Here is a 228000-nt window from a genome sequence, read left to right as displayed (position 1 = left end):
GTGAGCCGCTTCTTGAACATGGCCTTGAAGGTCACGCCGAAGCCGGCGGCCGGGCCGAGGATCGACGGCCGGTCGGCCCGCTCGGGCCGGTCCGTACGGTCCCTGTTCTCCGTACGGACGGGCCGGTCGGACTGATCAGACTGGTCAGACTGGTCAGACGACATCTCGGTTCAGCTCCCTTCGGAATGGTCGGCCCCGTTGAGGGCGTCCTGGAGTTGCTTCGGGGCGCGGCTGCGCCTGCGGGGCACCGGCGGAAGCTCCTGGCCGGGCAGCGGCGGGACGGGGTAGCCGCCCGCCATCGGATCGAACTCCCGCCCGGGCGGGGCCTCCTCGGCCTCGGGCTGCTTCCTCAGGAAGTCCCACACCAGCGCCAGCAGCAGCACCGCCCCGACCGGGGCGCCCACGTACAGGACCACCTCGCCGAAGCCGTAGCCCTCGTTGCGCAGCGCCCGCACGCTCGCGATCAGCACCAGCCACACCAGCGAGACCGGGATCAGCACCTTCCAGCCCAGCTTCATGAACTGGTCGTAGCGGAACCGGGGCAGCGTGCCGCGCAGCCAGATGAAGAGGAACAGCAGCAGCTGGATCTTCAACGTGATCCACAGCATCGGCCACCAGCCGTGGTTGGCGCCCTCCCAGAAGGTCGACACCGGCCACGGGGCCCGCCAGCCGCCCAGGAAGAGGGTCGAGGCCACCGCCGAGACCGTCACCATGTTCACGTACTCGGCCAGCATGAACATCGCGAACTTCAGCGAGGAGTACTCGGTGTTGAAGCCGCCGACCAGCTCGCCCTCGGCCTCCGGCAGGTCGAACGGCGCCCGGTTGGTCTCCCCCACCATCGAGATGACGTAGACGATGAAGGACACCGGCAGCAGCGCCGCGAACCAGGTCGGCTGCTGGTGCGCCACGATCTCCGAAGTCGACATCGAGCCCGAGTAGATGAACACCGCCGCGAACGACAGGCCCATCGCGATCTCGTAGCTGATCATCTGCGCGGAGGAGCGCAGCCCGCCCAGCAGCGGGTAGGTCGACCCGGATGACCACCCGGCCAGCACGATGCCGTAGATGCCCACCGAGGCCGTCGCCAGGACGTACAGCAGCGCCACCGGGAAGTCGGTCAGCTGCAGCGGCGTCCGGGTGCCGAAGACCGACACCTCGTTGCCCGCCGGACCGAACGGGATCACCGCGAAGGCCATGAACGCCGGGATGGCGCAGACGATCGGGGCCAGGATGTAGACGGCCTTGTCCGAACCCTTGACCACCAGGTCTTCCTTCAGCGCCAGCTTCACGCCGTCGGCCAGCGACTGCAGCAGGCCCCACGGCCCGTGCCGGTTCGGCCCGATGCGCAACTGCATCCAGGCCACCACCTTGCGCTCCCAGACGATCGCGATCAGCACCGTCAGGAGCAGGAAGGCGAAGCAGAACACCGCCTTCAGCAGGACCAGCCACCACGGGTCCTGGCCGAAGAAGTGGAGCGTCTCGTACGGCTGCGGAGTCATCATCGGTCCTCCCCTTCGCCCGCGGCCGCCCCGGCCGGGGCCTGCGCCGCCGGCTCGGCCTCGGCAGCGGCGATCGTGACCAGGTGGCCGACGGTGGTGCCGAGCGCGCGGTGGGCGCCGCCGGGCGTGGAGTTGAGCGGGATCCAGACCGTACGGTCCGGGATCGAGTCGGTGACCTCCAGCGGCAGGGTCAGCGAACCGGCCGGGCCGGTCAGCCGCAGCGCGGCCGCCGCCTCGGCGCCGATCTCCTTCGCCGTCTCGGCGGAGATCCGGGCCACCGCCTCGTGCCGGGTGCCCGCCAGGTGCGGATCGCCCTGCTGCAGCACCCCGTTGTCCAGCAGCTGGCGCCAACCCGCCAGCACCGCCTGGCCGGTGGCCGGCCGGGGCAGCACGCCGGCGTGCGCCGCCGGGGCGGCCGGCCGGTCGCCCTCCCACGGGGCGAAGGCGTCCAGCTCCAGCCGCGCCGCCCGGACGTCCGGCAGGCCCAGCCGGTGGCCCAGCGCGTCCGCCAGCATGGTCAGCACCCGCGAGTCCGACTGCAGGTGCCGGCCCATCTGCTGGTCCGGCTTGAGCGCCGCCTCGAACATCCGCACCCGGCCCTCCCAGTCCAGGAAGGTGCCGGCCTTCTCCGCCACCGCCGCCACCGGCAGCACCACGTCCGCGCGCGCCGTCACCGCGGAGGGCCGTAGCTCCAACGACACCACGAACGGCACCGCCGCCAGCGCCTCGTCGGCCAGCGCCGGATCCGGCAGGTCGTCCGGGTCCACGCCGCCGACCAGCAGAGCGTCCAACTCGCCCTGCGCGGCCGCGACCAGGATCCCGTCGGTGTCCCGCCCCGGCCGGGACGGCAGCTCCGCCACGCCCCACGCCTCGGCCGCCTCCGCCCGCGCCGCCGCGGCGGCCACCGGACGGCCACCCGGCAGCAGGCCCGGCAGCGCGCCCGCCTCGACCGCCCCGCGCTCACCCGCCCGGCGCGGCACCCACGCCAGCCGGGCACCGGTCGCGTGCGCCAGCCGCAGCACCGCCGTCAGCGCGCCCGGCACGGCGGCCAGCCGCTCGCCCGCCAGGATCACCGATCCCGGCGCGCGCAGCAGTTCCGCCGCCCGGCCCGCCTCGTCGTTCAGCGGCTCGTCCGCCGCGAGCGCCGCGAACCACTCCGGCTCGGTGCCCGCCGCGGCCGGCAGCAGCGACCCACGCAGCTTGGCCAGGCCCCGGGAGCCGAACGCGGCCACCGAGAACACCTTCTGGCCGCGGCCGCGGACCGCCTTGCGCAACCGCAGGAAGACGATCGGCGACTCCTCCTCCGGCTCCAGGCCCGCCAGCAGCACCGCCGGCGCCTGCTCCAGCCGCTCGTACGTCACGCCCGAGCCGTCCACGTCCACCCCGCGCCCGGCGACCGCCGCGGCCAGGAAGTCCGCCTCCTCGCCGCTGTGCGGGCGGGCCCGGAAATCCACGTCGTTGGTGCCCAGCACCACCCGGGCGAACTTCCCGTACGCGTACGCGTCCTCGACCGTCACCCGGCCGCCGGCCAGCACGCCCGTCCGCGCCCCGCGCAGCCCGTCGGCGGCCCGGGCCAGCGCCTCCGGCCAGGAGGCCGGCACCAGCTCGCCGTCCACCCGCACCAGCGGGGTGGTCAGCCGGTCCCGCTGCTGGGCGTAGCGGAAGGCGAAGCGGCCCTTGTCGCAGTTCCACTCCTCGTTCACCGCCGGGTCCTCGCCGGCCAGCCGGCGCAGCACCTTGCCGCGCCGGTGGTCGGTGCGCTGCGCGCAGCCCGCCGAGCAGTGCTCGCACACGCTCGGCGAGGAGACCAGGTCGAAGGGGCGCGAGCGGAACCGGTAGGCCGCCGAGGTCAGCGCGCCCACCGGGCAGATCTGGATGGTGTTCCCGGAGAAGTACGACGCGAAGTCGTCGCCCTCGCCGATGCCGACCTGCTGCAGCGCCCCTCGCTCCACCAGATCGATGAACGGATCCCCGGCGATCTGCTGCGAGAAGCGGGTGCAGCGGGCGCACAGCACGCAGCGCTCCCGGTCCAGCAGCACCTGGCTGCTGATCGGCACCGGCTTCTCGTAAGTGCGCTTCATGCCCTCGAAGCGGGAGTCGGCGGCGCCGTTGGACATCGCCTGGTTCTGTAGCGGGCACTCACCGCCCTTGTCGCAGACCGGGCAGTCCAGCGGGTGGTTGATCAGCAGCAGCTCCATCACGCCGCGCTGCGCCTTCTCCGCCACCGGCGAGCTGAGCTGGGTGCGCACCACCATGCCCTCGACCACCGGGATGGTGCAGGAGGCGACCGGCTTGCGCTGGCCCTCGACCTCGACGATGCACTGCCGGCAGGCGCCGGCCGGGTCGAGCAGCGGGTGGTCGCAGAAGCGCGGGATCTGGGTGCCGATGGTCTCGGCCGCCCGGATCACCAACGTCCCCTTGGGGACCTGCACTTCGACGCCGTCGATGGTGAGCGTGACCAGTTCGACCGCGGGCTTGTCGCCCGTGTCGCCGGTGGAGGTGGATGGCTCTGTGATCGTCACGCGTGCACCTCCCTTTCGGTGGCGGACTGGTGGCCGGGGCGGGGGCCGTCGGCCCAGACGGTGGAGGCGGCCGGGTCGAACGGGCAGCGGCGCTCGGCCAGGTGCTGCTCGTACTCGGCACGGAAGTGCTGGAGGGAGGAGACGATCGGGCTCGCCGCACCGTCGCCCAGCGCGCAGAAGGACTTGCCGTTGATGTTGTCGGCGATGTCGAGGAGCTTCTCCAGGTCCCCCTCGACGCCCTCGCCGGCCTCGATCCGCCGGAGCAGCTGGACCAGCCAGTAGGTGCCCTCGCGGCACGGGGTGCACTTGCCGCAGGACTCGTGGGCGTAGAACTCCGTCCACCGGGTGACGGCCCGCACCACGCAGGTGGTCTCGTCGAAGACCTGCAGCGCCTTGGTGCCCAGCATCGAACCGGCCGCGCCGACGCCCTCGTAGTCCAGCGGGACGTCGAGGTGCTCGTCGGTGAACATCGGGGTGGAGGAGCCGCCCGGCGTCCAGAACTTCAGCCGGTGCCCGGCGCGGACACCGCCGCTGAGGTCGAGCAGCTGGCGCAGCGTCACGCCCAGCGGGGCCTCGTACTGCCCCGGGTTGGTGACGTGGCCGGAGAGCGAGTAGAGCGTGAAACCGGGCGACTTCTCGGTGCCCAGGCCCTTGAACCACTCCTTGCCGCGGGCCAGGATCGGCGGCACCGAGGCGATCGACTCGACGTTGTTGACCACCGTCGGGCAGGCGTACAGGCCGGCGATCGCCGGGAACGGGGGCCGCAGCCGGGGCTGGCCGCGGCGGCCCTCCAGCGAGTCCAGCAGCGCCGTCTCCTCACCGCAGATGTACGCGCCGGCGCCGGCGTGCACGGTGATGTCGAGGTCGACGCCGGAGCCGAGGATGTTCCGGCCGAGCAGGCCCGCCCGGTACGCCTCGGCGACGGCCGCGTGCAGCCGGCGCAGCACCGGGACGACCTCGCCGCGCAGGTAGATGAACGCGTGGTCGCAGCGGATCGCGTAGGAGGCGATCACCATGCCCTCGATCAGCGAGTGCGGGTTGGCGAACAGCAGCGGGATGTCCTTGCAGGTGCCCGGCTCGGACTCGTCCGCGTTGACCACCAGGTAGTGCGGCTTGCCGTCGTTCTGCGGGATGAACTGCCACTTCATGCCGGTGGGGAAGCCGGCACCGCCGCGGCCGCGCAGGCCGGCGTCCTTGACCAGCGCGATCACGTCGTCCGGGGGCATGGCGAGGGCCGCCTTCAGGCCCTCGTAGCCGTGGTGGCGGCGGTAGGTGTCCAGCGTCCAGGGGCGGCTGTCGTCCCAGGAGTCGGACAGGACGGGGGTGAGCAGCTTCTCGGCCGGCTCGGCGGAGGTCATCACGCCTCGCTCCCTTCCGGGCCGTCGCCCTCGTGGCGCGGCGGTTCGTGGCGGGGCGCGACCACCCTGGTGCCGGCGGTGCCGGGCAGGGCCTCGCCGCGGGCCAGGCGCAGGCCGGCCAGGGAGGGCGCGCCACCGGCGCCGGACTCGTCGTTGGCGCCCGGGCGCTCGTCCGGGAAGCCGGCCAGGATCCGGGCGGTCTCCTTGAAGCCGCACAGCCGGGCGCCCCGGGTGGGCCGGACCTCGCGGCCCGCGCGCAGGTCGTCGACCAGCTGCCGGGCGCTCTCCGGGGTCTGGTTGTCGAAGAACTCCCAGTTGACCATCACCACGGGCGCGTAGTCGCAGGCCGCGTTGCACTCGATGTGCTCGATCGAGATCCCACCGTCCTCGGTGGTCTCGTTGTTGCCGAGCTCCAGGTGCTCCTGGAGCTCCGCGAAGATCTGGTCGCCGCCGAGCACCGCGCACAGGGTGTTGGTGCAGACCCCGACGTGGTACTTCCCGGCCGGTCGGCGCCGGTACATGGTGTAGAAGGTGGCGACGGCGGTGACCTCGGCGGTGGTCAGCTCCAACTGCTCCGCGCAGAAGCGGATCCCGGTCGGGCTGACGAAGCCCTCCTCGGCCTGCACCAGGTGCAGCAGCGGCAGCAGCGCCGAACGGGGCTGCGGGTAGCGGGCGATCAGCTCGGCGGCGTCGGCGGCCAGCCGGGCGTGCACCTCCTCGGGGTAGGGTGCGGCCGGCAGTGCCGGCAGTCCGAGTTCGACGTTGGTCACCGGTCCACGCCTCCCATCACCGGGTCGATCCCGGCCACCGCGACGATCACGTCGGCCACCTGGCCGCCCTCGCACATCGCTGCCATCGTCTGCAGATTGGTGAACGACGGATCCCGGAAGTGGACCCGGTACGGGCGCGTCCCGCCGTCGCTGACCACGTGCACGCCCAGCTCGCCCTTCGGCGACTCGACCGCCGTGTACACCTGGCCGACCGGGACGCGGAAGCCCTCGGTGACCAGCTTGAAGTGGTGGATCAGGGCCTCCATCGAGGTGCCCATGATCTTGCGGATGTGGTCGAGCGAGTTGCCCATCCCGTCCGGGCCGACGGACAGTTGGGCGGGCCAGGCGATCTTCTTGTCGGCCACCATGACCGGGCCCGGACGCAGCCGGTCCAGGCACTGCTCGACGATCCGCAGCGACTGCTTCATCTCCTCCAGGCGGATCAGGAAACGGCCGTAGGAGTCGGCGCTGTCGGCGATCGCGACCTCGAAGTCGTAGTCCTCGTAGCCGCAGTACGGATCGGTCTTGCGCAGGTCGTGCGGCAGGCCGGTGGCGCGCAGGATCGGGCCGGTGGCGCCGAGGGCCAGGCAGCCGGGCAGGTCCAGGAAGCCGACGTCGACCAGGCGGGCCTTGAACACCGGGTTCCCGGTGGCGAGTTTGTCGTACTCGTGCATCCGGGAGCGGAAGACCTTGATCGCCTCGCGGATCTGGTCGACGGCACCGGGCGGCAGGTCCTGGGCGAGGCCGCCCGGGCGCACGTACGCGTGGTTCATGCGCAGGCCGGTGACCAGCTCGAAGACGTCCAGGATCAGCTCGCGGTCCCGGAAGCCGTAGATCATCAGGGTGGTGGAGCCGATCTCCATGCCGCCGGTGGCCAGGCAGACCAGGTGCGAGGCGATCCGGTTGAGCTCCATCATCATCACCCGGATGACGCTGGCCCGGTCCGGGATGTCGTCGGTGATGCCGAGCAGCTTCTCGACCGCCAGGCAGTAGGCGGCCTCGTTGAACAGCGGCGTCAGGTAGTCCATGCGGGTCACGAAGGTGGTGCCCTGGACCCAGTTGCGGAACTCCATGTTCTTCTCGATGCCGGTGTGGAGGTAGCCGATGCCGCAGCGGGCCTCCTTCACCGTCTCGCCGTCGATCTCCAGGATCAGCCGCAGCACACCGTGGGTGGACGGGTGCTGGGGGCCCATGTTGACGATGATGCGCTCGTCGTCGGCCCGGCCGACCGCCTCGACCACCTCGCCCCAGTCGCCGCCGGTGACGGTGAAGACCCGGCCCTCGGTGGTGTCGCGGGCCTCCGCCTCCGAGGCTGGTCCGCCGGTGCTTGCGTAGTGCTGAGTGTCCATCAGCTGTACGACCTCCGCTGGTCGGGAGCCGGGATCTGGGCGCCCTTGTACTCGACGGGGATGCCGCCGAGCGGGTAGTCCTTGCGCTGCGGGTGGCCCAGCCAGTCGTCCGGCATCATGATCCGGGTGAGCGCCGGATGGCCCTCGAAGACCAGGCCGAAGAAGTCGTAGGCCTCGCGCTCGTGCCAGTCGTTGGTCGGGTAGACGCTCACCACCGAGGGGACGCGCGGGTCGGCGTCCGGCGCGGTGACCTCCAGCCGGATCAGCCGGCCGTGGGTGATCGAGCGCAGGTGGTAGACCGCGTGCAACTCGCGGCCCTTGTCGCCGGGGTAGTGCACGCCGCTCACGCCCAGGCACAGCTCGAAGCGCAGCGCCGGGTCGTCCCGCAGGATGCGGACGGTCTGCAGCAGGTGCCCGCGGTCGACCTGGAAGGTCAGCTCGTCGCGGTCGACCACCGTCTTCTCGATCACCTCGGCCGGCTCCAGGCCCTGCTCCTCCAGGGCACCCTCCAGCTCGTCGGCGACCTCGTCGAACCAGCCGCCGTACGGGCGTTCGCTCGGACCGGGCAGCACCACCGGGGCGGCCAGGCCGCCGAAGCCGGAGGTGTCACCGCTGCCCTTGGCACCGAACATGCCCTGGCGGCGGTCGACCACCTCGACCGGGATCTCGCGGACCGGCCGCTCGCGGCGGGTCTCGGGGACCTGCTCGTTCATCGCAGCTGCCCCCGCATCTCGCTGATCGGGGTGGCCTGGAGGGCGAGCGCCTCGCCGAGCTCCTCGGCCCGGCGCCGGTTCACGCCCAGCGGCTCGTGCTGGATCTTGTCGTGCAGCTTCAGGATGGCGTCCATCAGCATCTCCGGGCGGGGCGGGCAGCCGGGCAGGTAGATGTCCACCGGGACGATGTGGTCGACGCCCTGCACGATCGCGTAGTTGTTGAACATCCCGCCGGAGGAGGCGCAGACACCCATCGAGATGACCCACTTGGGGTTGGCCATCTGGTCGTACACCTGGCGCAGCACCGGGGCCATCTTCTGGCTCACCCGGCCCGCCACGATCATGAGGTCGGCCTGCCGGGGGGAGCCCCGGAAGACCTCCATGCCGAACCGGGCCAGGTCGTAACGCCCGGCGCCGGTGGTCATCATCTCGATCGCGCAGCAGGCCAGACCGAAAGTGGCCGGGAAGAGTGACGCCTTGCGCACCCAGCCGGCGGCCGTCTCCACGGTCGTGAGCAGAAAGCCGCTCGGCAGCTTCTCCTCGATTCCCATCAGATCCCTCTCAATGCCCTCAAGTCCTCTGGTACGTCCTGCCCGTCGGGGCTTGTCCGCCGGTTCACAAGGTCGGCGTCCACCCCTCGTCCGGGCTCAGGCCCTACCCCGGGTTCAGTCCCACTCCAAGCCGCCGCGACGCCACACGTAGGCGTAGGCGACGAAGACGGTGGCGATGAAGAGCAGCATCTCGACCAGCCCGAAGATCCCTAGGGCGTCGAAGGTCACCGCCCAGGGGTAGAGGAAGACGATCTCGATGTCGAAGACGATGAAGAGCATCGCCGTCAGGTAGTACTTGATCGGGAACCGACCGCCGCCCACGGGCTGCGGGGTCGGCTCGATGCCGCACTCGTACGCCTCCAACTTGGCCCGGTTGTAGCGCTTGGGGCCGGTGAGTGAGGCCATCACGACGGAGCCGACCGCGAACGCCGCCGCGATGGCACCGAGTACGAGGATCGGCGCGTAGGCATTCATAGCCCCCGCTCCCTCCGTCCAGTCGTCCTTGACTGCAGATCGGAACCGACGGGTCACACTGCGGTGAACCCGCGTTCCAGTTCCCGAGATCCACCTCATGTGAGGCAGTTCACAAAGCCTGGAACGAGCGCATCCTATGCCCGTCGGCTTGTGATCTGCGACACGCAGTTCACGGCCACCTTTGTGATCTACGACACCATGTGAATGGTGACGAATGTGAACATGCCCAGATGCGCCAACGCAAAGAAGTCAAATGGTCACAAGCAGTCGCATTTACTTCTGAAGCAGCTGGTCAGGGGCGTGTTCCTATATCAACTATGCGTCGGCCGAAGCAAATTTCGAGGCGCCAGGTTGACGTGTTATAGCGACTCACTCGCAGGAGTGGCACGGCCCGAACGCTCGCTTGACCTTTCGTTCACAAGCGCGCGAGCTCGGGGTCGGGCGGGGTTCCCGTCGCTGTCGTTGTCGCTGTCGTTGTCGCTGTCGCCCGGGCCCGCGGGGCTGCCCCTCGTCTCGCGCTGCGAGCGCCGGGGTCCGGCTACCGGCCTCCGCCGGCCGCCTGCTCCCACACCCAGGCCGCGATGCCCACCCGGTTACGGGCACCGAGCTTTCGTTGGATGCTGGCGAGGTGGTTCTTCACCGTTCCCGGTGAGATGAACAGCCCGGCGCCGATCTCTGCGTTGGTCGCGCCGTTCGCCACCCGCTCGGCAATCTCCCTTTCCCTCCCGGTCAGTTCCTCCACCGGGCCGGTTGTCAGCGGCCCCGGCGCCCCCGCCCCGGAGCCCGGCCCCGGCTTCGACGTCGAATTCGGCGTCGACCTCGGCCCCGACCTCGGCCCCGCTCCGGGAATCGCCATGTGCCGCAGGAGCCGTACGGTGACCTGCGGACTGATCAACGCGTCCCCGGCCATCGCCGCCCGGACCGCCTCGATCAGCAGCGCCGGCCCCGAGCGCTTCAGCAGGAACCCCGCCGCACCGTGCCGCAGCGCCGTGTGTACGTACTCGTCCAGATCGAAGGTGGTCACCACGATCACCTTGTGCTGACCGGCCAGTTGCCGGGTGACCTCCAGACCGTCGAGCTTCGGCATCCGGATGTCCGCGAGCACCACGTCCGGCCGCAGCCTCCTGGCCTCCTCCACCGCCGCGGCGCCGTCCGCCGTCTCCGCGACCACCGTCATGTCCGGCTGGGCGTCCAGGATCATCCGGAACGCGCTGCGGACGTCCGCCTGGTCGTCCGCGATCAGGATCCGGACCGGCCCCGAACCACTGCTCATCCCCGCACCTCCCCCGTGCCGACCCGTGTCGGCCCTTGCGATCGTTCCAGCCCTTGCGCTCGTCCCGGCGCTTGCGCTCGTTCCAGCCCCTCGGCGGCTGCGTCCAACGGCAGCATGGCCGTCACCCGCCAGGCCTCCCGCTGGTACGGGCCGGCTTCCAACGAGCCGCCGAGCGCCTCCGCCCGGGCCGCCAGCCCCGGGAGCCCGCTTCCGCCGCCCGTGCGAGGACGCCCTCCCGGAGCCGGCGCCCCACCGTCGTTGGTCACGCTCAACTCCAGCCACCCGCCGCTGCGGCGTGCCCGGATCTCCACCCTCCGCGCAGTCGGAGCGTGCCGCCGGACGTTGGTCAGGGACTCCACCACGATCCGGTGGACGGTGCCCTCCACCTCGCGCGGCACCGGCCCTTCCGGTAGCTCCAGCCGGACTTCGGTGCCGCCCGCGGCGGTGAACTGCTCGGCGACTTGAGCGAGTTCTGCGAGACCGGGCTGCGGGCTGCGACCGCCGCCCTCCTCGCTGCGCAGCAGCTGCACCGTGCGGTCCAGCGAGGCCAGCGCCCGCTGCCCGGCTTGCTCTATCCGCTCGAACATCTCGGCCGCCCGCGCCGGGTCGATCCCGGCCAGGTACGCCCCCGCCTGGGCCTGGGCGACCATGCCGCTGACGTCGTGCGCCACGAAGTCGTGCAGGTCGTGGGCCAGTTCGAGCCGCTGAGCCCGCTTGGCCTCGGCCACCGCGCGGGCCCGGCCGTCGTCCAGGCCCCGCAGGTAGAGCCCGATCAGCACCGCCGGCAGGGACAGCATCGATCCGAAGCCGAAGAGCGTGAGCGAGTCCGCCGGTCCTTCGATGACCAGGAAGCGGGACGGCCAGAGCGCGACCGCCCCGCACGCCGTCCACGCCGCCGCCGCGCACCGCGGGCCGTCCTCGGCTCGCAGGCTCAGGACCACCGCCAGCAGCAGCGCGGCCACCTCGACGAGCCCGACCGCCCCGGGCAAGCGATCCTGCTCCGCCCAGCGGCCGGTGCACCAGACGGCGACCGAGACCACCACCGACGCCGCGCCGAGCGCGGTCGTCACGGCCGCCGACCCGTGCCGCCCGCGGACCGCCCAGGCCGGCAGCAGCAGGACCAGGACAACCAGGGACAGGAGCTGATTCATCGTCACCGCCTCTCTTCGACTGCCGTCACATTACGACGCGGTCCGGACGGTGCGCTTGTGCCGATCGGCATATTTCAAAGGCCGGTTGAACAGGTGGAACAGCCCGATCGGCAGCTGCCGCGAACCCTCGGTGGGCGTCCAGTCTTGAGTCATCGCACCGGCCGAGGAGGCCGGACCGAAGGGAGAGCACCACCATGTCGAAGCTCATGCTCAACACTCGCGGCAGCGCCCACCGGGCCTCCGCAGCCACCCCGTCCACCCCCGTCGTCCCGGCCGTGCCGCCCGCCCGCCGCTGGGCCGAGATCGCCGCCAAGGCCGCCGTCCTCACCACTGTGCCCTCGGGGTTGTGGCGGATCGTCTTCGGCTTCGGTGTCCCGGTCGGCTTCACCGGCGCGACGGCCGCGGCGTACGACGCGCACCAGCCGGGTTGGGGCACCGTCTACTGCGTGGTGCTGAGCGCCCTGGCCGAGGCGCTGGCCTTCCTGACCCTCGGCCTGGTCCGGCCCTGGGGCGAGGTGGCACCGCGCTGGATCCCGCTGATCGGCGGCCGACGGGTCCGCCCCCTCGCCGCGATCGTCCCGGCCGCACTGGGCTCGCTGATCATCACCACTCTCGGCATGTTCGGGCTCTTCGGCGGCTGGGCGCGGAACATGGCAGAGCCGGATTCCCCGCACGGCGTCGCCATGCTGGTGATGACCCTCGCCTACCTGCCCCTGGTGGTCTGGGGCCCGCTGCTCGGCGCGGTCACCGTCGACTACGCCCGTCGCACCCTGGGGCGCCGGTGAGCACCGCGGCGGCTCACGTCGTCGCCGGCTCCGGCCTCGGCCCCCGGTCCCCGGCATCCGTCCCGGCGGTCGCTTCGGCGCCCGGCTCAGCGACCGGCTCGGCGACCGCCGCGGCCTCGGCGGGGCGCGGCGCGGGGGCAGTACGACGACCCCACTCGGTCGCGACCAGCACCAGGGCTCCGCCGAGCAGGGCGAGCGGACCCATCCGGTTCCCGGCCAGGGTGATGCCGAAGACGGCGGCCCACAGCGGTTCGGTGCCGAGCAGCAGGCTCACCCGGGAGGGTGAAGTGGCCCGGACGGCCCACATCTGGACGAAGAAGGCGAACAGCGTGCAGAACAGGGACAGATGCAGCAGCCAGGCCCACTGGCCGAGACCGTACGAGCGGGCGACCGTCCACGGTGCCGGCCCGACGGACAGTGCGACGACGGAGAAGACCACGGTTGCGGTGGCGAGTTGGACCCAGGTCACGGCGAGCATGTCGGTGTCGCGCACGGCCCGGGTCCGGGCCATCGCGAGGACGTACCCGGAACGGACCAGGGCGGCTCCCAGCACCAGCAGGTCGCCGAGGGTGGGAGGCCGCAGCCCGCCGTCGCCGGTGAGCAGGGCGACACCGAGGACGGCCAGCCCGGCAGCCGCCAGGAAGGCCCGCGGCGGCGCGGTCCGGCCGAGAGCGCTCTCGCCGAGCGGGGTGAGCACCATCGCGAGACTGATGATCAGCCCGGCATTGGTCGCGGAGGTGTGCACGGCGCCGTAGGTCTCCAGCAGGAAGATCCCGCTGAGCACCAGCCCGAGGGCGGCGCCGCCGAGCCATTCGGCGCGGCTCAACCTTCGCAGGGCCCGCCAGGCGACCACGCCGAGCAGCGGCAGCACCAGCCCGAACCGCAGCACGAGCATCGGCACGACCGTCCCGGGCTCGGCCACCCGCTGGACGGCAAGAAAGCTCGACCCCCACACCACCGCCACGAGCAGCACCGGAAGATCGCGAAGGGCCGAGGAGGACGGGCCCTTGGACAGGGAGGCAGGCATGAGGAGGATCCCTCCGAGCGAACGGAACCGGCGGGCGCGAGTCCCGTACGGCGTCGGACGGACCCAGCGGCCGGGCGCAAGGCCCAGCGGTGGACGGTGCGGAGCAGAGCGTGGGGCAGGGTGTGGATGGCGGAGCGAGGAGGCGCCATCTTCGCGCACCGGAGCGCCGGCGATCAATGCCCGTCCGGACACCGGATGGTCAGGAGGCGAGCAGGCCGTTCGCCTCCGCGATCGCCTCGATGTCGGCCGGGGTGCCGGACATGACGGCGCGGATGTGCTCGGTGACGAGCTCGACCGGCCAGTCCCACCAGGCCGCGCGGAGCAGCCGCTCGATGTCGGCGTCGCCGAAGCGGCGGCGGATCGGGCGGGCGGGGTTGCCGCCGACGATGGTGTAGGGCTCGACGTCGGTGGTGACCATCGCTCCGGCCGCGATGATCGCGCCGTCGCCGATCCGGACGCCGGGAAGGACGGTGGCCCCGAAGCCGAACCAGACGTCGTTGCCGATCACGGTGTCACCCCGGCTGGGAAGGCCCGTGACGATGTCGAGGGTCCGCTCGGTCCAGCTGCCGCCGAACATCGTGAACGGGAAGGTGGAGACGCCGATGGCCGGGTGGGCGGCTCCGGCCATCAGGAAGCGGGTTCCGGTGGCGATCGCGCAGTACCTCCCGATCACCAGCCGCTCGGGGCCGTACGCGTAGAGGACGTTGCGCTCCTCGAAGCGGGTGGCACCGTCGGGGTCGTCGAAGTAGGTGTACTCGCCGACCTCGATCCGCGGGTCGGTGACGAGCGGGCGCAGCAGGACGACCCGGTCGTGGCCGGCGAGCGGGTGGAGCACGGTGGGGTCGGGGATGGCGGTGGGGGTCATGCACGCTCCTCTCGTAATGCGATTTGAGTCGCATTATGATGAGCATGGCACGACCCCCACCCCACAGCAAGCCTTAATGCGACTGGAGTCGACTTTGACCGGAGCCATTCACCCCCCGCAGTCATCCCCCGCCCCCACCCCCCGCCCGGGCGGCCGCAGCGCCCGGGTCCGGGCGGACGTGGTCGCCGCCACGCTGGCCGAGGTCACCGAAAAGGGGTACGACGGCCTCACCGTCGAGGCGGTCGCCGGCCGCTCCGGCGTCCACAAGGCGACCCTCTACCGGCGGTGGGGCGGCGTGGACGGCCTGGTTGCGGACGCCCTGACCGCCTCCGCCGACCAGCCCTGGCCCCTACCCGACACCGGGGACCTCCAGCAGGACCTCCGCCTGATCGCCCGGGAGGTGTTCACCGTCTTCACCGACCCGGAACTGGGCCCCACACCCACCGCGCTGATCTCCGCCGCCCAGCGCTCCGACACCGGCGCGGCCGCCCTGCGCACCTTCTTCGCGGCTCGCCACCGACAGGCCGCCGAGGTGGCCGAACGAGCCGTCATCCGCGGCGAGCTGCCCACCGGAACGGACGGCGCCGAGGTGGTCCGGTCCGCCACGGCCCCGCTCTACTACCGCCTGTTCGTCTCCGGCGAGCCGCTGGACGCCCGCACCGCCGAGCGGGCCGCCGACGCCGCCGCCCTGGCCGCCCGCGCCGGACTCTTCACCTCCACCCCAGAAGCCCCTCCCACCCTCGCCATCCCGCCCGCCCCCGCCGCACCGACAACACCCGCACCGACAACACCCGTACCGCCAGACTCCCAACCCCAGGAGAGCACCTGACCGACCATCACCCGCTCACGCCCCGGAGCACCACAGCCGTCCCGACCCCTACCGCATCCCCACCCGGCCGTGGATGATGCCTCCATGACAATCCAGCCGTCCATCACCCCCCGGAAGGCCCGTCACGTGAAGCGCACCCAGTGGGCGCTGGTCGCCGCCGCCACCGCCATCCCGCTCGTGGCGAGCACCGGCACCGCCGTCGCGGACACCTCCGCCCGCGCGGCGGCCGCCCCCGCCGCCGGCTGCGCCTACACACCGGCCGTACCGGCGGACAACTTCAAGGGCATTCCGGTCTTCAACGCCAAGAAGGCGGCCCAGCCCTACCGCGCGACGCTGCGGACCAGCCAGGGCCCGATCACCTTCGAGGCGCTGACCGACAAGGCGCCCTGCACCACCTTCTCGTTCCGCTTCCTCGCCGAGCACGACTACTTCGACCGCAGCCACTGCCACCGCCTCACCACCCAGCGGATCTACGTCCTGCAGTGCGGCGACCCGACCGGGACGGGCAGCGGCGGCCCCGGCTACTCCTTCCCGGACGAGAACCTGACCGGCGCCACCTACCCGGCCGGCACCGTGGCCATGGCCAACGCCGGTCCGAACACCAACGGCAGCCAGTTCTTCTTCGTCTGGAAGGACACCAAGCTCTCCCCCGCCTACACGCCGTTCGGCCGGATCACGGCCGGTCTGGATGTCCTGCAGAAGATCGCCGCCGGCGGCGAGGACGACCAGAACAACCCCGGCGACGGCTTCCCCCACCTCCCCGTGAACATCCGCCAGGTGAAGATCAGCACCCGCTGACCGAGCCCAGCCCGACCGCCTGCCCCGACCACGTGCCCCGACCACCCGCCCCGGGCCGCCCGCTCCGGCCCGCCGACCGCCCGTCACGCCGCTCCCGTACGGTGGCAGCACCAACCACACCGCATGGGAGCAGCGCCGCGCATGGACCGCCACATCTGGGAGAGCGTCGACCAGCTGGTCGCCTGGCTGGACGAGCAGGGCACGCAGTCGCCCCAGGAGGAGCGTCTGCTGCGGATCCTCAAGCTCTCCGAGGAGGTGGGCGAGGTCGGCGCGGCCGTGATCGGCGCCACCGGCCAGAACCCGCGCAAGGGGGTCACGCACACCTGGGAGGACGTCCAGCACGAGCTGTGCGACGTCGTCTTCTCCGCCCTCGTCGCCCTGCGGACGCTCACCCCCGACGCGGCCCGGGTCTTCGCCGACCGCCTGGCCTACGTCGAACAGCGCTCCGCCGCCTCCCGCAACGGCCACGAGGACCGTCAGCAGGAAGCGGCGGAAAAGGAATCAGCGAAGGGCTCGGAAGCGGCCCCGAACTAGGAGCTGCCGCGATCACCCCCGCCCCCCGCCCCGCCCTCAGGACAGTGACCGAGCGCAAGGCAGTCACAACACCGGGCAGTCACACGTGGCAGTCACACGGGGCAGTCACCTGACCGGCCGGACAGCGCCTAGGAGTTCGGCGCGACCCTGGCGAGCCCGTTGATGACGCGGTCCATCGCGTCGCCGCCCTGCGGGTCGGTCAGGTTGGCGAGCATCTTGAGGGTGAAGCGCATCAGCATCGGGTGTGTGAGGCCGCGCTGGGCGGCGATCTGCATGACCTTCGGGTTGCCGATGAGCTTCACGAAGGCGCGGCCCAGCGTGTAGTAACCGCCGTACACGTCCTTGAGGGTGCGCGGGTAGGCCTGGAGAGCGCGCTCCCGGCCGCCGTCGGTGACCCGGGCGAGGGCCTGCACGATGACGCCCGCGGCGATCTGGCCGGATTCCATCGCGTAGGCGATGCCCTCGCCGTTGAACGGGTTGACCATGCCGCCCGCGTCGCCGACGAGCAGCAGGCCGCGGGTGTAGTGCGGCTGCCGGTTGAAGGCCATCGGCAGTGCGGCGCCGCGGATGGGCTCGGTCATGTTGTCGGGCGTGTAGCCCCACTCCTCGGGCATGCCGGCGCACCAGGCCTTGAGCACCTCGCGCCAGTCCAGCTCGCCGAAGGCCGGCGAGGAGTTGAGGATGCCGAGGCCGACGTTGGAGGTTCCGTCGCCCATGCCGAAGACCCACCCGTAGCCGGGCAGCAGCTTGCGCTGGCCGTCGCGGGTGTCCCACAGCTCCAGCCAGGACTCCAGGTAGTCGTCGTCGTGGCGCGGCGAGGTGAAGTAGGTGCGGTAGGCGACGCCCATCGGACGGTCCTCGCGCCGGTGCAGGCCCATGGCGAGCGAGAGCCGGGTCGAGTTGCCGTCGGCGGCGACCACGAGCGGGGCCCGGAAGGTGACCGGCCGCTTCTCGTCGCCCAGCTTGGCGGTGACGCCGACGATCCGGCCGGTGCGGTCGTCCAGGACCGGCCCGCTGACGTTGCAGCGCTCGTAGAGCCGCGCGCCGGCCTTCTCGGCCTGACGGGCCAGCAGCTCGTCGAAGTCGGCGCGCTTGCGGACCAGGCCGTAGTCAGGGAAGGAGGACAGCTCCGGCCAGTCGAGCTCCAGCCGGACGCCGCCGCCGATGATGCGCAGGCCCTTGTTGTGCAGCCAGCCGTTGTCGGTGGAGACGTCGATGCCCATGTCCACCAGCTGCTTGGTGGCACGCGGGGTGAGGCCGTCGCCGCAGACCTTCTCCCGGGGGAAGGCGGTCTTCTCCAGCAGCAGCACGTCCAGCCCGGCCTGCGCCAGGTAGTACGCGGTGGTGGAACCGGCCGGGCCCGCGCCGACCACGATGACGTCGGCCGTGCTCTCCACCGGGCTGTCCGGCTTCGTCAGATCGGCTGCGGTCTCGGACACGTGGACACACTCCTGGAGCTGCGGCGGGGGACGGCGGCTTTTGTCTCCGGCAGTCTAGTTCCGCTCACACCGCCCAAACCGCCCGCCCGCCAGCGTGCCCCCACCACCCGCACCCCCACCGCTCCCGCCACCGTGCCCGCCCGGGGCAGCACCGAACCGGACAGGACGACTACGCCGCCTTGTACGCCCGGTGCAGGGCGACGATCCCGCCGGTCAGGTTCCGCCAGGCCGCCTTCGACCAGCCGGCCTCCTGCAGCTTGGCCGCCAGCCCGGGCTGGTCCGGCCAGGCCCGGATGGACTCGGCGAGGTAGACGTACGCCTCCGGGTTGCTGCTGACGGCGGTGGCGACCGGCGGCAGCGCGCGCATCAGGTACTCGGTGTAGACCGTCCGGAACGGCGTCCAGGTCGGCGTGGAGAACTCGCAGATCACCAGCTTGCCGCCGGGCTTGGTGACCCGCAGCATCTCGCGCAGCGCCGTGTCGGTGTCCTGGACGTTGCGCAGCGCGAAGGAGATCGTGACCGAGTCGAAGGTGCCGTCCGCGAACGGCAGCCGGGTGGCGTCCCCGGCGGTGAGCGGCAGCTCGGGGTGGCGGGCCTTGCCCTCGGTGAGCATGCCGACCGAGAAGTCGCACGGAACGACCTTGGCCCCGGCCTCGGCGAAGGGCAGCGAGGAGGTGCCGGTGCCGGCCCCGAGGTCGAGCACGACGTCTCCCGGTCCGGCGGCCACCGCCTCGGCCACCGCCCGGCGCCAGGCGCGGGCCTGGCCGAGGGAGAGCACGTCGTTGGTGCGGTCGTACTTGGCCGCGACGTCGTCGAACATGGCGGCGACTTCGTGCGGCTGCTTGTCCAGAGAGGCTCGGGTCACGCACCCATTGTTCACCCTCGCACGGGCATCCCGACCAACGGGGCACACCACGGGCCCACCTGACCGGTCGCGGAACCACCAGCATCAGGCCGACCGGTCGCGGAACGCCTCCGTCAGGACTGCGCGCGCCGCCCGCCCGCGCGCCGCTTCCGGCGGGAGCGCTTGCCGTGCGTTATCGCGGGCATCCCGTCCGCCAGCGTCTCGGCGGCCAGCGCGAGGTTGGCGGCCAGCCGCCCCTGCCCGGCGCGGACCGCGACGGCCTTCCGGTACCGCCGGATGCGCAGCATGCAGATCACGAAGAGCACCACGGCGACCGGCACACTGAACCGGGCCAGGCCCACGCCGACCGGCTGCGGGTAGGTGTCGCCGCAGATCCGCACCGCGCCCGCGTCGTCGGCCGCGTGCTCCAGGCAGACCCTGTCGCCGAGCTTGGCGCCGTCCGCGAGCGGCAGCGCGGCCGCGGTGTGCGGTTGCCCGCCCGCCCGGTAGCTGACCGCGCTGTAGGTGCCGCCGCCGGTCGGGAGCTGGGTGACGACGCCCTCGACTCTCACCGGGTGCGCCTCGATCCGGTCGGCCTGGTCGGCTTGGCGCCAACCGAGCAGGCACATGCCGACGGCCAGCACGGCGCTGAGCACGGCGGCGAGGTACCAACCACGGCCCAACCGCGGGATGCGCGGCGGGGGAACGGTCGCGGTTTGCATGGTTCCTGTCCTGGCTTGCCGTCGGGGCCTGGGACGCGGCCCCGCCGCCCGCGGGAACGGGCAGTGGTGTGGTGAGGGTGCGGAGTGAGCTGTTCGGGATCGTATCCGCTGGCGGGCCCTCAGGTCACGGCGAAGGGACAATCACCCCTCCGCATCGGCACCGGAGTTCGGGAGCACACGAAGGAAGTCCCGCACAGGGCAGGGAAATCCGGCTACTGACAGGTACGTCACACAGGGGTCCGGCAATCCCCGGCAATCACCCGCCGCCCCGGCACCCGCGCTCACCGTCGCCGGTACACCAGCCGCCCGCCCAGCACCGTGGTCAGGCACCCGCCCGCCAGGGGCTCGGCGCGCCCCTCCTCCGCGCTCGTGAAAACCGCGCTCGTGAAAACCGCGAAGTCCGCCCGGCCACCGACCGCCAGCCTCCCGTACACGGCCTCCGCGAACGGCAGTACGGCCAGCGGATCCAACGGCCCTATCCCCATCCCCCCACCACCCGCAGCACCGGGAGAGGAACCCGCCAGCGCCACCAGCCCCGACCGGGCCACCGCCGTCCGCACGGAGGCCCGCTCGAACGGCCCGGCCACCGCCGTCACCCCGCATCCGAGCATCCGCTGCAGCCCCCGCCGCGCACTCGCCCCGCGCCGCGTCTCGTCCGTCGACCCGGCGAGCCCGTCCGCCACCGGTTCGATGCCGATCTCCTCCCGCGGGTCCGGGTGGTAGCACCGCTCCAGCAGCCAGTGCCCGTACGGGTTGCGCAGCCCGGGGGACAGCACGGCCGAGCCCCAGTCCCGCACCCGCGCGTCCGGGTGTGCCGCGGCCAGCTCGCCGTACGGCCCGACGGCTTCGACGAGTTCGCCGCGCACCAGCACCGCCCCGTCCGGGTGGGACGGGGCGGTGGGGTCGGCCGGGTCGGGCAGCACGAACGCCGCCCGGTGCAGTGTCAGCACGGAGGAACCTTCGCAGGAAAGGGGTGGCCGCCGCAGCGGCAGCCACATCGGCATCGGCAGCGGCAGCCGCAGCCGCAGCCGCCTCAGTCGTTGTCGAGGATCTTCAGCTCGGGGTGCGCCGTGCCGCCCTCGATCGCCGTGGAGGCGATGTGCGAGGCGACCCGCGGGTCGACCGGGTCGTTGGCCGGGTCGTCCAGCACCCGCAGGTGCTCGTACGTGGTCGCCCGCTGCGCCGGGACGCGGTCGGCGGCCCGGATCAGGTGGATCAGCTCGGTGAGGTTGGAGCGGTGCTTGGCACCGGCGGCCGAGACGACGTTCTCCTCCAGCATGACCGAGCCGAGGTCGTCCGCGCCGTAGTGCAGCGACAGCTGGCCCGCCTCCTTGCCGGTGGTGAGCCAGGAGCCCTGGATGTGGGCGACGTTGTCGAGGAACAGGCGGGCGATCGCGATCATCCGCAGGTACTCGAAGACGGTGGCCTGGGTCGAGCCCTTCAGGTGGTTGTTCTGCGGCTGGTAGGTGTAGGGGATGAAGGCGCGGAAGCCGCCGGTGCGGTCCTGCACGTCGCGGATCATCCGCAGGTGCTCGATCCGCTCGGCGTTGGTCTCGCCGGTGCCCATCAGCATGGTGGAGGTGGACTCCACGCCGAGGCCGTGGGCGGCCTCCATGATCTCCAGCCAGCGCTCGCCGGACTCCTTCAGCGGGGCGATCGCCTTGCGCGGGCGCTCCGGCAGGATCTCGGCTCCGGCGCCGGCGAACGAGTCCAGGCCCGCCTTGTGGATCCGGGTGATGGCCTCCTCGATGGAGACGCCCGAGATCCGGGACATGTGCTCGACCTCGGAGGCGCCCAGCGAGTGGATCACCAGCTGCGGGAACTCGGCCTTGATCGCCGAGAACGCGCGCTCGTAGTACTCCACGCCGTAGTCCGGGTGGTGGCCGCCCTGGAACATGATCTGGGTGCCGCCCAGCTCGACCGTCTCGGCGCAGCGGCGCAGGATCTCGTCGAGCTCGCGGGACCAGCCCTTGTCGCTCTTCGGCGGCACGTAGAAGGCGCAGAACTTGCACGCCGTCACGCAGACGTTGGTGTAGTTGATGTTGCGCTCGATGATGTACGTCGCGATGTGCTCGGTACCGGCGTAGCGGCGGCGGCGCACCGCGTCGGCGGCGGAGCCGAGTGCGTGCAGCGGCGCCGAGCGGTAGAGCTCCAGCGCCTCCTCCGGAGTGATCCGGCCGCCGGTGGCGGCCCGGTCGAGCACGGCCTGCAGGTCGGTGCTGGACGCATCGATGGTGGTCGCTGCGAGCTCGGTCACCTGGCGGCCTTCTCTCTCTCGGGTGTTGCTGCTGTCTGCGCTGCCGACCCGGCGAACGGGGCGTCCGGGTACGGCCGAACCAGCCTACGCCAGCACATTCCGCCGCCCGCGTCAGCCCGCTTCCCTCGCTGTTCGGCTCCCGGCGCAGCACCGCCGACCGGCGCAGCACCACCGACCGGTGGCCGGATCACCACGCCGGGCCCGGATCGCCGCGCCGGGAGCCCCGCCGCCCTCAGCCGAGCAGCGACCGCGCCGGCTCCAGCGGCAGCTCCGCCGGTTCCAGCAGCCGCACCGCCACGTCCGGCGCGAAGCCGCTGTCGTGCGCGACCCGCCGGGCGAACTCGGCGACACCGGCCAACTGCCGCTCGCCGAGCGAGAAGTCGAGCGCCTCGCTGAAGTACCGCTCCAGCACGTCCGCCCCGAAGGCCTCCCAGCGGGCGGCCTGCTCGGCGACCTTGGCCGCCTCCACCAGCGACAGGTCACGGGACTCCAGGAAGGCCCGGTGCACGGCCGCGGTCAGCTCGGGGCGCCGCTCGGCGAACTCGCGGCGCACCGCCCAGACGGCGAAGACGAATGGCAGGCCGGTCCACTCCTTCCACATCTCGCCGAGGTCGTGGACGGTCAGCCCGAGGTCGGCGGCCTGCCCGAGGTAGGCGCGCAGCGCCGGGTCGCCGATCAGGACGGCGGCGTCGGCCTCGACGAGCATCGCGCTGAGGTCCGGCGGGCAGCTGAAGTAGTCCGGGCGTACGCCCTCGCGCTCCTCCAGGAGCAGCCGGGCGAGCCGGACGGAGGTGCGGCTGGTGGAGCCGAGGGCGACCCGGCGGCCGTCGAGGTCGGCGAGCGGCACCTTGCTCACGATCAGGCAGGACATCACCGGGCCGTCGCTGCCGACCGCGATGTCGGGCAGGACCAGCAGGTCGTCGGCGTTGCGCAGGTACTCCACGCAGGTGATCGGGCCGATGTCCAGGGCGCCGTCGACGAGCCGGTCGCTCAGCTTCTCCGGGGTGTCCTTGCTGAGGTCCAGGTCGAGCAGGTTGCCGGTCCGGGCGAGTCCCCAGTAGAGGGGAACGCAGTTCAGGAACTGAATGTGGCCGACCCGCGGCCTGACCGGGGTCTTCTCCCCGCCCGGGGGGTTCTCCCCGCCAGGAGTGCTCTCGCCGCCCGGGGTGTTCTCCCCGCGCGGGGCGTTCTGGGGCTCCCGCGTCTGCGCGTCCGGTGTTCGTGCGTCCGGTGCTGCCACTGCGCCGCTCCCTTGTTGTTCGTGCGCCTCCCCGCAGCGTATGCCCGCCGTTCCGGAGGTCCGGCACCGGCCACCCGACACGCCCTCACCCGTCTCCAACCCGCCTTTCCACGCCCGCTTCCGCCCTTACGACACGCGCCTTCCGAGGCGCAAACGACCTCTGGTCGTCACAGCTGCCGCATGCTAGCGTTGCCCTCAGTTGCAGTTTGATTCCCCTTGCAGTACTTGAAGCCTGCGGAGCATGTAACCGCGGGCTTTTTGTAGTTTTTCAGCAATATCGAAAAACTTCGGACTCGTCCGGAGGCAGGGCGATCAGCGCAGCGGACCGGGCGTCACACGGTGTGGCCCCCGACACGCATCGCAAGGAGAACGGCATGGCCACGGGAACCGTCAAGTGGTTCAACGCTGAGAAGGGCTTCGGCTTCATCGCCCAGGAGGGCGGCGGCCCGGACGTCTTCGTTCACTACTCCGCCATCAACGCGAACGGCTTCCGTTCGCTGGAGGAGAACCAGGCGGTGAGCTTTGACGTCACCCAGGGCCCGAAGGGCCCGCAGGCGGAGAACGTCACCGCTATCTGACCATCCTCTGATGATCTGATCGCTCGGGACCCCGACGGGTCCGCCGACGGCTCCCTAAGCCGTCACCGTGAGCACAAGAGCAATACCCAAGGGGGCCCGCCTATCGGTGGGCCCCCTGCCTTGTCTTTACGGTCGCACGGACCGAGGAAGGGCCCTCTCCCGGTCGCCGGGAGAGGGCCCTTCCGCCGTACCGGCGGGGATCAGGCGGCGGCAGCGGCCTTCGCGGGGGCCTTGGCCGGGGCGGCGGCCGCCGGGGTGTCCGTGCCGTACAGGTCACCCGAGGGGTTGTTGTACGCGGCGACGTCGAGGATCTTCTCCCGTGCGGCGACCAGGACCGGCACCAGCACCTGGCCGGCGACGTTCGTCGCGGTGCGCATCATGTCCAGGATCGGGTCGATGGCGAGCAGCAGGCCGACGCCCTCCAGCGGCAGGCCCAGGGTGGACAGGGTCAGCGTCAGCATGACGATCGCACCGGTGAGGCCCGCGGTGGCGGCCGAGCCGACCACCGAGACGAAGGCGATCAGGATGTAGTCCTTGATGCCGAGCTCGATGTTGTAGACCTGGGCGACGAAGATCGCGGCGATCGCCGGGTAGATCGCGGCGCAGCCGTCCATCTTGGTGGTGGCGCCGAACGGCACCGAGAAGGACGCGTACTCGCTCGGGACGCCGAGGCGCTCGGTGACGCGGCGGGTGACCGGCAGGGTGCCGACCGAGGAGCGGGAGACGAAGGCCAGCTGGATGGCGGGCCAGGCGCCCTTGAAGAAGTGCAGCGGGTTGAGGCCGGCGGCGAAGCGCAGCAGCAGCGAGTAGACGACGAAGAGGACCAGCGCGCAGCCGACGTAGATGTCGAGGGTCAGCGTGGCGAAGGGCTTGAGCAGGTCCCAGCCGTACTTGGCGACGGACTTGCCGATCAGGCCGAGGGTGCCGAGCGGGGAGAGCCGGATGACCCACCACAGCGCGGTCTGGGTCAGCTCCAGTACGGATTCGCTGAGCTTGAGGACCGGCTCGGCCTTGGCGCCGAGCTTGATGACGGCCGCGCCGACCACGACCGCCATGAAGACGATCTGCAGGACGTTCACCTTGGCGAAGGCGTCGACGATGTTGGTCGGGAAGATCCCGGTCAGGAAGTCGATCCAGGTGCCCTTGGAGTCGAGCGCCTTGAGGCCCTCGGTCTTGAGGTTGGTGCCCTTGCCGGGGTTGGTCAGCAGGCCCAGGCCCAGGCCGATGCCGACCGCTATCAGCGAGGTGATCATGAACCAGAGCAGCGTCCGGGTGGCCAGGCGGGCCGCGTTGGTGACGTTGCGCAGGTTGGCGACGCTCACCACGATCGCGGTGAACACCAGCGGCGGGACGGCCAGCTTGAGCAGCTGGACGAAGATCTTGCCGATGGTCTCCAGGGTGGTGGCCAGCCAGGAGATGTCGGCGGCTCGGGCCAGGTAGCCGAGGCCGACGCCGAGCACGAGGCCGGCGACGATCTGCACCCAGAACGGCGTCTTGCGGATGCGGGCGAGCACGGAGGGCGACGAGGTCGCCTCGGGCGCTGTGGACATGGGGGTGCGTCTCCGGGGGAGGGCGTTGCTGAACGGTGGGGTGTGGGGCGGAGAAGGCGGCACGGCGCGGGGCCGGACGGGAGAGGTCGGGCCCCCGGTCAGGGGCGTGCCGCCGCCATACAGCTCATGGCGCGACAACGGCGCGGGCTGTCCACAGCGTCGGTCAGAGCACACGGGCGGGCGGCGGCGGGCAGTGGGCCCGGGCCGTGCATCCGCAGTGCGTCTGAGGCTGTCATGGCCGATACGTTAGCAGTAAAGGTTTGAGATGTTCAAAGTACTTGTTTGAGATGGGGTGGACGCCAGGCCACCGGCCCCTTACCCCGATCCCGAGATCCGGACACGAACGAAGCTGACACCACATCAGTTCGGGTGGGCGGCCCGGTTGACCAGCGTGTGGTTATACGTATAACTTTGACGATGTCCCCGCCCCCGCCTGCCCAGACCGGAGAAGAACGCCGATGGGCTACCTCGCCCTGCTCCGCGCCCCGCACGTCACCCGCCTGCTCCTCGGCACCCTGCTCGGCCGCCTGCCCGCCGGCATGACCGCCCTGGTGATCGCCCTCGCCCTGCGCGAGGCCGGCGCGCCGTACGGGCGGATCGGGCTGGCCACCGCCGCGTACGCGATCTCGGCGGCCATCGGCGGACCGGTGCTCGGACGGATCGTGGACCGCACCGGTCAGCCGCGCGTCCTGCTCGCCTCTGCCGTGGTGGCCGGCGGCGGGTACGCGTTGCTCGCCTTCGCTCCCGGCTCCCCGCTCGCCGCCCCGGTCGGCGCCGCGATCGCCGGCCTCGCGATGCCTCCGCTGGAGCCCTGCCTGCGCTCGCTCTGGCCGGACGTGGTCGAGGAGGAGCAGCTCGACACCGCCTACGCCTTCGACTCCGCCTCCCAGCAGATCCTCTACGTCGCCGGGCCGCTGGCCGTCGCCGGGATCGCCGGCCTGGTCAGCCCGGTCGCCGCGCTCTGGGTGGCCGCCGGCCTCGGCCTGGCCGGCGCGCTGATCGTGGCCACCGCCGCGCCGGCCCGGGCCTGGCGCGCCCCGGTCCGCGCGCACTCCACCGGACTGCTCGGGCCGCTGCGCTCCCCCGGCCTCGTGTTCCTGCTGGTCGGACTGGCCGGGGCCGGCTGGGCGGTGGGTGCGCAGAACGTGCTGTTCATCGCCTACGCCGAGCACCACGCCGGCGCGCTGCCAGGCGGCGCGGGCACCCTGCTGGCGCTCGCGGCGCTCGGCGGCCTGCTCGGCGCACTCGCCTACGGCGCGGTCCGGTGGCGCAGCACCACCGCCACCCGCACCTGGGTGATGGCCCTCGTGATGGCCGCCTCCTACCTGCCGCTGGTCGCCCTGCCCGGGCCGTACCCGATGGCCGCGCTGGCCTTCCTGTCCGGGATCGCGCTGGCACCGCTGCTGGCGGCGGCGTTCGTCCTGGTCGCCGAACTGGCGCCGAGCGGCACGGTCACCGAGGCCTTCGCCTGGCTGGTCACGCTGTTCGCCACCGGCAACTCGCTCGGCTACGCCGTGTCCGGCAACCTCGCCGAGGGCTCGCTGCGGCCGGTCGCCCTGTGCGCGGCGGGCGGGATCGCGCTCGGCGGGCTGCTGCTGTTCGGCGCGCGGCGCTGGTTCCACACGGCGCCCGTCGCGCCCGCCGTGGCCCAGCCCGTCCCGGTGGGCTGAGCCCCACCCCCACAGACGACTGCGCCCACCGGGGTCTGGCCGGCGGGCGCAGTCTTGTTGTTCCAGCTGCCTACGGGTGTTCAGCTGATCAGCTGTGGCGGCCCCGGCGGCCCGCCATCACGGTGAACAGCACGCCGCAGCCGAGGACGGCGACGCCGAGCACGGCCGGCAGGAACCCGGGCCAACCGGTGCCGGGCAACTCCCCGCCGCCGTGGCTCGGGGACGGGTGCGGGCCGTGCGTCGGCGTCCCGGGCTCACCCGTGCTCGGGCTCCCGGTCGGCGACGGACGGTGCGACGGGCTGTGGCTCGGACTGTACGACGGGCTGTGGGTCGGGCTGTGGGTCGGGCTGTACGACGGACTCCCCGTCGGGGAGGGCGAGCTCGTCGGTGACGGCGAGGACGTCGGAGAAGGCGACGCCGTCGGAGAAGGGGAAGGCGACGGCGAACTCGCCAGCACCACCCCCATGTCCAGGTCCAGGTCCCGCTGCCCGCCCGCCAGCCGCACCGTCGGGGTGAGCCCGGTGGCCGGGTCGGCGTCCGAGTCCAGCGCCGGGTCCGTCCCCGCGTGCTGGACGGTGACCTTCGCCCCCGCCGGAACCGTCGCCAGGTGGAAGCGCACCGCGTACTCGCCGTCCGGCAGCTTGTCGAAGAGGTAGTGCCCGGTGGCGTCCGTGACCGTGGTGACCGGCTTGCCCGTCTTGTCGCGGATCGGCTGCCCGGTCCCGTCCAGCAGTTCGACGGTGACGCCCGGCACCCCGGTGTCGCCGGGTTTCTGGATGCCGCTGCCGTCGCGGTCGGCCCAGACGTAGTCGCCGAGCGCGTTGTTCGGCGGCACCGGTGTCTGAACGCCGACGCCGACCTTGGCGGGTTCGGCGGGCAGCAGCGGGTTTCCGGTGGAGTCGGTGGCGGTGTAGGCGAAGCTGTTCCAGGCGAAGTCGGCGTCGCCGGCGTCCACCGAGGCGACCATCGGCCAGGTCAGGGTGAACACTCCGCCCGGTGCCAGGGCGCCCGGTCGGCGGAGCCGGAACCAGGTGGCGTTGCCCGGCCCGGGGAAGGCGGTGCTCCACCGGGCGTTCGGGTCGCACGGGCCCGGCACGGTGATCGCGCCGGTCAGGCAGGGGTCGGGCGAGGTGGTGTACTCGATCACCACGGTGGGGTCGCTGGAGGTCAGCGGCTGGGTCAGTGAGGGCGTCCAGGCGGAGCCGCGCGGGGTGTCGGGGCGCAGCACGTAGGAGTCGCCCGGGGTGGGCAGCTTGTCGTACGCGATGAACTCGGTGACCGGGTCGGCCGAGTCGTTGCGGACGGTCAGCCGGTAGGAGATGCCGCCGCCGGGGGTGGTGGTGCCGGTGCTGGCGTAGTCCTTGTCGAGGTCGCCCTTGACCTCCTTGTAGGAGCGGAGCACGGCCGGGACCTGTACTTCGACCCGGGAGGAGGCGTGGCACACGGTCTCGGTGGTGTCGCCGTTGCCGTTGACGTCGTGGCTGTCCGGGACGCCGCCGTCGGTGCCGAAGTAGAAGCAGGACACGGGTGCGGTGGCGCCCTCGGTGGTGACGTACACGTCGTTGGTGAGGGTGCCGGGCTGGGCGCTGCCGGCGACCTGGGCGTCGATCAGGGTGCGGTACGCCTTGTGGTCGTTGAGGTACATCATGTCGGGCGCGCCGGCCGGCCAGGTCATCTTGAGCAGTTGGCGGCCGTCGGGGCCGGGCAGCACCTGGACGGACTGCGGGGCGGCGGACTCCGGGTAGGAGGGGTCGCGCCGCGCGCTGCCGTCCACGTAGACGAGGCCGGGCGGCAGCAGGTCGTAGAGGACGAGCGGGGTGTCCAGGGTGCGGCCGGTGCGGTTGTAGGGGACGACCTCGAAGGTGGCGGTGCCGCCGGGGGCGAGGACGGCGCCGGCGGTGGTGGTCTTGGCGGCGCCGAGGTTGGTGGCCGCGGTGACGGTGGTGTCGGCGCAGGCGTTGAGGGCCGCGGTGGCGCCGGCCGCGTCGGTGCCGGTCGCGTCGAAGCAGTTGTGCAGCGGCACCGGTGCGGTGCGGCCGTCGTGGCCGGGGGTGACGATCTGGGCGTGCAGCCGGACGGCGTTGCCCGGGCTCCAGCCGCTGGGGATCGGGCCGGTCCAGGTGAACCGCAGGCCGTCCAGGTAGCGGCCGGCCGGGATGCCGATCACGTCGCCGCCCGGGTTGCCGGCGCCTTCGGCGAAGGTGATCCAGCGCGCGGTCGAGCCGTTCATCGGGCTGTCGGGGGTGAAGGGCCGCCAGGTGGGGTCGCCGTCCAGCCGGTAGTCCAGCGCGAGGGCGATCGTGGTGGGGTTCCACTCGTACAGCTGGAGGGCCTGCGGGAACAGCCAGTCGTACAGGTTGCCGGTGGTGCCGGTGCCCGGGTCGGTCATCACCAGGCTGGTGACCGGGTCCGCGTTGTTGGTCACGAACAGGTTGATGGAGGCGATGTCGCCGGAGACCGTGGTCGACTGCCACGCCTTGGAGCCGCCGATCTGGACACCGGTGGCGGGCGGCTGGAAGGTCGGGGACTCGGCGGTGGCGGTGGACAGGTCGCGCATCCCCTCCGGGCCGAGCGGGTCGCCCTGCAGCGCCACCAGGTTGGTGGAGGTGGTACCGCTGGGGAACGTCGGATCGGGGTAGTTGACGACCAGTACGCCGGGAATGCGGCAGCCGGCCTGGCCGTTGCCGGCCCGGAAGGCGCCGATGTCGTAGGTCCAGCGGTCCGGGTTGTTCGGGTCCTGGGTCCAGCCGGGCGAGCGGCCGGTGTCGACGACGGCGCCGGGCGGCAGGGTGTCGACGAGCCGGCCGGCGTCCAGGTCGACGTTGGGGACGCCGGCGGTGGAGCAGGCGCTGAACTGGTAGGTGACCGAGCGGCCGTCCTGGCTGCTGGTCTGGACGCCCTTGGTGACCTTGTAGTCGGGCTGGACGAGCGCGGTGGTGCTGGCGGAGCCGGTCTGGGCGGGCTCCCCGTCGGCGGTCAGGGTGGCCGAGTTGTCGGCCCGGGTGCCGTTCGGGGTGGTGAAGTTGGGGAACCTGAGCACGACCTTGACGGTCGCGGTGGTTCCGGGGGTGAGGCTGAGCAGCTTGATGTCGAGGGCGCCGGCGACGGTGCCCGCGGCCGGGACGGTCGAGCCGGCGACGTCGACGGTGGTCGCGTCCGGGGTCCAGCCGACGAACTCCATTCCGGCGGGGAGGGTGTCGGTGATGTGTCCGTTGGTGCAGTCACTCACCGAGCAGGTGTAGCGCAGGGTGTAGGTGACGTTCTCGCCGGGCGCCACCGTGAGCTTGTCGACCGTCTTGGTGAAGGTGACGGCGGCCTCGGCGGGCGGGGCCGTGAGGGTGCCGGTGAGCAGGGTGCCTGCGAAGAGGCCGAAGGCCGCGGCCGTTCGGGCGGCTCTGGACAGGCGTGGGGTTCGTGGTCGGGACGTCCGCATGCCGGAATCTCATCGTCCGATGAGATTCCCGACCCCACGGCGCGAGAGCGACCGACCAACAACCGCCTGTTCGGACCAACCCGACAGGACGAACCAGGTCGAACAAGGATGAAGCAGGACGAACATGGCCGCGCTGGTGGCGGCGGTCAGGCCGACGCGGTGGAGGAGCGCAGCACCAGCGACGTGGCCAGCGGCGCCACCGGCGCCACCGGCTCCCCGCGCAGCAGGCCCGCGAGGGCGGCCGCCCCGGCTCGGCCCAGCTCCTCGCCGGGCAGGTCGACGGTGGTCAGCGGCGGGGCCAGCAGTGCGGCCACCGCGACGTTGTCCATGCCGACCACGGACAGGTCCTCCGGCACCCGCAGACCCAGCTCGGCGGCGGCCTGGTAGACCCCGGAGGCGACCACGTCGTCGTCGCAGACCACCGCGCGCGGCCGGTCCGCCCTGGTCAGCAGCCGGCCCGCCACGGCCCGGGCGGCCCGGTGTCCGTCGTTCAGGCTCACACCCAACTCCACGACGTCCAGGCCGAGTTCCCGCACGACCTGCTCGAAGGCGGCCTGCCGGACCCGGAAGGTGTGCGCGGCGTGGCTGGAGCGCAGCCGGCCGATCCGGCGGTGGCCGAGGGAGGCCAGGTGCTCGACGGCGGCCCGCATCCCGCCGGCCACGTCGAGCTCGACGGTCGGGCGCGCGCGGTCCGTGCCCGGGTCGGCGTCCAGGAACACCGCGGGGGTGTCGGTGGGCAGGTCGCCGAGCTGGCTGTCGTCCGGGGAGCAGATCAGCAGGCCGTCGAAGCGGCCGGCGGTGGCGGCCTCCGCGAGGGTGGCGCTGCCCCAGCCGGAGCTGACCACGACCGCCAGTCCGTTGCGGTCGGCCTCCTCGTGGACGCCCTCCAGCACCCGGCCGAAGAACGGGCCCTGGAGGTTCGGCACGGCGAGCAGGATCATCCCGCTGCGGCCGAGGCGCAGCTGCCGGCCCGCCGCCTGCGGGCGGTAGCCGAGGCTGCGGGCGGCCTCCCGGACCCGCTGCCGGGTGGTCTCGGAGACCCGGCGGCCGGCTTCGGCGCCGGAGAAGACCAGGGAGACGGTGGCCTGGGAGACCCCGGCGAGCCGGGCCACGTCCCGGCCGGTGGGCCGACGGGCGGGGGGCGGCCAGGTCCCGAGCGCGTTCTCGGCGGACGGCTGCTCGGGCGGCACGGAGTCTCGGGTGGCGGGCACGGCGGTTGCGGTGCGGCTCGGCGGACGGGGCGGGGGCCGGGGTCAGTTCCGCCCGGCGGAGGCCGCGCGGGCGGCGTCGTCGGCGGCGTCCTCCTCGGCGTTCTGCGCGGCGATCCGCCCGGCGGTACGGCTGCGCAGCCCGGAGACCTTGCCACTGATCTGGGCGGACATCTCGTCGCGCTGCTTACTCAGCAGGGCGTAGCTGAGCGGCGCGGAGGCGACCGCGGCCAGCAGGAAGAGGAAGATCACACCGGCATCGCCGCTGACCGGGATGACCCGGAAGTGCCCGAGCAGCAGGGCCACCAGCAGGCAGGCGAGGAAGATGCTGACCCGCAGGGAGGTGTAGCGGAGCGTGGCGTGCGACTTATCCGGGCCGTTGCTGCTCACTGGGACACATCCTTCTCGTTGCGCGGGGGTGTGGACGGGTCCACCAGTCAAGCATGCCTGACGGCCGGCCCGGCCCGGGCCCCTCCGCCCCGGCCGCCGCCCGCGCCCGGGCCCGCGCCCCTGCCCGTGCCCTGCTGGTGCCGCCGCCCGTGCCACCGCCCCGTTGGGGGCCGGGCTCAGCGCAGGTCGAGCCACATGGTGATGTCGTCGCGGTCGTCCCCGGGGGCGACCCGGATCGCGGCCGGCACCCGGCCGACCTCCCGGTAGCCGGCGCGGGCGTAGAACTCCTCCAGCCCCAGGCCGCCGCGCGCGGTGAGCCGCAGTGACTCCAGGCCCCACTCCCGGGCCACCCGCTCGGCCTCGGCGAGCAGTCCGGCACCGTAGCCGCGGCCCTGACAGTCGGGGTGCACCATGACCCGCTTGAGCATGCGCCAGTGGTCCATGGGTCCGTAGCACATCGACGCGAAGAACAGCACGCCGACCAGCCGGCCGGTGTCACTGTCGTGGGCGACCAGCAGCCGGTCCGGGCCGTCCGGGGCGAGCCCCGCGAACTGGGCATCGGCGCGGTCCCACACCTCGTCCTCGGTGACCGGCCCCACGAAGCCGACCGCGCCGCCCGCGTTGGTGACGTCGGTCCACAGCCGGACGACGTCCGCCCGCAGGTCGGGGTCGGGCTTCGGGTCCAGGGTGAAGGTGAGCGCCATGCGCCGGAGCCTAGACCTCCGCTCCGACAGCCTTCGCTCCCACGGCCTTCGCTCCCGCAACCCTCGTCGCGGCATCGGCATCGGCACCGGCACCGCCCGCCCCATCGGTCGGCCCGGTGCGCAGCGCCAGGCAGAGCCCGACCGCGACCACGCACAGCGCGCCGGCGCCGTACCAGGTCAGGTCGTAGTTCCCGAGCGCGTCGCGGGCCAGGCCGGCCAGCCCGGCGACGACGGCCGCGCCGATCTGGTGGCTGGCCAGCACCCAGCCGAAGACGATCGGGGCGTCCCCGCCGAAGTGCCGGCGGCACAGTGCGACGGTCGGCGGCACGGTGGCGACCCAGTCCAGGCCGTAGAAGACGACGAAGGCGAGGATCGGCGGCTGCAGCGAGCCGGCCAGCAGCTGCGGCAGCAGGAGCAGGGAGAGGCCGCGCAGTCCGTAGTACACGGTCAGCAGCACCCGGGAGTCGACGCGGTCGGTGAGCCAGCCGCTGAACACGGTCCCGGCGACGTCGAAGACGCCGATCAGGGCGAGCAGGCTCGCGGCGGTGGTGACCGGCATGCCGTGGTCGTGCGCGGCCGGGATGAAGTGGGTGCCGACCAGGCCGGCGGTGGTGGCGCCGCAGATCGCGAAGGAGCCGGCCAGCAGCCAGAACGCCCTGGTGCGGGCGGCGTTGCGCAGCACCCGGAGCGAGCGGGCCAGGGCGCGGCCGTCGGCGGCCGGCGCGGGCGGGGCCGCGGTCGCGCCGTACGGGAGCAGGCCGAGGTCGGCGGGCCGCTCGCGCATCAGCAGCAGGACCGGGACGGCGACGGCGCTGGCGGCGAGCGAGACCACGACCACGGCCGAGCGCCAGCCGTGCTGTTCGACCAGCCAGGCGCCGACCGGCAGGAACACCAGGTTGCCCGCCGCACCGGCGGCGGTCAGCACCCCGGTGACCAGGCCCTGGCGGGCCTGGAACCAGCGGCCGGTGATGGTGGTGGCGAAGGCCCCGGCCATCGAGCCGCTGCCCAGGCCCACCAACACGCCCCAGCAGAGCACCAGTTGCCAGGGTTCGCGCATCAGCATGGTGAGCCCGGAGCCGACCGAGATGGTCAGCAGCGCGCAGACCACCACCAGGCGCACCCCGAAGCGGTCCATCAGGGCGGCGGCGAAGGGGGCGGTGAGGCCGTAGAGGGTCAGGTTGACGGAGGTGGCGCTGGAGATCGTCCCGAGGGACCAGCCGAACTCGTTGTGCAGGGCGTCCATCATCAGGCTCGGCGCGGAGCGGAAACCGGCCGAGCCGAGCAGGACGAGCAGGGCGACACCGGCCACCACCCAGGCGTAGTGCACCCGGGGGCGCCCGGCCGGGGCGGGCCGTTCGACGCCGGCCGGATCGGGGGCGGGCGTGGGGGCAGGCATGGAGGCGGTCGGATCGGGGGCGGGCGTGGGGGCGGGGGCGCTGCGTTCGGTCACGTGGACGAGTGTTCCGGGCGGCCTGCGCCCGGACGAGTGGCCTGAATGACAGCTTTCGCAAGGATCGGGCCACGGCCCCGGCGTACTGTGGCCCTGACCCGCCGGCACCTGAGGGGACGACATGGCACACCTGGTCGCGGTACTCGCCCTGGACGGCGTGATCGCCTTCGAACTCGGCATCCCCGCCCGCATCTTCGGCGGCGCCAAGGACCCGTCCGGCCGGCCCCTCTACGAAGTGGCCACCTGCACCCTGGACGGCCTGCCGGTCGCCACCAGCGCCGACTTCCGGGTCACGGTCGACCACGGGCCCGAACTGCTGGAGCGGGCCGACACCGTGGTGATCCCGGCCTCCGCCGACTCCAGCCCGGCCGTCGCCGACGCCTGCTTCACCCCGGCACTGGCCGCCGCGCTCGCCCGGATCCGGCCCGGCACCCGGCTGATGTCGATCTGCACCGGCTCCTTCATCCTGGCCGCCGCCGGCCTGCTGGACGGCCGCCCGGCCACCACCCACTGGCGCTACACCGAGCGCTTCGCCCGGCTCTTCCCCCGGGTGCGGCTCGACCCCGACGTGCTGTACACCGACGACGGCGACATCCTCACCTCCGGCGGGGTCGCCGCCGGGGTGGACCTCTGCCTGCACGTGGTGCGGCGCGACCACGGCAGCGCGGTGGCCAACGCGGTGGCCCGCAACTGCCTGGTACCCCCGTGGCGCGAGGGCGGCCAGAAGCAGTACGTGGAGGCCCCGAGCCCGGTGGACGCCGACGGCAGCGGCACCGCCGCCGTGCGCGCCTGGGCGCTGGAGCACCTGGACCGGCCGCTCGAGCTGCGCCGACTCGCCGACCGGGCGGGCATGAGCGTGCGGACCTTCACCCGGCGCTTCCGCGAGGAGACCGGCGCCAGCCCGGGCCAGTGGATCACCACCCAGCGCACCGAGCGGGCCCGCCAGCTGCTGGAACGGACCGACCTGACCATCGACCAGGTCGCCCGCGAGTCCGGCTTCGGCACCGCCGCCTCACTGCGGCTGCAGCTGCGCGGCCGGCTCGACGTGGCACCGAGCGCCTACCGGCGAACCTTCCGTACCGGCCCCTGACCGCGCCGCGCACGGGCGTTGAGGCGTCCGGGTGCCGGGCCGGCCGGTGGCCGGATCCCGCCGTGTGCCGGCGGCGAATTGGATGGCGGCAGGCCGCGCGCACCCCGAGCACGGCACGGCGGGCCGCCATCCAAATCGCGACGCGCGGGCCCTGAACCCGCGCCGCGACCTCCGCACTCGCCGAGGAGTGGTCCGCGACCGGCCGTCCGCGGCCCCTTCGCTGACACGAGCCCCCTGGACAGCGGCACCGCGGCGGTGGACGGACGTCCCCTCGGCGTCCCCTCGCGTCGGAGCGCCGCACCCAAGCGTGATCAGTCGGATACGTCACGTCAATGGGTAGTCGGAAATTCGGAATGGTTGCGTCACCTTTCAGCCGGTGATCACTACCAGCGTCCGCCGGGGGAGCCGCTATTTCGCCAGAGCCGCCCAGTCGACGTCCGCCAGCGGATCGGCGGGCCGGGCGTCCGCGCCGATCTCGCACCAGACCCGCTTGCCCGAGCCGTCCGGGTACCAGCCCCAGCGCTCGCAGAGCAGCTCGACCAGTTCCAGGCCGCGCCCGTTGGTCGCGTCCTGGTCCGCCCCGGCGTGCCGCGGGGCCGGGGCGTTCTGACTCGCGTCGGCGACCTCCACCCGCAGCGGGACGGCCGGACAGCCCGCCGGCGCGCCCTCGGCCACCGGCAGGCAGAGCCGCAGCACGGCCGGACAGCCCGTGTGCACCACGGCGTTGGTGACCAGCTCCGAGACCACCAGCACCACCGTCTCGGCCATCGGCGCGTCCGGGTCCACCCCGTGGTTCAACAGCCGTGAGCGCACCCACCGACGGGCCCGGCCGACCTCGGCGGGGTCCGCCTGCACCGCCAGCTGTACCTGAAGAACCTGCACCGCTCCACCACCCGCACTCGCAGTTCGGCCTAAGTCCCGATCGGGCCGGTTCGACCGGCCGGGCGGGTCCTCGCACTCCGCCCGGCGCCACCCGAGCCGCTCCCGGACGTCCGCCCGGTCCGTTCACCCGCGCCCGCCCGTCCGCTCCGACTCGTCGGTCGCGCACCGGCCGCGACACGAATACGCCTCAGGATGGGCGGCCGGGCGGGCCGCAGCAAGCGCTTCGGGCATATTCCGGCGATCGGGGGACAGGGCAGTGCATACTGTCCCGCTCACTCTCGCGAACCTCGTACCGGCGCTCGTCCGGCCCGGGCCGACCCGCCGGTCCCGCAGTCGGGAACCTACCGCCGGACGCCCCCGGCACCCGGCCCGCCACTCGCGAACCACCCGTGCGACATATGTCCAGCTGTTCTCGAACAGCGGCCTCGCCCGCGGCTGCGGCACTCGCTCCGGCATCCGGCCCGGCATCAGCTCGGCACCCGCCCGGCACCCGACCCGGCATCAACTCCGCTACCGCTCCGGCACCGTGCCGGCCATCCGCGAGGAAGGATTCCGTTCTTGCCGGATTCCCTCCGCCGCGCGCCGGCCGCAAGATACCGTTGGGTACGCCAGCGAACCCGGTCAGGAGGGTGGTTCCCGATGGCCACCCCGGAGCGGCCCCCGCGCTGGGACGAGCAGGTGCAACGCCGCCTCGCGCGCGGCGAGGAGACCGCGCTCGGCGAACTCTACGACCAGCTCTCACCGATGGTGCACGGCCTGGCCGGGCGAATACTGGCCGACCAGGGCGCCGCAGCCCAGCTCACCCGGGAGATCTTCGCCCACGTCTGGGAGCACCCCGAGGACTTCGATCCGGCCCGGGGCACGCTGCGCTCCTGGCTCGGCGCGCTCACCCACCACCGCGCGGTCGAACGGCTGCGGGCTCGGCACGCCGCCGACCGCCCGGCGGACGGCGACAGCCGGGGCGCCGAGGCGGAGATCCGCGCCGTGGCGACCGCGGCGCGCATGCGGTACGTGGTCGACTCCCTGCCCCAACCCCTGCGGGAGACCATCGCGGTGACGTACTACGACGGCCGGACCTACCGGGAGACGGCCCGACTGCTCGGCATCAGCGAGCAGGCCGCCAAGCAGCGGATGCGCCTCGGCCTGGAGCTGCTGGCCACCGAGCTGGCCACCGAACCGGGCAGCGAGCCGGGCGACGAGCCTGCGCGCCAGGACCAAGCCGGGGACGGGAAGACGTGAGCAGCACTGAGGAGCAGCACGACGCCCTGCGTTCGCTGCTCGGCGCCTGGGCCCTCGGCGCCTGCCCGACCCGCGAGGCCGCCGAGTTGGAGCGGCACCTGCGGGCCTGCCCGGAGTGCGCCGAGGAGGCGGCCCGGCTGCGCGGGGCGGCCGGCTGGCTCTCCCTGGACGAGCCGCTGGACCAGCCGGGCCCGCTGCGCCAGCAGGTGCTCGACTGGTGCCTGGCCCGCCGCCCGGCCGAACTGCCCGTCCCCGCCTGGGGGATGCCGTACACGGCGGAGACCGCCAAGCTCGACGCGCTGCTGCGCGACCTCGGCCGGGAGGAGTGGCAGGAGGTGGCCGAACTGCCGTGGCACGGCGGCACCGACCGGCGGCGCCCGGCCGAGGTGCTCGCCCACCTGACCGCCGTGGACGGCTTCCTGGCGCTCGCCCTCGGCCTGCCCGACCCGGTGCCGGCCGCTCCGGGCGCACCCGTCGCGGCGGCCGAACGGCGGGTGCCGCCGCAGGATCCGGCCGGGCCGCCGTCGGCGCCGCGGGTGCCGCGGGTGCCGCCGCAGGGCGGTCCGTACACCGCGATCGCCGCGCGCACCGCCCGGATGATCGCCGACCAGAGCGCCCTGGCACCGCAGTCGGTACGCGCCCGGTGGCGGCAGCAGAGCCACGACCTGGTGCGCGGCGCCGCGCTCGCCCCGCAGGGCAACACGCCGGTGGACTACGGCTTCACCGTGCTGCCGCTGCGCGACGCCTTCGTGGACCGGGCCTTCGAGTGCTACGTGCACGGCGAGGACGTCGCCCGGGCGGTCGCCTACCCGTACGCCCCGCCCGCACCGCAGCACCTGCGGCAGATGGTGGAGTTGGTGGTCCGGCTGCTCCCCCGGGCGCTGGCGGCCCTGCGCGCGGCGCACCCCGAGCACGCGGGGGCGCCTGGTGCGCCGGGTACACCGCAGGGCGCGGTCCGGACCGTCCGGCGGCTGCGGCTGATGGTCGACGGCCCGGCGGGCGGCGAGTGGCTGGTGCCGCTGGACGGTTGGGGCAGCGCGGGCGGCGCAGGCAGCCCGGGCAGCGCAGGCGGCGCGGCCGGCCCGGAGGCGGCGGCGCCCGGTGGGGAGCCGGTGGCCTCGATGGTGCTGGACGGCCTGGAGCTCTGCCAGTTGGCCGCCGCGCACCGCGATCCGGACCGGCTGCCGGTCGGCGAGCACGGGGACCGGGCCGCGATCCGCGAGGTGCTGCACGCGCTCCCGCTGCTGTCGCGGCCGTAGGGCCTTACGCGAGGACGACTACGCGAAGACGACCGTACGGGTGCCGTCGAGCAGCACGCGGTGCTCGCTGTGCCACTTCACCGCGCGGGCCAGCGCCTGGCACTCGACGTCCCGGCCGAGCGCGACCAGCTGGTCCGGGCTGACGTCGTGGGTGACCCGGGCCACCTCCTGCTCGATGATCGGGCCCTCGTCCAGGTCGGCGGTGACGTAGTGCGCGGTGGCGCCGATCAGCTTCACGCCCCGGGCGTGCGCCTGGTGGTACGGCTTGGCGCCCTTGAAGCTCGGCAGGAAGGAGTGGTGGATGTTGATCACCCGGCCGGACAGCTCGGTGCACAGCTGGTCGGAGAGCACCTGCATGTACCGGGCCAGCACGACCAGCTCGACCTGCTCCTCGGCCACCAGGTCCAGCAGCCGCTGCTCGGCCTGCGCCTTGGTGTCCCTGGTGACCGGGATGTGGTGGAAGGGGATCCCGTAGCTCTCGGTCAGGCCCTGCAGGTCGGTGTGGTTGGAGACGACCGCGGCGATCTCCACCGGCAGGGCGCCGATCCGGGTGCGGTACAGCAGGTCGTTCAGGCAGTGGCCGAACTTGCTGACCATCAGGACGATCCGCATCCGCTGGTCGGTCGGGTGGATCTGCCAGTCCATGCCGAAGGAGGCGCCGATCGCGGCGAAGCTGGCCCGCAGCTTGTCGGCGGTGACGGGCTCGGGAGCGGAGAAGTGCACCCGCATGAAGAAGAGCCCGCTGTCGGCGTCCCCGAACTGCTGGCTGTCGATGATGTTGCAGCCGGTCATGAAGAGGTAGCTGGAGACAGCGTGGACGATGCCCTGCTTGTCGGGGCAGGACAGCGTGAGGACGTACTGGGCGCCGGCCGGCTGCGGTTCCACTGGGGGTATCCCGTTCTGAGCTCGTGACGTGCGTGGACGGTCCAGCGTGTCACATCCTGGACAGCCGCCGCCCCGCTGCCCGTACTGCGGGACGGCGGCACCCGGCGGCCGTCCCGCCCCGGCGGGTCAGAGCCGGCGGACCGGACCCGCCGGATCAGACTCAGCGGACCAGACCCGGCGGGTCAGACCCGGGTGAGGATGCGCAGCACGTCCAGCGACTTGGGGGCCGCGTCCGGGTCGTCCCCGTCGCCCGTGGCCAGCGCGACGTGCGCCTCGCGGGCCGCCCGGACGGTCTCCGGCCAGCCGGGGTGGCCCAGGTAGGCGGAGGCGGGGGCGTCCGCGCCGACCTCGTGCAGCAACTGCACCGCCCGCAGCACCGCGACGTCGACCAGCGCGGCCTCGGCGGCGTCCCGCAGGATCGTGCCGACGTACTTCTCGGCCGACCAGCGGTCCAGCCAGGTGTCCTCGACCAGCCGGTAGACGGCGTCGGTCACGTCCCCGTACCCCTCCCGGCCGGTCAGCCAGGCCTCCTGCTGGAACGCGGGGTCGGACAACATGTGCAGCGCCGAGCGGAGTCGGGCTCGCCAGCGCCACCAGGGCAGGTCGTTGAGCGGCATGCCGCCCATCGTGCTGGAACGGTGGCCCGGACGAGAAGGGTTTCGGGCGGACCGGTGCGAAGAATCTGTGCTGGCGGACATGGTGAACGATCGTACGTTCCCCGTCCGTTCGTACTCCACTCCCGATCTACACGCGTACCGCTCCGGAGTTCGGCCGCCGTTTGCCGACCGTTCGCATTTCCGCCCTCTCGGCTTGTGGCGCCGGGGCTTGGCTGGATCCGGTGCGCCGGAGTGCGCCCAGAGAGAGGGCAGACCGATGACCAGCCGAAGGGACTCTTTCCAGGGCCGTCCCCCGATCGCGCGACGCCGACGCCGCCGCCCGATCGCCGCCGCCGCGACCGCGGCGGCCTTGCTCCCCACCCTCTTCTCGGCCTCCGCGTGCGGCGGACCGGCCGACGCCGCCGACGGCACCGACCTGACGGTGATGACCTGGGCCCCGTCCGGCACCGGCTCCGCCGACCGGCCGGGCATGACCGCCCTCGCCTCCGCGATCGGCCAGGACGTCAACCTCAGGGGCGGACTGAACGGACGCCGACTGCGGGTGGTCACCTGCAACGAGCACAACAGCGCCGCCGGCGCCCGCGCCTGCGCCCAGCAGGCCGTGGACGTCAGGGCCACCGCCGTCATCGGCTCCTACAGCCAGTGGGGCGAGGACTTCATGCCGGTCCTGGAACGCGCCGGCATCCCGCTGATCGGCGGCTACGGGCTCTCCCAGCCCGAGTTCTCCAGCCCGCTGTCCTACCCGGTGGACGGCGGCATGCCGGCCCTGATCGCCGGCAACGGCCGCCAGCTGGTGGACGCCGGCTGCAGGACCGTGTCGCTGATCCGCCCGGACACCCCGGCCGGCGACAACCTGCTCGGCTACCTGGGCAACGCGCTGCGCCCGGCCGGGATCAAGCTCCAGGACGTCAAGGCGCCCGAGCAGTCCTCCGACTACACCCCGGTGGCCCGCAAGGCGCTCGGCAAGGACGAGCCGGGCAACTGCGTCACCAGCGCGCTGGCCGCCGAGCCGACCGGCAACCTGCTGGACTCCTACCGGCGGCTGACCCCGAAGAACACCCGGATCGCCTCGGTGATCGGCAGCGTCCAGCAGTCGGTGGTCGACTCCACCGGCGGCGACTCCAGCCCGCTGAGCGGCGCCTACGTCACCAGCTGGTACCCGCCGGAGTCCGCGAAGATCTGGGACGGGCTGCGCGCGGTGGTGCGCGCCGACACCACCGGCGGGAGCACCATCGACGTCTCCGACCCCGGGGTGCAGACCACCTGGGTCGCGTACGAGGTGTTCCGGACGGTGGCGCAGAAGCTGGCGGAGGCCGGCAAGCCGGTCACCCCGAAGTCGATCGCCGGGCTGCTGGACGCCGGCGAGGGCATCGACACCGGGATCACCCCGCCGCTGAACTGGGGCGCCACCAACATGCTGCCCAGCACCGAGTCGCCGCGGCTGGTGAACACCTGGGTCACCTACCAGGTGGTGAAGACCGGCCGGATGACCCTGCAGCAGCCGGGCTTCGTGGACGTCCGCTGGGTGCTCACCGGGGGCCGCCCGCCGGCCTGACGCGCGAGGGCGGGCCCGACGGGCCCGCCCGTCCTGCTCGTCCCGCTCCTCCGGAGACCGCCGGAGACCGGCGGCGCCTCGGCTCAGCGCCGCTACAGGTCGCCGTCACCGCGGGGGGGCAGGCCGGTCTGGCCGGCGATCGCGTTCCAGAGCGTGGAGGCCTGCTTCTTCGCGGTGGTCGCGGTGCCACTGGCCTGGACCGCGTTCTTGTAGTGCTGGTTGTCCTGCTTCTTCGCGTCGCAGGAGCCCTGCGCGTCCTGCGCCCAGGCCGCGTACTCGTCGTCGGCCTGCGCCGAGGCCGTCCAGGCCGCGTTGAGCTGCTCGACCAGCTGCTGGCCGCCGGGCAGCTTGTCGGTCTTCAGCTGGCCGAGCTTGGTCTGCAGCTCGCGCCGCTTGCCGGCCGCGGCGGCGAGGGCCTGCTGGGAGTCGGGGAGCTTGTCGCACTTCTGCACCGAGGCGACCGCGGAGACCACCGAGTTACGGCTGTCGCTCGCGGTGCCCAGCAGGTCCGACAACGGCTGCGCCTGGGCCTTGACCACCGGGTCGACGGCCCCGCCGGAGCCGCTCTGGCCGGGCGTTCCGGTGGCGGCGCCGCTGCCGGTGGCGGCCACCGGGGCGGTCTTATTGTCGTCCTTGGTCCCGCCGCCGCCGCTCATCAGGACGGCGACCAGGATGCCGGCCACGGCGCAGCCCGCCACCACCCCGCCGATGACCAGCTTGTTGGACGGGCGGCGGCCGGATCCGCCCGCCCGGGTCGCGTCGAAGTCCTGCCCGCGCTCCGGGCCGTAGCCCTGGCCCTGGCCGTGGTCCTGGTTGTAGTCCTGGCCGTGGCCCTGGCTGTAGTCCTGTGCCGGGTAGCCCGGCTGGGGCTGCGCGGCCGGCGGGTAGCCCTGGTAGCCCGGGGCGGACTGCTGCGGCGGGTAGCCGGGCTGCGGCTGCGGCGCCGGGTAGCCGGCCGCCTGCGGGTCGCCCGCCGGATACGGCGGCAGGTGCTGCGTCTCCGGGGCCGGGCCGGGCTGCGGGGCGCCGTACCCGGGCTGCGGCGCACCCCACGGGGCCGCCTGGCCCGGCACCGGCTGCACGGGGACGGCCTGGGTCGGCAGCGCGTGCCCGCCCTCGCCGAGGTACTCCGGCTGGCCGGACGGCTGCCCCACCGGCGGCACGGCCGAGTGGCCCTGCGGCTGCCCCGGCTGGCCCTGCGGCTGGCCGGGCTCGGGGCGGAACAGGTCGTCCAGGTTGAAGTCACCCGAGTTGGGGTACGAGCGGCGCTGACTCAACGCGATTCCTCACCTGTGCAGGACCGCGCACTGACGGCGGACCACATCTCGTCGGTTCTTGGGGGCATCACAGTTCCTTGGACGTCGCGCCCACGCTACCGGTTCGCCTCACCGGGTGACCACGTGGGCGGGACATCCGTCACGCTCCCTGCACAGACGATCCGGGAGCGACGCCGCTCGCACCGCCCCCGGGCCGGGCCGCCCCGGGTCAGGCCGCCACCAGGTCAAGCCGCCACCAGGTCAGGCCGCCTCCGCGTCCGCCCGCGCGTGGAACTCGCGGACCACCCGCTGCTCCCGGTACGGCTCCAGCCGGCGCCGGAACTCGTCCAGGTACTCCACGCCCCGGTTGGAGCGCAGCCCGCTCAGCAGCCGCACCGCCTGGGTGCCCGTCTCGCAGGCGCGTTCCAGGTCGCGCTGCTGCAACTGCGCGGTGGCCAGCAGCACGAGGTCGACCGCCCGGCGCCGGACCCGGGTCGGCGGGTGCAGGTCGAGCGCCCGGCGGGCGTAGTGCTCGGCCTGGCCGGCCTGTTCCAGGTCCCGGTGGCAGTGGGCGAGTTCGTCCGCGAGGTAGGCGTCGTCGAAGTGGACGATCCAGTCCGGGTCGTCCTCCGGGCGGCGCCTGCCCATCATCTCCAGCGCCTTGGCCGCCACCGCCTCGCAGGAGCGGGCGTCGCCGAGCAGCGCGTGGCCGCGGGCCTCGGCGGCGTAGAACATCGCCATCGCCGTCGGGGTGGCCACCGACCGGGCGCCTTCCTGTGCGGCGCGGGCGAGTTGGGCGATCTCCCGGGGGTTGCCGAGGGTGGCCGCCAGGTGGCTCATCGAGGCGGCGAGCACGTACCCGCCGTAGCCCCGGTCGTCGGCCGCCTGGGCCAGCCGGAGTGCCTGGATGTAGTAGCGCTGGGCGAGCCCGGGCTGCCCGGTGTCGACCGCCATGTAGCCGGCCAGCTCGGTCAACCTGGCCACCGCGGCGAAGAGTTGGCGTCCGGTCTCCTCCCGGTACGCCCCGCCGAGCAGGCCGGAGACCACCGAGTTGAGGTAGTGCACCACCACCGGGCGCACGTGTCCGCTGCCGAAGCGGTGGTCCAGGTCGACCAGCATGGTGGTGGTCGCCCTGATCGCGGCCACGTCGGTCGGGCCGACCCGGGGGCCGCCGGTGCGCGCCACCACCGGGTCCGGCGGGGTGATCAGCCAGTCCCGGCTGGGCTCCACCAGCGCGGAGGCGGCGACCGTCGCCCCGGTCAGGAAGTCCCGCCGGCCGACGTCGCTGCGCCACAGCTCGCACACCTGCTCCAGGGCGGCGCCGAGGGTCGGCGCGAACTGCAGCCCGATGCCGGAGCTGAGGTTCTTGCCGTCCGCCATGCCGATCTCCTCGACCGACACGCTGCGGCCGAGCTTGCGGCCCAGGGCCTCGGCGATCACGGCCGGCGCCTGCCCGCGCGGCTGCTGCCCGCGCAGCCAGCGGGCGACGGAGGTCTTGTCGTACCGCAGGTCCAGACCGTGCTCGGCGCCGCAGAGGTTGACCCTCCGGGCCAGGCCGGCGTTGGAGCAGCTGGCCTCCTGGATCAGTTGCTGCAGACGCTCGTTGGGCTGTCGTGCGACGAGTGGTCTCGCGGCCATTGGGCTTCGCCTCCCCACACCCCCCGGTCCCGGCCGGCGGGCGACGATTCTGCTGATCTGTTGCCGACTGTCCGACCGTCCAAGGAATCTGACACCAGGTTAGCGATCAGCAACGCCAGCGGGATACCCACGGTGACGATCCGCACCCCCCTTGCGCCCTGGGAAATGCTCCTGTGCGCCCCCGCTGCGCCTGCCGCCGACCCCACCAACTCGGTCGAGTAACCGGAACGGGTGACATTGCCGGGATGCGCCCAACCGGGCACCGCCGGGCCGTAACCCGCCTCACGCACGGTAGTTGAGCAGCGCGTGGAAGACATCCCCGACGCCTCCGGCCAGGACGAGAACGCCAACCTGCCCCCGCTGCTCATCGAAGCCGTCGGCTACGCCGAGAACCGCCACTGGGAGGTGGCCCCGGGCGCCTGGCTGATCGACGGCGACGGACCCGCCCGCTGCTCCTGCGACGACCCGCGCTGCACCATGCCGGGCGCCCACCCGCTGGACGCGGACTGGGCCCGCAAGGCGAGCGCCGGGCCGGGGGCGGTGCGGCGCTGGTGGACCGAACGGCCCCAGGCCTCGATCCTGCTGCCCACCGGCCGGTCCTTCGACGTCCTGGACGTGCCGGAGACGGCCGGCTGCCTGGCCCTGGCCCGGATGGAGCGGATGGACCTCCAGCTCGGCCCGGTGGCGGTCCTGCCCGCCGCACCGGGGCGGGTCGGCCGACGACTGCACTTCCTGGTCCTGCCCGGGGTCGCGGCCAAGCTCCCGGAGATGCTCCGCAAGCTCGGCTGGCCGCCCGGCCGCCTCGACCTGGTCGCCCGCGGCGAGGGGGACTGGACGGTCGCCCCGCCGTCGCGGATCGGCTCCACCGGGTACGCCCAGTGGGCCCGCTCCCCCTCCGCCCTCAACCGCTGGCTGCCGGACGCCGCCGAGCTGATCAGCCCGCTCGCGTACGCCTGCGGCCGGGAGGCGCCCGCGTACCGCGCCGACCCGGCCGCCCAGCCGGCGCCGGTGGGCTGAGCGGGCCCGCCCGCCCGGTTCGCCCGCCCGCCGGTTCGCCGCCCCAGGACAGCCGCCCTACGCCGATCGGGCGAGGGCGCGCACCGCGCGACACCACGCGCGTGAGTGACGGGCCTTGCCCCCCACCGGGGGCGGGGCCCGTCATACGCATGTCCGGATAAGGCTTGGGTCTACCCGCTGGTCAGCCGCGAAAGCCCCTCGTACGAGTGACCGCGCTCAAGGATTGCCATGATCGACCGAGGGGAGGAATTGCGGTGTGTGCGGGGGTGTCTCCCGGCCGAAGGCTGGGAGAGACGCCGGAGGGGCGCTCGGACGGGGAAGCCGGGCGAGGCGGCGGAGGGGAAGCAGGAGGGGTGGAGGGGACGGAGGGGAGCAGGGAGGGAACGGGGAGGCGAGTGGGGGCCCGCTGCACGTGGGCACCCCGGCCGAAGGCCGGGGAGAGCAGCGGGCCCCGCTCCGCCGTCGAGCGGAGCGGGCCCCGGTCAGACCTGGGTCAGGCCTCTGCCAGGCGTCGGGCAGACCCCGGCCAGACGTAGGCCAGGCTCCGGTCAGGCGTCGGTCAGGCCTGGGCGACGAAGACGTGCTGGGCGATGTCCTTGCCCAGCTCCGCCGCGGTGTCCCCGCTGCCGACCAGCACACCGCCGACGCCCGCGGTCACCTTCACCGTGGAGCCCGGCCGGATCCCGGCCCGGCGCAGGGTGCTCATCAACGCGCTGTCCGTCTGGATCGGCTCGCCGATCCGGCGGACCACCACGTCGGCTCCGGCCGCGCCCGGCTTGACGGTGTCCAGCGGCACGAGCCCGGCGTCGAAGCCCTCGCCCTCGGCCTTGGCGTCACCCAGCTCGTCCAGGCCCGGGATCGGGTTGCCGTACGGGGACTGGGTGGGGTGGCCGAGCATGGCGAGCACCTTGCGCTCGACCGTCTCGCTCATCACGTGCTCCCAGCGGCAGGCCTCCTCGTGCACCTGCTCCCACTCCAGGCCGATCACGTCGACCAGCAGGCACTCGGCGATGCGGTGCTTGCGCATGACGCGCACCGCGAGCCGTCGGCCCTGTTCGGTGAGTTCGAGGTGGCGGTCCCCCGCGACCTGGAGCAGCCCGTCACGCTCCATCCGGCCGACCGTCTGGCTGACCGTCGGACCGCTCTGTTCCAGGCGCTCCGCGATCCGGGCGCGCATCGGGACGATGCCTTCCTCCTCCAGTTCCAGGATGGTGCGAAGGTACATCTCAGTGGTGTCGATCAGCCCAGACATCGCCGCTGGCTCCGTTCTTCGGTGTCCTCACCGCCAATTCTGACGTACCGCGGCGACAACCAGGCCCGCGAAGGGGCTCCGGGTACCGGATTTCGTTGCTGTTGACAGCGGTACCACCCGGGCGCGACGGTGCTCGCCGTAGCTTTCTCCACCGGCGGTCCGGGCCACCCCGACCGCCCCATCCGGCCGGCTCCCCCACCGGCAGAGAGCGGAGGCACCAGATGAACGACCTGGTCGGCAGGTACTTCGACGCCGCGATCGCCCACCTCCAGCAGGTCCGCGAAGAGGAGGCCGACACCATCGAGGCCGCCGCCGCGCTGCTGGCGGAGACGATCGCCGAAGGCCGCCGGGTCTTCACGTACGGCGCCGGACACTCCTCGCTGCCGGCCCAGGACGTCGTCTACCGGGCCGGCGGACTGGTCCCGATGAACCTGCTGAACGTGCCCGGCACGGCCGGGGTGACGGTGATGCCCGCGCCGCTGGCCAGCGCGCTGGAGCGGGTCTCGGGACTGGCCACCGCGACCCTGGACCTGACCCCGGCGACCACCGGCGACCTGCTGTTCGTGATCTCGCTGTCCGGCCGCCAGGTCATGCCGGTCGAACTGGCCCGGTACGCCCGGGACCGCGGGCTGAAGGTGATCGGCGTGACCTCGCTGGCCTACCCGCAGGAGGTGCCCTCCGCGCACCCGTCCGGCACCTACCTCAAGGACCACTGCGACGTCGTCCTGGACAACAAGATCGCGGTCGGTGACGGCGAGCTGACCCACCCCGGCGCCGAGACCACCTTCGGGCCCGTCTCCACCATCGTGACCAGCGCGCTGATGCAGGCCGTGGTCGCCGCCGCGGTCGGCCGGCTCGCCGACCGGGCGAGCGCCGGGGACGCCCCCGCCCCGCCGCTGCTCCGCTCCGGCAACATCCCGGGCGGCACCGAGTGGAACGCCAAGCAGATGGCCGACAACGCGGAACGGGTCTTCTACACCTACTGAACCTGCCGAACCTGCTGATGTACCCAGGGACGCATCCGCGGACGCAGCCGCCGACGGATCCACCGCGCACGCACCGTGTCGACGCGAACACGCGGTGTACCGGACAAACCACCGCGCCTTCCCGGCCATTGCACGCCGCCCCGGGCGCCACCAGGCGTACCGGCAAGCCGCCCGGGGCAGGAGAGCGGTGCGACCGGAGCGACGGGTGGGGGCCGAACATGGCGTCTGGGACGGGACGGACGGGGTGGGTGCGCGAGCGGGACCTCCTCCCCGAGTTCTTCTGGGCCGCCGACGCGGCCTCGCTGCGCGGGCAGCGCCGCTCGGTGCTGCTCTCCGCCTGGGAGCTGATCCTGCTGGTGCTCGCCGCCGCGACCGGCTCGGCCGACGGCGAGCCCTGGGCCTGGCCCGCGGCCGCCGCCTACCTCGGCGCGATCGCCCTGGCGGTGGTGATCAGCCGGCAGAACCCGCAGGGGCTCTGGTACGAGGGGCGGGCCGCCGCCGAGTCGGTCAAGACCCTGGCCTGGAAGTACGCCGTCCGGGCCGACGCCTACCAGCCGCCGCCGCGCGCGCTGCCGGACGCCGAGGGCCTGTACCGCTTCCAGCTCGGCCGGGTGCTCGGCGCCTTCCGGGACACCCCGGTGGCCGTCCCCGGGAGCGGGGTCGAGGTCACGGCGGCGATGCGCGACCTGCGCGAGCAGCCGCTGGCGGTGCGCCGCGAGGTGTACCTGGCCGAGCGGATCCAGCTGCAGCACGACTGGTACCGCGCCAAGGCCCGCTACTGCGCCCGGGCCGGGTACTGGGCCGGGATGCTGGGCGTGCTGCTGCCCGCGCTCGGGCTGGTGCTCGCGGTGCTGCGGGCGCTCGGCGCGTTCACCTACGACGCGCTGGGCACGGTCTCGGCGGTGGCCGCGTCCATCACCGCCTGGGCGCAGCTGCGCCAGTTCCTCCCGCTGGCCGCGGCGTACGGGCTGGCCGCCGCGGAGCTGGCGCAGATCCAGCGCCAACTCGCCCGGCTGGACCTGGATTCGATGGACGCCGAGGAGGTCTGGGCCCGCCTGGCCCGGGATGCCGAGGACGCGATCTCCCGCGAGCACACCACCTGGCAGGCCCGCCGGGAGGTCCGCACCACCACCGACCGGGAGCACGGAACCGACCCGGAACACGGAACAGGCCCGGAGCACGGAATCGACCCGGAGCACTGAGGAGGCCGCAGGTGTCGTTACGGATGGTCAAAACGGCGGACGACCGCGCCCTCGCCGTCGAGTCCATCGGCGATCCGCGCGGCCGTCCCGTGTTCCTGCTGCACGGGATGCCCGGCAGCCGGGTCGGCCCGCACCCGCGCAGCACCGTGCTGTACCGGCTCGGCGTCCGGCTGATCTCGTACGACCGGCCCGGCTACGGCGACTCGACCCGGCTGTTCGGCCGCCGGGTGAGCGCCGCCGCCGCGGACGTGCGGACCATCGCGGACGACCTCGGGCTGGACCGCTTCGCGGTGCTCGGCCGCTCCGGCGGCGGCCCGCACGCGCTGGCCTGCGCCGCGCTGCTGCCCGAGCGGGTCAGCCGGGTGGCGGTGCTGGTGGGCCTCGCACCGCGCGACGCGGCCGGCCTGGACTGGTACGCCGGGATGACCCCGTCCAACATCCGCGCGTACCAGGAGGCGGAGCGCGGGCACGGCCGGATCGCCGACGCGATGGAGTTCCGCTCCCGGCAGATCAAGGACGACCCGGTCCGGCTGCTGAACGGGCTGCGCACCGAACTCTCCCCCGCCGACCGGGAGGTGGTGGCCGACAGCGGGCTGCGGAGGATGCTGCAGAGCAACTACCGGGAGGCGTTCCGGCACGGCGCGGACGGCTGGATCGACGACGTGCTGGCCTTCACCGCCGACTGGGGCTTCGAGGTCGGGTCGATCCGGGTGCCCACCTGGCTCTGGCACGGCGCGGACGACCAGTTCTCCCCGGTCGACCACTCCCGCTGGCTGGCCGACCACATCCCCGGCGCCGAACTGTTCCTGGAGCCCGGCGCCGCACACTTCGGCGCGTTCCGGGTGATGACCACCGCCCTTGCCTGGGCGGCCGGTTAGGGCCGCCCGGGTGCGCTCAGGCCCGTACCGGGGTCGGCGGCTCCCGGCCGTCCAGCACCGCCAGGACGTTGTCCACCGCCAGGCCGCCCATCGCCTGCCGAGTGGCGACGGTGGCGCTGCCCAGGTGCGGGGCCAGCACCGCGCGCTCCTGGGCGAGCAGCGCGGACGGGATGGCGGGCTCGTGCTCGAAGTTGTCCACGGCGGCGGCGAACAGCGCGCCGGACTCCAGTGCGGCGGCCAGCGCCTCCTCGTCGACCACTCCGGCGGTCATGCTGACCACCACCGCGCCGTGCGGCAGCAGCGCCAGCCGGCGGGCGTCCAGCAGGTGCCGGGTGGCGTCGCTGAGCGGGCAGGTGACGACCAGCACGGTGGAGGTGGCGAGCAGGTCCTCCAGCGGCTTCCAGTCGGCGCCCTCGGCCTCGCCGGGCGGCAGTTCGCGCCGGTTGTGGTAGCTGACCGGCATGTCGAAGGCGCGGGCCCGGCGGGCCACCGCCTGCCCGATCCGGCCCATGCCGAGCACACCCAGCGGGGTGCCGGCCAGTTCGAGGCCGAGCAGGAAGTTCGGCGCCCAGGTCCAGGGCGCACCGGAGCGCAACAGCCGCTCGCCTTCGCCGAGCCGGCGGGTGGCGGCCAGCAGCAGCGCCCAGGCCATGTCGGCGGTGGCGGTGGTGAGCACGCCGGGCGTGTGGGAGACCAGGACGCCGCGCTCGGCACAGGCGGCCAGGTCGACGTTGTGGTAGCCGACCGCGTGGTTGGCGACGATCCGCAGCCCGGGGCCGGCCGCGTCCAGGAACTCGGCGTCCACCCGGTCGTCCAGGGTGGTGAGCACGGCCTGCCGACCGCGGACGGCGGCGAGCAGTTCGGCCCGGTCCATCGCCAGGTCGGAGTCGTGGCAGGTGACGCCGTGGCGGGCGGTGAGCCGTTCGATGACGCCGGGGGCGAGGCGCCGGGTGACCAGGACCGGGGGCGGGGTGTCGCTCATGGTGCCGCAGCGTACCCCGCCCCCTCCCGGTCGCCCAGGGCCGCTCACCCAGGCCAGCCGGTCGCATCCGCAGCTCACCCGGGCCGCGAACCCGGGCCGCTCACACCGGCTGCGGCTCCAGGTCGCGGTTGATCCGCTTCCAGCCGCGCGCCGACACCGTGTTGGGGTGTTCCTCGCCGAACTGCCGGATCAGCTCGGCGATCGCCCGCGAGCGCAGTTCGTTGGCCTGGGTGTGCCGCCCGACGGACCGGAGGGTGATCGCCAGGTTGGCCTCGCAGGCGACCGCGTCCGGGTGCTGCGACGAGTAGCGCTCGCACAGGCCCTGGTAGGCGGCCCGCCCGAGTTGTTCGGCGAGCGCCGGCTGCCCGTCGTCGCCGTAGGCGTTGGCCAGGTTGATCATCGCGTTGAGGGTGTACGGGTGTTCCGGCCCGACCGAGCGGGTCAGCCCCTCGACGGTAAGCCGGCCGCGCTCGATGGCGCCCTGGACGTCGCCGCTGCCGCGCAGGTAGATGCCGAGGTTGTTGGCGCAGGCCAGGGTGAACGGGTGCTCGTCGCCGAACAGCCGCCGGTGGCCGTCGAAGACGGTGGAGCAGAGGTCGCGGGCGGCCTCCTTGTCGCCGGAGGCGCTGTGGTCGGCGGCCAGGTTGAGCGCGCAGGCGAGCGCGTCGGGGGCGTCGGCGCCGTAGCGTTCCAGGTAGCGCTCGTAGGTCTCCTTGGTGATCCGGCGGGCCTCGGCGAGCTGGCCGATGCGGCGCAGTGAGACGGCCAGCGACTTGGCGTTGCGAAGGTTCTCCGGCAGGTCCGGGTCGAGGACGTCCCCGAGGTCGGCGGTGACCTCCTGCAGCAGGTCCACCGAGCCTCGGTAGTCGCCGAGTTCGCGCAGGTCGCGGGCCAGGTTGGACTTGGTGGACAGGGTGTAGGGGTGTTTGGGGCCGAGCACGGCGGTGCGCCGGTCGAGGGTCTCCTGGTCGAGTTCGCGGGCGGCCTCGCTGTCGCCGACCAGCCGGTAGTCGATCGCCAGGTTGTTCGCCATGGAGAGCGTGCGCGGATTGTCGTCGCCGAACAACTCGCGGAACTGGTCGAGGATTTCGCGGTCCAGGTCGAGCGCGGCCTGGAACCGGCCGAGCGCCCTGCGGTCGGCGCCGAGCGAGCCGGCCGTCATCAGGGTGTACGGGTGGTGTTCGCCGAGCAGCGCCCGCTGGCGCTCCAGGGTGGACTCGTCCAGGGCCAGCGCCTCGGCGTAGTTGCCCTGGGAGCGCAGCACGTTGGCGAGCTGGAAGCGCAGCAGCAGGGTCTGCCGGTCGTCGTCGCCGAGCTTGCCGGTCCACTCCGCGTCGAGTGCGTGGCCGAGGTCGCGGGCGCGGTCGAGTTCGCCGCGCTTCCACAGGTAGCGGACCCGGTCGATGAGCAGCTGGCGGGTGTCCGCCTCGTCGCAGTTGTGCGCCTTGGACGGCGACAGGTGCGGCCAGATCTCGTCGAAGGCGGGCCAGTTGGCCGGGTCGTCGGTGTCGCCGAGGACGGGCCGGGCGCCGGTGAGGATGCGGTGCACCTCGTGGACCGCGATCTCCTGCTCGTCGGCGGTCATCCCGGCTCGGATCACCGCCTGGACGAGCCGGTGCACCTGGAAGCTGTTGCTGCCGGCGTCGACCTTGGCCAGCGCGTACCGGCCGATCGCCTGGATCACCTTGCCCAGCATGAACTTGTCGCTGAGGTCGGCGTCGTACCTCACCAGCGCCCGGATCATCTGGTCGCTGTAGAAGAGGTTCATCGAGATCGGCTCGGGCGCGAAGAACGCGCACAGCTGCAGCAGTCGCACCGCCGCCGGGGACTGCTGGCGCAGCCGTCCGATCGAGACGTTCCAGGTCGCCGCGACCGGGGTCGGGTAGTCGGCGGGGCGGCCGACGGCCAGCGCGCGGGCCGCCTCGGCGTGCAGCTGGGTGACGTAGGTCTCCACCGGCGTCCCGGTGGTGTCCAGCCAGGCGGCGGCCACCTCGACGGCCAGCGGCAGGTCGCCGACCGCCTCGGCGACCCGGTCGGCGTCCGGGCGGGAGAGGCTGCGGGCGCGCCGGCACAGGTGCTCGACGCTCTCGCCGCGGGTGAAGACGTCGACCTCCAGGGCTTCGGCGTGCCCCGTCCAGGCCTGGTTGCGGGAGGTGACCAGGATGTGGCCGGAGCCGCCGGGGAAGAACCGGCGGATCTCGGCGGGCTCGTCGGCGTTGTCGAAGATCAGCAGCCAGCGCGAGGTGGGCACGCCGCGGCGCAGCGCCTCCCGGGCGGCCTCGGCGGCCTCGGTCACCGAGTCGCCGACCCGCAGGCCCAGCCGGCGGGCGAGTTCGGCGAGCGCCGGGGCGACCAGCTCGGTCTGTTCGGCGTCGATCCACCAGACCAGGTCGTAGTCGGACATGAAGCGGTGGGCGTACTCCAGCGCCACCTGGGTCTTGCCGACGCCGCCGAGCCCGTACAGGGTCTGCGGGGTCGGCAGGACGGCCGCCATGCCGCCGCGCAGCTGGTTGCGCAGCTGCTCCAGGACGGCGGAGCGGCCGGTGAAGGAGGGGTTGCGCGGCGGGACGTCCCACACCGACGGCTTGCTGCCGGGGAAGCGCGGGCCGCCGCTGGGCGCGTCGTCGAGCGTGACGTCGCCGCGGCCGAGCGCGCGCAGCAGGCTCTGGACGGACTGCGTCTCGTCGCGGCCGACCAGGTCGACCGGGTTGCGGTTGCTGAACGGCGCGGTGAGCCGCACGTCGCCGACCCGCACGGGCAGCAGCTGGCGCCGGGTGCCGGACGGGTCGGAGCTGACCACCGACTCCCACAGCGCCCGCGCCTGCGGGGAGCGCTGGTAGGCGGGCGAGAGCACGGCGACCGTCCGGAAGGCGGAGTCGATGCCCCGCTCGGTCTCCTCGCGCGGGTCGGTGCCGGCGCTCAGGTCGCGGGGCAGCACCCGGAAGCCGGCCCGGGTGAGCACGGACTCGATCCAGTCCGCCCACATCCGGTCCTCGGGGACGTAGGAGAGGTAGAGGTCGGCGGGGACGGACGGGCGGCGGCGGGTGAACGCGTCCACGTAGCGCAGCCGGACCGCCTCGTCCATCGGCGGCAGGCCGGGGGCGCGGCCGTCGGTGAGCATGGAGGTCAGCCGCTCGCAGGCGGCCAGCATCGAGGTGGGGGTGCCGGTCTGGTCGCCGAAGGTCGCGAGGATCTCCTCGTAGGCGTAGAACGGCCGGTACGGGATCTCCACCGAGCCCCAGTACTGGGAGAGTTCCTCGCCGTTGAGGCCGGACGGCAGGCCGTCGAAGCGGACCCTCGCCAGCGCCCGGCCGGCGTCGGCCTTCTCCTTCTCGCCCTCGTCGATGCGCATCGGGACGGGCAGGATGCGGATGCCGCGCTCGCGGTAGCGGTCGTGGATGTGCTGGGCGATCCGGGAGGCGCCGTCGATCGACTGGTCGCTCAGGGTGAAGCAGACCACCAGGTCGTCGGGCATCTGGACGGTGCAGATCTCGGCGATGTCGGACAGGCCGGTGCGGGAGTCGATCAGCACGTAGTCGTAGCGCTTGGCCATGTCGGCCTTGAGCGCGTCGAAGAACTGCCCGCCGTCGAAGCGGTCGTAGAAGATGTCCCAGTCGAGGTGGGTGACGGCCTCGGAGTAGTCCCGGTTGAACTGGCCCGCGGAGAGGAAGTCCAGGCTGCCGGTGGACGGGAAGTGCGGCCAGGAGAGCGACAGCGCGTGCGGGTGCACCCGGGCGAAGTCCAGGTGCCAGCCCTCGGCGTGCTCGACCGGGCGCAGCGCCTCCTCGCGGTACTCGGCGATCAGGTCCATCATCCCGGTGGTGCCGGCGAGGGAGGCCGGGTCGAGGAAGGGGTGGAAGAACTTGGCGAGGCCCGGCGCCTCCAGGTCCCAGTCGACGGTGAGCACCCGGAAGCCGTTGGCGGCCAGGATCCAGGCGGTGTTGGCGAGGGCCATGGTGCGGCCGGTGCCGCCCTTGTAGGAGTAGAAGGTGATGATCCGGCCGTTGCGGTCCTGCTCCGCGGCCCGCCGCTCGGCCTCGCGCTGGGCGACCAGGTCGGCGGCGGCGAGGCCGCCGAGGCGGAGGTTCCTGGTGCGGTTCTCGGTCATCGGTTTCCTCGTCCTCCCAGGGGCGCCATCCCGTCATCGGGGTCATCGCCGTCGTCGCGGTACGGGTCGTGCTCGCGGTACGGATCGTGCTCTCGGTGCGGGTCGTGCTCGCGGTGCGCGTGATTGCGGTTGCCCTGGCCCTGGCCGTCTGCCTCGCCCGGTTCGGACGGGTCCGGCCCGGAACCGTCCGGACCGTACCCGTCGCCGCCGCGCCGGAACGCGTCCCGCAGGCTCGGACGGGGCGGCGGCGGCTCCTCAGGTTCGGCCCTGGTGCGGCCCTCGAAGGCGTACTTGGCCTTCATCGCGGCCCGGGGCAGGGCGTCGTCGAATTCCTCCAGCGTGTTCAGGCCGGTCGGGCCGGTCGCGCCGAGGAAGCTCGGCCGGCTCGCGCGCCGGGTGATGCGCAGCGCGTCGTCGCTCAGGTCGCCCAGGTCGCCGCCGCGTTCCTCGCACTCCGGGTCGTCGGTGTTCCACGGCTCCAGGACGCTCACCCAGGTGGTGTCCGACCGGTCGAAGCGCCGCACCAGCTCCCGGCGGCGCGGGTCGCGCAGCGCCCACCGGTCGAGCAGCAGCAGGCCGGGGGCCTCGGCGTTGCCCTCGATGATCGACTCGACCTCGTCGTCGAACTCGTGCACGGTCGGCTGGAACCCCAACTGCCGCGCCAACCGGACGGCGTGCTGCGCGATGGGCGAGCCGACCGGCCGGTACGGGTGCCAGTCGGTGCGCCGCTCGCCGTAGTAGTCGGGGTTTCGGTCGGTGGGCAACTCCCCCTGGTGGTAGGCGAGGACGGAGATCCGCAGCTGCTTGGTCGGGGCGGTGACGTTGAACGCGCTCGGGAGGCCGTTGAAGTCGAGGCGCCGCCCGACCGGGATCACCGTCTCCTCCGCGACCTGCACGATCCGCGCCGCCAGCCGGTGCACGGCCAGCTCGTACGCGGAGCGGAAGTAGGTGAGCTTCATCAGCGCGTACAGGCCCTCGGTGGCGTAGTCGGGCCCGAAACTCGCGTGGTTGAACTGCAGTTCGCCGGCCACCTTGGGCAGCCGGTAGCGGCTCATCGGCGCCCACAGCACCGGGACGATGCCGCTGGTGCGCTCGGAGTCGAGGTTCGCGGGGTAGACGGGGCGGCGGGTGAAGGCGTGCCACTCCTGCCCGCACGGGACGCTGTTGAAGTACCGGGGCGAGTACAGCGGCACGAAGACCCGGCAGGTCGCCAGCTCCTCGGACAGCCGATCGGCCCACAACTCGCCCTGGTGCATGGACTCGTCCATGAAGCCCACGGACGCCCCGTCCGGCACCGTGGTCAGCTGCAGCACCGCCTCGCACAGGTCCCGGTACAGCTGCCTGACCCAGTGGTTGGGATCGCCCGCGCCCCGCGCACCGGCTTTCGGGGTGTGCGCGTAGGAGAGGAAGAAGTACGGCCGGGAGTCGTCCTCGTCCCAGCCCCGGTCAGTCACACGCGCCTCCCCCGGGCCCGTCGGCAACCTGCCTCCCGCAGCCCCCGTGCGGCGGGGCTTCAGTGTAGGAACGACTGACTCCCCAATGGAATAGCACAACGACTCGTACGAATTGACATGACCGAAACGATGCCGCCTTAGGTGCTCTCGGGGCAGTACCCTCGTCCCGGCCGCCGCGAACCACCAGAAGGGGCACCCGTGGAACATCTCAAGTGGCAGAAGTCCAGTCTCAGCGCGGACACCGCGGACTACATCGAGATCGCCTCCGACGGCGAACTCGTCTACATCCGCGAGTCCAACGACCTCACCCGCATCGTCACCACCACCCGCGTCAAGTTCGACGCCTGGGTCCGCGGCGCCAAGGCCGGCGAGTTCGACCACTTCGTCGCCTGAGGACGCCTGCGGGCTGCTGTGGGCTGCCGGGGGCAGCTGCGGACGGCTGAAGACCGCTGTGGCGGCCCCGGACGGCGCCCGAGGATCAGCCCGGGTAGCGGGCGGCCAACGCCCGTACCGTCCCGGCGATGCGGTCGCGGAGTTCGGCCGGCTCCAGGACCTCGACCTCGGTGCCGAGCCGCAGGAACTCGTCGTGGGCGTGGTCGATCGACTCGATGGGCACCCGGGCCTCCGTCCAGTCCTCGCCCGCGGGCGCCACGCCGAGGCGGCGGGCGCCCGCCGGGGTGAGCCGGACCAGTGCCTCCCCGGTGTGCAGCCGAGCCCGGAAGTCGTCCAGGTAGGCCGTCCAGTACGCGCCCAGGTCGAACCCGTCGCCGGGGGTGAACTCCTCCCCCGGCTCGCCGAGTCCGATGATCTGATCGACCCGGTACGTCCGCAGCCCGGACGGCCCGGCGGCGACCAGGTACCAGCGGCCCGCCTTGAGCACCAGCCCGTACGGCTCCACCCGCCGCTCGATCTCCTCCGGTGTCCGCCAGCGCCGGTACCGCAGGACCACCGCCCGCCGCGACCACACGGCGGCCGCGACGGCGGCCAGGTGCGGGGTGTCGTCCGCCTCGCCGTACCAGCCGGGGGCGTCGAGCAGGAAGCGTTCCTGGATCCGCCCGGCGTGCTCGCGCAGTTCGGCCGGCAGGGCGGCCCGCAGCTTGAGCTGTGCGGCGGCCAGCGCCTCGCCGAGGCCGAGTTGGGCGGCGGTGCCCGGGAGGGCGGCGAGGAAGGCTGCCTGCGCCTCACCGGCGGTCAGCCCGGTGAGCCTGGTCCGGTAGCCGTCGACCAGCCGGTAGCCGCCCGCGTGCCCGGCATCGCCGTAGAGCGGGATGCCGGCGGCGGCGAGCGCCTGGACGTCCCGGTAGACGGTCCGGACGGAGACCTCCAGTGCGTCCGCGAGCTGCCCGGCCGTCATCCGGCCCCGGTTCTGCAACAGCAGGAGCAGGGTGACCAGTCGGCTCGCGCGCATGCCGCCCAGTATCCACTGACAGTGGATGTCAGGGGAGCGGCCCTAACCTGCGGCGCATGAACGACTTCGACTTCCTGCACGGCTCCTGGGACGTGGCCAACCGCCGTCTCACCTCCCCGCTCAGCGCCGGTACCGGCGACGGCACCGGCAACTGGGAGGAGTTCCCCGGCCACTCGGTGATCCAGCCGCTGTTCGGAGGCGCCGGCAACATCGACGAGATCACCTTCCCGACCCTCGGCCGCCAAGGCGTGACCCTGCGGCTGTTCGACCGCCGGACGGAGCAGTGGTCGATCCACTGGTCCGACAGCCGGACCGGCCGCCTGGACCCCCCGGTCGTCGGCGGGTTCACCGGCGACCGCGGCGACTTCCACGGCGAGGACACCTACGACGGCCGCCCGATCCGGGTGCACTTCACCTGGTACCGACTCGGCCCGGACACCGCCCGCTGGGAGCAGGAGTTCTCCGCCGACGAGGGCCGCACCTGGGAACTCAACTGGGTCATGGACTTCACCCGCACCGGGACGGCCCGGAGCGGACTCGGCGCATGAGCGCCGCCGAACGCCGACGGTAGACCCGGTAGCCCGGCGCTCGCCTCCCGCATAGCGTTCACCCTCACTCCATTGCAATGAATGGAGTGAGGGTCGTTGCATTAACTCCACACACATCGCAACGATTTCCGTGCCACTGCCTGCGATTATATGCAATCTCCGCAACTAGTTCATTGCCATATTCGCGAACGCAACGTAGCGTTTCCATCGTCAGAAACCGCGGGCCGACGGACGGCCCGCCCCTAACGAAGGAACGCACCATGCAGACGTTCGCCACCCCCGCCACGATCGCCGCCGTCCTGGACATCCCCGCCGGCCGGATCCGCCTCATCGCCGGCGACCGCACCGACACCACCGTCGAGGTCCGGCCCGCCGACCCCGAGAAGAACCGCGACGTCCAGTCCGCCGAGCAGACCACCGCGACCTACACCGACGGCATCCTGACCATCCGCACCCCCGACCCCAAGAACCCGCTCCGCGGCGCCGGTTCCGTGGAGGTCACCGTCCAGCTCCCGGCCGGATCCGACGTCGAAGCCAGGACCGCCGCCTGCGAACTGCGCGTCGTCGGCCGCCTCGGCGACCTCTCCTTCGACGGCGCCTACCGCCACACCGAGATCGACGAGGCCGCGAGCGTGCGCCTCACCGCCACCGACGGCGACATCGAGATCGGCCGCCTCACCGGCCACGCCCGGATCGGCACCGCACGCGGAGACATCCGCATCACCCAGGCCACGAGCGGCACCCTCACCCTCACCACCCAGTCCGGTTCCATCACCGTCGGCGCCGCCGCCGGCGTCTCCGCCACCCTGGACGCCGCCACCGCCCACGGCCGCATCAGCAACGCCCTGCGCAACGACGGCACCACCGACCTCGACATCCGCGCCACCACCTCCCACGGCGACATCACCGCCCACAGCCTCTGAGCCCCCTCCCCCTCAACCCAGACAGGAAGGCGCACCATGACCACCCGGACCACCACCACACACTCCGCCTGGACCGGCATGGTCCCGGTCGACGACACCACACTGGCCGTGACCGACACCGGCGGGTCCGGCCGGCCCGTGGTGTACCTCAACGGCTCCTACGCCGACCAGTCGCACTGGAAGCGCGTCATCGCCGAACTCGGCGACGGCTACCGTCACATCACCTACGACGAGCGCGCCCGCGGCAAGTCGGAGTGCTCGGCGGACTACTCCTTCGAGTCGTCCGTCCGCAGTCTCGACGCCGTCCTCGCGGCGAGGGGAGTCGAGCAGCCGATCCTGGTCGGCTGGTCCTACGGTGCCATGCTCGCGATCCACTGGGCCGCCCGGAACCCGGACCGCGTGGCGGCGGTGGTGTCCGTGGACGGCGCGATGGCGCACGAATGGCTCGACGACGCCACCAAGGCCCAGCTCCGCAAGCTGTTCCGCCGCCTGAGCCCGCTGTTCCCCATCTGCCGCCGACTCGGCCTGGCCGCACGGATGAGCGCCGCACAGCACGCCGAGATCAACATCGAACTCAACGAACTCTGCGCACCCGCCGCCCTCGACCCCGTCTTCGACCGGCTCGTCACACCCACCCGGTACGTCCTCGCCAGCGGCGGAAACCTGGGCGGCGAGGCGAAGTTGATGGAACAGATCCGCGCGGGCCTCGACCCGGTACTCGCCCGCAACCCGAACATCAGGGTCAGCGCCAAGGTCGCGAGCAACCACTCCAAGATCCTGCGCAAGGACTTCCGGGCCGTGGCCACCGCAGTCCGCGAACTCGCCACCTCCTAGTGTCGTTGTCAAGTCGCTGATCCGGGCTGCCGTAGCGGCTCATGTCGCCGGCGGTGGCAGCCAGGAACTCCGCGCCCGGCGGTGGGCGGTGGGCGGTGGGCGGTGGGCGGTGGGCGGTGGGAAACGGCGCGATCAGGAGTGCGGTTACGGATGTGCTCGCGGGTTTCAGGTGCGCGTGCGCCGCAGGATCCGCTCCGCCAGGTCGACGGCCTCCCGTACCGGCACGAGGCGGCAGTCGGCGCCGCCGATGCGGGCGCCGGTGATGCCGCGGGCGGTCCGCAGGACCTCCTCGCCGAGGGGGCCGAAGTGGAGGTCGTCCAGGTCGGGGGCCGTGAAGGTCGTCCAGCCGTCCTCGCCGACGCAGCGGTACTCGCGCAGCCGCACGTCCGGCATCCGCAGGTCGGCGAGGTGGAAGGCCGTGAAGCCGGTCATCGGGACGCCGATCATCAGCACCCGGGCGTCGAGGTCGTACAGCCGCCCGAGCGGAGACTCCGGTCCCAGGTGGGAGGTGAGGGGGTGGCGGGCGGTGATCTCGCCCGCCCGTGGCCCGAGAGCGGCCCAGGAGGTCTGGGGGTGGCCGCTGCGCCGGGCGCCGGGGCGGGTGCGGATCTCCTCGGAGAGGACCCCCATGGTCGGCGAGCACGGGGTGGTGCCGGGGTCGAAGCGCGGCATCCGGTCCTGGTAGGCGGTGACCTCCGCCGGGGTGAGGCCGGCGACGGCGGCCTGGTGGATGCGTGAGGTGGCGGAGTTCTCCGGCGTGGCGGTGTAGGCCACCAAGGTGCCTTGGTCGCCGAGGGTTTCGAGCATCGCGTCGACCACGCCGCCCGCGCCGCCCGCCACCGGTCCGAGCGCCCGCAGGGAGGCCTGGACGTGGAGCACGGTGCCCGGACGGACGCCCAGTTCGGCCAGGCCCGCGGTGAGGGTGGCGGCGGAGATCACGACTGCTCCTTCGGTCAGGCTCCGGTGAGGCCTCGGCGGGACCTCGATCAGGCCTCGGTTCTCGGTCAGCCCTCGGTGAGGCGGAGTTGCCCGCGTTCCTGCCGGGCCCGGTCGGCGGCCCGTTCGGCCGCCGCGGGCAGCGGCACGGAGAGCCACGGGGTGACGCTTTCCCGCATGCCGTCCGCGAAACGCACACCGAGTGGCGTCAACGCGCCTGATTCGGCCAGCCGGTCCACGGCGTCGGCGGTGTACCGCCGCCAGAGCGCGAACTGGGCGCGTGCCCGGTCGGCGGCTTCGCCGGGCAGCCCGTCGTACGCCAGGGTGCGGGTGCCCCAGTACTCGGTGACGGCCAGGTGGGCGTAGGTGCCTTGGAGCAGTCCTTCGATCGGCCGGGGGTCGGGGCGCCAGGGCGCGAAGTAGCGGGCGGAGTCGGCGCGGTCGTACAGGTCGGCCAGGTCCAGTAGCGCGCCCAGTTTGACGTGCTGGAACTCGTGCGCGAGCAGCAGGGCGAGGGTCGGCGCGGTGGCCGGCCGGGCGATGCCGACCGCGCCGTACGCCTGCCGGGCAGCCGAGCTGACGTCCCGGCCCGCCGGGCCCGGCCGCAACGGGGTGACCGTCGCCAGGCCGGCCCGGATGCCCTCCGCGTAGCCGGGCAGGTCCCGCCCGAGCAGCTCCCAGGCCTCGCGCAACGCGCCGGTCCAGTCGAGCAGTTCGCCGTCGGACAGGCGGCCCGCCACCGGGTGGTCGTGGCAGTCCCGCAGCGGGTCGGCGTCCTCCAGGGCGACCGTCCAGCCGCCTGCCAGCCGGACCCGCCGCAGCGGCTCGTCCAGGGCCGTCGACACCGTGCCATCGGAGGCCCGTACCTCGAAGCCGTCGGCCCGCCCGGTGACCACCGCCTCCCCGTCCGGGGCGGCGAGACTCCCGAGGGTCGGCAGGTGCAGCCGACCGCCCCGCACCGGCACGGCCACCGCGCCGCCCAGGCCGGCCCGCACCGCCGCGGCCGCGGCCAGGGCGGCGAGCGGGCCGAGCCCGACCGACAGGTCGCCGGCGATCCGCCGCGCCGCCCAGGCGCGGGCGTACGGGTGGGCGAGGACGGCGTCCACGGCGGCGGGGGCGGCGACGTCGAGCTCCGCCAGCAGGGCCCACGCCTCGGGCCGCCCCTGCCCCGAGGCGTCCCAGGCGGCGGCCAGCATCGCCCGGGTGAGGGCGAGTTGGGAGCGGCCGAGCGCGGCGACGGTGTCCGCACTGCCGTGCCCGCGCGCGAGCTCGCCGAGTTGGGCGGGCGTGAGCGCGCCGGGCAGCAGTTCGCCGTCGGGAAGCACGCCGTCGGGCAGCGGCTCGCCGCCCTGCGTCGGCACGGCAGCGGAACTACCCCTCCCCGCAAGCCCGTTGATGAACGTCATGAGATCACCGCAGTAGACGGAGGGATGGTCGAAGCTGCCTCCGCCATCGTCGCTCCGGTAGCGGTGGGCGTACAGCCCGCCCCCACAGGAGCGGACCACGGAGCAGGCCCGGCAGGCCTCGCTCAGTCCGGCCAGGCCGGACTGGCGGGCGGCGATGCCGGGGTGGCGGGCGAGGTCGTCGAGGCTGTGCGCGAACACGTCCATCCCGGTGGCGGGCGCACCGTCGTACGCGGTCTTGAGGCTGTCGGCCTGCTCGAAGGTGCCGTCCGTCTCCAGGACCGCCAGGTCCGAGGGCTCCAGCCCGAGCGACTCGGTGAGGCTGGAGAACCCGCGCAGGGTCCGGTGCACGGACTCGAAGGTCCGTACGGCGAACGGCCGCCCGTCGGCCTCCCACAGCCCGTGGACGGTCAGCAGCCAGTCGGCGTACGGGGTGGCGCCCAGGTCGGCGGGGCGTTTGGGCCGCTCGTCCCAGGTGGCATGCGGAAGCAGGAAGTCGACGGCGGGGGGCCGCAGTTCGGCCAGCGCCCGGTACACGGCCGCCGGGTCGTTCTCGACGTCCATCGTGCAGAGCAGTCCGGCGAACAGGTGCCGGTACTCGGGCTCGCTCAACAACGCGACAGCCCGCAGCACCTGGGGGTGGCTGCTGCGCCCGTCGGCGAAGCGCCGGTGCCGGTCGTTGGCGGCCCTGTCACCGTCCAGCGAGATGCCGACCTTGAGGTCCAGCTCGGCGAACAGCGCACAGAAGGCACGGCTCAGCAGCACGCCGTTGGTGTGGATGCGCAGATCGAGCGCACAGCCGGACGGAAGTGCCGCCCGGAGCGACTCGGCGGCGCGGCGCAGGCGGTCCGGGCCGGCGAGCAGGGGTTCTCCCCCGTGCAGGACGACCCGGACGGCGGGCAGCCGGTGGGCGGCCGCGTGCTCGCCGATGCGTTCGGCGGCCTTGTCGAGGATCCCGTCCGAGATCACTTTCGGCCGGGAGCTCCAGCTGCTGTCCGCGTGCTCGTAGACGTAGCAGTGGTCGCAGGCCAGGTCGCACCTGCTGTGCATCTTGACCACGAACTGCGTCAACGGCACCGGAGTCGATGTCGTCATGGACTTGTTCGGAGATCCGTTCGGATCGGCTCGGTCTGGGATCCCGCTCGGTGTTCCGGGCCGGGTCAGATCGAGGAGTTGAAGGCAGCCACCGGCACGAGGCCGGAGTCCGCGCCGGGGAGAGCGCGCTGCAGTCGGGAGGCGAGCTCCTCCGCGCCCAGCGCGGCGAGGTCGGCGAGGGACGGGCGCTCCGGCGTCTCCTGGATGTCAGTGAGCTCGCCGGCCGGCCTGGTGCTGGTTACCGGTGTCATGTTCGTTCCTTAGGCGCGGTGTAGGACCTGCCGAGGATGGGTAGGCCCACCTGGTTGAGACCAAATCGTAGTGCCAGCGAAGACTTCACGCGGCACCTTGCGGACTCACGTTGGGCTTCCCGAGCGGCCGACGTCGCACGACAGCGCGCAGGACCCCCAGAATTCACCCGTTCAGCGGTCGCGCACTTCGCCGTGGCGCGCGCCGAAGCGCGTTGCCGCACCGGGCGCCTGGGTAAGCGTAGGAATCCGCCGGTTGATTCCCGTCATTCAGACGCACCCCCGGAGCCGGGCAGCCCCCCAGCCCCCCGGAAGAGCGCCAGGGCGGTGACCGGGCCGGGGCGGCCGTTCACGCCCGCCCGCCCGGGACGTGCAGCGCATCGACGGAACGGACCATCTCCTCCGTGAACTCCCGCCCTTGCGAGGTCAGTTCAGCGCTGTCCAGCAGGGTGCGGCCCGCCGCCAGGGTGTGTGTGCGCCAGCGCCCGAACTCCCGTTCCGCGCGGGCCGTTCCACCCCCGCCGGCGCCCGCCTCCGCGCACCAGAAGTCCGCGACGCCCAGGTGCGCGTACGTCCCCTGCAGCAGCGCGCCCACCGGGCGCAGATCGGGCCGCCAGGGGGCGTGGTAGACGGCCGCGCCGTTGGGGTGGTGCAACGGCACCAGGTCCAGCAGGGCGCCGAGTTGGACATGCAGGAACTCGTGGACCAGCGCCAGCGCCAGGAGCACCGGATCACCCGGCAGCGAGGCCGCCACCGCGCCGTACGCCCGTCGTGCGGCGGCACTGACCGCCTCCCCGCCGGGGGCGGGGCGCAGCGGGACGATCGTGGCGACGCAGGCCGCGACCGCCTCCGCGTGGCGGCGGTGCCGACGCACCAGGATGTGCCACGCCTCGGCCAACCGGTCTTGCCACGCGGAGAGTTCGACCCGGGTCAGCGGCCCGGCCGGGGGCCGCCCGTAGTCCACCCGGCGCGGACCGGCGTGGTCGATCGACGGCGTCCAGCGCAGCCCGTCGCACTCCAGCGCCAGTACCGACGCCCTCGCCCGAGCTGCCCCGGCTCCTGCTCCAGCCCCCATCCCGGCCCCAGCGCCGACCCCGGCCAGGAGGAACTCGCCCAGCCCGGCCAGCGGAACGTCCTCACCGGCCGCGACACCGCGCAGGCAGTCCGCCGCCCAGGCGTCCAACTCCGGCCGCAGTAGCACCTCTTCCCACCGCGCCCGGTCGTCCCGCTGCATCGCCCTCACCCGCAGGTACGCCTCGCGGTAGCCCTCGTGGCCCGGCGCCGCCCGGTGCAGCGCGAGCAGCAGGAGCGCGCGCTTGCTCAACTGCCCGGCGCGCAGCAGTCGGACGGCTTCCGGGCCGCCGCGCGCGCCCGCGATCGCCCGGAACGTCGCCCGGTCCACGCCGTGCCGGGGCAGCCCGTCCGTCCCGCGCGCGCCCGGCACTCCGGCCGCCACCGCCTCGCCCGTACCCGCCACCGTTCCTCCTCCTCGGGTGCGTCCGGTCGCACCGGCCGGACCGGCCGGACCGGCCGGACCGGCCGGACCGGCCGGACCGGACACCCGGCGTCGCCCTCGCGCAGCGGATCGCGACCACCCGCTCAAGGCCCCCGGGGCCGCCCGGCACCTCCGTCATCCTGCCCGCCCCACGCCGCTCAGCCCGGTCAACCCGGTCAACCCGGCGAGCCCGGCCAACCCGGCCGCCCCGGTCAGCCCCGCGACCCCCGCCCGCAGCCGCTCCGCGATGTGCCGGATCAGCCGGTCCAGGTCCGCGCAGTACACGGACGGGTGCCCGAAGCCCCCGCCCGCGCCGTCCCCCGCCCACCGGTGCGCGTAGAGCCCGCCGCCGCAGGTCCGGGCCAGCGGGCAGCCGGCGCAGACCGGCCCGAGCCCGGCGAGGCCGCGCTGGCGGGCCCGGAAGGCCGGGTGGGCGGCCGCGTCCGCGAAACCGTGCCGCCACACGTCCAGGCCCGTCGCGGGGGCACCGTCGTACGCCACCTTGAGGCTGTCGGCCTGCTCGATGGTGCCGTCCGTTTCGACCACCACCAGGTCGACGGGCGCCAGGCCCACCGCCTCGCTGGCCGCCCGGCCGCCGAGCAGCAGCACGGCCAGCTCCTCGAACAGCCGGACCCCGGTCTCCCGCCGCGGCGCGTCGTACCAGCGGTCGAAGGCGGCGGTCAGCCACGTCCCGTACGGCGCGGGCTCCGCCCCGGAGGGCGGCGTGAGCGGCACCGTCCGGTGGACGCCCGCCGGTTGGGCCTGCCACGTGGCGTGCGGCAGCAGCAGGTCGAGCCGGGGCGGGGCGAATTCCAGCAGTGCCTCGTAGGTGTCCACCGGGTCCGCCGCGAGGTCGACGACGCACAGCAGGCCGGCGAACAGCTCCCGGTGGCGGGCCGAGCCGAGCAGTCGCACCGCTTCGGCGGTCCGCGCCCAGCTGCCCGCGCCGGTGGGCAGTCGGCGGTGCCGGTCGTGGTCGGCCCGGGTGCCGTCCAGCGACACACCGACCGCGACCCGGTACCGGTGCAGCACGTCGAGCAGCGCCGGTTCGTCCAGCAGCCGCAGCCCGTTGGTCTGCAGGCTGAACCGGACCTGCGGCCCGGCCGTGGCCAACTCGCGCAGCAGCGCGCCCAGGTGGGCCGCGCCGACGAGCAGCGGCTCACCGCCGTGCAGCACCACGGAGACCTCGTCCAGCCCGTGTCGGGCGGCGTGCTCGGCGATCCGCGAGGCGGTGCGGCGGACCGTCGCCGACTCCATCCGCCGCGGTCGCCCGCGCCAGCTCTGGTCCGCGCCCTCGTACATGTAGCAGTAGTCGCAGGCCAGGTTGCACCGACTGTGGATCTTCAGCAGGAACTGCCGGAACGGCACCATGCACCGAGCCTATGCCGTCCGACGGCGTTCCTGATGTGTCGTCAGACGTGCGGCGGTTCCACGTCCGAGTCCAGCCGCATGCCCGCCCGCACCGCCACCGTGGTCGGGTGCTCCTCCCCCAGCGTCACCCGCGCCCGGCGGATGCACTCGGCCCGCAGTTCGGCGGCCTGTTCGCCGTGGCCGGTGGCGGCCAGCGTCAGTGAGAGGTTGGAGCTGATGCCGATGGAGTCGTAGTGGTCCGGGCCGAGGGTCTCGGTCATCAGCGGTGCGGCCTCCAGCTCCAGGTCGAGCGCGGCCTGTGTCTGCCCGGACAGCACCAGGTCGTTCGCGTGGTTCATCATCGCGATCGGGATGTAGAGGTGGTGGGCGCCGAGGACGGTCCGGAACTGGGCCAGCGTGCGCCCGGACAGCTCCAGCGCCTCCGAGGTGCGCCCCGCCAGCCGTAGGTAGACCGACAGGTTGTTGGCGCCCGCCAGGGTCACCGGGTGGTTCTCGCCCAGGTAGTCGCGGTAGCGGGCGAGGGCCCGTTCGGCGAGCGGGATGGCCCGGGCGGTGTCGCCGAGGGCGTTGAGGTCGCTGGCCAGGTTGGTGGCGGCGGCCAGGGTGTCGGGGTGCTCGGCGCCGTTGATGTCCAGGTAGCGCTGGTAGATGTCCTCGTCGATCTCCAGGGCTTCGTGGTACCGGCCGGCCCGGCGCAGTGCCACGGCGAGGTTCTTGCGCGCCCGCAGGGTGTCGGTGTGGGCGTCGCCGATGGTCTGCTGGTAGATCCGGACGGTCTCCTCCAGCAGGTCCAGGGCCTCCCGCAGCCGCCCGGTCTCGCGCAGGTCGCGGGCGTAGTTGGAGGCGGAGGACAGCGCGTAGAGGCTGTGCGCGCCGAGTGCGTCGCGCTGCTGGAGGTAGTTGCTGCGGTGCCGTTCGAGGGCGGCCCGGCGGTCGCCGGCCAGGTAGTCGGAGACGGCCAGGTTGTTGGTGATCATCAGGGTGCGCGGGTGGTCCGGGCCGAGGGTGCGCCGGGCGGCGTCCAGGGTGCGGCGGTCGAGGGCCCGGGCCTCGTCGTAGCGGCCGAGGAAGCGCAGGTCGGCGCCGAGGCTGTTGGCGACGGCGAGGGTGTGCGAGTGCTCCGGTCCCAGGGTCGCGGTGAAGCGCTCCAGGATGTCCCGGTCCATCTCGTACGCCTCCTGGAGTGCGCCCTGGGATCGGCGGATGTTGCTCAGCTGGGTGCGCAGCATGAGCGTCTGGGCGTCGTTGTCGGCGTCGAACCCGGGGCCGCCGTAGCCGTCCTGCCGCCAGTGCTCCAGGGTCCGCTCGGCCAAGTCCCGGCCGGACTCGTGCAGGCTGCGCTTCCACTGGTAGCGGACCGAGTCGATGATCCACTGCCGGACGTCCTCGTCGGCGCTGTCGACGGCGCCGGACGGCCAGAGGTGGGGCAGGAGTTCGGCGTACTCGGCCCAGTTGGCGGGCACGTCCGGGTCGCCGGGGTTGGCGGTGGCGAGCGCGGCGTGCACGACGCCGCGCAGTTCGGCGCGCCGTTCCTCCTCCACCTGGTCCCGGAGCACGGCTTGGACCAGCCGGTGCACGGTGATCGTCTCGCTGCCCTGGTCGGTGCGGGCGAGTCCGAACCGGTTGATGGCGCGCAGGAACTCGCCGATCGCGAGCTTGTCGCGGGGCGCGCGCGGGGGCAGCCGCAGGGCGTGGGTGACGGCGCGGCTGTAGAGCAGCCGCATCGGGATGGCGTCGGGGCCGAAGAAGGCGCAGATCTCCAGGATCTGGGCGGCCGGGGCGTTCATCCGGCGCAGTTCCTCGACCGAGATGCGCCAGGTCGCGGCGGCCGAGTGCGGGTAGTCGGCGGTGCGCAGCCGGGTGCGTTCCAGCATCTCGGTGAGTTCTTCGTCGAGCAGTTCCAGGTAGGTGGCGATCGGCATCGACGTCTCCTGGAGCCAGACGGCGGCCTGGCCGACGGCGAGCGGCAGGTCGCCGAGGCGGTGCGCGACCTGGTCGGCGTCCTCCGGGGAGAGGCCGCTGTTGAAGCGGCGCAGCAGCCGGACGCTCTCCTCGCGGAGGAAGACGTCGACTTCCACCAGGCCGGCGTGCCGGGCCCAGCCCTGGTTGCGGGAGGTGATCAGCACGTGGCCGCCGGTGGAGCCGGCCGGCTGCCAGGGGGCGAGTTCCTCGGGGGTTCCGGCGTTGTCGAAGACGAGCAGCCAGCGGCGGTACGGCTGGCCGCGGCGCAGCGCGTCGAGCACGGCGGCGGCGGTGTGCGCGACGTCGTCGCTGGCGGGCACGCCGAGCCGGGGGGCGAGTTCGGCGAGCTTCTGCGGGATGTTGGCGGGCTCCTCGGCGGGCACCCACCAGACCACGTCGTACGCGGCCTTGAAGCGGTGCGCGTACTCGGCGGCGATCTGTGACTTGCCGGCGCCGCCGAAGCCGTAGAGCACCTGGCTGAGCACGGCGGCGGGGCCGCCGGTGAAGCGGTTGCGGAGCAGTTCGAGCAGCTTGCCGCGGCCGATGAAGGCGGCGTTGCGCGAGGGTGCCTCCTGGACCTGCGGGGCGGTGCCGGGGAAGCGGCCGGGGGCGGCGATCTCCCCGCTGTCGTTGTCGGGTTGGCGGTTGCTTCCGGGTGGCGGGCCGAGTTCGCCGTAGAGCTGGGACTCGGCGCCCGCCGCGGAGGAGCGGACCAGGTCGGGGGCGGCCTGCCCGGTGAACGGGCGGGGTACCGGCTCGTCCGAGTCCTGTAGCCGCAGGGCGACCAACGCCGGTGAGCCGGAGACGAGTTCGCGGCCCTGCAGGAGCTGCCAGACCTCGGCGGCGCGGGGCAGCGCGGTGTACTCGGGCGAGAGCAGGGCGAGCACCCGGCCCTGGCCTTCGAGCGGCCCGGCGACCTCCGCGGGCCGGGGGCCGGCGTAGGACTCGGCGGCGTTGTGCAGGGAGGTCTGGTAGCCGAAGCGGGTGAGGGTGCCGGCGGCCCACTCGGCCCACATCCGGTCCTCCGGCGCGTAGCTGACGAACACCTGGCGCGGCACCGCACGGGCGGAGCGCAGGTAGGCGCCGTAGAGCCGGCGGCGGGTGTCGGCGGTGAGCGGGCGCAGGGTGCGGACCCGGCCGTCGGTGATCCACCCGGCCAGCCGTTCGAAGGCGTTGAGCAGGCTGCGGGCCTCCTGCGGCCGGTCCGCGACGGTGGCGGGCACCTCCTCGTAGGCGTAGAAGGGCTTGTACGGCACCTCGACGTCGGCCCAGTAGCCGGCCCGGCGGTCGCCGGCCAGCCAGCGGCCGAGGTAGGGGGCGAAGGCCTCGCGGGCGTAGTCCCGGCCCGCCTCCAGGCGCTCCTGCTCGGCGTCCTCGACCCGCATCGGCACCGGCAGGACCCGGATCGCCCGCTCTTCGGCCTCGGCGATGGCGCGGGCGGCGTCGACGCCGCCGCGGATGTTCTGGGCGCTGAAGGTGAAGCAGTCCACGACGGTGTCGGGCATCAGGACGGTGCAGATGCCCGAGGTGTCGCTGACGCCGGTACGGCTGTCGATGAGCACGTAGTCGTAGGCGCGGGCCCAGCGTTCGCGCAGCTCGCGCAGGAACTCGCCGCCGCGGATGTCCCGGCCGTGGTAGAAGCTGCGCCAGTTGAAGCTGGTGACGGCGGCGGCGTAGGCGGCGTTCTGGCGGCCGGCGGGCAGGAAGTCGAGCCGGCCGCCGGGCGGCAGGTCGAGGGCGAGGCCGCAGGTGTAGCCGTCGAGGCGCCCGGGGTGGTCCAGCCAGGCGGCCGGGGCGAGGCCGACCGGTCCGACGGCGGAGGGCAGTGCCTGCCTGACGTAGGAGCGCAGCAGGTCGATCAGGCCGTCGGTGGAGTGGAGTTCGGGGTCGACCAGGAGCGGGTGGTAGTAGCGGTGGAGGCCGGGCGCCTCCAGGTCCCAGTCGACGACCAGGACGCGCAGGCCCCGGCTCGCGAGGATCCAGCCGACGTTGGCGAGGGCCATGGTCCGGCCGGTGCCGCCCTTGAAGGAGTAGAACGTGACGACCGATCCCGGTCCGCCGCGCTCGGGTTCTGCGCCGGGCTCAGTGGTCATCGTCCGTGTCTCCCCTCAGCGGGACAGCGTTGTCCTTGCCACGACTCTGGTGCGGGAGGTCCTTCGGGCCCGGGCCCCGGCCGCCGAAGGGCGCGGGCTGCCCCTGCCGGGGCACCGGCGGGGCCGCCGGGATGGACAGCCCGGGCATGGCCGGGCCGCCGCCGGGGCCGAACCCGAAGGCGTCGCCGCCATCGTCCCCCCAATCCAGGTTGTCGTCCATGAGCTTGTTCTGGGCGACCGTCACCATGATGGTGAGTTCGCTGTCGAAGCTCTCCCGGCTCACTTTGACCCGGAACAAGTGCTCCAGATCGCTCCGGCGCAGCCAGTTGCGCCGGAACACGTCGCGTACGCCGGCCCACAGCGCGTCGCGCTCCGGCCCGTCGGCCGGGTCGGCGCTGCCGGTGGGCACCATCACGCCGGTGACGGGGTGGTTCTGGTCGTCGTACTCGCGCAGCGCGGAACGGTAGCGCTCGCTGCCGGCCGTCCACGGATCCACCAGCAGGACGCTGACCTGGCTGTCCTCCCGGGCCTGGTCGAGCTTCCCGCCGAGGCCGTCGTCGACCTCCTCCAGCGTGGTGGTGTGCCCGGCGGCGGTGATCACCTGCTGGGCGCGGGCCGCCAGTGACGGCTGGGTGGGCGGATGGAAGGGCGCCCAGTGCCAGGGTTTGGTGCCGTACCAGCCGCCCGCGAACGAACCGCCCTCGGCGGCCGCCTCCGAGGCGCGTCCGGCCGCGATGAACAGCCGCACCATGCCGGGGGCGGAGACGGCCTCCGGTGCCCCCGGCGGCGGGAAGTAGCCGCGCACCGCGCCGAGGTCGAACTCGGGCAGCTCGCCGAGCCGCCGCACGGCCGCGTCCCGGATCCGCTCGGCGACCACCCGGACGACCTGCTCGTACGCCTCGCTCTGCGCGGTGCGCAGCAGGGCCCGCAGACCGTGTCGGGCGTAGCCCTCGCCCAGGTCCGGCTGGGCCCACTGGATCTTGGTCACCTCGTCGGCCAGTTCGCCGGGCACGACGGGCTCCCAGAGCACCGGGATCAGCGCCGGGATGAGCTCCCCGGTGTCCTCGTGGTGGCGGCGGACCCGGCCCCGGAAGGCGGTCCACTCCTTGCCGCAGTACAGGCTGGTGAAGTAGGCCGGGGAGTAGAGCGCGATCATCGTCCGGCTGCGGCCCAGCATCGTCGCCAGCTGCTCGGCCCAGTCGTCGCCGAGCCGCAGCTGCTCGGTGTCCCGGTAGGCGAGCTCCTCGACGCGCACGCCCGTCCCGACGAGCCGGGCGAGTTCGTCCCGCAGGTCGTTGAAGAACTGGTTGACGAAGGCGTCCTCGGCCTCGAAGTCACGGCGCGCGTAACTGAAGAAGAAGTACGGCCGCTGGCGTTCCTGCTCCATCACCTGTTCCCCCCGTGACCGATGGTGCCGCGACGGCGCTGGTTTCATACCCCAGCATGTCGTGAACTCCACCGGCCGCGCTGCCAGTTGGCGCACTCGACCGACTCCCGGGTCCAGCCCGTCGGCCAGGCGCACGCCCTCGACCGGGAGTGCTCCGGCGCCCGGGCGCGCACCGGTGGAGGCCCGGGCGCGGCAAGGTGTCGCGGGCGCGCGCAGGGGTGGCGGGTTCCCCGGGCCGCGCTACCGGTCGAGCGACGACTGGAAGGCGGCGAGCGGCTCCGCGCCGGGGCTCAGGGCGTCCGCGACCACCCGGCGCAGCAGGTCGCCGAGGACGGTGTCGGGCAGGGCGTCGAGCGCTTCGAGCGGCAGGGCGGCGACGTCGACCAGGTCAGAGCCGAGTCCAGTGGCGGTTTCCGCACCGGTGACGCCCATCAGTCCCTCACTCGATCGTGCCGGCACAGCGCGTTACCGGCCGGTTGCGCATCGGCCCGGGTCCGCGACGGGCATCGTACACCCGTACCGTGACGGGCCATCAGCTCAGCGTGGACGCCACGCCCGGGCCGACCCGGTCGGCCCACCGGCCCCCACGGAGCCCCATGGCCCCCACCGGCCTCACCGGCCCCACCCCCTCACGGGCAGAGCCGTTCCACCCGCCATCCCGTCGGGGTCGTCGGGTCGGCGAGGTAGCGCAGCCGGTCGTGGAGGCGGTTCTCGCGGCCCTGCCAGAACTCGACGCTCTCGGGGATCACGCGGTACCCGCCCCAGAACGGCGGGACGGGCACTCCCTCACCCGCCGGGTAGCGGCGTTCCAGTTCGGCGTAGCGCTGTTCGAGCACGTCGCGGCCGCTGACGGGGCTGGACTGTTCGCTGGCCCAGGCGCCCAGTTGGGAGCCGTGGGGGCGGGTGCGGAAGTAGGCGGCGGTCTCGTCCCGGCCGATCTTCTCGACCCGGCCCTGGACGATCACCTGGCGGGCCAGTGCGATCCACGGGAACAGCAGCGCGGCGTGGGGGTTCGCGGCGATCTCGGAGCCCTTGCGGGAGCCGTAGTTGGTGAAGAACACGTAACCGCGCGCGTCGTGGCCCTTGAGCAGGACGGTGCGCGAGTTGGGCCGCCCCTCGGCGTCTGCGGTGGAGAGCACCATCGCGTTGGGTTCCACCACCCCGGCGTCCTGCGCTTCGTGGAACCAGCGGGTGAACTGGGCGGCCGGCTCGGGCGCGAGGTGCTCCTCGACCAGGCCCTCGTGAATGTAGTGCTCGCGCATCACGGTGAGGTCGGGGCCGGGGCGGGCCTCGCGGGCCGGGGGCCGGGTGGCGGGGCTCGGGGGCGTCGACTGGGCGCGTTCCGGGGTCTGCACGCGGACATCATCCCGTACGACAAGCGACCGGCACCGCTACCTCCGGACAAACCCCGGTGGGAGATAGGGTGGCTCGCCACCGCTTGGCCGCCCGTCGTACGGGGAATTGTCCGGAACCGGGGGTTCGGTTCCGGGCCCCTCCCGGGCCCGACGGGGCCTCGGCGGGACCTCGACGGAACCCCGGCCAGGCCTCGGCGGAGAAGTTCAAGCGAGCCCGGAGGCAAACATCACCACGGTGGTGTATGGCGCAATGCACCCCGTGCCTGTCACGCTGGCACCGAGTGCCAACCACGATTCGGTCACTGGCGTGCCCGCCCCACCACGGCGGAACGCCGATCCCAGAACTGAAGGAGCCGTCGCATGTCCGATTTCGTACCCGGGCTTGAGGGAGTCGTCGCGTTCGAGAGCGAGATCGCCGAGCCCGACCGGGAAGGCGGCGCCCTGCGGTACCGCGGTGTCGACATCGACGACCTGGTCGGCAAGGTGTCCTTCGGCCACGTCTGGGGCCTGCTGGTGGACGGCAAGTTCAACCCGGGCCTGCCGGCCGCCGAGCCGTTCCCGATCCCGGTGCACTCCGGTGACATCCGGGTCGACGTGCAGTCCGCGCTCGCCATGCTCGCCCCGGTCTGGGGCCTCAAGCCGCTGCTGGACATCTCCGCCGAGCAGGCCCGCGACGACCTCGCGCGCGCCGCCGTGATGGCGCTGTCCTACGTCGCCCAGTCCGCCCGCGGCCAGGGCCTGCCGATGGTTCCGCAGAGCGAGATCGACAAGGCCGAGACGGTCGTCGAGCGGTTCATGATCCGCTGGCGGGGCGAGCCGGACCCGAAGCACGTGAAGGCCGTCGACGCCTACTGGACGTCCGCCGCCGAGCACGGCATGAACGCCTCCACCTTCACCGCCCGGGTGATCGCCTCGACCGGCGCCGACGTCGCGGCCGCGCTGTCCGGCGCGGTCGGCGCGATGTCCGGCCCGCTGCACGGCGGCGCCCCCTCGCGCGTGCTCGGCATGATCGAGGAGATCGAGCGCACCGGCGACGCCACCGCGTGGGTGAAGAACGCGCTGGACAAGGGCGAGCGCCTGATGGGCTTCGGCCACCGCGTCTACCGCGCCGAGGACCCGCGGGCCCGCGTGCTGCGCCGCACCGCCCAGGAGCTCGGCGCGCCGCGCTTCGAGGTCGCCGAGGCGCTGGAGAAGGCCGCGCTGGAGGAGCTGCACAACCGCCGCCCCGACCGCGTGCTGGCCACCAACGTCGAGTTCTGGGCCGCCATCATGCTGGACTTCGCCGAGGTGCCGGCGCACATGTTCACCTCGATGTTCACCTGTGCGCGGACCGCCGGCTGGTCGGCGCACATCCTGGAGCAGAAGCGCACGGGCCGGCTCGTGCGCCCCTCCGCGCGCTACATCGGCCCCGGCCCGCGCCGTCCCGAGGCGATCGAGGGCTGGGACGCGATCGCCCGCTGACCGCACCGGACGACCGTCCGAACTGTGCCCCTGAGCAGCGGGTCCGGCCTCGGCCGGGCCCGCTGTCGGCGTCTCTGAGCAGCAGAGATCACAGTCTCAGCGGGCGGACGACCGTACCCCGGGCCGGTCCCCGGCCGGTAGGCTGCGCGCGTGGCTCAGATCCAGATCCCCGCTGACATCAAGCCCGCAGACGGCCGTTTCGGCTGCGGACCGTCCAAGGTGCGCCCCGAGGCCCTGAGTGCCCTCGCCGCCACCCAGACCTCCCTGCTCGGCACCTCGCACCGCCAGGCCCCGGTGAAGAACCTGGTCAAGCGCGTGCGCGAGGGCGTGAGCAGCCTCTTCTCGCTGCCCGACGGCTACCAGGTCGTCCTCGGCAACGGCGGCTCCACCGCCTTCTGGGACATCGCCGCCTTCGGCCTGGTGCGGGAGAAGTCCCAGCACCTGGACTTCGGCGAGTTCTCCTCGAAGTTCGCCTCCTCGGTCAAGGCCGCGCCGTGGCTCGCCGAGCCGACGGTCATCAAGACCGCGCCGGGCACCCACCCGCTGCCGGTCGCCGAGGCCGGCGTGGACGTCTACGGGCTCACCCACAACGAGACCTCGACCGGCGTCGCGATGCCGATCAGGCGCCCGGTGGGCGCGGACGAGGGCTCGCTGGTCCTGGTGGACGCCACCTCGGGCGCCGGCGGCCTGCCGGTGGACATCACCGAGACGGACGTCTACTACTTCGCCCCGCAGAAGTCCTTCGCCTCCGAGGGCGGCCTGTGGCTGGCCTCGTTCTCCCCGGCCGCCCTGGAGCGCGCCGCCGAGATCGCCGGCTCCGGCCGTTACGTCCCGCCGTTCTTCGACCTGCCGACGGCCATCGACAACTCGTCGAAGGACCAGACGTACAACACCCCGTCGATCGCCACCCTCTTCCTGCTGGCCGACCAGCTGGAGTGGCTGAACGGCAACGGCGGGCTGGACTGGGCCGTCGCCCGGACCGCCGACTCCTCGTCCCGGCTGTACTCCTGGGCCGAGAAGTCCTCCTTCGCCGCCCCCTTCGTGGCGAACCCGGCCGAGCGCTCCCAGGTGGTCGGCACCATCGACTTCGACGAGTCGGTGGACGCGGCCGCGGTCGCCAAGGCACTGCGTGCCAACGGCATCGTGGACACCGAGCCGTACCGCAAGCTGGGCCGCAACCAGCTGCGCGTCGCGATGTTCCCGGCGATCGACCCGGCGGACGTCGAGGCGCTCACCCAGTGCATCGACTACGTGGTCGAGCAGCTCTGAGCACCCGCTGAGGCACTCGGCGAGGCACCCGGCGAGGCGCCCACCGAGCGGGCCGCTGAAGGACCCGCCGAGGCATGCGTGAGGGCCACCACCCACCCGGGTGGTGGCCCTCACGGCCGTTTCCTGCCTACCGGCCGGCCAGTGAGCTGATCAGCACGACGACCAGCAGCAGCACCAGGGTGCCGGAGACGATGCGCATTCGAGTCTTGGGGTCCACGGTCAACGAGCGTACCTCCGCCGCACTACCGAGCGGAGCGGAGGTCCCACCGGGAGCCGTGGGGACCACCGGGAGCCCTGCGGATCGCCGGAAGCCCTGCGGACCATCGGGCGCCCTGGGCATCGCCGGGCGCGCCTCACCCCCAGTCCGCCAGCGCCCAGGAGCGCAGCGACTCGTAGTGCGGGCGGCCGCCGGTCGGGTTGCTCCTCATCAGGTGCAGTTCGGCGGCCTCCCACTCCGGCCCGCGGTAGTCCGCGAGCGCCGCCGCGAGGCCGTCCAGCTCGGCTGCCGCGACCCGCTGGGCGGCCCGCCGGTGGCCGCGCGTGGAGCCGGCCCGGGCGAGGGTGAGGTGGGGGTGGAAGGCGAAGGCGTCGGTCGTCTCCGCGGTCACCTCGGCGACGGCCCCGGTGACGGCCTCGGCCAGCCGGCGCAGGGCCCAGGTCTGTCCCTCGACGCCGATCCAGAGCACCCGGTCGCCGAACCGGCCGGCGCCCGCGATCCGCAGCCGGTGCACGGGGTGGACCTCGGCGACGGCGGCCAGGCCCGGCTCCAGCTCCGGCAGCCGTTCGGCCGGTACTTCGCCGAGGAAGGCGAGGGTCAGGTGCCAGCCGTCGACGGCGGTCCAGCGCAGCCGGTCCGCGCCGGGCAGCGCGCGGACGGGGGCGACCGCGTCGGCGAGCCCCTGCAGCGCGGCGACCGGTGGGAGCACCGCCACGAAGAGCCTCATGCGGCCATTCTTGCCGTCCGTGCGGGCGCGGGCACGTCTTCCCCCGCGCCCCGGTTCGGGATAGAACGGCTTCATGATCGATTCCAGTGGCATGAAGATCCGCACCGGAGGCCCCGAGGACGTCCCCGACCTCCTCGCCCTGCTCGACGGCGCGGTGGCCTGGCTGGCCGCCCGGGGCCGCACCGGCCAGTGGGGGGACCAGCCGTTCAGCACCGCGCCCGACCGGGTCGAGTACGTCGGGAAGTACGGCCGCGAGCCGTTCCTGATGCGCCTCGCCGTGGACGACGAGGGCCGTACGGTCGGCGCCTGCGTGCTGTCCGAGGAGCGCGGCCGGCACATCCCCGCCGTGGCCGAACGCGAGCTGTACGTCCGCAACCTGGTCACCGACCGGACGCGCAAGGGCTCGGGCATCGGCGCCGCGCTGATCGCCGACGCGGTCGAGGAGGCCCGCCGGCGCGGCATCGGCCTGCTGCGGGTGGACTGCTACGCGGGGGACGACCGCAAGCTGGTCGCGCAGTACCGGGCGCTCGGCTTCACCGAGACGGAGGGCTTCGAGGTCGAGCAGCCGACCGGCGTCTGGCCCGGCCAGGTGCTCGCCATCCGGCTCTGACGCCACGGCCCCCGGCCCGGGACGCCACCAACCCGGCCTGCCCCACCACGGCCCCCGGCCCGGGACGCCGCCAACCCCGGCCCTGGACGCCACGAACCCCCCGAGGCGACCTCGGGGGGTATCTGACGTCACGTCAGCAGGCGGCGGCCAGCTCGGACTTGCGCGACGGGCCGGTCCGCGGCACGACGGCCACGACGCGGCCGCCGCGGCCCGGGTGCAGGTCGAAGCGCACCCGCAGGTCCGCGCTGCGGGCCAGCACCAGGCCGACCGCGCCCGCCGCCAGCGCGGACACCAGTCCGCAGGCCAGCAGGCCGAGCCGGGGCCCGTACGAGGCGGTCACCCAGCCGACGATCGGGGCGCCGATCGGCGTGCCGCCGGTGAAGACCAGCACCAGCAGGCCCATCACCCGGCCGCGCATCTCGGGGTCGGTGGCCAGCTGCAGCATGGAGTTGACCGAGGTGTTGAAGCTCAGTCCGAACACGCCGATGAGCATCAGCAGCAGCGCGAAGGTCCAGTAGTCGGGCGCGAACGCGGCGACCACCTCCAGCGTGCCGAAGGCCAGTGCCGCGCCGACCAGGCGGCGCAGCCTCGGCGCGCCCCGGCGGGCGGCGAGCAGCGCGCCGGCCAGCGAGCCGACCGCCATCGCGGTGTTCAGCAGGCCGTACTGGCCGGCGCCCACCTTGAAGGTGTCGTACGCGAAGCCGGACAGCAGCGTCGGGAAGTTGAAGCCGAAGGTCCCGATGAACCCGGCCAGCACCATCGGCCAGAGCAGTTCGGGCCGTTCCTTGACGTAGCGCAGGCCTTCCCGCAGCTGGCCCTTCTCCCGGGCGATCGGCGCGGTCGGGCGCAGTTCGCTCTCCCGCATCGCCAGCAGTCCGCCGATCACGGCGGCGAAGGACAGCGCGTTGACGGCGAAGGCCCAGCCGCTGCCGACCGCGGCGATCAGCAGGCCCGCGACGGCGGGGCCGACCAGCCGGGCGGTCTGGAAGTTGGCGGCGTTCAGGCTGACCGCGTTGGCGAGGTCCCTGGGGTCGACCATCTCGGAGACGAAGGCCTGCCGGGTCGGGTTGTCCACCACGGTGACCAGGCCGAGCAGCAGCGCGAAGGCGTACACGTAGTACGGCGTCACCACGCCGCCGACGGTCAGGACGGCGAGGCCCGCGGCGAGCAGGCCCATCGCGCCCTGGGTGTAGATCAGCAGCCGGCGCTTGGGCATCCGGTCGGCGAGCACGCCGCCGAAGAGGCCGAGCAGCAGCATCGGCAGGAACTGCATGGCGGTGGTGATGCCGACCGCGAGCGGGCTGCCGGTGAGGCTCAGCACCAGCCAGTCCTGGGCGATGCGCTGCATCCAGGTGCCGGTGTTGGACACGACCTGGCCGGCGAAGTAGTAGCGGTAGTTGCGAACGCGCAGGGAGGAGAACATCCCTCCGGGCCGGGTGAAGCGGGCACCGGTCGGGGACGGGCGGGCCGCGTGGCCGCGGCCGGGGGCGGCGGGGGCGTCCGCCGCGGTGCGTTCGTCGGGGTCGTCGTCGCCGCTGCCGGGCAGCCCCGTGGGGGCGGGCGCCTGGGCGTCGGCGACCGCGGTGCTCGCCGCGGCGGGGTCGGTGGTCGGCTCGTCTGTACGGAAGGCGGCGGCGCTGGCTGCGACCGGCGGTGTCACGGTGTCTCCCCTCGCGGCGCGACGGCCATGGCGGTGGCCGTCGCGCTCCTGGTGTCGGTGGTCGGTCCTGCGGTGATGCGGGCTCCTTGTTCTCCCGGCCGGCGGGCCGGGTTCGGTGTGCCTAGAGGTGTGCGAGCTTGTAGAGCACGGGCGCGGCCTCCCGGAGGACGGCCCATTCCTCCTCGTCGAGCCCTTGGGCGAGCTCGGCGAGCCAGACGTTTCGGCGCCGGCGACTCTCCGCGAGGATCGCCTCGGCCTGCTCGGTGCTGCTGACGACCACCTGGCGGCGGTCCTCGGGGTGCGGTTCGCGCCGCACCAGCCCCTTCTCCTCCAGCATCGCGACGATCCTGGTCATCGAGGGGGGCTGCACGTGCTCCTTCCGGGCCAGCTCACCCGGTGTCGCCTTTCCGCACCGGGCGAGGGTGCCCAGTACTCCCATCTCGGTGGGGCTCAGCGACTCCTCCACCCGCTGGTGTTTGAGTCGTCGGGAGAGGCGCATGACGGACGACCGCAGCTGATTGATCGCTGCGAGGTCCTGCTCGGACATCTCGGGCATCTCTTTAGCCTACGTCATTACTCTCGCTAAGGAAAATGGGTTCCCCCGCCGCGCCGGAGCACCGGCCCGGTGCCATATTGGTCATGGGCCTCCGGTCTCGACTCCCAGAAGGGCCGACCAGCCATGTCCGACCTCGTCTCCGAGCAGTCCGCGCAGTCCACGCCGTCGGCGCCGTCAGCTCCTTCAGCGCCGTCCTCGCCGGGCACGCCGGACCCCCAGGGCGACACCGGCTTCGCCCGGCTCGCCATGGTCACCATCGACTGCGCCGACCCGGTCGCGCTGGCCTCGTTCTACGGCGCACTGCTGGGCTGGGAGACCCGCCACGTCGACGAGAACTTCGCGATCCTCGACAACCCGGAGGGCGGCAGCCCGCTGGGCTTCGGCCGGGTGAGCGGGTACCGGCCGGAGCCGTGGACGGAGCCGGACGGCAGCAAGCACTTCCACCTCGACTTCTACGTGGACGACCTGGACGAGTCCACCGCGAAGGCCCTGGCGCTCGGCGCGACCGAGCCCGCCTACCAGCACGGCCGCACGCTCCGGGTGCTGATCGACCCAGCCGGCCACCCGTTCGGGCTGGCTCCGCTGGAGTAAGACACAAACGAAGGCGTAAACAGGGGCAGGAGCATGCGCAGGCCGTGTCAGGACTTCGTGCCAAGATCATGTAGACCCGGTAAAGGTCCATTCTGACCTGGGATTTCACGAAAACCGCGAACGTTGTGCGACTGGCGGACAGTGGCTACTCTCCCCCGTTGTCAGGGGCATCCCACGTCAGGTCTCCCTTTCGGCGGAACCCCTTCCCCGCTTCCGCGCCCACTGCCGCGCGCCGCCTCCCGGCCCTTCCCGGCCGGCCATCTCCGCCCGAGTCCTGACGCCCTCAACCCCTCGTCCAGGGAGCTCAATTGGGTGCGATCCACCACGCCGACCACGGCTGGGTGACACCTGCGGTCTCGTACTTCGTCGCCTGCCTCGGCTCATTCGTCGCCCTGCGCAGCGCCCGCTGGGCGCTCGTCTCCAAGGGCCGCACCCGGGTCGCCTGGCTGCTCTTCGCGTCGACCTCGCTCGGCGCCGGCATCTGGTCCATGCACTTCATCGCGATGCTCGGCTTCTCGGTGACCGGCGTCGAGATCACCTACCGGCCCGGGCTGACCGTGGTCAGCCTGCTGGTCGCCGTCGCCATGGTCGGGGTCGGGCTCTTCACCGTCGGGTACTGGCGCCGCCGCCCGGTCCTGGCGCTGCTGGTCGGCGGGCTGACCACCGGCCTCGGCGTCGCCGCGATGCACTACCTGGGCATGGCCGCGATGGTCCTGCCCGGCCGACTGGGCTACGACCACGCCACGGTGGCGCTCTCGCTCGTCATCGCGGTGGTCGCGGCGACGGCCGCGCTCTGGGCCGCGCTGAACATCCGCGGCACGGTCGCCGTGCTCGCGGCGGCGCCGGTGATGGGCGTGGCGGTCTGCGCGATGCACTACACCGGCATGGCGGCGCTGTCGGTCCAGGTGGACCTCTCGCACGCCACCCAGGACGGCGTGATGGCGCTGCAGTTCATCTTCCCGCTCGGCGTCGGCCTCGGCTGCTACGTCTTCTTCGGCTCGCTGGCCTTCGCCGTCTCCCCGAGCCGCCCCGACTCGCAGCCCCTGCTGGCCGGGCCGGCCGCCCCGCTGCCCCCGCGGGCGCCCCGCGTGCCCCCGCAGCAGCGCCGGGAACGCCCGGCCGGGGCCGGCGCCCGACGCTGAGACCCGAAGACGGAGCGCCGACGGAACACACCGCCGGAACACCGACGGAACGCTGACGAACACCGACGCCCGGCCAGGCCCCCCGCCCGGCCGGGCGTCGCGCCGTCTCCGTCCGCTACTCGGGCCGCCCGAGCAGCCCGGTCAGGTGCTCCGGCGTGGCCACCGGGCAGACCTTGTGCACGAAGTCCCGCCGCAGCCCGTGGTACGGCTCGCCCGCCCGGTAGAAGTTGGCGTGCATCCGCCGCAGTTCCTCCGCCCGGTACTCGGCCACCGGCTTCGCCTCCTCGTCGGCGGCCCGACGGCGCTTCTTGTCCACCAGCCGCCCGGTGAGCTCCGGCGAGTCCGCGATCCGGGCCGCCTCCCGGGCCACCCAGCGGCGGAACTGCGCCGCGTCGCCGCCGGCCGTACGGTCCACCAGACCGATCCGGCGGGCCTGTTCGGCGCCGACCGGCAGCGCCTCGGTGGTGAGCCGCTCCGCCCACTGCGCGCCGACCCGGCGCGGCAGGGTGTACGTCCAGTACTCGGAGCCGTACAGGCCCATCAGGCGGTAGTGCGGGTTGAGCACCGCCGAGTCGCGGCACCACACCTCGTCGGCGGCGAGCGCCATCATCAGCCCGCCGGCCGCCGCGTTCCCGGCGAGGGCCGCGACGGTGACCTTGTCCGTGGTGGTCAGGACGGCCTCGACGAAGTCGTCCATCGCGTTGATGTTCTCCCAGGACTCCAGCGCCGGGAAGGCCGCGCCCTCGATGACGTTGAGGTGGATCCCGTTGGAGTAGAAGTCCCGGGGCGCGCCGAGCACCAGCACCGAGGTGGGCCGGTCCGCCGCCTCGCGGTAGGCGGCGAGCAGCCGTTGGCACTGCTCGGTGCTCATCGCCCCGCCCGGGTAGGCGAACTCGAGGTAGCCGACGTCGCCCTCCTCGCGGTAGCGCAGCTCCGACCAGGTGTCGCGGCGGGCCGCCGACTCCGGGCTCACCGGCACCTCGCGGACCCGGTGCAGCTCGCCGGCGAGCACCGTCGCGGCCGGCAGCTTGAAGGTGGCCGGGCCGCCGGGGGTGCGGCGCGGGCGCAGCTGCGGTATCCACACCGCGCCGTCCACGGTGGCCCGGCAGATCGCACCGTCCCGGGTGGCCAGCACGGCGCCGGGCACAGGGCCGCGCAGCTCGCTCTCGGGGTGGCCGCCGTGCAGGAAGAACTCCCGCCCGTACAGCTCGTCCAGCACGCCGGGCTGGGAGTCGGCGGCGCGCAGCTTGCGCAGCACGGTGGCGGTGTCGTCCCGCTCCCAGTCGATCCGGCGTGCCTCCTGGCGCAGGAAGGGCCGCAGCTCGCCGCGGACGTCCGGCCGGGCGTAGTCCAGCGGTTCGGGGGTGAACAGGCCGCTCTCGTAGCGCTGGACGGCCAGCAGGACGGCCTCGGTGGCGGCGTCGGCGACCTCGCCCCGGTAGAGCTCGCTCTTGCCGCAGGCGGGGACGGGGAACTCGACGGACGCCCAGATGTCGCCGGCGTCCATCTCCTCGACGGCCTGCAGCACGGTGACGCCCCACCGCTGCGCCCCCTCGGTGATCGCCCAGTCGAGCGAGGACGGGCCGCGGTCGCCCTTGGGGCCGGGGTGCACGATCAGGACGGTCCGGGTGGACCAGATGTCCTGCGGTACGGCCTTGGTGAGCATCGGGCAGACGATCAGCTCGGGATCGGTGCGCTCCACCGCCGCCCGCATCTGGTCGTCACCGAGGGCGAGCTGCACGGCGACCTGGTGGCCGCGCTCGCGCAGCTCGGTGTGGACGCGCTGGGTCAGGCTGTTGAACGCACTGGCGATCAGGAGAATGCGCAAGGGGGGCCTCCGGCGTTACAGGGGTCGCGCGGAGGCGATGAAACCACGACATGGACACGTAACGATTACGGTTTGCATCTCCGCGCCCGACCCTCACGCACCCCGCACACCTGTGGTCCTGGTGTGCTGCTCCCTTCGCCCGATCTCCCCAGCTGTTTCCCAGAGTTGCCCTAGCGCGGGAACGCCCGGCGGGCCCGCCAGGTGGTGTGCTCGCGGGAGACGGCGTCCTCCGCCTCGGCGGCCAGCCGGGCCCAGCGCGCCTCGGCGTCCGGCGCCTTGAGGTCCAGGTCGGAGAGCTGGTTGCCGACGATCTCCAGTTCGCGCGCGGCCAGCTGGTAGGCGGCGGCCAGCGGGCGGAGCTGCTTGAGCTGCGTCCAGGCGATGATCGACGCGGCCGCGGCCGAGCTGGCACCGAAGACGTGCACCTGCAGCGCGCCGGTGGCCTGGGCGATGGCCGCCGCCGCACCGATGATGATCAGCGCCGCGATGCCGAGCCCCCAGGAGACCGCCTGCGAGTCGCAGGACTCGGCCCGGGAGCGGTACCAGGTGCGCTGGCTCTCGACCCGGGTGCGCAGGTAGAGGGTGCGCCGGGCGGTCAGGCTCTCGGCGCGCAGTTGCCGCATCCCCGGGGTGATCTCGGTGACGGTGTCGGGCGGCACGATCCCCGGGTCCTCGAAGGCCCGCAGCACGTCCTCGACCTGCAGCAGGTAGCCGCGGTCCACGTCCGCGGACTGCGCCTCGCCGTCGAACGGCCGGGCCCGGACGGTGTACTTCCAGGCCAGCGTCTTGACCGACTCGGCCGCCGCCCGGGCCTCGTACCAGCGGCCCTGCGGGTTGCTGGTACGCAGCCGGGACCAGAAGTAGCCGGCCACCAGGAAGGCGGCCACCGAGAACAGCGGCCAGGGGTCGAAGTCGCCGTCGTGCTCCGGGCCCGGGAACGACCCGATCAGCGCGGCGACCACCAGCATCGCGATGAGGCCGCGGTACCAGCGCAGCGTCTCGCGCTGACCGTCCAGCGAGGCCTTGTCCGCCGTCCGGAACAGCTCCGGCAGCAGCTGCGCCTCGACTCCCCCGGGCGGATCCTGTTGCACCATCGGTCGAGTCCCCTCCCCCTTCTCCGTCCAGCCAGTATTCCCGCAGTCAACTGGCCTACACAGGCGCCTTTTTGACATTCCCCGGCGCGGTCGTTGCCCCGCCGGGCGCGTAACCGCTATAACCGGTTACATGCCGCTGCACTGGAAGCTCGTCATCGACTGCGCCGACCCGCACCGCCAGGCCGCCTTCTGGGCCGCCGCCCTGGACTACGCGACGGAGGACCACGGCCCGCTGATCAGCCGCCTGCTCGCCGCCGGCGCGGTCGGCCCGGACGCCGTCACCGAGGTGGACGGCCGCCCCGCCTGGCGCACCCTGGCCGCCGTCCGCCACCCCGAGGACCCGTTCGATCCGGCCTCGGACACCGGCCTGGGCCGCCGCATCCTGTTCCAGGCCGTCCCCGAGCCCAAGCAGGGCAAGAACCGGCTGCACCTCGACGTCCACGCCGCCCCGGGCGAGCGCGCGGCCACCGTCGCCCGGCTCGAAGCCCTCGGCGCCACCGTCCTGCGGCACGTCGAGGAGCCCGGCGGCGAGTGGACCGTCATGCGGGATCCGGAGGGCAACGAGTTCTGCGCCCACTGATCGGCCGGAAAGCGCCGCGGCCCCGCACCCGGTGGGTGCGGGGCCGACGGGGCCGCGGGGGGCGTACGGGCCGTACGAGCCGGTACGGGGTCAGAGCAGGCCGAAGGCCGGCATCAGGTAGTAGAAGGCGAACACCGCCGCCACCGCGTACAGCGGGGCCGGCACGCTGCGGCCACGCCCGACGGCCAGGCGCAGGACGCAGAAGGCGATGAAGCCGAAGCCGATGCCGTTGGTGATGCTGTAGGTGAACGGCATCATCACGATGGTCAGGAAGGCCGGGATCGCGATCGTGTAGTCGGCCCAGTCGATCTCCTTGATCGAGTTGGCCAGGATCAGGAAGCCGACCGTGACCAGGGCCGGGGTGGCGGCCTGGGCGGGGACCATGGTGGCGAGCGGGGTCAGGAAGAGCGCCACCACGAAGAGCAGGCCGGTGACGATCGAGGCGAAGCCCGTCCGGGCGCCCTCGCCGACGCCTGCGGTCGACTCGACGAAGCAGGTGTTGGCGGAGGCGGAGGTGGCGCCGCCGGCCGCGGTGGCGATGCCGTCGACCATCAGGATCCGGTTGATGCCGGGCAGGTCGCCCTTCTCGTCCAGCAGGTGGGCCTCGTCGGCCACGCCGAGGATGGTGCCCATCGCGTCGAAGAAGCACGACATCAGCACGGTGAAGACGAACAGCACGCCGGTCAGCACGCCGACCTTCTCGAAGCCGCCGAACAGGCTGACCTTGCCGACCAGCCCGAAGTCCGGCGCGGCGACCGGGTTGCCCGGCCAGGTCGGAACGGTGAGCCCCCACTTGAGCGCCGGGATGTCGACCAGCTTGTCGATCACCACGGCGAGCGCGGTGGAGACCGCGATGCTGATCAGGATCGCGCCGGGCACCTTGCGGATCACCAGGATCAGGGTGAGCAGCAGGCCGACGACGAACACCAGGACCGGGAAGCCGAGCAGGTGCCCGTTGCCGCCGAGCTGCAGCGGCACGGTGGTGTGCGCGGCGTCCGGCACCCGGCTGACGAAGCCGGAGTCGACCAGGCCGACCAGGCTGATGAACAGACCGATGCCGATCGCGATGGCCTTGCGCAGCCCCAGCGGGACGGCGTTCATGACCCGCTCGCGCAGACCGGTGGCGACCAGCAGCATGATCGCGAAGCCGGCCAGTACGACCATGCCCATGGCGTCCGGCCAGGTCATCCTGGGGGCGAGCTGGAGCGCCACGATGGTGTTGACGCCGAGGCCGGCCGCCAGGCCGATCGGGACGTTGCCGATCACGCCCATCAGCAGGGTGGTGAGGCCCGCGGTGAGGGCGGTGGCGGTGACCAGCTGGGCGCTGTCCAGGTGGGCCCCGGTCATGTCCGTGGCGCTCGCCAGGATGATCGGATTCAGCACCAGGATGTACGCCATGGTGAAGAAGGTGGCGACGCCGCCGCGGATCTCACGCGGCAGGCTGGAGCCGCGCTCGCTGATCCGGAAGTAGCGGTCGACCGCGCCGGTGGGGGGCTGGGGCGCGGTGTCGGCGGGTTCGGGCGACTCGGTGGTCGGCTGGACCACAGGCATGCGTGCGTCCTCTGTGGGGGAGCTGAGGAGGGGGGGGAGCGCCCGGGGCGACGGTGGCCGGGCTCAGGCTTTTCAGTATGGTTTCCGGCTCGCACACGCGCTATCTTCGCGCGTAGAGCCCGGGTCGGCACTACGCTGGGCCCCATGCCCAAGACGCCGCTGCACCCCTCGCCCCCGCCCCTGGAGGCCAACGACGTCGCCATCGTCGGCGGCGGCACGGTGCTGTGGTTCGTCGCCTTCCTCGCCCTGCTGCCGTTCCAGGGCACCCTCTCCGACCACGGCCACGGCACCTGGCCGTGGATCTGCCTCTCCGGCGGCCTGCTCGGCCTGATCGGCCTCTGGTACTGCCGCGCGCGGCGGGACGCGATCGCCCGCAGCCGCGCCGCCGAGGCGGCCGAACACCCGGCGGACGACGGCGGTCAGGACCCGGCCACCCGGTCGGACTGAATAGCCCTTTAGTAGCACGCACCGGACATAAGGCACCCGTAGAGTCGGTGCCATGACGCAGCCTGCCCAGCCAGCGGAAGAGCGGCCGACCGGCCGGGACCACCCGGACGGGGCCCATCCCCTCGGGCTGCTGCCCGGCCGGCGCGGTGGCCTGACCGCCGCCGAGGTGGCCGAACGGACCGCGCAGGGCCAGGTCAACGACGTCCCGGTGCGGTCCAGCCGGTCCACCCGGGAGATCGTCCGGGCCAACGTCTTCACCCGCTTCAACGCGATCATCGGCGTGATGTTCGGGATCATCCTGGTCGTCGGCCCGATCCAGGACGGCCTGTTCGGCCTGGTCATCGTCGCCAACACGGCGATCGGCATCATCCAGGAGCTGCGCGCCAAGAAGACCCTCGACAGCCTGGCCCTGATCGGCGAGGCGCGCCCGCAGGTCCGCCGCGACGGCACCGTCCAGCAGGTCGGCGTCTCCGAGATCGTCCTCGACGACACCGTGCTGCTCGGCATCGGCGACAAGGTGATCGTGGACGGCGAGGTCACCGAGGCGGACGGCCTGGAGGTCGACGAGTCCCTGCTCACCGGCGAGCCCGACCCCGTCCTCAAGCAGCCGGGCGACCAGGTGATGTCCGGCAGTTTCGTGGTGGCCGGCGCGGGCGCGTTCACCGCCACCAAGGTCGGCCGCCAGGCCTACGCGGCGCAGCTCGCCGAGGAGGCCAGCAAGTTCACCCTGGTGAAGTCGGAGCTGCGCACCGGCATCGACAGCATCCTGCGGTTCATCACCTACCTGCTGATCCCCACCGCGGTCGGGCTGATCATCAGCCAGCTGGCCGTCGAGGGGCGGGACTGGCGCGAGGCCGTACGGCGCATGGTGGCCGGCATCGTCCCGATGGTCCCCGAGGGACTGGTGCTGCTGACCTCGGTGGCCTTCGCGATCGGGGTGGTCCGGCTCGGCCGCAAGCAGTGCCTGGTCCAGGAGCTCCCCGCGATCGAGGGCCTCGCCCGGGTGGACACGGTCTGCCTGGACAAGACCGGCACGCTCACCGAGGGCGGCATGGACGTGGTCGACCTGCGGGTGCTCTCGAACGGGGAGTCCGCCGCCGCCGACCCGGACACCGTCAAGCACGCGCTCGCCGTGATGGCGGGCGCCGACGCCCGCCCCAACCCGTCCATGCAGGCGGTCATCGACGCGTACGGGCGCGGCGACGGCGGCCCCGGCCCCTCCGCCGGTACCGAGGCTTCCGGCGGCACCGGCGGTACCGGCGCCCCCGCGGGCCGCAACGGCTGGCGGGTGATCGAGGCGATGCCCTTCTCCTCCGCCCGCAAGTGGAGCGGCGTGCAGCTGCTGGAGCCGCAGGGCGGCGAGGCCAGCTGGCTGCTCGGCGCCCCCGACGTCCTGCTGCCCGCCGGGCACCCGGCGCTGACCGAGGTGGACGAGCTCGGCGCCCAGGGCCTGCGGGTGCTGCTGCTGGGCCGAACGCCCGTGCCGCTGGACTCCCCCGACCCGGCCGCCGACCTCACCCCGCTCGCCCTGGTGGTGCTGCAGCAGCGGCTGCGCGGCGACGCCGCCGACACCCTGCGGTACTTCGAGGGCCAGCAGGTCCGGGCCAAGGTCATCTCCGGCGACGCGGCGGTGTCGGTCGGCGCGGTGGCCTCCCACCTGGGCCTGCCCGGAGCCGACCACCCGCTGGACGCCCGTACGCTGCCCACCGACCCCGAGGAGCTGGCCGAGACCGCCGACCGGACCAGCGTCTTCGGCCGGGTCACCCCGCAGCAGAAGCGTCAGCTGGTCGGCGCGCTGCAGTCCCGCGGCCGCACCGTGGCGATGACCGGCGACGGCGTCAACGACGTGCTCGCGCTCAAGGACGCCGACATCGGCGTGGCCATGGGCACCGGGTCGGACGCCACCAAGGCGGTCGCCCAGATCGTGCTGCTCGACGACTCGTTCGCGACCCTGCCGTCGGTGGTCGCCGAGGGCCGCCGGGTGATCGGCAACATCGAGCGGGTGGCGTCCCTGTTCCTGGTGAAGACGGTCTACTCGGTCCTGCTGGCGCTGCTGGTGATCTTCACCCACTCGCCGTACCCGTTCCTGCCCCGGCACTCCACCGTGCTGTCCTCGCTGACCATCGGCGTGCCGGCCTTCTTCCTGGCGCTCGCCCCCAACAACGAGCGGGCCCGGACCGGCTTCGTGAAGCGCGTGCTGCGGCTGGCGGTCCCGGCCGGCGCCATCGCGGGGACAGGCACCTTCGTCGCCTACGCGCTCGCCCGCGCCGACCACGCGACGGACCTCAAGGCCGACACCAGTGTGGCCACCCTGACGCTCTTCCTGATCGCCATCTGGGTCCTCACCATCGTCGCCCGCCCGTACACGTGGTGGCGGCTGCTACTGATCGGCGCCATGGGCGGCGCGTTCGCACTGGTCCTGCTGGTGCCCCCGCTGAAGGAGTTCTTCCAGCTCTCCCTGACCGGCACCCGCGACCCCCTGGTGGGCGTCGCCATCGCCGTGGTCTGCGGCATCGCCCTGGAGGCCGTCTGGCGCTTCATGAAGCGCCGCGGCATGGAGTGAGCGGCATGGAGAGAGCGGCATGGAGAGAGCGGGACGCCTGAGCCGGGCGCCTGGGCGGGTCGGGTGACAAGCCCCTCCCGGGCATCGGATGATGGCCCGGAAGGGGGTGCCGAATGGCGCGCAGGGGTGGGGACTTGGAGGCGTTCATCGCCTTCCTCGGCGGACTGCTGGCGGTCGCGCTGACCGCGCTGGCGATGGCGGGGGTCGGCCTGGTGGTCAGGCCGACGCCCGCGCTGCGGTCCGCGGCGCTGGTGACGCTCGGCGCGGTCTGGCTGACCGTCGCCGCCACCGTCTACGGGCGCCTGCGGGCCCGGGGCCGCTGAGCCGGCTCAGCCCTCGAAGTCCCGGGCCGCCGACAGCTCGTACGCGCGGTCCGGCTCGCTGAGCGCGGCCAGGACCTCGAAGCGGCGGTGCCACTGTCCGACCGACCAGGCGAGGCCGGCCGCGAGGCCCTCCGGGGTGGCCGCGTGCAGCAGACCGGGCACCGGGGGGACGTCGAACTCGTCGTCCTCGTCCTCGGCTTCGGCCAGCTCCGGGTCGTACGGGGGCTCCGGGGCGTCCGCCTCGGTGTCCCAGCGCCAGTCCACCGCGGCTTCGTCGCCGTCCGGCCCGACGACCAGCAGGTCCTCGTGCTCCTCGTACGCGACCGGGCAGCCGGGCAGCAGTTCGCGGACCACGGCGGGCACCCGGTGCAGCACGCCCTCGGAGAGCACCCGGCCGCCGGCCACCTCGCTGGCCAGCGACACGTGCAGCCGCTCGGCGAGGTCGGCCGCGAGTGCCGGGGCGACCGGCAGCAGCGGGTACGAGTGCAGCAGCTGGACCAGGTCGGGGGCGTCGGCGACGACCGCCTCGGTGGCGTCCACGACCACCGTGTGGGCCGGTCGGCGGCCGGTGGCCGGGTCCAGCGGCGGCAGCGCCCGGACCACGTCCAGCGGTTCGATCCGTTCGGCCTCCACGCGGGCCAACGCGCTGTGGATGCCGTGCAGTTGGCGGTGGCCGAGCTCGGCGTCCGGGTCGGTCAGCCGGTCCAGCACCTCGTCGGGGCCGTGCGGCTCGGCGAGCAGCGCGGCCAGCGTGGTGCGCACCCCGAGGGCGTGCAGGAACTGCTCGTCCAGGGTGGTGCGCGCCTCGTCGTAGAGGCCGCGCAGCAGCGGGTCGGCCCCGGCGGCGCGCAGCCCGGCGGGTTCGCGGCCGTCCAGCACCGGGTGGTCGCGCAGCCACCAGGCGGTGTAGGGCGGCAGGTCGGCGTACGAGCCGTCCGGCAGCAGTGTGCGCACGGGGGCGACCACGGCGTCCCGGTACGGCGGGCGGGCCAGCGCGGCCAGCGCCTCGGGCCAGGCGTCGTCGTCGATCAGGTCGAGGTCGCGTACGGCGAGCAGTTCGGCGGCCACCGGCGGGACGCCGAGGGCCTCGTCGGCCTGGAGGGCCTCCAGCGCGTCCTCGGCCCAGTCGGCGAGCCCGTCCGGCGCCTCGTCCAGCAGGCCGGTGGGGTGGCCGCCGGCTGCCCGGTCGGCGGGGGCGGTGGGGTCGAGCCGTTCCAGGTCGTCGGGGTCGAGGACGACGTCCTCGGCGCGTACCAGGACGAAGTCCGCCAGCACGCCGACGGCCGCGAGCACCTCGGGCCCCCAGCGTTCCAGCAGTTCGTCGTCCACCCAGCCGGCGTCGTCCTCGCGGGCGAGGGCGGCGAACGGGCTGCCGGGCAGCACGAGTTCGCCGGCGCGGGCCGGCTCGCCCTCGTCGTCGAGCAGCGCCAGCCGGGCCAGCCAGGGGTGCTCGCCCGGTTCCGCGGCGGCGGCCTTCACCAGCGCCAGGACGGCGTCGGCGAGTTCGAGCGCCGTGTCCAGGTCGTCCTCGGCCACCTGGTAGGAGCGGGCGACGGCGGCCCGCACTTCGGGGGTGTCGAGGACTCCGGCGGGGGTGGCGGTGCCGGCGCCGAGTTTGGCGAGCAGCGGGTGGGCGGCTTCCGGGTGGGCGAGGCGCAGGTCGAGCGCGGCGAGCGCGCCGGCCAGCGATTCGGGGTAGCCGGGGAAGGCCGCCCAGTCGGCGTCGTCGGAGGGCAGCAGGACGCGCCGCGGCCCGGTCACCGTCCGGCCGTCGGCGAGTGGGACGGGCAGCGCGCCGAGCGCCTCCGGGTCGGCCGCGCCGAGCGCGGCGTACAGGTTGCGCCACCAGGCGGGCTCGCGGTCCAGGCCGCCGAGCTGGTCGACCACTTCGGCCAGCGGTACCCGGCGCACGCCCAGGACCCGCAGCTCGCCGCGGCGTTCCAGGCCGGCCGGCAGCAGGCCGGGGAAGATCGGCGCGAGCGCCTCGACCACCGAGCCGTCGGCGCCTTCCAGCAGGGTCGCGTCCCGGGGCCGCAGCGCGGGCGTGCCCTCCTCGACCGGCGCCGGGTGCGGCAGGAACGGCGTGTCCGGCAGCCGGGACAGCACCGCCGTGCGCAGCGCGTTGTCCAGCGCGCCCTGGCCGAGCGGCCCGGGGACGAGGCCGAGCGAGCCGAGGTCGGCGCCGCGGGCGCGCAGCAGGTCGGCGTAGCTGTCGGCGGCGCGTTCGGTGAGGTAGTCGGCCAGCGGGCCGGGTGCGACGTGCCGGCGGGTGGAGTCCAGCGGGTAGGAGGCGATCAGCAGGGCGGGCAGGCCGATCGGTTCGTCGCTGGGGGTGGGCGCGTGCAGGACGGAGGCGATGGCGGGCTGCTGCGGGGCGCCGTCCGCGCCGACCGGGACGGCCCAGGTCACCGTCCAGTACGGGCGGGCGCGCTCCTCGGTGGGGCGGTCGGCGAGCAGGTCGGCGTCCAGGCGGCCGGAGGCGCCGGCGGTCTGCCAGAGCGTCTGCCGCAGCCGGCCGCCCGCGTCGTCGGTGATGGTGACCTCGGTGACACCGTCCGGGCGGGTCTCGGCGGCGGCCCGGGTGAGCGTCCGGGTGCTTTCCGGGGTCTCCACCACGACCTCGGCGAGGCCGGGCAGGGTGAGCAGCAGCGCGTCGTCGATCCCGGCCAGCAGGCGGCGGGTCAGGTCCTCGGCGGCGGCGTCCCGCATCGGCAGCACGACCACCGTGTCGTAGCCCTCGGGGGCGGGGCCCTCGGCCGCGAACGGCAGCCGCAGCAGCGGCACGTGGCCGTCCCGGCGGCGCAGTTCGTCGGTCAGCGCGGGCTGCGATTCGGCCAGTGCCCGGGCTTCGCCGAGGGACCAGCGCACGCCGCCGCCGGCGCTGAGCACCGCGGGCTCGTCGGTGACGGCGAGGACGGCGGCGAAGCCGACCCCGAACCGGCCGACGGCGGGCGTCTCGCCGCGCTTGGAGGAGGCCCGCAGGGTGGACAGCGACTCGACGGCGGTCGCGTCCAGCGCGGCGCCGGTGTTGGCGGCGGCGAGCACGCCGTCGGCGAGGGTCAGCCGCAGCCGCCCGGGGCCGTGCCCGGCCCGGACCGCCGCGTCGGCCGCGTTCTGCGCCAACTCGACGACCAGCCGGTCCCGGTAGCCGCCGAGCGCCAGCTCCTCCTCGGCGTTGGCGTCCTCCCGGAACCGGGCCGGCGAGGCGGCCCAGGCGTCCAGCACCCGCCGGCGCAGCGCGGCGCTCCCGAAGGGGTCCGCGAAGTGCTCGTCCGTGCTGCTGCCGATGATCCGAGGTTCCACTGGACCTGCCGCCTTCCGCCGCCCTGTACGTCGTAGGGCATTCTTCCCTGCCCCACTGACTGCTCCCGACCACGACCCCCGCGGGGCCGGGCGCCCAGCTCCACCGGCGGGCCCCGCGAACGCCGCACGGCCCGCCCCGGCTGGTCACCGGGGCGGGCCGTGCGGCAGCGGATCTCAGGAGTGGCCGAGCTCCTCGGCCGGGGCGTCCGGCTCGACGGAGCCGGAGGTGCGGTCCGGGTGGAGCTGCATGGGCTCGACCACCAGCTCGTCCAGGATCAGCTCGGACGGCGCCGGCGGGGCCGGGATGACGGCCGCCTCGGAGTGCCCGCCGCAGCCGTACGCGAAGGAGACGATCTGGCCGTCGGCGGGCCCGAACTCGTTGCCGCAGACGCCGAAGGCCTGGCCGAGCGAGCCGCCGATCGGGACGAGGAAGCCGCAGCTCGCGCACGAGGCCGGGGCGGCCTGCGCCATCGGGGTCTGCGGGCCGTGGGTCTTCTCCCAGCGCTCGGCGGCCAGGTGCAGGCCGATCCGGGACAGCACCCGGCTCCGGCCGAGGCCCAGCTCCTCGGCGACGGCGTCGATCCGGGCGCGGGCCGGGGCGGGCTGGACGTGCGGGTCGGTGACGACCAGGTCCTCGTCGGCGACGAGGGCGATCGCGGAGTTCGGCGCGGGCTCGTCCTCGCCGGTCCAGCCGGGTTCCAGCCGCACGTCGTCGGCGTCGGTCGGCAGCAGGTCGCCGGGGCCCATGTCGCCGGGGCGCAGCCGCTCGCTCCACGGCACCCACTCGGGGGCGAGGACGGCGTCGGGGCCGGGCAGCAGGACGACCTCGTCCAGGGTGACGTTCTTGGCCCGCGGAGCGCGGGCCACGGTGACCGCCCAGTGCCAGCCTCGGTAGGCCGCGTCCAGGCACGCGAAGGTGTGGGTGACGACGCGGTCGGCGTCCGCCTGGACACCGCGGTGCAGGCCGACGGCCTCCGCTCCGACCGCCTCCACGGCTGCCTGGCGGGCGAGTTCGACGGCCTCGGCACAGAGCCGGTCGGGGGTACGGCTTCGCATCGCAGCACTCACGGCGTCGATTCTCTCCCAGTTCTTCTGTCGCCCACGGCGTGTTGCCCATTCCGTCGCGGCTCGGTAGTCCCTCGTCCATTCTGCGCGACCGGGGGCCGCCTCGGGTACCGACCGCGCCGCTCGACCGGACTGCCGGCGCTCCGGCGCCCGGTGGTCGGACCTTGGGCAGGCTACCCGCCGGTCGGTGTCCCGGCACAGTCCGGGGCGGACGCACCGGTTCCGCAGGGCCGCGCCGAGGGGGTGCAATCCCGCGTCGTCCCGGCGATTCTGGGGCAGGATGGGCTTGTGGCGGACCACGAACCGTCGCAGCACGCACTGCACGCCTCGCCGGCCGGCAGCCCCGACCAGGCGGACGCCGTGCCGCGACTGCAGCCTCCGGTCCCCGGCGCGGGAGAACCGCAGCCGGCGGACGGAGCCGGGGCGCCCGCGGCCCCCGTGGACTTGGCCAAGCACGGTGCACCCGGCGCCGGCGCCCCCCGGCCTGACGGCGTCCCGGAGCCGGACGACGCCCCCACCCTCCGCCTCGACGCGGTCGACGGGGACGCCACGAAGGAGGTCCCCGAGCCCCGCCGCCCCTTCCTGATCCGCGCCGCCTCCGCCGTCGGCGCCCGCACCGGCAAGGTGGTGCACGGCACCGGCCGCCGGATCCGCCGGGCCACCGCCGCCGAGGGCGCGGGCGAGTCCGGCCTCGCGAAGCTGATCGAGCTGCACGCGATCAACTCCTTCGGCGACATGCTGATCACCATCGCGCTGGCCTCGACCATCTTCTTCTCGGTGCCCACCGGCGAGGCCCGCGGCCGGGTCGCGCTGTACCTGCTGATCACGATGGCCCCGTTCGCCCTCCTCGCCCCGGTGATCGGCCCGCTGCTGGACCGCCTGCCGCACGGCCGCCGGGCGGCCATGGCGATGGCGATGCTGGCCCGGGCGGTGCTGGCCTGGACGATGGCCGGGGTGATCTCCGGCGGCGGCCTCGCGCTCTACCCGGAGGCGCTCGGCGTCCTGGTGGCGTCCAAGGCGTACGGGGTGGTGCGCAGCGTCGTGGTGCCCCGGCTGCTGCCGAGCCGGCTGTCCCTGGTGAAGGCGAACTCCCGGGTCACCCTGGCCGGGCTGCTGGCCACCGGTGTGGCCGCCGCGGTGGGCGGGCTGCTGCACCTGGTCGGCCCGGGCTGGCCGCTGCGCGGCGCCTTCCTGGTGTTCGTGATCGGCACCCTGATGGCCTTCCACCTGCCGCACACCGTGGACTCGGCCAAGGGCGAGCAGCGGGCCGTCCTGCACGCCGAGGTGCACGGCGGGGGCTCGCACCTGATGCACCACGGGCCGCCGCCGGTGAAGGCCTCGCTGCGCACGGTCGGCCCGTCGGTGGTGCTGGCGCTGCGGGCGATGTCGGCGATGAAGTGGCTGGTCGGCTTCCTGGTGATGTTCCTGGCCTTCCTGCTGCGGGAGGAGCCGGTCGGCGGCCTGCGGCCGACGGTGGCGCTGGGCCTGGTGGCGCTGGCGGCGGGCACCGGCAACGCGCTGGGCTCGGTGTTCGGCTCCTGGCTGCGCACCCGGGGGCCGGAGGCGACGGTCACCGCGATGCTGCTGCTGGCGACGTGTGTGACGGCGGCGGCCGCGCTCTGGTACGGGGTAGTGACGGTGATCCTGGTCGCGGGCGTGGCCGGGATGGCGGCCTCGCTGGGCAAGCTGGCGCTGGACGCGCTGATCCAGCGGGACGTCCCGGAGGCGGTCCGGACCTCGGCGTTCGCCCGTTCGGAGACGCTGATGCAGCTGTCCTGGGTGGCGGGCGGCGCGGTGGGCATCCTGCTGCCGCTGAACGGGACGCTGGGCCTGTCGATCGCCGCCGCGGTGGTCGGCCTGGCGCTGCTGTGGACACTCCACTCGCTCTTCCGGGTGGGCCTGCGGCGCCACCCCGCGGCGCCCCGGGTGGCCTGACGGGCCGTGCGGCAACACGCGGCGGCCGACCCCCGCGTCGCGTGACCGGCCAGGCCCGGTAGATTCTGACGCATGAGCCTCAATTCCCGTGCCATCGCCGCCCTCGGCGCCGTCGTCGTGGTCGGCGCCGCCACGGTGGGCACCTCCGTCGCCATCGCGGCCGGCCAGACCGAGCACGTCTCCCACCAGGCCACGCTCAAGGTGGGCGACTCCTCGACCGTCGCGCAGCCGCTGTGCTGGAACGACGGCAGCCCGCTCACCGAGGACCTCCAGCAGAAGTGCCAGGAGAACGCCCAGGAAGCCCTGAAGAACGGCACCCTGCCCAGCTCGGACGTGGTGTCGAGCGACGCGGTCGGCGTCGGCGTCAGCCCGAACGTGGCCAAGTCCGGCTGGTGGGCCTTCACCAACGGCGGCTCGTCCAGCAGCGGCGGGCGCACCAGCCTGGCCTCGTACGCCAAGGGGCCGACCTGGTCGGGCGCCCAGCAGGCGAACAAGGTGCTCAACGCCAGCGGCAAGACCCTGGTCACCGTGGTCGAGGGCGACAAGAACTCGGACAACCCGATCGCCGTCTGGTACTTCCAGCTGAACACCCAGGACAGCTGACGGTCCCGCGATGACCGCGCGCGACGCCGGAAACGGCGGGCACGAGCAGCCGGGCCCCGCGCGGGCCCGGCTGCTCGTCGTCGTCGCGGTGGCCGCCGAGGCCGAAGCCGTGCTGCGCGGCCTGCCCGGCGGGGCCGCCGCCCGGCCGCTGCCCGGCGGCACGCTGCACCGCGCCGAGGGGGCCGCGGTGGACGTCCTGGCCGCCGGGGTCGGCCCGGCCGCCGCGGCGGCCGCCGCCACCGCCGCGCTGGCCGCCCACCGGTACGCCGTGGCCGTCTCGGCCGGGATCGCCGGCGGCTTCGCCCCGTACGCCCCGGTGGGGGCCACGGTGGTGGCCGACGCGATCGTGGCCGCGGACCTCGGCGCCGAGACCCCCGAGGGCTTCGCCGACGTCGCCGAACTGGGCTTCGGCACCGCCCGGCACACCCCGCCCCGGGCCGCCGTCGCGCTCCTCGCCGAGGCGCTGCGCGGCACTGGCGGCGCCGGCGGCACTGGCGGCCCGGACGCCCCGGGCGTCGTCACCGGCCCGGTGCTGACCGTCTCCACCGTCACCGGCAGCGCCGGGCGGGCCGCCGCACTGGCCGCCCGCCACCCGGGCGCCGCCGCCGAGGCGATGGAGGGCTTCGGCGTGGCCGAGGCCGCCGCCCGGTACGGCGTGCCGGCCCTCGAACTGCGCACCGTGTCCAACCCGGTGGGCCCGCGCGACCGGGCCGCCTGGCGGATCGGCGCCGCGCTGACCGCCCTGGAGCGGGCCTTCGCCGCGCTGCCCGTCCACGAACTGATCGAGGAGGCCGGCCGTGGCTGAACGGCTGAGCATCGCGTACTCGCCCTGCCCCAACGACACCTTCACCTTCCACGCCTGGGCACACGGCCTGGTGCCCGGGGCGGACGCCCCCGAGGTGACGTTCGCCGACATCGACATCACCAACGGCCTGGCCGAGCGCGGCGAGCTGGACGTCCTGAAGATCAGCTACGGCGCGCTGCCGTGGGTCCTGGACGAGTACACCCTGCTGCCCTGCGGCGGCGCGCTCGGGCGCGGCTGCGGCCCGCTGGTGCTCACCCTGCCGGGCGTCGCGTCCCCCGCGGACCTCGCCGGGAAGACCGTCGCGGTGCCCTCCGAGCGCTCCACCGCCTACCTGCTGTTCCGGCTCTGGGCGGCGACGGCGGTGCCGGGCGGCTTCGGCGAGATCGTCGTCCTGCCGTTCCACGAGATCATGCCCGCCGTCCGGGACGGCCGGGTGGACGCCGGCCTGGTGATCCACGAGGCCCGCTTCACCTACCGGCAGTACGGCCTGCACAGCCTGGCCGACATGGGCGAGGCCTGGGAGCAGGAGACCGGGCTGCCGATCCCGCTGGGCGCGATCGTCGCCAGGCGCTCGCTCGGCGCCGAGCGCCTGCGGGAGATCACCGACGCGATCCGCGCCTCCGTCCGGCAGGCCTGGGCGGACCCGGCGGCCGGGCGCGCGTACGTGCTGGAGCACGCCCAGGAGATGGACCTGGACGTCGCCAACCAGCACATCGGGCTGTACGTGACCGAGTTCACCGAGGACCTCGGCGAGGAGGGCTACGCGGCCGTCCGCGCGCTGCTCACCCGGGCCGCCGCGGAGGGGCTGGTGCCCCCGCTGGACCCGGGTGCGCTCGCGTTCGGATGACCTCCGGGCCGGCTCAGACGTCGAACTGGTCGGCCACGGCGCGCAGCAGGCCGGCCAGCTTCTGGCCGGTCGGCTTGGCGGGGTAGCGCCCGCGCTGGAGGCCGGGCAGCACCGCGTCCAGGGTGGTGATCAGGTCCTGGACGATCGGGGCCATGTCGTCGGCGCTCTTTCGCTGGGCGGCGGCGACCGAGGGCAGTGCGTCCAGCAGCTGCACGGCCATCGCCTGGTCGCCGCGGTGGCCGGCGACCACGCCGAACTCGACCCGCTGGCCCGGCTTCAGCACGGTGACACCGGCGGGCAGCGCCTTGGTGTGGACGAAGACGTCGTCGCCGTCGTCGCGCGACAGGAAGCCGAAGCCCTTCGTCTCGTTGAACCACTTGACCTGACCGGTGGGCATCTCGAACAGTCCTCGAATGGGTGTGAGGGATCCCGGCCCTGGCCGGGGATCACTGGGTGGTGGGAAGAACGCGGCCGACCTCGGCTCGGCGCCCGCGGGCGCTCATGGTCAGCACGCTGTCAGGAGCAGACTAACGGTCCGTGACTGCCTCATCCGTGTTCCGCGAAGGATCCGGCTCCCAGACCCGTACGGGGCGGTGGGGGCGCGGAGATCTCGCGGTGACGGGCGACCCGGTACTGGCACGGCCGAGTCGCGTCCCTGCGCGGTCCATCGGCACACCCCCGGGTCTGAGGACACGGGACGCACCTGCAGCGCCCCTCGGCAACCCCTGCATACCCCCGCCCAGCAGGGAGCAAAACGTTGAGCTGCCGGGAAACTGCGCAACGTGACCGGGCCGCTCCGGTGGGCGGCCCCGGCGGCCGCTCTGCCAGACTGGGGGGCGGTCCGACACCGCCCCGAGGAGTGAGCAGACGTGAGCAGCCAGAGCGCCGAGCCCGGCGACGTGTACGTCAAGGCCGGGGCGATCGTCTTCGGGCTCGGCGCGCTCGCCACCCTGGCCACCTTCGTACCGCTGTTCCTGCACCTGACGCCGCTGCCCACGGCCGCGTACTGGCTGAGCATGCTGATGCCGGCCGGGTTCCTGGCCGCGCTGACCGGGCTGCTCCGCAACGCGCGGGCGCAGCGCCGCCGGGCCGAGCCGCAGCCGTAGCGGTAGCCGCAGCCGTGGCCCGCCGCCGGGCGGAGTCCTGACCGGCGGCGGCTCAGTTCTGACCGGCGGCCAGGTGGGCGGCGAGCCAGCCCGGGAACTCGGTGAGGTCCGCCAGGACCACGTCCGCGCCCGCTTCGAGCAGTTCCTCGGCGCTGTACGGGCCGGTGGCCACGCCGACCGCGACCGCCTCCGCGTGCCGGGCGCCCCGGATGTCGCCGAGGTGGTCGCCGACGTAGATGCTCGCGCCGTGCTCGCGCAGCGCGGTGCCCTTGGTCTCCGCCCACAGGTCGCCGATCAGCACGTCCGCCGTCATGCCCGCGTGCTCCAGGTGGAGGCGGGCGTTGGGCTCGTACTTGCCGGTGATCACCGCGACCCGGCCGCCGTGGCCGCGGACCGCCTCGACGGCGGCGTGCGCGCCGGGGAGGGCGACCGTCGGGGCGAAGGCGTGGTCGCGGTAGAGCTCGCGGTAGCGCGTCATGGCCCGCTCCACCTCCGCCTCCGGGAACCAGTTGCGGATCTCGTCCAGCAGCGGCGGGCCGAGCCTGGTGACCGCCAGGTCGGCGTCGATGGCGGTGCCCGTCTCGGCGGAGAGTGCCAGGTAGGTGGCGTGGATACCCGGCCGGGTGTCCAGCAGCGTCATGTCGAGGTCGAAGCCGACGGTGAGCGGGGCGGGGGAGGTCGCGGGCATGCCGCCAGGCTATCCAACGGGCGGCCCGGAGCACGAGGCGATTTGCTCCGGCTTCCCGGCGGAACTTAGGTTTACCTGAGTTGTCTGCGGGGAGGGCCCATGACCGACGACACCTCAGCTGCGCCCGGCACGCCCCGAACTCCGGACCGCGCCCCGCGGCGCCGAATACCGTGGCTCGCCGCCGCGTTGGCCGTCCTGGCCGCCGCGGTACTGCTGAGCCTCGCCGTCGGCAGCCGGACCATCCCGCTCGACCGGACCCTCGACGCCCTCCTGCACGGCGGCGACACCGCCGACGCCGTGGTGGTCCGCGAGCTGCGGGTGCCGCGGACGGTCGTCGGCCTGGCCGTCGGCGCGGCACTCGGCCTGGCCGGGGCCGTCATGCAGGGCCTGACCCGCAATCCGATCGCCGACCCCGGCATCCTCGGTGTCTCCCAGGGCGCGGCGGCCGGCGTGGTGGTCGCCATCTCCGGCTTCGGCGTCTCCGCCCTCACCGGGTACGTCTGGTTCGGCTTCGCGGGCGCGGTGATCGCCACCGTTCTGGTCTACGGGCTCGCCGGGCGCGGCCGCGGCGGGGCGACGCCGGTCAAGCTGGCGCTGGCCGGCTCGGCGATGTCCGCCTTCATCGCCTCGCTCAACGCCCTGGTGCTGACCACGGACGCGGCCACCATGGACCAGTTCCGGTTCTGGCACGTCGGCTCGCTCTCCGGGCGGACCTCGGACGTCGCCTGGCAGCTGCTGCCGTTCCTGGCGGTCGGCACGGTGCTGGTCGTCGCGGTGGCCCGTGGGCTGGACGCACTGGCGCTCGGCGACGACACCGCGAAGGGGCTGGGCGCGAGGACCGGCCTGGTCCGGGTGGTCGGCGCCCTCGGCGCGACGGTCCTGACCGGCTCGGCGGTCGCGGCGGCCGGCCCGATCGCGTTCGTCGGCCTCGCCGTCCCGCACGCGGCCCGCGCCCTCGCCGGCGCCGACCACCGCTGGATCCTCGCCTTCTCCGCCGTCCTCGGCCCGGCGCTGCTGGCCGAACGCAGCATGGACGAGCTGTCGGGCGGCCAGCGGCAGCGCGCCTGGATCGCGATGGCGCTCGCCCAGGGCACCGACATCCTGCTACTGGACGAGCCGACCACCTACCTAGACATCGCGCACCAGGTGGAGGTGCTGGACCTGGTTCGCCGGCTGAACGTGGAGCGCGGAAGGACGGTCGTCGCCGTGCTGCACGACCTCAACCAGGCCGCCCGGTACGCCGACCACCTGGTGGCCATGCGGGACGGACGCATAGTGGCGCAGGGCCCGCCCGGAGAGGTGGTGACGGCGGAGCTGGTGCGGGAGGTGTTCGGGCTGGACTCGGTGGTCGTACCGGATCCGGTGACGGGCACGCCGCTGGTCGTTCCGGGCGCCCCGTGGGCGGCCGCGGCAGCGACAGCCGTGGACGCCTGACGGCACGGCACGCTTACCGGCACTTCACCTGCCATTTCGGACATAATCGACGGCGCCCGCCCCTCACCTCGCCACCTGAGGACCGCCGATGCCCCGGATCGCCCGCCGTACCTTCCTCGCCGGCCTCGGCGGGGCCGCGCTCACGGCGTGCACCGGCGGCGCCGCGTCGCGCCACAGCGCCACGCCACCGCCCGGCGACGAGACCGCCGGGACTGCCGGGACCGGCGCCCATGCCGTGAGCGCTGACGCGAGTATGACCGCGTCCACCACGGCGGTGCCGCCGGTGACCGTGAACACCGCCACCGGGCCCGTGCAGGTGCCGGGCGCACCCCTGCGGGTCGTCGTGCTGGACACCGACGTGCTCGACTCCGCACTGACCCTCGGCATCACCCCGATCGGCGCCGCACTCCCCGCCCGCGACACCCACTACCCCGCCTACTGGCCGGACTCCCGCACTGCCGGGATCCGGCTGGTCGGCCCGGCCGGCGCGCCCGACCTGCCGACCGTACGGGCCCTGCGGCCGGACCTGATCCTCTCCAACCAGGCCCGCGACGGGGACCGGTACGACCAGCTGCGGGAGATCGCCCCGACCGTGCTCACCCAGACCACCGGGGGCCCGTGGAAGTCCGACTTCCAGCTGCACGCCCAGGCGTTGAGCCGGGAGGCCGCCGCCGCGGCCTTCGTCGGCTCGTACCAGAAGCACACCGCACAGGTGGTGCAGGCACTGTCGGCGGCCAAGCTGTCGGGGCGGAAGGTGAGCCTGGTGCGGTTCGTCGAGGGCGGCGGGATCCGGCTGTTCGGCCGGCAGAGCTTCCCCGGGACGGTGCTCGCCGACGCCCAGGCGGGCCGGCCGGACGCGCAGAACGTCGACCAGTCGGACTTCGAGATCCCGCTGGACCAGATCGCCAAGGCGGACGGCGATCTGCTGCTGTACGCGACCTACGGCGATCCGGAGCAGGCGGGCACCAACGTGGCACTGGCCAGCCCGGGTTGGCAGGCGCTGGGGGCGGTCAAGGCGCACCGGGCGTTCCCGGTGGACGACCAGCTGTGGTTCCAGGGGATCGGCTACACGGGGGCCAACTACATGCTGGACGAACTGCAGCGCTTCCTCGGGGCGTGAGCGAGGGCCGAGCACGCCGGGCCGCTGCCGCCTGTCCGGGCGCGACCGGTCAGCCCGCCGCCGCGTAGCGGGCCGGGGAGACGCCGACGGCGGCGGTGAAGTCGCGCGTGAGGTGCGCCTGGTCGGCGTAGCCCAGTTCGGCGGCGAGTGCGGCCAGGTCCAACACGCCTCCCGTACCGGCCCGTTCGGCCGCCTCGTGGAGCCGGGCGCGGCGCAGCACCCACTTCGGGGAGGCGCCGACGTACTCGGCGAACAGGCGTTGCAGGCGGCGGACACCGAAGCCGAACTCCCCGGCCAGGTCGGCCACCCGGCACAGGTCCGGCGTACCGGTGATGCGGTCCACCATCGCGGCGACCTCCTCGGCCACCGGGTCGGGCGCGGGCAGCCGGGGCAGCAGGAAAGCGTCCGCGAGGGCGCCGGGATCGCCGTTGTCCCCAGCCAGCAGCACCGAGTTGAGGCGGTCGGCGGCAGGCCCGAAGAACTCGGCGGCGAGGACCGACCGGTCGGCCAGTGCGCTCACCGGGCGCCCCGCGAACGGCCGGAAGGCGCCCGGGCGGAACTTCACGCCCAGGGCACGCCCGACGCCCTCCAGCCGGCGGACGAACAGCGAGCGGTCCACCCCGTAGACGCGGGCCCGGGGCTCCTCGAAGACCAGGTGCACGTTCGGGTGGGCGAGCACCTTCTGCTCGTACGGCGGCAGGCCGTGCAGGTTCCAGCGCACCAGCCAGTAGAACTCGACGAACCGCGCCACCTCGGGATCGGGCGCGAGCCGGTCCACACTGATCAGTTCGGCCGCCCGGGCCGGGTGCAGCACGCCGCGGCCGAGATCGGGGGAGCCCGGAGAGTCCATGGCGGCCAGGTTAGCGTCGCGTTTCTTCAAGACCGGGCGGCGCGGCCCGGCGCAGGCTGGTGGCCATGAACGCCCACCCGATGCACCCCTTCCTGGCCCGCGCCGCCTCCGCCGCGGCCGAGGTCGCCGCCGCCGTCCCGGCCGACCACCCGCTGGACGCGCCGACGCCCTGCACGGGCTTCGACACGCGCGGGCTGGTCAACCACTGGGTGCTCTACACCTCGCACGGCCTGGAACACCGGGCGCAGCGGGTCGAACTGCCCGCCGAGCTGGTCTCGCGGGACTTCACGGCCGACGCCGACTGGCGCTCCGCGTACGCCGCGCAGCTGGACCGCGCCGTCGCGGCCTGGGCCGACCCGGCCGCCTGGCAGGGGGACGTCGACCTCGGCGGCTCCCCGATGCCGGCGGCGGGCATCGCCCGGATGCTGATCCTGGAACTGGTGCTGCACGGCTGGGACGTCGCCCGGGCGACCGGCGGCCGGATCGAGGTCGACACCGAACTCGCCGAGCTGGTCGGCGAGATCGTGGCGGAGAACGCCGAGCTGTACCGCCGGTACGAGGGCTTCGCCGAGCCCGTCACGCTGCCCGACGACGCCCCCGCGCTGGACCGCGCGCTGGCCGCCTCGGGGCGTGACCCGCACTGGAAGGCCTAACGCCGGTCGCCGGCAAGGGCGGTACCGGCAAGCGCGATACGGAGCTTGTCGCGCAGCAGCCGGACCGCCGGGGAGTGCTGGTCGCGCCGGGCGACCAGGCCGAGGCGGGCGTACGTCGCCGCGTCGGCGATCGGGACGGCCCGCAGGCCGGCACCCTCCACGGACGAGGCGCTGAGGACCGCGACCCCGGCGCCGCGCTCGGCGAGCCGGAGCACGGCGAGCGGGGAGCTGGCGTCGATGTCCACCCGCGGGTCGAGGCCGAGCCGGCGGCAGGAGTCCTCGTAGGCGGCCCGGAGCCCGGTGCCCGGGGAGAGGCAGAGCACCTTCTCGTCCCGCAGGTCGGCGAGCCTCAGCTCGTGCCGGTCGAGCGGGTGTCCGGCCGGGACGACGGCGACGATCCGCTCGTCCACGACGACATCCACGTCCAGGCCCGGGTCGGCCTCGCCCGCGAAGCCGATCAGGGCCAGGTCCAGGCCGCCGGACTGGATCTGCGTCTGGAGGAGGTCGGAGTGGCCTTCGTGCAGGCTGAGTTCGATGCCCGGGTGGGTGCGGCCGAGATCGGCGACGGTGTCCAGGAACGGCGGGATCGAGCAGCCCATGATCATGCCGAGCCGGACCCGGCCGCGCACCGCGTCGGCGAATTCGGCGGCGGTGTGCTGGATGGCGTCGAAGGTGGCGAGGGCGTTCTTCGCGAGCGGGAGCACAGCCTCCCCGGCAGGGGTGAGGCGGACGCGGCGGCCGGACCGGACGAGGAGCTGCTGGCCCAACTCTCGCTCCAGCTTGGCGACCTGGGTGCTGATACCGGACTGGCTGACGTGCAGGCGCCCGGCCGCGGCGGTGAAGGAGCCTTCGTCGACGATGGCGGCGAAGTAGCGCAGTTGGTGCATCTCCATAGCCGACGACGATAACGGACGACGATAACGGGCGGGCGGCCCATCGGTATGACTGATGCGCGCGGAGGGGGGCACGCGCAGAGGCGGCGACGCGCAGGGGCGGCGACCGCCGGTGACGGTCGCCGCCCCTGGTCTCGGGAGCCGCGTTCTCGGGTGGCGGGCAGGGCCGTCAGCGACGGCGGTCCTTGCCGGGGATCTCGCCGCTGCTCGGCGGCGTGCCGCGCATCTGCGTGCCCCGCGTCTGCGCGCCGCGCATCTGCTCCGGCTTCCCGTCGGGCAGCTCGGCTTCGATGCGCTCCTTGCGCACCTGCCCGGTGACGGCCTCCTCCTCGACGCGCTCCTCGGTCACCAGCCGTACGCGCTCGACCGGAACCGCCTCGGTGTGCACCACCGGCCGCTCGGCGTGCAGCGTGACCTCGTGCTCGGCCTCCGAGATGGGCTCGCCGGACAGCGCCTGGCCCCGGTTGGCCTCGGTGATGGGTTCGCGCTCGATTCGGACCTCTTCGTGCCGCACCGGCACCGTCCGCCGCTCCTCCTCGGTGACGACGTACTTGCGCAGCCTCGCGCGGCCGGCCTCGTACCGCTCGACGCCGACGTGCATCCGCTCCTCGGAACGGGTCATCGCGTCGTCGTCCCGCCCGTGGCGCTGACCCGTCCGCGCGGCGGCGGAGGGAGTGGCGGTGGAGGGAGTGGCGGCGGCAGACGTGCCGGCGGCGGAGGTGCCGGCGGCAGCTGCGGTTCCGCTGCCCGCGTGGGCCCAGCCGCCGTCGCCGGGCTGGTTGGCAGCCTTCCAGGCGTCGTCCCAGGCGATGCCGTAGTGCTGGTAGAGCCGACGCTCCTCGCGCTCGGACAGGTGTCCGCCACCGTCCACGTCCACGTTCGGCGCTTCCTTGACCTTGTCCTTGGGGTAGGGCACCTCGAGGTGGTCGTCCACGACGCGGGCCTCGCGGATCGGCACGAACGACTCGCTCGTCCCGAACCACCCGGTCTTGACGCTGACCCACTCCGGCTTGCCGGTGGCGTCGTCCAGGTACATGTGGTCCGCTTTGCCGATCTTGTTCCCCTGTGCATCGTGCACGGGGTGGTGCAGCATGGAACGAGCCTGCTGTTCGGTGATCATTGATTCACGCCTCCTTCACTGCTCCTACACCGGCTCCTTGCCGATCCGAATCGGGCGAAACGCGCATCCCTGACTTTTACTCAGCGTGATTCCACTCGGCAGATCGGCCCGTGACGGAAGGTGCCTTCTCGACCCACACCCTGCGGGGATCACCGTCGGTCATTTCGGCCGCGCCTCACACTGCGTCACACCGCTTGAAGTAGCTGGCCCGACTTACCGGCTGCCATCACTGGAGGTGATGACGATCATCGGATACATCTGTTGGACGGATGAACCTCCCAGCGGAAGGATGAAGGCATGACGACGACGAAGACCGCACGTGAACTTGCCGAGACCTACTTCACCGCCTGGGAGACGGGCGACTTCGACACGCTCCGGGGACTGCTGGCCGACGATGTCGACTTCGTCGGGGCACTCGGAAAGGCCTCGGGCGTGGAAGAGGCCCTGGGCGGACTGCGCGGCCTGGGACAGGTGCTGGAGAAGATCGACGTGAAGGTGCGCGTCGCCGAAGGCGACGACGTGATCACCTGGTTCGAGCTGAACACCAGCATCGCGGAGCCCACGCCGACGGTGAACTGGATGCACGTGGAGAACGGCAAGATCGCCCGGATCCGGGTCACCTTCGACCCGCGAGGCCTGCTGGCCGGCTTCGAGAAGAAGAGCTGAGCGAGTTGAGGACGAGCAGGAGGGCCGTGATCGCCGAGGGCGGTGACGGCCCTCCTCAGCGTTCCCTTACGCGTCCTCGTCGGGCGGAGTCGCGCGGAGGGCGGTGACGACGCCCAGGGCGACGGTCGCGAGGGCGAGGCCGAGGAGGACGGCGAAGGCCGTCCCGATCAGGAATCGCACCAGGTCTCCCGCTCGGCGTCGAGGAGGAGGGTGAGGAGGTTCAGGAGGGTCGAGGCCGGGGCCGTGTTGAAGCGGACCAGGACGCGGCCGTCGAGGGTCCGGTCGGTGTCGGCCGAGGGCCAGATCAGGCCGAACCTCCTGCCCCGCTCCTGGACTTCGGCCAGGAGCGTGCGGATGTGCTGGTCGGTGTAGTGCCGGATCCGGGGGTCGGTCGGTTTCATGGGGTGGCGGCCGTTGGACATCAGGCGGCGTCCTTCCGCAGCTCGAACCACACGGACTTGCCACGCTCCTGCGGGTCCACGCCCCACCGGTGCGTGAGACCCTCCACGAGCTGCAGGCCCCGCCCCGACTCGGCGAACAGCCCGGGCGCCTGAGGATTCGGGACGATCGGACTCTCGTCCGAGACGGACACCCGCAGGGACTGGTCAACGGAGATGATCTGGACGATCGGCGCGGGCGTGCCACCGTGCCGCCAGGCGTTGACCAGCAGCTCACAGAGGGCGAGCTGCGCGTCGAAGATGGTGGAGGACTCCCAGCCGACGCGCTGCATGGTGTCGCGCAGGGACTGACGGGCGATGGCGATGGAGGGCGTGTTGAGGTGACGCATGGGACTTCTCCCGAGGCGTGAGTGAGGGAAGAACCGGCGGAACACATGTCGCCGTGAGCCAGGCCAGGCAGATGGGCATGGCTGCTCTGCGGTGCTTGCTAGCAGGCTTTACTGACGATCCGTCGGATCGAGGTGGAACGACCATAGCGCAGCGCTACTTAATTTTAGGTTCAGCTGGCGATGTTTCCCTCTTCCGGGGGACAGATGGCCCCATCGCGTGCTGGCGAGGCAGACTGACCCCATGCCTGGTCGCCCGAACCCCACCCTGCGTCAGCGCCGCTTGGGCGCCGAGCTACGGAAGATGCGCGAGCAAGCCGGCCTCGGTGGTAGCCAACTCGCTCGCGCACTCGGAGTCAGCCCCGCCCAAGTGACGCAGATGGAGAGCGGAAAGACCAGCGTCAACATCGACCGGCTCCGGTCGTTCTCAGCGGCCTGCAAGTGCCTGAATCCACCCTTGATCGCAGCACTGGAAACCATGGCTCAGGACCGCTCCAAAGGCTGGTGGGAGGAGTACCGAGGCACAGTCCCGGACGGCGTCCTTGAGAACGCAGAGTTCGAGAAGACCTCCCGCGAACTCATGATGTGGCTTCTCACTCACATGCCCGGTCTCTGTCAGACCCTCGACTACGCCTCAGCCGTCTTCGGACGCGTCTTCCCTCCGCTGCCTCAACACGAGCTGGTGGCTCGTACCGCGTTCAGAATGGAGCGCAAAGCCGAACTGCGCCGCAACCCGAAGCCCCTGACCTTCTTCATCTACGAGTCAGTGCTGTGGACGCGATTCGGAGGGACGGAGATCCTCAAGGAGCAACTCTCATCTTTGATCGAAGACTCCGAGTTGCCCTGGATGACGATTCGAGTCGTACCGTTCGACATCGAGACCTTCCCTGGGCCCGCCGAGAACCTCACGTACGCGTTCGGTGCGGTTCCTGAACTCGACACAGTTGAAAGGGAGTCCTCCCACGGCCCCGAGTACCTTGATGCGGTTGCCGAACTGGCCAACTACCGGGCCATCTTCGAACGGACCGAGGCATCGGCGCTGAGCGAGGATGACTCTCGCGACTTGATTCGCAAGATCACACGTAACCTGTGAAAGGGCCTGATATGACCGACACCGAGTGGCAGAAGTCGTCCTTCAGCGGCAACGTCGAGAACTGTGTGGAGGTCCGTACCGTTGGCGCGGCGGTCGAACTCCGCGAGTCCGACGAGGGCGACACCATCCTCCGCACCACCCCCACCACCTTCGCCGCACTCCTCCACGCCCTCAAGGCCGGCGAGTTCGACCACCACGCCTAGCCGCCCATCACACAGGAAGTCGGCCCGCCCGGCTTCCTGCGCAAGCACCCCTCGCACTCCGTCGGCCCCTTGCTCCGCGCAAGGGGCCGACGGAACAGGCCGTTCGACCTTGATCTTTAGTCCGATACGGGAATACTCCCCACCCGTCATGGACAGCCGCTGATCAGCTCCCTAGCGTCGTACCCAGGTGGTCCGACAGGGCCGCACTCCTAGGGGGTTGAGATGGACACCAGGTCGGATCTCACGCGGTTGACCAACACGAGCAACGGCAGTGGCTCGGGGGAGTGCAATCAGAACGACTGTCCCAACGTCTACCGCACCGAGCGGGGGACGTTCGTGGTCCAGGGGGCCGTGTCCCGAGCCTTCACGCCGCCCTGCGGCGAAGGGCTGGTGGAGATCCCCGAGAGTGTGCTTCGGGAGGCTGTTCGTGCGCTTGGATGGTGAGGCTTGGCAGGCCAGGTTCCGTGACTTCGAGACGGAAGCGTGGCGGCTTGAGACTCTCCCGGTCTACAACGTCCCGCAGGAGGAAGAAGAACTGCGAGCGTTTCGAGCCGGCGAGCGGATCGACCCGCGCACGCACTCCAATTCATACACAGACGACCTCAAGCGAGTACGGCGGGAGGGGAAGCTCAAGGGACGCGTGCACATCCTCACTCGGCCGCTCTCCGAGTATCTTCGCTACGAGTTCATGTACTACCTGCCCCACGTGTGGGCCGGTGAAGACGTGCGGATCATGGACGTAACGGATCGACCCAATCCTCTGGCCGGCGTGACCGACTACTGGATGTTCGACAAAAAGGAGGTAGTGCTCATGAGCTATCTCCCCGACGGAACGCAGGTCGACCGCGTCGTGGCCGAGGGCGATATCAGCCCGTTCATCGAATACCAGCGGATCGCCATCGCCGAATCGGTGCCTTTCGAGGAGTACGTGAAGGGCGTTGACATTTGATCCGCAGTCGCTAGGTCAGTCGAATTCCGACCTGGCGGCGATCCTTCAGGAGCTTCGCAAGCGAGCTGGACTCTCCGGAGTCCAGCTCGCCAGGCGTGTCAACATGTCGCAGTCCAAGATCTCCAAGATCGAGACCGGCAAGGTCACGCCGTCGCTCGTCGACGTCGAACTGATCCTCCGAGCGCTGGGGGCACCGTCGGACTTCGTCGCGCACGTGACCGCTCTCGCTCGCCTCGCGAACACGGAGTGGCAGGACGCCAGGTCCCTGCGCCGGAAGGGGCTGGACAAGAAGCAGATCGAGCTGGCGAGCCTCGAGCGAAACTCGACGGCGTTCCGTTACTTCTTGCCGACCATGATCACGGGCCTGCTCGCGACACCCGAATACATCAGGGCCAGCCTCGCCCCGTTCCCCGGCGACCACGCGAAGGCCATTGCCGGGAAGCTGGAACGTCAGGCCGTTCTCTACGACTCCACCAAGCACTTCACCTTCATCCTGACCGAACAGGCATGCCTCTGGCCGCTCGTCCCGGAACAGGCCATGGCCATGCAGCTCGATCGGCTGGCTTCCGTCTCACGCTTGCCGAACGTCCGGCTCGGAGTCATTCCGATGGCCGGCCGCATGCCGTGGGCGCCGCTCAACGTCTTCACGGTCTACGACACCTCCCTCGCCACCGTGGAAGTCTCCACGGGAGCGCTCGTGTTTCGCGACCCCCGCGATGTCCAGGAATACCTGGACGAGTTTCGAACCTTTGAAGGGTATTCCCTCTGGGGCGATGAGGCCCGCGCCAGGCTGGGCGCCTGGGCGGACCGCTTTCGGAACATACCGCGAAATCTCTAGTCGATATCAGGAATATCATTGAGCAGTCGTCCGGAATTCCCTTAGTCTGCTCCTGGCTCACTTGGCCGGGAAAACGGGGCCGGACATTTCCGCTGCCATACGGGCGTGCGGGATCGCGGGCTGACCGTACGATCGGCGTCCGCTGGATGAAGGGTGAGCCCATGAAGAAGATCGTCGCGAAGCTCTGGCGGATCATCCGCGGTCCGATGCAGTGGCGCGTTCTGTGGCTGTGGCACTCGAAGTTCATGGTCGGCGTGACGGGCATCGTCCGCGACCAGGACGGCCGGGTGCTGCTGCTCAAGCACCGGCTGTGGCCGGAGGGCCGGCAGTGGGGTCTTCCGACCGGCTATGCGAACGCGGGCGAGAGCTTCGAAGACACGATCGTGCGTGAGGTCCGGGAGGAGACCGGACTCACGGTGAAGGTGTGCGAGTTGGCGCACCTGAAGAGCGGCTACAAGCTTCGCGTCGAAGTCGCCTACGAGGCCCTGTACGTCAGCGGGCGGATCGAGGCGGCCTCGTTCGAAATCCTGGAGGCTCGATGGTTCTCACCGGACGATCTCCCCGAGGGAGTGCAGGACTCGCACCGACTGCTGATCAGTCGTCAGCGGTCCTGACCCTCGGTCGCTCGCTCACCCCCTCCTGCCTGGGCCCGAACGAACACTTGGCCGGCGACGTCGGCGAGCAGGCCGAACTCGCTCATCTGCTGGCCGCCCGACGGGCAACGGCGGCACTCGACCGGGCTCACCCGCACATCACGTTCTCGCTCCTGCACTGGGTGCTCGACACGTGGTCCGACGAGTCGGCCCGGGAGGTCTTCCGGCAAGGCGCTGCCCTCCTGGCCGACCGCTACCGGGAGTTGGGGCTGAGTCGACTGCTGCCGATCGACCGGGTGTGGGTCGGGGTGCGGTCGACCCGGCCCGATGCCTTCGGCGGCTTCCACCACCCGAACCAGGGCTACCGGCATGTGCAACTGGCGTCGGTGATCACACGGTACGGACGGCTGAACGACCCCCGATTGGCATCGCCGGAACTGGTGGCGCTCGACCTCCTGCGGTCCTACGCCCACGACTGCCTGCACTGGGGCTCGTTCCGGGAGTACCGGCTCGTCGCAGGCGAGCCGATCCGCAGCCGCTACGGGATCAACTGGCGTGACCCGCACGGCCGGACGTACTCGGCGCGGGACCGGGCCGATGCCGCCTCGACGCGGAATCTCGGCATCGTGATGGAGGGCGCCACCGATCAAGAGGCCCGGACGATCGCCGCTGCGGTGGCCGACCGGCTCGGGCTGGCCGAGCGCACCGCGCCGCCGGATCGCCTGGCGTTCCGCGACACCACGGGCCGGCTGGAGCCGAGCGACTTCGACCATGCGGAGCCCGGCATCGCCACCCGCTTCCACCTGGCGATGGCCGGATACGAGCACGGCGTCGGAGCGCGGTACCAGCGCTTCCTCGCCGAGCTGGGCGGGCCCGACTCGAAGGCGCTGCACGAGCGCATCCTCGCCGCGATGATCTGCGGCGACCTGCGCCCCCTGACGAACTGGCTCGACCAGCGGCACGGACCCGGAGCCTTCCGCCGCACGTTCCGCTCAGCGGCCTACGCGGGGCCCGACCCCGGCGATTAGAGCCTCCCTGTTCTCGCGCAGGAAGTCGCCGGGCCGACTTCCTGCGCGAGCACTCCTCACACTCCGTCGGCCGCCGCGCGATGCGAGCCGGGAACGCAAACTGATCAGCTACGACGAGCTCGAGAAGATGTTCGGGCCCCGCCACTGGTTCGTCCCGGCCCTCGTCTGGCCCGGCAAGGGCGACGGCGTCCGCCAGGGGGACGCCGTGAACAGGCACGCCGACCCGGCCGCCTGGTGGCGCGCCGTCTACTCGGACATCCCGCTCACCACGCAGTGGGACGACGGCGACCACACGGGGGAAGGCCGTGGCACCACACCCACGTCGTCCAACTCCATGCCGACCATGGTGTTCTCGATGCTCGCCGCGTTGGACGTCGGGCCAGGCGACCGGGTGCTGGAAATCGGTACCGGCACGGGCTGGAACGCCGCGTTGCTCTCCCACCGCCTCGGGTCCGGGAGTGTCGTGACGGTCGAGGTGGACGAAGGCAGCGCCGCCGAGGCGCGGTTCCGGCTGGCGCGCGCCAGGTACTCACCGACGCTCGTGGTCGGCGACGGGGCCGCGGGCCACTCGCCCCTGCGTGTCCGGATGGTGGAACGTTCGAACGGGCCCGGAGCTGACACCTTCCGACCTGACCGGAACAGGCCAAGCCGATGGACTCGCAGTTCAGCAGGGATCGCCCCCACCCCCGCCTGCTGGCCCGAAGGTGCCACGCGTTTCGTGCCACCCCTGAATCGCTGCGTTCCTTCCGACGTGCGTGCGAATCTTGTCGCCGCTGAGGCCGCGGACGAGTGCGGCCCACCTCCCCCACGTCGATTCGAGGATTTCCCCATGCCCACTTCCGTGAGTCCGGCCCAGGCCCCGCGCACCCCGCGCATCCCGCCCACCTCGCGCACCCCGCGCACGCCGGGAACCGTCTCCGCCGCCCCGGTGGGCGACGGCTTCTCCTGGGGCTGACCGGCTGCCGGCCCCCACGCCCCGGGACCTCCGGTTCACCTCGTCGGCGTCCTGCTGACCGCCGTAGCGCGTACGTCAGTTGACGCCTGGCCGACCGCCGGGACCGTCCTCTCGGCCCTCGACAGCGTGACGTCCGCTCGCGACGGCGTCGAGCACGCCCACGTCCACATCACCGACCGGGGCATCCGCCTGACCCTCTACCTGGCCGGCTGCGACCGGGTCGACGCCGTCAGCCGCGCCGTCACCATCGCCCACCGGGTCGTCGCCGCCCCGCCGGCGCTCGCCGGCTTCGCCGTCGCGGACTTCAGGGTGCTCGACCGGCCCGCCGCCGGGCCACGGCACGCCTCCTCCTGACAGCCCCACCCCCCGCGACGGCCCTCTCACCCGCCGCCACTGCCTCCCCCGGGGCCGCTTCCTCCTGACGTCGCTCGACTGACATTGGAGACTCATGCGCATCACATCCGTCGGCCACGCCGGCCTGCTCGTGGAGACCAGTGCCGGGCGCATCCTGTGCGACCCCTGGTTCAACCCGGCCTTCTTCGCCTCGTGGTTCCCGTTCCCCGACAACGAGTCGATGGACACCGCCCAGCTGCACACCGCGGAGTACCTGTACGTCTCCCACCTCCACCACGACCACTTCGACGCCGAGTGGCTGCGCACCCGGATGTCCAAGGACACCGTCGTCCTGCTCCCCGACTACCCGGTCCGCGACCTGCGCACGGCCATGGAGGGCCTCGGCTTCCGCCACTTCGTCCAGACCCGCGACCTCGAAGCGACCGAACTCCACAGCGGCGTCCGGGTCATGGTCAACGCGCTCACCTCGCCGACCGACGGCCCGATCGGCGACTCCGCGCTCCTCGTCGACGACAACGGCACCCGTATCCTCAACCAGAACGACGCCCGCCCCGTCGACGAGCCCCGGATCCGCGAGTTCGGCCCGCTCGCCGGCCACTTCCTGCAGTACTCCGGCGCGATCTGGTACCCGATGGTCTACGACTTCCCCGCCCGGATGAAGCAGACCGTCGGTCGCCGCAAGCGCCGCAACGGCATGACCCGCGCCCTCAACTACATCGAGCAGTACGGCGCCGAGCACGTCTTCCCGTTCGCCGGGCCGCCCTGCTTCCTCGACGAGGAGCTGTTCCACCTCAACGACCTGGACGGGGACGCCGCCAACATCTTCCCCGACCAGTGGGTCTTCCTGGACTTCCTGCGCGAGCACGGCGTGACCAACACGCACCTGCTGGTGCCCGGCACCGTGGCCGAACTCGGCCCGGACCGCAGCTGCCGGATCGACCAGGTCGACGAGCGGGAGGTCGCCCGGATCCGCGACGACCGGACCGGCTACCTGCGTGACTACCAGGCCCGCCGTGCCGACCGGATCCGCGCCGAGAAGGCGGACTGGCCGACCACCCGCACCGACCTGCTTCACGAGCTCCGGAACTGGGTGGAGCCGCTGCTGCGGCACGCCGACCGCACCTGCGCCGGGATCAACGGCCGCGTCCTGGTCGAGGTGGTGGACGACCTGAACGGCTCGGACAGCCTGAGCGCCCCGCACGACGCGGACGCCCCCGGCGAGCAGATCCTCTTCGACTTCCTGGAGCGCCGGGTACGCCGCTGGGAGGGCGAGGAGTGCCGCTACCGCTTCACCCTGCCCCGGCCGCTGGTGGAGCGGATGGTCGCCGAGCGCTGCCCCGACTGGGCCAACGAGCTCTTCCTCTCCTGCCGCTTCAAGGCCGCCCGCAAGGGCCCCTTCAACGAGTTCGTGACCACCTTCTTCGCTTCTCTCTCGACCGAGCGGATGGCCTATGTCGAGGGCTACTACGCGGAGTTGGAGCAGACCGAGGAGCGGGCCCGGGCCGGCGACTACGTCGTCCAGCGGCTCTGCCCGCACCTCAAGGCGGACCTGGTCCGGTTCGGATCCCACCGGGACGGCGTCCTCACCTGCCGGCTGCACGACTGGGAGTTCGACCTGTCCACCGGCCGCTGCCTGACCAGTGACGACCGGAAGATCATCAGCGAGGCGCGAGTGAGCCCGCCCGGCGATGACCCGGACCTGCCCGAGATCCCCGCAGCCTGAACAGGACCGTTCATGAGCCTTCCCCTGGTGTCCGTGGTCATCCCGCTCTACAACGACGCCCGCACCCTGCCCGCCTGCCTGGAGGCGGTCGCCGCCCAGACCTACCCCAACCTCGAGATCGTCGTCGTCGACGACGCCAGCACCGACGACTCCGCCCTGGTCGCCGAACGGTACCCGTGCCGGCTGATCCGCCAGGAGGAGAACGCGGGACCGGCCGAGACCCGCAACCGCGGCGCCCGGGAGGCCCGCGGCGAGATCGTGTTCTTCCTGGACGCCGACGTCGGCCTGTCGCCGACCTCGGTCGCCTCGGCGGTGGAGCAGCTGGCCGCCGATCCGCGGGTCGGGTCGGTCTGCGGCATCACCGACAAGCACCCGCTGCTGCCCACCACCAAGGTCGGCGACTACCGGATCCTCCAGTCGTACTACTGGCGGATCAGCTCCGAGGGCACCGTCACCCCCTGGTTCTCCGCCCTGGCCGCCATCCGCCGGGCCCTGTTCCTGGAGTCCGGCGGGCTGAACCCGGCCCTGCGCCAGACCGAGGAGATCGACTTCGGCGTGCGGCTGTCCGCCACCCACCGGATCGAGCTCAGCTCGCAGGTGGTCGGCCGGCACAACGACGAGGAGCAACTGTCCGGCCTGGTCCGCAAGTTGTTCCGTCGGGCGCGACTGCGCGTGCCGCTGTACGTGGACCACCGGGGCTTCATGCGCGGGTTCGAGACCCGCTCCCGGGCCTTCGCCGCGCTCGCCGCGGCCGGCGCGGTGGCCTCTCTCCCGCTGGCCCTGCTGTCCCGCCGGACCCTCCCGGCCACCGCCGCCCTGGCGGCCGGCGCCGTGCTCGCCGACCGCGGCTTCCACGCCTTCCTGGTCCGCGAGCGCGGGGTCGCGACGGCGGTCGCGTACACTGCCCTGCACTTCGCGGCGGGCGCCGCCGTGACCGCGGGCGCCGCGGTCGGGGCCGGGCAGTGGCTGCTCAGCCCGGAGTTCCGGCTGCTGTACCGGCGGCAGACGGCCCCCGACGCCCCCGACGCCTCCGCCGCCTCCGCCCAGCCACCGCTCGCGCCGGCCACCGACGAACCGGCGGGCCGACCGTGACCACCGGAACCGCGGCCACCGGCGCCGCCCGCCCCCAGCAGCTCCTGCTCACCGGCGCGGCCGGCTTCCTCGGCAGCGCCCTCGTCCGCCGCCTCGGCAGCTCCCCCGACCACCGGATCGTCGCCCTCGACCGCCGCCCGCTGCCCCCCGAACTCGCCGCCCTGCCCTCCGTCGAGACGGTGGTCGGGGACGTCCGGGACCGCACGCTGGTCGGCCGGCTGACCGCCGGGGCGGACGTGGTCGTCCACGGCGCCGCCGCGCTGCCGAGCCACCCGGCGGCGGAGATCCGCTCGGTGGACGTCGACGGCACCCGTACCGTCCTCGAGGCCGCCCGGCGGGCCGGCACCGACCGGGTCCTGCACATCTCGTCCACCGCGGTGTACGGGCTCCCGGAGCTGACCCCGACCCCGGAGTCCCACCCGCTCGTCCCGGTCGACCCGTACAACGCCGCGAAGATCGAGGCCGAGCGGCTCTGCGCCGACCACCGCCGCCGGGGGATGTGCGTCCCCGTGCTGCGGCCGAAGACCTTCATCGGCCCGGGCCGGCTGGGCGTCTTCGCGATGCTCTTCGACTGGGCGCTCGACGGCCGGGGCTTCCCCGTCCTCGGCGGCGGCCACACGCTGAACCAGATGCTGGACGTCGAGGACCTCTGCGACCTGGTGACGGCGATGCTGACCATGCCGGGCGAGCGGATCAACCGGGAGTTCAACGTCGGCGCGGCCGAGTACGGCTCGTTCCGCGAGGACTGCCAGGTCGTCCTGGACCTCGCCGGGCACGGCAGGCGGGTCGTCCCGCTGCCGCTCGGCCCCGCCAAGGCGGCCCTGCGAACCCTGGCGGCACTGCGGCTCTCGCCCGTCTACGGGCGGCTCGTCCAGAAGCTCACCCGGGACTCCTGCGTCGACATCACCGAGGCCCGCGAGGTGCTCGGGTTCCACCCGCGCCACTCCAACGCCACCGCCATCGAGCGCAGCTTCACCTGGTACCGCGCGAACCGGTCCGCCGTGGGCGGCACCACCGGCCGGACGCACTCCGACCGCTGGCGCGAGGGTGCCCTGCGCACGGTCAAGGTCCTCTTCTGACCGTGAAGGCCCGGCTTCTGACCGTGAAGGTCCCACTGCGAAGGGAACGGAAGTGAGTACTGCGAGCGAGTACCGGGAGGGCGTCGCCGGCCCGCCGGTCCATCCGCCCGACGGCGACACCGGGCCGCCGCCCGCCGGGCTCCCACCGGCCGGACTCCCGGAGGCCGACGGGCTCCCGGAGGAGCCCGGGCGCGGGCGCGGCACCGTGGTGCGCGGCCTGGTGCGCCTGGTGCGGCCGCACCAGTGGTCGAAGAACGCGGTCGTCCTGGTGCTGCCCCTGCTGGAGTCGGGGACGGCACCGTGGCGGGCGGTCGCCAGCGCGTTGCCCGTCCTCGTGCTCTTCGTGCTGGCCTCCTCGGCCACCTACGTCGTCAACGACCTCGCCGACCGGGAGCGGGACCGCCGGCACCCGCTCAAGCGCCACCGCCCGATCGCCTCCGGAGCCGTCCCGGTCCCGGCCGCGATCGCGCTCGGCGCCGCCCTCTACCTCGCCCTGCTGGCGGGCTCGGCGGCCGTGGGGAGCGCCGCGATCCCGGTGCTCGCCTACGCGGTGACCAACGTCTGCTACAGCTTCGTCCTCAAGCACGTCTCGGTGGTCGACGTGTTCGTCATCGCCACCGGCTTCGTGCTGCGGGTCTGCGCCGGCGCCATGGCGGCCTCGGTCACGACCTCGTCGTGGTTCCTGCTCTGCGTCTTCTCGGTCTGCATCCTGCTGGGCTTCGGCAAGCGCCGGCACGAACTGACCTCGGTCCAGAACGGGCTCTCCGAGCTGCACCGGCCCGCCCTGCGCGCCTACTCCGTCCCGTTCCTCAACAGCATGGTGACCTTCGCCGCGTCTGTGACGGTGCTCGCCTACGTGTCCTTCCTGCAGAGCGACGCCGCGGCCGGCGGCATGCGCCAGCTGCGCATCCTGCTCTCCACCCCGCTGGCGGTCTTCGCCATCGCCCGCTACCTGCAGATCCTGCTGGTCAGCGGGGAGGGCGGCGAGCCGACCAGGACGCTCTTCACGGACCGGACCATGCTCGCGGTGGGCGCACTCTGGCTGACCGGCTTCGCCGTCCTGCTGGCGGCGCAGTCATGGTGACGGGCCGTCAGCAGAACCGGCTCCCCCGGCTCACCAACCTCCCCCGACTCGCCCAGCTCGCCCGGCCGAGGCGCTCCTGGTTCCTCGCCGACCGGGCCGCCACCTGGCCGGTCCGGCTGCTGGCCGTGGCAGGCGCGCTCTGGCTGTTGTTCTGCCTGCTCCAGGAGGCGCTGGCCGGGCGGGTCTGGTTCTGGGTGGTGCCGGGAGCCGCGCCGCCCCCGGTCCTGCTCGGCGTCCCGGTCCTGGTGCTGCTGGCCGCCCTGGCCGTCCGGCTGCGCCGCAGCCGCAGCCGGGTCCGCTGGCCGGCCCTCATGGGCGTGCTCTCGCTCGCCGTCGGGCTGGACCAGTCGGGGCTGACCCTGGCCGCGGCGACGGCCGACCGGACGGTGCCGCCCGGCGCGATCCACGTCGTCGCGCAGAACACCGAGTACTGGGGCTCCGACGTCGGCCCGGACCGGTTCTACGCGTACCTCAAGGCGCAGCACGCGGACGTGTACCTGCTCCAGGAGTACCTGCACTGGGACGAGTCGGCCGGCGCGGACGGCGCCCGCGAGGTGGACGACACCGCCCGGCTGAAGCGGGAGTTCCCGGGCTACCAGGTCGTCACCCGGGGCGAGTTGGTGACGCTCTCCCGGTTCCCGGTGGTGGCGCAGCCGCCGGTCGGCCCGGACCGCGCGCTCCGGGCCGGCGGGGACGACGACTGGGCGCGCGTCTTCGCCGGGGCCAAGGTGCTGCGCACCGACCTCGCGGTGGGCGGGTCGGTGGTCTCCTTCTACAACGTCCACATGCTCGTCCCGGTCGCGTACGGGATGCCCCCGCAGGACTTCCCGGCGGACGTGCACCGGCGCCAGCGGGACCGAAAGGCGCAGTTCGACGGGCTGACCGAGGACGTCCGGGCCAACGCCAATCCCCTGTTCATCGCCGGGGACTTCAACACCAACGCCGGCATGGGCGACCTCAACGGGCTGCGCGGCATCGCCCAGGACGCGGCGGACGCGGGCGACACCATCCTGCCGATGTCCTGGGACGCCGGCAGCTGGCACGACTGGTGGCGCTTCGACTGGGCGTTCACCGCGCACGGCGCCCGGACCGACCGCTACGCGCTGGGCAGCCCCGAGGGCACATCCGACCATCTCCGCCAGGACGCCTGGATCTCCGGGCCCGCTTCGGGAGGCACGCATGGCTGACGCACGACCCACGGTGGACGCACGACCCCCAGTGGACGCACGACCCACGGTGTCGGTGATCATCCCCAACTACAACTACGAGAAGACGATCGCGGCGGTCGTCGAGTCCGTCCTGGCGCAGACCCACCCCGTGCACGAGGTGGTCGTGGTCGACGACGGGAGCACGGACCGGTCCCCGGAGATCGTCCGGCGGTACCCGGACGTCCGGCTCGTCACCCAGCGCAACGGCGGAGTGTCCGTCGCCCGCAACCGGGGAGTGCAGGAGACCACCGGGGAGATCCTGTTCTTCCTGGACTCCGACATCGCGCTGGAGCCGGACGCCGTCGCCAACGCCGTGGCGCTGCTCCACGAGCAGCCCGACCTCGGCTGCGTCCACGGGGTCGTCGGCAAGCGGGCGCTGTTCGACGACGGGCCGGTGGAGCGCTACCGCGTCCTGCACGAGCACTGGTGGCGCCGGCGCGCCACGGGCCGGGTCCGCACCGTCTTCTTCGCCATGTGCGCGATCCGGCGCGAGGTGTACGAGGAGATCGGGCCGCTCGACGAGACGCTGCGCGAGTCCGAGGACGTGGAGTACAGCGAGCGGCTGTCGGAGAAGTACCCGATCCTGCTGACCGAGACCGTCGCCGGCCGGCACGACGACGAGGACCGGCTCGGCGCGATGCTCACCGAGCAGTACCGGCGCTCGCAGCTGCTGGTGGCCTTCGCCGGCGCCCACCGCTTCAGTCCGGGAGCGCTCAAGGCGAACCGGATGCCGGGCGTCCTGGCCACCGCCCTCACGTGGGGCTCCCTGCCGCTGCTGTTGCTGTCGCGCAAGGCGGCCGTCGGCCCGGCGCTGGGCCTGGCCTGGTTCGCGGTGGCGGACCCGGGGCTGGCGCGGTTCGTGGTCAGGGACCGGGGGCTGCGGTACTACCCGGTGTTCGTCGGCTACCACTTCCTGCTGCACAGCGCCCTGGTGGCCGGGGTCGCACGGGGTGCGGTGCGGGCGCTGACCGAGCGGGACTTCCGGCGGCCGCGGCACGGGGCGTCATGACGGACGCACCGGGAGCGGGCGGTCCGGCGGCGCGCAGTACGGAAGCGGAGGATACGCCCGCGCCACGGCCCGCGCCGCGCGCGCGGCGGCACCTGCTGACCGCCGCGCTCCTGCTGGCCGGTGGCGCCGGCCTGTTCGCAGTGGCCCGGAACGACGCCTGGAGCCTGGTGGCCGCCATGGCGGACGGGCGGTCGCTGGCGCTGCTGGCGGCGTCCGTGCTGTCGAACGTCGGCGGGCTGCTGCTCGGCCTGCTGTCCTGGCGCGTCGTCCTCGACGACCTCGGGCCGCCCGTCGGGCTGTTCGGCAGTGCCCGGATCTTCTTCTGCGGCCTGCTCGGCAAGTTCCTCCCGACCCCGGTCTTCGGGCTGCTCGCGCACATCCAGCTCGGCGCCGAGTACGGGGCCACGGCCGGGCGGATGGTCACCACCTACGTGGTCAGCCTGGGGATCACCGTGCTGACCGCCTGCCTCGCGGCGCTCGGCATCGCGCCCGCCGTGCTCGGCGGGAACACCTGGTGGCTCGCCCTGCCGGTGCTGGTGCTGCTCTGCTTCGTGGTCCGCCCGGGGCTGATCGGCGCGTCGGTCGAGTACGGTGCGCGGCTGTTCCGCCGCCCGCCGCCGACCGCACGGGTCTCGGCCCGGGCGGTGCGGGTCTCGCTCGTCCTGGCGCTGCTGTCCTGGTTCTCGGCCGGCCTGCACCTGTGGCTGATCGTCCTGGCCCTGGGCGGGCCGGCCGCCCGCTCGCTGCCGGCCTGCGTCGGGGGCTTCGCGCTCGCCACCGTCGCCGGGACACTGACGATCGTCCTGCCGGACGGCCTCGGGGCCCGGGAGATGGTGCTGGTGCTGTCGCTGTCCACGGTCGTGCCCGTCGCCACGGCGGGCGCCGCGGCGATCGTCTCCCGGCTGGTCTGCACGGTGGCCGAACTGGGCACCGCCGGGGTAATGATTCTGCTGACCCGGTCGCGGCGGGCCCGACCCCCGGGCGCGGCCGGCTCCACCACCACCGATCCCCTGGGAGGGAAGACCGATGCACTATCGCAGCCTCGGAGTTGACGGACCTTCGGCGAGCGCGCTCTGCCTCGGCGCGATGACCTTCGGCACCACCGTCGACGAGGACACCGCGACGGCGATCCTGGACCGGTTCACCGAGGCCGGCGGGACGTTCATCGACACCTCGAACAACTACGCCTTCTGGGCGGACGGCGCGAACGGCTACGAGAGCGAGGAGCTGCTCGGGCGCTGGACCGCCCGCCGCGGCAACCGCGACGACCTGGTGCTCGCCACCAAGGTCGGCGCCCGCCCGGTGCCCGGGCTGCCCTTCCCCGAGCACATCGAGGGCCTGTCCGCCCGGGCCGTGCGCGAGGCGGCGGAGGGCAGCCTGCGCCGGCTCGGAACCGACCGCCTGGACCTGTACTACGCGCACGTGACCGACCCGGCCACCCCGGTCGAGGAGACCATGGGCGCCTTCGCCGGGCTGGTGGCCGACGGCAAGGCCGCCGCCCTGGGGTGCAGCAACCACAGCGCCGCCGAGCTGGACGGCGCCAACACCGTCGCGGCCGAACGGGGTTGGCCCGGCTACCGCTGCGTCCAGCAGCGCCACAGCTACCTGCGCCCCCGGCCCGGGGCGGACCTCGGCATCCAGAAGCACGCCGACGACGCGCTGCTGTCCCACGTCGCGCAGCGGCCGGAGCTGACACTGCTCGCCTACTCGCCGCTCCTCGGCGGCTCGTACTGCCGGTCCGACCGCCCGCTGCGCGCGGAGTACGAGTGGCCCGAGGCGAAGGCCCGGCTGGCCGCGCTGGCGGAGGTGGCCGAGGAGACCGGCGCCACCGTCAACCAGGTCGTGCTGGCCTGGCTGATCGGGCACCCCGTCCCGACCGTCCCGGTGGTCGGTGCCAGCTCGGTGGCCCAGCTGGAGGAGAGCCTGGCCGCCCTGGACCTGGTGCTCGACGAGGACCAGCGCCGACGGCTGGACAGCGCGGCCTGACGACCGGCCGACCAGCCGTCGCGGCCTGACGACCGGCCGACCGGCCGTCGCGGCATGTCGTGCGGCCGACCAGCCGTCGGGGCCTGTCGTGCGGGACAGGCCCCGGTTCACCGGGCCCGCCTACCGGAGGGGCCGGATCACAGCCACCCCTCCTTCGCCGCCCGTACGCCCGCCTCGAACCGGCTGCGCGCGCCCAGCCTGGTCATCAGCTGGGAGGCCATCCGGCGGACCGTGCGCAGCGACAGGCCGAGGCGCCGCGAGGCCACCTCGTCCGTGCAGCCGATGCCGAGCAGGAGCAGCAACTCCCGTTCCTGGGGCGTCAGGTCGTTCTCGTCGCGGCGCGGGTCCTCGCCGAACGGCGTGCCCGCCGCCCAGAACTGCTCGAACAGCAGGGCCAGCGCGCTCACCACGCCCGGGGTCCTGACCTCCAGCGCGCCCGCACGGGCGTCCGCCGGGTCGATCGGGACCAGTGCGGTCTCCCGGTCCACCACGACCAGCAGCAGCGGCAGGACGGGCACCGTACGGGCCTCGCCGCCGAGCCGGGTGAACCAGCGGACGTACTCCAGCGTCGGCGGGTCGTTGCGGAAGCTCTCCTGGTAGATGCTCCTGATCCGCACGCCGCGCTCCAGCGCCTGGCGGTCCAGCGGCTCGCTGGCGTCCATGGTGTCCGGCAGCTGGGCGCCGCCCGGCACCAGGGAGAGGCACTCCCGCTCGGCGGTCGAGGCCAGGTCCTCCAGCCGCTTGCGGACCATGTCCAGCCCGTCCAGCCGGTGGATGATCTCGTGCCGCGAGGCCCGGTTGGCGTTGAACCGGGCGCTGAGCGCCGTCACCGCCTGCTCGGCGGACTCGATCTGCCGCTGGCGCCGGCTGAGGTCCGCGGTGGCACGCGAGAGCAGGAAGCCGAAGCCGACGTCCGGGTTGAACGGCACCACGTCCCGGCAGGTGTCCTCCAGGTGCACCAGGTCGAGCTCGGCCAACTGGTTCAGCGCGGCCCGCACCCGCTCCTCGCTCCACCCCAGCCGCTCGGCCATGTCGCCGACCCGGAAACCCGGTTCGTCGACGAGCAGCCGGTACACGGCCTCGGCAGACGGCTCGATGCCCAGAACTTCCAGCACAGTAATTCCCCCGTGTGATCACCGTCCGGTTCTCTAGGGAGGCTAAGCCAGCTCGCCAGGTAGGTCTATACCAATTATCCTCTCGGGCCCACGGCGGGCGGCGGCGTCCCAGCGGCCGCACCTCGGCGACTCGAAGGCGAATCGGTGCGGCGCGGCCTCGGCGAAGGTGTTCGCGGCCGTCATCCGCCGCACAGGGTTGTCCACAGGGTGTGGACAACCCTGTGTCAATCGCGGCTGGTGTCGATGACGCAGAAGCGGTTGCCCTCGGGGCACGCGAGCACGACGAAGTCCGGGTCCTCGGGGTAGCGGTCCCAGTCGACCCGCTCCGCGCCGAGGGCGACGAGGCGCTCGACCTCGGCGGCCTGGTCGGCGGCGTCGCCCGCGTAGAGGTCGAGGTGGACGCGCGGGTGCTCCTGGACGGGGGACTCGCTGTAGCCGAGCGCGAGTTGAACGCCGTTGCCGCCATCGGCGGGGACGAGGACCGTCCAGTCGTCCTCGACCAGGCCGCCGCGCGGGACGTAGCCGAGGGCCGCCGTCCAGAAGGCGACGGCACGGGGCATGTCGGCGACACCGAGGACGAGGGATCCGATCGTCAGCATGCCGCCATTGTGGCGCAGCGTCAGTCGTCCTGGTTGTCCGCCGTCGCGTGGAGGGTGGTGAACAGGGCGGAGAGGCGGGCGTTCCAGTTGGCGTAGGTCAGCGGGTCGACGGCGTGCTTCTTCGCCAGGTCGCGGAGCACCTTCTGAGCGCCCTTCAGGTCCTGTGCCGCATCGTCCGGGTTGCCCCCGTTGAGGTGGGCCGAGGCGGTGTCGAGGATCTTCAGCAGCTCCGTCTGCTTGTCGCGGTCCTTGCCGACCTGGGCCTGCGCCACCGCCTGCCGGAAGGACTGCAGCTGCAGCGCGGCCGGCTGGTTGCGCGGGACTGCCTGGGTGGGCAGCGGCGGCGCCGACGGGGTGGTGGGGGCGGCGGTCGCCGCCGGGGCGGGCGGCGCGACCGGCGTGGTGGGGGCGGTGGACGCCACCGGCGACTTGGTGGCGGCCGCGTTGCCCGCCGGTTCGTCGAAGGCGGTCAGGGCCAGGGCGGTGACCCCGGCGAGGCCCGCTACGCCGAGCGCACCGAGAACCAGCGGCTTGTTGCGGCGGCGCCGGGCCGACGCTGCGGGGGCCGGCGCGGGCGGAGCGGCCGGGATCGACGCCATCACCGAGGTCGCGGCCGGGGGCCGGGGCGGCAGCAGGGTGGGGTGCTGCTGGTACGGGGAGACCGGGGCGGTCCTCGGCGGGGCCGGTACGGGCGGCAGCAGCTGGGTCGGCGCGGCGGTGGCCAGCAGCTCGGCCGTCGGGTCGCCGACGATCAACCCGGGTACGGTGGCCAGCAGTTCGGCCCGCGCCGCCGAGGCGTCCGCCGGGCGATCGGCCGGCTTCTTCGCGAGCAGCCGCAGCACCGCCGCGTCCAGGGCGGGCGGCAGGCCGGGACGCCGGGCGGATGGCGGCAGGGGCTGCTCGCTGACGTGCTTGAAGGCGATCGCCACCGGCGTCTCGGCGGTGAACGGGGTCGCGCCGGTGAGCATTTCGGTCAGCACGCAGCCGATCGCGTACAGGTCCGTCCGCCCGTCCAGTGCCGAGGCGGTGGCCTGCTCGGGCGACAGGTACGCCGCCGTGCCGAGCACGCTCGCGGTCTGGGTCAGGTTGCTGGACGAACCGGCCCGGGCGATGCCGAAGTCGACGACCTTCACCCCGCCGTCGGCGGTGATCATGATGTTGCCGGGCTTGATGTCCCGGTGCACCAGCCCGGCCGCGTGCGCGACCGCCAGCGCCTCGCAGACCGCCGCCGCGATGCCCACCGCCCGTTCCAGCGGCAGCCGGGGCTCCTGCGTCAGGAGGGCGGCGAGCGAACGCCCGTTGACCAGCTCCATGACGATGAACGGGGTGCCCTGGTCCACACCGGAGTCGAACACCATGGCGATCCCCGGGTGCACCAGCATCGCCGCGTGCTGCGCCTCGCGGCTGAAGCGCTCGGCGAAGCGGGGGTCGTCGGCGAGGCCGCCGTTGAGGATCTTCACGGCCACCTGACGCCCCAGCACCCGGTCCAACCCGCGCCAGACGGTGGCCATGCCGCCGACGCCGAGTATCTCGACGAGTTCGTAACGCCCGTTCAGCGCCCGTCCGATCACCTGGAGCTCCCCTCACGTGCCCTGCCCGGGGTTCCGGGCCGCCTCGTGCACCCGTGCACGATAGCGGCCCCGATCCGCGGCGCCGCCGGGGGCCGAGGGGGCGGCGGGAGCGGCCCCGATCCGTGGCCCGGCCGGGGGGTCGGGGGGCGGCCGGGGGACCGGGCAGCGGTCCCCCGGCCGCCGGCGCGGGGGTGCGGCCCGCCCTGACTGCGGGCGGGCGGGCCGCACGTTCCGGGCCGGCCGGGCCGACGGGCGCATCGGGGGCGGCGCCCTTCGGTCCGGCCGGATCCGGCCGGATGGACGGCGGGCACGGGGGAGCCGACCGTCCACCCGGGGTCTTCGGGTGGTGCGTACTCCCGACACCTCGGAGGTGGTGCCGGGTCCTGCGGGTGGTGCGTTCCGGGTGGGCGGCGAGCCCGGGGGGAGTCGCTCGCCGCCCACCCGGAGTTCCTGGGGTGGGTCCGGGCCTACTGCTCGTTCCCGGACCGGGCGGATTTGCTCGGGTGGACGTCCGGTGGGCTGGGCAGGGCGGGCGGGGTCGGGACGGGCACCCCGCCCTTGCCGGGCCGGACGGCGCCACCGGTGTCCTGGGCGTCGCCGCCGCCGTTGGCGTTGCCGCCGCCGTTGGCATTGCCGTTGCCGCCGCCGTTGTTGCCGCCGGTGTTCCCGCCGCCCTTGCCTCCGTCGGCGCTCCCCTTGCCGGCACCGGTGCCGGTGGCGGGGTCGGTGCCGGGGTCGCGCGGCCGGCCGGTGGCGCCCTGGTGGTCGTCGTCTCCCGCGAGGAGGGCCGCCTCGCAGAAGCCCGCGACCCGGTCCGCGCCGCCCGCCGCCGCGACCAGCGGCCCGTACAGCGGATCGGCGGCCAGCCGGTCCGGGTGCTCGCCCTTGGCCGTCCGGTCGGCGAAGCCGCGGCAGAGACCGAGCAGGGCGGGCGGGACGACCGGACGGGCGCCGTGCCCCTCGGCCGACGGGGTGCCGGGCGGCGCAGCGCCGGACGGGACGGCCGTCTGCGGGCCGCCCGAGGCGCCGTCGGACGGGCGGGCGGATCCGGACGGGCGGGCGAACGGCATCCCGGCGGCCGGCGAACCGGCGGACGAGCCGGTGCGCGACGAGCCCGGCGAGGTGCCGACGGCCCCGTCGTGGGCCGCGAGCGTGCGATCCGGCTCGGTGGGGCCGCCGCCCAGCGGGGACGGCAGGTTCCCGGTGCCGGCGGCGACCGCGACCCCGCACAGCGCGGTGGCTCCGAGCACGGCGGCAGCAGCCTTCGCACTGAAGGCCCTGGTCAGCGTGGCGGTTGCCATCGATCGTCTCCGGACGGGGGTCACTAGGGGTTCGGGCGTGAGACTCGCCTCCCGGAACGCGGCCAGGGCGGTCTCCTCCCCGGCCAGTTCACCGGCCGTCGCGGGAGCGGCGGCCGCGGCCAGCACCCGGGCGAGCTGCCCGGGACCGCCGTCCGGTCCGGTGAGCGAGGCGTCCTGCCCGGCCGACGGGGCGGCCACGGCACCGCGGAGCAGTTGCTCGGCGGCATCACGGTCGATCCGACGGGATCGGTTGGTGCTCATCTCATGTCCTTCAGCGTCGCGGCCCGGCGTTCTGTCACACCCCGTGGAGAACTTTTTTCCGCGGGTTTCCCCGCAGGCTGCCCGGAGGCCTTGCCCGCGCCCGTTCCGGCGGTACTGGCGGGAGGCCCGGCTGCTCCCCCGGGAGGCCCGGCTGATCCTCCAGCCGCTCCCCCGGGAGGCCCGGCCGATCCGTCACCCGGCCGCGCGGCCGGGATTCCGGTGCCGGACGCGAAGGGCTGGTCCAGCAGCTTGGCCAGCCGTCGCAGCCCCCGGTGGGCGGCCATCCGGACACTGCCGGCCCGCTTGCCGAGCACCCGGGCGGCGCTCTCCGCGTCCAGTTCCATGACCACCCGCAACAGCACCGCCTCGGCCTGGTCGCGCGGCAGCCTGGAGATCAGCGCCAGCGCGTCGGCGGTGCCGACCGTGGTCAGCGCGGCGCCCGCGGTGTCGTCCCCGGCCGCCAGTTCGACGAGGTACTCGAAGGGCAGGTCGGCGACCGGGCGGCGGCGCCGGGCCCGCAGGTGGTCCAGGGCCCGGTGGCGGGCGATCGTGGCGGCCCAGCCGCGGAAGCCGTCGCCGTCGCCGGAGAAGCCCCGCAGGTCGCGGGCGATCTGCAGCCAGGCCTCGGAGGCGATGTCCTCGGCGTCCTGCATGTCCTCCGGACGCCCGCCGACCAGCACCCGCAGGTAGCGCAGCAGGCCCGGCTGGACGGTCCGGAACAGCAGCCGGAACGCCTCCTCGTCCCCCTCCTGCGCGGCACGGACGGCCTCGGTCAGGTCCGCGGGAGCGCCGGCCGGCCCCGGGGTCGGGGGCGGGCCGGCGGGTGGTACTGGTCCGGACCGGCCGACGGGGTTGCCGGTGCCCGCTCCGGGGCGTTCTGCACTCTGCACCCGCCACATGATGCGCCATTCGGGCGAACGGATCGGCTCCGATCGAAGGACCGGGGCCGCCGGGGAGGCGGTCCCGAGGACTGCTGCCGTTCACTGGCGGCCCCGGGACGGCCGTCCCTGCCCATGTCCTTCGTGGACGGATTGACTAGGGCCGCCCCCGCGCCCGGCCGCCGGAGCCGCCGGTCCGAAGACCGTGGACGCTCGGGCCGCGAGGCTCCGGTCCGCGACACGCAGACCCCCCGCTTGCGCCCTGCGTCGGCCGCCCTCCCCCTGCCGCGCCGCCCGGCACCGTCCGCCGCCTGGACACCCTGGGCCGCGAGCCGTGCGCCTCCCCGGAGGCGACCAGGAAAGAGCAGGTCAGGGGCGGTGTCACGGCGCCCACCATGACAACTGTCACGCGGATCCCGCAACGGACGGCACTGCTCTGACGGGGGGTCGGACGGAAAGACTGGAGGCACGACGCGGGCAGGAGCCCGCGGCCGCCAGCCGGGGAGGAACCCACCGTGAGCCAGACCGTCAGCGCCGCCGCCGTCACCGCCACTGTCGCCGTCACCGCTCCCCCGAAGGCCGCCACCAAGGCCGCCACCGAGGCCGCCGCCCAGGGCGCCGCCCACGCCAAGGCACCCAACCCGCTGGTCTCCGGCCTCCGCCCGCTCGCCCTCGACGTGGCCGTCCCGATGGCCGGCTACTACCTGCTGCACTCAGCCTGCGGCCTGAGCGAGTTCGCCGCGCTGGCCTGGAGCAGCGCCTTCCCGGCCGCCCGCACCCTCCTCGGCCTGCTGCGCGAGGGCAGGCTCAACCTCTGGTCGACGCTGATGCTGGCCGTCAACCTGGCGGGCCTGGCACTGACCTTCGTCACCGGCGACGCCCGGCTGATGATCGCCAAGGACGGCGGCCTGAGCGGCACGGTGGCGCTCGCGATCCTGGCCTCCGCGCTGATCGGCCGACCGGTGATGAGCCCGGTGCTGATGCCCTTCATCACCAAGGGCAACCGGGACCGCGCCGCCGCCTGGCAGCGGCTGGCCGAGGGCCGGGCGGCCTCGTCGCGGGCCTTCCGCCGCTACGAGCGGGTGTTCTCGGGGATCTGGGGCACCGCGCTGCTGGCCGAGTGCGTGGCCCGGGTGGTCGGCGCCTTCACCCTGCCGGTCTCGACGATGGCCTGGCTGTCCACCGTGTTCCTGATCGGCGCGATCGTGGCCGGCTCGCTGCTCGGCCAGGCCGCCGCCGAACCGCTGGAGAAGCTGGTCAGCGCCGAGGCCGCGGCCCCGACCGCCGCCTGAGCGCCACCACCGCCTGAGCAGCGCCATCACCCTGAGCACCACCACCCGGGCCACGCGCCCCGCACCTGAACCGCCGGTGCCGAGGACTCGAACGGCAAGGAACCATCCCGATCTCCCGGGAGTCCTTACATAACGAGGGGGTAACGGTACCCCCGGCGAGGAAACGGGGAGCCCATGGACCGGACGACGAACGCGCTGACCACCATCGAGGAACGCACGCTCGTCTGGGACGGCTGCCTGAACGTCCGCGACCTGGGCGGCCTGCCCACCGCATCCGGCCGCCTCACCGCCCGCGGCGCGGTGGTCCGGGCGGACAACCTGGACCGCCTCACCGCCGAGGGCTGGGACGCCCTCCTCGACCACGGCGTCCGCACCGTGGTCGACCTGCGCAACGCCGAGGAGTACAAGCCGCTCCTCCCGCTCCCCGAGGGCGTCGACCTGGTCCGCGTCCCGCTGGACGAACTCGCCGGGCCCGACTGGTGGGAGGCGCACGGCCGGCTGGACGGCACCCCGCTCGCGCTCCGCCCGTACCTGGACCACTGCCCGCACGCCGCCGCCGCGCTGATCGGAGCGATCGCCGGCGCCCGCCCCGGCGGCGTGGTCGTGCACTGCGGCGCCGGCCGCGACCGCACCGGGCTGGCCGCCCTGCTGCTGCTCGCCCTCGCCGGGGTCGACCGCGCCGCGATCGCCGAGGACTACCTGCTGAGCGACCCCAACGTCCGCCCGCTGTACGGGATGCTGGGCCTGCCGGACCCGTACTGCCGGATCGACGCGGTACTCGCCGCGGAGGGGACCACCGCCGAGGCCGCCCTCGCGGCGGTGCTCGAAGGGTTCGACCCGGCCGGCTACCTGCTCGCCGCGGGCGTCTCGCCCCACCAGGTCGCCGCCGTCCGCGACCGACTGGCGCCCGCCGCATAGACGCGGCCGGCAAAGCGACGGACAGGACCGGGCGCCCCCGAAGACCGTCAACCGATGGTTGACGATCCGGGATCGACAACCTACGGTTGACGCATGGAGAATCCCGTCGTTCCCGCCACCACTCCGCTGCGCCTCGACGACCTGATCGCCGCGATCAAGAAGGTCCACACCGACGCGCTCGACCAGCTCTCCGACGCGGTCATCGCCGCCGATCACCTCGGCGACCTCGCCGACCACCTGATCGGCCACTTCGTCGACCAGGCCCGCCGCTCCGGCGCGTCCTGGACCGACATCGGCCGCAGCATGGGCGTCAGCAAGCAGGCCGCCCAGAAACGGTTCGTCCCCAAGGACCCGGGCACCCCGAACGACCTCGACCCCAGCCAGGGTTTCAGCCGGTTCACCCCCCGGGCCCGCAGTGTCGTGGTGGCCTCGCAGGAGGAGGCCCGGAAGGCGGGCAACGCCCAGATCACCACGGAGCACCTGCTGCTCGGCCTGCTCGCCGAGCCCGAGGGCATCGGGGTGAAGGCACTTGTCGCCCAGGGCGTCGCTCCCGAGGCCCTGCGGGCAGCGGCCACCGCCGCCCTTCCGGCCGCCGTCGACGAGCTGCCCGCGCTGATCCCGTTCGACGCCCAGAGCAAGAAGGCGCTGGAGCTGACCTTCCGCGAGGCGCTCAAGCTCGGACACAACTACGTCGGCACCGAGCACCTCCTGCTCGCACTGCTGGAGCAGGACAACGGCCAGGGCGTCCTGGCCGCACTGAAGGTGGACAAGTCCGAGGCGGAGACCTTCGTCTCGGAGGCCATCGCCGCCATCATCGCCGCCCGGGACGCGGAGTCCGAGCAGCCGTGAGCCGGGTCCGGCCCCGGGCGCGACCCCTGCCCCGGGGCCGGACCACTACCGGCGGCCGCGGCCGCCGCGGCTAGAACCCCGCGACGTGGGTGGTGACGATCCGGACCCGGCCGTCCTCGGCCGCCGCCAGCGCCGCCCGCAGCCGGGCCGAGCGGGCCGGTCCCAGCAGCTCCAGCGCCTCCTCGACGGGTGCCCACCGGTAGTCGTCCAGCTCACCGGCCGGGACGGTCACGGGGGTGCCGTCCGGGACCGCGCCGAAGTCGAACATCAAGTGCTGGGCGGGGTGGTCGAGTTCGGCCGAGGGGTGGGTCCAGGAGATCGCCAGCAGGTCGCCGGTCGTCCCGACGATGCCGGTCTCCTCCGCCAACTCCCGTGCGGCGCACTCCACCGGGCCCTCGCCGAGGTCGATCGTGCCGCCCGGGAACTGCCAGTGCTCGCGGTACCCGGCCTTCACGATCAGGATCCGGCCGGACGCGTCCCGCAGCAGGCAGCCCGCCGCCGCGTAGATCCGCGGCAGGGACGCCAACCATTCCTCGCGCGACTTCAAGGGCTCAACCGTCACTGCGGTCCTCCTGGGGCAGGGTGGGCACGGTGGCCCCCACTCTGCCACCGGTGTTCGGGCGGACCGATGAGTCGACGCCCTCGCGCCGGTCCCCTCTGCATGGAGACCACACCGGGCGGCTCCGCCCTGACCTGTGACCTGGGCGCGCTGACCGCCCCCGACCTGGCCGTCGTCGACGCGCTCGCCCGGCTGCGGCTCGCCGCCGCCCGGCACGGGGTGGGCGTGGTGCTGCTGAACGCGGGCGGCCCGCTGCGGGAACTGCTCGCGTTCAGCGGGCTCGCGGCACTCCTGCCGGGCACGTCCGCCCCGCCGGACCTCGCGGAAGCACTGGGCACCGACCTATTCCGCTCCAGCCTCCTCGACACCGGCCTCCTGGACACCGGCCTCCTCGACACGAGCCGGCTCGACCCCGGTCTGCCCGGCGTCCAGCCGGGGCGGCAGGCCGAACAGCGGGAACAGCACGTCGGTGTCGAGGAAATTGGTGAACCCGGTGATCCGCCCCGCTGACACCTCCGGCACGATCAGCGCCCACGGCTCGTGCCCGCCCGCCGGACTCGGCCGGTACTGGCCGAAGGCCGGCCCGCCGTTGGCCGTCACCGGGAGCAGCCGGGAGCCGCGGCAGCCGTGCCCGGGGCCCAGCATCCAGGCCCGGAGCTCGCCCCTCCCCTGCAGCCACATCGCGAACGGCGGCATGTTGAGCGTGACGTCCTCGTGCAGCAGTGCGGCGAGGCCGTCCATGTCGTACGCCTCGAAGGCGCGGACGTAGCGGTCCAGCAGCGCGCGGTGGTCCTCGTCCAGCGCAGGGGCCGGTCGGGCGGCCGGGGTGTCCGCGGCGAGCGCCGCGCGGGCGCGCTGCAGCGCGCTGTTCACCGAGGCCACCGTGACGCCGAGCAGTTCGGCGGCCTCGGCGGCCTTCCAGCCGAGCACCTCGCGCAGGATCAGCACCGCCCGCTGCCGCGGCGCGAGCCGCTGCAGCACGGCCACGAAGGCCAGCTTCACCGACTCGCGCTGGGCGGCCACCTCGGCCGGGTCCGCCGTCTCGGGCAGCACCCGGCCGTCCGGGGCGGGGCCGATCCAGGTCACCTCGGGCAGCTGGGTGTCGTGCGCCGCGGCCACCGTGACGGGGCCCGCCAGATCCATCGGGCGGGCCCGGGCGGACCGGCCGTTCAGCGCGTCCAGGCAGACGTTGGTCGCGATGCGGTACAGCCAGGAGCGCAGCGCGGAGCGGCCCTCGAAGCCCTTGTGGCCGCGCCAGGCCCGGACCATGGTCTCCTGCACCGCGTCCTCGGCCTCGAAGACCGAGCCGAGCATCCGGTAGCAGTAGCCGGTGAGTTCGGTGCGGTACCGCTCCAGCTGGAGCTCGACCGGCTCCTCTGTCGTCACGTCGACCATGGTGCGCCCCCGTCGTCCTGCCGTGCCTGCTGTGTCTGCCGTACTTGCCGTGCCTGCCGTGCCCTGGCGATCGTGACGAACCTAGCGCAGGCCACTGACACTGACCCGAGTCCGGCTCACCGCTTCCCGTAGACCTGCCCGGAGCCGAAGCCGGTGGTCACCAGCTTCCACAGGGTGGGGAACTCCTCTCCGGAGAGGCCCGTCGGGTTGAGCCCGACGACCACGGTGCGGGAGAGGTCGCGGGTGGCGAAGACGCCGCTGCTGTAGCCCGGGCGGGCGCCGGTCTTGCCCCAGACCTCCGTGCCGTTCGGCAGGACGGTGCGCAGCAGGCCGCCCGCGCTGAAGCAGGCGTGGCCGGCGGTCGGGCCGATCTCGCAGTTCTTGTTGCGGTCGTTGGGCACGTTCGGGACGGCGAACACCTCGGCCTGCTGGGCCGGCGGCAGCAGCCGGCCGCGGAAGAGGGCGTCGAGGAAGCGCTCCAGGTCGGCGGCGGAGGAGACCAGGCCGCCCTCGGCCCACGGGTACGGGCTCTGCTCGGTGACGTCGACCCGGCTGGTGCTGCCGTCGGCGGCGGGGACGTCCACGTAGCCGGAGGCGTGCGGGCCGCGGACGGCCAGGTCGTCGGCGGCCGGGACGTAGGTGGCGTGCAGGCCGAGCGGACCGGTGATGCGCCGCCGCACCTGGTCGGCGAAGGTGTCGCCGGTGACCTTCTCGATCACCATCCCGGCGACGAAGTAGTTGTTGCCGTTGTACTGCTGCGCGGTGCCGGGCGCGAAGCTCATCGGCTGGGTGAGCATGTCGGCGACGACCTGCTCGGGGCTGAAGTAGTCCGCCTTGTGCGCGGCGAACCACGCCGCGCTGCCGTCTCCCGAGGTCATGCCGCCGCCCCCGGGCAGGCCGCTGGTGTGGTCGAGCAACTGGCGTACGGTGACCGGCGGGTAGCCGGTCGGGAGCAGTCCGGGCAGGTACCGCTGGACGGTGCCGTCCAGGTCGACCTTCCCCTCGGCGGCGAGCTGGAGCAGCACGGTCGCGGTGAACACCTTGGAGATGCTGCCGATCCGGAACCGGGCGTCCGCCGGGACGTCGTCGCCGGAGGTGCCGCGCCACCGTGCGTCCGGGCCGCCGACCCGGACCAGCGCGCCGGTGATGTCGGCGGGCAGGGCGTCGAGGGTCCTCGCCAGCGCCTCCCGGTCCAGCGGCCCGGGCCGGGCCGCCGCGGGGAGAGATACGGTGCCGGCGCCGGAAGCTGTGCCGGCCTGCGGCACGTCGGCGGCCAGGGCCGGGGCCGCGGCGCCGACCGTGACGGCGGCGAGCAGCGCGCCTGCTGCGGCGAGGGTGGACCAACGGATGGTGCGCGTACGGGTGTTCATCCGGCTTCTCTCCAACGACGATTCGCCCGACCGTCGTTCGGCCGCATTTCGGCGGCCCGTCCGGCCGGCGGTGGCTCCGACAGGAGAGAGTCTTCGGCAGGGCGCCCGGTCGCGGCATCCGGGCACACCCCCGGACCGCCCCGGAGAACGCCCCTGATCACGCATCAGGGACGGGCGCCCAGGCTGCGGGCGCCCACCTCGGTGGGGCCGCCTCAGTGAGCGGAGTGCTTCTCCGCGCCGCGGTGCCGGTGCCCCTTGAGTTCGGCGTGCGCGGCCGGGGCGGCGTGCGTCGCCGTGGTCGGTGCGGCACGTCCGCCGTGCCGGAAGGCCTCGTCCGCGCCGTTCCCGGCAGCGGCGGCGGAGGACGTCCCGCCGGTGCGCAGCTTAGGTGCGATCCGGACGGGTGGGCTCGCCATGCCCCGGCGTTCCAGCAGTTCCTGGGTGCCCTGGCGGAGCTGGGCGGTGCTGCCCGGGGTTCGCTTGGTCATCGTCGGCCTCCCTTCGGCGGTCACCGGCCGGACGGATGCCGACCGGAGGGCCACACGGGCGTCTTGTCCGGATTTTACCGGAGTTGAGTGCCCCTGCCACCGGGGCGGATCGTGTCCGGATGCGGCTCAGCCCATGACCTCGTGGACGAAGCACCAACGCCAGTCCTCCCCCGGCTCGTACGAGCGGATCACCGGGTGGGAGGTGTTGTGGAAGTGCGCGGTGGCGTGCCGCTGCGGCGAGAAGTCGCAGCAGCCGATGTGGCCGCAGTCCAGGCAGATCCGCAGGTGCACCCAGTCCCTGCGGCCCTGCGCCAGGCAGTCGGCGCATCCGTCGGGGGGCGGAAGGGGCTCGATGTCCTGAGGGGCCAGAGCGATGTCTTCGCAGGCACTCATGACTGCAGGCTATGCCGCCCCGGGCCCGCCCGCCCGCTCAGCACGCGCCGGCCCGCCCGCTCGCGACGCGCCGGCCCGCCCGCTCAGAACAGCGCCGGTCCGCCCGCTCAAAACGCACCGGCCCGCCCGCTCAGGACGCGCCGCTCACGACACCTCCGAGGCCTCGGACATCGCCCCCGGGGCCGTCCAACTCCCCAGCAGAGCCAGCTTCTGGGCGGTCGGCGAGCCCGCCGGGGCGGTGTAGACGACCAGCAGCTGGTCCGGCGAGCCGTTGACGCCCAGGGTCTCGTAGCCGAAGTCGAGGTCGCCGACCAGCGGATGCCGGAGCAGCTTGACCCCGTGGGTCTTCTCCCGCACCAGGTGGTCCGCCCAGAGCCGGCGGAAATCCTCGCTGCGGAGGGACAGTTCGCCCACCAGGGCGCCCAGCGCCGGGTCCTCCGGGTGCAGCCCGGCGTCCCGGCGCAGGTAGGAGACGGTCTCCGCGGCGACCGCGTCCCACTGCCGGTAGTAGTCCCGGGCCGCCGGGTCGAGGAAGGCGTGCCGGGCCTGGTTGAGCGGGCCGTCCGGGCCGACGGCGGCGTGGGCGGAGAAGCCGTTCACCGCGTCGCCCAGCGCGTTCCAGGCCAGGACGTCCATCCGGCGGCCGAGGACGAAGGCCGGCACGCCGGCCATCAGGTCCAGCAGCAGCCTCGTTCCCGGGCGGACCTGCTGCCCTCCCCGTCCCCGGCCCCGGGCGGCCGCGCCGGCGGGTTCCTTCGGCGGACGGGCGAGCGAGCGCAGGTGCGCCGCCTCCACCTCGTCCAGCCGCAGCACCCGGGCCACCGCGTCCAGGACCGCGTCCGAGGCACTGCCGCCCCGGCCCTGCTCCAGCCGGACGTAGTAGTCCACGCTGACGCCCGCGAGCTGCGCCACCTCCTCCCGGCGCAGGCCCTGCACCCGGCGGCGGCCGTACGAGGGCAGGCCCACGTCCTCCGGCAGGATCCGGGCCCGGCGCGAACGGAGGAAGTCCCCCAGGGTGTTCTCCATGCCTGGCAGGTTAGCCCCGGCCCGCCCGCGCGAGGGTGGTACTGCCGTTCCCAGGAACGGCCTACCCAGGAACGGCCTACCCAGGAACAGCGCAGCCCTGGGTCGGCGGTCGCGGCCCGCGCAGAGTGGTCGGCGTCAGCCTGCCCCGCCCGCCCCGGAACACCTGGAGCCCCCGATGACCCTCGCCTCCCTCGCCTCCCGCACCGCCGTCGTCACCGGAGCCGCCAGCGGCATGGGCGCCGCCACCGCCCGGGCCCTCGCCGCGCACGGCGCCCGGGTCGCCCTGCTCGCCCGCCGTACCGAGCGGCTGGACGCGCTCGCCGCCGAGATCGCCGCCGCGGGCGGGCAGGCGCTCGCCGTCACCGCCGACATCACCGACCAGGCCTCCGTGGACGCCGCCGCGAAGACCGTCCACGGCGCGTACGGCCGGGTCGACCTGGTGGTCAACAACGCCGGCGTGATGCTGCCGAACCCGCTCGCCGACGGCCGGATCGACGAGTGGACCCGCATGGTCGACACCAACCTCACCGGCGCGCTGCGGATCGTGCGCGCCTTCACCGCCGACCTCACCTCGGCCGCCGCCGAAGGCCGCACCGCCGACCTGGTCAACGTCTCCTCCATCGCCTCGCACGTGGTCTTCCCCGACTACGCCGTGTACGGCGCCACCAAGGCCGCGCTGACCCAGCTGTCCGCCGCCCTGCGCAGCGAACTCGGCCCGCGGGACGTCCGGGTCAGCGCGATCGAGCCCGGCCTGACCGACACCGAGCTCGGCGGGCACATCGACAACCCGGTGCTGCGCGAGCAGCTCGGCGGCATGTTCGACGCCATCCCGGCGCTCGGCGCCGAGGACATCGCCGACCTCGTCGCGTACACCGTCAGCCGCCCCCGGCACGTCAACCTGCGTCACCTGGTGGTCCTGCCGACCCGGCAGGCGTAGGGCCCGGCACCGGCGGGCGCGGCGGCGTACCCCGCTCCACGGCCGCGGGCGGCATGGGAGCATGCCAACCGTGGCGATCGTGACGGGGAGAACGAACGGCGACACCGACGGGGGCGACACCGGCGGTGTGCCCGCGCAGCGGACGGGCGACGCACGCGTGCCGGACGACGGGATAGCGGACGGTGACGCCGGGAGCAGCGGGACAGCGGGCAACGGCGCGGCCCGGGCCCCGGCCCCGGCGGCCCAGGCCCCAGCCCAGGTCGGGCCGGGCCCCGGCCGGTTCCCGGCCCGCCCGGTACCCGCCACCGGCCGCCTCCGCCAGCCCGTCGCCCTGATCCGGCTGCTCGGCGGCCTGTTCGCGATCGCCCTCACCCTGCTGCTCGCCGACTACGCCCGGGCCACCACCGGCGGGATCGCCGCCGACGTCGCCGAGGCCGCCGCGCTGGTGCCGCGGCCGCTGGCGAGCCTGGCCGGCGGGCTCACCACCGCCGCCGTCCTGCTGCTGCCGGTCGGCCTCGCCGTCCACCGCCTGCTCGGCCCCGACCGCCGGCGGGCCCTCCAGCAGGTCTCCGACGGGCTGCTGGCCGCCGTCCTCGCGTACGGCGCCACCCTCGGCCTGGACCTGTGGGCCGACAAGCTCGCCTCGCCCTCGCTGCTCACCGCGCTCACCCAGCCGCTGCCCGCCGACGTCCTCGGGCACACCGAGCCCGTCTACGGCTACCTGGCCCCGGTCCTCGCCTTCATGACCGCCTCCGGCAGCCGTGAACGCCGCCTGCCCTGGGCCGTCCTGACGCTCTCCGGCCTCGCCGGGCTGGCCGGCGGGTTCGCCACCCCCACCGCGCTGCTGCTCGGCCTGCTGCTCGGCTGGACCGGCGCCCACGGCACCCTGTACGCGGTCGGCACCCCCGACCCCTGCCCCCGGCCCGGCGAGATCCTGCGCGCCCTGCGCGACAGCGGCCTGCGCCCGGTCGAGGCCGTCCCGGCCGGGCCCGACCGCTACCGGGTCCGGCAGGCCGACGACCGCCCCGACCTGGACGTCCAGCTGCTCGACCGGCAGGCCGTCACCGCCGCCGCCGTCCAGCGCGCCTGGCGCCGGCTGCGCCTGCGCACCGCCCCCGACCCGCGCGTCCTGCGCTCCCCGCGCACCGGCCTGGAGCACGAGGCCCTGGTCGCGTACGCGGCCCTGGCCGCCGGCGTCCGCACCCGCCGCATCGCCGCCACCGCCGGCCTCGGCCAGGACACCGCACTCATCGCGTACGAGCGGCTGGCCGGCCGCACCCTGGACCAACTCGCCGACGACGAGGTCACCGACGAGCTGCTCACCGACGCCTGGCGCCAGCTCGCCCTGCTCCAGCGCCGCGAGGTCGCCCACCGCGCCCTCGTCCCCTCCTCCCTGCTGATCGACGACGCGGGCGCGGTGCACCTGGTCGACTTCGCCGACGGCGACGTCGCCGCGACCGAACTCGTCCTGTGCTGCGACATCGCCCAACTCCTCACCACCCTCGCCCTGCGCACCGGCGCCGCCCGCTCCGTCCGCACCGCGACCGCCGTCCTCGGCCCCGACCCGATCGGCGCCGCCCTCCCCCTCCTGCAGCCCATCGCCCTCACCCACACCACCCGCCGCGCCCTCAAACGCCACGCGAAGCCGGCCGCGACGGCCGCGGGAGCGGCACCACCCGGGGCCGTCGTCGCCGACCCGGCCGTGGTCGTCGCCGGCTCGGCCGTGGCGGGCCCACCGACGGCCCCTGCACCGGGCCACCGAGGCGACGCGGCGAAGCCCCAGTCCGCCACCGGCGAACCCCCCGCCGCCGCCCCCGCCCCGGTCCCCGGCGGGTTGCTGGAGGAGATCCGGGCGGAGGTGTTGCGGGCGCGGCCGCAGGCCGTGGGGCGGCCGGTGCGACTGGAGCGGGTGCGGCCCCGGACGTTGCTGGCCGTGGTGGGCGGGGTGGTGGCCGGGTGGCTGCTGATCCCGCAGTTGTTCGCGGCGGAGGACAATCCGGTCTCCGCCCTGGCGGACGCCGACCCGTGGTGGCTGGCGCTGGCGCTGGCCACGGCGGCGGCGAGCCACGTCGCGGCGGCGATGGGGTTCGTCGGGTTCGTGCCGGAGCGGCTGGACTTCCGCAACGCGGTGCTGGCGCAGGTGGCGGGCTCGTTCGTGAAGCTGGTGTCGCCGGGCGGAGTCGGCGGGGTCGCGCTGAACACCCGGCTGCTGCAGCGGGCCGGGATCCCGACGGCGCAGGCGCTGTCCAGCGTCGGGGTGGGGACGATGCTCGGGCTGGTGCTGCACCTGCTGCAGCTGGGGGCCTTCGTCTACCTGCTGGACATGCAGCCGGGCGGGTCCGAGCTGGACGCGCTGCCCGCCGTGGTGGGCGGGTTGACGGGGGCGGCGGCGCTGCTGGCGGTGGTGTCGGCGATCCCGGCGGCCCGGCGGTGGCTGGCGGCGCGGCTGCGGCCGTTGACGACGGAGGTGCTGCCGCGGCTGCTGGACCTGCTGCGCAGCCCGACCCGGCTGGCGGTGGGCGTGACCGGGCAGCTGCTGGTGTCGCTCTGCCTGATCTCCTGCCTGTACTGCTGTGCCCGGGCGATCGGCCGGGAGCCGTCCTTCGCCTCGGTCGCGGTGGTGTTCCTGGTGGGCAACGCGGCGGGCAGTGCCGCGCCGACCCCGGGCGGGGCCGGCGCGGTGGACGGGGCGCTGATCACGCTGCTGCAGCAGACCGCGTCGATGGAGAAGGGCGGGGCGCTGGCGGCGGTGGCGCTGTTCCGGCTGCTGACGCTGATCCTGCCGGTGCTGCCGGGTTGGGCGGCGATGGCCTGGCTGCAACGCCGCCGGGCGCTCTGAGGCCGGTTCGCGGTGCGTCACGGCGCACCGAACCGCCTGCAGCGCCCGGCGTCCGGCTACTCCCGGTACTCGTCCTCGTCCAGCGGGACCACGCGGGCCTGCTCGGCGGCGTCGGCGACGTCGGTGGCCGGATCGGCGCCGAGGGCCCGGCGCTCGGCGACCTCGTCGTTCTCGTCGTATTCGCCGTACTCGCCGTACTCCTCGGGATCGGGCGCCTCCTCGTCGCTCGCGACGGTTTCGTCACTCTCGACGGTTTCGACGGTCTCGTCGACCAGGTAGTCCTCGTGATCCTGCGGCATGGCATCGGTCCTCACTGTTCGGAGGTTCCACGGGCCCGGGTGGCGGTACTCGAAGTATCCGCCGCCCGGCGGCCGGACGCGACGCGCCGAGCCCACCCGGGCGTGTTGCGCGGCGTACCCCTCGCCACCGGATTGACCCACGAAATGCCCTGTCGAATGGCCCACGACCAGGGTGCATTCCGCCCCTAGGGTCACTGTCATGACGACGAACGAGAACACCGCAGCCACCGCCCGCCTCGACTACGCCCGCACCGTCCCGAAGGTGTTCCGCGCGATGATCGCCCTGGACGCCGCCGCCCGCGAGGGCCTGGACCCGGCGCTGGTCGAGCTCGTCCAGATGCGCACCTCCCAGCTCAACGGCTGCGCGTACTGCCTGGACATGCACGCCAAGGACGCCCGCAAGGCCGGCGAGACCGACGAGCGGATCTACCTGCTGCCGGTCTGGCCGGAGGCCCCGGCCGGGGTGTACAGCGAGCGCGAGCGGGCCGCCCTGGCACTCGCGGAGGAGGTCGCGCGGATCGACGGCGGCGTCTCGGACGCGGTGTACGCCCGGGCCGCCACGCACTTCGGGGAGGCCGAACTGGCGCAGCTGATCTCGGTCTGCTTCACCATCAACGCCTGGAACCGGATCAACGTGGCCACCCGCAAGAGCCCGGGCACCCTCTGACCGGAACGCCGCGCAGGCCACCGGGGGTACGATCGGTGCCGTACGAAGGGCTGACCCACACCCACCCGGTGGCCCCGAGGCCCACACGAACGACGGGGAATCCATGTCCGGCTCGCACTACTTCAGCGGTGCACCCGAGGTCGCCAGCGAGCGACGGCCGATCACGGTCTCCCTGCCGGACGTCACCCTGGAACTGACCACCGACACCGGGGTGTTCTCCCGCGGCCGGCTCGACCCGGGCACCCGGATCCTGCTGGAGCACGCCCCGCAGCCGCGGGTGCGCGGCCCGATCCTGGACATCGGCTGCGGCTACGGCCCGATCGCGCTCACCTGGGCGACCCGGCGCAAGCGCCTGCCGGTCTGGGCGGTGGACGTCAACGAGCGCGCCCTGGAGCTGGTGCGGCTGAACGCCGAGGCGCTGCGACTGGGCAACGTCCAGGCCGCGCTGCCCGACGAGGTCCCGGCGGACGTCCGGTTCGCGACGATCTACTCCAACCCGCCGATCCGGATCGGCAAGGCGGCGCTGCGCCGGCTGCTGACGCACTGGCTCGGCCGGCTGACCCCGGACGGCTCGGCGTTCCTCGTGGTGCAGAAGCACCTGGGCTCGGACTCGCTGCAGAAGTGGCTGAACGACCAGGGCTACCCGACGACCCGGGTCGCGTCGGTCAACGGGTTCCGGATTCTGGAAGCGCGGCCCCGCCCCGAGGCGGGCGAGGGCCCGGAGAATGGACGAGGTACGACGTCGTGAAGCAGCTCCGCGGGACCGAACTGAAGCGTCTGCACCGCTCGTGGCGGCGCAGCAACGAGTTCCGGCTCGCGATGATCCTGGAGAACCTGCAGTCGCCGTTCAACGTCGGGTCGGTGGTCCGGACCGGTGCGGCGATGGGCGCCGAGAAGCTGTACCTGGCGGGGGACACCCCGTCGGTGCGCTCGTCCGGCGCGCAGAAGGCCGCGATGGGCACCGACAAGTACCTGAAGGTGGAGCACTTCCCGACCGTCGCCGAGGCGGTGGCCGCGGCCAAGGCGGACGGCTTCAAGGTGGTCGGCCTGGAGCTGGCGGACGAGGCGGTGCCGATGTTCGCCGCCGAGCTGACCCCGGCGGTGGCCTTCGTGCTCGGGCACGAGGACCGCGGGATCACCCCCGAGGCGCTGGCGCTCTGCGACCAGGTGGTGTTCGTGCCGCAGCTGGGCCGGGTCGGCTCGCTGAACGTGTCGGCGGCCGCGACGGTGGCCTGCTACGAGGCGCGCCGCCAGGGCTACGCGATCAGCGGCACCCCTGACGGCGGCTTCGAGGGCGGTATCGAGGGCGACCTCGGAGACGACGACTAGCCCCCCCGCCAGCAACACCCCCGCAACTTCCCCAATCCCCCGCAATCCCGCCATTCCCCCCGATCCAACCTGCCCCCGGCCCAGCCGGAAGGTCGCCCGGCCGGGATCGCCCGCCGGCTCCGGCAGCGGTCGATGCCGCGCTCCGGCGACCTGGTAGTAAATGGATCATCATGAATGACAACGACGTAGTACGACTGGAACGGGTCACCCGTTCCTACGGAACCGGCCAGAGCGCCATCACCGCCCTGGACGCGGTCACCATCGGGTTCACCCGCGGCAGCTTCACCGCCGTCATGGGCCCCTCCGGCTCCGGCAAGAGCACCCTGCTCCAGTGCGCCGCCGGACTCGACCGACCGGACTCCGGCAGCGTCGTCGTCGACGGCGTCGACCTCGGCGGCCTCGACGAGACCGCCCTGACCGAACTGCGCCGCGAGCGCCTGGGCTTCGTCTTCCAGGCCTTCAACCTGCTCGGATCCCTGACGGCCGAGCAGAACGTCGGTCTGCCGCTGCGGCTGGCCGGCCGCAGACCCGACCCCGCCCAGGTGCGGGCCGCCCTGGCCCAGGTCGGCCTGGGCGAGCGGACCGGCCACCTGCCCTCGCAGATGTCCGGCGGCCAGCAGCAGCGGGTGGCGATCGCCCGGGCCCTGATCGCCTCCCCCCAGGTGCTCTTCGCGGACGAGCCCACCGGAGCCCTGGACAGCTCCAGCAGCCGGGAAGTCCTCACCCTGCTCCGCTCGCTGGTCGACCAGCAGGGCCAGAGCACCATCATGGTGACCCACGACCCGGTGGCCGCCTCCTACGCCGACACCGTCCTCTTCCTCGCCGACGGCAAGGTCGTCGACCACCTCGTCGCCCCCGAACCGCAGACCGTCGCCGCACGGATGACGGCACTGGAGGGCGTCCGCGCGGGCACGGACGGTGGCACCCGATGAAGGGCTTGCGGCTGCTGCTCCCGATAGCCGCCGTCTCCCTGCGGAGACGGTGGCCGGCCTTCGCCGGCTCCTTCGTGGCGCTCGCCCTCGGTGTCGCGGTGATGTCCGCCGCCGGGGTCCTGCTCAACACGACGATGGGCGAGGACTCGCTGCCCGGCGCGCCCTCGCTGCACAAACTGGTCGGCTTCATGGCCGCGATGGCCGGGTTCGTCTCGGTCTTCGTGGTCTCCTCGACCTTCGCCTTCGCCGTCGCCCAGCGCCGCCAGGAGACGGCGATGCTGCGCGCCGTCGGTGCGACGCCGCGTCAGGTGCGCGCCCTGGTCCTCGGCGAGGCACTGGTGGTGGCGCTGGCCTCCGCCGTCTCGGGCTGCGCGATGGGCCTGGCCGTCGCCCCGGCGATCGCCGCCTGGCTGGTCGACCAGGGCGCCGCCCCGAGCGGCTTCCACGCCGAACCGGCGCTGCTGCCGCTGCTGCTCGCCGCCTCGGGCGGCCTCGTGGTCGCCCTGCTCGGCGCCTACGCGGCGTCCCGCCGGGCCGGCCGGGTGCGGCCGGTGGAGGCGCTCAACGAGGTCGCCGTCGACAGGAAGGTGATGCCGGTCGCCCGCTGGGTGGCCGCGGTCCTGTTCCTCGGCGTCTTCGGCTACACCCTGCAGACCTTCATCTCGATGCCCGCGTCGATGCTGGCCGACCCGCAGTCCCGCGATCCGGAGACCACCCCGCAGTGGGCCCTGCTCTTCGACGTGATGGCGGTGCTCGCCATCACGCTGATCGCGCCGGTGCTGGTGCCGCCGCTGGTGCGGCTGTTCACCTCGCTCGTCCCGCTGCTGCCCGGCGCCGCCGGACTGATCGCCCGGCAGAACGCCCTCGCCGCGATCCGCCGCACCGTCTCCACCGCGACACCGGTCTTCCTGGTGATCGGCCTGGCCGGCTCGGTGGTCGGCGGCACCGTCGCGTTCAGCGACGCGATGGCCGCCCAGGGCCGCGCCGCCCTCAAGGCCGGGTACGTGATCGAGCCCGCCGGCGGCCAAGTCGTACCCGCCGACGCCCTGCGGAGCCTGGCCGCCCTGCCGGACGCCCGGCTGACCACCGCGGCGACCGTACGGTTCGACGGCCTGGCGGCCCCGGACCAGCAGCCCGCCCCCGGCCGCCCCACCGACCTGCCGATCCCGGAGGACGGCCTGGCGGTCGACGGCGACCTGCGGACGGCCTGGAACCTCTCCGCCGAAGCCGGTTCGCTGGAGGACCTGCACGGCCTGACGGTCGCGGTCTCCAGCGACATGGCGCGCGTCTTCGGCTGGCACGTCGGCGACACCCTGAACGCCCGGCTCGCCGACGGCACCCAGGAGCAACTGCGGCTGGTCGCCCAGGTCCACCACCTGCTGCCGCACCTTCCGGAGATCGCCGTCCCCCGCGAGGCCGTCCCCGGCCAGAGCGCCGTCTCGGTCGCCTACCTGAGCACCGGGGCGAGTCCCGAGCAGGTCACGACCGCGCTGGGCGGCAGCGCGGCCCGGGCCACCACCGGCACCGCCTGGATCGGCGCACACAACGACCGGACCACCAAGAACAGCTGGATCGCGATGCTGGCGATCCTCGGCCCGGCCCTGCTGTACGCCCTGATCGCGATCGTCAACACGATGATGATGTCCACCGGCGACCGCCTGCGGGACTTCGCCACCCTGCGCCTGACCGGCGGCACCCGCCGCCAGGTCCTGCGGGTCGTCGCGGTCGAGACCCTCCTGGTGGTCGCCACCGCCGCGGTCCTCGGCCTGGTCGTCACCCTGGTGACCCAGTACGCCACCGTCCTGCTGATCGAGAACCGCATCCTCGACACGGCCCAGTCCGCAACCTTCGACCTGCCCTGGGCCACCCTCGCCGGCACCACCGCGATCTGCCTGGCCCTCGCCCTCCTCGCCAGCCTGACCCCAGCCCGCCTCGCCCTCCGAGCCCGCCCCCTGGACCTCGCCACCACCCGCCAGTAGCCACCCCCGCCCCGGCCCCGCCACCCCAGGTGGCGGGGCCACCCCACCCCTAGAGCCGCCCCGAACACACAAAAAAGCCCAGGCCGGAATCAATCCGACCTGGGCTTTCCCACTGAGCCGCCTGCGGGATTCGAACCCGCGACCTACGCATTACGAGCCCGAGAGTGATCATGCTGGCTGCTGCCGGCATCGATCACCTGGTGATGAATCCGCAGGTCAGGACGTTGCACCGTGATCCACGATCCCACCCGAGCCGGCGCGTACTGCCCCGTCCGCTCACGCATCGCTCACGCAGAAGTGGGTCTGGTCGGCGATCACGGACGTGGGCTACCTCATCGTCCCCGCTGGCTGCGTCGCGGTTCAGGTGGTCTGCGAGTTGGGTCCAGTGCCGGGTTGGATCGGGGGTCATTGGCCTCGCCCCCGGCAAGCCATGCGTCGAGCGCCGTACGGCGGTAGTAGATACGACCTGCCAGCCGAAAGCTCGGAGGGCCGGCCCTCCGCTCTCGCAGGCCGTACATGGCCTTCGGTGTCCGGCGGACATAGGCGGCTGCCTCCATCAGGGTCAAGACGGGAGACTCCTCACCGCACACGCTCGCCGCGTTCGTCGCGCTCATGCAGTCCTTCGTCAGCTGTCGGTCCGGCCGCCGAGTCGTGCCCGGATATCTTGGATGCGACCCTGTGTCGTCGTGGCGCTCCTACGCTGGCGTTCGAGCTTCACCTCCGCTGCCTTCAGCTCAGCGGTGAGTCGCTCTCGCTCAACGGGCCCGGGGATGCCGGGCTTCGGGTCGACGCCTCTGTCACAGACTGGCCCCAGGAGCTCCCTGATCACCACGCCGCGATGGGCATCGCATTCATCACAGCGGACGACTCCGGCAGAGTAGCGAGCATTGCTGCGGTGCGCGGTCCGCTCGACGGCGTGGCCGCAGGTCAGGGTGAGCTTCCAGGCATTCAGTTCCTCCTCGTGACCCTCTGGCCGTGGACCAAAGAGGATCTTTCCGACCACTCGCGCTTGCTCGGGGCTCATCGGCGGAAACGGACAGCATGCGGAGCAGTGCAGCACTCGGGAGCCGGAGACGGTCCATCGCCCCTCCCGGCATCCGCCGTGGCGTTCCTTGAACCGCCTCTCCGCGAGGTCACGCTCCTGCTGTTCCTGCTCCGTCATGTGCAGCAGAGCGGGCCAGCTACCGAGCCCGTCACTCATCGGATCACCGCAGCCGCGACACGGCTCCCCTGCCCGGTACTCCTCCCAGGAGAGGTAGATCCCTTCACGGCGCCACCGCTCGCTTCGTTCCTCACGCCGGCGGTGATCTTCCTCAGCAGCCAAAGCCTCTTGACGGGCTCGTGCGGCGGCCCGCTGTTGCCGCTGCTCTTCCGTCAGTTTCGCCATGACGCCATCCGCATGCACGCCTCCTCGTTTCAGGCCACCCGCAGCATCTTGGACGAGCGTTCACGGCGAGTGGCAGGGATGCACCAATTGGCCAGGAAGCGACGGACTTCGCTGAAGCCTGACCGGACATGACAAGGATGCGATTGAAGGTGATAGCCCCGAGACCGTTTATCCCACGCACCAGGTTGCACGGCCCTCCAACCGACAGCTACCCGACGAACGCCTGGTCCAGGGCCTGGCGAGGAGCGCCATGGAACACCTGCCGCACATGTCACTCCCGGTGCCGGTCCGCGACAGACGGAACTCCGATCTGCGGGCTTCGGCGCATTCGGGCCGTTGTAGTACTCAATCCTGCCCACGGGTGGCAGCCCCCTCCTGGTCAGGCGCTTTACGGTCGCGGATGGTGGGGACCGGCCTATCGGTGTTCAGCGGTGAACCGTTCCAGAGTGGGGAAGGTGCCGGTGTCGATCGTGTTGCCCGACTCATACTGATCAAGCCCCATCGTGAAGAGGGCGCGGCGGTACTGCCACTTGATGTGCTTGTTGCGCCGCGTGGGGTCGGTGGCCCGCATGAGGGCGAGGAAGAAGAAGCACTTGACGAGCAGGAAGTCGCCCAGGTGCTCGCTCACCGGCTGCCCGATCAGGGACGCGGTGGTCTCATCGAGGGCGGCGGTGTAGGCGGTGCGCTGTTCCGGGGTGAGGCTGTAGCCCTTGCCGCCGCCCTTGAACGGCACGATGTCGAGGCGGGGTAGACGTCGTAGCCGAGCGGGACCGGTCCGTGGTGCTGCCAGTCGATGACCCCGGCCTGGAGGACGTTGGGCAGGCCGTAGTCCAGGTGCCCGTGCACCATCGGGAGCCGGGCCAGCCGGTCGAGCGCGTGCTTGACCGCTTCGTGGACGCGCGGGGTGTCGAAGTCCGAGTTCTCCTCGAACACCTCGGCGGCGAAGGCCGCCTTCTCGAACCACGGCGTGGCGGGGAGGGGGTGCCTCGCTTGGGCCTGCAGGAGCTTCGACGCGACGGCGGCCGCCGTGCTGATCACCTGGTAGCTGACCTGTCCGTCCCGCCTGGCGTCGGCCAGCGCCTCCTCGTGCAGCGAGGTGTCGCCGATGGCGCGCTCGACGACGAAGTAGTTCCCGTCCTCCGAGCCGCTGTCGACGATCTCCGGCACCGGGTAGCCCAGGCCGGCGGCCAGCTGCTGGAACTCGGTCTCCGTCCGCAGATCCTCGCCACCGGTCCGCTTGTAGAGCAGGCCGTCGGCCGACCGCCACACCGCGCCTTCGGTGGCAGTTCGGCTCTTCACGAACTCCCAGTCACTCATCCATCCATCCTTCCGCAGGGCCGAGTTGGGGTGGGGCAGATGCGGCTGTGTCGCGTGGGGTTGGGCCGGCCGGCCCGGGAGAAAGGGCGACCGGCCCGGTCGCCGCCCGGCCGGTGTGCCTGCATCGGTTGGGCGGCCTGATCGCTGCGCGTTGTTGCACCCTGGCCGCGTGAGGGCTGGGCATCCAGGAACGACGGCTGATTCACATGCGCTCGCGGTGCACTCTCCGCCCGGAGATGTGGTCAACTAGGCCCATTGCCGCGCTCCCAGGATGTGATTCCGATGATTACTCAGGTCGATGGACTGGAGCCGTGGAAGATATACGGAGACCGCGTGGTCTACGACAACCGGTGGGTGCAATTGGCCCTCGTGGACGTTGAGCCTCCTGGGGTGGCGCGCTTCGAGCATCACGTCGTGCGCCTGAACCGGGTGGCCATAGCCGCGGTGCTGGATGCCGATGACCGCGTGTTGATGCTCTGGCGGTACCGCTTCGTGCCGCAGTCCTGGGGTTGGGAGCTTCCCGGTGGCATCGTTGATCCCGGAGAGGATGGGCTGGGGGCTGCTCTGCGCGAGGTCGAGGAGGAGACCGGCTGGCGACCGAATCACCTCGACCACGTGGTGACCTTCCAGCCGATGGTCGGCATGGTGGACTCGCCGCACGAGGTGTTCGTCGGTCATGGAGGAACCCTCGTGGGCGAGCCGGAGGACGGCGAGGAAGCCGGCCACGTCGCGTGGGTGCCGATGTCCGAAATCCCGGTGCTCATCGCGGAGGGGAAGCTCATGGGTTCGGGAACCCTGGTGGCGCTCCTGCACATCCTCGCTTCCCGTAAGCAGTGACACTCGGGTAGGCCGCCACCCTCATCGCGATGATCCGAACTTCGTCCCGAGTCACGGGCAGCGTGTCGCTGAGGTCATCTGCGCAAGTCAGGGGTGCTGGTGGTCACTGCCGGACGGCCTGGTTGCTGTACCTTGCTGCTGCACTTCCCTGGCGGGGAGGTCTATCAGCGGCATATGGGGGAGTGCTTCCAGCGTTGCCGGCCGTAGACGGTCGCCCTGGCCGAACCAGTACCCGATGATGGTGCCGGCGATTCCGGTGACCGGAACCATGTACATGCTGAAGTTGTCGGCAGGGACGTTGGCTGCCATGGCAACCCACGGCGAGACCACGATGGCCACGACTACCGCCACGAGCGCCCACCCGCGAATGCCTTCAGCGCGGCGCGTTACTGCGGCTTGCTGGTGCACGAGGTCTGCGCGGTGCTTGCGGTCTTCAAATTCGACTTCCCAGCGCCGTTCCGTCTCACGAGACTCGAGGTCCGCGCGATGTTTGCGATCTTCGAGTTCGACCTCCCACCGCCGTTCCGTCTCGCGGAGCTGGACTTCAGCGGCGACCTCCTCCTGAGTCTCCGGAATCCGGCCGAGCAGGAACTGGTCCGCACGCTTCTCAGACTGCACCCTGCGACCGGCTACGTTTAGGAGAAGCTCCTCAAGATGCGTGAACTCGGTCATCCAGTCGTCTGCGGTCTGCGGCACGCGACCGATCCGCCATCGCTTCTGTGCCATTGCCTCAGCGGTCTTGGCGGGGTCCGCGCCTGCGGGTAGACCGCCGAGCTCTGCTTGACTCATGAAGACTCCTCAGCTGTGGCAAGGCAACCGTCTACGCCTTGAAGAGCGTAGGACAGTGGAACACCGCGGCGGGGGCGGATGATTGGCCTGCTGCTATAACTCGCGCAGTCCGACCAGGACTCGTCCGATCAGCAGCGGGTCAGAGACTGGGCCGGTAGCTTCGGCTGGCTGCCCAGGCTCCTTGGCCTGCTCGGAGCTGCCTGGGCCGGACCGTTCGGCACCATGGAGGAGTACTTCCGCCCAGACGACCTTCCCGGTCAACGTCGTGGGGTAGTAGCCCCAGCGGTTGGCCATCTCGCTAACCAGGAACAGTCCGCGTCCACCAGTGGCTTCCACGCCTACCTCTCGCCGTACTGGCGGCCGGGGATCGCGGTCTGCGACTTGGATGAGCAAGCTCGTTCCGGCCAGCTGGAGCGCGAGAGTGAAGGTGCCGACGTCGGCCAGGCTCGGGTATCCGGGGCACTGCGGCTCATTGCCAGGCGAGTGGCGGACCGCGTTGGTGGTGAGCTCGGAGACGATGAGGTTGGTCGTCTCGATGATGGCGTCCGGAATCTGCCAGCGCCGCAGGATGTCGGTGGTGTGCCGGCGTGCCCAGGGGACCGCGTTGGGGGTGTCGGCCAAGGTCAGGTGGCTGATGTACGGATGGCCTTGAGACATGAAGTGCCTCCCGCTCGGGGCTGCGTAGGCGCGCAGGTACCTGCGGCTGGCGTTCATCGGGGCGGTCCCGCTGCCCCGTGGTGGCCGGGGGCTCCAGCCACGACGGGGCAGCGGTTCTATGCGCTCCCGTACTGATCGCTCGCGGGCAACGCAGCTTCGCGGCTACTTCGTGGCGACCACGTAGACGCTGGCCCACTGACGCTTCGGGTTGGCCATGGTCGGGTCGAAGGTCCACGGCTTGACGTTCTTGAAGCCTGCCTCGGTGAAGAGCTGGGTGAGCTTCTCGTGGTCGTACGCCCAGTAGTGCGGGTTGTAGGTCGGGTCGTCGTCCTGGTCGCGGAAGACGTAGTTGATGAGGTCGAGGTAGGTGTTCATGTCGCCTCGGCACTGCCGCTTGGCGTACCACCGTTCGATCATCTCGGCGGCCCGCTCCGGCGGCGCCGGGTACTCGTTCAGGACGAAGGCGGCGTCGGGGACGCCGGTGATGAGCTGGCCTCCGGGCGCGAGGACGCGGTGGGCCTCGCGGGCGTAGTACTTGGCGGAGCGCGGGTAGTCGATGTGCTCCAGGAAGTGCTCGGAGAACACCGTCTCGGTGCTGGCGTCGGCGAGCGGGATGCCCTCGCGTACGTCCCAGAGGAGGTCGGCCGGCGGGACGATGTCGATGTTGAAGAAGCCGTCGATGCGGTGTCCGCCGCCGCCGATCTGAACCTTGGCGGGGCTGGGCTTGAGGACACAGTCGGGCAGGGCGGCGACGCTGGCCCGGTGGTGGCGGTGCAGTTCGACTTCCTTGACGGCCGCCCGGAGGGTGCGGGCGAGGCCGTGCGTGGTCGCGGGTGAGTCGAGGGCCTGGTCGAGTTGGGCGAGGAGGGCGGTTATCTGCTGGTCGTGCGGGCTCATCGAAGGTCTCGCTTCCTGGGGCGCCTGGGTGGTGGTCAGGTGGTGCGGGAGCTGAGCTGGTCGATCTTCCACAGGCCCAGCCCGTTGCCGGGGTGGTGCTGGCCGCCGTCCGTGAAGTCGGTGTCGAAGTGCTCGGCGGGCTCGGGCAGGTGGAACGGGGCCGCCTGAAGGTTGAGCGGGCGCCAGTGGGTGTCCGCGGTGTCGCGGTTCTCGGCCACGCCGACGTAGGTGGTGGCGAGCAGGTAGGTCGAGCGGCTGGCGGTGACGCGGTCGAGGAACGCGAGCACCTCGTGGTGGGTGAGGTGGACGAGGCAGTCCCGTGCGATGACGAGGTCCGCAGTCGGGATGTCGTCCCTGCTCAGGTCGGCCTGCCGGAAGGAGATGCGCTCGCTGCCGTGCCGTTCCTGGTTGAGCTGGATGAGGTCGGGGACGACGTCGAGGCCGACATAGCCGTCCAGCTGATCGAACCCGTCGACCTGGCGGATCCAGTTGACGTCACCGCATCCGGCGTCCGTGACGGTGCGGATCGGATAGCGCGCGAGAACCGAGGCGAGGGCGGCCCGGACGGCCTCGGTCTGACGGATCTCGGAGCCGGGACCGGAGAGCGACTCGGGAGATCCCCAGTGGTTGGTGCGATAGATCTCGGTGAAGAGCGTCTCGGCGGGTTGGGTGGGTGCCGGCCAGGCAGCGGTGGATTGGGTAGCGGGGCCGTGGGTGGGCATGCGTCTCCTCTGCGATCGGTCGTCGAGGGGCGTGGGGCAGCGGTCAGCGGCTGCTGTTGCGCATGAGCGTGTACTTGATGTCGACCAGGCGCGGCGCGATGCTGAGCGCCAGCTGCTCGGTCGGGTGGAGGTGCCCGGCGTCGTCCGGCTCGGCACGCCAGACGCGGTAGTCCAGGTTCGGGTAGGCGGGGTTGATGCCGATCTCGCCCTTGGGCATCGTGCCGTTGAACGGCGCGACGATGTCCATGTGGTTCCAGTAGTTCCAGGCTTGTAGGGCCTTGTGCTGGTCGAAGTAGAAGTAGAAGTCGGGGTAGCGGCCGAAGCTGCGGAGTTCGCGGTGGATGAGGTGGCCGAGCAGCGGGCCGAGTTGGGTGGCGAGGCTGTCGAACTCCCAGCGCGTGCGGTGCCAGGCTTCGGGCACTTGCCCGCTGGTGAAGAGCCGGGCCGCCACGAGGTAGCTGATCCGCTCGACCATGTACGCGCGGGCGTGGTCAGCGTCGATGGTCGGGTCCACCCGCTGCAGAAGTGCCGCCAGCTGGTGCGGGCGGGGACGGAACCTGGCGAGGTTGAACTTGCCGGCCATGTCCGGGAAGGAGGCGAACAGCATCTCCTTGTAGAGCCAGTTGTTGAACTCCCCGAGGTCGGCCAGCTGCCGGGTCCGTGCGGAGGTGGAGTGGAGCATCAGGTACTCGGCGAGGGCCTCGAAGTAGAGGTAGCCGAGGATCGGCAGCCGGGGAATGGCCGCATCCAGCAGCTGGAGGAAGCCCTCCGTGGCCACGGTCGAGCCCTGGTAGACGATGCCGGCGGCCAGGGCCAGGAACGCGGCCGAGTTCTTGATCCGGCCGACGACGGTCTCGCGCAGGTGGTGTCGCTCGGTCTTGCTGAGCAGGTACTCCAGGTCGGTGTAGATCTGCAGGTGGATCGAGCCCAGCCGCAGGTAGTCCACGCCCGCCAATCCGCGGTACGCCTGGGGCGGCGCGGTGATCTCGAAGATCAGCGGTGTGGGTGCGCGTCCGCCCAGGCCGACCCTGGCGAGGGAGGCTGGGGCCTCCTTCGTGAGGACGTAGGCGGCCAGGTTGTGCATGCGGAAGCCGTGCTCGGTCGCTGTGAGCGGCGCGCAGTAGATGCTGCCGACGAGGCATCCGCCGGAGGGGTAAAGCACCCCCTCCTCGCTGATCTCTTCCAAGGCGTGGGTGACGTGGAGCAGGTGCAGCTTGCCGTCGCTGCTCAGGCTGTCGAAGAGCGCGTTCTTGCGGAGCAGGCTGCCGTTCGGCGTCTCCTCGGTCAGGCGCTTGTGCCAGGCGGCCGTGTGGGCTGCCAGTGGGTCGGCCTGCCCGGTGCCGGGCAGCAGCGCGGAGTCGAAGAAGGCATGCGCGTCGGCCCACAGGTCGTAGGCGTTGCGGAGGCTCACGGCTACACCAGCCCCTTCTCGGCGAGCGCGTACAGGACGGCTTCGGCGCTGCTTGCCCCGGCGAGGTGCGCGGTTTCGGAGACGGCGACGAGGTCGAAGGCCACGGCGCGGAGCTGGTCGAAGGCCGGCTCACGAACGTGCCGCGCGTCGGGCCACCAGGTGAGCTTGGGCAGGCGGTAACGGTCGAGCGCGTCTGCCGCTTTGACCAAGTCGCAGATGAGCCCGGCGCGGTGGTAGTCGGCCTGGTCGTCCAAGCAGAAGGCGCCGTACGGCACGTCGTGCAGGCGGACGGCGGTTGCTGCCTGGATGATCCGCCGGGGTGTCGCCACCAAGCCGAAGTGGGTCCAGACGGTGTCGGCGTTGGCGGCCAGCCAGACGGCGGCACGAGCACCGTGGCCACGGTCGTCCTGGTCGTGTAGGCGCTGGCAGTCGTGGACGGCCGCTGCCAGGACGACCGTGGCGGTCTCGGTGTCGTCCAGCTCGTGGATCTCAGCGAGCAGAGCGGCCAGTGCGGCGGTTCGCATGCTGTGCCTGAGACCGTGGAGCGAGTCGTGGAGGCGAGGCTCCGCCAGCCACGTTGCCGGAAGAGCGGACCGGCTCAGGAGGTGCTTCGAGGCCGGCCGCAGGGGCGGCGGCCAAGCCGCGCCGAGGTCGGGCCGGTTGGCCGTGATCCACTCAACGGTTGCCGGGTCCATGTACTGGTGGTGCGGCAGCTGCCTTCGGGCAGCCAGGTCGACCAGACTCGTGGTCGTCGGGGTCGTGCTCATCTGTGCCCACCCCCTTCTGGTGGTCTACCGCGGTGACGTGCTCCTACCGGATCGGCGCGGCCTGTGCCTCGCGGGCCTTGCGCTCCTGCTCGGCGGCCTCGAAGGCGGCGGCGAAGTCGGCCAGCTCCTGCTCGCTCATCAGCGTCACGCCGAGCTCGGCGGCGACGTCGACGATCTGGGCGGACGCCTCGTCGCGGGCGGCGTCCGAGGCACCGTCGTCGAGCAGCACCTCGAACTCGGCGTGGTAGCCCCATGCCTCGCTCCACTTGAGGGCGATCTCCACGCCCTGGAAGCGGAAGTTGTGGCGGAAGTTGAACGCCTCGTGCATCGCGGACTCGAAGCCGAGCGCGTTGAACACCTTCACGGCCGCCGGGACGTCCTCTCGGGCGATCGAGAACTCGGTCTCGTGGAAGGCGGCGCCCTGGCCGATCTTGCTGCCCTTGAGGGTGATCTTGGCGGTGCCGGCAGCCGTGTTGTCCGTGACCTTCAGCAGCTGCTCGGGCAGCACGTAGAAATAGATGTGCTTGGCGTCGTCGCCCAGGTCCTCGCCGTCCTTCCGCAGACGGTCCATGAGCTGGGCGTGGGTCTCCTTGTCGAAGCGGGCGCGCATCTCGATCTCGACAGCCACGGTCGTGTCTCCTCGTTTCAGACATGGCGGATCCAGCCGAACCAAGGCGGGGTGGCCCCTGGCTGGTCCGGATGGGCGGTATGGAGTTGGTGGAGCCAGGTGGTGCGGCGGGCCGTTACTTCACCGGCCGCACCACCCGAGATGGATCAGCCCAGGTCGCCGAAGCGCTCGCGGATCACACCGGCGTGCAGGTAGTTCGGCAGCGGGACGCCGCCGACCGCCACGCGGGTGGTCGCCGCCTGGTCCTCGGTCTCGCTCGGGAAACCCTCCAGCAGCTGGAGGCACTGCTGCACCCACTCGCGGGACTTGGGCCAGTCGCCGGCATCCCGGAGGCGGACCGCCAGCGCGTAGGCGGTCTCGGTGGCCGCCCAGCGGTCGGTCGCCAGCTCGCGCTGGAAGATCGACTCCAGCTCCTCGGCGGAGGCCAGGCGGGTCTGGTTGGTCATGGTGCCCTCTCAGATCAGACGGTGGTGCCCCGGTGGTGGTCAACGCAGCGGCGTCCAAGTGGTGACGCCGCGACCTGCCGTCAGTTGGTGAAGATCTCGGCCAGCGTGCGGTACTCGTGCAGCTCGTCCTTGTCGAACCACAGCTCGACCTCCTGCGCGGCTTCCTCCTTGTTGCCGGAGGCGTGGACCAGGTTGGCCACGGCCTTGCCGACTGCCACGCTGCCCGCGGAGCTCATGTGCGAGAGGTCGCCGCGGATCGTGCCGGCCGGAGCCTGGTTCGGGTAAGTGCTGCCCACGATCTTCCGAACGGTGGCGATGGCGTCGTAGCCCTCCAGCACCAGGGCGATGACCGGCCCCTGCTGCATGAAGGTGGCAGTGAGGTTGTAGACCTCGGCCCCGAGCCGCTCCTCGAGGTCGAAGTAGTGCTTGCGGGTGAACTCCTCGTCCATCCACTTCATCTTGACGCCGACGATCTTCAAGGCGGCGTCCTCGAAGCGCGAGATGATCCTTCCCCCGAGGCCGCGTACCAGCGCGTCGGGCTTGAGCAGGACGAGCGTGCGCTCGACCGTGTGGACCTGGTCCTCGGCCATCAGTTCCCTTTCAGCTTTCTGGCATTCAGACATGACGAACGATCAGTTCGTCATGAACCGAGGTTACCGGCGCTGGCGAGCGACTTTCGGCGCTCCGACCTACCCCTCGAACGGGTGAACCCTCCGCGATTCGGGGGCGGTCGATCCGCCGCCCTGTCGACACGGCGGTCTCGCGGGCTCAATCGCCCAACTCGCTGTCCTGCTTCGGGTACTCACCTAGAATCTCCGAGGGGGTGGGCGTGTATGTCCTGTTACTCCCGGGCGGTTCCCAGAGCTCAAGTTGCCTAGGTGAGCCTGGCCTTGGGGTGCCGACTGCAAGTCTTCCGGTATCCACGCCGCGCAGCGATGAAGCGCCAGTGCAGTCGATGTGCATCTTCGACGCACGCCTCCTGCACTGCAGCGACCACGACGGAGAGGGAACGGCGTTGGACGTCATCGAGGTCTGGAGCGGTCGTTACGCCTGCCTGCTCCAGTCCGCCCTCCGCCTCACCAACGAGGCTTTCGCCAATCAGCTCGGGATCGCGGTGCGAACGGTGGCCACATGGCACGCTGACCCCTCCGTCGTACCGAGAGCCGAGATGCAGCAGATCCTCGACGCCGCCCACGAGAAGGCAACCGACGCGGCCCGCCAGCGCTTCGCCCTCCTGGCGGCGAAAGAACGTGGCGGCGCCCCTGAGTCCGGCACGCCGGCTGCGCAGGCCCTCCGGGTGGCCATCTCGGTTGTCCTCCGGCAGAGCAACGTGCTGCTGGTATGCCGACGCGACGACGACGCGTCCGGGATCACCTGGCAGTTCCCGGCCGGAGTGATCAAACCCGGCACGAAGCCGGAGACCGCGACCGTTCGGGAGACGCTCGGCGAAACCGGGGTCCACTGTGCCGTCCGCCGGAGCCTCGGCAGCCGCCTCCACCCGGTGACGGGCGTGCTGTGCGAGTACTTCCTGTGCGAGTACCTGGCTGGAGAGGCGACCAACAGCGACGCCGTCGAGAACGTCGACGTGATGTGGGTTCCTCGAAACTCGGTGACCCGATTCATCGACGCCGATACGATCTTTCCACCCATCCTGGCCGCCCTGGAGGAGCAGACGTGACAGAGCAGACTGCGGAGGAACGCCCGGGCATTGCCGCCGCGATCGTGGTTCACGAAGGCCGCGTTCTGATGGTGAGGCGACGGGTGAGCGAGGGCCAGCTCTCCTGGCAGTTCCCGGCCGGTGAAATCGAGACCGGCGAGTCGCCCGAGCAGGCAGCTGCCCGTGAGACTGGGGAGGAGACCGGGCTCGGCGTGGCCGCGATCAAGCTCCTGGGCGAGCGCGTGCATCCGAAGACCGGCCGGCTGATGTCGTACACGGCCTGCGAGATTGTGAGCGGTACGGCCGAGGTGGTCGACACGGAGGAGCTGGACCAGCTCGCGTGGGTGGCTCTCGCCGAGATCCCCGAGTACGTGCCGTACGGGCTGTTCGAGCCGGTGCAAGAGTACCTGGACGCCACCCTCGACAGCTGATCAAACTTCGACGGAAACGGCCCTGTAGGCGACCCACCTGCTGGTGGGTCGCCCACAGGGCCGTTGGCCTAGTTCCAGGTCGTTCCGGCCAGGAGCCCGTCATAGCCGAGGCTCATCATCGCGGAGTCGTTTCCGGTCACTGATGGTCAGCGGCGTCGGGACTGGGTTCCGGGCTGTTGGAGGGCAGCCGTGGTGGTCGGGCTGGTGGTGTGATGGCGGACGATCGGGGTGGCAGGCGAGCGCAAGAGCGCGGCTTCGACGGTGCGGTTGGGCGCGGGGTTGTAGCTGGTGTGCTGGATGCGGGCGATGAGGACCTTGGCGGGCAGGCGGTCGGTACCGAGTTCGCGGCGGGCGGCGGCCTCTGTGAGGAGCTGGTGGGGTTTGTAACCGCCTGCTTCGGCGTCGGCGAGGACGGTGGCGAGGGCGGGCCAGTTGGGGTCGGCGACCGGCGTGAAGCCCTCCCCCGTGATGGTCTATACGCCGCAGCAGACCGGCGCGTTCCTCGACTACGTGGCTGCCGACCGCCTGTACGCAATGTGGCACGTCATCGCCTTCCGCGGGCTTCGCCGGGGCGAGGCGTGCGGTCAGCCGTGGTCCGAGACCAACCTCGACAACAGCTCGCTGACCGTGACGGCCCAGCTCGTGCAGGACGGCTGGGAGGTCGAGGAGTCCGACCCCAAGACCGACGGGAGCTTCCGGACCGTGGCACTGGACGACGACACGGTGGCCGTCCTGCGGCGCCACCGCGAGCGCCAGCAGAAGGAGCGGGACGACTGGGGGCCGGCCTGGAAGGACACCGGCCGGGTCTTCACCAACGAGGACGGTTCCTGGCTCCACCCCGGCAAGGTCACCGAGATGTTCGAGCGACTCGTGACCGCGTCCGGCCAACCGCCGATTCGCCTGCACGACCTCCGCCACGGCGCGGCCACCCTCGCGCTCGCCGGCGGGGTCGACATGAAGGTGGTGTCCGAAATGCTCGGCCACTCCTCCATCAAGATCACCTCGGACATCTACACCAGCGTCCTGCCCGAGATCGCCAAGGACGCCGCCGAGGCCGCCGCGAAGCTCGTCCCCCTCCAGCGGAAGACCGAGGCCGAGGCTCACGCCAAGGCTGCCGCCGAAGCCGAGAAGGCGAAGCGGAAGGCCGCGAAGAAGGCGAAGTCCAAGGCCAAGAAGGCCAAGGACTAACCCAAGATCAACACCGGCGCTCACGCATCGCTCACGCAAGCGATCTTGTAGCGCATCGCCGACGCCTGCCTGCAGGTCAAGGAACGGCAAAAGGCCCAGGTCACGGGCTATGTGACCTGGGCCTTTACTGAGCCGCCTGCGGGATTCGAACCCGCGACCTACGCATTACGAGTGCGTTGCTCTGGCCAACTGAGCTAAGGCGGCACCGTTGCCGTCTGTGGCGGCAACGCGGGCAAGTCTACACAGGTTGTCGGGTGATCCGTTACCCGGATACCGCTGGGCCGGGTCAGGCGGAGGAGACGGCGAGCTTGGCGGCGAAGCCGGCGAAGAGGACGGCGACGCCGCTGGTGAGGGTGGCGGAGAGGCGCTTGCGGCGGCGGAAGGCGGTGGCGAGTGTGGTGCCCGCGAAGATCAGCAGGGAGAGGTAGAGCAGGCTGAAGGTCTGGAGGATTCCGCCGAGGAGGGCGAAGGAGAGGGCGGGCCGGCCGTAGGACGGGTCGACGAACTGGGTGAAGAAGGAGAGCAGGAAGAGGATGGCCTTCGGGTTGAGGAGGCTGACCACGAGGGCGCGCCGGAAGGGGCTCTCGGCGGACTCGGGGGCGGGTTCGGCGGTGGGGCCGGCCTCGGCCCGGCGCTCGCGCCAGAGTCCGCGGGCGGCGCGGAGCATGCCGTAGCCGATCCAGAGCAGGTAGGCGGCGCCCCCGAACTTGACGACCGCGAAGACGGCCGGGTTGGTCTTCAGCAGTGAGGCGGCGCCCAGCGAGGTGAGGCTGATCAGGGTGAGGTCGCCGACGAAGACGCCGGCGGCGGCCCGGTAGCCGGTCCTGACGCCCTTGCGGGCGGCGACGGACAGCACGTACAGGGAGTTGGGGCCGGGCAGCAGGATGATGACGAGGGCGCCCAGGACGTAGGTCGCCAGGTCGTTGACTCCGAGCACGTTGCGCTCCGGTGCGGGGAAGGGGGGCAGGGCGGCGCTCATCGTAACGTCGTACTGGTTATCGATTGAAGTTGAAACTAACCACCGGCCGCCCGGACCCCTCGCCCTACCGGTCGCAGCGCTTGCCCTGCTCAGGGGCCTCCCCGGTCAACAAGAAGCGGTTGACCGCGCCGTCCACGCAGACGCTGTGTCGCCCGTACGCGGTGTGGCCGTCCCCGTCGAAGGTGAGCAGGCGGCCGGACTCAAGTTGCCCCGCCAGGGACTGCGCCCAGGCGTACGGGGTGGCCGGGTCGCGGGTGGTGCCGACGACGACGATCGGTGCGGCGCCGGCGGCCCGGATGGTGTGCGCCGCGCCGGTGGCCCGGACCGGCCAGTAGGCGCAGGTCAGCGCCATCCAGGCCATGTCCCGCCCGAAGTGCGGCGAGATCCGTTCGAAGTCCGGCACCGCCCGCTGGACGTCCTCCGGCCCGCCGAAGGGGGCGGGCAGGTCGAGGCAGTTCACCGCGGTGTTGGCGAACATCAGGTTGGGGTACGAGCCGTCGGCCCCGCGCCCGTAGTAGTCGTCGGAGAGCCTCAGCAGGCCGGTGCCGTCGCCCGCCTTGGCGTCGGCGAGCGCGGCGCGCAGCTTGGGCCAGAGGAAGTCGGCGTACATGGCCTGGATGACGCCGGTGGTCGCCTGGGACTCGGTGAGCCGGCGGCCGCCGTCGGCGGTGGGCAGCGCTTCGGCGCGGACGGTCGCGAACAGCGCGGTCAGCTGCTCGCCGGCCTGCTGCCCGGTGCGGCCGAGCGGGCAGTCCTCCCGCTTGGCGCAGTCGTTGGCGAAGGCGGCCCAGGCGGTCTCGAAACCGCCGGCCTGGGTGCGGTTGCCGGCGACCGAGTCGAGTGCCGGGTCCATCGCGCCGTCCAGCACCAGCCGGCCCGCCCGGCTCGGGAACAGCCCGGCGTACGTGGCGCCGAGGAAGGTGCCGTAGGACTTGCCGACGAAGTTCAGCTTCTCGTCGCCGAGGAGGGCGCGCAGCACGTCCATGTCGCGGGCGGCCTCGACGGTGCTGAGGTGGCCGAGCGCCGGCCCGGCCTGCTTCCGGCAGCCCTCGGCGAACTCCTTGTCGGCGGCGACCAGCGCGTCGATCCCGCGCTGGTCGCCGGGGGTCAGGTCGACGGCGGTGAAGGCGTCCATCCGGTCGCCGCTCAGGCAGGTCACGGGGGCGCTGCGGCCCACCCCGCGCGGGTCGAGGCCCACCAGGTCGTACCGGGCGCGCACGCCGCGGTCGTACGTCCGGGCGGCGGCCTCCAGGTACTCGATCGCCGAGCCGCCGGGCCCGCCCGGGTTGAGCAGCAGCGAACCGAGCCGCGGGGCCGGAGCACCACTGCCGGCTGCGGCGCCGGGGCCAGGGCTGGAACCGGAGCCCGAGCCGCCCGCGACCCCCGACGGCGCCACCCCCGACGGCGCGACCCCCGACGGCTCGGCCGTCGCGCGGGCGGCCGCCAGGGTGAGGTCCCCGTCCCCCGGGTGGTCGTAGTCCAGCGGCACCCGGAAGGTCGTGCACTCGTACCCCCCGTCGCACGGCTGCCAGGCCAGGCGCTGCGCGTAGTACGGCGCGAGCGCGGCCGGGACGGCTGCGGGCAGCGGCTCCAGCGGAGTGGCCCCGGCCCCTGCCGCGGCGGCCGCCGGAGCCGAGGGCGCGCCGGAGCCGGCCGAGTCGGACGAGGCGGCCCCCGGCGCCCGGGACGGACCAGGGTTGCACCCGCCCGCCAGCAGCCCGACGACCAGCGCCGCGGCCGGCACCCGTGCCGTGGCCAGGACCCGCAGCCGCCCGAAGGCCCTCATCCGACTGCTCTCCTCGAAGAGACGGGAAACACGATGAACTCCATGCGAACCAGGGGGAACGGCGCGGCCGGTTACCCGGAAAACGCCGCTGCCCGGTACCCGCCCCGGGGTACCGGGCAGCGTAACGCCCGCGCGGTCGGCGCTCAGGACGCCTTGGCCAGCGCCTCGGCCAGGAACTGCGCCGCCTGCCGGACCAGCCGCAGCCGCTCCCGGTCGGGGGTGAAGTCCTGCACGTTGTCCGAGATCCGCACCTCGGCCTTGGCCGCCGGGCCGGGCGCGGCCTTGAGCGAGGCCTGGAGCTTGCGGGCCGCGTCCAGCCCGGCGGTGTCGGCCTTGGCGGCGGCCAGCAGCAGCTTGGCCGCGCTGCCCGCCGGGGCCTCGGCGCCGGTCTGGGTGAGCGCGGCGGCGTCGTAGCGGCCGGAGACCGCCGCGGCCACGCCGTACAGGTCGGGGCGCGCCAGCCCGGCGGCGGCCGCACACGGCGCGCCGCCCTCGACGCCGAGGGTGCCCCAGGCGGCCGGGCCGGGCGGCAGGGTGCGGAAGGAGGCGGCGATGGTGGTGCGCAGCGCCGCGTCGTCGGCGACGGCCGCCGGGGCGGCGGCGACCAGTTCGCAGGGGTGCGCGGTGCCGTTCGGCGCCTCGGGGGCGACCAGGATGAACGGCCGGGTCTTTCCGGTCTGAAGGGCTGAGCCGATGCCTTCGAAGACGTCGGGGACTTCGGCGTCGGCGGTCTTGTGCGGCGCGGCCGCGTGCATCACGACGACCGGGAAGCGCGCGTTCGGTTCCTTGGCGTACTGCGGCGGCAGCCAGACCCGGACGTTGCGCGGCTGGCCGTCGGGGCCCAGTACGGCGGACTGGAGCAGTTCGCCGCCGCCCGGGTGGCCGACACTGTCGAAGCGGCTGGCCACGGCGGGGGCCGGGGTGGGGGCCGGGGTGGCCGACTCGGTGGCCACGGGGGGCACCGCCTGCTGCCGGACCGCCGCCGCGGCCGCAGCCGCCGCACCGTCAGCCGCGCCCGCACCCGCACCCGCACCCGCCGCATCCACAGCGGGCTCCGCGCGGTCCTGCTCCTGGCCGCCGCCGCTGAGCCCGCCGAAGGCGCCGAGCGCGGTGAGCACCGTCAACGCCGTGACGCACACCCCGCAGACCATCGCCCCGGCCGCCCGCACCAGCATCGGCCAGCGGTCGCCGGCCAGCTCGTAGGTCTCGGCGGCGCGCAGGTCGCGCCAGCGCAGGAGGGCGCCGCGGGCCAGCCAGATCCCGCCGAGGGCGGCGGCCAGTAGGGGGATGACCAGGAGCGAACGGACCATACGACGCACCACCTCGGGCGGAGGGCCGACGCCGGAGCGGACCCGGCGCGTACGGGAGGCGACCGGCCCGGCACCGGGCGCAGTCGGCCCCCAGCGTGCACAACGGGCGGACGGTCACACGCAGGTGTGCCCGGCGCGTATCGCTCGTTCACTCGAAGGTGGGACAGCGCACCGGCTCCGGGAGGCGTACGGCCGCCCGCCGGTGGGGCAACGCGGCCACCCGCCCCGGAGCCTCGCTCGCGCGCTCAGCCCGCGCGCAGTGCCACCGTCATCGCCTCGACCGCGAGCAGCGGATCCACGTTGCGGTCCAGCGCCTCGCGGCAGGCCAGCACCGCCTCGATCCGGCGCAGTGTGCCCTCCGCCGGGCCGGCCTGGGCGACCCGGTTCAGCGCCTGCCGCTGATCCTCGTTGGCCAGCGAGGCGGTGGAGCCGAACTGAATCGCGAGCACGTCCCGGTAGAAGCCGAGCAGGTCGAGCAGGGCGACCCCGAGGGTCTCCCGGCGGGTGCGGGTGGCGCGACTCTTCTGCCGCTTCTCCAGCTCCTTGACCGCCCCGGCCATGCCGCGCGGCGCCTTGCTGCCCTCGGCGGCACCGTAGGCGGCCTTGAGGTCGTCGGTCTCCTTGGCGTCCTGGGTCTCGGCCAGCGCCTCGGCGTCGGCCTTGGCGGTGTCGACCAGGCGCTGGGCGGCGGTCAGGCAGCCGCCGATGTCGCCGACCTCCAGCGGGATCCGCAGCACCTCCGTCCGTCGGGCGCGGGCCTGCTCGTCGACGGCGAGGCGACGCGAGCGCTCGATGTCGCCCTGCCCGGCGAGCGCGGCGAGCCGGGCGGTCTCCGGGTCGACGCCGTCGCGGCGGACCAGCGTGTCGGCGACCGCCTCGGCGGCTGGGGTGCGCAGCACCAGCAGACGGCAGCGGGAGCGGATGGTCGGCAGCACGTCCTGGACGGAGGGGGCGCAGAGCAGCCAGACGGTGCGCGGCGAGGGCTCCTCCACGCCCTTGAGCAGGGCGTTCGCCGCGGACTCGGTGAGGCGGTGCGCGGCGTCCACCAGGATCACCGACCAGCGGCCCCCGGTCGGGTAGCTGGAGGCGCGCAGCACCAGGGCGCGCATGTCGCCGACACCGATGGACAGGCCGTCGGTCCGGACGTACTTCACGTCGGCGTGGCTGCCGGCCAGCACGGTGTGGCAGCCGTCGCAGAACCCGCAGCCGGGCGTGCCGCCGAGCGCGAGGTCGGGGCTGGTGCACTGGAGGGCGGCGGCGAAGGCACGCGCGGCGGTGACCTGACCGGCGCCGGGCGGGCCGGTGAACAGCCAGGCGTGCGTCATCAGGGAGGCGTTCGCGCCCTCGTTCGTGGCGCCGCCGCGGCCGGCCTCGACCGCCGCCCCGGCCGCCCGGGCTGCGGCGGTCAGCTGCTCGACCACCCGCTCCTGGCCCACCAGGTCGTCCCAGACGGCCACTGCTGCTCCCAAGCTCCGTACGGCAGCGCCCCTGGCGCCTTTCCCCGCCGTCGAGCATACGTCTCCGCTCGGACAGGCATTGCGCCGTCCGGGTCACGGCGGACGGCACGGACGGCGCACAGCGGAAGGAGGCAACGAGGGCGGGAAAGCCCCGGTAGCGAACGAAGCGGCGCCGCCGGGGATCCTGCCCCGACGGCGCCGCCCGCACGGGAGACCGGTCAGCCCCGGCGACCCCAGCGGCGGCCCTTGCCCTTGCCGTCGCCCTTGCTCTTGCCCTGGTCGTCCCCGGCGCGCCGGTCCGCCCCGCTCTGCGGCGCGCCCTGCCCCGGAGCGCCGTGTCCCCAGCTCGCCCACTCGTCACGGGAGCCGAGCAGCGTGTCGGTGAGGCTCGGCAGGTCGTCCATCGGCGTCTCCTCGGCCCACTCCGGGCGAGGCCGCTCTCCCGCCGGCTGCTGCGTCGGCTGAGCCGGCTCCGGCTGCTGCTGCGACTGAGGCCGCGACTGCGGCCACCGCGGCTCCACAGCGGGCTCGCCGCCGACCACCGGCAGCTCGCGGGTACTGTCCACCGGCTCCGCCCGCCGCGGGCCCGACCCCGCCCGGCCCCCGGTACGGCCCGGCTCGACCCGCGGCAGCACCTCGGTCCGGTCGGACTCCGCCGGGATCGTCGGCAGCACGGCCGTCTCGTCCACTGCGGAGGCCGGCACCACCGGCAGCTTGGCGGTCGCGTCGGCCGCCTCGCCCGTCCCAACCGCACCGGCCGCACTGCCCGTCCCAGCCGTCCTTGCTGCCCCTGCCGCCTTGGCCGCCTCCGCAGCCTCCGCCGCCCGGACCGCCGCCTGCCGGTCCCGCAGCGACAGCTCACGCGTCGCGTCGTCACCGAGCCCGTCCGCCGCCGCACCCCTCGGGGTCTCCCGGACCGCCCACAGCTCCGTGGTCGCGGCGTCCCCCGCCGTCGGCCGGGGAGCCTCGCCCGCGCCGGGCCGCCCATCGGCCCGGCCCTCCGCCGTCTCGGCCGCCGCAGCAGCGGCCGCGAGGGCGGCGGCCTGCGCCAGCCGTGCTTCCTCGGCCCGCTGCAGCGCTTCCTCCGCCCGGCGGCGCTGCTCCTCGCGGGCGAGCTCCCGCTGCCGCTGCAGCTCCGCCTGGGCGGCCGCCTCGTCGGCGACCCGCTTGCGTTCGGCGGCCTCGGCGGCCTGCCGGGCCTCCTCGGCGGCGCGCATTTCGGCCTCCTCGGCGGCGCGGCGCGCGGCTTCCTCCTCCGCCCGGCGGCGGGCCTCCTGCTCGGCCTTGCGCCGGACCTCGGCGGCGGCCCGTTCGGCCTCCTCCTTGGCCAGCCGCTCCTTCTCCGCCTGTTCGGCGCGCAGCTGCGCCAGCAGTTCCTGCCGCTTGCGCTCGGCGGCTTCGTCCTCGGCCTTCTTGCGGGCCTCCTCGGCGGCGCGGCGCTCGGCCTCCGCTCGGGCGAGGCGCTCCTGCTCGGCGCGGGCGGCCTTCTCCTGCTCGGAGAGCGGCAGTTCGCGGTCGAGCCGGTGCCGGATGGCGGTGGTGACGGAGCCGGGGGCCTGGCTGCCGTCCACGATCAGGTAGCGCGCCGGGTCGGCGGCCGCGAGGGCGAGGAAGCCGGCCCGGACCCGCTGGTGGAACTCGGTGGGCTCGGACTCCAACCGGTCCAGCGCCTCGGTGAAGCGCTCGCGGGCCCTGGTCGGGTCGACGTCCAGGACGACGGTCAGGTCGGGCAGCAGTCCGCCGGTGGCCCAGCGGGAGATCCGGGCGACCTCGGTCGCGGCCAAGTCGCGCCCGGCGCCCTGGTAGGCGATGGAGGAGTCCATGTACCGGTCGGTGATCACCACGGCGCCGCGGGCGAGGGCCGGGCGGATGACGTTCTCGACGTGCTCGGCGCGGTCGGCGGCGTAGATCAGCGCCTCGGCGCGGTGCGACAGGCCGGTGTTGCCGACGTCCAGGACGAGCCCGCGCAGCCGCTGGCCGACGGGGCTGCCGCCGGGCTCGCGGGTGAGCACGACCTCGTGCCCCTTGCCGCGGATCCACTCGGCGAGCGCCTGTGCCTGGGTGGACTTGCCGGCGCCGTCGCCGCCCTCCAGGGCGATGAAGAAGCCGGTGCCCGCGCCCCGGTGCGGCACCGGGCCGGCGGCGCCGCGCACCGCGTCCACCAGGTCCCGGCCGAACGGCACGGTGCCGCGCCGGTCGTCGGTGCGCAGCAGCACGACGGCGGCGAGCACCAGCGTGAGCAGTCCCGCGGTGGCGACGGCCAGGGCCGCGCCGCCGTGGATGAAGGTGAAGGAGCCGGGCTCGACGGTGCCGTACTCGACGTCCCCGTACGCGGCGGCGATCAGCGGGACGACGACCAGCGCGGCGGCGACCACGGCCCGCAGCACCGCGAACAGGTGCTCGGTGACCTTCGGCAGCCGGGCTTCCTCGACCTCCTGCGCGAGCAGGCTGCGGCCGGCCGAGACGACGATCCCGGCGGCCAGGCCGGCCAGCACGGTGAGCAGCAGGACGAGCACGTAGTCCAGGACCAGGCCGGCCAGGATCAGCGCGACGCCCTGGGTGAGCAGCGCCAGCGCGAGCAGGCGGCGGCGGGAGAGCGAGGGCAGCGTGGCCCTGGTGAGCCGGGCGCCGAGCGCGGGCGCCGCGGTGGCGGCCAGTACCAGCAGGCCGTAGCCGATCGGCCCGGCGCGGTGCTCGGCGGCGGTGAGCAGCGCCAGCGCGGCGACACCCGCCATCGAGGCGAAGCCGGCCGCCACGGCGAAGGTGAAGTAGGGGGCGCTGCCGGTGCGGCCCTTGCCGAGTGCCGGGCCGGGGGCGGCGTCGGTCGGGGCGCGCAGGCCCTGCAGCGGGGAGACCGGGGCGACGGCCACCGGTCCGCCGGCCAGCTGCTGGAGGTAGCCGCGGGTGGCCGAGGCGGCGAACAGTCCGGCCGCGCCGAGTGCCGCGAAGGTGAGCTGGTGGGCGCGCAGCCAGTCCGAGCCGGCCGCCGCGCCGATGTTGTTCAGCAGGGTGAAGCCGACCAGGCCGACGGCCGCGAGCGGCACGGTCACCCAGCCGGTGAAGCGGTCGATGCCCCGGACGGTCTCCAGGTTGGCCGCGGCCGGCCGCTGCTCGGCGGCGGGCGCGTAGGGGTTGGCCGGCGGCAGCAGGCCGGGAACGGCGGCGGCCTTGGCGATCCCCCAGACCCGCTCGGCCGCCCCGGCGACGAGGACGGAGGCGAGCAGGACGTACGTGGCGGCCCCGGACGGCTTCGGGCCGGAGCCCAGCCAGACGCTCCACCACGGTGCGAGACCGATCAGCAGGGCGCGCAGCGCGTCGGCGCCGACCAGCGTCCAGCGCCGGTCCAGCGTGCCCGCGACCAGCCGGTGCACCGGGCCGAGCAGCGCCACGCCGACCAGGCCGGTGGCCACCACCCGTACGGCGAGGACCGCGGCGAGGGCGAAGGCGAGGCTGCGCGGCAGGTTGCCGAACTGGCTGCCCTGGGCGGCGGCGATCACGGTGAGCGCGAGCAGCACCAGCAGACCGAGCCGGTCGGCGGTGCCGCCGATCAGCTGGGTGGTCCACAGCCGCCGGTAGGGACGCGTCCGCAGCAGCGCCCGGGCCCGGTCCACCGGGGTTCCGGCGGGCGCGACCTCTGGCAGGTCCGGCGTGGCGGCTGTGGCGGCCGGGGCGGCGCTGGGGGTGGGCTGCTCCTCGCTCGTCATACGGTCAGCGTAGCGGGCGGGGCTTGGCCGGAATGCGGCGATCGGACTTCCGGATCCCGCTCATCACCGGGTTGTGACGTTCCCCGCACAGATCCCCACGTGGATCCCGGCCTTTCCGTCCCCGCGGCCCCGGACGCACCACGGGCCCGCGCCCCCGGTGGGGGGCACGGGCCCGGTGCCGCTGTCGGAGGATCAGCCCTCGTCGGTGGCCGCGGCCTTGCTCGCCGCGGTCTTCTTGGCCGCCGTCTTGGTCGCCGCCGCCGTCTTGGTGGTGGTCTTCTTGGCGGTGGTCTTCTTGGCGGCCGCGGTCTTGGTGGCGGCGGTCTTGGTGGCCGTCGCCTTCTTGGCCGCCGTCTTCTTGGCCGGGGCCTTCTTCGCGGTCTTCTTCACCGGCCCGCGCGCCCGCTTCTCGGCGAGCAGCTCGTACCCGCGTTCCGGCGTGATGGTCTCGACGTCGTCGTCCTTGCGCAGCGTGGCGTTGGTCTCGCCGTCGGTCACGTACGGGCCGAAGCGGCCGTCCTTGACCACCACCGGGCGCTCGCTGACCGGGTCGTTGCCCAGCTCCTTGAGCGGCGGGGCGGCGGCGGCCCGGCCGCGCTGCTTGGGCTGGGCGTAGATCGCCAGCGCCTCGTCGAGGGTGATCGTGAAGAGCTGGTCCTCGCTGGTGAGCGAGCGGGAGTCGGTGCCGCGCTTGAGGTACGGGCCGTAGCGGCCGTTCTGCGCGGTGATCTCGGCGCCCTCGGCGTCGGTGCCGACGACGCGCGGCAGCGAGAGCAGCCGCAGCGCGTCCTCCAGCGTGACGGTCTCCAGCGACATGGTCTGGAACAGCGAGGCGGTGCGCGGCTTGACCGCGTTCTTGCCGGTCTTGGGCGTGCCCTCGGGCAGGATCTCGGTCACGTATGGGCCGTAGCGGCCGTCCTTGGCGACGAGCATGTTGCCGTTGACCGGGTCGTGGCCGAGCTCGAAGTCGCCGCTGGGCTTGGCCAGCAGTTCCTCGGCCAGTTCGACGGTGAGCTCGTCCGGCGGCAGGTCGTCCGGCACGTCGGCGCGCTGGCCGGGCTCGCCCTCGACGGTGGAGGCACGCTCGACGTACGGGCCGTAGCGGCCGACCCGCAGGGTGATGTCGTCGCTGACCCGGAACGAGCTGATCTCCCGGGCGTCGATCGCGCCGAGGTCGGTGACCAGTTCCTTCAGGCCGCCCAGGTGGTCGCCGTCGCCGTTGCCGGCCTCGGCGGCGCCGCCCGCGATGTGGCCCTCGCCCTCGCCGAAGTAGAAGCGCTTCAGCCACGGCACGGACTTCGCCTCGCCGGCGGCGATCCGGTCGAGGTCGTCCTCCATCCTCGCGGTGAAGTCGTAGTCGACCAGGCGGCCGAAGTGCTTCTCCAGCAGGTTGACCACGGCGAAGGACAGGAAGGACGGGACGAGTGCCGTGCCCTTCTTGAAGACGTACCGGCGCTGGATGATCGTGTCGATGATCGACGCGTAGGTGGAGGGGCGACCGATCTCGCGGTCCTCCAGCTCCTTGACCAGCGAGGCCTCGGTGTAGCGGGCCGGCGGCTTGGTGGCGTGGCCCTCCGGGGTGATCCGCTCGGCGGCCAGCGGGTCGCCCTGGGTGACCTGCGGCAGCCGGCGCTCGCGGTCGTCGAGCTCCGCGTTCGGGTCGTCGGCGCCCTCGACGTAGGCCTTGAGGAAGCCGTGGAAGGTGATGATCTTGCCGGAGGCGGAGAACTCGACGTCCCGGCCGTCGGCGGCGGCGCCGCCGACCCGGACGGTGACGGACTGGCCGACCGCGTCCTTCATCTGGGAGGCGACGGTGCGCATCCAGATCAGCTCGTAGAGCCTGAAGTCGTCACCGGTCAGGCCGGTCTCGGCGGGGGTGCGGAAGCGGTCGCCGGACGGACGGACGGCCTCGTGCGCCTCCTGCGCGTTCTTGACCTTGCTGGCGTAGGTGCGCGGAGCGTCCGGCAGGTAGTCGGCCCCGTACAGCTGGGTGACCTGGGCGCGGGCCGCGGTGATCGCGGTCTCCGACAGCGTGGTGGAGTCGGTACGCATATAGGTGATGAAGCCGTTCTCGTACAGCTTCTGGGCCACCTGCATGGTCCGCTTCGCGCCGAAGCCCAGCTTGCGGCTGGCCTCCTGCTGCAGCGTGGTGGTGCGGAACGGCGCGTACGGCGAGCGGCGGTAGGGCTTCGACTCGACGCTGCGGACGCTGAACGCGGTCTGGGCCAGGGCGGCGGCCAGCCCGCGGGCGGCCTGCTCGTCCAGGTGCAGGGTGTTGGCGCTGCCGGCCTTCAGCTGCCCGTTCGAGCCGAAGTCGCGGCCGCTGGCGATCCGCTTGCCGTCGACCGAGGCGAGCCGGGCGCCGAAGGTCTCCGGATTGGCGGCGTCGGCCGGGGTGCGGCCGGTGCCGAAAGTCCCGACCAGGTCCCAGTACGAGGCGCTGCGGAACGCGATCCGCTCCCGCTCGCGCTCGACCACCAGGCGGGTGGCGACGGACTGCACGCGGCCCGCCGACAGCTTCGGCATGACCTTCTTCCACAGCACCGGCGAAACCTCGAAGCCGTAGAGGCGGTCGAGGATGCGGCGGGTCTCCTGGGCGTCGACCAGGCGCTGGTTGAGCTCGCGCGGATTGGCGACGGCCTCCTGGATCGCCGACTTGGTGATCTCGTGGAACACCATCCGGTGCACCGGCACCTTGGGCTTCAGCACCTGCTGCAGGTGCCAGGCGATGGCCTCGCCCTCGCGGTCCTCATCGGTGGCGAGGAAGAGCTCGTCGGACTCCGCGAGCAACGACTTCAACTTGCTGACCTGGGACTTCTTGTCCGCGTTGACCACGTAGATGGGCGCGAAGTCATGGTCGACGTCCACGCCGAGGCGGCGCACCTCACCGGTGTACTTGTCCGGTACCTCGGCCGCCGTGCTGGGCAGGTCGCGGATGTGCCCGACGCTCGCCTCGACGATGTAGCCGGGGCCAAGGTAGCCCTTGATCGTCTTCGCCTTGGCCGGCGACTCGACAATGACGAGTCGCTGTCCGTGCGCGGTCTCGCTGCTCGGGGACACCTTCGCTCTTCTCTCCCGGTCCATATGTGGCTGGTCGGCGCCGGCAGCACGGGCTGCGCTCCGCCCGACCCCTCCACCGTCCCGGGGCCGCCGCTGCACGACACCCCACCAGCGGAGTGTGACCGTACCCCGGCCACCCTTGTCAAACGGACGGATCCCGCGTTTTCACTTGTCGGGCTAGCCGACGCCACTCGAACGGTAACCCGATGACGGAGGTTCGCGCCCCGTGGAGGGCGGCCTTCGGCAGGTTCCGGAGGATGGAATGACGGATTTCAAGATCTGTCAACGGAAAATCGACGGTCGATACAGGCCGAATCGCACGGGCCGGATTGCACGGGTCGGGGCGCCGATTCGGGGCGCCGATTCGGGCCGCGCCGACCGGGGCTCCGACTCGGGTCACGGCCCGATCGCCGTCAGGAACCCGTCGTCGGGAACGGGCGGGCGGTACGCTCAGCTGCCGACCGCGGCCAGCAGCCCGGCACCCGCCGCCAGACAGACCACCCCCAGGGCGCTCCACAGCAGGTCGGCGACGGCCGGCCGGCTGATCTCGCCGGTCGCCAGCACCACCCGGCTCGGGCGCTCCGGGTCGTAGCAGATCCGCACCGGGGTGCCGGGGGCGAAACGATCCGGACGGCGCAACGGGGTGTGCCCACGCGGGCGCGTGAGCACGAGCCCCGCGATCCGGCACCCGCCGGGGCCGCCGACCGAAGGCGGCACCGAGAAGGAGAGCAGCGGCGCGCTGTCCAGCTGGCTGTGCGCGTCGTCCTCGGCGACCACCGTGGCCACGGCGGCCACCCCCTGGCGGCGCACCCGGTGGCGAAGGCGCACTTCGGCGGCGCACCAGAGCAGCAGCACGCCACCGAAGAGGCCGAGCACCAGCCCGGCCGCCGTCGCCGTCGTCGTGTCCATCCCTGGCCCCCGGCTCCCCAGCCCTGTCCACAGCCTGTGGACAGAGCCTCACAGCGGAGGGCCAACGGGGGGCAGCCGGTCAGCGGCCGCCGGACGAACCAGGGGGTACGGGACGGTGAACCGGCTTCCGACCTCTCCGCGGGCCGGGGCTCGGCGGACCTGGGCTCGGCGGACCTGGGCTCGGCGGACCTGGGCTCGGCGGACCTGGGCTCAGTGCGCCGCGCCTCAGCGGACCGGGTCGATGAACCCCTGCTCGGTCAGCAGCCGCAACGACTCCGGCACCCGGTCCCGCAGCACCACCCGGTCCTCGCCGAGCAGCTGCGCGATGGCGTCCACGATCTCGCCCGCCGACAGCGTCCCGTCGCAGACCCCGACGAATCCCGCGCCGACCGTGTCCACCTTGGTGGCCCGCCGCATGCCCCGGTTGTGACGCAGGATCACGTGCTCCGGGTCCTCCGCGCCCGGCGCCCCGACCTGCTCCTGGACGACCTCGTCGGCCAGCACGTAGCGGGCCGCGAGCAGGGCCGCGTCGTCGTGCGAGCGGAGGAAGTCCTGCCGGCCGAACCAGGCCTCGATGTGCGGGCCGAGCGGCTGCTCCACCGGGTGCGGCCACTCCTCGACCCGGACGGTCGGGCGCTCGGCGCCGCTCGCCCGCAGGGTGATCCACCCCATGCCGATGCCCTCGACCCGGGCCGCTTCGAAGGCGTCCAGCCACTCGCCGTACCGGGCCTGGTAGTCGCCGCCGGGGCCGCGGTGGTCGCCGCCGTCGCGCAGCCACAACTCGGCGTACTGGGCCACGTCCTGGACTTCGCGCTGGACGACCCAGGCGTCCAGCCCGGTGCCCGCGACCCAGCCGGCCAGCCGCTCGTGCCAGTCCTCGCCCTTGACGTGCTGCCAGTTGGCGAGCAGCTGGCAGTAGCCGCCGGGCTCCAAGTGGTCGGCGGCCGCGCGGACCAGGGTGCGGCACAGCTCGTCGCCGGCCATGCCGCCGTCCCGGTAGGTGAACCGGCCGCCCGGCGAGACGACGAACGGCGGGTTGGAGACGATCAGGTCGAACTTCCGCTCCCCGACCGGCTCGAAGAGACTCCCTGAGGCCACCTCGGTGTTGTCGAACCCGGACAGCGCCAGGGTCAGCTCGGTGAAGCGCAGGGCGCGCGGGTTCAGGTCGGTGGCGGTGACGGCAGCGGCGTGCCGGGCCGCGTGCAGCGCCTGCACGCCGGAACCCGAGCCGAGGTCCAGCGCGGCCCGGACCGGGTGGCGCACGGTGATGTTGGCGAGCGTGGTCGAGGCGCCGCCGACGCCCAGCACCAGGTCCTTGCGGGCCACCCCGTGCGCGGTCTCACCGGAGCCGATGCCGCCCGCGCCGCCCACCGCGCAGCCCAGGTCGGAGACCACCCAGGCGTCCGAACTGGGCATCCCGGCGACCTCGTTGGCGTACGGCCGGACATCGACGGTGGCACGCACCAGATCCCCGTCCGGGCGCAGCCAGCCGTCCGCCAGACAGTCCTCCACCGGCAGCGCGGCCGCGGCCGCCTGGTACGGCACCGGCTGCTGCAGCAGGAACAGCCGCACCAGCGTCTCCAGCGGACTGCCGCCACGCGTCGCGCGCAGCGCCGGAACCGCCTCGCTGCGGGCCAACGCCGCATAACCGGTGGGTCCGAGCAGGTCCAGGCACCCGTCAGCGGTGAAGGAGGCGGCGAGCAGCGCCTCGCGCAGCTTGGCGAGGCGGGTCGGGTCGAGAACGGGGCTACTGATCACCCCGCCATTGTCCCCCGCCGGTCCCCCGAGGACCGCCTCCGGGCCCGGCCGCCCTCCGCCAGCACGCCGACGTACGCCGACGTACGCCGAACTGATGGCCGGCGCGTCCATCGGGGTTCCCGGCGGGAGCGCCGGGCTGCCACGCGCGCCCCGCCAGGCATCCTCGCGCCCAGTCGTACACCTCGTGGACTGCCCCGACTCCCGACTCCCGGCCGACGACACACCAAGGCAGCCGGTGCCGCTCCTGCGAGCCGCACCGGCTGCACCGGCTTCCGTCGTCCTTACGCGGTCACGGCCGGATCCGTCCCGACTCCCCCATCGATCAGCTCGCGGTGGGAGCCGGGGTGCCGGCCGGGGCAGCGGGGGCGGCCGGGGTGGTGGCGCCGGGCGCGGGGGTGCTGGCCGGGGCGCTCGGGGTGTCGGTCGCGCCGGGGGCCGGGGGCGTGCTCGCACCGGCGGGCGCCGGGGTACCGCTGGTCACACCGGTCGGGGCGGTGGTCGCGCCGCCGGTCGGGGACGGCTTGCAGCCCTCCTGCTTGGCCATCGCGGCACCGAGTTCGCCGCGCTGCAGCTTGCCCTGCGCCTGGGTGGAGAGCGAGGCCAGCTGCTGCACCTGGTCGGCGACGCTGCGCAGCCCGTCGGCGAACTTCGCCTGGTCGTTGTTGGGCAGCGCGTCCAGCTTCTTCTGGACTTCCTGGTAGCCGTCGGACGCCTTCTTGAGCTCGTCGACGGTGTCCTTCTGCAGGGTCGCGCCGTCCTGCACCTTGGGCGCGCCGGCCGAGTCGATGGCGGACGCGATGTCCTGGTTGGTCTTGGCCAGCCGCCCGATGTCCGTGGAGAGCCGCTTCTGCAGGTCGGCCGGGGCCTCGCCGGTCTTCACCTGGCCGGTGTCGGCGAGCGCGGCCTGCGCCTGGGCGATCGGGTCCTTGGCGGAGCCGCAGACGTTCGACGCCCACGACTCCAGCTGCTTGCTGTTGTCGTCGCCGCCGCAGCCGACGGCTCCGAACGCGAGCAGCACGCCGAGGGCGGGTACGGCCAACAGTCGCTTGTTCACCGGGAGAAGCCTTTCGGTTTCGGTCGTCTTCGGTCGTCGAACCTACACGGCCGGTTTCCGCGCCCCGGTTCCCGGTCCGGGCTACCCATCGTCGGCGACGACCCGGCAGCGCAGGGCGTCCCGATGGCGCCGCCGGACCCGCCCTCGGCCGCGGCTCAGGCCCGCTCGACCCGGATCGGGTCGCCCGGCCGAACGGTGCGCAGCACCCCGGCGTCCCCGTCCAGCGCACCGAGGACGTTGCAGGGCGAGGCCAGCCGGCACTCGCCGTCGCGCGAGATCGGCGTCGGCCCGTAGGGCAGCGCGAGGCTGTCCCCGTCGGTCCAGAAGGCGACCGTGCCCGGCTCCACGACCTGCCGGGCGCCGTCCTCGCGCGGCACGCTCACGGGCGTGCCGAAGTAGACCTCCTCACCCCAGGTGCTCGCCGACGAACTGATCGGCAACTGCGCCCAGAGCGCCTCGGTGGCGGGGGTGGCGTCCAGCGTGGCAGTCGCCTGCCCGGCCGGCCACAGGATGCGGATCCGCATGGACTTCCTCTTTCGCGACGAGGCCCGATCAGCGATCGGACCCGGTCGTGCCGGAAGCAGCGAACCGCCGGACTCGACGGGTTGTCAACGCACTGCCCGAGGGCCGGACACACGGGGGCACGTGGCAGCCAGGCGCGGGAAGGCGGCACAGCGGGAAACGGCCCGGCGGAAGGCGGCCGCACGGGACAGCGACAACAGCGACCCCTCAGACCGCCAAGGATTCGACCGAAACCGGCCAGCTCATCCGAATCAGGCCACCGTCCGTGCCGTTGGTGACCTCCAGGTCCTCGACCAGGCCGGTGATCACGGCGAGGCCCAGGGTGTCCTCGTCCGGCTCGCCGCCCTCGGCGGCGTCGGAGGCCGGGACGGCGGTGGGGCCGGTCTCGTCCTCGACCTCGATGAGGAAACGCTTCTCCTGGTCGGTCAGCGCGACCCGCACCGTTCCGCCGATGCCGCCACGCTGGTGCAGTCCGACCGCGCGGGAGCAAGCCTCACCGACCGCGAGCCGTACCTCGTCGAGCACCGACTCGTCGACCCCGGCCCGTCTGGCGACGGCCGCGGCGACCAAGCGGGCCGTCCGCACGTGCTCGGGAAGCGCGCTGAATCGAAGTTCGACGGTTGCCATCTCTCCCCCTCAGGGTGCTCCGACCGGGGCCGGAGGTGCGGCCCCCTGCGGGCCGACTCGGACCGGCCCAGAAGCGGCCGGGACGTGCCGGGCCGCGCGGGCCCAGGCACTCCGGACGCCAAGAACGAACGGGCCGGCCCACGGGGGCCGGCCCGGCCGCGTCAGTCGGTCGCGCTGACCGCGTCGTCCACCGAAGTGTGAATCGGGAAGACCTTGGTCAGGCCGGTGATGCGGAAGATCTTCAGGATGCGCTCCTGGTTGCAGACGAGGCGCAGCGAGCCCTCGTGGGCACGCACTCGCTTCAGACCGCCCACCAGCACACCCAGGCCGGTCGAGTCGAGGAAGTCAACGCCTTCCATGTCGACGACGAGGTGGTACTTGCCGTCGTTGACGAGCTCGACGAGCTGCTCCCGCAGCTTCGGGGCGGTGTACACATCGATCTCGCCGCCAACCTCGACGACCGTACGATCGCCGACTGAACGGGTCGACAGGGACAGGTCCACGGAACCTCCAGCACCTTGCCTTGCTACGTCATGTGCGATCCTCGGCCGGACGGCCGCCACCGCATGGTCGCGAGCCCGGGCGCGCCCAGCGAACGCGTGGCAAGCCTCAGCGCTGCGACCCACGGCCATACGGCCGTCACGGCCACATTCAACCACCTGTGACCATGCCCGCACGATGGCTTACGGCGATTCTCCGTCACGCCGGTGACACACTGGATCCCCATGCCGCCCCGACACACCTTGCCCGAGGCACTGCTCGCGACCCTGGCCACCGGCCGGGGGCGGTCCGATCGACTCACCCATACGGAGCACCTTCCCGCCCGACCTGCACGTTATTCGCCGTGGCCCGAGTCGATCCGCCCGGAGATCGTGGCCGCCGCGCTCGCCGTCGGCGTGGAGCAGCCCTGGGCGCACCAGGCAGAAGCGATGAACCTGGCGAAAAGCGGTCAGACTGTGGTGATCGCCACAGGCACCGCCTCGGGCAAGTCGCTGGGCTACCTGGCCCCGGTCCTCAGCGACCTGCTGACCGGCACCGAGGCCCGCAACGGCCGCGGCGCCACCGCGCTCTACCTGGCGCCGACCAAGGCGCTCGCCGCCGACCAGCGCCGCCGGGCCGCCGAACTCGCCCCGCCGAGGGTCCGCGCCGCCCTGTACGACGGCGACACCCCGCCCGAGGAGCGCGAGTGGGTCCGCCAGTACGCCTCGTACGTGCTCACCAACCCGGACATGCTGCACCGGGGCATCCTGCCCGGCCATGCCCGTTGGGCCTCCTTCCTCAAGGCACTGCGCTACGTGGTCGTCGACGAGTGCCACAGCTACCGGGGCGTGTTCGGCTCGCACGTCGCCCAGGTGCTGCGCCGACTGCGCCGGATCTGCGCCCGTTACGGTTCCTCGCCCACCTTCCTGCTCGCCTCCGCCACCACCGCCGACCCGGCCGCGACCGCCCGGCGCCTCACCGGGCTGCCCGCGGTGGCCGTCACCGAGGACGCCTCGCCGCGCGGGCCGATGGTCTTCGGCCTCTGGGAGCCGCCGCTGACCGAGAACGTCGGCGAGCACGGCGCGCCCGTCCGCCGCACCGCCACCGCCGAGGCGGCGCACCTGCTCACCGACCTGGTCGAGCGCCAGACCCGCACCGTCGTCTTCGTCCGCTCCCGGCGCGCCGCCGAACTCGTCGCCCTGCAGACCCAGGACCAGCTCGGCCGCCCGCTCGCCGACCGGGTGGCCGCCTACCGCGGCGGCTACCTCGCCGACGAACGCCGGGCTCTGGAGCGCTCCCTGCACAGCGGCCGGCTGCTCGGCCTCGCCTCCACCTCCGCCCTCGAACTCGGCGTCGACATCTCCGGCCTCGACGCCGTCCTGATGGCCGGCTACCCCGGCACCCGGGCCTCGCTCTGGCAGCAGGCGGGCCGGGCGGGCCGCGAGGCCCAGGGCGCGCTGGCCGTCCTGATCGCCCGGGACGACCCGCTGGACACCTACCTGGTGCACCACCCGGAGGCCCTGTTCGCGGCGCCCGTCGAGGCCACCGTGCTCGACCCGGACAATCCGCACGTGCTCGCCCCGCACCTGTGCGCGGCCGCCGCCGAACTCCCGCTCACCGAGGCCGACCTGGAGCTGTTCGGGCCCTCCACGGCGCCGCTGCTGCCGGTCCTGGAACGGCGCGGCCTGCTCCGCCGGCGCAGCGACGGCTCCTGGTACTGGACCCGCCGCGAGCGCGCGGCCGACGCCGTGGACCTGCGCGGCAGCGGCGGCAGCCCGGTGCAGATCGTCGAGGCCGACACCGGCCGACTGCTCGGCACGGTGGACGCCGCCGCCTCGCACACCACCGTCCACACCGGGGCCGTCCACCTCCACCAGGGCCGCACCTACCTGGTCCGGGAGTTCGACCTGGAGGACTCGGTCGCCCTCGTGGAACCGGCCGACCCGCCGTACACCACGGCCGCCCGCGACATCACCTCCATCTCCGTCCTCGGCACCGACACCACCGTGGAATGGGGCGAGGGCCGACTCAGCTTCGGCTCGGTGGAGGTGGTCAACCAGGTGGTCGGCTACCTCCGGAAACGGATCTCCACCGGGGAGATCATGGGCGAGAGCAAGCTCGACCTGCCGCCCCGGACGCTGCGCACCCGGGCGGTCTGGTGGACCGTCACCGAGGACCAGCTGCTCGACGCGGACATCCCGCCCGACCAGCTGCCCGGCGCCGCCCACGCCGCCGAACACGCCTCGATCGGCCTGCTGCCGCTGTTCGCCACCTGCGACCGGTGGGACATCGGCGGCGTCTCCGTCCCGTTGCACCCGGACACCGGGCTGCCGACCGTGTTCGTCTACGACGGTCACCCGGGCGGGGCCGGCTTCGCCGAACGCGGCTTCCACCGGGCGGTCGAGTGGCTGACGGCCACCCGCTCGGCGATCGCGTCCTGCGAGTGCGAGCGCGGCTGCCCGTCCTGCGTCCAGTCGCCCAAGTGCGGCAACGGCAACGATCCACTGGACAAGGCGGCCGCCGTCCGGATCCTGGACATCCTGCTCGCGGGGGCACCGGGGAGCACGGCGGAGGAAGCGGGGCCAGACGCGTCAGCGGCGTCAGCGGCGTCAGCGGCGTCAGCGGCGTCAGAGGCGTCAGAGGCGACGGCAACCGAGGCAGGCCCGGACGGTGCGCCCGACGGTGAAGTGCCGGACGGTGGAGCTCCGGACGGTTCATGAGGCCGCCGCCGCACCGCTCGGGGCACCGCCCAGGCCGTCCTCGGCGGCGCTGACCGGGGCCCGCACCGGTCCGGCCCGGGCCCTCGCCCGCGCCGGACCGACCGGCAGGCGCACCGGGAGCCCGCCGACCCCCACCTCGGCCACCACCTCGACGGCGTCCGCCGACCGGTCGACCACACAGGACACCAGGCCGGCGCCCTGGGCGGCGGCGATCCCGGCGGCCCGGGCGCAGCCGCCGTCCGGGTCCAGCAGCAGCCGGTCCGCCGCCGCCAGGGCCGCGAGGTCCGCCGCCGACTCGGCCCGGTGCCGGGCGGCGATCACCGAGCCGACCGCGATCGTCGCGGCGAACACCGCCGTGCCCAGCATCGCCAGGGCGAGCAGCCAGACCGTCGCCGAGCCCGCGTCCGCCCCCCGGCCGCCCGCCGCGGCCGCCCGTCCCCCGCGGGCCCGGACCGCCCGTTCGACCCACGCCCTCAGCCCGGTCAGGACGGCCATGGGCCACCACCTCCTTCCGTGACTCCCACCAGCACGTCCTCCCGCGCCGCCACGGCCCCCGCACCGACCCGTACGGTCAGCAGCCCGCCGAGGCTGCCCGGCGCCGCGCAGGGCGCGTCCACGTCCACCCGCACGGTGTCGGCCGCCAGCGCCACCCGCACCTGCGCGCCCACCGGGGCTGCCGCGCGGGCGAGTTCGACGGCGTCCGCCTCCCCGCGGGCGGCCGCCCTGGCGCCGACCCGGGCCGCGTCCACGCACCGGATCTGTGCGGCCGCGGCGAGCACACCCCAGACCAGCATCGCCGCGAGCAGCACGAGCGCCGGCAGGACCACCGCCGTCTCCGCGGTGACGAAGCCGCCGTCACCGCGCCGGCCCGGCCGCCACGACCTCACCCGGCTCACCTGACGCGCACAACTCCCACCACTCACGCGACTCGCCTGACTCGGCTGACTCGCCCGACCGTCTCGGCGCACGGCCTCAGGCCGCATGGAGCGCCCGTTGGAGCATGTCGGTCAGCGCTCCTGTGATGGCCTCGCTGGTCACCACCTTGTACAGCCCGGCCGCGAGGGCGCACGCGCCCAGCGTTCCGACCGCGTACTCGGCGGTGGTCATTCCCGCGTCCGACCGGCCGCGGTGCCGGGCCACCCCGCGCATCCGGCGGGCCGCCCAACGGCTCTTCCGCCGCCACGCCCCGAGCAGTCGTCGGAGCGGGCGCCCGGCGCCGGGCCTGATCGCGATCACTGCAGTCATCGATCTCTCCTGTCTCTCGATTCACGTGTTCCGACTCCCGGTCACATCGCCTGCGCGAAGCCGCTGGTGAGGCCGATGACGACCGGCACCACCCCGATCAGCACGAAGGCCGGGAGGAAGCAGAGCCCCAAGGGCGCGGTGGCGAGCACCGCGGCCCGGCGGACCCTGGCGTGTGCCGCGCGGGCGGCCGCCGTCCGCTGTTCCTGGGCCAGCCCGATCAGCGGCTCGGCGGCGGGGGCTCCGCCGAGGCTCGTCCGCACCAGGCAGCGGGCCAGCGGCGCCAGCGCCGGGTGCTGTTCGGCGAGTCGGCCCCAGCAGAGCTCCGGCGGTGCGCCCAGGGCCAGTTCGGCCCCGATCGCCATCAGCCGGGGGCCCATCGGCGCGTCGACGCTCCGGCCGACCGCCGCCACGGCCTCGGAGGGCAGCGCCGCCGAACCGAGGCAGGCCGCCAACAGTTCTGCACTGAGCGGGAGTTGCCTGGTCAGCAGCTCCTCCTGGCGGGCTGCCGAACGGGCCTCCGGCGTTCGCGCCCCGCCCGCCCACCGGTGGGCACCCACCGCCACCAGCACGCCGACGACCAGCCCGGCGCCGCCCCCGACCACCAGTGCCATCCCCAGTCCGGCCCCGGCGGCCAGGGCCAACCGGCGGCGCCGCTCGACGCCCGGCGCCACAGGCCCTGCCCGCTGCCGCTCCTCCGCTCGCCCACGGGCCCCGGCGAAGGCTGTCCGCCGTCTCACCCGGCCGCGCACCAGCGCCGGTACCCGTACCGCGGTGACCGCCAGGGCCGGGAGCACGGCCACCGCCCACGCGCCTCCCCGCATCACTCCACCACCGCCCTCACCCGCGCCCTGACCGCGAGGGCCCTTCCCCGCACCCGCGACAGCCCGCAGTCCGGATCGCCCGTTCGAAGCACGGGCGCCGCACGATCGGGCGCTCTGCGGCGCCTCCCGTGTCCCTGGGGTGCCTCCAGCGCGCCCCTGGCCGCCGACCGGACGATGCGCGCCGTCCAGAGCACCCCCAGGCCCTCCAGGACCGCCCCCGCCACGAGACAGCCCAATCCGCCGGGTGTGTGGAGCAGGACGTCCAGCGGGTGGGCCCCGAGCGCCGCGCCGAGGAGCAGCCCGGCACCCGGCAGCGCGGTCAGGACGGCGATCGTCGCCCGCGGCCCGGCCAGTTCACCGGCGATCTCCTCGGCCAACGCCCGCTCGCCGCGCAGCGCCTCCGCGACCCGGTCCAGCGCGGCGGCCAGACCCGTCCCGCTGTCGGCGGCGACTCGCCAGCAGGCCGCGATGGCCGCTGCCCCGCTCCCGCCCGGCAGTTCGGCCAGCAGGTGGAACGCGGCGGGCACGTTCCCGCCGTAGCGACCGGCCGCGAGCCGCGCCACCGGTTCCTCGCCCAGCCTGCGCAACCCGGCCGGGTCTGCTGCCAGCCGCGCCGTGACCAGGTGCAGTGCCTGCTCCGGTGTGGCGCCACTGCGCAATTCCCCGGCCAGCCCGGCGCAGAGCTCCACCACGGCGGCGGACCGCTGCCCGGCCTCCGCCGCCAGGCGCCGCCGCAACCGCCACCTGCGCAGCGGCAGGACGGCCAGGGCTGCAGCGAGCACTGGCACCGGTGAACCGGCGACCTGCCCGGCGGCCAACCCCGCCGGCAGGAGCAGCAGTTCGGGAACAAGGGCTTCCGGCAGCCGGATCCGCACCCGCCCCGCCGTCTCCGGGCCCGGCCCTCGGGCGGGAGGTCCGCTGCCCGCGAGCACCAGCCTGGAGCGCCGCCCTCCCGGCAACTGCTCCTGCACCGCGCGCCACGCGGCGACGGTGGCGAGGCACAGCGCCGTCACCCAGTAGAGCGCGACCTGATCCTGCGTCATATCTTCGACCTCCGTTGCCATCCCTCACCGGTCCTTCCTGCTCCAGGCGCCGAGCAGCGCCAGGGCGCCAGTCGCACACCCGCCGAGCAGCAGGACGAAGGCGAGCTCCACCGCCCGTACCGCCGGGCCCGCCAACCCGGCTGCCATCACCGCCGCAGCCGCCGTAACCACGCTCATGACGCCCCCGCCCCCGCCTCGGCCCCTGCCTCGGAACGGCGCCCCTCCCCGGGGCCCTCCCCGCGCGCCGCCAGCAGCCCGACCAGCCGTTCCCAGCCCGCCCCGCGTACCAGACCGCCCGCCGCGGGGAAGGCCACCGCGGGCGTGGTCACCGCCAGCCCGTCGCGGTCCCCGGCCAGCGTGTGGATCTCCGCCACCCGGCGCCGCCCCGAGCCCGGATCCCGGACCAGGTGCACCACCACGTCGAGCGCGGCCCGCAGTTGGCTGTGCAGGGCCGGCCGGTCGAGCCCGGCGAGCGAGCCCAGCGCCTCCAGCCGGACCGGCACGTCCGCCGCCGTGTTCGCGTGGACGGTGCCGCAGCCGCCCTCGTGCCCCGTGTTCAGCGCGGCCAGCAGGTCCGACACCTCGGCCCCGCGGACCTCCCCGATCACCAGCCGGTCCGGGCGCATCCGCAGCGCCTGGCGGACGAGGTCCCGGAGGGTGAACTCGCCCAGTCCCTCCTGGTTGGGCGGGCGGCTCTGCAGCCGGACCACGTGCGGATGGGTCGGCCGCAGCTCGGCGGAGTCCTCGGCGACCACGATCCGCTCGTCCGGCCCGACCAGGCCGAGCAGCGCCGCGAGCAGCGTGGTCTTGCCCGAGCCCGTCCCGCCCGAGACGAGCAGCGACAGCCGCGCCCGCACGATGCCGGCCAGCAGGTCGGCGCCTTCCGGCGGCAGCGCCCCGCCCGCCACCAACTCGTCGAGCGTGAACGGCCGGGGCCGCCAGACCCGCAGCGAGATGTGCGTGCAGCCGGCCGCGATCGGCGGCAGCACGGCGTGCAGCCGGGTGCCGTCCGGCAGCCGGGCGTCCACCCAGGGGCGGGCGTCGTCCAACCGCCGCCCGGCCGCGGTGGCCAGCCGGTGGGCCAGCCGCCGGACGGCCTCGGCGTCGGCGAACCGGATACCGGTGGCCCGGTGCAGGCCGCCGCCACGGTCGACCCACACCTCCTCCGGACCGTTCACCAGGACGTCCGTGACGTCCGGCGCCGCCAGCAGCCGGTCCAGCGGGCCCGCACCCACCAGTTCGGCGCGCACCGAGCGCACGGTGTCCAGGACCTCGTCCCCGCCGAGCGGCGGGCGGGTGGCCCGCACCGCGGCGGCGACCGATCCCGCCGTCGGAGCCGCCCCCGACTCGGCCAGCCGCAGCCGGACCGCGTCCACCAGGGCCGCCGTCCGCTGCTCGCGGGCCGTGCGGCCGTACGGGCAGGGCCCGTGCTCGGCCTCCGGCGGCCCGCCGGGCGGCGGCACGCTCCTGAGCAGCCGGTGCTCCCGCGCACCGGCGCCCGGACCGGGCGCGCCGGCCCGAAGGCCCGTTCTGCGCAGACGGACCATCAGTACACACCTCCTCCGACCGCCGGCACCGGCGGCAGCACCTCGTTCAGGAAGGTCGCGCTGAAGCGCGCGAGCGGGCCGTCCTCCCGGATCCCCGGCGGGACGCCCCGCTCGACGTCCTGGGCCAGGCCCGGCTCCGGCTCCAGCTCCCCCACCAGCGGCAATCGCAGCCCGCGGGCGATCCGGTGGGCCGGGAGCCCGCCGGCCCGCACCGGCCGCACCACGGCCCGGACGTCCCCGAGCCGCATCCGGGCCGCCGCTGCGACCCGGTCGGCGGCGGCCACCGCGCGCAGCTCGGCCGGTACCACCAGCAGCGCCAGGTCGGACTGCTCCAGTGCCTGCCCGGCGGCCGCGTCGAGGTGACGGGGCACGTCGATCACCACCAGCCCGCCGCGGCGCCGGGAGGCGGCCAGCACGCTCCGCATGGCCTCCGGCGGCACCGTCAGGGTGTCGCCGCGGTCCCAGGAGAGGCAGGACAGCGCGGAGAGCCGTTTGAGCGCCGGCAGCGCCCGGGCCAGCTCGGCCCCGCTGACCCTTCCGCGGGAACCGGCCAGGTCCGGCCAGCGCAGCCCGCGGGCCATCTCGCCACCGAGCAGGATGTCGAGTCCGCCGCCCAGCGGATCGCCGTCGATGAGCATGGTCCGCCGGCCCGCCCGCGCGGCCGTGACCGCCAGCGCGCAGGCCAGCGTCGAGGCCCCGGCCCCGCCCCGGCCGCCGAGCACCGCGACGGTGACCGCCGGGGGTCCGCCGCCCTCGGCCGCGTCGGCGATCCGGTCGAGCAGCCAGGCCTCCGCGTCGGGCAGGAACAGCACGTGCTCGGCGCCGAGTTGGACGGCCCTCACCCACACTCCGGGGTCGTCGAGGTCCAGCCCGAGCAGCAGCACCCCGGTGCGCCGGCCCAGTCCGGAGCAGCGTGCGGCCTGGTCGTCCCCGACCAGGACCAGCGAGGCCGCTTCCCAGAGCTCCCGCGTCGGCGGAGCCCCTCGGACCAGCAGCGGCTCGGTGCCCGCCGCCGCGCAGAGCCGCAGCAGGTGCTCGGCCAGGCCGTCGTCCTCGGTGACGACGAGCGGCCCGGCGGCCCCGGGGCCCTCGGCGGTGACGTGGTCGGCGATCGGCGTCGACATGGTGGTCTCCCCTCCGCGCCGCCGGCCACCAGGGGCGGTCGGGGCGCACGTCGGACGGTTCCGGCGGACGGCCGCCCGGCAGACCTCTGGAAGAGGAAGGAATGAGGCCCTGCCGGGCGACCGCCGCCGACCATCACGGTGGGGGAAGATCCGGATTCCGTCATCCACGTTCCGATTGCCTGTGGATAACTCGGGGTTGTGGATAAAAACGTTCACCCGGGCGGGGGGCTAATCGGCAAAGAATTGACGAATGGAGGTCACCGAGATGAACCGGGGGCCGCCGCGCCACGTCCGGCCGATCTTCCGCAGGTACCCCTACCGTCTTCCAAGCGCCCCGCGAAACGGCCCCGCGGCGCCGATCGGAACCAGCCGTGCGCCAGCCGGTCACCATGAGCAAACGGCGACGCACAGTGACGAAAGGTGGTGGGCGGCCCGGGCTGTCGACACCCCCCGTACACCGTCGGCAGGACTCGCGCGCCATGCGTCGCGAAGGGGCTTCAAGCCCTGAAAATGGCCCTGGACGTGCGACGACCCCCGCCGGGGGGGAGAGCGGGGGTCGTCTATCCACAGCCCGACTCGGGGGGGAGGAGCCGGACCGGGTTAGCACGGTCGCGAACGATCCGTGACTTCCATGGTGTACCCGAGCGGCCAGAAACACAAACCCGGACGCCCGCGAGTACACCGAATGGCGGGGTGTTTTCCGGCTCCCTCTATCCTCGGTTCCCGTGGACACCACCGAGAACGCCGACGACCACGCCGACGAGTCCCAGGGCGACCCCACCGGGCCCGAAGAGCTCCACACACCCGGCCGCCCCCGGTCGGGCGGGCTGCGCACGGCGGCCTTCTTCGACCTCGACAAGACCATCATCGCGAAGTCGAGCGCCCTTGCCTTCAGCCGCCCCTTCTACCAGGGCGGCCTGATCAACCGTCGGGCCGTACTGCGCAGTGCGTACGCCCAGTTCGTCTTCCTGGTCGGCGGTGCGGACCACGACCAGATGGAGAAGATGCGCGAGTACCTCTCCGCACTCACCCGCGGGTGGAACGTCCAGCAGGTCCGCGAGATCGTCGCCGAGACCCTGCACAACCTGATCGACCCGATCATCTACGACGAGGCCGCCTCGCTGATCGAGCAGCACCACGCGGCCGGCCGGGACGTGGTGATCGTCAGCAGCTCCGGCTCCGAGGTGGTCGAACCGATCGGCGCACTGCTCGGCGCGGACCACGTGATCGCCACCCGGCTCAAGGTCGAGGACGGCTGCTACACCGGCGAGATCGAGTACTACGCCTACGCCGAGAACAAGGCCACGGCCATCCGGGAGTTGGCCCAGGCCGAGGGCTACGACCTGGCCTCGTCCTACGCCTACAGTGACTCCTCCACCGACCTGCCCCTGCTGGAGGCGGTCGGGCACCCGTCGGCCGTCAATCCCGACCGCGCGCTGCGCAAGGAGGCGCAGGCCAGGGAGTGGCCGGTGCTGGTCTTCGACAAGCCGGTGGAACTGCGGCGGCGGCTGCCCGAGTTCTCCGCCCCGAGCGGCTCGGTGCTGACCGCGGTGGCGGTCGGGACGGCCCTCGTGACCGCCGGGGTGGTCTGGTACCTGGCCCGCCGGCGGCGCCCCCGCGCCTGAAGAGGCCCAGACCGGCCTGGACAAAAAGGTCAATCCGAACATGCTTCTCTTTTCGGGTTCCCCTTTCGCCCGAAACGCGATACAAAGGAAGCACGGCCCGCGAGACCCGGTCAGGACCGAAGAGGTCAAACCGACAACGCAGTTCAGGCCCACGGACCGCACGTACAGATATCCGGGCACCCACATGCAGCCGACCCGCTGTCGGGCCGCCGGACCAGACGAACGGGCAGGATCCCCGTCTGATCGGCATTCCGGTGCATGCATGGTCACCCGGTATCTGCACCAGCGGCGGCACCCGGCAGGATCAGGTGCCGCCGCATCTCTTTGTGCACGGGCCCCTACTCAGGCTCCTTCACGGAGCCCTTTCGCATGCCCCGTCCGGCCGCTCAGGCCATCCCGCGCTGCATCGCCTCGCAGACCGCCGTGCTCTCCCGCGTGCCGAGCCGCAGCGCACGGCCGCAGTGCGCGACCCAGGCCGCCATCCCCTCGGGGGTGCCCGCCAGGTAGCCCGCGAGGGCCCGGCGGTAGGAAGCGGTGCCGAGCTCCGCCAGGCCGACCTCGGCCGGGCAGATCGCCTTCGGGTCGAGCCCCTCGGCGATCAGCACGATCCGCTGGGCGGCCCGCGCGATCACCCCGTTGTACGCGCCGAACGGCCGCAGCGCGAGCAGTTCGCCGTGCACCACCGAAGCCACGACGAGGGCCGGCGTGCCCACGCCCTGGCCCTCCGCGCGCGCCACGAGCAGCCGGGAGAGCTGGTCGAGCCGGGCCGCGACCTCCTCCGCGCCCGGAGCGGGCGGCAGCACGGGTAGCGGCCCGTCCACGGCCTCGACCTCGACGCTCTCCACCGGCTGCAGCTCCAGTGGGAACAACTCCTCGGCGCCCTCCCCCGCCCGTCGCGGGCGCCCGGCGACCGGGCCGCCGTCGCCTTCGCCTTCGCCGACGGCGAGCAGGTGCAGCCGGGCCAGCACCTGGAGCGGCGAGTGCCGCCAGATGCTGAGCAGCTGGCCGGCCTCGGCGGAGACCCGAAGGGCCGCGCCGACCGCGCGGGCCTCGGCGTCCGCGCCGAAGTCGGTACGGCGGCGGACCTCCTCCAGCGGCCAGTCGGCCCCACCCAGGGCCGCCGACGCGCGGGCGCCGCGCAGCGCGGACTCGGAGGTGACCTCGGCAGCGCGGCGACGCATGACCCGGTGGCCGTAGAGCCGGTCGACGGCCTTGCGCACCTCGGCGACCGCGTCGGGCACCCCGGGGAGCTGGGCCAGCGGGGCGAGGGGATCTGTTCCAGTGCTCACCTACCCGAGAGTAATGAACCGGCCGCCCCTCCCGGAACAGCAACCCCGCATCACCCGTTAGAGGCAATCCTCACTTCCCTCCGCCAGTGGAGCCCAAACCAGGGCTAGCATGGCCACTATCGGAGACGATAACTATTTCCAACTAGGGCCGCCCTCCCCGCCGGACGCGACCCTTGGCAGGCGGCCCGGAGCGAGGGCCCTGAGCGAGAGCCGGAGTCCCCAGATGAAGATCGCCTTCGTCGGCAAGGGCGGCAGCGGGAAGACCACGCTGTCCGCACTGTTCATCCGCCACCTGGCCGCCGCCGGACGGCCGGTCATCGCCGTGGACGCGGACATCAACCAACACCTGGGCCCGGCCTTGGGCCTGACGGACGCCCAGGCCGCCGAACTGCCCTCACTCGGCGCGCATCTGCCGGAGATCAAGGAGTACCTCCGCGGCAGCAACCCGCTGATCCGCTCGGCCGAGGAGATGATCAAGACCACGCCGCCCGGCCGGGGTTCGCGGCTGCTCCGGATCGTCGAGGAGAACCCGGTCTACGCCGCCTGCGCCCGCCCGATCGCGCTGGACGAGGGCTCGGTCCGGCTGCTGGCGACCGGCGCCTTCACCGAGGAGGACCTGGGGGTGGCCTGCTACCACTCCAAGGTCGGCGCGGTGGAGCTGCTGCTCAACCACCTGCTGGACGGCCCCGACGAGTACCTGGTCACCGACATGACGGCGGGCTCGGACTCGTTCGCCTCCGGCCTGTTCACCCGCTTCGACCTGACCTTCCTGGTGGCCGAGCCGACCCGCAAGGGCGTCTCCGTCTACCGCCAGTACCGGGACTACGCCCGCGACTTCGGCGTGCAGCTGCGGGTGGTCGGCAACAAGGTGCACAGCCCGGACGACCTGGCGTTCCTGCGCCGCGAGGTCGGCGACGACCTGCTCACCACCTTCGGGCAGTCGGACTGGGTGCGCCGCCTGGAGCAGGGCGCGGAGCCGCCGCTGAAGTCCCTGGAGCCGGCCAACCGGGCCGTGCTGGAGGAGCTCCGAGCCGAGGCCGAGGCGGCGTACGGGCGGCGGGACGCGCACCGCTACACCGCGCAGGCCGTGCTCTTCCACCGCCGCAACGCGGAGGGTTGGGCCAATGCCAAGGTCGGCATCGACCTCGCGACCCAGGTGGACGAGGGCTTCGTGCCGGGTGAGTTCGCGGAGAGCGGCGAGCGGCCGGCCCCGGCGGGCGCCCACGCCTGACGTCCGCCGTCGCGCCCGAACGGGCCGCCGCCTCCCGCCACCCCGGGGAGGCCGCGGCCCGTTCGGCGTGCCCGGGCCCGTCGGCCGCTCCGCCTGCCTGGCCGCCTGCCTGGCCGGCCGGCCGGCCGGCCGCGCCCCACCGCCCGCCACCAGCAGATTCCCGGCGGTTCGACCACCACCCGTTGGGGTGAATCAGGGGGTTTTCCACTTCCCTGCCCCAGCCACGCTGTGCAAAGCTTTCATTACCCTCGGTTTACCGAGTCTTGATGGTCCGTCCCGACGGTCCTCGGCGAGACATCCCGCAGCTCGCACAGGCCCCTGGCGGGCCCGATGGTCCACGCCGGCCGGTGACACCCGCACTCCCCGCCGCGCCACGCCATCCCGCCACACCGTCGCGACCCACGACAGCCGATCCGCCCGGAGCCCCACCCCGGACTCACCGCCGGACCTGACTGCGTTCGTTCCCCCGGACAGACGGGAAGAAAATGACCCTCGACATCTCCAGCGCCCCCATCGCCTCCGACACCACCGACCACGCACCACCGGGCCCCGGCGCCCGGATCCGCTGGGCGCAGGACCTCTCCGCCTCGCTCGTGGTCTTCCTGATCGCCGTGCCGTTCTCCCTCGGCATCGCGCTCGCCACCGGCGCCCCGCTCACCGCCGGCCTCGCCGCCGCGGCCGTGGGCGGCATCGTGGTCGGGCTGTTCGGCGGCACCACGCTCATGGTCAGCGGTCCCTCGGCAGCGCTGACCGTGATCACCGCCGGACTGATCATGCAGTACGGCTGGCAGGCCACCTGCGCCATCACCCTCGCCGCGGGCCTGCTCCAACTCCTCCTCGGCGCACGCCGGGTGGCCCGGACGGCGCTCGCCGTCTCACCCGCGATCGTGCACGGCATGCTGGCCGGGGTCGGGCTCACCATCGCCATCGCGCAGCTGCACGTCGTGCTCGGCGGCTCGCCGCAGAGTTCCGCGATCGCCAACCTCCTCGCGCTGCCAGGGCAGTTGGCCGGTCCGCACCCGCACGCGATGCTGGTCGGCGCGGTGACCGTGGCCGTCCTGCTGGGCTGGCCCAGGCTCGGCCGACTCCCAGGCCGTGCAGGCGGGTTGGGCTCCCGCGTGGCCAAGGTGCCGGGCCCGCTGGTCGCCATCGCCCTGTCCACCGCCCTGGCCCTCGCCCTCGACCTGCGGCTCGCCCACATCGAGCTGCCCGCCTGGCAGCCGCACGCGTTCGTGCCCGCTCTGCCGCACGGCCCGGCGCTCGGCCTGATCGCCGCTGTCCTCACCGTCACCGCCGTCGCCAGCGTGGAGTCGCTGCTGTCCGCCGTCGCGATCGACCGGATGGCCCGCCGCACCGGCGACCTCGACCGCGAGCTGCGCGGCCAGGGCCTCGCCAACCTGGTGAGCGGTCTGGTCGGCGGGCTGCCGATCGCCGGCGGCGCCGTGCGCAGCACCGCCAACGTCCAGGCCGGTGCGCGGACCAGGTGGTCTTCGGTGCTGCACGGCGTCTGGGTGCTGGCCGCCGCGCTGGTGCTGACCGGCGGACTGAGCCGGATCCCGCTGGCCGCGCTCGCCGCGCTGGTGCTGGTGGTCGGGCTGCAGATGGTGAGCTCCGCACACATCCGCAATGTGCACCGGCACCGCGAGTTCCCCGTCTACCTGACCACCGTGGTCGCCGTGGTGGCCGCCGGGGTGCTGTGGGGCGTCGCCCTCGGCGCCGGCACCGCCGTGCTGCTCGCCCTCTACCGGCTGACCCGCGCACACGTGGACGTCGAGCCCGGGTCCGACGGCTCGGTCACCGTCCGGACCCACGGCCCGCTCACGTTCACCGCCGTGCCCCGGCTCAGCCGGGCGCTGGCCGACATCCCGGCCGGGGCCGAGGTCACCGTGGTCCACGACGGATCCTTCCTGGACCACGCCGCGTACGAGACGCTGCACACCTGGCGCGGCGGCCACCAGGACGCGGGCGGCCGGGTCTCGATGGTGACCAGGCGCCGGGACGACGAGGTGCTCGACCCCGACGGCACGGTACGCGCGGGCAGTTCGCCGGGCCCGCACCGCTGCCGGGCCTGGACACCCTGGGTCGGCCACCACTGCATCGAGCAGCAGGAGGACCCGCACGACCGGCTGCTGGACGGCGTCCGGGGGTTCCAGCTGCACACCGCGCCGCTGATCAGGCCCGCACTCGCCCGGCTGGCGCGGGAGGGGCAGACGCCCTCGCAGCTCTTCCTGGCCTGCGCGGACTCGCGGATGGTCACCAGCATGATCACCAGCAGTGGCCCGGGCGACCTCTTCACCGTCCGCAACGTGGGCAACCTGGTGCCGGTCCCCTTCGAGCCCGGCGCGGCCGACGACTCGGTGGCCGCCGCGGTGCAGTACGCGGTCGAGGTGCTGGAGGTGCGCTCGATCACGGTCTGCGGCCACTCCGGCTGCGGCGCGATGAAGGCCCTGCTGGACGGCGTGCACGAGCGCCCTGGTCCGCCCACCCCGCTGGCCCGCTGGCTGCGTAACGGCCGCGGCTCGCTGGACCGGCTCCGGCGGGCACCCGCCGAGTTCGCCGCCCGGTCGGCGGTGGATCCGGTGGAGCAGCTCTGCATCACCAACGTCGTCCAGCAGCTGGACCAGCTGATGGCGAATCCGGCGGTGGAGCGCCGGGTCGAGGAGGGCAGCCTGCGGCTGGTCGGGATGTACTTCGACTTCGCGACCGCCCAGGCCTACGTCCTGGACCGCACCAGTGGGACGTTCAGCCCGGTGGAGGCCCGCCCGGAGGCCCATCCGGACGTGCGGCCGGAGCCCCGCGATCGGACCGGCGTCGGAGCCCGGACGGGCCCCCCACCGGCCGAACGGGTGAATGAGGACGGCCTCGTTCCGGCCGTCGGCGGCGGGGAGGGCCCCCAGCTGGCCGCCTGAGAGCCGGGCCCGTGTCCCCGCCGGGCGGGCCGGGGCACGGGCCCACCAGCCCTCGTACCGTTTTCCGCTGCCGCCCGGCGGAGAGTGCCGGCAATCGTCCGATCGTCGGTCAAAGGTCTACACCAATTCGCAGGAGCCTCTTGTCAACTGCCCCATTCGCCTGGTGAGCTGTGCGCTGGGACACACGGGACAATCCCCACGCACGGGATCGCCCCAGATCATGACTCGATGAGGAGTGCGCGTTGAGCAACGAGAGCCTGGCCAACCTGCTCAAGGAGGAGCGGCGCTTCGCCCCGCCGACCGAGCTCGCCGCAGCCGCCAACGTCACCGCGGCCGCGTACGCGCAGGCCTCCGAGGACCGTCTGGGCTTCTGGGCCGAGCAGGCCCGCCGCCTCAGCTGGGCCGTCGAGCCCACCGAGACGCTCGACTGGTCCAACCCGCCGTTCGCCAAGTGGTTCGCCGACGGCAAGCTCAACGTGGCGTACAACTGCGTCGACCGCCACGTCGAGGCGGGCCTGGGCGAGCGGGTCGCCATCCACTTCGAGGGCGAGCCCGGCGACAGCCGCTCGATCACCTACGCCCAGCTCAAGGACGAGGTCTCGCAGGCGGCCAACGCGCTGCTGGAGCTCGGCGTCCGCAAGGGCGACCGGGTGGCGGTCTACCTGCCGATGATCGCCGAGGCGGTCGTCGCGATCCTCGCCTGCGCCCGGATCGGCGCCACCCACTCGGTGGTCTTCGGCGGCTTCTCCGCCGACGCCGTCGCCTCCCGCATCCAGGACGCCCAGGCCAAGCTCGTCATCACCGCCGACGGCGGCTACCGCCGCGGCAAGCCCTCCGCGCTCAAGCCGGCCATCGACGAGGCGCTCACCAAGGCCGACGGCGTCGACCACGTCCTGGTGATCCGCCGTACCGGGCAGGACATCCCGTGGACCGAGGGCCGCGACGTCTGGTGGCACGAGATCACCGCGCGCCAGTCCACCGAGCACGCGCCCGAGGCGCACGACGCCGAGCACCCGCTCTTCATCCTCTACACCTCGGGCACCACCGGGAAGCCCAAGGGCATCCTGCACACCTCGGGCGGCTACCTCACCCAGGCCAGCTACACCCACCACGCGGTCTTCGACCTCAAGCCGGAGACCGACGTCTACTGGTGCACCGCCGACATCGGCTGGGTCACCGGCCACTCGTACATCGTCTACGGGCCGCTCTCCAACGGCGCCACCCAGGTCATCTATGAGGGCACCCCGGACACCCCGCACCAGGGCCGCTTCTGGGAGATCGTCCAGAAGTACGGCGTGACCATCCTCTACACCGCGCCGACCGCGATCCGCACCTTCATGAAGTGGGGCGACGACATCCCGGCGAAGTTCGACCTGTCCTCGCTGCGGGTGCTGGGCAGCGTCGGCGAGCCGATCAACCCCGAGGCCTGGATCTGGTACCGCGAGCACATCGGCGCCGGCAAGACCCCGATCGTGGACACCTGGTGGCAGACCGAGACCGGCGCCATCATGATCAGCCCGCTGCCGGGCGTCACCGAGACCAAGCCGGGCTCGGCCCAGCGCGCCCTGCCGGGCATCGCGGCCACCGTGGTGGACGACGAGGCCAACGAGGTCGCGAACGGCTCCGGCGGCTACCTGGTGCTCACCGAGCCGTGGCCGTCCATGCTTCGCACCATCTGGGGCGACGACCAGCGCTACATCGACACCTACTGGTCGCGCTTCCCGGGCCGCTACTTCGCCGGTGACGGCGCCAAGAAGGACGAGGACGGCGACATCTGGCTGCTCGGCCGGGTGGACGACGTCATGCTCGTCTCGGGCCACAACATCTCCACCACCGAGGTCGAGTCGGCCCTGGTCGGCCACCCGTCCGTGGCCGAGTCCGCGGTGGTCGGCGCCACCGACGCCACCACCGGTCAGGCCATCGTCGCCTTCGTGATCCTGCGCGGCGGCGCCACCGAGAGCCCCGAGCTGGTCGAGGAGCTGCGGGCGCACGTCGGCCGCACGCTCGGCCCGATCGCCAAGCCGAAGCAGATCAAGGTGGTCGGCGAACTGCCGAAGACCCGCTCCGGCAAGATCATGCGCCGCCTGCTGCGCGACATCGCCGAGGGCCGCGAGGTCGGCGACACCACCACCCTGGCCGACAGCTCGGTGATGAGCCTGATCCAGGCCCAGCTGCCGCAGACGGGCAACGGCAACGGCTGAGCCGAACCGAACAGACGGCTGCGCCCCGGACGGTGGTCATCGTCCGGGGCGCAGCCGTCTGCAGCCGAGAGTCCGCAGACGAGGTCGGGGGGCGTTCAGGAGGTCACGGCCGGGCAGCGACTGCGGCCGGGGAGGGGAACAAGCTCACCCAATCAGGTGCGGCTGAGGCCGTTCGGGTGCCGGACTGCTGCTCCTCCAGGGTGCAGGACCGGCCCACAGGGCTTAAGTCCTTTAACAGGACAATCCGGATGCCACTTGAACGTCCCGTTAGACTGCTAAGGACGCATCAAGGGCCTCTGGCAGGAATCCGGGCGTCACTGGGCGCGCCGGGAAGTCTGGTCGGCAACTGCACCACCCGTGCATCCGTTGCCGCTCCCAGCCCCTGAGGAGGTCCCCCGTGACCGACCAGCCGCCCGTCCACGAGCCGACGACCCGCCGCCGGCAGTTCCTCGGCCGGCTGTCACTGCCCGAGCGCACCTTCGTCACCGACGCCCTGCGGACCGAGACGGTCGGCGGCATCCTGCTGCTGGTCGCCGCCGTGGTCGCGCTGATCTGGGCCAACGTCTGGCCGCACGCGTACGAGAGCATGCTCGACTACACCGTCGGCCCCTCCACCCCGCTGCACCTCGACCTCTCCCTGGCCAGCTGGGCCAAGGACGGGCTGCTGACGATCTTCTTCTTCGTCGCCGGGATCGAGCTCAAGCGCGAGCTCGTCGCGGGTGAGCTGCGCACACCGAGCGCCGCGGCGCTGCCCGTCGTCGCCGCCGTCTGCGGGGTCGCGCTGCCCGCGATCCTGTTCGCCCTGGTGAACTCCGGCAGCGGCGGGCACCCCGGCGGCTGGGCGATCCCGACCGCCACCGACATCGCCTTCGCGCTCGGCGTGCTGGCCGTGGTCGGCAGCCATCTGCCCTCGGCGCTGCGCGCCTTCCTGCTGACCCTGGCCGTCGTCGACGACCTGATCGCGATCCTCATCATCGCGATCTTCTACAGCTCCGGCATCAAGTTCTGGGCGCTCGGGCTGGCCTTCGCCGGGCTGGTGCTGTTCTGGTTCCTGCACCGGCGCGGGGTCCACGGCTGGTACCTGTTCGTGCCGCTGGCCGTGGTCACCTGGGCGCTGATGCACGAGAGCGGCATCCATGCCACGGTCGCGGGCGTCGCGATGGGCCTGATGCTCCGCTGCCACCGGGAGGGCGACGAGCAGCACTCCCCCGGCGAGCACATCGAGCACCTGGTCCGCCCGCTCTCGGCCGGTCTGGCCGTCCCGGTATTCGCGCTGTTCTCGGCCGGGGTGGTCGTCTCCGGCCCGGCGCTGCGCGAGGTGTTCACCCAGGCCGCCCCCCTCGGCATCGTGATCGGCCTGCTGGTAGGCAAGTCGGTGGGCATATTCGGCGGCACCTGGTTGACCGCCCGGTTCACCCGGGCGGAGCTGAACCCGCAGCTCAAGTGGGCCGACATGGTCGCCGTGTCGGTGCTCGCGGGCATCGGCTTCACCGTCTCGCTGCTCATCAGCGAGCTGGCCTTCCCGGACGACCTGGCGCTCGCCGACCGCGCCAAGACCGCCGTCCTGGTCGGCTCGCTGATCTGCGCGACGGTCGCCACGGTGCTGCTGAAGCTGCGCAACCGGCACTACCGCGCGCTGTGCGAGGAGGAGGACCGGGACCTGGACGGGGACGGGATCCCCGACGTCTACCAGGAGGACGACCCGGCCTGGCGCGCCCGGATCGCCGAACCGGCCCGGCCGCTGGCCGGCGGGGCTTCCGGGAACACCGGGCGCTCCGGTGGCGCCGGGCACTCCGGTGGAGCTGGGGAGTTCGGTGGAGCTGGGGAGTTCGGTGGTGCCGGGCACTCCGGTGGAACTGTTGACCCCGGCGACTCCGGGCAGCCCGAGCCCGGGCAGCCCGGGCAGCCCGGGCAGCCCGGGCAGCCCGGGACGGCCCGCTGACGGCTCGTCCGGCCGGCCTGCCCGGACGGCGCGTGCTCGGCAGCCCTCGGAGCCCCTGCGCCGCCACGGGACCGCCCAGAGGCCGCCCCGAGGCCGTCCGGAGCCGGGACACGTCCCTCCGGCGGGGCCCCGGAGTGGTGTCCGACTGACCGGTAGGGGCATGATTCTGAGCTGTCGACAATCCACTGACGCCTCCGGAACCCCCACGGCCCCGGAACCGCACATCCGCGGCGGCGTCACGCCGCACAGCCGCAGAGGAGAACCGCTGATGCCCGCAGGAGCCGCAGACCCGTTCAGCAACGGCCGGGCCCCGTACGAGGGCGAGCGTTCGGTGGGGCAGCTGTTCGCGGCGGCCACCGCCGACCTGTCCGCGCTGGTCCACGACGAGATCGCGCTCGCCAAGGCCGAGATCCGGGCGGACGTCAAGCGCGGCGTCTCCGGCGGTGTCTCGCTGGCGGTCGCCGGCGTGGTGGCGCTCTTCGCCATCCCGATGCTGAGCGCCGCGGCGGCGTTCGGCATCCACGCGCTGGGCCTGTCGCTGGGCTGGTCGTTCCTCATCGTGGCCGGCGCCTACCTGGTGCTCGCGGTGCTGCTCGGGCTGCTGGCGTTCCGCTCGTTCAAGAAGATCGAGCCGCCGCACCGCACCATCGAGGGCGCCCAGAAGACCGCCGACGTGCTGAAGAACGCCCGGCCGCGACCGGCCACCAAGGAGGAGATCGACCGGGCCCTGGGCCGCATCCCGTAAGCGGACCCGGCCCGTCGGCGGGGCCGTGAGCAGGGCCGTGAGCGGTGCCGTGAGCGGGGCCGTGAGCGGTGCCGTGAGCGGGGCCGTCAACGAAACCGTCGTCGGGACCGCCCTCGGCGCTGCCGCCGGGGCTGCCCCTGATTCCGGCCCCGGTACCAGCCCCGGTACCGTCGCCGGACCCGCGCCCGGAGCGCCCTCGAACCGCCGTCGGAACCGTCAACAGGCGTGTCCCGCCCGGGGCGCGTGGACCCGCCGACAGTGACTGCGGGCACGTGTCCGGCGCGCGGATGTGACACGCTCTCGGTATGCCGCTTGACCAGAAGCCCGTGTCCGGGCAGCCGTCCGCCGATTCCGGTCCAGACTCCGGCCCCGACTACGACTCCGGTCCTGGTTCCGGTCCCGACTCCGGCCCCGGCCTCGCCGCCGAGGGCGCCGGCCTGGTACCCCGCCGGAAGCCCGCCGAGGCGGCCGGGGCCTCCGGTGCCGCCGCGGCGGCGGACGCAGAGCCGTGGAGCATCCGTCAGCCGGGCCCGTGGACGCACCGCGACCTCGCGGCCAACGGCGCCCGCTTCCACATCGCCGAGCTCGGCTCGGGCCCGCTGGTGCTGCTGGTGCACGGCTGGCCCGAGTACTGGTGGGCCTGGCGCCACCAGCTGACCGCGCTCGCCGCGGCGGGCTACCGCGCGGTGGCGCTGGACCTGCGGGGCGTCGGCGGCAGCGACCGCACCCCGCGCGGGTACGACCCGGGCAACCTCGCCCTGGACATCACCGGGGTGATCCGCTCGCTCGGTGAGCGCCGGGCGCACCTGGTCGGGCACGCCTCGGGCGGCACCCTGGCCTGGGTGGCGGCGGTGATGCGCCCGTCCGTGATCCAGAGCCTGACCGTGGTCTCCGCCGCGCACCCGCGGGACCTGCGCCGGGCGCTGCTGACCGACCGGCGCCAGTTCGCCGCCTTCGAGCACGTGCTGGGCTTCCAGCGGCCGTGGATACCGGAACGCCGCCTGGTGGCCGACGACGCCGAGCTGGTGGGCCACTACCTGACCTCCTGGACCGGCCCGAACGGCCTGGACGAGGCGGCGGTGGACGCCTACCGGCAAGCGATCCGGATCCCCAGCACCGCGCACTGCTCGATCGAGCCGTACCGCTGGCTGCTGCGGTCGATGGCCCGGCCGGACGGCATCCAGTTCGCCCGGCGGATGAAGAAGCCGATCACCGCGCCGACCCTGCACGTCCAGGGCGCGGCGGACCCGGTGCTGCTGTCGCACACCGCGCTCGGCGGCGGCGAGTACGTGGCGGCGCCGTACCGCTGGCGGCTGCTGCCGGGGGTCGGGCACTTCCCGCACGAGGAGGCGCCGGAGGAGTTCACGGCCGAGCTGCTGGACTGGATCGGACGTCACAAGGAGTGACGAACCGCCACTGCGGGCAATGAGGGGGCGGGGGCGGGGAGGGCCGGAGGCAAGGGGGCGCGGACGGATCGACCGGCCCAACTCCCTTGACGTTCGCCTCATATGACAAACGCATAGGCCAGTTTCGACAACTCCGGGCGATTACCCCGACCGGCCCAGGGGCATCCATACCGGTATGAGTTGGATGCCCGATCGCGGCGCCGCCCCCCGCGGCCGACGCCAGAACAGCCCGCAGCGTTCCGCCCACCGCCCCGACCGGGCGGACGACCTCGGCTTCGACGGCCTCGCCCCCCGTCAGCGCGCGGAGGGGCGACAGCTCGGCATCCCGCGCATCCTCGGCCGGCGCGCCCGCTGGGTGGGCGCACGACTACGGCGCGAGACCTGAGGCCCCGCGCCGTGTCGGGCGGCCGGTGCCGGGCGGCCGGTCGACGACCGCCCGGAACGCCGCTCAGTTCGTGATCGGCGCCAGCGCGGTGAACCACAGCAGGACGAAGGTCGCCACCGACATGATCGGCACCAGTACCTTGGTCTCGACGCTGTTGCCGCTGCGCTTGATCAGCACGATCTCGTAGCGCTCCTTGTGCGGCCAGAGCAGCGGCGCGCCCTTCTTCGTCAGGCAGTCCCCCAGCAGGTGCGCCAGCGTGCCCAGCGCCACCGCGTACGGCAGCCACCCCGGCGCGTTGGGCATCCAGGTGTTCATCCCGAACGTGCCGAGCGCGGCCAGGCCGATCACGGTGATCCACGCCTCCGGGCCGTTGCTCGGCGGGCAGAGCCGCAGCGCGCGGACCGCGAGCGCCAGCAGGAAGAACGTCAGCGCCAGCGTGAAGTTGCGGCCCAGGTAGGTGACACCCGCCCAGGTGCCGCCGCCCATCAGGGCGACGAACAGCAGCGAGTGGGTGGCGTGCCGGTGACCGCCGGAGGCCCAGGCCACGGCGCGGCAGAGCGCCTTGGAGACCGGCCCGAGGAAGTTGGCGATCGAGCCGTCGTGGTGGTCGAGGTCGGGCAGCAGGGCCGCACCCGCGCACAGCACCGTGCCCATCAGTATGTCCGCCGGCTGCAGCGTGGTGTGCAGCAGCAGCGGGGGCAGGAAAGGGGCCGACGCCGCGTACAGCATCGCCCCGCTCACCGCGTGCGAATGACCCATCATCGGACTGCCACGATCTCCCGTCAGGCCCACGCCGGGACGGCGCCCGGTTGAGCCGAACGGGTGAGCGCGGCCGAGGCTACCAGGGAGGACTGACGGTGCGCCGGATATCGGACGCGCGCCGGGTCGGCGCGCCCTGGTCCGAACCTGGCGGGCCTGGCGGGCCTGGCGGGCCTGGCGGGTCTGGCGGACTGGAGCGGGATCGGGACGGGGCCGTAGCGGGTCGGGTCAGAGCGCGCAGCCCTGGGTGTCCACCCGGGCCCCCGCGGCGCTGCCCTGCTGGGCGTCCTCGCGCACCTCGGCCGCCGTCAGCACGTACCCGGTGTCGCCGCTGTCCAGGGACTTGGCGAACACCACGCCGTACACCTGGCCGTCCGGGGTGAGCAACGGGCCGCCGCTGTTGCCCTGGCGGACCACCGACCGCACCGAGTAGACGTCGCGCACCACCTGGCCGCGGTGGTAGATGTCCGGGCCGTTGGCCTGGATCCGGCCGCGGATGCGGGCCGGCTGGACGTTGAAGGCGCCGTTCTCCGGGAAGCCCGCCACGATCGCGCTGTCGTTGGTCTTCGCCTCGCCCGCGAAGGTCAGCGCGGGCGCGTTCAGCTTGGGCACGTCCAGGACCGCGATGTCGCGCTGCCAGTCGTACCGGACCACCGTGGCGTCGTACAGCTGGCCGAGGCCGCCGATCTGCACCGTCGGCTCGCTGACCCCGCCGACCACGTGGGCGTTGGTCATCACCCGGTGCGGCGCGAAGACGAAGCCGCTGCCCTCCAGGGTCTTGCCGCAGGACGTCGCCGTGCCGACCACCTTGACCAGGCTCTGCTTGGCCCGCGCCACCGCCGGGCTGGCGGCCAGCGTCGGGTCGGGGGTGTCGACCTGGGTGATCGGCTCGTGCTCGAAGGGGTTGAAGACCTGCGGGAAGCCGTTGCGGGCGAGCACCTTGGAGAAGTCCGAGAACCAGTTCGGCGCGTCACCGGGCAGCGCGTTCTGCACCCCGCCGAGGACCGCCGAGGAGCGGACCTGCTTGGAGACCGTCGGGAGCGAGGCCCCGGCCAGCGCCGAACCGATCAGCCAGGCCACCAGCAGCATCGAGACGACGTTCACCACCGCGCCGCCGGACGCGTCCAGCACCCGGGCCGGGCGGCGGTCGATGTGGCCGCGCAGCTTCCAGCCGAAGTGCGCGGTGACGGCCTGGCCGATCGCGGCGAACACGATCACCACCACGACGGCCACCACCGAGGCCGTCGTGCCGGGGCTCAGGTGGTCGAGCAGCAGCGGCAGCAGCTCGACGGCCAGCAGACCGCCACCGAGGAAGCCGACCAGCGACAGGACACCGACCACGAAGCCCTGCCGGTAGCCCGACACGGCGAATCCCACGGCAGCGGCGATCAGCAGCACATCCAGGACGTTCACTCCGACACCCTCCCACGGCCCGCCGACCGGCTGTGCCGACGGCCGGTCACAAGGTCCCGGGATCGCCGCCCGGCAGTGCGCGGGAGTGTTCGAGGTCCCCCTGGACCAGTGCCAGGGCGTCGTCCGAGAGATCGACGACCCGGGACGGATCCCAGGGCAGCTCCAGGCCGCTGTGGTGCAGCACCCGGTCGATCACCCCGGCGGTGAAGCCCCAGACCAGCCGCCCGGCGACCGCGAAGGCCGGGCCGACGTGGCCGGACGGATGGCGCAGCCGCACCCGGTTCGCCGGATCGGCCAGGTCGGCGATCGACACCCGGAACACCGCGCCCGTCTCACCCTGGTCCACCGGGTGCACCGGCGACTCCACGCGCCACCAGCCGAGCACCGGAGTCACCACGAAGCGGCTCACCGGGATGTACAGCCGGGGCAGCTCCGCGAACACCTGCACCCCGGCCGGATCCAGGCCGGTCTCCTCCCAGGCCTCGCGCAACGCCGCCGCGATCGGGCCCGGGCCGTCCGGATCGCCGTCCTCCGGATCCAGCGCACCGCCCGGGAAGGACGGCTGGCCGGCATGCGAACGCAGCGAACGGGCCCGCTCGATCAACAGCAGGTCCGGCCCCTCCGGGCCCTCGCCGAACAGCATCAGCACCGCCGCCGCCCGGCCGCCCCCGGTCGGCGGCAGGAACCGGCTCAGCTGCTCCGGCAGCACCCGCTCGGCCGCCTCCCGGACCGGCTCCAGCCAAGCCGGCAGGCCGTCCCGCTCGATCCAGCGCGCCGTCATGCGCCCACCGCCAGGTCCGCGACCTGCCCGTCGTGGGCGGCGGCGTCCGCGCGGGCCGCCGCCTCGCCGGGAAAGTCCGCCGGCGGCCTCAGCCGCTGCCCGGGCTGGCCGCCCATCTCGTACTTGAGCAGCTTGCGCGCCTTCTCCGGGTCGGTCACGCCCTCGCCGTAGGACGGGCAGAGCGGCGCGATCGGGCAGGCGCCGCAGGCGGGCCTCTGGGAGTGGCAGATCCGGCGGCCGTGGAAGACCACCCGGTGCGACAGCATCGTCCACTCCGACTTCGGGAAGATCTCGGCGACGGCCGCCTCGACCTTCACCGGGTCCTCCTCGGTGGTCCAGCCGAACCGCCGGGACAGCCGGCCGAAATGGGTGTCGACGGTGATGCCGGGAACGCCGAAAGCATTGCCGAGAACGACATTGGCCGTCTTGCGGCCGACGCCCGGCAGGGTCACCAGATCGGCCAGACGACCCGGTACCTCCCCGTCGAACTCGTCGCGCAGCGCGATCGAGAGGCCGATCAGCGACTTCGCCTTGTTCCGGAAGAAGCCGGTCGGTCGGATGATCTCCTCCAGCTCCTCCGGATTCGCCGCCGCCATGTCCTCGGGCGTCGGGTACTTCGCGAACAGCGCGGGAGTCGTCTGGTTCACCCGCAGATCGGTGGTCTGCGCCGACAGCACAGTGGCCACCAGCAGTTGGAACGGGTTCTCGAAGTCCAGCTCCGGATGCGCGTACGGGTACAGCTCCGCCAGCTCACGGTTGATCTTCCGGGCCCGCCGCACCATCGCCAGGTGCGACTCGGGCTTCCTCGGCTTCACGACGGGCTGCGTCGCCGCCGCCTTCTTCACCGCCGCCTTCACCGCCGCCTTCACCGCCGGCTCGGCCTTCGGCGCCGCCGCTTTCCGGACCTTGCTCTCTGCCATGCACGAAGGCTACGCCGACCGGGCCACCGCCCGTGGGCGATCAAGCGCGGAAAACGGGCTTGGCCAGGGCCTGTTGTCCAATGAAGGGTCCGTGTGGCGGTTGCCTGACAGGGGGAAGTGCGAATGATCAGGGTCCTGGCAGCCCGAAGCTGGTCTTGACGGCAGTGGGCACACTCAAGAACCCGCTGACGCCCAGGGAATGTGACGGCCGCTCTCACCGTCATGCGCGGCCTCTCGGCGAGAGTGTGGGTTATCCACGGACGTGTCGATGGGCCACGCTCGTCGAGCTCAGCCCAGGGTGCGGCCCACGGTGCCCTCAAGGCTGTTGAGCAGGCCCGCGAGGGACTCGGCGAGACGGTCCTGCTCGTCCGGGGTGAGGCCGGCGAGCAGGGCGCGGTCGTGGGCGACGAGTTCCTGGACCAGGCCGTCCACCAGTTGCCGGCCCGCGTCGGTGAGCGCGAGGTGGGCTACCCGGCGGTCCCGGTCGTCGGTGCGGCGGCTGACCAGGCCACGCTTCTCCAGCAGCCGCAGGCGCTTGGTGACGGCGGCGCCGGAGGCGAAGCTCTCCCGGGCGAGCTGGGTGGGGGTCAGCTCGCGGTCGACGCGGCGCAGGGCGCCGAGGATGTCGAACTCGGCGCGGGTGAGGCCGGCCCGGGTGAGCGGGTCGGGGGTCTGCTGGAGCAGTGCGGCGCAGCGGTTGATCCGGCCGAGGACGGCGATCGGGCCGGTGTCCAACCCCGGGTAGGCCCGCTCCCATTGGCGCAGCACACCTGCGACGACGTCCTCCACGTGTGCTGCTCCCGGTTCTGCGGCCTGCGGTCCGTTCGATCCTAGACGGCCCCGCGCCGCTCCAGCAGAGCTGCCAACTGGTGGTGCGCGTGCCGCTCGGTGTCGGCGGTCCGCTGGTGCGGGAGGGAGGGGCGGCGCCACTCGCCGGTGGCGGTGTCGGCGGCGTCGCGCAGTTCCACCAGGGCGGCGGCGAGCCGGATACGGGCGGCGGCGGACTCGGCACCGGCGGCGGCCGTCCGGGCTTCGTCGGCGGCGGTCTCGGCTCCGGCCAGGGCGCGGGTGAGCCGGGTGGCGGCGCGGCGGTTGGTCACCAGCAGGCAGGCGGCGAGGCCGGTGAGCGCGCCGACGCAGGTGTCCAGCCAGCGGTCGGCGATCAGGGCCCGGGCGGGTTGGAGACCGGCGAACTCGGTCATCAGCAGCGCCAGCGGGGTCACGAAGACGGTCGCCAGCCAGTAGCTGCGGGCGATCGTCGCCTCCGCGCCGAACTGGCACAGCAGCCCGGCCACGATCAGCGCGACCGGGCCGGAGTTCGCGACCGGCAGGACGGCGGTGAACACCGCGAGGCCGAGCAGGTTGCCCAGGACCCGCTGCAGTGCACGCTGCCAGGACAGCGTGCTGTTGGCCTGGAACACCGAGGCCGCGGTGACCACCGCCCAGTACGGGCGGCCGACGCCGAACGCCAGCGAGAGCCACCCGGCGGCGGCGCAGCCGACCGCGACCCGCAGGGCGATCGGCAGCAGCGTGGAGCCGGGCCGCAGCGCTTCGCGCAGCCGGGGCCGGGGGCCGGGGCGGTGGGCGCGCAGTTCGGCTTCCTCCGCCTCTGTGAGGTCGGACAGCGACAGCGAGCGGCCCCGGCGCAGGTCGCGGGCCCACGCTGCGAACCGGTCGGCGGCGGCCGGATCGGCGGGCGCGGCGAGCGCCGATTCCGCGCGGACCAGCAGCCGCTCGGGCGCGTCGCCGAGGGCGCGCAGCCTGGCCGGGGAGGAGAGCGCGAGGCTCTGCCACGCCGCGGCGACCGCGCCGACCAGGGCGGTACGGGCGGCGGCGTCCGGCGTGCCCGGTCGGACGCGGAGCAGCCGGGCGGCGGATTCCAGGGCGCGGGCGGTGGCGATCCGCTCGGGACCGTAGGGGCGCGGCAGCGCGGGGGCCAGGCAGACCAGCCAGGCCAGTACGGCGCCGAGCACGGTGAGCGCCAGGTGCGGCGCCACCTCGGCGGGGCGCTGTGGAACGAAGGCGCAGGCGGCGCTGGTGAAGGTGATGATCAGAGCGCCGGGCGGGCCGATCCGGGCTGCGTCGCAGAGCAGCTTGTGCAGGGCGGCGAGCACGGCCGCCACGGCGACCAGGACGACGGCGTCGTGGGCCAGTGCGGCGGCGGTGAGCGCGGCGCCGGTGCTGAGGACGGTGCCGAGCAGCACGCCGACCAGGGTGCGCACCCGAGCCCGGTAGGGCAGGCCGTGCCCGTACAGCGCGCCGAGGCCGCCGGCCGAGGTGTAGAGCGCGAGGTCCAGCCGGCCGAGGGCGAGCAGGGTGAGGTTGAGGGTGCCGAGGGTCACCACGGCGCTGAGCGCGGGTTTGTGCCAGATGTCTCCGGGCGGACCGACCCGGAGTGCCTGGCGGAACTGGGCGGCTGTGGGCATGAAAGAAGATTAGCAGGTAATTTACCCGTGAAACATCTCCATGCGGCGCCCCTGGGTGAGCTCCGGGAGAGGACGGCCCGAAGAAATCTCCGGCGGGAGCGATGAGTTCCGCGGCGCGCTCCGGTCTACCCCCATGTCCGGCTCGTACGACCGAAGGAAGATCCCATGAGCACCGCAGTTTCCGCCGACGGCACCGCCCTCGCCTGCACCGTCACCGGCTCCGGTCCGGCCCTCGTCCTGGTGGACGGGGCGACCACCCACCGTGCCTTCGACCCGGGCATCGCGATCGCCGAGCAGCTCTCCGCCCACCACACCGTGTGGGCGTACGACCGGCGTGGCCGCGGTGGCAGCGGCGACACGGCGCCCTTCGCCGTGGAGCGCGAGATCGAGGATCTGGCCGCCGTCATCGCCGCGGCCGGCGGATCGGCCGCCGTCTTCGGCATCTCCTCGGGCGCCGCGCTCGCGCTGCGGGCCGCCGCCGCGGGCGTCGACATCGCCCGGCTCGCCGTCTACGAGCCGCCGTTCAGCACCGAGGAGGAGCAGAGCGCCCGCTTCGTCGGGTACGTCGACGAGTTGGAGGCGGCGATCGCCGAGGGGCGGCGCGGGGACGCCGTCGCGGCCTTCATGACCTTCGTCGGGATGCCCGCGGAGATGGTGGACGGGATGCGCTCCGCCCCGGTGTGGCCGCTGTTCGAGGCGATCGCGCCCACCCTGGCGTACGACGCGGCGGCGCTGGGCGCGCGGACCGGCGCGACCGTCCCGGTCGACGTCCTGGCCCGGATCGCCGCGCCGACCCTGGTGCTGGACGGCGGAGCCAGCCCGGAGCTGCTGCGGGCGCCGGCCCGGGCGGTGGCCGCGGCCGTACCGGGCGCCGAGTACCGGACGCTGGCCGGGCAGACCCATGACGTGGCGGCCGACGCCCTGGTGCCGGAGCTGGTGAAGTTCTACGCCTGAGCGCCTGAGCACCTGAGGGAGCCGGGGTCCGTTCGCACCCGCCCGGGAGGTCAGCCCCGGTACAGCCCGTTCAGTTCGCCGAAGCCGAGCGCCCCGTCGAGCTCCGTCAGTGTGCCGGCGCCGAGCAGTTCGGCGGCGGCGCGGCGGGCCGCGGTGTACGCGAGCTGGGCGAGGCCGGTGCCGAGGCTGACTCGCCGCACCCCCGTGGCGGCGAGTTCGGCGACGGTGGGCCCGCCCGGGGCGGCCATCGCGTTCACCGGCAGCGCCGAGCGCTTGCACAGTTCGGCGAGGACGTCGAGGTCCAGCAGCCCGGGGACGAACAGGCCGTCGGCGCCCGCCTCGGCGTAGGCCTCGGCCCGTACCAGGACGTCGTCGAGCCCGCCCAGTCCGAACAGGAAGACGTCGGTGCGGGCGTTGACGACGAGCTCGGGCAGCCGGGCCGCGGCCGCCGCCGTCCGGGCCGCGTGCAGCCGCTGGGCCTGTTCGGCGACCGGGAAGAGCGGGCCCCCGACGGCCGTCGAGTCCTCCAGGTTGACGCCGGCCGCGCCCGCCCCGATCAGGGCCGTCACGGTCTCGGCCACGTCGGCGGGCAGCGGCCCGTACCCGCCTTCGGCGTCGACGGTGACCGGCAGGTCCACCGCCGCCACGATCCGGCGGGCCGCCTCGACCGCGGCCGCCCGGTCGAGGCGCTGGCCGTCGCCGTGCCCGAGCGACCAGGAGACGCCGCCGCTGGTGGTGGCGATCGCCTCCGCGCCGGCCGAGGCGATCACGGCGGCGCTGCCCGCGTCCCAGGCGTTGGGCAGGACGAGCACGCCGCCTGCGACCAGCTCGCGCAGCCGCAGTGCCCGCGCGCGGGACTCGGTGGTGGTGGACATGGGTGTCACCGGCTTTCGTACGGATCGGTGGGGACGGAGGCATCCTGCGCCCGACTCCCCGCCGGCACCAGTGATTAAGCTGAGGCTGAATCTTCCGCGGAGAGGGCCCGCATGCGCACCGAACTGGACTTCTCCGCGCAGGACTTGGCGCTGACCAGGTTCGCCGTCTCGCCGATGCAGGAGGTGGTGACCAGCCTGCGCGCCCTCGCCGGCTCCCCCGTCCCGGCGCTGCACCGCCGCTGGGCCGGGCAGGTCCGCGAGCGGCTGGCCGCCGCCGGGCCCGCGCTGGAACGGCTCGCCGCCCTGGTGCCGCCCACCGGCCACCTGCCGGACTTCCTCGACCCCGCCCCCGCCGGCTTCTCCCCGACGCTCGCCGAGGAGCTGGCCGCGATCACCGCCACCGGCGCCCGGCAGGTCCGGGCCGACCTCGACATCCTGGCCGCCGAGGCGGGCGGCCGGCTGCCGGCCGTCCTGGCGCCGCTGCACCGCGACCCGGCCGCACAGCTGCCCCGGCTGGCCGCGGACATCGAGGCGTACTGGGCGCTGGCGCTCGCCCCGTACTGGGCCCGGATCCGCGCGCTGCTCACCGCGGACGTCTTCCACCGCTCCCGGCAGGCCGCCGAGCACGGCACCGCGCGGATGCTGGGCGAGCTGCACGACACCGTCCGCTGGGACGGCGGCGCGCTGCTGCTGTCACAGCGGCACTGCGCGGTCACCCGGCTGAACGCCGGCTCCGGGCTGCTGCTCCTGCCCTCGGTGTTCGCCTGGCCGCGGGTGCTCACCCGGGTGCTGCCGCCCGACCCGCCGCAGCTGATCTACCCGGCCCGCGGCACGGCCGCCCTGTGGGAGCGCCCGCCGGGAGCGGCGGACCGGACGGAGGCGCTGGCCGGCGTCCTCGGCCGGTCCCGCGCCCGGCTGCTGGCCCAGCTGGACTCCCCGGGCTCGACCACCGAGCTGTCCCACCGCACCGGGCTGTCCCCGGCTGGGGTGTCGCAGCACCTCACCGCCCTGCGCGCGGCGGGCCTGACCAGCGCCCACCGCGCGGGCCACGCCGTCCTGCACGCCCGTACGGCGGTGGGCGATTCCCTGTTCGACCAGGGCGGACAGCCGGGCGCCCAGGACGCCCCCCGCCCTTCCGCCGGGCTCCCCGGCCGATGACCCGCCGGTACGAATGGCCCCGCACGGCGCACCTCGCCACACCCCCTCCTCATATGATCGGAGCGACATGCGCCATGCTTGGTGACGCAGAACACTGAACGGAACTTGCGCCGGACGGCCTACCCGCCGGACGGCCGAGAAGGAGGAAGCACGTGGACGACGTTCTGCGGCGCGCCGCACTCTTCGCGGCACTCGACGACGAACAGGCCGGCGAGCTGCGCGCTTCCATGACCGAGGTCACCCTCGCCCGTGGTGAGTCGCTGTTCCACGAAGGCGACCCCGGCGACCGGCTGTACGTCGTCGCGGAGGGCAAGGTCAAGCTGCACCGCGCCTCGCCGGACGGCCGCGAGAACATGCTGGCCGTCCTCGGCCCCAGCGAGATGATCGGCGAGCTGTCGCTGTTCGACCCGGGCCCGCGCACCGCCACCGCCAGCGCGCTGACCGAGGTCAAGCTGCTGGGCCTGGGCCACGGGGACCTGCAGCCCTGGCTGCACGCCCGCCCCGAGGTCTCCATCGCGCTGCTGCGGGCCATCGCCCGCCGACTGCGCCGGACCAACGACGTGATGTCCGACCTGGTCTTCTCCGACGTGCCCGGCCGCGTCGCCAAGGCCCTGCTGGACCTCTCCCGCCGCTTCGGCGTGCAGTCCGAGGAGGGCATCCACGTCGCCCACGACCTCACCCAGGAGGAGCTGGCGCAGCTGGTCGGCGCCTCCCGCGAGACGGTCAACAAGGCGCTCGCCGACTTCGCCGGCCGCGGCTGGCTGAAGCTGGAGGCGCGCGCGGTGGTCCTGATGGACGTCGAGCGGCTGTCGCGCCGCTCGCGCTGACGCTCCGAGCACCCGCAACACCACGCAGAAGGGCCCGTCCGTGCGGACGGGCCCTTCGGCGTGCCCGGGCCCTTCGGCGGAGCCGGGTCAGCCGAGGCCAGGATCAGTCGAGGCCCGGGATCAGCCCGTGGTCCTCCAGGTAGTCCAGCTGGGCCCGTACGGACAGCTCGGCGGCCGGCCAGAGCGACCGGTCCACGTCGGCGTAGACCCGCTCGACCACCTCGTGGGCGGTCCGGCAGCCCGCCTCGACCGCGGTCTCCACCTGGGCGAGCCGGGTGGCCCGGTGGGCCAGGTAGTAGTCGACTGCGCCGAGCGCGTCCGCGAGCACCGGGCCGTGGCCGGGCAGCACGATCCGCACGCCGTGGTGGGAGGCCATCGTGTGCAGCCGGCGCAGCGAGTCCAGGTAGTCGCCCAGCCGGCCGTCGGGGTGCGCGACCATCGTGGTGCCGCGGCCGAGCACGGTGTCCCCGGTGAGGACCGCGCCGTCGTCCGGCAGGTGGAAGGTCAGGGAGTCCGAGGTGTGGCCGGGGGTGGCCACCACCCGCAGGTCCAGCCCGCCGACGTCCAGGCGCTGGCCGCCCACCAGGCCCTCGGAGCCCAGCCGGTGCGCCGGGTCCAGGGCCCGCACCTCGGTACGGGTGAGCTCGGCGAAGCGGGCCGCGCCCTCCGAGTGGTCGGCGTGGCCGTGGGTGAGCAGGGTCAGCGCGATCCGCTTGCCCCGCTCCTCCGCGAAGTCGATCACCCGGCGCAGGTGGCCCTCGTGCAGCGGGCCCGGGTCGATCACCACGGCGAGGTCCGAGCCGGGCTCGGAGAGCAGCCACGTGTTGGTGCCGTCCAGCGTCATCGGCGACGGGTTCGGCGCCAGCACGCACAGGGCCCGGGGGGTGGCCTCGCCGCCGACGGCGGCGGCGGGGTCACCCGGCAGGAGTCCGCTCACCGGCCGCGCTCGCCGTCGCGATGCAGGACCCTCAGCGGCAGCGCCCGGACGAGGGCGCGCTGCGCCACCTCGACGAACGGGACCGGACTGTCACAGGCCGGGGTGCGGGGGATCAGGCGCCGGGCGGGCATCTCGGGTGCCGTCCGGCGAGCCACCTCGTTGTGGGTCATCGGGCGTCGGTCCTTTCTCTGCGGTGGTGGGGGTCTTCCACGGGCCGGTCTTTCACGGGCCGGTCGTCGGTGGGCCGGTCAGTCGGTGGGCCGGGGGTCCTCCGGGAACTCCCCGTCGATCGTCAGCTCGTCGTACCCCGGCCAGCGCACTGTCATGCGGTCCCCGCGGACCTCGGCCCGCCCCAGGACCGGCGGCAGCGGACGGGCGGCGGCCACGTCCAGCGCCTCGGCGGCGGTCCTGACCTGCGACAGCTCGCGCAGCACCGTCACGGTCGGCGGCAGCATGCCGAACCGGCCCTCCTCGTACCCCAGGACCGCCGCGGCCGGGCTCAGCCAGGCGACCCGGTCGGCCTCGCCGACCTCCAGGGCGGCGAGCTGACCGGCCGGCAGGGCCGCCACGAAGAACCAGGTGTCGTACCGGCGCTCCTCGAACTCCGGGGTGATCCAGCGGGCCCAGCCGCCCAGCAGGTCGCTGCGCAGCACCAGGCCGTGGTCGCGGAGGAACTCGGCGAAGGACAGCTCGTGCGCCTCCAGCGCGGCCCGCTCGGCGGACCAGTCGCGCGGCGCGGCGACGCTGCGCGCGTCCGGGCCGGCCAGCAGCACGCCGGCCTCCTCGAAGGTCTCGCGGACCGCCGCGCAGACCACCGCCCGGGCCGTCCGCTCGTCCACCCCGAGCCGGCGCGCCCACTCCTCGGGCGGCGGGCCGGCCCAGTCCGGCTCGACCTCGGCGTCCCGCGGGTCGACGCCGCCGCCCGGGTAGGCGTACATCCCGGCGGCGAAGGCCATCGAGGTGCGCCGGCGCAGCAGGTAGGCCTCCGGCCCGGCGGCGGTGTCGCGCAGCAGTACGACGGTTGCGGCGGGCCTGGGCACCGGCGGGGTCAGCACGCCGGAGTCGACCGCCCGGATCCGGGCGGGCCAGCCGGGCGGCATCGGCAGCGTCGTCGCTCGATGGTCCATGCCCGGATGCTAAGCGCACGGAGGCGGGGTTGGACAGGCCCGGCCCCGCCTCCGCGATCACACTCAGTCGGTCTTGACGCGCACCTGGAGCTCGACCTCGACCGGGGCGTCCAGCGGCAGCACCGCGACGCCGACGGCGCTGCGGGCGTGCACGCCCGCGGCACCCAGCACCTTGCCGAGCAGCTCGCTGGCGCCGTTGATGACGGCCGGCTGACCGGTGAAGTCGGGGGCGGAGGCGACGAAGCCGACGACCTTGACGACCCGCTCGATCCGGTCCAGGTCGCCGATCACGGACTTCACGGCGGCCAGGGCGTTCAGCGCGCAGGTCTGTGCGAGCTCCTTGGCCTCCTCCGGGGACACCTCGGCGCCGACCTTGCCCGTGGTCGGCAGCTTGCCGCCGACGACCGGGAGCTGGCCGGAGGTGAACACGAATTCGCCGGACTGCAGGGCCGGCACGTACGCGGCGACCGGGGCGGCCACCGGCGGCAGGGTCAGGCCCAGCTCGGCGAGCTTCGACTCGACGAGGCTCATGCGTTCTTCTCCCGCTTGAAGTAGGCCACCAGCTGCTCCGGGTTCGGGCCGGGCACGACCTGGACGAGCTCCCAGCCGTCCTCGCCGAAGTTGTCCAGGATCTGCTTGGTGGCGTGCACGAGCAGGGGCGCCGTCATGTATTCCCACTTGGTCATGGCCAGACTCTAGACGAGCCGCCGCGGCGATCCGCGCGGTCCGCGGACCGGCGTGTGAGGTGGGGCACAAAGAGGGCAGGATCAGGCCTGTCAACCCCCGGTGCTCCGGGCATCCGGCGCGGTCCCTGGTTACCCTCGCGAGAGGGCACCCTGGTGAGGCGCACCCTCGACAGGAGGGCGCCCGTAGGACGGAGACGGACGGAGGCGGAGCGTGGCACGCACCCCCGGCCAGGCGGACCGGCGCGACCCCGACTGGGAGGGCGTCCGGCTGCACGTGGTCAGCGGCAAGGGCGGCACCGGGAAGACCACGCTGGCCGCGGCGCTGGCGCTGGCACTCGCCGCCGACGGCGGACGGGTGCTGCTGATCGAGGTCGAGGGGCGGCAGGGCATCGCCGAGCTCTTCGGGATCGCCGCGCTCCCGTACGAGGAGCGCCGGATCGCCTCGGTCTCCCGCGCGCAGCTGGGACTGCCCGCCGGGGAGGCCGGCGCCGGCGAGGTCTTCGCGCTGGCGATCGACCCCGAGCAGGCGCTGCTGGAGTACCTGGAGATGTTCTACAAGCTCGGCCGGGCCGGCAAGGCGCTGCAGAAGGTCGGCTTCGTCGACTTCGCCACCACCGTCGCGCCCGGCGTCCGGGACGTCCTGCTCACCGGCAAGGCCTGCGAGGCGACCCGGCGAAAGGACCCGGACGGGCGGCGCCGCTACGACGCGGTGGTGATGGACGCCCCGCCGACCGGGCGGCTGACCCGCTTCCTGAACGTCAACGCCGAGGTGGCCGGGCTGGCCCGGATCGGCCCGATACACACCCAGGCGCAGGCCGTGATGCGGGTGCTGAAGTCGCCGGAGACCGCGGTGCACCTGGTCACCCTGTTGGAGGAGATGCCGGTGCAGGAGACGGTGGACGGGATCGGGGAGCTGCGCCAGGCGAAGCTCCCGGTGGGCGGGGTGATCGTCAACATGGTCCGGCCGCCGGTGCTGGACGCGGCGGCGGTGGCCGCGGTGAACGGGAACCACCGCGAGGAGGTCGCCCTCGCGCTCGGGGAGGCCGGTCTCGGGGGCCGCTCGCGCAAGCCGGAGACGGTCCGGGCGGCGGTGGAGCCGCTGCTCGACCCGCTGCTGGAGCAGGCCAGGGAGCACGCCGAGCGGGTCGAGCTGGAGCGCGCGCAGCGCGCCGACCTGCAGCAGCTGCGGCTGCCGACGTACGAACTGCCGCTGCTGGGCGAGGGCGTGGACCTCGGCGGGCTGTACCGGTTGGCGGGCGAACTGAAGCGGCAGGGGGCGGCATGACGAGCGACGGCGCGGGGACTGGCGGCACGGGGACCGGCAGCGTGAGGACCGGCGGCGCGACCACTGGCGTCGCGAAGGCCGACGGAGCGACCACCGGCGGGGTGCGGAGCACCGGGAAGCGGCTCGCGATGGACGAGCTGATCGACGATCCGAAGACCAGGATCGTCGTCTGCTGCGGCTCCGGCGGCGTCGGCAAGACGACCACCGCCGCGGCGATCGGCCTGCGCGCCGCCGAACGCGGCCGCAAGGTCGTGGTCCTGACGATCGATCCGGCGCGCAGACTCGCCCAGTCGATGGGCCTGACGGAGCTCGACAACACCCCCCGGGTGGTCAAGGAGGTGACCGGCGACGGGGAGCTCCAGGCCATGATGCTGGACATGAAGCGGACCTTCGACGAGGTCGTGCTGTCCCACGCCGAACCCGAACGGGCCAGGGCGATCATGGCGAACCCGTTCTACCAGTCCCTGTCGGCCGGCTTCGCGGGCACGCAGGAGTACATGGCGATGGAGAAGCTCGGGCAGCTGCGCGCCGCCGAGGAGTGGGACCTGATCGTCGTGGACACCCCGCCGTCCCGCTCGGCGCTGGACTTCCTGGACGCGCCGAACCGGCTCGGGTCCTTCCTGGACGGCCGGGTGATCCGGATCCTGACCGCCCCGGCCAAGGTCGGCGGGCGCAGCGCGATGCGCTTCCTGAACGCCGGGGTCGGCCTGCTCACCGGCACCCTCGGCAAGATCTTCGGCGCCCAGCTGCTCACCGACGTGCAGACCTTCGTCAGCGCGATGGACTCGATGTTCGGTGGCTTCCGCGAACGCGCCGACCGCACGTACCAGCTGCTCAAGGCGCCGGGCACGGCGTTCCTGGTGGTGGCGGCGCCGGAGCGGGACGCGCTGCGCGAGGCGGCGTACTTCGTCGACCGGCTCGCCGCGGACCGGATGCCGCTGGCCGGGCTGGTGCTCAACCGGGTGCACGGCACGGGCGCCCCGCAGCTCACCGCGGAGCGGGCGCTGGCGGCAGCCGAGGCGCTGGAGGAGAACGGCTCGGAGCACTCCTCGCCGGAGGCGGAGCTGCTCGCGGCCGGGCTGCTGCGACTGCACGCCGAGCGGATGCAGATCATGGGGCGGGAGCGCCGCACCCGCGACCGCTTCGTCTCGGTCTACCCGGACGTGCCGATCGCGGAGGTCCCGGCGCTGCCGGGCGACGTGCACGACCTGGACGGGCTGCGGGCCATCGGGGACCGGCTCAGCGGGGCGGCGTAGGCAGCACGGTGCCGCACCTGACAGCGCGGGGCGGCAGGCAGGACAGGACATGCGGCACGGACGGGGCGTACGGCACGAACAGGACGTACGGCACGGACGCAACAGGACGGACGGGACGGGGCGGCGTGGGGGCGCGCCCGCCCGGTGCCGGTCGGCCCGGACGCCGTGCGGCCGGACTCAGCCCGCCTGGGCGTAGTCCGTCAGTATCACGCCGGTCGCGAGGGACTCCTCGTACTCGGTGCGAGCCGTCTCCAGCAGCCGCCGCCACGAGATGACCGTCGGGCGGCGGCGCAGCAGCGCCCGGCGCTCGCGCTCCGTCATCCCGCCCCAGACCCCGAACTCCACCCGGTTGTCCAGGGCGTCCGCGAGGCACTCCGTCCGGACGGGGCAGCCGCTGCACACCGCCTTCGCGCGGTTCTGCGCCGCCCCCTGGACGAACAGTTCGTCCGGATCACTCGTGCGGCAGGCGGCCTGCGCGCTCCAGTCGTCAACCCAGCCCATCCCGGCGCCGTCCTCTCCCGTATTCGAGGCTCCCCCACGGCGGCAACGGCATGTTCACCGTTGCCAGTTGAGGACGTTACGGAAGAACGACAGCTTGCAACAGCCCCTTCGGGCTCAATCTCGAATGGCCCAATCGGACTATGGGTATCGGTCAGCTCACTCGTTGGAGTGATCGCAGGTCGCACGCCTTGCCACCCGCGGAGTCCGTACTCTCGCCACAGGCGTCATCACGCAGCGCAACCGTTCACACGAGTGCAGCAGCCCCCAGCTTGCTCAAAACCCGGCCATCCACGGGCAATTCGGGCAACTCTCGCCACCCACTGGAGTGAATGGTGTTGACGCACCGAAGCTGTCGCAAGCTTGTGACAAGCCTAGGCGAACACCTGCCCACATGTGCGGGATTCCGGGACGTAGGGTTCTCCTCATGGCACCGAAGCGCCCCCAGGCCCCCCAGCCCCCAGGCAACACCGGAGCTCCGCGCGGCAGGACCGGCGGATCACCGTTGGAGCACGTCGGCAACGGCGTGAAGTTCCTGGGCGTCAGCGTGCTCTCCGGAGTCCTGCTGGCAGGCCTCGCCCTGCCCGCGGTCGGTGCCATCGGCCTGACCGCCAAGGACACGGCGGAGAGCTTCGAGAACATCCCCGACGACTTCAAGACGCCGCCGCTCACCCAGGCCACCCAGATCTTCGACGCCAAGGGCGGGCTGATCGCCAAGGTCTACGAGCGCGACCGCACCGTCCTCACCGCCGACCAGATGTCGCCGTTCATGCGGCACGCCCAGGTCGACATCGAGGACGCCCGCTTCTACGAGCACGGCGCCGTCGACCTCAAGGGCGTCCTGCGCGCGATCAGCAAGAACGCCGAGAGCGGCACCGCCTCCCAGGGCGCCTCGACGCTGACCCAGCAGTACGTGAAGAACGTCAACGTGGAGAAGGCCGGCGACGACCAGGCGGCCGTCCTGGAGGCCCAGCGCAAGACCCTGGGCCGCAAGATCCAGGAACTCAAGGTCGCGATCAAGCTGGAAGAGGACCTGAGCAAGGACCAGATCCTCACCAACTACCTCAACATCACCTTCTACGGCCACCAGGCCTACGGGGTCGAGGCGGCCTCCCAGCGCTACTTCAGCAAGAGCAACAAGGACCTGACCGTCGCCGAGGCCGCCACGCTGGCCGGCATGGTGCAGAACCCGTCGTCCTTCGACCCGGTGCGCTACCCCGAGAACACGGTCAAGCGCCGCAACGTCGTGATCGACAAGATGCTCGAGAACAAGCACATCACCGCGGACCAGGCCAAGGAGGCGAAGGCCGCCCCGCTGGGCCTGAAGTACAAGGACCCGCAGAACGGCTGCATCACCGCCCAGGCCGGCATGGGCTTCTTCTGCGACTACGTCCGCCACGTCGTCAAGCAGGACCCGGCCTTCGGCAAGAGCGTCGAGGAGCGCAAGAAGCTCTGGGACACCGGCGGCCTGAACATCTACACCACGCTGGACCCGGACAAGCAGGCCGCGGCCCAGAACGCCGTCACCAAGAAGGTCAACGTGACCGACACGGTGTCGGCCGCCGCGACCATGATGGAACCGGGCACCGGCAAGATCCTGGCGATGGCCCAGACCCGCCCGTACGGCCTGGACCCGAACAAGAACCAGACCGTCGTCAACCTCAACGTGGACGCCGCGATGGGCGGCGGCAACGGCTTCCAGACCGGTTCGACGTTCAAGCCGATCCTGGCCGCGGCGGCGCTCGAGTCGGGCATGTCGAACACCCAGGCGTTCCCGTCCGAGAACAAGATCGAGTACCCGCAGATGTCCACCTGCTCGGGCACGTGGAAGAACGTCCCGACGCCCGGCGAGGGCAAGGCCACGGTGAAGAACGAGTCGGCCGGCGAGATCGGGCCGTACCAGCTCAAGCAGGCCATGGCGCTGTCGGTCAACACCTACTTCGTGCAGATGGAACAGCAGGTCGGCCTCTGCGCGATGAAGCAGATGGCGAACAAGCTGGGCATCACCCAGTCCGCGAAGGGCGACGCCTTCAAGGAGGTGCCCTCGATGGTCCTGGGCACCATGGAGCTCTCCCCGCTGACCATGGCGAACGTCTACGCGACCTTCGCCGCGCGCGGCAAGTACTGCACCCCGGTCGCGATCAACAAGATCACCACGGTGGACGGCAAGGACATCCCCGTCCCGCAGTCCCAGTGCAGCCAGGCCTTCTCCGAGCAGACCGCGGACTCGCTCAACGCCGTCCTGCTGAACGTGACCGAGAAGGGCACCGCAGCCGCGCTCGGCCTGGACGACGGCCGCAAGATCGCCGGCAAGACCGGTACCACCGACGAGAAGAAGGCCGCCTGGTTCAGCGGCTACACCCCGTCGCTGGCCACCTCCGTCTGGCTCGGCGGCCCCGCCGGCGGCGTCAAGATGAAGAACATCAACATCGGCGGCAAGCACTTCGACGAGGTCTTCGGCGCCGACGGCCCCGGCCCGATCTGGCAGATGGCGATGAACCAGGCACTCAAGGGCACGCCCCTGGAGCCGATCGAGACCGCCAACATCCCGGACCCGCAGCCGGCCACTCCCCCCGCCGGCGGCACCCCGCCGGCCGACCCGAACGCCCAGGCCCAGCCGCCGGCCGGCAACCCGCCGCCGGGCGGCAACCCCGGTGGGGGCAACAACGCCGGCGGGATGATCGGCGGCGGGTTCACCTTCCCGCCGGGCATGATCGGCGGCGGCAACGGCGGGAACAACGGCGGCAAGCACGGCGGCGGCAACGGCAACGGCTGACCCGGCCGCCGGGGCCGGCCTGCTGGCCCGCTGGCCCGCTGGCCCGCTGCACACGTCGAAGGGGCGTCCTCCGGTTCGGAGGGCGCCCCTTCGACGTGTGCCGGGGCGGTCGGGGCGGCCGGGGGCGTCAGCCCTCACCGGCCCCTACCGGGCCACTCGGGTTCAGGACAGGGCGGCCTTCACGGCGGCGGCGACCCGGCCGCCCTCGGCCAGGCCGTCCACCTGCGGCTTCACCAGCTTCATCACGGCGCCGATCGCCTGCGGGCCGCTCGCCCCGCTCTCGGCCACGGCGGCCGCCACGATCCCGGCCAGCTCCTCGTCCGAGAGCTGCTTGGGCAGGTAGGTCGCGAGCAGCTCGCCCTCCGCCCGCTCCCGGGCCGCCTGGTCGGTACGACCGGCGGAGTCGAAGGCCTCGGCCGCCTCCCGGCGCTTCTTCGCCTCGCGGCCGATCACCTTCAGGACGTCGGCGTCGGACAGCTCGCGCTTCTGCTTGCCCGCCACCTCCTCGCTGGTGACAGCGGAAAGCGTGAGCCGAATGGTGGACGACCGCAGCTCGTCCCGGTCCCTGATGGCAGCCGTGAGGTCCTCCTGCAGCTGCTCCTTGAGCTTTGTCATTTCCTCTTCATATCCTTCGGCTGTGGGCGGTCTCAACCAGGTTTCCACCGGGCATCCACTGCAGTTAGTCCAGGTGAACGAGTATGCCGTGCCGAAAGCAGCCGGCGGTCGGCCGACAACCCGTCAACCCCGGTGGACAGCCACGGCCGGGGAGGGTCGGGAAGGGCGACGGGAACCGGCCAACCTGGCCGACCATACCCGCACATCCCGGTAGAACAGCCGGAAATTTCCGGAAGTTTGCGCTCCCACTTACCCGATGAGTTCCCCGTCGACGATGTCCGGCAGGACCCGTCGACGGCGGCCGGGAGCCCTCCCGAAATATCGATGTGCTGACTGATCGCGTGGATTTCTCCGTCGTCCAAGTGAAACGCGGTAACCAGTACGCGTACCGGGTGCCCCGGATGTGCGCGAGCGCGGGTGGGCATACTCCAGCGCGCCGTAACCCATTAACCCGGTTACACCTATCCTGGCCCCATGACCGACGGAGCCGACCGGAACACCACCCCCACGGGGCTGGTCCTCACCACCCCCGCGGGCACCAGCTTCCACTTCGACCCCGGCGCCCTCTGCCTCGAACTGCTCACCACCGGCGGCCCCGGCCCCCACGCCCGCCACGAAACCCTCCACCGGCCCGCCGACCTCGCCGCCTGGCTCCCCCGGTCCCGACTGCGGCCGCCCGCCGGCACCGTCCGGATCACCCCCGCCGACCTCACCGCCATCCGCACCCTGCGCGACGCCCTCTGGCGCCTCACCACCGCCCGCGCCCACGGCGACACCGGCTCCGCCGACGACTACACCGTCCTCAACCAGGCCGCCGAACACCCGCCCCTGGTCCCCCGCATCGCCCCCGACGGCACCCCGGCCGCCCCCCTCCCCGCCGACGGCACCCAGCTGGCCTCCACCCTCGCCCGGGACGCCATCACCCTGCTGACCGGCCCACACGCCCACCGGATCCGCGAATGCGGCGCACACAACTGCCAACTGATCTTCGTCGACACCTCCCGGCCCGGCCGCCGACGCTGGTGCTCGATGGAACGCTGCGGCAACCGCCACAAAGTCCGCGCCCTGCGCGCCCGCCGCGAAACCGAGGAACCCGCCCCGGCCACCGCCACCGAGATCCTCAGGGCCGCCGACTCCGGACGTTCACCAGCTGATCGACCGTCTGAGAGCATGGACTGATGCGACCGCTGTACTCCGTTCCCCTCGGCTTCGCCGCCGCCGGCGCCGCCTGCCTCGCCTACTCCGCCGGGTACGAGGTCCGGGCCTTCCGCCTCCGCCGGGTCGAGGTCCCCGTCCTCCCCCGCGGCGCCCGGCCCCTCCGGATCCTGCAGGTCTCCGACATCCACATGGTGAGCGGCCAGGGCAAGAAGCAGCGCTGGCTGAAGAGCCTGGCCGGCCTGCGCCCCGACCTCGTGGTCAACACCGGCGACAACCTCTCCGACCCCCTCGGCGTCCCGGCCGCCCTCGACGCGCTCGGGCCGCTCATGGAGTTCCCCGGCGTCTACGTCTTCGGCTCCAACGACTACTACGGCCCGGCCCGCAAGAACCCGGCCCGCTACCTCCAGGCCATGCGCAGCGGCGCCCACGGCATGAACAACCCCGACGGCACCGCCCGCCGCGGCATCACCGGCGCCGTCCACAACCCGTGGGAAAAGCTCCGCGACGGCTTCGACGCAGCCGGCTGGCTCAACCTCACCAACAGCCGCGGCCGCCTCACCGTCAACGGCCTCGACCTCGAATTCACCGGCCTCGACGACCCCCACATCCGCCGCGACCGCTACAGCGAGGTCACCGGCGGCCCCTCCCCCGACGCCGACCTCTCCCTCGCCGTCGTCCACGCCCCCTACCTGCGCGTCCTCGACGCCTTCACCGCAGACCGCTACCCCCTCATCCTCGCCGGCCACACCCACGGCGGGCAGCTCTGCATCCCCTTCTACGGCGCCCTCGTCACCAACTGCGACATCGACACCCGCCGGGTCAAGGGCCTCTCCACCCACACCGCCGGCGGCCACCGCTCCCACCTCCACGTCTCCGCCGGCTGCGGTACCAACCGCTACACCCCCGTCCGCTTCGCCTGCCCCCCCGAAGCCACCCTCCTCACCCTCACCCCGACCCCCCACTGACCCCACCGGACGCCCGCCCGAAACCGGATTTCGTGTCTCGGCGAGCGTCCGGTAGAGTTCTACTCGTTGCGACGGAGACAGAGCGACAAACCGCAGGACCGGGGTGTGGCGCAGCTTGGTAGCGCGCTTCGTTCGGGACGAAGAGGCCGTGGGTTCAAATCCCGCCACCCCGACCCAGTGCAGAGGGCCCATCGGAGAAATCCGATGGGCCCTCTGACGTTGTGTATGACAGTGCCCGGTAGTCGCGCCGTCAGCCGTGCGGGTTCGCCGGTCAGGGCAGCTTCTGCGGCTTTTCCCGCATCCTCCCTCTGTGCGCCAGCCGTCCGGGCGGCCACCGCGATCACCGCAGGGGCTCGTCGGTTCTGCCCTGGGACGTGTGCAGCCTCGGACCGCCTCGTGCCTCGCCCCTCCGCACCTCGCCGGGATACGGCCCTGGGCTCTCACCCGGGTTGTGGGGGGGCGGCTTCAGAGGGCGGTGGGGAGTTCGGTGCGGGAGGTGATGTTGAGCTTGGGGTAGGCCTTGTAGAGGTGGTGGGCGACGGTACGGGGGCTGAGGAAGAGCTGGGCGGCGATGTCGCGGTTGGTGAGGCCTTGGGCGGCGAGGCGGGCGATCTGGAGTTCCTGGGGGGTGAGGGGGGACTGCGGGGTGGTGCCCGTGGGGGTGGGGGCGGGGGCGGGGGTGCCGGTGGCGGAGAGTTCGGTGCGGGCGCGGGCGGCCCAGGGGTGGGCGGCGAGGCGGTCGAAGGTCTCCAGGGCGGCGCGCAGGTGGGGGCGGGCGTCGGTGCGCCGGCGGGTGCGGCGCAGCCATTCGCCGTAGAGGAGGGCGGTGCGGGCCTGTTCGAAGGGCCGGTGGGCTGTTTCGTGCAGGTCGAGGGCGGCGCGGTAGGCGGATTCGGCGAGTTCGTCGGGGCCGAGGAGGGCCTGGCAGCGCAGTCGGAGGGCCTCGGTCCAGGGGCGGGCGGCGGCGGCGGTCCAGCGGGCGAAGCGCTCGTAGGGTTCGGCGGCGCGGTGGGGGGTGCCGAGGCGGACGGCGGCTTCGACGAGGTCGGGGACGGCCCGGGTGGCGCTGACGTGGTGCCGGTGCGGGCCGGTGGTGAGGGTGTGCAGGCGGTCGGCGGCGTCGCCGGCGCGGCCTTGGCCGAGGTCGAGGAGGGCGAGGGCCCATTGGGCCCAGTGGAGGCCGGCGGCGGGGGCGGCGGTCTGCGGGCCGGTGGTGGCGAGGGCGGTGGCGGCTAGTTCGGTGCAGTGGTCGGTGCGGCCGTCGAGTGCGGCCAGGTAGGCGAGCAGTGCGGTGAGTTGGCTGACCCACTGGTGTTGGCCGGTGTCCCGGGCGAGGCCGAGGGCTTCGGTGGCGGTGAGTTCGGCGTCGCGGTGGCGGCCGTGGAAGAGTTCGGCTTCGGCGAGGAAGAACTGCAGTGTGGGCATCACTCCGAGGGTGCCCTTGGCGCGGGCTTCGGCGACCAGTTCGGCGCCGAGTTCGGTGGTTTCGTCGTCGCGGCCGAGGATGAGCGTGGCGCCGCAGAGCTGGACGAGGTCGACCGGGCTCTCGGCGCCGGCCCGGCGGGCGGCTTCGGCGGTCTCCCGGGCGGGCGGCAGCATCGCGGCGGGCCGGCCGAGGGCGGGGAGGACGGCGGCGGGCAGGTGGCGGGCGAGGGGGGCGAGGGGGTCGCCGTCGGCCAGGGGGAGGGCGGCGAGCCGGTCGAGGACGGCGGCCACCGGTTCTTCTCCCGCGTACCAGGCGGCGTGGAAGGCCTGGAACAGCATCCGGGCGGCGTACGACGGGTCGATGCCGGTACCGGCGGCGTCGAGCAGTAGCCGGTGGGCGGTCGGGTAGGAGCCGCGCCAGAAGTGCGCGGTGGCCCGTACCTGGTCGAGCAGGGCGTGTGCCAGGGCGTTGTCGGTGCGGGCGGCGGCCTCGTCGGCGAGCGCTTCGGCCCGCGTCAACTCGCCTTCTTCGGTGGCTGCTTCGGCGGCCAGGACGAGTCGGCGGGTGGCGTCGTCGCGGTCGGGGGTGAGTCGGGCGGCGCGTTCGTACGCGGCGGCGCCGCCGTGGCCGCCGCGGCGTTCGGCGCGGACGGCGGTGCGTTCCAGGGCGTCGGCGAGGTCGGTGTCGGGGGCGGTGGCGGCGAGGGCGAGGTGCCAGGTACGGCGGTCGCCTTCGGGCAGGGCGCCCGCGATCGCCCGGTGGGCGGCCAACTTCTGGTGGTGGGGCGCCCGTTGGAGGAGTGCGGAGCGCAGCAGCGTGTGCCGGAAGGCGATCCGGCGGTCGGCGGTGACCGCCACCAGGCCCGACTCCTCGGCGGGGGCCAGGTGTTCGGCGGTGACGCCGAGCATGGCCGCGGCGGGCAGGACGACGTCGAGTTCGCCGCTCTCCTCGGCGGCGGCGAGCAGGAGCAGCGCCTGGGTGGCTGCTGGCAGGCCGGTGACCTGGCCGTGGAAGGCGATCAGGAGTCGGCTGGTGAGCGGGAGGCCGCCCGGCGCGTGAGCCTGCGGCCCTGTGGCGACCGGGAGTTCGGTGAGTGCGAGCGGGTTGCCGGCCGCCTCGGCGAGCAGCCGGTCGCGGACGGCGGTGGGCAGCTCGGCGCCGACCCGCCGGGCCAGCAGCCGGGTGGCGTCGGGGTCGGCGAGGGCGGCCACCTCCAACTCGGGAAGTCCGAAGCGTCGTTGCGCCGAAGCGCCGACACCGGAGCCGCCGCCGACACCGGAGCTCTCGCCGACACCGGAGCCGCCGCCGGTACGGGAGGCGAGCAGCAGGGCCACGCCCTCGGCCTGGAGGCGGCGGGCGGCCAGCAGCAGCGCGTCCAGCGAGGCCCGGTCCAGCCACTGCGCGTCGTCCAGGACGCACAACAGCGGCTTATCGGCGGCGAGTTCGGCGAGCAGGCCGAGCGTGGCGAGGCCGACCAGCAGTCGGTCGGCGTGCCCTTCACCGGCAGACGGGCCGTCGCCCGCGACCCCGTCGACGGCCGCCCCGTCGCCCGCGACCCCGTCGACGGCCGCCCCGCCGACAGCGACCCCGTCGACGGCCACCGTGCCGACGGGCGCCTTGCCGTCCGCCAGCCCGAACGCCACCTCCAGGGCCCGCCGCTGCGGCCCGGGCAGGGTGTCGAGCCGGTCCAGGCCTGGCGCGAGTAGCAGGCTCAGCCCGGCGTACGGCAGCTCGGCCTCGTACTCGACGCCCGCCGCCCGGATCACCCGGAACGCCTCCCCCGCCCGCGCGACGGCGTCGTCCAGCAGCGCGGTCTTGCCGATGCCCGCTTCGCCGCTGAGCAGCAGGGCGCCACTGCGGCCGGCTCGTGCCGCGGCCAACAGTCCGTCCACGGCGGCTTGTTCGTGTTCCCTCCCGTACAGCATGGCCCCGACCCTACCCACCGCGCTCCCGCACCTACGTACCCCCATGCCTATACGTGACGGATTCGCCTCCGCCCGCCCGTCCCTACCTTGGTGAGCACCGGGAAACACCGGCCAACCGCCCACCTGAACACGGGAGATGACAATGACCGAGATCACCACCGCCGCCCTTCAGCAGCTCGCCGAGCGCTACCTCGCGGTGTGGAACGAGACCGACCCCGCCGCCCGCCGCAAGCTGATCGACGAGGTGTGGGCCGAGGACGGCCGCTACACCGACCCGCTGGCCGCGGTCGCCGGCCGGGACGCGATCGACGCGCTGATCGGCGCGGCGCAGGCCCAGTTCCCGGGGCTGGAGTTCAGCCTCGGCCCGGTGGACGCGCACCACGACATCGCCCGTTTCACGTGGAACCTCGGCCCGGCCGGCGCGGAGCCGGTGGTGATCGGCTTCGACGTGCTGGCGGCTGCCCCGGACGGCCGGATCGGTGCGGTGTACGGCTTCCTCGACCGCGTGCCGGGCGCCTGACGGAGTCGAAACCGCCGGGACGAACCGAAGCGCAGAGCCCGGCACCGCCGCAACCGCTCCCGTCGAGGGGCGGGCCGTCCCCCACAGACCCTGGCCCGCCCCTGGGCCGCCCCTGCGCCCCTCTCCGTACCGCAGGCCCGAACTCCTCTGAGGAGAGCCCGAGATGAGCACGTCGCCGACCGCACCAGCGCCGACAGTACGAAGAGCACGGACAGCACCAGCGGCCCCGACCCCGACCCCGGCCCCAGCTCCGGCCCCCAAGGGACTGCTGCCGGTCGTCCTGACCGCCACCTTCATGACCGCCCTCGACATCTTCGTCGTCAACGTCGCCCTCCCCTCCCTCCAGGCCGACCTCGGCGCCGGCCCGGCCGCCGTTCAGTGGGTGATGGCCGGCTTCAGCCTGGCTCTCGCGGCCGGCCTGGTCACCGCCGGCCGTCTCGGCGACCGCTACGGCCGCCGCCGGGTGTTCGGGCTCGGGCTGGCCCTCTTCACCCTCGCCTCGGCGGGCTGCGGCCTCGCCCCCACCGCCGCCACGCTGGTCGGTGCCCGGGTGGCGCAGGGCCTGGCGGCGGCGCTGATGGGCCCGCAGGTGCTGGCGATCCTGCGGACCGCGTTCAGCGGCGCGGCGCAGGCGCGGGCCTTCGCCCGGTACGGGCTGACCATGGGTGTCGGCGCGGTGTTCGGCCAGCTGATCGGCGGGCTGTTGATCCGTGCGGACGTGTTCGGCCTGGGTTGGCGCAGTTGCTTCCTGATCAATCTGCCGATCGGCCTGGCCGCCCTCGTCCTGGTGCGCCGCTGCCTGCCGGAGTCCCGCGCCCCGCAGCGGCCCGGCCTGGATCCGGTCGGCGTACTGCTGGTGACCACCTCGCTGACCGCCTTGGTGCTGCCACTGATCCAGGGCCCGCAGTTGGGCTGGCCGCTGTGGACCGGGCTCTGCCTCGGCGCCTCGGTCGCCCTGCTCGCCGCCTTCGCCGTGCACCAGCACCGCACCACCGCCACCGCCACCGCCATCGCCACTGGCACCGGCACCGGCACCGCCACCGCCACCCCGCTGGTCGACACCCGCCTCTTCCGCAGCCGCACCTTCAGCGCCGGGGTGCTCGCCCAACTCGCCTTCTGGCTCGGGCAGGGCTCCTTCTTCCTGGTGCTCGCCCTGCACCTGCAGTTCGGCCGCGGCCTGGACGCGCTCGGCGCCGGGCTGGTGTTCACCGCGATCGGCCTCGGCTACCTGATCACCTCCAACGCCACCCACCGGGTCACCGCCCGTCACGGCGGCCGCCGCACGATCGCCGTCGGCGGACTGCTGATGGCCGCCGGGCTGGGACTGCTCGCCGTCGCCGCCTACGGCGCCGCGGACGGCAGTGTCTGGTGGCTGGCACCCGGCCTGTTCGTGGACGGCCTCGGCATGGGACTGGTGATCGCGCCGGTCACCTCCGTCGTCCTGGAGGGCGTGGAGCCGCGGCTGGCGGGCGCCGCCGCCGGGGTGGTCTCCACCGTGCAGCAGGTCGGCGGGGCGCTGGGGATCGCGCTGATCGGCCTCGTCTACTACGGCGCCGGCGACCCGGCCGCCGCCTTCGGCCACAGCGTGCTGGTGCTGGCGGCGTTGGAGCTGGTGCTGGTGGCGCTGGTCCGGCTGCTGCCGCGGCCTCAAGCCTGAGCCCACCTCCGGCTACTGCCACGCAAAGCCGCACCCCTCAAGCCCACCCATCAAGCCCCACGTCTGGCCGACCAAGCCTCGTCCACGCGGCGGCACACCCCCGCATCCCTTCCTCGACACCGCCGAAGCACCGGGCGGGTGGGCTCAGCCCCACCCGCCCGTTCCATTCCCTCCCCCCGATCGGGTTGGATGGTCGGATGAGCGAGGAGAAGAGCGCCGTTCCGGCGTGGGAGCAGCGGTTCAGGGCGGCCCGGGTGTCGCTGCCCGACTGGGCCGACGAGGCCCCCGACCGGGCGCTGTACGTGTCCAACGCGACCGGCACCTACGAGGTCTACGCCTGGGACCGCGCCACCGGCGTCCACCGCCAGGTGACGGACCGCCCGAACGGCACCACCGATGCCGAGCTGTCCCCCGACGGTGCCTGGGTCTGGTGGTTCGACGACCACGACGGTGACGAGTTCGGCGTCTGGCGCCGCCAGCCCTTCGCGGGCGGCCCGGACGAGGAGGCCGTGCCCGGTCTCGCCCCCTCCTACTCGGCCGGTCTGGCCCTCGGCCGCGACGGCACGGTGGTCGTCGGCCGTTCCACGGATGAGGACGGCACCACCCTGCACCTGCGCCGCCCCGGCAGCACCGTGCCGGTCGAGATCTACCGGCACGAGGAGTACGGCGGCGTCGGCGATCTCAGCCATGACGGCACGCTGCTCGCCATCGACCACACCGAGCACGGCGATGCGATGCACTCCGCGATCCGGATCGTGCGCCTCACCGGCAGCGGCAGCGGCAGCGGCAGCGGCGACGGCGACGGCGACGGAACCGACGGCAACAGCGACGGCGTCGTCGTCGAGACCGTCGCCGAGTTGGACGAGGTCACCGGCCGGGACGAGCCGCGCGGCGTCGCCTGCCTCGGTTTCGCCCCGGTCGAGGGCGACACCCGGCTGCTGGTCGCCCATCAGCGCACCGGCCGCTGGGAGCCGATGATCTGGGACGTCGCCACGGGCGCGGAGACCGCGCTGCCGCTGCGCGACGAGCAGGGCCGGGAGCTGCCGGGGGACGTGTCCGCGCAGTGGCGCCCCGGCGCGGAGGAGCTGCTGGTGGAGCACGAGTACGAGGCGCGCAGCGAGCTGTTCTCCTACTCGCTCGCCGAGGGCCGGCTGACGCGTCTGGAAACCCCGCGCGGCACGGTCGGCGGCGCGACCGCCCGCCCGGACGGCACCGTCGAGTACCTGTGGTCCTCCGCGGCGCAGCCGTCGGTCGTGCGTTCCACGGCCGGGACGGTCGTGCTGCGGGCGCCCGGCGCGGTGCCGCCCGCTTCGGTCCCGGTCGAGGACGTCTGGGTGGACGGGCCCGGCGGGCGGGTGCACGCCCTCGTGCAGCGGCCGACCGGGACGGCCCCCGGGGACGGCCCGCTCCCGACCGTGTTCGAGATCCACGGCGGCCCGACCCACCACGACAGCGATTCCTTCGCCGCCGGCCCGGCCGCCTGGCTGGACCACGGCTTCGCGGTGGTCCGGGTCAACTACCGCGGTTCGACGGGCTACGGCCAGGCCTGGACGGACGCCCTGCACGAGCGGGTCGGCCTGATCGAGCTGGAGGACATCGCGGCGGTCCGGGAGTGGGCGGTCGACAGCGGCCTCGCCGACCCGCGCCGGCTGGTGCTCACGGGCGGCAGCTGGGGCGGCTACCTGACGCTGCTCGGCCTCGGCGTCCAGCCCGAAGCCTGGGCCCTCGGCGTCGCCGCCGTGCCGGTCGCGGACTACCACACCGCGTACGCCGACGAGATGGAGGCGCTCAAGTCGCTGGACCGCACGCTCTTCGGCGGCACCCCGGAGGAGGTCCCGGACCGCTTCACCGCGTCCTCGCCGCTGACCTACGTCGAGCGGGTGCGGGTGCCGGTGTACATCAGTGCCGGGGTCAACGACCCGCGCTGCCCGATCCGGCAGATCGAGAACTACGTCGAGCGGCTGGCGCAGCTCGGCAAGCCGCACGAGGTGTACCGGTACGACGCCGGGCACGGGTCGCT

The 228000-nt window shown here is 73.3% G+C and carries 206 protein-coding genes, 2 tRNA genes and 5 pseudogenes (2 of these 213 only partly in view); 91 read left to right on the top strand and 122 right to left on the bottom strand.

The window, feature by feature from the left end; all coding sequences use genetic code 11:
• The 11 genes from nuoI to AC0B61_RS05245 all read right to left on the bottom strand — a co-directional run.
• A protein-coding gene (gene nuoI, locus AC0B61_RS05295; protein ID WP_471739256.1) for an NADH-quinone oxidoreductase subunit NuoI crosses the window boundary here: on the bottom strand, nt 1-164 show its 5' end (the start). The gene continues 493 nt to the left of window position 1, outside the view; the window shows 164 of its 657 coding nt (coding positions 1-164); it begins with the start codon at nt 162-164; its stop codon lies off the left edge, out of view.
• A gap of 6 nt (nt 165-170) precedes the next feature.
• Nucleotides 171-1502, bottom strand: coding sequence for an NADH-quinone oxidoreductase subunit NuoH (nuoH, locus tag AC0B61_RS05290; RefSeq protein WP_471739255.1), 1332 nt, complete (start codon nt 1500-1502; stop codon nt 171-173).
• The gene (locus AC0B61_RS05285; RefSeq protein ID WP_471739254.1) at nt 1499-4021 is read right to left on the bottom strand and encodes an NADH-quinone oxidoreductase subunit G; all 2523 of its coding nucleotides are present in this window, start codon (nt 4019-4021) and stop codon (nt 1499-1501) included. The genes nuoH and AC0B61_RS05285 overlap by 4 nt, the downstream gene beginning before the upstream one ends.
• The gene (gene nuoF, locus AC0B61_RS05280) at nt 4018-5379 is read right to left on the bottom strand and encodes an NADH-quinone oxidoreductase subunit NuoF (RefSeq protein ID WP_471739253.1); all 1362 of its coding nucleotides are present in this window, start codon (nt 5377-5379) and stop codon (nt 4018-4020) included. Before nuoF ends, AC0B61_RS05285 begins: the two co-directional genes overlap by 4 nt.
• Nucleotides 5379-6149, bottom strand: coding sequence for an NADH-quinone oxidoreductase subunit NuoE (gene nuoE / locus AC0B61_RS05275; protein ID WP_471739252.1), 771 nt, complete (start codon nt 6147-6149; stop codon nt 5379-5381). Before nuoE ends, nuoF begins: the two co-directional genes overlap by 1 nt.
• Nucleotides 6146-7498, bottom strand: a complete 1353-nt coding sequence (locus AC0B61_RS05270; protein ID WP_471739251.1) for an NADH-quinone oxidoreductase subunit D — start codon at nt 7496-7498, stop codon at nt 6146-6148. Before AC0B61_RS05270 ends, nuoE begins: the two co-directional genes overlap by 4 nt.
• Nucleotides 7498-8211, bottom strand: coding sequence for an NADH-quinone oxidoreductase subunit C (locus AC0B61_RS05265; protein ID WP_471739250.1), 714 nt, complete (start codon nt 8209-8211; stop codon nt 7498-7500). The genes AC0B61_RS05270 and AC0B61_RS05265 overlap by 1 nt, the downstream gene beginning before the upstream one ends.
• On the bottom strand, nt 8208-8762 hold the full coding sequence (locus AC0B61_RS05260) for a NuoB/complex I 20 kDa subunit family protein (protein ID WP_196952813.1): 555 nt from the start codon (nt 8760-8762) through the stop codon (nt 8208-8210). Before AC0B61_RS05260 ends, AC0B61_RS05265 begins: the two co-directional genes overlap by 4 nt.
• A gap of 114 nt (nt 8763-8876) precedes the next feature.
• The gene (locus AC0B61_RS05255; RefSeq protein ID WP_030060100.1) at nt 8877-9236 is read right to left on the bottom strand and encodes an NADH-quinone oxidoreductase subunit A; all 360 of its coding nucleotides are present in this window, start codon (nt 9234-9236) and stop codon (nt 8877-8879) included.
• Nucleotides 9237-9774: 538 nt separating this feature from the next.
• Entirely contained in the window at nt 9775-10509 is a 735-nt protein-coding gene (locus AC0B61_RS05250; RefSeq protein ID WP_471739249.1) for a response regulator, read from the bottom strand.
• Nucleotides 10506-11660, bottom strand: coding sequence for a sensor histidine kinase (locus AC0B61_RS05245; protein ID WP_471739248.1), 1155 nt, complete (start codon nt 11658-11660; stop codon nt 10506-10508). Before AC0B61_RS05245 ends, AC0B61_RS05250 begins: the two co-directional genes overlap by 4 nt.
• 194 nt (nt 11661-11854) lie before the next feature.
• Here AC0B61_RS05245 and AC0B61_RS05240 point away from each other — a divergent pair, with 194 nt between their 5' ends.
• Nucleotides 11855-12445: a hypothetical protein gene (locus AC0B61_RS05240; protein WP_471739247.1), complete on the top strand. Its 591-nt coding sequence runs from the start codon at nt 11855-11857 to the stop codon at nt 12443-12445.
• 13 nt (nt 12446-12458) lie between these two features.
• Here the strand turns inward: AC0B61_RS05240 and AC0B61_RS05235 are convergent, their stop codons facing one another.
• Nucleotides 12459-13472, bottom strand: a complete 1014-nt coding sequence (locus AC0B61_RS05235; protein ID WP_471739246.1) for a DMT family transporter — start codon at nt 13470-13472, stop codon at nt 12459-12461.
• Nucleotides 13473-13671: 199 nt separating this feature from the next.
• The gene (locus tag AC0B61_RS05230) at nt 13672-14337 is read right to left on the bottom strand and encodes a CatB-related O-acetyltransferase (protein WP_471739245.1); all 666 of its coding nucleotides are present in this window, start codon (nt 14335-14337) and stop codon (nt 13672-13674) included.
• Between the two features lie 94 nt (nt 14338-14431).
• Here AC0B61_RS05230 and AC0B61_RS05225 point away from each other — a divergent pair, with 94 nt between their 5' ends.
• The 3 genes from AC0B61_RS05225 (at nt 14432) to AC0B61_RS05215 (ending at nt 16498) form a co-directional block, all read left to right on the top strand.
• Nucleotides 14432-15166, top strand: coding sequence for a TetR/AcrR family transcriptional regulator (locus tag AC0B61_RS05225; RefSeq protein WP_471739244.1), 735 nt, complete (start codon nt 14432-14434; stop codon nt 15164-15166).
• A gap of 84 nt (nt 15167-15250) precedes the next feature.
• Nucleotides 15251-15964 carry a peptidylprolyl isomerase gene (locus tag AC0B61_RS05220; protein WP_471739243.1) on the top strand — a complete coding sequence of 238 codons (714 nt, stop codon included), beginning with the start codon at nt 15251-15253 and terminating at the stop codon, nt 15962-15964.
• Between the two features lie 141 nt (nt 15965-16105).
• Complete coding sequence (locus AC0B61_RS05215; protein WP_471739242.1) at nt 16106-16498, top strand: MazG-like family protein; 393 nt, start codon at nt 16106-16108, stop codon at nt 16496-16498.
• Between the two features lie 128 nt (nt 16499-16626).
• Here the strand turns inward: AC0B61_RS05215 and AC0B61_RS05210 are convergent, their stop codons facing one another.
• The 6 genes from AC0B61_RS05210 to AC0B61_RS05185 all read right to left on the bottom strand — a co-directional run bounded on the left by AC0B61_RS05210 (nt 16627) and on the right by AC0B61_RS05185 (nt 22847).
• Nucleotides 16627-17937: a geranylgeranyl reductase family protein gene (locus tag AC0B61_RS05210; RefSeq protein ID WP_471739241.1), complete on the bottom strand. Its 1311-nt coding sequence runs from the start codon at nt 17935-17937 to the stop codon at nt 16627-16629.
• A gap of 169 nt (nt 17938-18106) precedes the next feature.
• Nucleotides 18107-18802, bottom strand: coding sequence for a demethylmenaquinone methyltransferase (locus tag AC0B61_RS05205; RefSeq protein ID WP_471739240.1), 696 nt, complete (start codon nt 18800-18802; stop codon nt 18107-18109).
• 113 nt (nt 18803-18915) lie between these two features.
• The gene (locus tag AC0B61_RS05200; RefSeq protein WP_471739239.1) at nt 18916-19503 is read right to left on the bottom strand and encodes a hypothetical protein; all 588 of its coding nucleotides are present in this window, start codon (nt 19501-19503) and stop codon (nt 18916-18918) included.
• 281 nt (nt 19504-19784) lie between these two features.
• Nucleotides 19785-20453: an amidohydrolase family protein gene (locus AC0B61_RS05195; protein WP_471739238.1), complete on the bottom strand. Its 669-nt coding sequence runs from the start codon at nt 20451-20453 to the stop codon at nt 19785-19787.
• An 83-nt stretch (nt 20454-20536) separates the two neighbouring features.
• Nucleotides 20537-21760 (bottom strand): cyclic dehypoxanthinyl futalosine synthase, encoded by a 1224-nt coding sequence (mqnC, locus tag AC0B61_RS05190; RefSeq protein WP_471739237.1) that lies wholly within the window; start codon nt 21758-21760, stop codon nt 20537-20539.
• A 232-nt stretch (nt 21761-21992) separates the two neighbouring features.
• Nucleotides 21993-22847, bottom strand: a complete 855-nt coding sequence (locus tag AC0B61_RS05185; protein ID WP_471739384.1) for a menaquinone biosynthetic enzyme MqnA/MqnD family protein — start codon at nt 22845-22847, stop codon at nt 21993-21995.
• Nucleotides 22848-23374: 527 nt separating this feature from the next.
• Between AC0B61_RS05185 and AC0B61_RS05180 the strand changes: the two genes are divergently transcribed.
• Complete coding sequence (locus AC0B61_RS05180) at nt 23375-23578, top strand: cold-shock protein (RefSeq protein ID WP_030235313.1); 204 nt, start codon at nt 23375-23377, stop codon at nt 23576-23578.
• 200 nt (nt 23579-23778) lie between these two features.
• Here AC0B61_RS05180 and AC0B61_RS05175 read toward each other — a convergent pair whose 3' ends face one another.
• A complete protein-coding gene (locus AC0B61_RS05175) occupies nt 23779-25128 on the bottom strand; it encodes a dicarboxylate/amino acid:cation symporter (protein ID WP_471739236.1) in 1350 nt (449 codons plus the stop codon).
• Nucleotides 25129-25586: 458 nt separating this feature from the next.
• Between AC0B61_RS05175 and AC0B61_RS05170 the strand changes: the two genes are divergently transcribed.
• Nucleotides 25587-26798, top strand: a complete 1212-nt coding sequence (locus AC0B61_RS05170; protein ID WP_471739235.1) for an MFS transporter — start codon at nt 25587-25589, stop codon at nt 26796-26798.
• Between the two features lie 88 nt (nt 26799-26886).
• Here AC0B61_RS05170 and AC0B61_RS05165 read toward each other — a convergent pair whose 3' ends face one another.
• From AC0B61_RS05165 to AC0B61_RS05145, 5 genes are all read right to left on the bottom strand, one after another.
• Entirely contained in the window at nt 26887-30231 is a 3345-nt protein-coding gene (locus AC0B61_RS05165; protein ID WP_471739234.1) for an SdrD B-like domain-containing protein, read from the bottom strand.
• Between the two features lie 146 nt (nt 30232-30377).
• On the bottom strand, nt 30378-31442 hold the full coding sequence (locus tag AC0B61_RS05160) for a LacI family DNA-binding transcriptional regulator (RefSeq protein ID WP_471739233.1): 1065 nt from the start codon (nt 31440-31442) through the stop codon (nt 30378-30380).
• Between the two features lie 42 nt (nt 31443-31484).
• Complete coding sequence (locus AC0B61_RS05155; protein WP_471739232.1) at nt 31485-31829, bottom strand: DUF4229 domain-containing protein; 345 nt, start codon at nt 31827-31829, stop codon at nt 31485-31487.
• A gap of 176 nt (nt 31830-32005) precedes the next feature.
• Nucleotides 32006-32533, bottom strand: a complete 528-nt coding sequence (locus tag AC0B61_RS05150; protein ID WP_471739231.1) for a GNAT family N-acetyltransferase — start codon at nt 32531-32533, stop codon at nt 32006-32008.
• A 10-nt stretch (nt 32534-32543) separates the two neighbouring features.
• The gene (locus tag AC0B61_RS05145) at nt 32544-33929 is read right to left on the bottom strand and encodes an MFS transporter (protein WP_471739383.1); all 1386 of its coding nucleotides are present in this window, start codon (nt 33927-33929) and stop codon (nt 32544-32546) included.
• A 175-nt stretch (nt 33930-34104) separates the two neighbouring features.
• Between AC0B61_RS05145 and AC0B61_RS05140 the strand changes: the two genes are divergently transcribed.
• A complete protein-coding gene (locus AC0B61_RS05140) occupies nt 34105-35073 on the top strand; it encodes a GlxA family transcriptional regulator (RefSeq protein ID WP_471739230.1) in 969 nt (322 codons plus the stop codon).
• Nucleotides 35074-35481: 408 nt separating this feature from the next.
• On the opposite strand, the gene AC0B61_RS05135 is transcribed toward AC0B61_RS05140, so the two are convergent.
• A complete protein-coding gene (locus AC0B61_RS05135; RefSeq protein ID WP_471739229.1) occupies nt 35482-35955 on the bottom strand; it encodes an ATP-binding protein in 474 nt (157 codons plus the stop codon).
• Nucleotides 35956-36594: 639 nt separating this feature from the next.
• Here AC0B61_RS05135 and AC0B61_RS05130 point away from each other — a divergent pair.
• Nucleotides 36595-37194 carry a sigma-70 family RNA polymerase sigma factor gene (locus AC0B61_RS05130; protein ID WP_471739228.1) on the top strand — a complete coding sequence of 200 codons (600 nt, stop codon included), beginning with the start codon at nt 36595-36597 and terminating at the stop codon, nt 37192-37194.
• A complete protein-coding gene (locus AC0B61_RS05125; RefSeq protein WP_471739227.1) occupies nt 37191-38453 on the top strand; it encodes a zf-HC2 domain-containing protein in 1263 nt (420 codons plus the stop codon). The genes AC0B61_RS05130 and AC0B61_RS05125 overlap by 4 nt, the downstream gene beginning before the upstream one ends.
• Before the next feature lie 18 nt (nt 38454-38471).
• On the opposite strand, the gene purU is transcribed toward AC0B61_RS05125, so the two are convergent.
• Nucleotides 38472-39338: a formyltetrahydrofolate deformylase gene (gene purU / locus AC0B61_RS05120; protein ID WP_471739226.1), complete on the bottom strand. Its 867-nt coding sequence runs from the start codon at nt 39336-39338 to the stop codon at nt 38472-38474.
• A gap of 182 nt (nt 39339-39520) precedes the next feature.
• Nucleotides 39521-39955, bottom strand: coding sequence for an SCO4402 family protein (locus AC0B61_RS05115; protein ID WP_471739225.1), 435 nt, complete (start codon nt 39953-39955; stop codon nt 39521-39523).
• Nucleotides 39956-40211: 256 nt separating this feature from the next.
• Here AC0B61_RS05115 and AC0B61_RS05110 point away from each other — a divergent pair, with 256 nt between their 5' ends.
• Nucleotides 40212-41510, top strand: a complete 1299-nt coding sequence (locus AC0B61_RS05110; protein WP_471739224.1) for an ABC transporter substrate-binding protein — start codon at nt 40212-40214, stop codon at nt 41508-41510.
• Nucleotides 41511-41602: 92 nt separating this feature from the next.
• On the opposite strand, the gene AC0B61_RS05105 is transcribed toward AC0B61_RS05110, so the two are convergent.
• Together AC0B61_RS05105 and AC0B61_RS05100 are read right to left on the bottom strand one after the other, a co-directional pair.
• Nucleotides 41603-42787, bottom strand: a complete 1185-nt coding sequence (locus AC0B61_RS05105; protein ID WP_471739223.1) for a hypothetical protein — start codon at nt 42785-42787, stop codon at nt 41603-41605.
• A gap of 240 nt (nt 42788-43027) precedes the next feature.
• Nucleotides 43028-44404, bottom strand: a complete 1377-nt coding sequence (locus tag AC0B61_RS05100) for a transcriptional regulator (protein WP_471739222.1) — start codon at nt 44402-44404, stop codon at nt 43028-43030.
• Nucleotides 44405-44719: 315 nt separating this feature from the next.
• Between AC0B61_RS05100 and AC0B61_RS05095 the strand changes: the two genes are divergently transcribed.
• Nucleotides 44720-45421, top strand: a complete 702-nt coding sequence (locus AC0B61_RS05095; RefSeq protein WP_471739382.1) for a bifunctional DNA primase/polymerase — start codon at nt 44720-44722, stop codon at nt 45419-45421.
• Nucleotides 45422-45980: 559 nt separating this feature from the next.
• On the opposite strand, the gene AC0B61_RS05090 is transcribed toward AC0B61_RS05095, so the two are convergent.
• Nucleotides 45981-46673 (bottom strand): metal-dependent transcriptional regulator, encoded by a 693-nt coding sequence (locus AC0B61_RS05090; RefSeq protein ID WP_471739221.1) that lies wholly within the window; start codon nt 46671-46673, stop codon nt 45981-45983.
• Nucleotides 46674-46894: 221 nt separating this feature from the next.
• Here AC0B61_RS05090 and AC0B61_RS05085 point away from each other — a divergent pair, with 221 nt between their 5' ends.
• The 3 genes from AC0B61_RS05085 to AC0B61_RS05075 all read left to right on the top strand — a co-directional run bounded on the left by AC0B61_RS05085 (nt 46895) and on the right by AC0B61_RS05075 (nt 49739).
• Nucleotides 46895-47659, top strand: coding sequence for a sugar isomerase domain-containing protein (locus AC0B61_RS05085; protein ID WP_471739220.1), 765 nt, complete (start codon nt 46895-46897; stop codon nt 47657-47659).
• 248 nt (nt 47660-47907) lie between these two features.
• Nucleotides 47908-48861 (top strand): DUF4231 domain-containing protein, encoded by a 954-nt coding sequence (locus tag AC0B61_RS05080; protein ID WP_471739219.1) that lies wholly within the window; start codon nt 47908-47910, stop codon nt 48859-48861.
• Nucleotides 48862-48884: 23 nt separating this feature from the next.
• On the top strand, nt 48885-49739 hold the full coding sequence (locus AC0B61_RS05075; protein WP_471739218.1) for an alpha/beta fold hydrolase: 855 nt from the start codon (nt 48885-48887) through the stop codon (nt 49737-49739).
• Between the two features lie 16 nt (nt 49740-49755).
• Here the strand turns inward: AC0B61_RS05075 and AC0B61_RS05070 are convergent, their stop codons facing one another.
• From AC0B61_RS05070 to AC0B61_RS05060, 3 genes are all read right to left on the bottom strand, one after another.
• Nucleotides 49756-50721, bottom strand: coding sequence for a 2-hydroxyacid dehydrogenase (locus AC0B61_RS05070; RefSeq protein ID WP_471739217.1), 966 nt, complete (start codon nt 50719-50721; stop codon nt 49756-49758).
• Nucleotides 50722-50821: 100 nt separating this feature from the next.
• Nucleotides 50822-54829, bottom strand: coding sequence for an FxSxx-COOH system tetratricopeptide repeat protein (gene fxsT / locus AC0B61_RS05065; RefSeq protein ID WP_471739216.1), 4008 nt, complete (start codon nt 54827-54829; stop codon nt 50822-50824).
• Nucleotides 54826-56283, bottom strand: coding sequence for a TIR-like protein FxsC (locus tag AC0B61_RS05060; protein ID WP_471739215.1), 1458 nt, complete (start codon nt 56281-56283; stop codon nt 54826-54828). Before AC0B61_RS05060 ends, fxsT (AC0B61_RS05065) begins: the two co-directional genes overlap by 4 nt.
• Before the next feature lie 198 nt (nt 56284-56481).
• Between AC0B61_RS05060 and AC0B61_RS05055 the strand changes: the two genes are divergently transcribed.
• Nucleotides 56482-56676, top strand: coding sequence for a DUF397 domain-containing protein (locus AC0B61_RS05055; RefSeq protein ID WP_471739214.1), 195 nt, complete (start codon nt 56482-56484; stop codon nt 56674-56676).
• Nucleotides 56677-56761: 85 nt separating this feature from the next.
• Here the strand turns inward: AC0B61_RS05055 and AC0B61_RS05050 are convergent, their stop codons facing one another.
• Nucleotides 56762-57691 carry a helix-turn-helix transcriptional regulator gene (locus AC0B61_RS05050; RefSeq protein WP_471739213.1) on the bottom strand — a complete coding sequence of 310 codons (930 nt, stop codon included), beginning with the start codon at nt 57689-57691 and terminating at the stop codon, nt 56762-56764.
• 56 nt (nt 57692-57747) lie between these two features.
• Here AC0B61_RS05050 and AC0B61_RS05045 point away from each other — a divergent pair, with 56 nt between their 5' ends.
• From AC0B61_RS05045 to AC0B61_RS05035, 3 genes are all read left to right on the top strand, one after another.
• Complete coding sequence (locus AC0B61_RS05045) at nt 57748-58239, top strand: hypothetical protein (protein ID WP_471739212.1); 492 nt, start codon at nt 57748-57750, stop codon at nt 58237-58239.
• Nucleotides 58240-58499: 260 nt separating this feature from the next.
• Complete coding sequence (locus AC0B61_RS05040) at nt 58500-59162, top strand: DUF4097 family beta strand repeat-containing protein (protein WP_471739211.1); 663 nt, start codon at nt 58500-58502, stop codon at nt 59160-59162.
• Nucleotides 59163-59198: 36 nt separating this feature from the next.
• Nucleotides 59199-59996, top strand: coding sequence for an alpha/beta fold hydrolase (locus AC0B61_RS05035; protein WP_471739210.1), 798 nt, complete (start codon nt 59199-59201; stop codon nt 59994-59996).
• A 165-nt stretch (nt 59997-60161) separates the two neighbouring features.
• Here AC0B61_RS05035 and AC0B61_RS05030 read toward each other — a convergent pair whose 3' ends face one another.
• The 9 genes from AC0B61_RS05030 to pdxH all read right to left on the bottom strand — a co-directional run bounded on the left by AC0B61_RS05030 (nt 60162) and on the right by pdxH (nt 73248).
• Entirely contained in the window at nt 60162-60935 is a 774-nt protein-coding gene (locus tag AC0B61_RS05030; protein WP_471739209.1) for an AAC(3) family N-acetyltransferase, read from the bottom strand.
• Between the two features lie 65 nt (nt 60936-61000).
• Nucleotides 61001-63430 (bottom strand): FxsB family cyclophane-forming radical SAM/SPASM peptide maturase, encoded by a 2430-nt coding sequence (locus AC0B61_RS05025; RefSeq protein WP_471739208.1) that lies wholly within the window; start codon nt 63428-63430, stop codon nt 61001-61003.
• A gap of 65 nt (nt 63431-63495) precedes the next feature.
• Nucleotides 63496-63681, bottom strand: a complete 186-nt coding sequence (locus AC0B61_RS05020; RefSeq protein WP_471739207.1) for a hypothetical protein — start codon at nt 63679-63681, stop codon at nt 63496-63498.
• A 346-nt stretch (nt 63682-64027) separates the two neighbouring features.
• Nucleotides 64028-65155, bottom strand: a complete 1128-nt coding sequence (locus AC0B61_RS05015; protein ID WP_471739206.1) for an aKG-HExxH-type peptide beta-hydroxylase — start codon at nt 65153-65155, stop codon at nt 64028-64030.
• Between the two features lie 153 nt (nt 65156-65308).
• Nucleotides 65309-66544 (bottom strand): FxsB family cyclophane-forming radical SAM/SPASM peptide maturase, encoded by a 1236-nt coding sequence (locus AC0B61_RS05010; protein WP_471739205.1) that lies wholly within the window; start codon nt 66542-66544, stop codon nt 65309-65311.
• Between the two features lie 41 nt (nt 66545-66585).
• The gene (fxsT, locus tag AC0B61_RS05005; protein ID WP_471739204.1) at nt 66586-70599 is read right to left on the bottom strand and encodes an FxSxx-COOH system tetratricopeptide repeat protein; all 4014 of its coding nucleotides are present in this window, start codon (nt 70597-70599) and stop codon (nt 66586-66588) included.
• Complete coding sequence (locus tag AC0B61_RS05000; protein ID WP_471739203.1) at nt 70589-71986, bottom strand: TIR-like protein FxsC; 1398 nt, start codon at nt 71984-71986, stop codon at nt 70589-70591. Before AC0B61_RS05000 ends, fxsT (AC0B61_RS05005) begins: the two co-directional genes overlap by 11 nt.
• A gap of 240 nt (nt 71987-72226) precedes the next feature.
• Nucleotides 72227-72418 carry an FxSxx-COOH cyclophane-containing RiPP peptide gene (fxsA, locus tag AC0B61_RS04995; protein ID WP_471739202.1) on the bottom strand — a complete coding sequence of 64 codons (192 nt, stop codon included), beginning with the start codon at nt 72416-72418 and terminating at the stop codon, nt 72227-72229.
• A 197-nt stretch (nt 72419-72615) separates the two neighbouring features.
• Nucleotides 72616-73248: a pyridoxamine 5'-phosphate oxidase gene (pdxH, locus tag AC0B61_RS04990; RefSeq protein WP_471739381.1), complete on the bottom strand. Its 633-nt coding sequence runs from the start codon at nt 73246-73248 to the stop codon at nt 72616-72618.
• 453 nt (nt 73249-73701) lie between these two features.
• Between pdxH and AC0B61_RS04985 the strand changes: the two genes are divergently transcribed.
• Nucleotides 73702-74802, top strand: a complete 1101-nt coding sequence (locus AC0B61_RS04985) for a citrate synthase 2 (RefSeq protein WP_471739201.1) — start codon at nt 73702-73704, stop codon at nt 74800-74802.
• Nucleotides 74803-74952: 150 nt separating this feature from the next.
• On the top strand, nt 74953-76071 hold the full coding sequence (gene serC / locus AC0B61_RS04980; protein WP_471739200.1) for a phosphoserine transaminase: 1119 nt from the start codon (nt 74953-74955) through the stop codon (nt 76069-76071).
• 353 nt (nt 76072-76424) lie between these two features.
• On the opposite strand, the gene thpR is transcribed toward serC, so the two are convergent.
• Complete coding sequence (gene thpR / locus AC0B61_RS04975) at nt 76425-77015, bottom strand: RNA 2',3'-cyclic phosphodiesterase (RefSeq protein ID WP_471739199.1); 591 nt, start codon at nt 77013-77015, stop codon at nt 76425-76427.
• Between the two features lie 73 nt (nt 77016-77088).
• On the opposite strand from thpR, the gene AC0B61_RS04970 reads away from it, so the two are divergent.
• Nucleotides 77089-77625: a GNAT family N-acetyltransferase gene (locus AC0B61_RS04970; protein WP_471739198.1), complete on the top strand. Its 537-nt coding sequence runs from the start codon at nt 77089-77091 to the stop codon at nt 77623-77625.
• Nucleotides 77626-77758: 133 nt separating this feature from the next.
• Here AC0B61_RS04970 and AC0B61_RS04965 read toward each other — a convergent pair whose 3' ends face one another.
• On the bottom strand, nt 77759-79171 hold the full coding sequence (locus AC0B61_RS04965) for an MFS transporter (protein WP_471739380.1): 1413 nt from the start codon (nt 79169-79171) through the stop codon (nt 77759-77761).
• Between the two features lie 235 nt (nt 79172-79406).
• Complete coding sequence (locus tag AC0B61_RS04960; protein WP_471739197.1) at nt 79407-79841, bottom strand: MarR family winged helix-turn-helix transcriptional regulator; 435 nt, start codon at nt 79839-79841, stop codon at nt 79407-79409.
• A 123-nt stretch (nt 79842-79964) separates the two neighbouring features.
• Here AC0B61_RS04960 and AC0B61_RS04955 point away from each other — a divergent pair, with 123 nt between their 5' ends.
• Together AC0B61_RS04955 and AC0B61_RS04950 are read left to right on the top strand one after the other, a co-directional pair.
• Complete coding sequence (locus AC0B61_RS04955; RefSeq protein WP_471739196.1) at nt 79965-80432, top strand: VOC family protein; 468 nt, start codon at nt 79965-79967, stop codon at nt 80430-80432.
• A 308-nt stretch (nt 80433-80740) separates the two neighbouring features.
• The gene (locus tag AC0B61_RS04950) at nt 80741-81574 is read left to right on the top strand and encodes an MHYT domain-containing protein (protein ID WP_471739195.1); all 834 of its coding nucleotides are present in this window, start codon (nt 80741-80743) and stop codon (nt 81572-81574) included.
• Nucleotides 81575-81689: 115 nt separating this feature from the next.
• On the opposite strand, the gene AC0B61_RS04945 is transcribed toward AC0B61_RS04950, so the two are convergent.
• Both AC0B61_RS04945 and AC0B61_RS04940 read right to left on the bottom strand, forming a co-directional pair.
• Nucleotides 81690-83402 (bottom strand): hydrogenase maturation protein, encoded by a 1713-nt coding sequence (locus AC0B61_RS04945; RefSeq protein WP_471739194.1) that lies wholly within the window; start codon nt 83400-83402, stop codon nt 81690-81692.
• A gap of 170 nt (nt 83403-83572) precedes the next feature.
• Nucleotides 83573-84496, bottom strand: a complete 924-nt coding sequence (locus tag AC0B61_RS04940; RefSeq protein WP_471739193.1) for a DUF4231 domain-containing protein — start codon at nt 84494-84496, stop codon at nt 83573-83575.
• A gap of 130 nt (nt 84497-84626) precedes the next feature.
• Here AC0B61_RS04940 and AC0B61_RS04935 point away from each other — a divergent pair, with 130 nt between their 5' ends.
• Nucleotides 84627-85076: a VOC family protein gene (locus AC0B61_RS04935; protein ID WP_471739192.1), complete on the top strand. Its 450-nt coding sequence runs from the start codon at nt 84627-84629 to the stop codon at nt 85074-85076.
• Between the two features lie 90 nt (nt 85077-85166).
• Here the strand turns inward: AC0B61_RS04935 and AC0B61_RS04930 are convergent, their stop codons facing one another.
• Nucleotides 85167-86627 carry an NCS2 family permease gene (locus tag AC0B61_RS04930; protein WP_471739191.1) on the bottom strand — a complete coding sequence of 487 codons (1461 nt, stop codon included), beginning with the start codon at nt 86625-86627 and terminating at the stop codon, nt 85167-85169.
• A 144-nt stretch (nt 86628-86771) separates the two neighbouring features.
• Between AC0B61_RS04930 and AC0B61_RS04925 the strand changes: the two genes are divergently transcribed.
• From AC0B61_RS04925 to AC0B61_RS04915, 3 genes are all read left to right on the top strand, one after another.
• Nucleotides 86772-87074 (top strand): DUF2530 domain-containing protein, encoded by a 303-nt coding sequence (locus AC0B61_RS04925; protein ID WP_471739190.1) that lies wholly within the window; start codon nt 86772-86774, stop codon nt 87072-87074.
• A 52-nt stretch (nt 87075-87126) separates the two neighbouring features.
• The gene (locus tag AC0B61_RS04920; protein WP_471739189.1) at nt 87127-89637 is read left to right on the top strand and encodes an HAD-IC family P-type ATPase; all 2511 of its coding nucleotides are present in this window, start codon (nt 87127-87129) and stop codon (nt 89635-89637) included.
• Nucleotides 89638-89750: 113 nt separating this feature from the next.
• Nucleotides 89751-89960: a hypothetical protein gene (locus tag AC0B61_RS04915; RefSeq protein WP_471739188.1), complete on the top strand. Its 210-nt coding sequence runs from the start codon at nt 89751-89753 to the stop codon at nt 89958-89960.
• A 6-nt stretch (nt 89961-89966) separates the two neighbouring features.
• Here the strand turns inward: AC0B61_RS04915 and AC0B61_RS04910 are convergent, their stop codons facing one another.
• Together AC0B61_RS04910 and AC0B61_RS04905 are read right to left on the bottom strand one after the other, a co-directional pair.
• Complete coding sequence (locus AC0B61_RS04910) at nt 89967-93263, bottom strand: sacsin N-terminal ATP-binding-like domain-containing protein (RefSeq protein WP_471739187.1); 3297 nt, start codon at nt 93261-93263, stop codon at nt 89967-89969.
• A gap of 174 nt (nt 93264-93437) precedes the next feature.
• A complete protein-coding gene (locus AC0B61_RS04905) occupies nt 93438-94319 on the bottom strand; it encodes a DUF3027 domain-containing protein (protein ID WP_471739379.1) in 882 nt (293 codons plus the stop codon).
• A 591-nt stretch (nt 94320-94910) separates the two neighbouring features.
• Between AC0B61_RS04905 and AC0B61_RS04900 the strand changes: the two genes are divergently transcribed.
• The 4 genes from AC0B61_RS04900 (at nt 94911) to AC0B61_RS04885 (ending at nt 98518) form a co-directional block, all read left to right on the top strand.
• Nucleotides 94911-96263: an MFS transporter gene (locus tag AC0B61_RS04900; protein WP_471739378.1), complete on the top strand. Its 1353-nt coding sequence runs from the start codon at nt 94911-94913 to the stop codon at nt 96261-96263.
• Nucleotides 96264-96335: 72 nt separating this feature from the next.
• A complete protein-coding gene (locus tag AC0B61_RS04895) occupies nt 96336-96866 on the top strand; it encodes a hypothetical protein (RefSeq protein WP_471739186.1) in 531 nt (176 codons plus the stop codon).
• A 10-nt stretch (nt 96867-96876) separates the two neighbouring features.
• Complete coding sequence (locus tag AC0B61_RS04890; protein WP_471739185.1) at nt 96877-97671, top strand: futalosine hydrolase; 795 nt, start codon at nt 96877-96879, stop codon at nt 97669-97671.
• Nucleotides 97664-98518 (top strand): 1,4-dihydroxy-6-naphthoate synthase, encoded by an 855-nt coding sequence (locus AC0B61_RS04885; protein ID WP_471739184.1) that lies wholly within the window; start codon nt 97664-97666, stop codon nt 98516-98518. Before AC0B61_RS04890 ends, AC0B61_RS04885 begins: the two co-directional genes overlap by 8 nt.
• A gap of 13 nt (nt 98519-98531) precedes the next feature.
• On the opposite strand, the gene AC0B61_RS04880 is transcribed toward AC0B61_RS04885, so the two are convergent.
• On the bottom strand, nt 98532-98915 hold the full coding sequence (locus AC0B61_RS04880) for a cold-shock protein (RefSeq protein WP_471739183.1): 384 nt from the start codon (nt 98913-98915) through the stop codon (nt 98532-98534).
• Between the two features lie 472 nt (nt 98916-99387).
• On the opposite strand from AC0B61_RS04880, the gene AC0B61_RS04875 reads away from it, so the two are divergent.
• A complete protein-coding gene (locus AC0B61_RS04875) occupies nt 99388-99624 on the top strand; it encodes a hypothetical protein (RefSeq protein WP_471739182.1) in 237 nt (78 codons plus the stop codon).
• A 52-nt stretch (nt 99625-99676) separates the two neighbouring features.
• On the opposite strand, the gene AC0B61_RS04870 is transcribed toward AC0B61_RS04875, so the two are convergent.
• Entirely contained in the window at nt 99677-100312 is a 636-nt protein-coding gene (locus tag AC0B61_RS04870) for an HAD family hydrolase (RefSeq protein WP_471739181.1), read from the bottom strand.
• A 99-nt stretch (nt 100313-100411) separates the two neighbouring features.
• On the opposite strand from AC0B61_RS04870, the pseudogene AC0B61_RS04865 reads away from it, so the two are divergent.
• From AC0B61_RS04865 to AC0B61_RS04855, 3 genes and pseudogenes are all read left to right on the top strand, one after another.
• Nucleotides 100412-101329 (top strand): annotated as a pseudogene (locus AC0B61_RS04865) (FecCD family ABC transporter permease); the annotation flags it as partial.
• Nucleotides 101324-101746, top strand: a complete 423-nt coding sequence (locus AC0B61_RS04860) for an ABC transporter ATP-binding protein (protein ID WP_471739377.1) — start codon at nt 101324-101326, stop codon at nt 101744-101746. The pseudogene AC0B61_RS04865 and the gene AC0B61_RS04860, both read left to right, overlap by 6 nt.
• An 88-nt stretch (nt 101747-101834) precedes the next feature.
• Entirely contained in the window at nt 101835-102866 is a 1032-nt protein-coding gene (locus tag AC0B61_RS04855) for an ABC transporter substrate-binding protein (RefSeq protein WP_471739180.1), read from the top strand.
• Between the two features lie 49 nt (nt 102867-102915).
• On the opposite strand, the gene AC0B61_RS04850 is transcribed toward AC0B61_RS04855, so the two are convergent.
• Complete coding sequence (locus AC0B61_RS04850; RefSeq protein WP_471739179.1) at nt 102916-103716, bottom strand: DUF6597 domain-containing transcriptional factor; 801 nt, start codon at nt 103714-103716, stop codon at nt 102916-102918.
• A 65-nt stretch (nt 103717-103781) separates the two neighbouring features.
• Between AC0B61_RS04850 and AC0B61_RS04845 the strand changes: the two genes are divergently transcribed.
• Entirely contained in the window at nt 103782-104369 is a 588-nt protein-coding gene (locus AC0B61_RS04845; RefSeq protein WP_471739178.1) for a TIGR03086 family metal-binding protein, read from the top strand.
• On the opposite strand, the gene AC0B61_RS04840 is transcribed toward AC0B61_RS04845, so the two are convergent.
• Both AC0B61_RS04840 and AC0B61_RS04835 read right to left on the bottom strand, forming a co-directional pair.
• Nucleotides 104366-105262, bottom strand: coding sequence for a LysR family transcriptional regulator (locus tag AC0B61_RS04840; protein ID WP_471739177.1), 897 nt, complete (start codon nt 105260-105262; stop codon nt 104366-104368). The two genes, AC0B61_RS04845 and AC0B61_RS04840, sit on opposite strands and share 4 nt — an antisense overlap.
• A 169-nt stretch (nt 105263-105431) precedes the next feature.
• Nucleotides 105432-106382, bottom strand: a complete 951-nt coding sequence (locus AC0B61_RS04835; protein ID WP_471739176.1) for a PRC and DUF2382 domain-containing protein — start codon at nt 106380-106382, stop codon at nt 105432-105434.
• Between the two features lie 297 nt (nt 106383-106679).
• Here AC0B61_RS04835 and AC0B61_RS04830 point away from each other — a divergent pair, with 297 nt between their 5' ends.
• Nucleotides 106680-107048, top strand: coding sequence for a nuclear transport factor 2 family protein (locus AC0B61_RS04830; protein ID WP_471739175.1), 369 nt, complete (start codon nt 106680-106682; stop codon nt 107046-107048).
• Nucleotides 107049-107215: 167 nt separating this feature from the next.
• On the opposite strand, the gene AC0B61_RS04825 is transcribed toward AC0B61_RS04830, so the two are convergent.
• Both AC0B61_RS04825 and AC0B61_RS04820 read right to left on the bottom strand, forming a co-directional pair.
• Nucleotides 107216-107470 (bottom strand): hypothetical protein, encoded by a 255-nt coding sequence (locus AC0B61_RS04825; protein ID WP_471739174.1) that lies wholly within the window; start codon nt 107468-107470, stop codon nt 107216-107218.
• Nucleotides 107470-107835 carry an ATP-binding protein gene (locus AC0B61_RS04820; RefSeq protein WP_471739173.1) on the bottom strand — a complete coding sequence of 122 codons (366 nt, stop codon included), beginning with the start codon at nt 107833-107835 and terminating at the stop codon, nt 107470-107472. Before AC0B61_RS04820 ends, AC0B61_RS04825 begins: the two co-directional genes overlap by 1 nt.
• Nucleotides 107836-108076: 241 nt before the next feature.
• Here AC0B61_RS04820 and AC0B61_RS04815 point away from each other — a divergent pair, with 241 nt between their 5' ends.
• From AC0B61_RS04815 to AC0B61_RS04730, 18 genes and pseudogenes are all read left to right on the top strand, one after another.
• Nucleotides 108077-108925 carry a helix-turn-helix domain-containing protein gene (locus tag AC0B61_RS04815; RefSeq protein WP_471739172.1) on the top strand — a complete coding sequence of 283 codons (849 nt, stop codon included), beginning with the start codon at nt 108077-108079 and terminating at the stop codon, nt 108923-108925.
• 11 nt (nt 108926-108936) lie between these two features.
• A complete protein-coding gene (locus tag AC0B61_RS04810; protein WP_471739171.1) occupies nt 108937-109128 on the top strand; it encodes a DUF397 domain-containing protein in 192 nt (63 codons plus the stop codon).
• Between the two features lie 222 nt (nt 109129-109350).
• Nucleotides 109351-109572 carry a hypothetical protein gene (locus tag AC0B61_RS04805; RefSeq protein WP_471739170.1) on the top strand — a complete coding sequence of 74 codons (222 nt, stop codon included), beginning with the start codon at nt 109351-109353 and terminating at the stop codon, nt 109570-109572.
• Nucleotides 109556-110077 carry a DUF6879 family protein gene (locus AC0B61_RS04800; RefSeq protein ID WP_471739169.1) on the top strand — a complete coding sequence of 174 codons (522 nt, stop codon included), beginning with the start codon at nt 109556-109558 and terminating at the stop codon, nt 110075-110077. Before AC0B61_RS04805 ends, AC0B61_RS04800 begins: the two co-directional genes overlap by 17 nt.
• The gene (locus AC0B61_RS04795; RefSeq protein WP_471739168.1) at nt 110067-110915 is read left to right on the top strand and encodes a helix-turn-helix domain-containing protein; all 849 of its coding nucleotides are present in this window, start codon (nt 110067-110069) and stop codon (nt 110913-110915) included. Before AC0B61_RS04800 ends, AC0B61_RS04795 begins: the two co-directional genes overlap by 11 nt.
• Nucleotides 110916-111076: 161 nt before the next feature.
• Nucleotides 111077-111529, top strand: a complete 453-nt coding sequence (locus AC0B61_RS04790) for an NUDIX domain-containing protein (RefSeq protein ID WP_471739167.1) — start codon at nt 111077-111079, stop codon at nt 111527-111529.
• 47 nt (nt 111530-111576) lie between these two features.
• Complete coding sequence (locus AC0B61_RS04785; protein WP_471739166.1) at nt 111577-112536, top strand: hypothetical protein; 960 nt, start codon at nt 111577-111579, stop codon at nt 112534-112536.
• Between the two features lie 127 nt (nt 112537-112663).
• A pseudogene (locus AC0B61_RS04780) lies at nt 112664-113095 on the top strand (methyltransferase domain-containing protein); the annotation flags it as partial.
• A 270-nt stretch (nt 113096-113365) separates the two neighbouring features.
• Nucleotides 113366-113491, top strand: coding sequence for a hypothetical protein (locus AC0B61_RS04775; RefSeq protein ID WP_471739390.1), 126 nt, complete (start codon nt 113366-113368; stop codon nt 113489-113491).
• Nucleotides 113492-113617: 126 nt separating this feature from the next.
• On the top strand, nt 113618-113845 hold the full coding sequence (locus AC0B61_RS04770) for a hypothetical protein (protein WP_471739165.1): 228 nt from the start codon (nt 113618-113620) through the stop codon (nt 113843-113845).
• A gap of 94 nt (nt 113846-113939) precedes the next feature.
• Nucleotides 113940-115568: a Rieske 2Fe-2S domain-containing protein gene (locus AC0B61_RS04765; RefSeq protein WP_471739164.1), complete on the top strand. Its 1629-nt coding sequence runs from the start codon at nt 113940-113942 to the stop codon at nt 115566-115568.
• A 12-nt stretch (nt 115569-115580) separates the two neighbouring features.
• Nucleotides 115581-116660: a glycosyltransferase family A protein gene (locus AC0B61_RS04760; protein WP_471739163.1), complete on the top strand. Its 1080-nt coding sequence runs from the start codon at nt 115581-115583 to the stop codon at nt 116658-116660.
• Nucleotides 116657-117739, top strand: coding sequence for an NAD-dependent epimerase/dehydratase family protein (locus AC0B61_RS04755; RefSeq protein ID WP_471739162.1), 1083 nt, complete (start codon nt 116657-116659; stop codon nt 117737-117739). Before AC0B61_RS04760 ends, AC0B61_RS04755 begins: the two co-directional genes overlap by 4 nt.
• Before the next feature lie 52 nt (nt 117740-117791).
• Nucleotides 117792-118823, top strand: a complete 1032-nt coding sequence (locus tag AC0B61_RS04750; protein WP_471739161.1) for a UbiA prenyltransferase family protein — start codon at nt 117792-117794, stop codon at nt 118821-118823.
• On the top strand, nt 118817-120010 hold the full coding sequence (locus AC0B61_RS04745) for an endonuclease/exonuclease/phosphatase family protein (protein WP_471739160.1): 1194 nt from the start codon (nt 118817-118819) through the stop codon (nt 120008-120010). The genes AC0B61_RS04750 and AC0B61_RS04745 overlap by 7 nt, the downstream gene beginning before the upstream one ends.
• Entirely contained in the window at nt 120003-121040 is a 1038-nt protein-coding gene (locus AC0B61_RS04740) for a glycosyltransferase family 2 protein (RefSeq protein ID WP_471739159.1), read from the top strand. The genes AC0B61_RS04745 and AC0B61_RS04740 overlap by 8 nt, the downstream gene beginning before the upstream one ends.
• The gene (locus tag AC0B61_RS04735) at nt 121037-122092 is read left to right on the top strand and encodes a lysylphosphatidylglycerol synthase domain-containing protein (protein WP_471739158.1); all 1056 of its coding nucleotides are present in this window, start codon (nt 121037-121039) and stop codon (nt 122090-122092) included. The genes AC0B61_RS04740 and AC0B61_RS04735 overlap by 4 nt, the downstream gene beginning before the upstream one ends.
• Complete coding sequence (locus tag AC0B61_RS04730) at nt 122067-123026, top strand: aldo/keto reductase (protein WP_471739157.1); 960 nt, start codon at nt 122067-122069, stop codon at nt 123024-123026. The genes AC0B61_RS04735 and AC0B61_RS04730 overlap by 26 nt, the downstream gene beginning before the upstream one ends.
• A gap of 137 nt (nt 123027-123163) precedes the next feature.
• Here AC0B61_RS04730 and AC0B61_RS04725 read toward each other — a convergent pair whose 3' ends face one another.
• From AC0B61_RS04725 to AC0B61_RS04705, 5 genes are all read right to left on the bottom strand, one after another.
• Nucleotides 123164-124141: a LuxR C-terminal-related transcriptional regulator gene (locus tag AC0B61_RS04725; protein ID WP_471739156.1), complete on the bottom strand. Its 978-nt coding sequence runs from the start codon at nt 124139-124141 to the stop codon at nt 123164-123166.
• A gap of 224 nt (nt 124142-124365) precedes the next feature.
• Nucleotides 124366-124740: a VOC family protein gene (locus tag AC0B61_RS04720; RefSeq protein WP_471739155.1), complete on the bottom strand. Its 375-nt coding sequence runs from the start codon at nt 124738-124740 to the stop codon at nt 124366-124368.
• Nucleotides 124741-124760: 20 nt separating this feature from the next.
• Complete coding sequence (locus tag AC0B61_RS04715) at nt 124761-126311, bottom strand: protein kinase domain-containing protein (RefSeq protein WP_471739154.1); 1551 nt, start codon at nt 126309-126311, stop codon at nt 124761-124763.
• Between the two features lie 467 nt (nt 126312-126778).
• The gene (locus AC0B61_RS04710) at nt 126779-127873 is read right to left on the bottom strand and encodes a hypothetical protein (protein WP_471739153.1); all 1095 of its coding nucleotides are present in this window, start codon (nt 127871-127873) and stop codon (nt 126779-126781) included.
• The gene (locus AC0B61_RS04705; RefSeq protein WP_471739152.1) at nt 127870-128763 is read right to left on the bottom strand and encodes an RNA polymerase sigma factor; all 894 of its coding nucleotides are present in this window, start codon (nt 128761-128763) and stop codon (nt 127870-127872) included. Before AC0B61_RS04705 ends, AC0B61_RS04710 begins: the two co-directional genes overlap by 4 nt.
• A 503-nt stretch (nt 128764-129266) precedes the next feature.
• On the opposite strand from AC0B61_RS04705, the gene AC0B61_RS04700 reads away from it, so the two are divergent.
• From AC0B61_RS04700 to AC0B61_RS04690, 3 genes are all read left to right on the top strand, one after another.
• Nucleotides 129267-130043, top strand: a complete 777-nt coding sequence (locus AC0B61_RS04700; RefSeq protein ID WP_471739151.1) for a VC0807 family protein — start codon at nt 129267-129269, stop codon at nt 130041-130043.
• A 174-nt stretch (nt 130044-130217) separates the two neighbouring features.
• Nucleotides 130218-130961, top strand: a complete 744-nt coding sequence (locus AC0B61_RS04695; protein ID WP_471739150.1) for a tyrosine-protein phosphatase — start codon at nt 130218-130220, stop codon at nt 130959-130961.
• 93 nt (nt 130962-131054) lie between these two features.
• A complete protein-coding gene (locus AC0B61_RS04690) occupies nt 131055-131810 on the top strand; it encodes a Clp protease N-terminal domain-containing protein (RefSeq protein WP_471739149.1) in 756 nt (251 codons plus the stop codon).
• Nucleotides 131811-131880: 70 nt separating this feature from the next.
• Here AC0B61_RS04690 and AC0B61_RS04685 read toward each other — a convergent pair whose 3' ends face one another.
• Nucleotides 131881-132372: an NUDIX domain-containing protein gene (locus AC0B61_RS04685; RefSeq protein WP_471739148.1), complete on the bottom strand. Its 492-nt coding sequence runs from the start codon at nt 132370-132372 to the stop codon at nt 131881-131883.
• A 66-nt stretch (nt 132373-132438) separates the two neighbouring features.
• On the opposite strand from AC0B61_RS04685, the pseudogene AC0B61_RS04680 reads away from it, so the two are divergent.
• A pseudogene (locus AC0B61_RS04680) lies at nt 132439-132639 on the top strand (STAS domain-containing protein); the annotation flags it as partial.
• A gap of 72 nt (nt 132640-132711) precedes the next feature.
• Here the strand turns inward: AC0B61_RS04680 and AC0B61_RS04675 are convergent.
• The 5 genes from AC0B61_RS04675 to AC0B61_RS04655 all read right to left on the bottom strand — a co-directional run bounded on the left by AC0B61_RS04675 (nt 132712) and on the right by AC0B61_RS04655 (nt 137041).
• Nucleotides 132712-133764: a sigma-70 family RNA polymerase sigma factor gene (locus AC0B61_RS04675; protein ID WP_471739147.1), complete on the bottom strand. Its 1053-nt coding sequence runs from the start codon at nt 133762-133764 to the stop codon at nt 132712-132714.
• 116 nt (nt 133765-133880) lie between these two features.
• Nucleotides 133881-135134, bottom strand: a complete 1254-nt coding sequence (locus AC0B61_RS04670) for a serine hydrolase domain-containing protein (RefSeq protein WP_471739146.1) — start codon at nt 135132-135134, stop codon at nt 133881-133883.
• 212 nt (nt 135135-135346) lie between these two features.
• On the bottom strand, nt 135347-135622 hold the full coding sequence (locus tag AC0B61_RS04665) for a hypothetical protein (protein ID WP_471739145.1): 276 nt from the start codon (nt 135620-135622) through the stop codon (nt 135347-135349).
• Nucleotides 135623-135748: 126 nt separating this feature from the next.
• Nucleotides 135749-136015, bottom strand: coding sequence for a UBP-type zinc finger domain-containing protein (locus AC0B61_RS04660; RefSeq protein WP_471739144.1), 267 nt, complete (start codon nt 136013-136015; stop codon nt 135749-135751).
• A 144-nt stretch (nt 136016-136159) separates the two neighbouring features.
• Nucleotides 136160-137041, bottom strand: a complete 882-nt coding sequence (locus AC0B61_RS04655) for a helix-turn-helix transcriptional regulator (RefSeq protein WP_471739143.1) — start codon at nt 137039-137041, stop codon at nt 136160-136162.
• A 175-nt stretch (nt 137042-137216) separates the two neighbouring features.
• Between AC0B61_RS04655 and AC0B61_RS04650 the strand changes: the two genes are divergently transcribed.
• Nucleotides 137217-137978, top strand: a complete 762-nt coding sequence (locus AC0B61_RS04650; RefSeq protein WP_471739142.1) for an SDR family oxidoreductase — start codon at nt 137217-137219, stop codon at nt 137976-137978.
• Between the two features lie 79 nt (nt 137979-138057).
• Complete coding sequence (locus tag AC0B61_RS04645; protein WP_471739141.1) at nt 138058-140817, top strand: lysylphosphatidylglycerol synthase transmembrane domain-containing protein; 2760 nt, start codon at nt 138058-138060, stop codon at nt 140815-140817.
• A gap of 56 nt (nt 140818-140873) precedes the next feature.
• Here AC0B61_RS04645 and AC0B61_RS04640 read toward each other — a convergent pair whose 3' ends face one another.
• A complete protein-coding gene (locus AC0B61_RS04640) occupies nt 140874-141116 on the bottom strand; it encodes a hypothetical protein (protein ID WP_471739140.1) in 243 nt (80 codons plus the stop codon).
• A 199-nt stretch (nt 141117-141315) separates the two neighbouring features.
• On the opposite strand from AC0B61_RS04640, the gene AC0B61_RS04635 reads away from it, so the two are divergent.
• From AC0B61_RS04635 to AC0B61_RS04615, 5 genes are all read left to right on the top strand, one after another.
• Complete coding sequence (locus tag AC0B61_RS04635; RefSeq protein WP_471739139.1) at nt 141316-141783, top strand: carboxymuconolactone decarboxylase family protein; 468 nt, start codon at nt 141316-141318, stop codon at nt 141781-141783.
• Between the two features lie 103 nt (nt 141784-141886).
• Nucleotides 141887-142531, top strand: coding sequence for a class I SAM-dependent methyltransferase (locus tag AC0B61_RS04630; protein ID WP_471739138.1), 645 nt, complete (start codon nt 141887-141889; stop codon nt 142529-142531).
• Nucleotides 142528-143112 carry a TrmH family RNA methyltransferase gene (locus tag AC0B61_RS04625; protein WP_471739137.1) on the top strand — a complete coding sequence of 195 codons (585 nt, stop codon included), beginning with the start codon at nt 142528-142530 and terminating at the stop codon, nt 143110-143112. The genes AC0B61_RS04630 and AC0B61_RS04625 overlap by 4 nt, the downstream gene beginning before the upstream one ends.
• A 170-nt stretch (nt 143113-143282) precedes the next feature.
• Nucleotides 143283-144044 carry an ABC transporter ATP-binding protein gene (locus tag AC0B61_RS04620; protein ID WP_471739136.1) on the top strand — a complete coding sequence of 254 codons (762 nt, stop codon included), beginning with the start codon at nt 143283-143285 and terminating at the stop codon, nt 144042-144044.
• On the top strand, nt 144041-146023 hold the full coding sequence (locus AC0B61_RS04615) for an FtsX-like permease family protein (protein ID WP_471739135.1): 1983 nt from the start codon (nt 144041-144043) through the stop codon (nt 146021-146023). The genes AC0B61_RS04620 and AC0B61_RS04615 overlap by 4 nt, the downstream gene beginning before the upstream one ends.
• 332 nt (nt 146024-146355) lie before the next feature.
• Here the strand turns inward: AC0B61_RS04615 and AC0B61_RS04610 are convergent, their stop codons facing one another.
• The 4 genes from AC0B61_RS04610 to AC0B61_RS04595 form a co-directional block, all read right to left on the bottom strand.
• Complete coding sequence (locus AC0B61_RS04610; RefSeq protein WP_471739376.1) at nt 146356-146580, bottom strand: helix-turn-helix domain-containing protein; 225 nt, start codon at nt 146578-146580, stop codon at nt 146356-146358.
• A gap of 68 nt (nt 146581-146648) precedes the next feature.
• A complete protein-coding gene (locus tag AC0B61_RS04605; protein WP_471739134.1) occupies nt 146649-147410 on the bottom strand; it encodes a hypothetical protein in 762 nt (253 codons plus the stop codon).
• Between the two features lie 415 nt (nt 147411-147825).
• A complete protein-coding gene (locus AC0B61_RS04600; protein ID WP_471739133.1) occupies nt 147826-148038 on the bottom strand; it encodes a hypothetical protein in 213 nt (70 codons plus the stop codon).
• Between the two features lie 11 nt (nt 148039-148049).
• Nucleotides 148050-148727 carry a phosphotransferase gene (locus AC0B61_RS04595; RefSeq protein ID WP_471739132.1) on the bottom strand — a complete coding sequence of 226 codons (678 nt, stop codon included), beginning with the start codon at nt 148725-148727 and terminating at the stop codon, nt 148050-148052.
• A 282-nt stretch (nt 148728-149009) separates the two neighbouring features.
• Between AC0B61_RS04595 and AC0B61_RS04590 the strand changes: the two genes are divergently transcribed.
• A complete protein-coding gene (locus AC0B61_RS04590) occupies nt 149010-149564 on the top strand; it encodes an NUDIX hydrolase (protein ID WP_471739131.1) in 555 nt (184 codons plus the stop codon).
• A gap of 87 nt (nt 149565-149651) precedes the next feature.
• Here AC0B61_RS04590 and AC0B61_RS04585 read toward each other — a convergent pair whose 3' ends face one another.
• The 9 genes from AC0B61_RS04585 to AC0B61_RS04545 all read right to left on the bottom strand — a co-directional run bounded on the left by AC0B61_RS04585 (nt 149652) and on the right by AC0B61_RS04545 (nt 156471).
• Nucleotides 149652-150353 (bottom strand): hypothetical protein, encoded by a 702-nt coding sequence (locus AC0B61_RS04585; protein WP_471739130.1) that lies wholly within the window; start codon nt 150351-150353, stop codon nt 149652-149654.
• Between the two features lie 93 nt (nt 150354-150446).
• Nucleotides 150447-151010 carry an ATP-binding protein gene (locus tag AC0B61_RS04580; RefSeq protein WP_471739129.1) on the bottom strand — a complete coding sequence of 188 codons (564 nt, stop codon included), beginning with the start codon at nt 151008-151010 and terminating at the stop codon, nt 150447-150449.
• Between the two features lie 162 nt (nt 151011-151172).
• Nucleotides 151173-151907, bottom strand: a complete 735-nt coding sequence (locus AC0B61_RS04575) for a class I SAM-dependent methyltransferase (protein WP_471739128.1) — start codon at nt 151905-151907, stop codon at nt 151173-151175.
• A 35-nt stretch (nt 151908-151942) separates the two neighbouring features.
• Nucleotides 151943-152629: a class I SAM-dependent methyltransferase gene (locus AC0B61_RS04570; protein WP_471739127.1), complete on the bottom strand. Its 687-nt coding sequence runs from the start codon at nt 152627-152629 to the stop codon at nt 151943-151945.
• Between the two features lie 43 nt (nt 152630-152672).
• A complete protein-coding gene (locus AC0B61_RS04565) occupies nt 152673-154040 on the bottom strand; it encodes a hypothetical protein (RefSeq protein ID WP_471739126.1) in 1368 nt (455 codons plus the stop codon).
• A gap of 2 nt (nt 154041-154042) precedes the next feature.
• Entirely contained in the window at nt 154043-154807 is a 765-nt protein-coding gene (locus AC0B61_RS04560; RefSeq protein WP_471739125.1) for a hypothetical protein, read from the bottom strand.
• 43 nt (nt 154808-154850) lie between these two features.
• Nucleotides 154851-155435, bottom strand: coding sequence for a hypothetical protein (locus tag AC0B61_RS04555; RefSeq protein WP_465679772.1), 585 nt, complete (start codon nt 155433-155435; stop codon nt 154851-154853).
• Nucleotides 155436-155581: 146 nt separating this feature from the next.
• Nucleotides 155582-155881, bottom strand: coding sequence for a hypothetical protein (locus AC0B61_RS04550; RefSeq protein WP_350506273.1), 300 nt, complete (start codon nt 155879-155881; stop codon nt 155582-155584).
• Nucleotides 155882-155961: 80 nt separating this feature from the next.
• Nucleotides 155962-156471 carry a nucleoside-diphosphate kinase gene (locus tag AC0B61_RS04545; RefSeq protein ID WP_033346890.1) on the bottom strand — a complete coding sequence of 170 codons (510 nt, stop codon included), beginning with the start codon at nt 156469-156471 and terminating at the stop codon, nt 155962-155964.
• Between the two features lie 425 nt (nt 156472-156896).
• On the opposite strand from AC0B61_RS04545, the gene AC0B61_RS04540 reads away from it, so the two are divergent.
• Nucleotides 156897-157559 (top strand): NUDIX hydrolase, encoded by a 663-nt coding sequence (locus AC0B61_RS04540; protein ID WP_471739124.1) that lies wholly within the window; start codon nt 156897-156899, stop codon nt 157557-157559.
• Nucleotides 157556-157969, top strand: coding sequence for an NUDIX hydrolase (locus AC0B61_RS04535; RefSeq protein ID WP_393032505.1), 414 nt, complete (start codon nt 157556-157558; stop codon nt 157967-157969). The genes AC0B61_RS04540 and AC0B61_RS04535 overlap by 4 nt, the downstream gene beginning before the upstream one ends.
• A gap of 146 nt (nt 157970-158115) precedes the next feature.
• Here the strand turns inward: AC0B61_RS04535 and AC0B61_RS04530 are convergent.
• A pseudogene (locus tag AC0B61_RS04530) lies at nt 158116-158415 on the bottom strand (mobilization protein); the annotation flags it as partial.
• Between AC0B61_RS04530 and AC0B61_RS04525 the strand changes: the two are divergent.
• Nucleotides 158414-159157, top strand: a pseudogene (locus AC0B61_RS04525) (tyrosine-type recombinase/integrase); the annotation flags it as partial. The pseudogenes AC0B61_RS04530 and AC0B61_RS04525 sit on opposite strands and share 2 nt — an antisense overlap.
• Nucleotides 159158-159287: 130 nt before the next feature.
• On the opposite strand, the gene AC0B61_RS04520 reads toward AC0B61_RS04525, so the two are convergent.
• From AC0B61_RS04520 to bldG, 13 genes are all read right to left on the bottom strand, one after another.
• Nucleotides 159288-159361 (bottom strand) — tRNA-Thr (locus AC0B61_RS04520).
• An 82-nt stretch (nt 159362-159443) separates the two neighbouring features.
• Nucleotides 159444-160094 carry a leucine efflux protein LeuE gene (leuE, locus tag AC0B61_RS04515; protein ID WP_471739375.1) on the bottom strand — a complete coding sequence of 217 codons (651 nt, stop codon included), beginning with the start codon at nt 160092-160094 and terminating at the stop codon, nt 159444-159446.
• Nucleotides 160095-160200: 106 nt separating this feature from the next.
• Nucleotides 160201-161922, bottom strand: coding sequence for an alpha/beta hydrolase (locus AC0B61_RS04510; protein WP_471739123.1), 1722 nt, complete (start codon nt 161920-161922; stop codon nt 160201-160203).
• A gap of 143 nt (nt 161923-162065) precedes the next feature.
• Nucleotides 162066-163232, bottom strand: coding sequence for a hypothetical protein (locus AC0B61_RS04505; protein ID WP_471739122.1), 1167 nt, complete (start codon nt 163230-163232; stop codon nt 162066-162068).
• 245 nt (nt 163233-163477) lie between these two features.
• Nucleotides 163478-164689, bottom strand: coding sequence for a DNA polymerase III subunit delta' (locus tag AC0B61_RS04500; RefSeq protein WP_471739374.1), 1212 nt, complete (start codon nt 164687-164689; stop codon nt 163478-163480).
• Between the two features lie 218 nt (nt 164690-164907).
• On the bottom strand, nt 164908-168393 hold the full coding sequence (tmk, locus tag AC0B61_RS04495) for a dTMP kinase (RefSeq protein ID WP_471739121.1): 3486 nt from the start codon (nt 168391-168393) through the stop codon (nt 164908-164910).
• 192 nt (nt 168394-168585) lie between these two features.
• A complete protein-coding gene (gene topA, locus AC0B61_RS04490) occupies nt 168586-171453 on the bottom strand; it encodes a type I DNA topoisomerase (protein WP_471739120.1) in 2868 nt (955 codons plus the stop codon).
• A 450-nt stretch (nt 171454-171903) separates the two neighbouring features.
• Nucleotides 171904-172362, bottom strand: a complete 459-nt coding sequence (locus tag AC0B61_RS04485; RefSeq protein WP_471739119.1) for a DUF3592 domain-containing protein — start codon at nt 172360-172362, stop codon at nt 171904-171906.
• A gap of 225 nt (nt 172363-172587) precedes the next feature.
• Nucleotides 172588-174120, bottom strand: a complete 1533-nt coding sequence (locus AC0B61_RS04480; protein WP_471739118.1) for a DUF7059 domain-containing protein — start codon at nt 174118-174120, stop codon at nt 172588-172590.
• A 322-nt stretch (nt 174121-174442) separates the two neighbouring features.
• Complete coding sequence (locus tag AC0B61_RS04475) at nt 174443-175174, bottom strand: hypothetical protein (protein WP_471739117.1); 732 nt, start codon at nt 175172-175174, stop codon at nt 174443-174445.
• Between the two features lie 155 nt (nt 175175-175329).
• Nucleotides 175330-175698, bottom strand: coding sequence for a cyclophilin-like fold protein (locus AC0B61_RS04470; RefSeq protein ID WP_471739116.1), 369 nt, complete (start codon nt 175696-175698; stop codon nt 175330-175332).
• A 205-nt stretch (nt 175699-175903) separates the two neighbouring features.
• Nucleotides 175904-176323, bottom strand: a complete 420-nt coding sequence (locus tag AC0B61_RS04465; protein WP_471739115.1) for an ATP-binding protein — start codon at nt 176321-176323, stop codon at nt 175904-175906.
• 161 nt (nt 176324-176484) lie between these two features.
• A complete protein-coding gene (gene bldG / locus AC0B61_RS04460) occupies nt 176485-176826 on the bottom strand; it encodes an anti-sigma factor antagonist BldG (protein WP_030240921.1) in 342 nt (113 codons plus the stop codon).
• Between the two features lie 222 nt (nt 176827-177048).
• On the opposite strand from bldG, the gene AC0B61_RS04455 reads away from it, so the two are divergent.
• Nucleotides 177049-179523 carry a DEAD/DEAH box helicase gene (locus AC0B61_RS04455; RefSeq protein WP_471739114.1) on the top strand — a complete coding sequence of 825 codons (2475 nt, stop codon included), beginning with the start codon at nt 177049-177051 and terminating at the stop codon, nt 179521-179523.
• On the opposite strand, the gene AC0B61_RS04450 is transcribed toward AC0B61_RS04455, so the two are convergent.
• The 8 genes from AC0B61_RS04450 to ssd form a co-directional block, all read right to left on the bottom strand.
• A complete protein-coding gene (locus AC0B61_RS04450; RefSeq protein ID WP_471739113.1) occupies nt 179518-180018 on the bottom strand; it encodes an Rv3654c family TadE-like protein in 501 nt (166 codons plus the stop codon). The genes AC0B61_RS04455 and AC0B61_RS04450 overlap by 6 nt on opposite strands.
• The gene (locus tag AC0B61_RS04445; protein ID WP_471739112.1) at nt 180006-180410 is read right to left on the bottom strand and encodes a TadE family type IV pilus minor pilin; all 405 of its coding nucleotides are present in this window, start codon (nt 180408-180410) and stop codon (nt 180006-180008) included. The genes AC0B61_RS04450 and AC0B61_RS04445 overlap by 13 nt, the downstream gene beginning before the upstream one ends.
• Nucleotides 180411-180495: 85 nt before the next feature.
• A complete protein-coding gene (locus AC0B61_RS04440; RefSeq protein ID WP_471739111.1) occupies nt 180496-180768 on the bottom strand; it encodes a DUF4244 domain-containing protein in 273 nt (90 codons plus the stop codon).
• Between the two features lie 41 nt (nt 180769-180809).
• Nucleotides 180810-181568, bottom strand: a complete 759-nt coding sequence (locus tag AC0B61_RS04435) for a type II secretion system F family protein (protein ID WP_471739110.1) — start codon at nt 181566-181568, stop codon at nt 180810-180812.
• A gap of 20 nt (nt 181569-181588) precedes the next feature.
• Nucleotides 181589-182632, bottom strand: a complete 1044-nt coding sequence (locus AC0B61_RS04430; protein ID WP_471739109.1) for a type II secretion system F family protein — start codon at nt 182630-182632, stop codon at nt 181589-181591.
• Between the two features lie 24 nt (nt 182633-182656).
• A complete protein-coding gene (locus AC0B61_RS04425; RefSeq protein ID WP_471739108.1) occupies nt 182657-182809 on the bottom strand; it encodes a hypothetical protein in 153 nt (50 codons plus the stop codon).
• The gene (locus AC0B61_RS04420) at nt 182806-184179 is read right to left on the bottom strand and encodes a TadA family conjugal transfer-associated ATPase (protein ID WP_471739107.1); all 1374 of its coding nucleotides are present in this window, start codon (nt 184177-184179) and stop codon (nt 182806-182808) included. The genes AC0B61_RS04425 and AC0B61_RS04420 overlap by 4 nt, the downstream gene beginning before the upstream one ends.
• Complete coding sequence (ssd, locus tag AC0B61_RS04415; RefSeq protein WP_471739106.1) at nt 184179-185303, bottom strand: septum site-determining protein Ssd; 1125 nt, start codon at nt 185301-185303, stop codon at nt 184179-184181. The genes AC0B61_RS04420 and ssd overlap by 1 nt, the downstream gene beginning before the upstream one ends.
• 827 nt (nt 185304-186130) lie before the next feature.
• Between ssd and AC0B61_RS04410 the strand changes: the two genes are divergently transcribed.
• Nucleotides 186131-186928, top strand: coding sequence for an HAD family hydrolase (locus tag AC0B61_RS04410; RefSeq protein ID WP_471739373.1), 798 nt, complete (start codon nt 186131-186133; stop codon nt 186926-186928).
• Nucleotides 186929-187314: 386 nt separating this feature from the next.
• Here AC0B61_RS04410 and AC0B61_RS04405 read toward each other — a convergent pair whose 3' ends face one another.
• On the bottom strand, nt 187315-188217 hold the full coding sequence (locus AC0B61_RS04405) for a Fic family protein (RefSeq protein ID WP_471739105.1): 903 nt from the start codon (nt 188215-188217) through the stop codon (nt 187315-187317).
• Between the two features lie 223 nt (nt 188218-188440).
• Here AC0B61_RS04405 and AC0B61_RS04400 point away from each other — a divergent pair, with 223 nt between their 5' ends.
• From AC0B61_RS04400 to AC0B61_RS04370, 7 genes are all read left to right on the top strand, one after another.
• Nucleotides 188441-189448 (top strand): ATP-binding protein, encoded by a 1008-nt coding sequence (locus AC0B61_RS04400; protein ID WP_471739104.1) that lies wholly within the window; start codon nt 188441-188443, stop codon nt 189446-189448.
• Between the two features lie 485 nt (nt 189449-189933).
• Complete coding sequence (locus AC0B61_RS04395) at nt 189934-192357, top strand: SulP family inorganic anion transporter (RefSeq protein WP_471739103.1); 2424 nt, start codon at nt 189934-189936, stop codon at nt 192355-192357.
• Between the two features lie 242 nt (nt 192358-192599).
• Nucleotides 192600-194558, top strand: a complete 1959-nt coding sequence (gene acs, locus AC0B61_RS04390) for an acetate--CoA ligase (protein WP_471739102.1) — start codon at nt 192600-192602, stop codon at nt 194556-194558.
• A 397-nt stretch (nt 194559-194955) separates the two neighbouring features.
• Nucleotides 194956-196500: a Na+/H+ antiporter NhaA gene (gene nhaA, locus AC0B61_RS04385; RefSeq protein ID WP_471739101.1), complete on the top strand. Its 1545-nt coding sequence runs from the start codon at nt 194956-194958 to the stop codon at nt 196498-196500.
• 268 nt (nt 196501-196768) lie between these two features.
• Nucleotides 196769-197245 (top strand): phage holin family protein, encoded by a 477-nt coding sequence (locus tag AC0B61_RS04380; protein WP_471739100.1) that lies wholly within the window; start codon nt 196769-196771, stop codon nt 197243-197245.
• Nucleotides 197246-197550: 305 nt separating this feature from the next.
• Nucleotides 197551-198651: an alpha/beta fold hydrolase gene (locus AC0B61_RS04375; protein ID WP_471739099.1), complete on the top strand. Its 1101-nt coding sequence runs from the start codon at nt 197551-197553 to the stop codon at nt 198649-198651.
• 175 nt (nt 198652-198826) lie between these two features.
• Nucleotides 198827-199036 carry a hypothetical protein gene (locus AC0B61_RS04370; RefSeq protein WP_471739098.1) on the top strand — a complete coding sequence of 70 codons (210 nt, stop codon included), beginning with the start codon at nt 198827-198829 and terminating at the stop codon, nt 199034-199036.
• 63 nt (nt 199037-199099) lie between these two features.
• Here the strand turns inward: AC0B61_RS04370 and AC0B61_RS04365 are convergent, their stop codons facing one another.
• The 6 genes from AC0B61_RS04365 to AC0B61_RS04340 form a co-directional block, all read right to left on the bottom strand.
• Nucleotides 199100-199798, bottom strand: a complete 699-nt coding sequence (locus AC0B61_RS04365) for a metal-dependent hydrolase (RefSeq protein ID WP_471739097.1) — start codon at nt 199796-199798, stop codon at nt 199100-199102.
• Nucleotides 199799-200023: 225 nt separating this feature from the next.
• Nucleotides 200024-201208 carry a MarP family serine protease gene (locus AC0B61_RS04360; RefSeq protein WP_471739096.1) on the bottom strand — a complete coding sequence of 395 codons (1185 nt, stop codon included), beginning with the start codon at nt 201206-201208 and terminating at the stop codon, nt 200024-200026.
• 46 nt (nt 201209-201254) lie between these two features.
• Entirely contained in the window at nt 201255-201989 is a 735-nt protein-coding gene (locus AC0B61_RS04355; protein WP_471739095.1) for an NUDIX hydrolase, read from the bottom strand.
• Nucleotides 201986-202909: an endonuclease III gene (nth, locus tag AC0B61_RS04350; RefSeq protein WP_471739094.1), complete on the bottom strand. Its 924-nt coding sequence runs from the start codon at nt 202907-202909 to the stop codon at nt 201986-201988. Before nth ends, AC0B61_RS04355 begins: the two co-directional genes overlap by 4 nt.
• Before the next feature lie 288 nt (nt 202910-203197).
• On the bottom strand, nt 203198-203698 hold the full coding sequence (locus AC0B61_RS04345) for a MarR family winged helix-turn-helix transcriptional regulator (protein ID WP_471739093.1): 501 nt from the start codon (nt 203696-203698) through the stop codon (nt 203198-203200).
• A gap of 41 nt (nt 203699-203739) precedes the next feature.
• A complete protein-coding gene (locus tag AC0B61_RS04340; RefSeq protein WP_471739092.1) occupies nt 203740-205335 on the bottom strand; it encodes an FUSC family protein in 1596 nt (531 codons plus the stop codon).
• 165 nt (nt 205336-205500) lie between these two features.
• Here AC0B61_RS04340 and AC0B61_RS04335 point away from each other — a divergent pair, with 165 nt between their 5' ends.
• Entirely contained in the window at nt 205501-206289 is a 789-nt protein-coding gene (locus AC0B61_RS04335) for an alpha/beta fold hydrolase (RefSeq protein WP_471739091.1), read from the top strand.
• Between the two features lie 50 nt (nt 206290-206339).
• Here the strand turns inward: AC0B61_RS04335 and AC0B61_RS04330 are convergent, their stop codons facing one another.
• The gene (locus AC0B61_RS04330; protein ID WP_471739090.1) at nt 206340-207164 is read right to left on the bottom strand and encodes an isocitrate lyase/PEP mutase family protein; all 825 of its coding nucleotides are present in this window, start codon (nt 207162-207164) and stop codon (nt 206340-206342) included.
• A 111-nt stretch (nt 207165-207275) separates the two neighbouring features.
• Here AC0B61_RS04330 and AC0B61_RS04325 point away from each other — a divergent pair, with 111 nt between their 5' ends.
• Entirely contained in the window at nt 207276-208322 is a 1047-nt protein-coding gene (locus AC0B61_RS04325; RefSeq protein ID WP_471739089.1) for an ArsR family transcriptional regulator, read from the top strand.
• Between the two features lie 152 nt (nt 208323-208474).
• Nucleotides 208475-209149: a Crp/Fnr family transcriptional regulator gene (locus AC0B61_RS04320; protein WP_030240972.1), complete on the top strand. Its 675-nt coding sequence runs from the start codon at nt 208475-208477 to the stop codon at nt 209147-209149.
• Nucleotides 209150-209252: 103 nt separating this feature from the next.
• Here AC0B61_RS04320 and AC0B61_RS04315 read toward each other — a convergent pair whose 3' ends face one another.
• From AC0B61_RS04315 to AC0B61_RS04295, 5 genes are all read right to left on the bottom strand, one after another.
• Nucleotides 209253-210086, bottom strand: a complete 834-nt coding sequence (locus AC0B61_RS04315; RefSeq protein WP_471739088.1) for an MBL fold metallo-hydrolase — start codon at nt 210084-210086, stop codon at nt 209253-209255.
• A complete protein-coding gene (locus tag AC0B61_RS04310; RefSeq protein ID WP_471739087.1) occupies nt 210083-210256 on the bottom strand; it encodes a hypothetical protein in 174 nt (57 codons plus the stop codon). The genes AC0B61_RS04315 and AC0B61_RS04310 overlap by 4 nt, the downstream gene beginning before the upstream one ends.
• 78 nt (nt 210257-210334) lie before the next feature.
• Complete coding sequence (locus tag AC0B61_RS04305) at nt 210335-211213, bottom strand: NUDIX hydrolase (RefSeq protein WP_471739086.1); 879 nt, start codon at nt 211211-211213, stop codon at nt 210335-210337.
• Between the two features lie 63 nt (nt 211214-211276).
• Complete coding sequence (locus AC0B61_RS04300; RefSeq protein ID WP_471739085.1) at nt 211277-211744, bottom strand: RidA family protein; 468 nt, start codon at nt 211742-211744, stop codon at nt 211277-211279.
• Nucleotides 211741-211899: a DUF4177 domain-containing protein gene (locus AC0B61_RS04295; protein ID WP_094743074.1), complete on the bottom strand. Its 159-nt coding sequence runs from the start codon at nt 211897-211899 to the stop codon at nt 211741-211743. The genes AC0B61_RS04300 and AC0B61_RS04295 overlap by 4 nt, the downstream gene beginning before the upstream one ends.
• A gap of 211 nt (nt 211900-212110) precedes the next feature.
• Between AC0B61_RS04295 and bagA the strand changes: the two genes are divergently transcribed.
• A complete protein-coding gene (bagA, locus tag AC0B61_RS04290) occupies nt 212111-213184 on the top strand; it encodes an ATPase BagA (RefSeq protein ID WP_471739084.1) in 1074 nt (357 codons plus the stop codon).
• Nucleotides 213185-213312: 128 nt separating this feature from the next.
• Nucleotides 213313-214440, top strand: coding sequence for an ATPase BagB (gene bagB / locus AC0B61_RS04285; protein WP_471739372.1), 1128 nt, complete (start codon nt 213313-213315; stop codon nt 214438-214440).
• Between the two features lie 177 nt (nt 214441-214617).
• Here bagB and AC0B61_RS04280 read toward each other — a convergent pair whose 3' ends face one another.
• Nucleotides 214618-214941, bottom strand: coding sequence for a WhiB family transcriptional regulator (locus tag AC0B61_RS04280; protein WP_030240986.1), 324 nt, complete (start codon nt 214939-214941; stop codon nt 214618-214620).
• A gap of 424 nt (nt 214942-215365) precedes the next feature.
• Between AC0B61_RS04280 and AC0B61_RS04275 the strand changes: the two genes are divergently transcribed.
• Nucleotides 215366-217714 carry a transglycosylase domain-containing protein gene (locus AC0B61_RS04275; RefSeq protein ID WP_471739083.1) on the top strand — a complete coding sequence of 783 codons (2349 nt, stop codon included), beginning with the start codon at nt 215366-215368 and terminating at the stop codon, nt 217712-217714.
• A 162-nt stretch (nt 217715-217876) separates the two neighbouring features.
• Here AC0B61_RS04275 and AC0B61_RS04270 read toward each other — a convergent pair whose 3' ends face one another.
• On the bottom strand, nt 217877-218329 hold the full coding sequence (locus AC0B61_RS04270) for a GatB/YqeY domain-containing protein (protein WP_471739082.1): 453 nt from the start codon (nt 218327-218329) through the stop codon (nt 217877-217879).
• 474 nt (nt 218330-218803) lie between these two features.
• On the opposite strand from AC0B61_RS04270, the gene AC0B61_RS04265 reads away from it, so the two are divergent.
• The 3 genes from AC0B61_RS04265 to AC0B61_RS04255 all read left to right on the top strand — a co-directional run bounded on the left by AC0B61_RS04265 (nt 218804) and on the right by AC0B61_RS04255 (nt 220625).
• Nucleotides 218804-219508 (top strand): CGNR zinc finger domain-containing protein, encoded by a 705-nt coding sequence (locus tag AC0B61_RS04265; RefSeq protein ID WP_471739081.1) that lies wholly within the window; start codon nt 218804-218806, stop codon nt 219506-219508.
• Nucleotides 219508-220452, top strand: coding sequence for a metallophosphoesterase (locus AC0B61_RS04260; RefSeq protein ID WP_471739080.1), 945 nt, complete (start codon nt 219508-219510; stop codon nt 220450-220452). The genes AC0B61_RS04265 and AC0B61_RS04260 overlap by 1 nt, the downstream gene beginning before the upstream one ends.
• 99 nt (nt 220453-220551) lie before the next feature.
• Nucleotides 220552-220625 (top strand) — tRNA-Pro (locus tag AC0B61_RS04255).
• Between the two features lie 292 nt (nt 220626-220917).
• Here AC0B61_RS04255 and AC0B61_RS04250 read toward each other — a convergent pair.
• Nucleotides 220918-223803, bottom strand: coding sequence for an AAA family ATPase (locus AC0B61_RS04250; RefSeq protein ID WP_471739079.1), 2886 nt, complete (start codon nt 223801-223803; stop codon nt 220918-220920).
• A gap of 142 nt (nt 223804-223945) precedes the next feature.
• On the opposite strand from AC0B61_RS04250, the gene AC0B61_RS04245 reads away from it, so the two are divergent.
• The 3 genes from AC0B61_RS04245 to AC0B61_RS04235 all read left to right on the top strand — a co-directional run.
• Nucleotides 223946-224323, top strand: a complete 378-nt coding sequence (locus AC0B61_RS04245; RefSeq protein ID WP_471739078.1) for a nuclear transport factor 2 family protein — start codon at nt 223946-223948, stop codon at nt 224321-224323.
• A gap of 163 nt (nt 224324-224486) precedes the next feature.
• Nucleotides 224487-225980, top strand: a complete 1494-nt coding sequence (locus tag AC0B61_RS04240; RefSeq protein ID WP_471739077.1) for an MFS transporter — start codon at nt 224487-224489, stop codon at nt 225978-225980.
• A gap of 197 nt (nt 225981-226177) precedes the next feature.
• Nucleotides 226178-228000, top strand: the 5' portion of a protein-coding gene (locus AC0B61_RS04235) for a S9 family peptidase (RefSeq protein WP_471739076.1). 160 nt of this gene lie beyond the right edge of the window; 1823 of the gene's 1983 nt are visible here — the first part of the coding sequence; its start codon is at nt 226178-226180; the stop codon falls past the right edge of the window.

This window comes from Kitasatospora sp. NPDC023385, assembly GCF_055664045.1.
Note: the sequence above shows the minus strand (reverse complement) of the source record. Positions and strands in the feature narration are given on the sequence as shown.

Bases quoted from the DNA above. Each gene is read 5' to 3' on its own strand.
- AC0B61_RS04845 (WP_471739178.1), top strand. From the start codon at position 103,782: ATGAACGCCCACCCGATGCACCCCTTCCTGGCCCGCGCCGCCTCCGCC.
- AC0B61_RS04710 (WP_471739153.1), bottom strand. From the start codon at position 127,873: ATGAGCACCAACCGATCCCGTCGGATCGACCGTGATGCCGCCGAGCAA.
- AC0B61_RS04280 (WP_030240986.1), bottom strand. From the start codon at position 214,941: ATGGGCTGGGTTGACGACTGGAGCGCGCAGGCCGCCTGCCGCACGAGT.
- AC0B61_RS04605 (WP_471739134.1), bottom strand. From the start codon at position 147,410: ATGGCGAAACTGACGGAAGAGCAGCGGCAACAGCGGGCCGCCGCACGA.
- AC0B61_RS04835 (WP_471739176.1), bottom strand. From the start codon at position 106,382: ATGATCACCGAACAGCAGGCTCGTTCCATGCTGCACCACCCCGTGCAC.
- AC0B61_RS04370 (WP_471739098.1), top strand. From the start codon at position 198,827: ATGAGTTGGATGCCCGATCGCGGCGCCGCCCCCCGCGGCCGACGCCAG.
- AC0B61_RS04465 (WP_471739115.1), bottom strand. From the start codon at position 176,323: ATGGCAACCGTCGAACTTCGATTCAGCGCGCTTCCCGAGCACGTGCGG.
- AC0B61_RS04570 (WP_471739127.1), bottom strand. From the start codon at position 152,629: ATGCCCACCCACGGCCCCGCTACCCAATCCACCGCTGCCTGGCCGGCA.
- AC0B61_RS05235 (WP_471739246.1), bottom strand. From the start codon at position 13,472: ATGCCTGCCTCCCTGTCCAAGGGCCCGTCCTCCTCGGCCCTTCGCGAT.
- AC0B61_RS04920 (WP_471739189.1), top strand. From the start codon at position 87,127: ATGACGCAGCCTGCCCAGCCAGCGGAAGAGCGGCCGACCGGCCGGGAC.
- AC0B61_RS04790 (WP_471739167.1), top strand. From the start codon at position 111,077: ATGAAGAAGATCGTCGCGAAGCTCTGGCGGATCATCCGCGGTCCGATG.
- AC0B61_RS04870 (WP_471739181.1), bottom strand. From the start codon at position 100,312: ATGCCCGCGACCTCCCCCGCCCCGCTCACCGTCGGCTTCGACCTCGAC.
- AC0B61_RS04550 (WP_350506273.1), bottom strand. From the start codon at position 155,881: ATGACCAACCAGACCCGCCTGGCCTCCGCCGAGGAGCTGGAGTCGATC.
- AC0B61_RS04585 (WP_471739130.1), bottom strand. From the start codon at position 150,353: ATGAGTCAAGCAGAGCTCGGCGGTCTACCCGCAGGCGCGGACCCCGCC.
- AC0B61_RS04295 (WP_094743074.1), bottom strand. From the start codon at position 211,899: ATGACCAAGTGGGAATACATGACGGCGCCCCTGCTCGTGCACGCCACC.
- fxsT (WP_471739204.1), bottom strand. From the start codon at position 70,599: ATGACCACTGAGCCCGGCGCAGAACCCGAGCGCGGCGGACCGGGATCG.
- AC0B61_RS04880 (WP_471739183.1), bottom strand. From the start codon at position 98,915: ATGCCCACCGGTCAGGTCAAGTGGTTCAACGAGACGAAGGGCTTCGGC.
- AC0B61_RS04575 (WP_471739128.1), bottom strand. From the start codon at position 151,907: ATGAGCCCGCACGACCAGCAGATAACCGCCCTCCTCGCCCAACTCGAC.
- AC0B61_RS04670 (WP_471739146.1), bottom strand. From the start codon at position 135,134: ATGAACACCCGTACGCGCACCATCCGTTGGTCCACCCTCGCCGCAGCA.
- AC0B61_RS05150 (WP_471739231.1), bottom strand. From the start codon at position 32,533: ATGGCGCTCACCTTCACCCTGGACCCGAAGCCCGACCCCGACCTGCGG.
- AC0B61_RS05110 (WP_471739224.1), top strand. From the start codon at position 40,212: ATGACCAGCCGAAGGGACTCTTTCCAGGGCCGTCCCCCGATCGCGCGA.
- AC0B61_RS04745 (WP_471739160.1), top strand. From the start codon at position 118,817: ATGGTGACGGGCCGTCAGCAGAACCGGCTCCCCCGGCTCACCAACCTC.
- bagB (WP_471739372.1), top strand. From the start codon at position 213,313: ATGGACGAGCTGATCGACGATCCGAAGACCAGGATCGTCGTCTGCTGC.
- AC0B61_RS04915 (WP_471739188.1), top strand. From the start codon at position 89,751: ATGGCGCGCAGGGGTGGGGACTTGGAGGCGTTCATCGCCTTCCTCGGC.
- AC0B61_RS04240 (WP_471739077.1), top strand. From the start codon at position 224,487: ATGAGCACGTCGCCGACCGCACCAGCGCCGACAGTACGAAGAGCACGG.
- AC0B61_RS04260 (WP_471739080.1), top strand. From the start codon at position 219,508: ATGCGACCGCTGTACTCCGTTCCCCTCGGCTTCGCCGCCGCCGGCGCC.
- AC0B61_RS05025 (WP_471739208.1), bottom strand. From the start codon at position 63,430: ATGACGACATCGACTCCGGTGCCGTTGACGCAGTTCGTGGTCAAGATG.
- AC0B61_RS05165 (WP_471739234.1), bottom strand. From the start codon at position 30,231: ATGCGGACGTCCCGACCACGAACCCCACGCCTGTCCAGAGCCGCCCGA.
- AC0B61_RS05265 (WP_471739250.1), bottom strand. From the start codon at position 8,211: ATGAACGAGCAGGTCCCCGAGACCCGCCGCGAGCGGCCGGTCCGCGAG.
- AC0B61_RS04935 (WP_471739192.1), top strand. From the start codon at position 84,627: ATGCCGCTGCACTGGAAGCTCGTCATCGACTGCGCCGACCCGCACCGC.
- AC0B61_RS04665 (WP_471739145.1), bottom strand. From the start codon at position 135,622: ATGACCAAGCGAACCCCGGGCAGCACCGCCCAGCTCCGCCAGGGCACC.
- AC0B61_RS05040 (WP_471739211.1), top strand. From the start codon at position 58,500: ATGCAGACGTTCGCCACCCCCGCCACGATCGCCGCCGTCCTGGACATC.
- AC0B61_RS04400 (WP_471739104.1), top strand. From the start codon at position 188,441: ATGAAGATCGCCTTCGTCGGCAAGGGCGGCAGCGGGAAGACCACGCTG.
- AC0B61_RS04560 (WP_471739125.1), bottom strand. From the start codon at position 154,807: ATGAGCACGACCCCGACGACCACGAGTCTGGTCGACCTGGCTGCCCGA.
- tmk (WP_471739121.1), bottom strand. From the start codon at position 168,393: ATGACGAGCGAGGAGCAGCCCACCCCCAGCGCCGCCCCGGCCGCCACA.
- AC0B61_RS04825 (WP_471739174.1), bottom strand. From the start codon at position 107,470: ATGTCCAACGGCCGCCACCCCATGAAACCGACCGACCCCCGGATCCGG.
- AC0B61_RS04760 (WP_471739163.1), top strand. From the start codon at position 115,581: ATGAGCCTTCCCCTGGTGTCCGTGGTCATCCCGCTCTACAACGACGCC.
- AC0B61_RS04905 (WP_471739379.1), bottom strand. From the start codon at position 94,319: ATGCGAAGCCGTACCCCCGACCGGCTCTGTGCCGAGGCCGTCGAACTC.
- nuoF (WP_471739253.1), bottom strand. From the start codon at position 5,379: ATGACCTCCGCCGAGCCGGCCGAGAAGCTGCTCACCCCCGTCCTGTCC.
- AC0B61_RS04895 (WP_471739186.1), top strand. From the start codon at position 96,336: ATGAGCCTCAATTCCCGTGCCATCGCCGCCCTCGGCGCCGTCGTCGTG.
- AC0B61_RS04620 (WP_471739136.1), top strand. From the start codon at position 143,283: ATGAATGACAACGACGTAGTACGACTGGAACGGGTCACCCGTTCCTAC.
- AC0B61_RS04810 (WP_471739171.1), top strand. From the start codon at position 108,937: ATGACCGACACCGAGTGGCAGAAGTCGTCCTTCAGCGGCAACGTCGAG.
- AC0B61_RS04485 (WP_471739119.1), bottom strand. From the start codon at position 172,362: ATGGACACGACGACGGCGACGGCGGCCGGGCTGGTGCTCGGCCTCTTC.
- AC0B61_RS04820 (WP_471739173.1), bottom strand. From the start codon at position 107,835: ATGCGTCACCTCAACACGCCCTCCATCGCCATCGCCCGTCAGTCCCTG.
- AC0B61_RS05070 (WP_471739217.1), bottom strand. From the start codon at position 50,721: ATGAGCGACACCCCGCCCCCGGTCCTGGTCACCCGGCGCCTCGCCCCC.
- AC0B61_RS04270 (WP_471739082.1), bottom strand. From the start codon at position 218,329: ATGACAAAGCTCAAGGAGCAGCTGCAGGAGGACCTCACGGCTGCCATC.
- AC0B61_RS05145 (WP_471739383.1), bottom strand. From the start codon at position 33,929: ATGCCTGCCCCCACGCCCGCCCCCGATCCGGCCGGCGTCGAACGGCCC.
- AC0B61_RS04275 (WP_471739083.1), top strand. From the start codon at position 215,366: ATGGCACCGAAGCGCCCCCAGGCCCCCCAGCCCCCAGGCAACACCGGA.
- AC0B61_RS05050 (WP_471739213.1), bottom strand. From the start codon at position 57,691: ATGCGCGCGAGCCGACTGGTCACCCTGCTCCTGCTGTTGCAGAACCGG.
- AC0B61_RS04650 (WP_471739142.1), top strand. From the start codon at position 137,217: ATGACCCTCGCCTCCCTCGCCTCCCGCACCGCCGTCGTCACCGGAGCC.
- AC0B61_RS05240 (WP_471739247.1), top strand. From the start codon at position 11,855: ATGTCGAAGCTCATGCTCAACACTCGCGGCAGCGCCCACCGGGCCTCC.
- pdxH (WP_471739381.1), bottom strand. From the start codon at position 73,248: ATGCGCGAGCACTACATTCACGAGGGCCTGGTCGAGGAGCACCTCGCG.
- thpR (WP_471739199.1), bottom strand. From the start codon at position 77,015: ATGAGGCTCTTCGTGGCGGTGCTCCCACCGGTCGCCGCGCTGCAGGGG.
- AC0B61_RS05245 (WP_471739248.1), bottom strand. From the start codon at position 11,660: ATGAATCAGCTCCTGTCCCTGGTTGTCCTGGTCCTGCTGCTGCCGGCC.
- AC0B61_RS04265 (WP_471739081.1), top strand. From the start codon at position 218,804: ATGACCGACGGAGCCGACCGGAACACCACCCCCACGGGGCTGGTCCTC.
- AC0B61_RS04960 (WP_471739197.1), bottom strand. From the start codon at position 79,841: ATGCCCGAGATGTCCGAGCAGGACCTCGCAGCGATCAATCAGCTGCGG.
- AC0B61_RS05045 (WP_471739212.1), top strand. From the start codon at position 57,748: ATGAACGACTTCGACTTCCTGCACGGCTCCTGGGACGTGGCCAACCGC.
- AC0B61_RS04640 (WP_471739140.1), bottom strand. From the start codon at position 141,116: ATGCCGCAGGATCACGAGGACTACCTGGTCGACGAGACCGTCGAAACC.
- AC0B61_RS04840 (WP_471739177.1), bottom strand. From the start codon at position 105,262: ATGGAGATGCACCAACTGCGCTACTTCGCCGCCATCGTCGACGAAGGC.
- AC0B61_RS04805 (WP_471739170.1), top strand. From the start codon at position 109,351: ATGGACACCAGGTCGGATCTCACGCGGTTGACCAACACGAGCAACGGC.
- AC0B61_RS04675 (WP_471739147.1), bottom strand. From the start codon at position 133,764: ATGGTCGACGTGACGACAGAGGAGCCGGTCGAGCTCCAGCTGGAGCGG.
- AC0B61_RS05260 (WP_196952813.1), bottom strand. From the start codon at position 8,762: ATGGGAATCGAGGAGAAGCTGCCGAGCGGCTTTCTGCTCACGACCGTG.
- AC0B61_RS05020 (WP_471739207.1), bottom strand. From the start codon at position 63,681: ATGACACCGGTAACCAGCACCAGGCCGGCCGGCGAGCTCACTGACATC.
- AC0B61_RS04380 (WP_471739100.1), top strand. From the start codon at position 196,769: ATGCCCGCAGGAGCCGCAGACCCGTTCAGCAACGGCCGGGCCCCGTAC.
- AC0B61_RS04660 (WP_471739144.1), bottom strand. From the start codon at position 136,015: ATGAGTGCCTGCGAAGACATCGCTCTGGCCCCTCAGGACATCGAGCCC.
- AC0B61_RS04635 (WP_471739139.1), top strand. From the start codon at position 141,316: ATGACGACGAACGAGAACACCGCAGCCACCGCCCGCCTCGACTACGCC.
- AC0B61_RS04630 (WP_471739138.1), top strand. From the start codon at position 141,887: ATGTCCGGCTCGCACTACTTCAGCGGTGCACCCGAGGTCGCCAGCGAG.
- AC0B61_RS05215 (WP_471739242.1), top strand. From the start codon at position 16,106: ATGGACCGCCACATCTGGGAGAGCGTCGACCAGCTGGTCGCCTGGCTG.
- AC0B61_RS05175 (WP_471739236.1), bottom strand. From the start codon at position 25,128: ATGTCCACAGCGCCCGAGGCGACCTCGTCGCCCTCCGTGCTCGCCCGC.
- AC0B61_RS05180 (WP_030235313.1), top strand. From the start codon at position 23,375: ATGGCCACGGGAACCGTCAAGTGGTTCAACGCTGAGAAGGGCTTCGGC.
- AC0B61_RS04925 (WP_471739190.1), top strand. From the start codon at position 86,772: ATGCCCAAGACGCCGCTGCACCCCTCGCCCCCGCCCCTGGAGGCCAAC.
- AC0B61_RS04305 (WP_471739086.1), bottom strand. From the start codon at position 211,213: ATGGACCATCGAGCGACGACGCTGCCGATGCCGCCCGGCTGGCCCGCC.
- AC0B61_RS05200 (WP_471739239.1), bottom strand. From the start codon at position 19,503: ATGCAAACCGCGACCGTTCCCCCGCCGCGCATCCCGCGGTTGGGCCGT.
- AC0B61_RS04365 (WP_471739097.1), bottom strand. From the start codon at position 199,798: ATGATGGGTCATTCGCACGCGGTGAGCGGGGCGATGCTGTACGCGGCG.
- fxsA (WP_471739202.1), bottom strand. From the start codon at position 72,418: ATGGGCGTCACCGGTGCGGAAACCGCCACTGGACTCGGCTCTGACCTG.
- ssd (WP_471739106.1), bottom strand. From the start codon at position 185,303: ATGTCGACGCCGATCGCCGACCACGTCACCGCCGAGGGCCCCGGGGCC.
- AC0B61_RS04735 (WP_471739158.1), top strand. From the start codon at position 121,037: ATGACGGACGCACCGGGAGCGGGCGGTCCGGCGGCGCGCAGTACGGAA.
- AC0B61_RS04330 (WP_471739090.1), bottom strand. From the start codon at position 207,164: ATGTCCACCACCACCGAGTCCCGCGCGCGGGCACTGCGGCTGCGCGAG.
- AC0B61_RS04595 (WP_471739132.1), bottom strand. From the start codon at position 148,727: ATGAGTGACTGGGAGTTCGTGAAGAGCCGAACTGCCACCGAAGGCGCG.
- AC0B61_RS05035 (WP_471739210.1), top strand. From the start codon at position 59,199: ATGACCACCCGGACCACCACCACACACTCCGCCTGGACCGGCATGGTC.
- AC0B61_RS04955 (WP_471739196.1), top strand. From the start codon at position 79,965: ATGTCCGACCTCGTCTCCGAGCAGTCCGCGCAGTCCACGCCGTCGGCG.
- AC0B61_RS04310 (WP_471739087.1), bottom strand. From the start codon at position 210,256: ATGACCCACAACGAGGTGGCTCGCCGGACGGCACCCGAGATGCCCGCC.
- AC0B61_RS04245 (WP_471739078.1), top strand. From the start codon at position 223,946: ATGACCGAGATCACCACCGCCGCCCTTCAGCAGCTCGCCGAGCGCTAC.
- AC0B61_RS04580 (WP_471739129.1), bottom strand. From the start codon at position 151,010: ATGTCTCAAGGCCATCCGTACATCAGCCACCTGACCTTGGCCGACACC.
- AC0B61_RS04325 (WP_471739089.1), top strand. From the start codon at position 207,276: ATGCGCACCGAACTGGACTTCTCCGCGCAGGACTTGGCGCTGACCAGG.
- AC0B61_RS05220 (WP_471739243.1), top strand. From the start codon at position 15,251: ATGACAATCCAGCCGTCCATCACCCCCCGGAAGGCCCGTCACGTGAAG.
- AC0B61_RS04740 (WP_471739159.1), top strand. From the start codon at position 120,003: ATGGCTGACGCACGACCCACGGTGGACGCACGACCCCCAGTGGACGCA.
- AC0B61_RS04450 (WP_471739113.1), bottom strand. From the start codon at position 180,018: ATGGCCGTCCTGACCGGGCTGAGGGCGTGGGTCGAACGGGCGGTCCGG.
- AC0B61_RS04420 (WP_471739107.1), bottom strand. From the start codon at position 184,179: ATGGTCCGTCTGCGCAGAACGGGCCTTCGGGCCGGCGCGCCCGGTCCG.
- AC0B61_RS04250 (WP_471739079.1), bottom strand. From the start codon at position 223,803: ATGCTGTACGGGAGGGAACACGAACAAGCCGCCGTGGACGGACTGTTG.
- nth (WP_471739094.1), bottom strand. From the start codon at position 202,909: ATGGCAGAGAGCAAGGTCCGGAAAGCGGCGGCGCCGAAGGCCGAGCCG.
- AC0B61_RS04590 (WP_471739131.1), top strand. From the start codon at position 149,010: ATGATTACTCAGGTCGATGGACTGGAGCCGTGGAAGATATACGGAGAC.
- AC0B61_RS04765 (WP_471739164.1), top strand. From the start codon at position 113,940: ATGCGCATCACATCCGTCGGCCACGCCGGCCTGCTCGTGGAGACCAGT.
- AC0B61_RS05100 (WP_471739222.1), bottom strand. From the start codon at position 44,404: ATGGCCGCGAGACCACTCGTCGCACGACAGCCCAACGAGCGTCTGCAG.
- AC0B61_RS05000 (WP_471739203.1), bottom strand. From the start codon at position 71,986: ATGGAGCAGGAACGCCAGCGGCCGTACTTCTTCTTCAGTTACGCGCGC.
- AC0B61_RS04655 (WP_471739143.1), bottom strand. From the start codon at position 137,041: ATGGAGAACACCCTGGGGGACTTCCTCCGTTCGCGCCGGGCCCGGATC.
- AC0B61_RS04455 (WP_471739114.1), top strand. From the start codon at position 177,049: ATGCCGCCCCGACACACCTTGCCCGAGGCACTGCTCGCGACCCTGGCC.
- AC0B61_RS04355 (WP_471739095.1), bottom strand. From the start codon at position 201,989: ATGACGGCGCGCTGGATCGAGCGGGACGGCCTGCCGGCTTGGCTGGAG.
- AC0B61_RS04690 (WP_471739149.1), top strand. From the start codon at position 131,055: ATGGAGAATCCCGTCGTTCCCGCCACCACTCCGCTGCGCCTCGACGAC.
- AC0B61_RS04615 (WP_471739135.1), top strand. From the start codon at position 144,041: ATGAAGGGCTTGCGGCTGCTGCTCCCGATAGCCGCCGTCTCCCTGCGG.
- AC0B61_RS05270 (WP_471739251.1), bottom strand. From the start codon at position 7,498: ATGGACACTCAGCACTACGCAAGCACCGGCGGACCAGCCTCGGAGGCG.
- AC0B61_RS05140 (WP_471739230.1), top strand. From the start codon at position 34,105: ATGGCACACCTGGTCGCGGTACTCGCCCTGGACGGCGTGATCGCCTTC.
- AC0B61_RS04775 (WP_471739390.1), top strand. From the start codon at position 113,366: ATGCCCACTTCCGTGAGTCCGGCCCAGGCCCCGCGCACCCCGCGCATC.
- AC0B61_RS04985 (WP_471739201.1), top strand. From the start codon at position 73,702: ATGTCCGATTTCGTACCCGGGCTTGAGGGAGTCGTCGCGTTCGAGAGC.
- AC0B61_RS04830 (WP_471739175.1), top strand. From the start codon at position 106,680: ATGACGACGACGAAGACCGCACGTGAACTTGCCGAGACCTACTTCACC.
- AC0B61_RS05230 (WP_471739245.1), bottom strand. From the start codon at position 14,337: ATGACCCCCACCGCCATCCCCGACCCCACCGTGCTCCACCCGCTCGCC.
- AC0B61_RS04850 (WP_471739179.1), bottom strand. From the start codon at position 103,716: ATGGACTCTCCGGGCTCCCCCGATCTCGGCCGCGGCGTGCTGCACCCG.
- AC0B61_RS04970 (WP_471739198.1), top strand. From the start codon at position 77,089: ATGATCGATTCCAGTGGCATGAAGATCCGCACCGGAGGCCCCGAGGAC.
- AC0B61_RS04300 (WP_471739085.1), bottom strand. From the start codon at position 211,744: ATGAGCCTCGTCGAGTCGAAGCTCGCCGAGCTGGGCCTGACCCTGCCG.
- AC0B61_RS05170 (WP_471739235.1), top strand. From the start codon at position 25,587: ATGGGCTACCTCGCCCTGCTCCGCGCCCCGCACGTCACCCGCCTGCTC.
- AC0B61_RS04510 (WP_471739123.1), bottom strand. From the start codon at position 161,922: ATGAGGGCCTTCGGGCGGCTGCGGGTCCTGGCCACGGCACGGGTGCCG.
- AC0B61_RS04815 (WP_471739172.1), top strand. From the start codon at position 108,077: ATGCCTGGTCGCCCGAACCCCACCCTGCGTCAGCGCCGCTTGGGCGCC.
- AC0B61_RS05090 (WP_471739221.1), bottom strand. From the start codon at position 46,673: ATGTCTGGGCTGATCGACACCACTGAGATGTACCTTCGCACCATCCTG.
- AC0B61_RS04470 (WP_471739116.1), bottom strand. From the start codon at position 175,698: ATGCGGATCCGCATCCTGTGGCCGGCCGGGCAGGCGACTGCCACGCTG.
- AC0B61_RS04505 (WP_471739122.1), bottom strand. From the start codon at position 163,232: ATGGTCCGTTCGCTCCTGGTCATCCCCCTACTGGCCGCCGCCCTCGGC.
- AC0B61_RS04430 (WP_471739109.1), bottom strand. From the start codon at position 182,632: ATGACGCAGGATCAGGTCGCGCTCTACTGGGTGACGGCGCTGTGCCTC.
- AC0B61_RS04930 (WP_471739191.1), bottom strand. From the start codon at position 86,627: ATGCCTGTGGTCCAGCCGACCACCGAGTCGCCCGAACCCGCCGACACC.
- AC0B61_RS05075 (WP_471739218.1), top strand. From the start codon at position 48,885: ATGGTCAAAACGGCGGACGACCGCGCCCTCGCCGTCGAGTCCATCGGC.
- AC0B61_RS04610 (WP_471739376.1), bottom strand. From the start codon at position 146,580: ATGGAGGCAGCCGCCTATGTCCGCCGGACACCGAAGGCCATGTACGGC.
- AC0B61_RS04425 (WP_471739108.1), bottom strand. From the start codon at position 182,809: ATGAGCGTGGTTACGGCGGCTGCGGCGGTGATGGCAGCCGGGTTGGCG.
- AC0B61_RS04730 (WP_471739157.1), top strand. From the start codon at position 122,067: ATGCACTATCGCAGCCTCGGAGTTGACGGACCTTCGGCGAGCGCGCTC.
- AC0B61_RS04440 (WP_471739111.1), bottom strand. From the start codon at position 180,768: ATGACTGCAGTGATCGCGATCAGGCCCGGCGCCGGGCGCCCGCTCCGA.
- AC0B61_RS04340 (WP_471739092.1), bottom strand. From the start codon at position 205,335: ATGCCCACAGCCGCCCAGTTCCGCCAGGCACTCCGGGTCGGTCCGCCC.
- AC0B61_RS04940 (WP_471739193.1), bottom strand. From the start codon at position 84,496: ATGGTGCAACAGGATCCGCCCGGGGGAGTCGAGGCGCAGCTGCTGCCG.
- AC0B61_RS04855 (WP_471739180.1), top strand. From the start codon at position 101,835: ATGCCCCGGATCGCCCGCCGTACCTTCCTCGCCGGCCTCGGCGGGGCC.
- AC0B61_RS05010 (WP_471739205.1), bottom strand. From the start codon at position 66,544: ATGGTGCCGTTCCGGCAGTTCCTGCTGAAGATCCACAGTCGGTGCAAC.
- AC0B61_RS04695 (WP_471739150.1), top strand. From the start codon at position 130,218: ATGGACCGGACGACGAACGCGCTGACCACCATCGAGGAACGCACGCTC.
- AC0B61_RS04545 (WP_033346890.1), bottom strand. From the start codon at position 156,471: ATGGCCGAGGACCAGGTCCACACGGTCGAGCGCACGCTCGTCCTGCTC.
- AC0B61_RS05115 (WP_471739225.1), bottom strand. From the start codon at position 39,955: ATGCCGCTCAACGACCTGCCCTGGTGGCGCTGGCGAGCCCGACTCCGC.
- fxsT (WP_471739216.1), bottom strand. From the start codon at position 54,829: ATGACCGAGAACCGCACCAGGAACCTCCGCCTCGGCGGCCTCGCCGCC.
- AC0B61_RS05250 (WP_471739249.1), bottom strand. From the start codon at position 10,509: ATGAGCAGTGGTTCGGGGCCGGTCCGGATCCTGATCGCGGACGACCAG.
- AC0B61_RS05085 (WP_471739220.1), top strand. From the start codon at position 46,895: ATGAACGACCTGGTCGGCAGGTACTTCGACGCCGCGATCGCCCACCTC.
- AC0B61_RS04720 (WP_471739155.1), bottom strand. From the start codon at position 124,740: ATGCTGACGATCGGATCCCTCGTCCTCGGTGTCGCCGACATGCCCCGT.
- AC0B61_RS05255 (WP_030060100.1), bottom strand. From the start codon at position 9,236: ATGAATGCCTACGCGCCGATCCTCGTACTCGGTGCCATCGCGGCGGCG.
- nuoH (WP_471739255.1), bottom strand. From the start codon at position 1,502: ATGATGACTCCGCAGCCGTACGAGACGCTCCACTTCTTCGGCCAGGAC.
- AC0B61_RS04335 (WP_471739091.1), top strand. From the start codon at position 205,501: ATGAGCACCGCAGTTTCCGCCGACGGCACCGCCCTCGCCTGCACCGTC.
- AC0B61_RS04890 (WP_471739185.1), top strand. From the start codon at position 96,877: ATGACCGCGCGCGACGCCGGAAACGGCGGGCACGAGCAGCCGGGCCCC.
- AC0B61_RS04375 (WP_471739099.1), top strand. From the start codon at position 197,551: ATGCCGCTTGACCAGAAGCCCGTGTCCGGGCAGCCGTCCGCCGATTCC.
- AC0B61_RS04395 (WP_471739103.1), top strand. From the start codon at position 189,934: ATGACCCTCGACATCTCCAGCGCCCCCATCGCCTCCGACACCACCGAC.
- AC0B61_RS05130 (WP_471739228.1), top strand. From the start codon at position 36,595: ATGGCCACCCCGGAGCGGCCCCCGCGCTGGGACGAGCAGGTGCAACGC.